Source organism: Agrococcus sp. Ld7 (genome assembly GCF_045064095.1).
Taxonomy (GTDB): Bacteria; Actinomycetota; Actinomycetes; order Actinomycetales; family Microbacteriaceae; genus Agrococcus.
Genome location: NZ_JBISGY010000027.1, coordinates 1 through 230686 on the forward strand (window position 1 = coordinate 1; position 230686 = coordinate 230686).

Annotated in this window: 207 protein-coding genes, 3 tRNA genes and 1 pseudogene (1 of these 211 cut by a window edge); 130 read left to right on the forward strand and 81 right to left on the reverse strand. The window is 70.0% G+C overall.

What is annotated here, in order from left to right:
* From ACJJVL_RS06215 to ACJJVL_RS06230, 4 genes are all read right to left on the reverse strand, one after another.
* Positions 1-445, reverse strand: a 445-nt coding sequence (locus ACJJVL_RS06215; protein ID WP_405217519.1) for a GNAT family N-acetyltransferase, incomplete at its 3' end; no start/stop codon positions are given.
* Positions 442-1437 carry a tryptophan--tRNA ligase gene (gene trpS, locus ACJJVL_RS06220; protein WP_405217520.1) on the reverse strand — a complete coding sequence of 332 codons (996 nt, stop codon included), beginning with the start codon at positions 1435-1437 and terminating at the stop codon, positions 442-444. The genes ACJJVL_RS06215 and trpS, both read right to left, overlap by 4 nt.
* A 23-nt stretch (positions 1438-1460) precedes the next feature.
* A complete protein-coding gene (locus ACJJVL_RS06225; RefSeq protein ID WP_405217521.1) occupies positions 1461-2288 on the reverse strand; it encodes an exodeoxyribonuclease III in 828 nt (275 codons plus the stop codon).
* A gap of 50 nt (positions 2289-2338) precedes the next feature.
* Positions 2339-3304 carry a YihY/virulence factor BrkB family protein gene (locus ACJJVL_RS06230; protein ID WP_405217522.1) on the reverse strand — a complete coding sequence of 322 codons (966 nt, stop codon included), beginning with the start codon at positions 3302-3304 and terminating at the stop codon, positions 2339-2341.
* 56 nt (positions 3305-3360) lie between these two features.
* Between ACJJVL_RS06230 and ptsP the strand changes: the two genes are divergently transcribed.
* A complete protein-coding gene (gene ptsP, locus ACJJVL_RS06235) occupies positions 3361-5007 on the forward strand; it encodes a phosphoenolpyruvate--protein phosphotransferase (protein ID WP_405217523.1) in 1647 nt (548 codons plus the stop codon).
* 50 nt (positions 5008-5057) lie between these two features.
* On the opposite strand, the gene ACJJVL_RS06240 is transcribed toward ptsP, so the two are convergent.
* The 6 genes from ACJJVL_RS06240 to sdhC all read right to left on the reverse strand — a co-directional run bounded on the left by ACJJVL_RS06240 (position 5058) and on the right by sdhC (position 12495).
* Positions 5058-6692, reverse strand: a complete 1635-nt coding sequence (locus tag ACJJVL_RS06240; RefSeq protein ID WP_405217524.1) for a GTPase family protein — start codon at positions 6690-6692, stop codon at positions 5058-5060.
* On the reverse strand, positions 6689-8674 hold the full coding sequence (locus ACJJVL_RS06245; RefSeq protein WP_405217526.1) for a dynamin family protein: 1986 nt from the start codon (positions 8672-8674) through the stop codon (positions 6689-6691). Before ACJJVL_RS06245 ends, ACJJVL_RS06240 begins: the two co-directional genes overlap by 4 nt.
* Before the next feature lie 279 nt (positions 8675-8953).
* Positions 8954-9757: a succinate dehydrogenase iron-sulfur subunit gene (locus ACJJVL_RS06250; RefSeq protein ID WP_405217917.1), complete on the reverse strand. Its 804-nt coding sequence runs from the start codon at positions 9755-9757 to the stop codon at positions 8954-8956.
* Between the two features lie 119 nt (positions 9758-9876).
* Positions 9877-11664 (reverse strand): succinate dehydrogenase flavoprotein subunit, encoded by a 1788-nt coding sequence (gene sdhA, locus ACJJVL_RS06255; protein WP_405217527.1) that lies wholly within the window; start codon positions 11662-11664, stop codon positions 9877-9879.
* Between the two features lie 25 nt (positions 11665-11689).
* Positions 11690-12148: a succinate dehydrogenase hydrophobic membrane anchor subunit gene (locus ACJJVL_RS06260; protein ID WP_405217528.1), complete on the reverse strand. Its 459-nt coding sequence runs from the start codon at positions 12146-12148 to the stop codon at positions 11690-11692.
* Positions 12148-12495, reverse strand: a complete 348-nt coding sequence (gene sdhC / locus ACJJVL_RS06265; RefSeq protein WP_405217919.1) for a succinate dehydrogenase, cytochrome b556 subunit — start codon at positions 12493-12495, stop codon at positions 12148-12150. Before sdhC ends, ACJJVL_RS06260 begins: the two co-directional genes overlap by 1 nt.
* Before the next feature lie 261 nt (positions 12496-12756).
* Between sdhC and ACJJVL_RS06270 the strand changes: the two genes are divergently transcribed.
* From ACJJVL_RS06270 to ACJJVL_RS06320, 11 genes are all read left to right on the forward strand, one after another.
* Entirely contained in the window at positions 12757-13869 is a 1113-nt protein-coding gene (locus tag ACJJVL_RS06270; RefSeq protein WP_405217529.1) for a mannose-1-phosphate guanylyltransferase, read from the forward strand.
* Between the two features lie 65 nt (positions 13870-13934).
* Positions 13935-15002, forward strand: a complete 1068-nt coding sequence (locus ACJJVL_RS06275) for a BMP family protein (protein ID WP_405217921.1) — start codon at positions 13935-13937, stop codon at positions 15000-15002.
* A 126-nt stretch (positions 15003-15128) separates the two neighbouring features.
* Positions 15129-16223: a BMP family protein gene (locus ACJJVL_RS06280; RefSeq protein WP_405217531.1), complete on the forward strand. Its 1095-nt coding sequence runs from the start codon at positions 15129-15131 to the stop codon at positions 16221-16223.
* 135 nt (positions 16224-16358) lie between these two features.
* On the forward strand, positions 16359-17888 hold the full coding sequence (locus ACJJVL_RS06285; protein WP_405217533.1) for an ABC transporter ATP-binding protein: 1530 nt from the start codon (positions 16359-16361) through the stop codon (positions 17886-17888).
* Positions 17885-19291, forward strand: coding sequence for an ABC transporter permease (locus tag ACJJVL_RS06290; protein WP_405217534.1), 1407 nt, complete (start codon positions 17885-17887; stop codon positions 19289-19291). The genes ACJJVL_RS06285 and ACJJVL_RS06290 overlap by 4 nt, the downstream gene beginning before the upstream one ends.
* Positions 19288-20580 carry an ABC transporter permease gene (locus ACJJVL_RS06295; protein ID WP_405217536.1) on the forward strand — a complete coding sequence of 431 codons (1293 nt, stop codon included), beginning with the start codon at positions 19288-19290 and terminating at the stop codon, positions 20578-20580. The genes ACJJVL_RS06290 and ACJJVL_RS06295 overlap by 4 nt, the downstream gene beginning before the upstream one ends.
* Positions 20577-21008 (forward strand): cytidine deaminase, encoded by a 432-nt coding sequence (locus ACJJVL_RS06300; RefSeq protein WP_405217538.1) that lies wholly within the window; start codon positions 20577-20579, stop codon positions 21006-21008. Before ACJJVL_RS06295 ends, ACJJVL_RS06300 begins: the two co-directional genes overlap by 4 nt.
* On the forward strand, positions 21005-22294 hold the full coding sequence (locus ACJJVL_RS06305; protein ID WP_405217539.1) for a thymidine phosphorylase: 1290 nt from the start codon (positions 21005-21007) through the stop codon (positions 22292-22294). The genes ACJJVL_RS06300 and ACJJVL_RS06305 overlap by 4 nt, the downstream gene beginning before the upstream one ends.
* A 93-nt stretch (positions 22295-22387) precedes the next feature.
* Positions 22388-22714, forward strand: coding sequence for a DUF4190 domain-containing protein (locus ACJJVL_RS06310; protein WP_405217540.1), 327 nt, complete (start codon positions 22388-22390; stop codon positions 22712-22714).
* 73 nt (positions 22715-22787) lie between these two features.
* Positions 22788-23894 (forward strand): adenosine deaminase, encoded by a 1107-nt coding sequence (locus tag ACJJVL_RS06315; RefSeq protein WP_405217541.1) that lies wholly within the window; start codon positions 22788-22790, stop codon positions 23892-23894.
* Positions 23891-24328, forward strand: coding sequence for a PTS sugar transporter subunit IIA (locus ACJJVL_RS06320; protein WP_405217543.1), 438 nt, complete (start codon positions 23891-23893; stop codon positions 24326-24328). Before ACJJVL_RS06315 ends, ACJJVL_RS06320 begins: the two co-directional genes overlap by 4 nt.
* 54 nt (positions 24329-24382) lie before the next feature.
* Here the strand turns inward: ACJJVL_RS06320 and ACJJVL_RS06325 are convergent, their stop codons facing one another.
* Both ACJJVL_RS06325 and ACJJVL_RS06330 read right to left on the reverse strand, forming a co-directional pair.
* The gene (locus tag ACJJVL_RS06325; RefSeq protein ID WP_405217545.1) at positions 24383-26050 is read right to left on the reverse strand and encodes a phospho-sugar mutase; all 1668 of its coding nucleotides are present in this window, start codon (positions 26048-26050) and stop codon (positions 24383-24385) included.
* Positions 26047-26877: a purine-nucleoside phosphorylase gene (locus ACJJVL_RS06330; RefSeq protein WP_405217547.1), complete on the reverse strand. Its 831-nt coding sequence runs from the start codon at positions 26875-26877 to the stop codon at positions 26047-26049. Before ACJJVL_RS06330 ends, ACJJVL_RS06325 begins: the two co-directional genes overlap by 4 nt.
* Positions 26878-26979: 102 nt before the next feature.
* Here ACJJVL_RS06330 and ACJJVL_RS06335 point away from each other — a divergent pair, with 102 nt between their 5' ends.
* Together ACJJVL_RS06335 and ACJJVL_RS06340 are read left to right on the forward strand one after the other, a co-directional pair.
* A complete protein-coding gene (locus ACJJVL_RS06335; protein ID WP_405217548.1) occupies positions 26980-27519 on the forward strand; it encodes a YaeQ family protein in 540 nt (179 codons plus the stop codon).
* Positions 27520-28167: 648 nt separating this feature from the next.
* Positions 28168-29607 (forward strand): NAD(P)H-quinone dehydrogenase, encoded by a 1440-nt coding sequence (locus ACJJVL_RS06340; RefSeq protein ID WP_405217923.1) that lies wholly within the window; start codon positions 28168-28170, stop codon positions 29605-29607.
* 82 nt (positions 29608-29689) lie between these two features.
* Here ACJJVL_RS06340 and ACJJVL_RS06345 read toward each other — a convergent pair whose 3' ends face one another.
* A complete protein-coding gene (locus ACJJVL_RS06345) occupies positions 29690-31456 on the reverse strand; it encodes an acetyl/propionyl/methylcrotonyl-CoA carboxylase subunit alpha (RefSeq protein WP_405217549.1) in 1767 nt (588 codons plus the stop codon).
* A 149-nt stretch (positions 31457-31605) separates the two neighbouring features.
* Between ACJJVL_RS06345 and ACJJVL_RS06350 the strand changes: the two genes are divergently transcribed.
* The 3 genes from ACJJVL_RS06350 to ACJJVL_RS06360 are packed head-to-tail and all read left to right on the forward strand — an operon-like array spanning position 31606 to position 36054.
* Positions 31606-32238 carry a TetR/AcrR family transcriptional regulator gene (locus ACJJVL_RS06350; protein ID WP_405217550.1) on the forward strand — a complete coding sequence of 211 codons (633 nt, stop codon included), beginning with the start codon at positions 31606-31608 and terminating at the stop codon, positions 32236-32238.
* Positions 32239-32240: 2 nt separating this feature from the next.
* On the forward strand, positions 32241-33965 hold the full coding sequence (locus tag ACJJVL_RS06355; RefSeq protein ID WP_405217551.1) for an ABC transporter ATP-binding protein: 1725 nt from the start codon (positions 32241-32243) through the stop codon (positions 33963-33965).
* 1 nt (position 33966) lies between these two features.
* On the forward strand, positions 33967-36054 hold the full coding sequence (locus tag ACJJVL_RS06360) for an ABC transporter ATP-binding protein (RefSeq protein WP_405217552.1): 2088 nt from the start codon (positions 33967-33969) through the stop codon (positions 36052-36054).
* Between the two features lie 39 nt (positions 36055-36093).
* Here ACJJVL_RS06360 and ACJJVL_RS06365 read toward each other — a convergent pair whose 3' ends face one another.
* Entirely contained in the window at positions 36094-36876 is a 783-nt protein-coding gene (locus tag ACJJVL_RS06365; RefSeq protein ID WP_405217553.1) for a hypothetical protein, read from the reverse strand.
* Positions 36855-37487: a Maf family protein gene (locus tag ACJJVL_RS06370; protein ID WP_405217554.1), complete on the reverse strand. Its 633-nt coding sequence runs from the start codon at positions 37485-37487 to the stop codon at positions 36855-36857. Before ACJJVL_RS06370 ends, ACJJVL_RS06365 begins: the two co-directional genes overlap by 22 nt.
* Before the next feature lie 65 nt (positions 37488-37552).
* Here ACJJVL_RS06370 and ACJJVL_RS06375 point away from each other — a divergent pair, with 65 nt between their 5' ends.
* The gene (locus ACJJVL_RS06375; RefSeq protein ID WP_405217555.1) at positions 37553-38824 is read left to right on the forward strand and encodes a class I SAM-dependent RNA methyltransferase; all 1272 of its coding nucleotides are present in this window, start codon (positions 37553-37555) and stop codon (positions 38822-38824) included.
* Between the two features lie 27 nt (positions 38825-38851).
* On the forward strand, positions 38852-39835 hold the full coding sequence (locus tag ACJJVL_RS06380; protein ID WP_405217557.1) for an NAD(P)-dependent alcohol dehydrogenase: 984 nt from the start codon (positions 38852-38854) through the stop codon (positions 39833-39835).
* 177 nt (positions 39836-40012) lie between these two features.
* Here the strand turns inward: ACJJVL_RS06380 and ACJJVL_RS06385 are convergent, their stop codons facing one another.
* Genes ACJJVL_RS06385 through ACJJVL_RS06400 form a run of 4 tightly spaced genes read right to left on the reverse strand, consistent with a single transcriptional unit; the run spans position 40013 to position 44056 of the window.
* Positions 40013-41152 carry an FAD-dependent monooxygenase gene (locus ACJJVL_RS06385; RefSeq protein ID WP_405217559.1) on the reverse strand — a complete coding sequence of 380 codons (1140 nt, stop codon included), beginning with the start codon at positions 41150-41152 and terminating at the stop codon, positions 40013-40015.
* A 39-nt stretch (positions 41153-41191) separates the two neighbouring features.
* A complete protein-coding gene (locus tag ACJJVL_RS06390; RefSeq protein WP_405217561.1) occupies positions 41192-42154 on the reverse strand; it encodes a DNA topoisomerase IB in 963 nt (320 codons plus the stop codon).
* 34 nt (positions 42155-42188) lie between these two features.
* Positions 42189-42434 (reverse strand): acyl-CoA carboxylase epsilon subunit, encoded by a 246-nt coding sequence (locus tag ACJJVL_RS06395; protein ID WP_405217563.1) that lies wholly within the window; start codon positions 42432-42434, stop codon positions 42189-42191.
* Between the two features lie 11 nt (positions 42435-42445).
* The gene (locus ACJJVL_RS06400; RefSeq protein ID WP_405217564.1) at positions 42446-44056 is read right to left on the reverse strand and encodes an acyl-CoA carboxylase subunit beta; all 1611 of its coding nucleotides are present in this window, start codon (positions 44054-44056) and stop codon (positions 42446-42448) included.
* 117 nt (positions 44057-44173) lie between these two features.
* On the opposite strand from ACJJVL_RS06400, the gene ACJJVL_RS06405 reads away from it, so the two are divergent.
* The 6 genes from ACJJVL_RS06405 (at position 44174) to ACJJVL_RS06430 (ending at position 49872) form a co-directional block, all read left to right on the forward strand.
* Positions 44174-44899 carry a biotin--[acetyl-CoA-carboxylase] ligase gene (locus ACJJVL_RS06405; protein WP_405217565.1) on the forward strand — a complete coding sequence of 242 codons (726 nt, stop codon included), beginning with the start codon at positions 44174-44176 and terminating at the stop codon, positions 44897-44899.
* 17 nt (positions 44900-44916) lie between these two features.
* Positions 44917-45396, forward strand: coding sequence for a PH domain-containing protein (locus ACJJVL_RS06410; protein WP_405217566.1), 480 nt, complete (start codon positions 44917-44919; stop codon positions 45394-45396).
* 43 nt (positions 45397-45439) lie between these two features.
* Positions 45440-46756, forward strand: coding sequence for a UDP-glucose dehydrogenase family protein (locus tag ACJJVL_RS06415; RefSeq protein WP_405217567.1), 1317 nt, complete (start codon positions 45440-45442; stop codon positions 46754-46756).
* Positions 46753-47874, forward strand: coding sequence for a 5-(carboxyamino)imidazole ribonucleotide synthase (locus ACJJVL_RS06420; RefSeq protein ID WP_405217568.1), 1122 nt, complete (start codon positions 46753-46755; stop codon positions 47872-47874). The genes ACJJVL_RS06415 and ACJJVL_RS06420 overlap by 4 nt, the downstream gene beginning before the upstream one ends.
* Positions 47875-48001: 127 nt before the next feature.
* Entirely contained in the window at positions 48002-48505 is a 504-nt protein-coding gene (gene purE, locus ACJJVL_RS06425) for a 5-(carboxyamino)imidazole ribonucleotide mutase (RefSeq protein ID WP_405217569.1), read from the forward strand.
* Complete coding sequence (locus ACJJVL_RS06430; protein ID WP_405217570.1) at positions 48502-49872, forward strand: LCP family protein; 1371 nt, start codon at positions 48502-48504, stop codon at positions 49870-49872. Before purE ends, ACJJVL_RS06430 begins: the two co-directional genes overlap by 4 nt.
* Before the next feature lie 41 nt (positions 49873-49913).
* On the opposite strand, the gene ACJJVL_RS06435 is transcribed toward ACJJVL_RS06430, so the two are convergent.
* From ACJJVL_RS06435 to ACJJVL_RS06450, 4 genes are all read right to left on the reverse strand, one after another.
* The gene (locus ACJJVL_RS06435; protein WP_405217571.1) at positions 49914-51041 is read right to left on the reverse strand and encodes a glycosyltransferase; all 1128 of its coding nucleotides are present in this window, start codon (positions 51039-51041) and stop codon (positions 49914-49916) included.
* Complete coding sequence (rfbB, locus tag ACJJVL_RS06440) at positions 51038-52021, reverse strand: dTDP-glucose 4,6-dehydratase (RefSeq protein WP_405217572.1); 984 nt, start codon at positions 52019-52021, stop codon at positions 51038-51040. Before rfbB (ACJJVL_RS06440) ends, ACJJVL_RS06435 begins: the two co-directional genes overlap by 4 nt.
* 64 nt (positions 52022-52085) lie before the next feature.
* Positions 52086-53066 (reverse strand): glycosyltransferase, encoded by a 981-nt coding sequence (locus tag ACJJVL_RS06445; protein WP_405217574.1) that lies wholly within the window; start codon positions 53064-53066, stop codon positions 52086-52088.
* Entirely contained in the window at positions 53056-54360 is a 1305-nt protein-coding gene (locus ACJJVL_RS06450; RefSeq protein ID WP_405217575.1) for a glycosyltransferase, read from the reverse strand. The genes ACJJVL_RS06445 and ACJJVL_RS06450 overlap by 11 nt, the downstream gene beginning before the upstream one ends.
* Between ACJJVL_RS06450 and ACJJVL_RS06455 the strand changes: the two genes are divergently transcribed.
* Positions 54347-55294, forward strand: coding sequence for a lysylphosphatidylglycerol synthase domain-containing protein (locus ACJJVL_RS06455; protein WP_405217576.1), 948 nt, complete (start codon positions 54347-54349; stop codon positions 55292-55294). The genes ACJJVL_RS06450 and ACJJVL_RS06455 overlap by 14 nt on opposite strands.
* Here the strand turns inward: ACJJVL_RS06455 and ACJJVL_RS06460 are convergent.
* Positions 55236-56246 (reverse strand): glycosyltransferase family 2 protein, encoded by a 1011-nt coding sequence (locus ACJJVL_RS06460; protein WP_405217577.1) that lies wholly within the window; start codon positions 56244-56246, stop codon positions 55236-55238. The two genes, ACJJVL_RS06455 and ACJJVL_RS06460, sit on opposite strands and share 59 nt — an antisense overlap.
* 146 nt (positions 56247-56392) lie before the next feature.
* On the opposite strand from ACJJVL_RS06460, the gene ACJJVL_RS06465 reads away from it, so the two are divergent.
* On the forward strand, positions 56393-57853 hold the full coding sequence (locus tag ACJJVL_RS06465; protein ID WP_405217579.1) for a hypothetical protein: 1461 nt from the start codon (positions 56393-56395) through the stop codon (positions 57851-57853).
* Between the two features lie 11 nt (positions 57854-57864).
* On the opposite strand, the gene ACJJVL_RS06470 is transcribed toward ACJJVL_RS06465, so the two are convergent.
* Positions 57865-59262 (reverse strand): cell wall-binding repeat-containing protein, encoded by a 1398-nt coding sequence (locus tag ACJJVL_RS06470; protein WP_405217581.1) that lies wholly within the window; start codon positions 59260-59262, stop codon positions 57865-57867.
* Positions 59263-59346: 84 nt separating this feature from the next.
* Between ACJJVL_RS06470 and ACJJVL_RS06475 the strand changes: the two genes are divergently transcribed.
* Genes ACJJVL_RS06475 through ACJJVL_RS06490 form a run of 4 tightly spaced genes read left to right on the forward strand, consistent with a single transcriptional unit; the run spans position 59347 to position 65160 of the window.
* A complete protein-coding gene (locus ACJJVL_RS06475) occupies positions 59347-60342 on the forward strand; it encodes a hypothetical protein (RefSeq protein ID WP_405217583.1) in 996 nt (331 codons plus the stop codon).
* 16 nt (positions 60343-60358) lie between these two features.
* Positions 60359-62194, forward strand: coding sequence for a hypothetical protein (locus ACJJVL_RS06480; RefSeq protein WP_405217584.1), 1836 nt, complete (start codon positions 60359-60361; stop codon positions 62192-62194).
* Positions 62195-62242: 48 nt separating this feature from the next.
* Positions 62243-63112 carry a glucose-1-phosphate thymidylyltransferase RfbA gene (gene rfbA, locus ACJJVL_RS06485; protein WP_405217586.1) on the forward strand — a complete coding sequence of 290 codons (870 nt, stop codon included), beginning with the start codon at positions 62243-62245 and terminating at the stop codon, positions 63110-63112.
* Positions 63109-65160 (forward strand): acyltransferase family protein, encoded by a 2052-nt coding sequence (locus ACJJVL_RS06490; RefSeq protein WP_405217587.1) that lies wholly within the window; start codon positions 63109-63111, stop codon positions 65158-65160. The genes rfbA and ACJJVL_RS06490 overlap by 4 nt, the downstream gene beginning before the upstream one ends.
* Before the next feature lie 93 nt (positions 65161-65253).
* Here ACJJVL_RS06490 and ACJJVL_RS06495 read toward each other — a convergent pair whose 3' ends face one another.
* Positions 65254-66465: an ABC transporter ATP-binding protein gene (locus ACJJVL_RS06495; RefSeq protein WP_405217588.1), complete on the reverse strand. Its 1212-nt coding sequence runs from the start codon at positions 66463-66465 to the stop codon at positions 65254-65256.
* On the reverse strand, positions 66465-67379 hold the full coding sequence (locus ACJJVL_RS06500) for an ABC transporter permease (protein WP_405217589.1): 915 nt from the start codon (positions 67377-67379) through the stop codon (positions 66465-66467). The genes ACJJVL_RS06495 and ACJJVL_RS06500 overlap by 1 nt, the downstream gene beginning before the upstream one ends.
* Positions 67380-67565: 186 nt before the next feature.
* On the opposite strand from ACJJVL_RS06500, the gene ACJJVL_RS06505 reads away from it, so the two are divergent.
* The gene (locus ACJJVL_RS06505; protein ID WP_405217590.1) at positions 67566-70259 is read left to right on the forward strand and encodes a cell wall-binding repeat-containing protein; all 2694 of its coding nucleotides are present in this window, start codon (positions 67566-67568) and stop codon (positions 70257-70259) included.
* Positions 70260-70345: 86 nt separating this feature from the next.
* On the opposite strand, the gene ACJJVL_RS06510 is transcribed toward ACJJVL_RS06505, so the two are convergent.
* The 3 genes from ACJJVL_RS06510 to ACJJVL_RS06520 are packed head-to-tail and all read right to left on the reverse strand — an operon-like array spanning position 70346 to position 75949.
* A complete protein-coding gene (locus ACJJVL_RS06510) occupies positions 70346-72481 on the reverse strand; it encodes a rhamnan synthesis F family protein (RefSeq protein WP_405217592.1) in 2136 nt (711 codons plus the stop codon).
* Positions 72478-74622 carry a glycoside hydrolase family 99-like domain-containing protein gene (locus ACJJVL_RS06515; protein ID WP_405217594.1) on the reverse strand — a complete coding sequence of 715 codons (2145 nt, stop codon included), beginning with the start codon at positions 74620-74622 and terminating at the stop codon, positions 72478-72480. The genes ACJJVL_RS06510 and ACJJVL_RS06515 overlap by 4 nt, the downstream gene beginning before the upstream one ends.
* Positions 74623-74665: 43 nt before the next feature.
* The gene (locus tag ACJJVL_RS06520) at positions 74666-75949 is read right to left on the reverse strand and encodes an O-antigen ligase family protein (RefSeq protein ID WP_405217595.1); all 1284 of its coding nucleotides are present in this window, start codon (positions 75947-75949) and stop codon (positions 74666-74668) included.
* A gap of 109 nt (positions 75950-76058) precedes the next feature.
* Here ACJJVL_RS06520 and ACJJVL_RS06525 point away from each other — a divergent pair, with 109 nt between their 5' ends.
* Positions 76059-76817, forward strand: a complete 759-nt coding sequence (locus ACJJVL_RS06525) for a polyprenol monophosphomannose synthase (RefSeq protein ID WP_405217596.1) — start codon at positions 76059-76061, stop codon at positions 76815-76817.
* On the opposite strand, the gene ACJJVL_RS06530 is transcribed toward ACJJVL_RS06525, so the two are convergent.
* Entirely contained in the window at positions 76792-77970 is a 1179-nt protein-coding gene (locus ACJJVL_RS06530) for an acyl-CoA dehydrogenase family protein (protein WP_405217598.1), read from the reverse strand. The two genes, ACJJVL_RS06525 and ACJJVL_RS06530, sit on opposite strands and share 26 nt — an antisense overlap.
* A gap of 139 nt (positions 77971-78109) precedes the next feature.
* On the opposite strand from ACJJVL_RS06530, the gene manA reads away from it, so the two are divergent.
* The 5 genes from manA to ACJJVL_RS06555 all read left to right on the forward strand — a co-directional run bounded on the left by manA (position 78110) and on the right by ACJJVL_RS06555 (position 85357).
* Positions 78110-79225 carry a mannose-6-phosphate isomerase, class I gene (gene manA / locus ACJJVL_RS06535; protein ID WP_405217600.1) on the forward strand — a complete coding sequence of 372 codons (1116 nt, stop codon included), beginning with the start codon at positions 78110-78112 and terminating at the stop codon, positions 79223-79225.
* Positions 79226-79448: 223 nt separating this feature from the next.
* Positions 79449-79706 carry a WhiB family transcriptional regulator gene (locus ACJJVL_RS06540; RefSeq protein WP_405217925.1) on the forward strand — a complete coding sequence of 86 codons (258 nt, stop codon included), beginning with the start codon at positions 79449-79451 and terminating at the stop codon, positions 79704-79706.
* 31 nt (positions 79707-79737) lie between these two features.
* Positions 79738-80931: a glycosyltransferase family 2 protein gene (locus ACJJVL_RS06545; RefSeq protein WP_405217602.1), complete on the forward strand. Its 1194-nt coding sequence runs from the start codon at positions 79738-79740 to the stop codon at positions 80929-80931.
* A gap of 71 nt (positions 80932-81002) precedes the next feature.
* The gene (locus tag ACJJVL_RS06550) at positions 81003-83777 is read left to right on the forward strand and encodes a glycosyltransferase (RefSeq protein WP_405217604.1); all 2775 of its coding nucleotides are present in this window, start codon (positions 81003-81005) and stop codon (positions 83775-83777) included.
* Positions 83774-85357, forward strand: a complete 1584-nt coding sequence (locus tag ACJJVL_RS06555) for a DUF5719 family protein (protein WP_405217605.1) — start codon at positions 83774-83776, stop codon at positions 85355-85357. Before ACJJVL_RS06550 ends, ACJJVL_RS06555 begins: the two co-directional genes overlap by 4 nt.
* Before the next feature lie 517 nt (positions 85358-85874).
* Here the strand turns inward: ACJJVL_RS06555 and ACJJVL_RS06560 are convergent.
* Positions 85875-86297, reverse strand: coding sequence for a hypothetical protein (locus ACJJVL_RS06560; protein ID WP_405217607.1), 423 nt, complete (start codon positions 86295-86297; stop codon positions 85875-85877).
* Between the two features lie 55 nt (positions 86298-86352).
* On the opposite strand from ACJJVL_RS06560, the gene ACJJVL_RS06565 reads away from it, so the two are divergent.
* The 6 genes from ACJJVL_RS06565 to ACJJVL_RS06590 are packed head-to-tail and all read left to right on the forward strand — an operon-like array spanning position 86353 to position 92355.
* Complete coding sequence (locus ACJJVL_RS06565; protein ID WP_405217609.1) at positions 86353-86577, forward strand: DUF3499 family protein; 225 nt, start codon at positions 86353-86355, stop codon at positions 86575-86577.
* Positions 86578-86607: 30 nt separating this feature from the next.
* On the forward strand, positions 86608-87996 hold the full coding sequence (locus ACJJVL_RS06570) for a phosphomannomutase/phosphoglucomutase (RefSeq protein WP_405217611.1): 1389 nt from the start codon (positions 86608-86610) through the stop codon (positions 87994-87996).
* 57 nt (positions 87997-88053) lie between these two features.
* Complete coding sequence (gene galU, locus ACJJVL_RS06575; RefSeq protein WP_405217612.1) at positions 88054-88947, forward strand: UTP--glucose-1-phosphate uridylyltransferase GalU; 894 nt, start codon at positions 88054-88056, stop codon at positions 88945-88947.
* Between the two features lie 50 nt (positions 88948-88997).
* Positions 88998-89996 carry a dTDP-glucose 4,6-dehydratase gene (rfbB, locus tag ACJJVL_RS06580; RefSeq protein ID WP_405217613.1) on the forward strand — a complete coding sequence of 333 codons (999 nt, stop codon included), beginning with the start codon at positions 88998-89000 and terminating at the stop codon, positions 89994-89996.
* A gap of 5 nt (positions 89997-90001) precedes the next feature.
* Positions 90002-91432 carry a sugar nucleotide-binding protein gene (locus tag ACJJVL_RS06585; RefSeq protein WP_405217615.1) on the forward strand — a complete coding sequence of 477 codons (1431 nt, stop codon included), beginning with the start codon at positions 90002-90004 and terminating at the stop codon, positions 91430-91432.
* Entirely contained in the window at positions 91429-92355 is a 927-nt protein-coding gene (locus ACJJVL_RS06590) for an NAD-dependent epimerase/dehydratase family protein (RefSeq protein ID WP_405217616.1), read from the forward strand. Before ACJJVL_RS06585 ends, ACJJVL_RS06590 begins: the two co-directional genes overlap by 4 nt.
* A 1-nt stretch (position 92356) precedes the next feature.
* Here the strand turns inward: ACJJVL_RS06590 and ACJJVL_RS06595 are convergent, their stop codons facing one another.
* Together ACJJVL_RS06595 and ACJJVL_RS06600 are read right to left on the reverse strand one after the other, a co-directional pair.
* Complete coding sequence (locus ACJJVL_RS06595) at positions 92357-94417, reverse strand: acyltransferase family protein (protein WP_405217617.1); 2061 nt, start codon at positions 94415-94417, stop codon at positions 92357-92359.
* 9 nt (positions 94418-94426) lie between these two features.
* Positions 94427-95521 carry an acyltransferase family protein gene (locus ACJJVL_RS06600; protein ID WP_405217618.1) on the reverse strand — a complete coding sequence of 365 codons (1095 nt, stop codon included), beginning with the start codon at positions 95519-95521 and terminating at the stop codon, positions 94427-94429.
* Between the two features lie 89 nt (positions 95522-95610).
* On the opposite strand from ACJJVL_RS06600, the gene ahcY reads away from it, so the two are divergent.
* Complete coding sequence (gene ahcY, locus ACJJVL_RS06605) at positions 95611-97047, forward strand: adenosylhomocysteinase (RefSeq protein WP_405217619.1); 1437 nt, start codon at positions 95611-95613, stop codon at positions 97045-97047.
* Between the two features lie 218 nt (positions 97048-97265).
* Here ahcY and ACJJVL_RS06610 read toward each other — a convergent pair whose 3' ends face one another.
* The 3 genes from ACJJVL_RS06610 to ACJJVL_RS06620 all read right to left on the reverse strand — a co-directional run bounded on the left by ACJJVL_RS06610 (position 97266) and on the right by ACJJVL_RS06620 (position 98615).
* Entirely contained in the window at positions 97266-97757 is a 492-nt protein-coding gene (locus tag ACJJVL_RS06610; protein ID WP_405217620.1) for a MarR family winged helix-turn-helix transcriptional regulator, read from the reverse strand.
* A 36-nt stretch (positions 97758-97793) separates the two neighbouring features.
* Entirely contained in the window at positions 97794-98396 is a 603-nt protein-coding gene (locus ACJJVL_RS06615) for a hypothetical protein (protein WP_405217621.1), read from the reverse strand.
* Positions 98397-98544: 148 nt separating this feature from the next.
* A tRNA-Gln gene (locus ACJJVL_RS06620) sits at positions 98545-98615 on the reverse strand.
* A gap of 139 nt (positions 98616-98754) precedes the next feature.
* On the opposite strand from ACJJVL_RS06620, the gene ACJJVL_RS06625 reads away from it, so the two are divergent.
* A complete protein-coding gene (locus tag ACJJVL_RS06625) occupies positions 98755-99678 on the forward strand; it encodes a glycosyltransferase family 2 protein (protein WP_405217622.1) in 924 nt (307 codons plus the stop codon).
* Between the two features lie 18 nt (positions 99679-99696).
* On the opposite strand, the gene ACJJVL_RS06630 is transcribed toward ACJJVL_RS06625, so the two are convergent.
* A complete protein-coding gene (locus tag ACJJVL_RS06630) occupies positions 99697-101172 on the reverse strand; it encodes an ArnT family glycosyltransferase (RefSeq protein ID WP_405217623.1) in 1476 nt (491 codons plus the stop codon).
* 110 nt (positions 101173-101282) lie between these two features.
* Between ACJJVL_RS06630 and glmU the strand changes: the two genes are divergently transcribed.
* The 6 genes from glmU to ACJJVL_RS06660 all read left to right on the forward strand — a co-directional run bounded on the left by glmU (position 101283) and on the right by ACJJVL_RS06660 (position 108322).
* A complete protein-coding gene (gene glmU, locus ACJJVL_RS06635; protein ID WP_405217624.1) occupies positions 101283-102713 on the forward strand; it encodes a bifunctional UDP-N-acetylglucosamine diphosphorylase/glucosamine-1-phosphate N-acetyltransferase GlmU in 1431 nt (476 codons plus the stop codon).
* A 13-nt stretch (positions 102714-102726) separates the two neighbouring features.
* The gene (locus ACJJVL_RS06640) at positions 102727-103704 is read left to right on the forward strand and encodes a ribose-phosphate diphosphokinase (RefSeq protein WP_405217625.1); all 978 of its coding nucleotides are present in this window, start codon (positions 102727-102729) and stop codon (positions 103702-103704) included.
* A 19-nt stretch (positions 103705-103723) separates the two neighbouring features.
* Complete coding sequence (locus tag ACJJVL_RS06645; RefSeq protein WP_405217627.1) at positions 103724-105046, forward strand: hypothetical protein; 1323 nt, start codon at positions 103724-103726, stop codon at positions 105044-105046.
* 9 nt (positions 105047-105055) lie between these two features.
* Positions 105056-106237, forward strand: a complete 1182-nt coding sequence (locus ACJJVL_RS06650; protein ID WP_405217628.1) for a methyltransferase domain-containing protein — start codon at positions 105056-105058, stop codon at positions 106235-106237.
* 214 nt (positions 106238-106451) lie between these two features.
* The gene (locus ACJJVL_RS06655; RefSeq protein WP_405217630.1) at positions 106452-108179 is read left to right on the forward strand and encodes a sodium:solute symporter family protein; all 1728 of its coding nucleotides are present in this window, start codon (positions 106452-106454) and stop codon (positions 108177-108179) included.
* A gap of 14 nt (positions 108180-108193) precedes the next feature.
* Complete coding sequence (locus ACJJVL_RS06660; RefSeq protein ID WP_405217631.1) at positions 108194-108322, forward strand: putative transporter small subunit; 129 nt, start codon at positions 108194-108196, stop codon at positions 108320-108322.
* Between the two features lie 86 nt (positions 108323-108408).
* Here the strand turns inward: ACJJVL_RS06660 and ACJJVL_RS06665 are convergent, their stop codons facing one another.
* Both ACJJVL_RS06665 and gndA read right to left on the reverse strand, forming a co-directional pair.
* Positions 108409-108909: a phosphoribosyltransferase gene (locus ACJJVL_RS06665; protein ID WP_405217633.1), complete on the reverse strand. Its 501-nt coding sequence runs from the start codon at positions 108907-108909 to the stop codon at positions 108409-108411.
* Positions 108910-109109: 200 nt separating this feature from the next.
* Positions 109110-110552 carry an NADP-dependent phosphogluconate dehydrogenase gene (gene gndA / locus ACJJVL_RS06670; protein WP_405217635.1) on the reverse strand — a complete coding sequence of 481 codons (1443 nt, stop codon included), beginning with the start codon at positions 110550-110552 and terminating at the stop codon, positions 109110-109112.
* A 148-nt stretch (positions 110553-110700) separates the two neighbouring features.
* On the opposite strand from gndA, the gene ACJJVL_RS06675 reads away from it, so the two are divergent.
* The 9 genes from ACJJVL_RS06675 (at position 110701) to mfd (ending at position 121242) form a co-directional block, all read left to right on the forward strand.
* Positions 110701-111756: a D-2-hydroxyacid dehydrogenase gene (locus ACJJVL_RS06675; RefSeq protein ID WP_405217637.1), complete on the forward strand. Its 1056-nt coding sequence runs from the start codon at positions 110701-110703 to the stop codon at positions 111754-111756.
* A complete protein-coding gene (locus ACJJVL_RS06680) occupies positions 111756-112547 on the forward strand; it encodes a glucose 1-dehydrogenase (RefSeq protein WP_405217639.1) in 792 nt (263 codons plus the stop codon). Before ACJJVL_RS06675 ends, ACJJVL_RS06680 begins: the two co-directional genes overlap by 1 nt.
* 22 nt (positions 112548-112569) lie before the next feature.
* Complete coding sequence (locus ACJJVL_RS06685; RefSeq protein WP_405217640.1) at positions 112570-113634, forward strand: zinc-binding dehydrogenase; 1065 nt, start codon at positions 112570-112572, stop codon at positions 113632-113634.
* On the forward strand, positions 113627-114211 hold the full coding sequence (locus ACJJVL_RS06690) for a gluconokinase (RefSeq protein WP_405217642.1): 585 nt from the start codon (positions 113627-113629) through the stop codon (positions 114209-114211). The genes ACJJVL_RS06685 and ACJJVL_RS06690 overlap by 8 nt, the downstream gene beginning before the upstream one ends.
* 63 nt (positions 114212-114274) lie before the next feature.
* Positions 114275-115684: a GntP family permease gene (locus ACJJVL_RS06695; RefSeq protein ID WP_405217644.1), complete on the forward strand. Its 1410-nt coding sequence runs from the start codon at positions 114275-114277 to the stop codon at positions 115682-115684.
* 222 nt (positions 115685-115906) lie between these two features.
* A complete protein-coding gene (locus ACJJVL_RS06700; protein ID WP_405217645.1) occupies positions 115907-116548 on the forward strand; it encodes a 50S ribosomal protein L25/general stress protein Ctc in 642 nt (213 codons plus the stop codon).
* A gap of 21 nt (positions 116549-116569) precedes the next feature.
* Positions 116570-117148, forward strand: coding sequence for an aminoacyl-tRNA hydrolase (gene pth / locus ACJJVL_RS06705; RefSeq protein WP_405217646.1), 579 nt, complete (start codon positions 116570-116572; stop codon positions 117146-117148).
* A 51-nt stretch (positions 117149-117199) separates the two neighbouring features.
* Complete coding sequence (locus ACJJVL_RS06710; RefSeq protein ID WP_405217647.1) at positions 117200-117676, forward strand: hypothetical protein; 477 nt, start codon at positions 117200-117202, stop codon at positions 117674-117676.
* 83 nt (positions 117677-117759) lie between these two features.
* Entirely contained in the window at positions 117760-121242 is a 3483-nt protein-coding gene (mfd, locus tag ACJJVL_RS06715) for a transcription-repair coupling factor (protein ID WP_405217927.1), read from the forward strand.
* Positions 121243-121247: 5 nt separating this feature from the next.
* On the opposite strand, the gene ACJJVL_RS06720 is transcribed toward mfd, so the two are convergent.
* The gene (locus tag ACJJVL_RS06720) at positions 121248-122033 is read right to left on the reverse strand and encodes a D-Ala-D-Ala carboxypeptidase family metallohydrolase (protein ID WP_405217648.1); all 786 of its coding nucleotides are present in this window, start codon (positions 122031-122033) and stop codon (positions 121248-121250) included.
* 98 nt (positions 122034-122131) lie between these two features.
* On the opposite strand from ACJJVL_RS06720, the gene ACJJVL_RS06725 reads away from it, so the two are divergent.
* The 3 genes from ACJJVL_RS06725 to ACJJVL_RS06735 all read left to right on the forward strand — a co-directional run bounded on the left by ACJJVL_RS06725 (position 122132) and on the right by ACJJVL_RS06735 (position 124335).
* The gene (locus tag ACJJVL_RS06725) at positions 122132-122857 is read left to right on the forward strand and encodes a MazG family protein (protein ID WP_405217649.1); all 726 of its coding nucleotides are present in this window, start codon (positions 122132-122134) and stop codon (positions 122855-122857) included.
* Between the two features lie 50 nt (positions 122858-122907).
* A complete protein-coding gene (locus ACJJVL_RS06730) occupies positions 122908-123459 on the forward strand; it encodes a hypothetical protein (RefSeq protein WP_405217650.1) in 552 nt (183 codons plus the stop codon).
* A gap of 111 nt (positions 123460-123570) precedes the next feature.
* Positions 123571-124335, forward strand: a complete 765-nt coding sequence (locus ACJJVL_RS06735; protein ID WP_405217651.1) for a DUF1775 domain-containing protein — start codon at positions 123571-123573, stop codon at positions 124333-124335.
* Positions 124336-124821: 486 nt separating this feature from the next.
* On the opposite strand, the gene ACJJVL_RS06740 is transcribed toward ACJJVL_RS06735, so the two are convergent.
* The gene (locus ACJJVL_RS06740; RefSeq protein ID WP_405217652.1) at positions 124822-125769 is read right to left on the reverse strand and encodes an NAD(P)-dependent alcohol dehydrogenase; all 948 of its coding nucleotides are present in this window, start codon (positions 125767-125769) and stop codon (positions 124822-124824) included.
* Between the two features lie 90 nt (positions 125770-125859).
* On the opposite strand from ACJJVL_RS06740, the gene ACJJVL_RS06745 reads away from it, so the two are divergent.
* Positions 125860-126540: a TetR/AcrR family transcriptional regulator gene (locus ACJJVL_RS06745; protein ID WP_405217654.1), complete on the forward strand. Its 681-nt coding sequence runs from the start codon at positions 125860-125862 to the stop codon at positions 126538-126540.
* On the opposite strand, the gene ACJJVL_RS06750 is transcribed toward ACJJVL_RS06745, so the two are convergent.
* A complete protein-coding gene (locus tag ACJJVL_RS06750) occupies positions 126441-127163 on the reverse strand; it encodes a Pr6Pr family membrane protein (RefSeq protein WP_405217655.1) in 723 nt (240 codons plus the stop codon). The genes ACJJVL_RS06745 and ACJJVL_RS06750 overlap by 100 nt on opposite strands.
* 69 nt (positions 127164-127232) lie before the next feature.
* Between ACJJVL_RS06750 and hisS the strand changes: the two genes are divergently transcribed.
* From hisS to ACJJVL_RS06795, 9 genes are all read left to right on the forward strand, one after another.
* A complete protein-coding gene (gene hisS / locus ACJJVL_RS06755; protein WP_405217657.1) occupies positions 127233-128471 on the forward strand; it encodes a histidine--tRNA ligase in 1239 nt (412 codons plus the stop codon).
* 124 nt (positions 128472-128595) lie between these two features.
* On the forward strand, positions 128596-129876 hold the full coding sequence (eno, locus tag ACJJVL_RS06760) for a phosphopyruvate hydratase (protein ID WP_405217658.1): 1281 nt from the start codon (positions 128596-128598) through the stop codon (positions 129874-129876).
* A 69-nt stretch (positions 129877-129945) separates the two neighbouring features.
* Positions 129946-130398 (forward strand): septum formation initiator family protein, encoded by a 453-nt coding sequence (locus tag ACJJVL_RS06765; protein ID WP_405217660.1) that lies wholly within the window; start codon positions 129946-129948, stop codon positions 130396-130398.
* Positions 130395-130931, forward strand: a complete 537-nt coding sequence (locus ACJJVL_RS06770; RefSeq protein WP_405217662.1) for a DUF501 domain-containing protein — start codon at positions 130395-130397, stop codon at positions 130929-130931. The genes ACJJVL_RS06765 and ACJJVL_RS06770 overlap by 4 nt, the downstream gene beginning before the upstream one ends.
* A 53-nt stretch (positions 130932-130984) precedes the next feature.
* Entirely contained in the window at positions 130985-132319 is a 1335-nt protein-coding gene (locus ACJJVL_RS06775) for an NAD(P)/FAD-dependent oxidoreductase (protein ID WP_405217663.1), read from the forward strand.
* Between the two features lie 106 nt (positions 132320-132425).
* Positions 132426-133073 (forward strand): TetR/AcrR family transcriptional regulator, encoded by a 648-nt coding sequence (locus ACJJVL_RS06780; protein ID WP_405217665.1) that lies wholly within the window; start codon positions 132426-132428, stop codon positions 133071-133073.
* Complete coding sequence (locus ACJJVL_RS06785; RefSeq protein ID WP_405217666.1) at positions 133070-134281, forward strand: alanine racemase; 1212 nt, start codon at positions 133070-133072, stop codon at positions 134279-134281. Before ACJJVL_RS06780 ends, ACJJVL_RS06785 begins: the two co-directional genes overlap by 4 nt.
* Entirely contained in the window at positions 134278-135570 is a 1293-nt protein-coding gene (locus tag ACJJVL_RS06790) for a D-arabinono-1,4-lactone oxidase (RefSeq protein ID WP_405217668.1), read from the forward strand. Before ACJJVL_RS06785 ends, ACJJVL_RS06790 begins: the two co-directional genes overlap by 4 nt.
* Before the next feature lie 33 nt (positions 135571-135603).
* Positions 135604-136152 carry a LemA family protein gene (locus tag ACJJVL_RS06795; RefSeq protein ID WP_405217669.1) on the forward strand — a complete coding sequence of 183 codons (549 nt, stop codon included), beginning with the start codon at positions 135604-135606 and terminating at the stop codon, positions 136150-136152.
* 160 nt (positions 136153-136312) lie between these two features.
* Here ACJJVL_RS06795 and ACJJVL_RS06800 read toward each other — a convergent pair whose 3' ends face one another.
* Positions 136313-137533 carry a winged helix-turn-helix domain-containing protein gene (locus ACJJVL_RS06800; RefSeq protein WP_405217670.1) on the reverse strand — a complete coding sequence of 407 codons (1221 nt, stop codon included), beginning with the start codon at positions 137531-137533 and terminating at the stop codon, positions 136313-136315.
* Between the two features lie 68 nt (positions 137534-137601).
* Here ACJJVL_RS06800 and ACJJVL_RS06805 point away from each other — a divergent pair, with 68 nt between their 5' ends.
* Both ACJJVL_RS06805 and ilvA read left to right on the forward strand, forming a co-directional pair.
* Positions 137602-138747: an AI-2E family transporter gene (locus ACJJVL_RS06805; RefSeq protein ID WP_405217671.1), complete on the forward strand. Its 1146-nt coding sequence runs from the start codon at positions 137602-137604 to the stop codon at positions 138745-138747.
* Entirely contained in the window at positions 138744-139979 is a 1236-nt protein-coding gene (gene ilvA, locus ACJJVL_RS06810; RefSeq protein WP_405217672.1) for a threonine ammonia-lyase, read from the forward strand. Before ACJJVL_RS06805 ends, ilvA begins: the two co-directional genes overlap by 4 nt.
* A 56-nt stretch (positions 139980-140035) precedes the next feature.
* On the opposite strand, the gene greA is transcribed toward ilvA, so the two are convergent.
* Complete coding sequence (greA, locus tag ACJJVL_RS06815; RefSeq protein ID WP_405217673.1) at positions 140036-140524, reverse strand: transcription elongation factor GreA; 489 nt, start codon at positions 140522-140524, stop codon at positions 140036-140038.
* A 54-nt stretch (positions 140525-140578) separates the two neighbouring features.
* On the reverse strand, positions 140579-140971 hold the full coding sequence (locus tag ACJJVL_RS06820; protein ID WP_405217674.1) for a DUF4307 domain-containing protein: 393 nt from the start codon (positions 140969-140971) through the stop codon (positions 140579-140581).
* Between the two features lie 82 nt (positions 140972-141053).
* On the opposite strand from ACJJVL_RS06820, the gene mca reads away from it, so the two are divergent.
* On the forward strand, positions 141054-141908 hold the full coding sequence (gene mca / locus ACJJVL_RS06825; protein ID WP_405217675.1) for a mycothiol conjugate amidase Mca: 855 nt from the start codon (positions 141054-141056) through the stop codon (positions 141906-141908).
* Positions 141908-142225 (forward strand): hypothetical protein, encoded by a 318-nt coding sequence (locus ACJJVL_RS06830; protein ID WP_405217676.1) that lies wholly within the window; start codon positions 141908-141910, stop codon positions 142223-142225. The genes mca and ACJJVL_RS06830 overlap by 1 nt, the downstream gene beginning before the upstream one ends.
* On the opposite strand, the gene ACJJVL_RS06835 is transcribed toward ACJJVL_RS06830, so the two are convergent.
* Positions 142222-142635 carry an Rv3235 family protein gene (locus ACJJVL_RS06835; RefSeq protein WP_405217678.1) on the reverse strand — a complete coding sequence of 138 codons (414 nt, stop codon included), beginning with the start codon at positions 142633-142635 and terminating at the stop codon, positions 142222-142224. The genes ACJJVL_RS06830 and ACJJVL_RS06835 overlap by 4 nt on opposite strands.
* Before the next feature lie 156 nt (positions 142636-142791).
* Between ACJJVL_RS06835 and ACJJVL_RS06840 the strand changes: the two genes are divergently transcribed.
* Positions 142792-143361, forward strand: coding sequence for a hypothetical protein (locus tag ACJJVL_RS06840; RefSeq protein ID WP_405217680.1), 570 nt, complete (start codon positions 142792-142794; stop codon positions 143359-143361).
* 10 nt (positions 143362-143371) lie between these two features.
* Here the strand turns inward: ACJJVL_RS06840 and ACJJVL_RS06845 are convergent, their stop codons facing one another.
* The gene (locus tag ACJJVL_RS06845) at positions 143372-143620 is read right to left on the reverse strand and encodes a helix-turn-helix domain-containing protein (RefSeq protein ID WP_405217682.1); all 249 of its coding nucleotides are present in this window, start codon (positions 143618-143620) and stop codon (positions 143372-143374) included.
* Between the two features lie 107 nt (positions 143621-143727).
* Here ACJJVL_RS06845 and ACJJVL_RS06850 point away from each other — a divergent pair, with 107 nt between their 5' ends.
* Genes ACJJVL_RS06850 through ACJJVL_RS06860 form a run of 3 tightly spaced genes read left to right on the forward strand, consistent with a single transcriptional unit; the run spans position 143728 to position 147120 of the window.
* Entirely contained in the window at positions 143728-144339 is a 612-nt protein-coding gene (locus ACJJVL_RS06850) for an SAF domain-containing protein (protein ID WP_405217683.1), read from the forward strand.
* Positions 144336-145604 (forward strand): CpaE family protein, encoded by a 1269-nt coding sequence (locus ACJJVL_RS06855; protein WP_405217685.1) that lies wholly within the window; start codon positions 144336-144338, stop codon positions 145602-145604. The genes ACJJVL_RS06850 and ACJJVL_RS06855 overlap by 4 nt, the downstream gene beginning before the upstream one ends.
* A 4-nt stretch (positions 145605-145608) precedes the next feature.
* The gene (locus ACJJVL_RS06860; protein ID WP_405217686.1) at positions 145609-147120 is read left to right on the forward strand and encodes a sensor histidine kinase; all 1512 of its coding nucleotides are present in this window, start codon (positions 145609-145611) and stop codon (positions 147118-147120) included.
* Between the two features lie 70 nt (positions 147121-147190).
* Here the strand turns inward: ACJJVL_RS06860 and ACJJVL_RS06865 are convergent, their stop codons facing one another.
* Positions 147191-147439, reverse strand: a complete 249-nt coding sequence (locus ACJJVL_RS06865; RefSeq protein WP_347756398.1) for a WhiB family transcriptional regulator — start codon at positions 147437-147439, stop codon at positions 147191-147193.
* 137 nt (positions 147440-147576) lie between these two features.
* Between ACJJVL_RS06865 and ACJJVL_RS06870 the strand changes: the two genes are divergently transcribed.
* On the forward strand, positions 147577-147981 hold the full coding sequence (locus ACJJVL_RS06870; RefSeq protein WP_405217688.1) for a hypothetical protein: 405 nt from the start codon (positions 147577-147579) through the stop codon (positions 147979-147981).
* A 50-nt stretch (positions 147982-148031) separates the two neighbouring features.
* Here ACJJVL_RS06870 and ACJJVL_RS06875 read toward each other — a convergent pair whose 3' ends face one another.
* A complete protein-coding gene (locus tag ACJJVL_RS06875) occupies positions 148032-148193 on the reverse strand; it encodes a hypothetical protein (protein WP_405217690.1) in 162 nt (53 codons plus the stop codon).
* A gap of 16 nt (positions 148194-148209) precedes the next feature.
* Complete coding sequence (bcp, locus tag ACJJVL_RS06880) at positions 148210-148689, reverse strand: thioredoxin-dependent thiol peroxidase (RefSeq protein WP_405217692.1); 480 nt, start codon at positions 148687-148689, stop codon at positions 148210-148212.
* Between the two features lie 61 nt (positions 148690-148750).
* Here bcp and ACJJVL_RS06885 point away from each other — a divergent pair.
* Positions 148751-148823 (forward strand) — tRNA-Lys (locus ACJJVL_RS06885).
* Between the two features lie 232 nt (positions 148824-149055).
* Here ACJJVL_RS06885 and ACJJVL_RS06890 read toward each other — a convergent pair.
* The 4 genes from ACJJVL_RS06890 to ACJJVL_RS06905 form a co-directional block, all read right to left on the reverse strand.
* The gene (locus ACJJVL_RS06890) at positions 149056-149331 is read right to left on the reverse strand and encodes a hypothetical protein (protein WP_405217694.1); all 276 of its coding nucleotides are present in this window, start codon (positions 149329-149331) and stop codon (positions 149056-149058) included.
* A gap of 92 nt (positions 149332-149423) precedes the next feature.
* Positions 149424-150647: a pyridoxal phosphate-dependent aminotransferase gene (locus ACJJVL_RS06895; protein ID WP_405217696.1), complete on the reverse strand. Its 1224-nt coding sequence runs from the start codon at positions 150645-150647 to the stop codon at positions 149424-149426.
* A 67-nt stretch (positions 150648-150714) separates the two neighbouring features.
* Complete coding sequence (locus ACJJVL_RS06900) at positions 150715-151578, reverse strand: PfkB family carbohydrate kinase (protein ID WP_405217698.1); 864 nt, start codon at positions 151576-151578, stop codon at positions 150715-150717.
* 31 nt (positions 151579-151609) lie between these two features.
* Positions 151610-151834: a hypothetical protein gene (locus tag ACJJVL_RS06905; protein ID WP_405217699.1), complete on the reverse strand. Its 225-nt coding sequence runs from the start codon at positions 151832-151834 to the stop codon at positions 151610-151612.
* A 125-nt stretch (positions 151835-151959) separates the two neighbouring features.
* Between ACJJVL_RS06905 and ACJJVL_RS06910 the strand changes: the two genes are divergently transcribed.
* From ACJJVL_RS06910 to ACJJVL_RS06950, 9 genes are all read left to right on the forward strand, one after another.
* Positions 151960-152562 (forward strand): TetR/AcrR family transcriptional regulator, encoded by a 603-nt coding sequence (locus ACJJVL_RS06910; RefSeq protein WP_405217700.1) that lies wholly within the window; start codon positions 151960-151962, stop codon positions 152560-152562.
* Entirely contained in the window at positions 152562-155489 is a 2928-nt protein-coding gene (locus ACJJVL_RS06915) for an MMPL family transporter (protein WP_405217701.1), read from the forward strand. The genes ACJJVL_RS06910 and ACJJVL_RS06915 overlap by 1 nt, the downstream gene beginning before the upstream one ends.
* Positions 155486-157807, forward strand: coding sequence for a hypothetical protein (locus tag ACJJVL_RS06920; RefSeq protein WP_405217702.1), 2322 nt, complete (start codon positions 155486-155488; stop codon positions 157805-157807). The genes ACJJVL_RS06915 and ACJJVL_RS06920 overlap by 4 nt, the downstream gene beginning before the upstream one ends.
* 304 nt (positions 157808-158111) lie before the next feature.
* The gene (locus ACJJVL_RS06925) at positions 158112-158561 is read left to right on the forward strand and encodes a hypothetical protein (protein WP_405217703.1); all 450 of its coding nucleotides are present in this window, start codon (positions 158112-158114) and stop codon (positions 158559-158561) included.
* Positions 158506-160095 (forward strand): multicopper oxidase family protein, encoded by a 1590-nt coding sequence (locus ACJJVL_RS06930; RefSeq protein WP_405217705.1) that lies wholly within the window; start codon positions 158506-158508, stop codon positions 160093-160095. Before ACJJVL_RS06925 ends, ACJJVL_RS06930 begins: the two co-directional genes overlap by 56 nt.
* Before the next feature lie 38 nt (positions 160096-160133).
* Positions 160134-161177 (forward strand): 3-oxoacyl-ACP synthase III family protein, encoded by a 1044-nt coding sequence (locus ACJJVL_RS06935; RefSeq protein ID WP_405217706.1) that lies wholly within the window; start codon positions 160134-160136, stop codon positions 161175-161177.
* Positions 161178-161185: 8 nt separating this feature from the next.
* Positions 161186-162001, forward strand: coding sequence for a glycosyltransferase family 2 protein (locus ACJJVL_RS06940; RefSeq protein WP_405217707.1), 816 nt, complete (start codon positions 161186-161188; stop codon positions 161999-162001).
* Positions 161998-163173, forward strand: a complete 1176-nt coding sequence (locus ACJJVL_RS06945; RefSeq protein ID WP_405217708.1) for a cytochrome P450 — start codon at positions 161998-162000, stop codon at positions 163171-163173. Before ACJJVL_RS06940 ends, ACJJVL_RS06945 begins: the two co-directional genes overlap by 4 nt.
* Positions 163170-164708 carry a class I adenylate-forming enzyme family protein gene (locus ACJJVL_RS06950; protein ID WP_405217710.1) on the forward strand — a complete coding sequence of 513 codons (1539 nt, stop codon included), beginning with the start codon at positions 163170-163172 and terminating at the stop codon, positions 164706-164708. The genes ACJJVL_RS06945 and ACJJVL_RS06950 overlap by 4 nt, the downstream gene beginning before the upstream one ends.
* A gap of 244 nt (positions 164709-164952) precedes the next feature.
* On the opposite strand, the gene ACJJVL_RS06955 is transcribed toward ACJJVL_RS06950, so the two are convergent.
* The gene (locus ACJJVL_RS06955; RefSeq protein WP_405217711.1) at positions 164953-166191 is read right to left on the reverse strand and encodes a cytochrome P450; all 1239 of its coding nucleotides are present in this window, start codon (positions 166189-166191) and stop codon (positions 164953-164955) included.
* Position 166192: 1 nt separating this feature from the next.
* A complete protein-coding gene (locus ACJJVL_RS06960) occupies positions 166193-167041 on the reverse strand; it encodes a sugar phosphate isomerase/epimerase family protein (protein ID WP_405217713.1) in 849 nt (282 codons plus the stop codon).
* Between the two features lie 101 nt (positions 167042-167142).
* Between ACJJVL_RS06960 and ilvD the strand changes: the two genes are divergently transcribed.
* The 5 genes from ilvD to ACJJVL_RS06985 all read left to right on the forward strand — a co-directional run bounded on the left by ilvD (position 167143) and on the right by ACJJVL_RS06985 (position 173683).
* Positions 167143-168840, forward strand: a complete 1698-nt coding sequence (gene ilvD, locus ACJJVL_RS06965) for a dihydroxy-acid dehydratase (protein ID WP_405217714.1) — start codon at positions 167143-167145, stop codon at positions 168838-168840.
* A 31-nt stretch (positions 168841-168871) separates the two neighbouring features.
* On the forward strand, positions 168872-170659 hold the full coding sequence (locus tag ACJJVL_RS06970) for an acetolactate synthase large subunit (protein ID WP_405217715.1): 1788 nt from the start codon (positions 168872-168874) through the stop codon (positions 170657-170659).
* Positions 170659-171177: an acetolactate synthase small subunit gene (ilvN, locus tag ACJJVL_RS06975; protein ID WP_405217716.1), complete on the forward strand. Its 519-nt coding sequence runs from the start codon at positions 170659-170661 to the stop codon at positions 171175-171177. The genes ACJJVL_RS06970 and ilvN overlap by 1 nt, the downstream gene beginning before the upstream one ends.
* Before the next feature lie 124 nt (positions 171178-171301).
* Entirely contained in the window at positions 171302-172327 is a 1026-nt protein-coding gene (gene ilvC / locus ACJJVL_RS06980) for a ketol-acid reductoisomerase (RefSeq protein ID WP_405217718.1), read from the forward strand.
* A 366-nt stretch (positions 172328-172693) separates the two neighbouring features.
* Positions 172694-173683, forward strand: a complete 990-nt coding sequence (locus ACJJVL_RS06985; RefSeq protein ID WP_405217720.1) for a DUF2332 domain-containing protein — start codon at positions 172694-172696, stop codon at positions 173681-173683.
* A 112-nt stretch (positions 173684-173795) separates the two neighbouring features.
* Here ACJJVL_RS06985 and ACJJVL_RS06990 read toward each other — a convergent pair whose 3' ends face one another.
* From ACJJVL_RS06990 to ACJJVL_RS07000, 3 genes are read right to left on the reverse strand one after another with little or no spacing between them, the layout of a single operon-like run.
* Entirely contained in the window at positions 173796-174830 is a 1035-nt protein-coding gene (locus ACJJVL_RS06990; protein ID WP_405217722.1) for an ABC transporter ATP-binding protein, read from the reverse strand.
* A complete protein-coding gene (locus ACJJVL_RS06995; RefSeq protein WP_405217724.1) occupies positions 174827-176404 on the reverse strand; it encodes an ABC transporter permease in 1578 nt (525 codons plus the stop codon). The genes ACJJVL_RS06990 and ACJJVL_RS06995 overlap by 4 nt, the downstream gene beginning before the upstream one ends.
* Before the next feature lies 1 nt (position 176405).
* Positions 176406-177470, reverse strand: coding sequence for an extracellular solute-binding protein (locus tag ACJJVL_RS07000; RefSeq protein ID WP_405217725.1), 1065 nt, complete (start codon positions 177468-177470; stop codon positions 176406-176408).
* A gap of 121 nt (positions 177471-177591) precedes the next feature.
* On the opposite strand from ACJJVL_RS07000, the gene ACJJVL_RS07005 reads away from it, so the two are divergent.
* Positions 177592-177987 carry a hypothetical protein gene (locus ACJJVL_RS07005; RefSeq protein ID WP_405217726.1) on the forward strand — a complete coding sequence of 132 codons (396 nt, stop codon included), beginning with the start codon at positions 177592-177594 and terminating at the stop codon, positions 177985-177987.
* Positions 177984-178340 carry a hypothetical protein gene (locus tag ACJJVL_RS07010; protein WP_405217727.1) on the forward strand — a complete coding sequence of 119 codons (357 nt, stop codon included), beginning with the start codon at positions 177984-177986 and terminating at the stop codon, positions 178338-178340. The genes ACJJVL_RS07005 and ACJJVL_RS07010 overlap by 4 nt, the downstream gene beginning before the upstream one ends.
* A 55-nt stretch (positions 178341-178395) precedes the next feature.
* Here ACJJVL_RS07010 and ACJJVL_RS07015 read toward each other — a convergent pair whose 3' ends face one another.
* Positions 178396-178791, reverse strand: coding sequence for a DoxX family membrane protein (locus ACJJVL_RS07015; RefSeq protein WP_405217729.1), 396 nt, complete (start codon positions 178789-178791; stop codon positions 178396-178398).
* Positions 178792-179012: 221 nt separating this feature from the next.
* On the opposite strand from ACJJVL_RS07015, the gene serA reads away from it, so the two are divergent.
* Positions 179013-180605, forward strand: coding sequence for a phosphoglycerate dehydrogenase (serA, locus tag ACJJVL_RS07020; RefSeq protein ID WP_405217731.1), 1593 nt, complete (start codon positions 179013-179015; stop codon positions 180603-180605).
* Between the two features lie 40 nt (positions 180606-180645).
* Here the strand turns inward: serA and ACJJVL_RS07025 are convergent, their stop codons facing one another.
* Positions 180646-181179, reverse strand: coding sequence for a TetR/AcrR family transcriptional regulator (locus ACJJVL_RS07025; RefSeq protein WP_405217732.1), 534 nt, complete (start codon positions 181177-181179; stop codon positions 180646-180648).
* A 52-nt stretch (positions 181180-181231) separates the two neighbouring features.
* Between ACJJVL_RS07025 and ACJJVL_RS07030 the strand changes: the two genes are divergently transcribed.
* Both ACJJVL_RS07030 and ACJJVL_RS07035 read left to right on the forward strand, forming a co-directional pair.
* Entirely contained in the window at positions 181232-182764 is a 1533-nt protein-coding gene (locus tag ACJJVL_RS07030) for an MFS transporter (RefSeq protein WP_405217734.1), read from the forward strand.
* A 40-nt stretch (positions 182765-182804) separates the two neighbouring features.
* Complete coding sequence (locus ACJJVL_RS07035) at positions 182805-183515, forward strand: esterase/lipase family protein (protein ID WP_405217736.1); 711 nt, start codon at positions 182805-182807, stop codon at positions 183513-183515.
* Between the two features lie 109 nt (positions 183516-183624).
* On the opposite strand, the gene ACJJVL_RS07040 is transcribed toward ACJJVL_RS07035, so the two are convergent.
* Positions 183625-183882 (reverse strand): DUF6458 family protein, encoded by a 258-nt coding sequence (locus tag ACJJVL_RS07040; RefSeq protein WP_405217737.1) that lies wholly within the window; start codon positions 183880-183882, stop codon positions 183625-183627.
* A 165-nt stretch (positions 183883-184047) separates the two neighbouring features.
* On the opposite strand from ACJJVL_RS07040, the gene ACJJVL_RS07045 reads away from it, so the two are divergent.
* From ACJJVL_RS07045 to ACJJVL_RS07065, 5 genes are all read left to right on the forward strand, one after another.
* A complete protein-coding gene (locus ACJJVL_RS07045) occupies positions 184048-185106 on the forward strand; it encodes a 3-isopropylmalate dehydrogenase (protein WP_405217739.1) in 1059 nt (352 codons plus the stop codon).
* On the forward strand, positions 185103-186191 hold the full coding sequence (locus tag ACJJVL_RS07050) for a branched-chain amino acid aminotransferase (RefSeq protein WP_405217741.1): 1089 nt from the start codon (positions 185103-185105) through the stop codon (positions 186189-186191). Before ACJJVL_RS07045 ends, ACJJVL_RS07050 begins: the two co-directional genes overlap by 4 nt.
* Positions 186191-186964, forward strand: coding sequence for a fumarylacetoacetate hydrolase family protein (locus ACJJVL_RS07055; protein ID WP_405217743.1), 774 nt, complete (start codon positions 186191-186193; stop codon positions 186962-186964). Before ACJJVL_RS07050 ends, ACJJVL_RS07055 begins: the two co-directional genes overlap by 1 nt.
* Positions 186965-187015: 51 nt before the next feature.
* Positions 187016-187567, forward strand: a complete 552-nt coding sequence (locus tag ACJJVL_RS07060; protein ID WP_405217744.1) for a DUF937 domain-containing protein — start codon at positions 187016-187018, stop codon at positions 187565-187567.
* A 79-nt stretch (positions 187568-187646) separates the two neighbouring features.
* On the forward strand, positions 187647-187973 hold the full coding sequence (locus ACJJVL_RS07065; RefSeq protein ID WP_405217745.1) for a helix-turn-helix transcriptional regulator: 327 nt from the start codon (positions 187647-187649) through the stop codon (positions 187971-187973).
* Here ACJJVL_RS07065 and ACJJVL_RS07070 read toward each other — a convergent pair.
* On the reverse strand, positions 187942-188622 hold the full coding sequence (locus ACJJVL_RS07070) for a permease prefix domain 1-containing protein (protein WP_405217746.1): 681 nt from the start codon (positions 188620-188622) through the stop codon (positions 187942-187944). The two genes, ACJJVL_RS07065 and ACJJVL_RS07070, sit on opposite strands and share 32 nt — an antisense overlap.
* Before the next feature lie 36 nt (positions 188623-188658).
* On the opposite strand from ACJJVL_RS07070, the gene gltX reads away from it, so the two are divergent.
* On the forward strand, positions 188659-190149 hold the full coding sequence (gene gltX, locus ACJJVL_RS07075; RefSeq protein ID WP_405217748.1) for a glutamate--tRNA ligase: 1491 nt from the start codon (positions 188659-188661) through the stop codon (positions 190147-190149).
* Positions 190149-191060 (forward strand): NAD(P)/FAD-dependent oxidoreductase, encoded by a 912-nt coding sequence (locus ACJJVL_RS07080; RefSeq protein WP_405217749.1) that lies wholly within the window; start codon positions 190149-190151, stop codon positions 191058-191060. The genes gltX and ACJJVL_RS07080 overlap by 1 nt, the downstream gene beginning before the upstream one ends.
* A gap of 126 nt (positions 191061-191186) precedes the next feature.
* Here ACJJVL_RS07080 and ACJJVL_RS07085 read toward each other — a convergent pair whose 3' ends face one another.
* On the reverse strand, positions 191187-191735 hold the full coding sequence (locus tag ACJJVL_RS07085; RefSeq protein ID WP_405217750.1) for a DUF4287 domain-containing protein: 549 nt from the start codon (positions 191733-191735) through the stop codon (positions 191187-191189).
* Positions 191736-191865: 130 nt separating this feature from the next.
* On the opposite strand from ACJJVL_RS07085, the gene ACJJVL_RS07090 reads away from it, so the two are divergent.
* Positions 191866-191940: transfer RNA gene (locus ACJJVL_RS07090), tRNA-Gln, on the forward strand.
* A gap of 94 nt (positions 191941-192034) precedes the next feature.
* Entirely contained in the window at positions 192035-192508 is a 474-nt protein-coding gene (locus ACJJVL_RS07095; protein ID WP_405217751.1) for a hypothetical protein, read from the forward strand.
* Positions 192509-192598: 90 nt separating this feature from the next.
* Here the strand turns inward: ACJJVL_RS07095 and ACJJVL_RS07100 are convergent.
* From ACJJVL_RS07100 to ACJJVL_RS07145, 10 genes and pseudogenes are all read right to left on the reverse strand, one after another.
* Positions 192599-193858 (reverse strand): annotated as a pseudogene (locus tag ACJJVL_RS07100) (recombinase family protein); the annotation flags it as partial.
* Positions 193859-194115: 257 nt separating this feature from the next.
* Complete coding sequence (locus tag ACJJVL_RS07105) at positions 194116-194787, reverse strand: hypothetical protein (protein ID WP_405217752.1); 672 nt, start codon at positions 194785-194787, stop codon at positions 194116-194118.
* Positions 194784-195080, reverse strand: coding sequence for a hypothetical protein (locus ACJJVL_RS07110; protein ID WP_405217753.1), 297 nt, complete (start codon positions 195078-195080; stop codon positions 194784-194786). Before ACJJVL_RS07110 ends, ACJJVL_RS07105 begins: the two co-directional genes overlap by 4 nt.
* The gene (locus ACJJVL_RS07115) at positions 195077-195919 is read right to left on the reverse strand and encodes a replication-relaxation family protein (RefSeq protein WP_405217754.1); all 843 of its coding nucleotides are present in this window, start codon (positions 195917-195919) and stop codon (positions 195077-195079) included. The genes ACJJVL_RS07110 and ACJJVL_RS07115 overlap by 4 nt, the downstream gene beginning before the upstream one ends.
* A gap of 199 nt (positions 195920-196118) precedes the next feature.
* Positions 196119-198287, reverse strand: coding sequence for a type IV secretory system conjugative DNA transfer family protein (locus ACJJVL_RS07120; protein ID WP_405217755.1), 2169 nt, complete (start codon positions 198285-198287; stop codon positions 196119-196121).
* The gene (locus ACJJVL_RS07125) at positions 198280-198486 is read right to left on the reverse strand and encodes a hypothetical protein (protein ID WP_405217757.1); all 207 of its coding nucleotides are present in this window, start codon (positions 198484-198486) and stop codon (positions 198280-198282) included. The genes ACJJVL_RS07120 and ACJJVL_RS07125 overlap by 8 nt, the downstream gene beginning before the upstream one ends.
* Before the next feature lie 172 nt (positions 198487-198658).
* A complete protein-coding gene (locus tag ACJJVL_RS07130) occupies positions 198659-198832 on the reverse strand; it encodes a hypothetical protein (protein ID WP_405217759.1) in 174 nt (57 codons plus the stop codon).
* A gap of 38 nt (positions 198833-198870) precedes the next feature.
* Entirely contained in the window at positions 198871-199554 is a 684-nt protein-coding gene (locus tag ACJJVL_RS07135) for an MT-A70 family methyltransferase (protein ID WP_405217760.1), read from the reverse strand.
* Between the two features lie 198 nt (positions 199555-199752).
* Entirely contained in the window at positions 199753-200064 is a 312-nt protein-coding gene (locus tag ACJJVL_RS07140) for a hypothetical protein (RefSeq protein WP_405217761.1), read from the reverse strand.
* Positions 200065-200069: 5 nt separating this feature from the next.
* Entirely contained in the window at positions 200070-200372 is a 303-nt protein-coding gene (locus tag ACJJVL_RS07145; protein ID WP_405217762.1) for a hypothetical protein, read from the reverse strand.
* A gap of 353 nt (positions 200373-200725) precedes the next feature.
* Here ACJJVL_RS07145 and ACJJVL_RS07150 point away from each other — a divergent pair, with 353 nt between their 5' ends.
* The 9 genes from ACJJVL_RS07150 to ACJJVL_RS07190 all read left to right on the forward strand — a co-directional run bounded on the left by ACJJVL_RS07150 (position 200726) and on the right by ACJJVL_RS07190 (position 215148).
* Positions 200726-201616 (forward strand): hypothetical protein, encoded by an 891-nt coding sequence (locus tag ACJJVL_RS07150; RefSeq protein ID WP_405217763.1) that lies wholly within the window; start codon positions 200726-200728, stop codon positions 201614-201616.
* A gap of 901 nt (positions 201617-202517) precedes the next feature.
* Entirely contained in the window at positions 202518-202673 is a 156-nt protein-coding gene (locus ACJJVL_RS07155) for a hypothetical protein (RefSeq protein ID WP_405217764.1), read from the forward strand.
* A gap of 33 nt (positions 202674-202706) precedes the next feature.
* Positions 202707-202835 carry a hypothetical protein gene (locus tag ACJJVL_RS07160; RefSeq protein WP_405217765.1) on the forward strand — a complete coding sequence of 43 codons (129 nt, stop codon included), beginning with the start codon at positions 202707-202709 and terminating at the stop codon, positions 202833-202835.
* 361 nt (positions 202836-203196) lie between these two features.
* Positions 203197-203712 (forward strand): hypothetical protein, encoded by a 516-nt coding sequence (locus ACJJVL_RS07165; protein ID WP_405217766.1) that lies wholly within the window; start codon positions 203197-203199, stop codon positions 203710-203712.
* The gene (locus tag ACJJVL_RS07170) at positions 203712-204224 is read left to right on the forward strand and encodes a DUF3846 domain-containing protein (RefSeq protein ID WP_405217767.1); all 513 of its coding nucleotides are present in this window, start codon (positions 203712-203714) and stop codon (positions 204222-204224) included. Before ACJJVL_RS07165 ends, ACJJVL_RS07170 begins: the two co-directional genes overlap by 1 nt.
* 413 nt (positions 204225-204637) lie before the next feature.
* The gene (locus tag ACJJVL_RS07175) at positions 204638-207517 is read left to right on the forward strand and encodes an SNF2-related protein (RefSeq protein ID WP_405217769.1); all 2880 of its coding nucleotides are present in this window, start codon (positions 204638-204640) and stop codon (positions 207515-207517) included.
* Between the two features lie 55 nt (positions 207518-207572).
* Positions 207573-209561 carry a site-specific DNA-methyltransferase gene (locus ACJJVL_RS07180; RefSeq protein WP_405217771.1) on the forward strand — a complete coding sequence of 663 codons (1989 nt, stop codon included), beginning with the start codon at positions 207573-207575 and terminating at the stop codon, positions 209559-209561.
* Positions 209561-212533 carry a DEAD/DEAH box helicase family protein gene (locus ACJJVL_RS07185; protein ID WP_405217929.1) on the forward strand — a complete coding sequence of 991 codons (2973 nt, stop codon included), beginning with the start codon at positions 209561-209563 and terminating at the stop codon, positions 212531-212533. The genes ACJJVL_RS07180 and ACJJVL_RS07185 overlap by 1 nt, the downstream gene beginning before the upstream one ends.
* Entirely contained in the window at positions 212530-215148 is a 2619-nt protein-coding gene (locus tag ACJJVL_RS07190) for an AAA family ATPase (protein ID WP_405217772.1), read from the forward strand. Before ACJJVL_RS07185 ends, ACJJVL_RS07190 begins: the two co-directional genes overlap by 4 nt.
* A 55-nt stretch (positions 215149-215203) precedes the next feature.
* Here the strand turns inward: ACJJVL_RS07190 and ACJJVL_RS07195 are convergent, their stop codons facing one another.
* The gene (locus ACJJVL_RS07195) at positions 215204-215596 is read right to left on the reverse strand and encodes a helix-turn-helix domain-containing protein (protein WP_405217773.1); all 393 of its coding nucleotides are present in this window, start codon (positions 215594-215596) and stop codon (positions 215204-215206) included.
* 545 nt (positions 215597-216141) lie between these two features.
* Here ACJJVL_RS07195 and ACJJVL_RS07200 point away from each other — a divergent pair.
* The 6 genes from ACJJVL_RS07200 to ACJJVL_RS07225 all read left to right on the forward strand — a co-directional run bounded on the left by ACJJVL_RS07200 (position 216142) and on the right by ACJJVL_RS07225 (position 224478).
* Entirely contained in the window at positions 216142-217806 is a 1665-nt protein-coding gene (locus tag ACJJVL_RS07200) for an APC family permease (protein WP_405217774.1), read from the forward strand.
* A 155-nt stretch (positions 217807-217961) separates the two neighbouring features.
* Positions 217962-219404 (forward strand): APC family permease, encoded by a 1443-nt coding sequence (locus tag ACJJVL_RS07205; RefSeq protein ID WP_405217776.1) that lies wholly within the window; start codon positions 217962-217964, stop codon positions 219402-219404.
* A 2-nt stretch (positions 219405-219406) separates the two neighbouring features.
* Positions 219407-220732 (forward strand): glutamine synthetase, encoded by a 1326-nt coding sequence (locus ACJJVL_RS07210; RefSeq protein ID WP_405217777.1) that lies wholly within the window; start codon positions 219407-219409, stop codon positions 220730-220732.
* Positions 220722-221888: an amidohydrolase family protein gene (locus ACJJVL_RS07215; RefSeq protein WP_405217778.1), complete on the forward strand. Its 1167-nt coding sequence runs from the start codon at positions 220722-220724 to the stop codon at positions 221886-221888. Before ACJJVL_RS07210 ends, ACJJVL_RS07215 begins: the two co-directional genes overlap by 11 nt.
* On the forward strand, positions 221885-223132 hold the full coding sequence (locus tag ACJJVL_RS07220; protein WP_405217779.1) for a M20 family metallopeptidase: 1248 nt from the start codon (positions 221885-221887) through the stop codon (positions 223130-223132). Before ACJJVL_RS07215 ends, ACJJVL_RS07220 begins: the two co-directional genes overlap by 4 nt.
* A complete protein-coding gene (locus tag ACJJVL_RS07225) occupies positions 223129-224478 on the forward strand; it encodes an aspartate aminotransferase family protein (protein WP_405217780.1) in 1350 nt (449 codons plus the stop codon). Before ACJJVL_RS07220 ends, ACJJVL_RS07225 begins: the two co-directional genes overlap by 4 nt.
* 32 nt (positions 224479-224510) lie before the next feature.
* Here the strand turns inward: ACJJVL_RS07225 and ACJJVL_RS07230 are convergent, their stop codons facing one another.
* A complete protein-coding gene (locus ACJJVL_RS07230) occupies positions 224511-225404 on the reverse strand; it encodes a MurR/RpiR family transcriptional regulator (RefSeq protein WP_405217782.1) in 894 nt (297 codons plus the stop codon).
* Between the two features lie 296 nt (positions 225405-225700).
* A complete protein-coding gene (gene trxA, locus ACJJVL_RS07235) occupies positions 225701-226120 on the reverse strand; it encodes a thioredoxin (RefSeq protein WP_405217783.1) in 420 nt (139 codons plus the stop codon).
* 213 nt (positions 226121-226333) lie between these two features.
* Between trxA and ACJJVL_RS07240 the strand changes: the two genes are divergently transcribed.
* From ACJJVL_RS07240 to ACJJVL_RS07250, 3 genes are all read left to right on the forward strand, one after another.
* On the forward strand, positions 226334-226849 hold the full coding sequence (locus ACJJVL_RS07240) for a hypothetical protein (RefSeq protein WP_405217784.1): 516 nt from the start codon (positions 226334-226336) through the stop codon (positions 226847-226849).
* A gap of 92 nt (positions 226850-226941) precedes the next feature.
* Positions 226942-227340 (forward strand): DUF1304 domain-containing protein, encoded by a 399-nt coding sequence (locus tag ACJJVL_RS07245; RefSeq protein WP_405217786.1) that lies wholly within the window; start codon positions 226942-226944, stop codon positions 227338-227340.
* On the forward strand, positions 227340-227744 hold the full coding sequence (locus ACJJVL_RS07250) for a hypothetical protein (RefSeq protein ID WP_405217788.1): 405 nt from the start codon (positions 227340-227342) through the stop codon (positions 227742-227744). Before ACJJVL_RS07245 ends, ACJJVL_RS07250 begins: the two co-directional genes overlap by 1 nt.
* A gap of 90 nt (positions 227745-227834) precedes the next feature.
* Here the strand turns inward: ACJJVL_RS07250 and ACJJVL_RS07255 are convergent, their stop codons facing one another.
* The 3 genes from ACJJVL_RS07255 to ACJJVL_RS07265 all read right to left on the reverse strand — a co-directional run.
* The gene (locus ACJJVL_RS07255; RefSeq protein ID WP_405217790.1) at positions 227835-229088 is read right to left on the reverse strand and encodes a YhjD/YihY/BrkB family envelope integrity protein; all 1254 of its coding nucleotides are present in this window, start codon (positions 229086-229088) and stop codon (positions 227835-227837) included.
* 98 nt (positions 229089-229186) lie between these two features.
* On the reverse strand, positions 229187-229984 hold the full coding sequence (locus ACJJVL_RS07260) for an aldolase/citrate lyase family protein (RefSeq protein WP_405217792.1): 798 nt from the start codon (positions 229982-229984) through the stop codon (positions 229187-229189).
* Positions 229981-230686: the 3' portion of a 2-keto-4-pentenoate hydratase gene (locus ACJJVL_RS07265; RefSeq protein WP_405217794.1), read on the reverse strand. Its footprint extends 125 nt past the window's final position; the window shows 706 of its 831 coding nt (coding positions 126-831); the start codon falls outside the window, past its right edge — the gene reads right to left on this strand; it ends in the stop codon at positions 229981-229983. The genes ACJJVL_RS07260 and ACJJVL_RS07265 overlap by 4 nt, the downstream gene beginning before the upstream one ends.

A 230686-nucleotide genomic window follows, 5' to 3' on the forward strand; every position in this document is an offset into this window, starting at 1 on the left:
CCGCCCGCGCAACGCGCATCGATCCGACATTGCCGTCGTAGCAGCTCCAGAACACCTCGGGCCACGTCAGGCAGCCGTCGGCGTGCCCGACGACGGTGCGCAGTGCATCCGCCATGAGGCCCCGACCCTGCGCGTCCGGGTGCAACCAGAAGCCCACCTCGCTGACGTCGGCGCGCAGCCCCACGACTCCCGCGAGCTCGCCGCGGAGCGTCTCGCGGATCGCCCACACACGCTCATCGTGCTCACCGCGCCACCCGGCGGGCACGAAGTCGCGCACGAAGCCCTCACCATCGGCACGGGAGTACGGCCACGGCGTCTCGATCCAGCGTCTCGCCTGCTCGGTCGAGCAGGCTTCGACGACGCGGTCGATGTCGCTCGCCTGCAGCGCCGTGAGCACGACCTTCGCGCCCATGAGCGGCAGGGACGGGCCCGCCAGTGGCGTCACCGCAGACCCATCGCCTCGAGCGCGCGCGTCAGCGTCGCGTCGGCGACGGCCCTCGCCCGATCCGCGTTCACCGCGAGGAGCCGGTCGAGCTCCGCGGGATCGGCGAGCAGCTCGAGCGTGCGCTCGCGCACCGGCGCGAGCTCGGCGACCACCGCGTCGGCGACCTCGGTCTTGAAGACGCCGTAGCCCTGCCCGTCGAAGTGCGCCTCGAGGTCGGCGACGCTCGTGCCGGTCACCGCGCTCATGATGTCCAGCAGGTTCGTGACGCCGGGCTTCTCGGCGCGGTCGGCACGGATCGCGCCGTCCGTGTCGGTGACTGCGGAGCGGATCTTCTTGGCCGTCTTCGCGGGCTCGTCGAGCAGCCAGATGACGCCCTTGTCGTTGTCGGCCGACTTCGACATCTTCGACTGCGGGATCTGCAGGTCGTAGATGCGAGCGCCGTCGGCGAGGATCCGCGGCTTGGGGATCGTGAACGTGGCGCCGAAGCGCTTGTTGAAGCGCTCGCCCAGGTCGCGCGTGAGCTCGACGTGCTGCTTCTGGTCGTCGCCGACCGGTACGATCTCGGCGTCGTAGAGCAGGATGTCGGCCGCCATCAGGATCGGGTAGGTGAACAGCCCGACCGAGGCCGCCTCCTGCCCGCCCTTCGCCGTCTTGTCCTTGAACTGCGTCATCCGGCTGGCCTCGCCGAAGCCCGTGATCGTGCTCAGCAGCCACGCGAGCTGGGCGTGCGCCGCGACGTGCGACTGCACGTACAGGCAGGAGCGATCCGGGTCGATGCCGCCGGCGATGTACTGCGCGGCGAGCGTGCGCACCTGCTCGCGCAGCACCTGCGGGCTCTGCGGCACCGTGATCGCGTGCAGGTCGACGATCGAGAAGAACGCGTCGTGGTCCTCCTGCAGGCGGCGCCACTGCTGGAGGGCGCCGATGTAGTTGCCGAGGTGGAGCGAGCCCGAGGAGGGCTGCATCCCCGAGTAGAGGCGGGGGTGTGCCATGGATGTCTTCCTCAAGTGGGTGATCAGAGGTGGTAGTCGACGACCACCGGCGCGTGGTCCGACCAGCGGGTGTCGTACGAGGGGTACCGGTCGACGCGGTAGTCGCGGGCAACGGCAGCGAGCGCGGGCGAGGCCACGTGGTAGTCCAGGCGCCAGCCGGTGTCGTTGTCGAACGCCTTGCCGCGCTGCGACCACCAGGTGTAGGGGCCGTCGACATCCGGATGCGCGGCACGGCCGACGTCGACCCATCCGTGGCCGCGGCCCCGGACGCCGTCGACGCCGGTCACCATGCCGGTGCCGAAGAAGCGGTCGAAGTAGGAGCGCTCCTCCGGCAGGAAGCCGGACGAGCGCTGGTTGGCGCGCCAGTTCTTGATGTCGAGGCTCGTGTGGCCGACGTTGAGGTCGCCCATGAGCAGCACGTGCTCACAGTGGCGGCGCAGCTGCGGGAGGCGCTTCGCCATCGAGTCGAGGAAGCGGAACTTCTCATCCTGCTTCGCGGTGCCGACCTCGCCCGAGTGCACGTACGCCGAGACCACCGTCAGCAGCGTCTCGCCCACCAGGAAGTCGGCCTCCAGCCAGCGCCCCTTCGTGTCGAACGACCGCAGCCCGATGTCGGTGCGGTGCTCGATCGAGGGCTCTCGCGAGAGGATGGCGACACCGGCTCGACCCTTCGCGGTCGCCGGGTCGTGCAGCACGTGCCAGCCGGGCACGAGCGGTAGCAGATCCTCGTCCTGCGCCCGCACCTCCTGCAGCGCGACGATGTCGAAGCCGCCCTGCTCGAGCCAGTCGCCCATGCCCTTGCGGAACGCGGCGCGCACGCCGTTGACGTTGACGGTGGCGATGCGCAGCATGCCATCGAGCCTACCGATCCGCGCCGACGCCGACGCACCCGCGCATCCGCCTACCGGCTGCGCTTCGCCAGCCGCTTGTGCGCGCGCACCGCGTCGAGGCTGGGGCGCTTGCCCTCCTCCAGCTGCTGCAGCAGCGCCTCCGCCTGCTCGGGGGTCAGCGTGGCGTCGATGCCCCCGGTCTCGACGAGCCGCGTGTAGGCCCTGCCCGTGGGCGTGACGGCCACGAAGGCGAGCGCGAGCAGCAGGATCTGCATGATGAAGCCGAACCAGATGAGGATGATGACCGGGGCCGCGACGCTGCCGAGCAGCGGATTGTTCTCGACCGCGCGGAACAGCAGTGACGCGATCGCCTTCAGCCCCGCGAACGCGACCGCGCACGCGGCGGCCGCGGGCACGATGTACTTGGCGGGCAGTCGGAGCCGCCCCCCGAATCGGAACATCAGCAGCACGATCGTGGTGTCGAGCACGAGCTGCGAGCCGAAGCCGAGCAGCTGGGTCGTCCATCCGAGGCCGAGCCACTCGGCCAGGGCCTGCGTGACGACCAGCAGGCCTGCGGAGACCACGACGAGCAGACCGATGCCGATGGCGACGCCGAGGTCGCCGAGCTTCAGCAGCACCACGTTCGATGGCGGGGAGCCGAGCTCGAACATCGCGCGGAAGCCCTCCCGGCTCACGGCGATCCACGCGATCGCGGTGAACATGATCACCAGCGCACCGGCCGCACCGGCCCAGCCGGAGATCGAGATCGAGAGCAGCTCCTCCACGTCGAGCGCGCCCTCATCGCCCAGGAGCCCAGGAATGCTGGAGGAGATCGAGTCGATGACCGCGCGTCGCAGCTCCACGTTGCCGCCCAGCAGCGCGGTGAAGGCCGCGAAGGCCACGAACAGCGCCGCGAAGAGCGAGAGGAACGCCTGCAGCGTCATGCCCTGCGCGAGCACCGAGCCGCGCTCCTCCGAGTAGCGCTGCCATGCGCGCATCGGCCACGAGCGCTGGAGCCGCTCGATCAGCTGCTTCATCGCGATCCTCCCGAGTCCCGTGGCGGCGGCCGGGCACCTCAGCGTACTGTGACGGCATGAGCGACCTCGTAGGAGTCGGAGTCGGCCGAGGCATCTCGGTCGCGAGCGTGCTGACGATGCCGGAGCCGCTGGCGCCGCCCAGCGACGAGCCGCTCGCTGCTCCTGTCGATGCCGAGGCCGATCGGGTGCAGCTGGCGCTGCAGCAGGTCGCCGATGAGCTGCGCATGAGAGCGGCCGCCGCCGGTGGCGAGGCGCAAGAGGTGCTCGAGGCATCGGCACTCATGGCGCAGGACCCGGCGATCCTCGGCGATGTGCGCTCCCGGATGGAAGCGGGTGCCAACGCCGAGCGGGCCACATGGGATGCCTATGCCGCGTTCCGCGACATGCTCACCTCCATGGGCGGCTACATGGCGGAGCGCGCCACAGACCTCGACGACGTGAGCCAGCGGGTCGTGGCGCGCCTGCGCGGCGTGCCTGCCCCAGGGGTGCCCGAGTCGAGCGAGCCATTCGTGCTCGTGGCGCGCGACCTCGCACCCGCAGACACCGCCATGCTGGACCTCACGAAGACCGTCGCGCTCGTCACGCAGGACGGCGGCCCCACCTCGCACACCGCGATCCTCGCCCGCTCGAAGTCGCTGCCGGCGGTCGTTGGGGTCGTCGGCCTGCTCGACGCGGTCACCGACGGGCAGGTCGCGATCGTGGACGCGAAGGCCGGCACCGTCGTGCTCGACCCTGACGAGGCATCCGTCGCGGCTGCCCGGGCCGAGCGCGACAGCCGCGCGCGGGCGGCCTCTGCACCCATCACCGAGGGTGCGCTCGCCGACGGCACGAAGGTGCCGCTGATGGCGAACGTCGGCTCGGCCAAGGATGCGCCGGGTGCGGTCGAGCTCGGCGCGGAGGGTGTCGGGCTCTTCCGCACCGAGTTCCTCTTCCTTGATGCGACCTCCGCACCGACGGTCGAGGAGCAGACCGCGGCCTACGTCGCGGTGCTGGAGGCGTTCCCCGGCAAGAAGGTGGTGGTGCGCGTGCTCGATGCGGGTGCCGACAAGCCGCTCGCCTTCCTGAACGATGCCCATGAGGAGAATCCGGCGCTCGGCCTGCGCGGCATCCGTGCACTGCGAGCGAGCGAGCAGATCCTGCGAGACCAGCTGACGGCGCTCGCGAACGCGCAGGCAGCCACCGATGCCGAGCTGTACGTGATGGCGCCGATGATCGCCGACCGGGAGGAGACCGAGTACTTCGTCTCGCTCGGCAAGGAGCTCGGGCTCGAGCGGGTGGGCGCGATGGCGGAGGTGCCGTCGATCGCGGTCGTCGCAGACCAGGTGCTGGAGGTGGCCGACTTCGTCTCGATCGGCACGAACGACCTGACGCAGTACACGATGGCCGCCGACCGGCAGCTGGGCACGGTCTCTGCGATGCAGGATCCCTGGCACCCAGCGGTGCTGCGGCTCGTGAAGATGCTCGGGGATGCGGGCAGCTCGGCAGGCAAGCTCGTGGGCGTGTGCGGTGAGGCCGCTGCCGACCCGGCGCTGGCTGTCGTGCTGGTGGGGCTCGGCGTCACCTCGCTGTCGATGAGCGCCTCGGCAATCGCCGATGTGCGCGCCGAGCTGCTCACGGTCACGCTGGAGGAGGCGAAGCAGCGCGCCACTCGCGCACTCGCTGCCACGAGCGCGGCCGGCGCCCGCGAGGCTGCCGCCGGCTGACTCAGCGAACGACACGCGGCGTCGGAGTCTCGTGCGCGCGTCGAACCGGCTCAGCGCGTGCGGCCGGCCGCACGCGAGACCGCGGCGGCGAACGCTCTGGCGCGCTCCCGCTCGGCCTCGATGGGCTGCACGACCGTCTCGCGCGCCACCGCGCTCACCTGCCTGCGCAGCCGCCGACGCGCGCGCGAGCGACGTGCCGCGCCGACCGCGCCGCTGATCAGCGCACCGATCAGACCCAGCAGGATGCCCACGAGCACGCCGCCGATGAGGCCCACGAGCGGGATCGGCCAGCCGTCGAGCCAGGTCTCGGTGCCCTCGACCTGCGGGATCACCGGCGCCACCATGCCCCAGATCGGCAGCAGGATGGGCAGCAGCAGCCAGACTCCGCCGATCACCGCCACGATGAGCGCCAGCCACTGGATCCCTGCCAGCAGCGGCCACCACCAGGAGGCCCGTGCGCCGAGGTCGGTGCGGGCGACCGCACGGTCGAGCTCCGACGGCAGCGATTCCAGCGCATCCGCCGCGTGCTCGTGGATCGCGGCCGCCCAGCCATCGCCGAGACCCGCTGCCGCGGAGTCGGCGTAGGCGCGCACTGCGAGCCCGGCCTGCGCGCGCTGCGCCGCGCTCATCGGCGGCATGCCGGTGCGATGCACCTCCGCGTCACGTCCGCGATCCTGCCCGAAGGCGAGGTGCAGGCGACGCAGGGGATCGGGAGCGAACCGCAGCAGCCAGGAGGTGACGGGCCATCCCGTGACCTGACCGGCGCGCTTGCGGTAGGAGCCCGCGACCGCGCGCGCGACGGTGTCCACGTTCGCGGCACCCGCGAGGCCGCGCTCGAGCGCGTGGGTGTCGGCCCGCCGCACGGAGCCGGGAGCCCCGGCACCCTCCAGTCGATCTGCGATCGCGCGCACGTCGGCCTCCAGGCGCTGCGAGGCGGCCTTGCGCTCGATCGCGAAGCGGGCGATCAGTCGACGGAGCGCGTCGATGCCGGTGCCGTCCGTTGCCGAGACCGGCAGCACCTGCACCCGATCGAGACCGTCACCGCGCAGCAGCCCGCGCAGCGAGCCGACGACCTCGTCGACCTCGCCCGGCGCCAGACGGTCGACCTGATTCAGCACCGCGGCCGTGACCGCGGCGTGCGTGGCCAGCGGTGCGATGAAGTCGCGGTGGATGACGGCGTCGGCATACTTCTGCGGATCGACCACCCAGACCAGCACGTCCACCTGCCCGGCGAGCCGTTCGGCGATCGTGCGGTGCTCGAGCGCGACCGAGTCGAAGTCGGGCAGATCGATCAGGATGAGCGAGAGCTCCTGAGCCCGCCCGTCGCGGTCGGCGGCGAACGGCCGATCCATGATGCGCCGGTCGGAGACCTGCAGCCAGTCGAGCAGGGCGGATGCGCCGTGCGGGTTCCAGACCGCCGCAAGCGGCTCCGAGGTCGTGGGCCGGCGGACGTGCGTGCGCGCGACCGATTCGCCGGCCAGCGCGTTCAGGAGCGACGACTTGCCGGAGCCGGTCGCGCCGAAGAAGCCGACCACGGTGTGCTCGGATGAGAGCGCGCGACGCTCTCCCGCGCGATCCGCGACGCGCCGCGCCGCCTCCAGATCGTCCTCCGGCACGCGACCGGCGCCGAGCGCGGCAGCGTCGCCGAGCGCGCCGAGCAGCTGGTCGACGGTCGCAGCGCTCATCGCGTCTCCTCCCGCCAGCCGGGCTCGTCACGATGCGGTCCACGCGAGAGGTGGTCGTCGCCACCCTCACGCCCGGCACCGCGGTCAGCACGCTCCACCGCGGGCAGCGGCCCGGCGCCGGCTGGCAGCTCATGCACCTCGTTCGCCTCGCCGGGGAGCGGCGGCTCGAGTGCATCCTCCACGAGCTCGCCCTCCACCATGTCGCTCTTGAGCAGCGCACGACCCGCGGCGGGCTCGGCGCGCGTGCTCACGGCGGCCATCGCGCGCTCGAGCGCAGCGGCCGCGTCGCGCAGCTCGTCAGCGCTCGTGCCGGCCTCGACCGGGTCGAGCAGCGCATCCCAGCGGCTCGCCTCGGCCGCCATCAGGATCCGGACCCGAGCCTCGAGGTCGTCGCGCGCCTGGGCGGCCAGGCGGCGCACGGCGTCCTCGCCGAAGATGGTCTCGAGCAGCTTCTGCCCGACCACCGCCGAGCCTCCCGCGATGGCGATCTCGCCACCGGTCAGCCCGCCCGTGGAGGCGAACACGACCACCATGAGGGCGACCGTGATGACGTTGAGGCCGAGCGACATGACGCGCGCCTTCGTGCGCTTCCCAGCGGCCTGATCGGTGATCAGCTCGATGAGCCCCTGCTGCCAGTCGCGCACGAGCTTCGATGCGCGCTCGGTGAGGTCGACGGACGGATGCGCGAGGTCGGCCCCGTTCGTCAGCTGGCGACCGACGGCGCTCTGGCGCACCCGCGCCCACGCCTCCGACGCCGCGCGGCCGGCGGCGTCGACCATGACCGCGTGCAGGCCCGATTCGATCTCCCGTTCCACCTCGATGGCGGGGGCTGGCTTGCCCTGGAACCACGCGGTGACCTGGTCGCGGGTGCGCGAGAACCATGATTCGAGCGTGCGGAACACATCGGAGGTGCCGACGAAGTCCTGCCAGCGCGCGAGCACCTCGCCGCGCAGCAGCACGCCGTCTCGCGTGGCATCGCCCACCCGGTCGGCGGCATCGTCGTACAGCGCGCGAACGCTCTGGCGCAGGTCGTTCGCCACCACGAGCTGCTCCTCGCGCGCGGACGCGACGCTGCGCGCGGTCACGCCGAGGCGATCCACCGCACCGGCCAGCGTGCGGCCCGAGATCCGGGCGCGCTCGGCTCGGTTGCCGGCGATGGCGACCAGCCAGCTGCGGATGCCGGCGACCGCGGCGGCAGGGAGCATGCCCTGCTCGTCCAGGCGCGCCTCCGGCACGACGAACACGGGCGCGCTGCCGAGCCCGCGCTCACCCAGCATCTGCCGCAGATCGGCTTCGACCTCGGCCTCGGCGCCCGGGGGCACCCGATTCAGCACGACGCCGACCGTGATGTCACGCGCGGCGGCGTCATCCAGCAGCTTCCACGGCACCGCGTCGGCGTAGCGGTTCGCCGTGGTGGCGAACAGCCACAGGTCGGCGGCGGCGAGCAGCTGCGCGGCGAGCTGCCGGTTCTCGTCGGCGATCGAGTCGACGTCGGGCGCGTCGAGGATCGCGAGCTCGCGCGGCACGCGCTCGTCGGCGACGACCACCACCGAGCCGATCCGGGCGGCGTCGGGCTCCTCGCCCGCTCGGTTCGCCGGCGCCGTGCGCACGACGACCGTCACGCGCGCGAGGCCCGGCAGGATGCGCTTGGAGGCGAACCATGCGGCGTCCGCAGGGGAGTGCAGCAGGATCGGCTGCCGCGTGGTGGGGCGGATCACGCCCGTGCGCGTGACCGGCAGCCCGATGAGCGCGTTCACGAGCGTCGACTTGCCGGCCCCCGTCGAGCCGCCCACCACCGCGAGCAGCGGCGCATCGAGGTTGCTGAGGCGAGGCTGGATGTAGTCGTCGATCTGTCGCACGGCCGACCGGCGGGCGTCGCGCGCGGTGTCGGCGTCCGCGATCGCCAGCGGCAGCGCGACACCCTCCAGCGCGCCCCGCAGGGCGTCGAGTCGCTCGAGGGCGGTGATGGTCGCGTCGGTCACGCCGCCAGTCTGCCGCACGCGCCCGAACGCCCCCTGCCCGCCTCCGGTACGAACCGGTCGCGCGCGGGCTCCGGACGCGACACCTCGGTGCTGGAGCGCGCACCCGAGCGGGGGCTGCCACGCGCCTCCGGTACGCGATGGTCGCTCGCGGGCTCCCGGCGCGACACTTCCGTACCGGTCGGCGCTGGCCTCGAGGTGGGCGGGCAGCGGGCGGGCGCATCGCTCGCGGACGACGGAGGGCCGGCACCGCAGCGGTGCCGGCCCTCGAGGGAGTCGCAGCTAGAGCTTGACGCCCGTCATCATCGCCTGCTTGACCTCGGCGATCGCCTTGGTGACCTGGATGCCGCGCGGGCACGCATCCGTGCAGTTGAAGGTCGTGCGGCAGCGCCACACGCCCTCGCGGTCGTTGAGGATGTCGAGGCGCACCTGGGCCGCCTCGTCGCGCGAGTCGAAGATGAAGCGGTGCGCGTTCACGATCGCCGCGGGGCCGAAGTACTGGCCGTCGGTCCAGAACACCGGGCACGACGTGGTGCACGCGGCGCACAGGATGCACTTGGTCGTGTCGTCGAACCGCTCGCGCTGCGCGATCGTCTGGTGGCGCTCCTTCTCGGGCTTGCCGGTGGCCTGCAGGAAGGGCTGGATCTCGCGGAAGGAGTCGAAGAACGGCTCCATGTCGACGATCAGGTCCTTCTCGAGCGGCAGGCCCTTGATGGCCTCGACGTAGATCGGCTTCGACACGTCGAAGTCCTTCACGAGCGCCTTGCACGCGAGCCGGTTCTTGCCGTTGATGCGCATGGCGTCCGAGCCGCACACACCGTGCGCGCACGATCGACGGAAGGCGAGCGACGGGTCCTGCTCCCACTTGATGCGGTGCAGCGCGTCCAGGATGCGCTCGGTGGAGAGCATCTCGACGTCGTAGTCGACCCAGCGCGGCTCCTCGTCGACCTCGGGGTCGAAGCGGCGGATGATCACCGTCACCGGGAAGCTCTGCGGATCCTCGACGGGCTCGGCCCTGGCGGCCTCGCCGGTGGAACCGTTCGCGACCGCGTCGGCCGGGGCGGGGGTGCTCTCGCCCGCGCTCACGGCCTGCGAATCGGCGGTCGTGGCATCGGCGGCAGCCTTCGCCTGCGCGCTCGGGTCACCGGCCTCCGACGCGCCCTCGCTCCCGACGCTGTGCTCGTTCTTCTGCTCGCTCTCAGCCATCAGTACTTCCTCTCCTGCGGCTTGTAGTGCGTCATGCGCACGGGCTTCCACTCCAGCCGGATCTCCTGCGGCACGCCCGTGTCGCCCGCCGTCCGGTAGGCCATGGTGTGCTGCATGTAGTTCTCGTCATCGCGGGTGGGGAAGTCGTCGCGCATGTGCGCGCCGCGCGACTCCTTGCGATTGATCGCCGAGGCCACGACGATCTCGGCGAGGTCGAGCAGGAAGCCCAGCTCGACCGCCTCGAGCAGATCGGTGTTGAACCGGCGGCCGCGATCGTGGATGCGCACGTTCGGGTAGCGCTCGCGCAGCCCTGCGATGTCGGCGAGGGCGGTCTGCAGCGTCTCCTCGGTGCGGAACACCTGCGCGTTGCGATCCATCGTCTCCTGCAGCGCCTTGCGGATCTCGGCCACGTTCTCGGTGCCGTTGCCCTCGCGCAGCTGCGCGAGCAGCTTGACGACGCCGTCGGCGGCATCGGCGGGCAGATCGACGAAGTCGGCCGTCTGCGCGTACGCGACGGCGTTGTTGCCGGCGCGCTTGCCGAAGACGTTGATGTCGAGCAGCGAGTTCGTGCCGAGGCGGTTCGCGCCGTGCACCGAGACGCACGCGCACTCGCCCGCGGCGAAGAGCCCGGGGACGACGGTGTCGTTGTCGCTGAGCACCTGCGCGTCGTTGTTCGTCGGGATGCCGCCCATCGCGTAGTGCGCCGTCGGGTACACGGGCACGCGCTCCGTCACCGGGTCGACGCCCAGGTAGGTGCGCGCGAACTCGGTGATGTCGGGCAGCTTGGTCTCGAGCACCTCGGCGCCCAGGTGGGTGCAGTCGAGGTAGACGTAGTCCTTGTGCGGGCCGGCGCCGCGGCCGTCGAGCACCTCCTGCACCATCGACCGCGCCACGATGTCGCGCGGGGCGAGGTCCTTGATGGTCGGGGCGTAGCGCTCCATGAAGCGCTCGCCCGAGGCGTTGCGCAGGATCGCGCCCTCACCGCGAGCACCCTCGGTGAGGAGTATGCCGAGGCCCGCGAGGCCCGTCGGGTGGAACTGGTAGAACTCCATGTCCTCGAGCGGCAGTCCCTGGCGCCAGATGATGCCGACGCCATCGCCCGTGAGCGTGTGGGCGTTCGAGGTGGTCTTGTAGATCTTGCCGAACCCGCCGGTCGCGAACACGATCGACTTGCCCTGGAAGACGTGGATCTCACCCGTAGCCAGCTCGTACGCGACGATGCCGGAGACGCGCTTCACGCCGTCGACCTCTGCCATCACGAGGTCGAGCGCGTAGAACTCGTTGAAGAAGTTCACGCCGTGCTTGACGCAGTTCTGGTACAGCGTCTGCAGGATCATGTGACCGGTGCGGTCCGCGGCGTAGCAGGAGCGACGGACGGGCGCCTTGCCGTGATCGCGCGTGTGCCCGCCGAAGCGGCGCTGGTCGATCTTGCCGTCCTCCGTGCGGTTGAACGGCAGTCCCATGTTCTCGAGGTCGTAGATCGCATCGATCGCCTCGCGGGTCAGGATCTCCGCCGAGTCCTGGTCGGCCAGGTAGTCGCCACCCTTGATCGTGTCGTAGGTGTGCCACTCGTGGCTGTCCTCCTCCACGTTCGCCAGCGCTGCGGCCATGCCGCCCTGCGCAGCGCCGGTGTGCGAGCGCGTGGGATAGAGCTTCGTGATGACGGCGGTCGACGCCTTCGGCGCGGATTCGATCGCCGCTCGCATACCGGCACCACCGGCGCCCACGATGATGACGTCGAACCGGTGGTAGTGGATGCCGTCGGTGACGGAACTCTGGTCAGCCATGAATCTGGGGGTCTCCGAATCGTGGTTAGCGCTCTGCGCAGAACGACGGCAGCAGCGATGCGTCTGCGGTCGGAGGGCAGGGGTCGAACGTGAAGGTGATGAGCGTGCCGAGGATGATCAGGACCGCCGCGGCGATGCCGAGCGCCCAGAGCATGATCGAGCGCACGGCGGGCTTGTGCACGTAGTCGTTCACGATCGTGCGCATGCCGTTCGACCCGTGCAGGATCGCCAGCCACAGCATCGTGACGTCCCACACGCGCCAGAACGGATCAGCCAGTTTGCCGCCCACGAAGCCGAAGTCGATCGCGTGGATGCCGCCTGGGGTCCAGATGAGGTTGAACGCGAGGTGGCCGAAGATCAGCACCACCAGCACGACGCCGGAGGCGCGCATGAAGATCCAGCCGGCCTTCTCGAGGTTCGGGCCGCGACGGCGCTTCGAGCGCGCGGGGTAGGCGTAGTTCGGGCTCTCGATGGTGGCGCTCATCACTCGCCTCCCGTCATCGGGGCGAAGACGTTCGCGAGGTGGTTCGGCACGAAGTAGGCCATCAGCACCGCCACGAAGCCCAGCACAACCCAGAACAGCAGGCGCTGGTGCTTCGTCGCCCACGGCCACGCGTCGACCATGATGATGCGCAGGCCGTTCAGCGCATGCAGCACGACGGCACCGACGAGCACGACTTCGCCGAGCCCCATGATGGGGTTCTTGTAGGTCGCCATGACCGCGTTGTACGCCTCGGGGCTCACCCGGATGAGCGACGTGTCGAGCACGTGCACAAGCAGGAAGAAGTAGATCGCCACACCGGTGATCCTGTGCAGCACCCACGACCACATGCCCTCGTTGCCGCGATACAGCGTGCCGCTGAACGTGGTCCTCCGAGGTGCGGGGTCGGGGAGGGTCAGGCTGCTCGATGTCTCAGACACGCGCATTCCCTCCGTCGTTCGTCCGGATAGATTCCTCCATCTTAGGCCCGCGAGCCGCGCAGACCTGAACGTGCGCGCCCGGCGTCGCTGCGCCGCGACGCCGTCATAGGGAGCGCCCCGGCGTCCTGGCAGCGCGGTCGCCGCGCGCGGGCCCTCACATAGGCTCGGGGCGTGGCCACCATCGACGACTTCTACAGCATCATCCCGGCGGGCGGAGCGGGCTCACGGCTCTGGCCGCTCTCCCGGGCCGACGCGCCGAAGTTCCTGCACGACCTGACCGGCAGCGGCAAGACGCTGCTGCGCGCGACCTTCGACCGGCTCGCGCCGCTGACGGGCGAGGGCAGGACGCTGGTCGTGACCGGCCGCGCGCACCGCGCCGCCGTCGAGCTGCAGATCCCCGAGCTCGATGATGCGAACATCGTGCTCGAGGCGGATCCGCGCGACTCGACCGTGGCGATCGCGCTGGCAGCCGCGGTGCTCCGCAGGCGGGAGCCGGACGTGATCATCGGCTCCTTCGCCGCCGACCACGTGATCGCCGATGAGCGGGGCTTCCGGCGTGCGGTGACCGAGGCCGCCGCCGCCGCGCGGGCCGGCTACATCGCCACCATCGGCATCACGCCGACGGAGCCCGCGATCGGCTTCGGCTACATCCGCGCCGGCGAGGCGCTCGGCATCGACGGTGCCCCGCATGCCGCGGTGGTCGAGCAGTTCGTGGAGAAGCCGTCGGCGCAGGTCGCCAAGGGGTACCTCGAGGACGGCAGCTATCTCTGGAACGCCGGGATGTTCATCGCACGCGCCGATGTGCTCCTCGAGGAGCTCGCCCAGGAGGAGCCCGTCCTCGCGGCGCAGATCGAGGAGCTCGCGGCCGTGTGGGACGAGCCCGCCCGCCGCGGTCCCGCGGTCGACCGGGTGTGGCCGCAGCTGAAGCGGATCGCGATCGACTACGCGGTCGCGGAGCCGGCAGCTGCCCGCGGCCGCATGGTCGTCGTGCCGGGCGACTTCGACTGGGATGACGTGGGCGACTTCTCGGCGGTCGCGAAGCTGCACAACAACGGTCGCCGCGGCCGACTCGCGATCCTCGGATCCGCGGGCACGGTGCTCGCCGACTCCGCGAGCGGGATCGTGGTCTCGCAGTCGAAGCGCATCGTCTCGGTGGTGGGCATCCACGACGTCGTGATCGTCGACACCCCGGATGCGCTGCTCGTCACCACGACCGACAATGCGCAGCGCGTGAAGCAGGTCGTCGACGCCGTTCGCCGCTCCGGCAACACCGACGCGCTCTGATCCGCGCCGTGGTCGCCGGACGGTTACGATGGCGCCACCGCACGAAGGAGTCCGACTTGTCTCGCATGCTCGCCGTCCCCGCGCTCGCCGCGCTCGTCCTGGTCGCCGGCTGCAGCGCGCCGCCGCCCGCAGCCACCGACGGCGCCGTCGACCCCGGTGCCGAGCAGTCGCTCGAGTGCTCGCAGATGGTCACCAACTCCGGTGGGCTGAACGACCGCTCGTTCAACGAGACCAGCTGGGCCGGCATGGAGCGCGCGGAGGAGGAGCTGGGCGTGAGTGCCAACGTGCTGGTCTCGACCACCGAGAGCGACCTCGCGCCCAACGTGCAGGCGGCCGTCGACACGGGCTGCGGCTTCGTGCTCACCGTCGGCTACGAGCTGGCTGCCGCGACGCAGGAGCAGGCCACGGCCAACCCCGACGTGCAGTTCGCCATCGTCGACGAGATCGTCGAGGGCCCGAACGTGCGGCCGATCGTGTTCGACACGGCGCAGGCGGCCTACCTCGCCGGCTATGTCGCGGCATCCGTCTCCGAGAGCGGCATCGTCGCCACCTTCGGCGGCGGCAATCAGCCGCCGGTCACGCTCTTCATGGATGGCTTCGCCGCTGGCATCGAGGGCTTCAACGAGGCGAAGGGCGCGTCGGTGCGCCTGCTCGGCTGGGATCCGGAGGACCAGGACGGCACCTTCACCGGTGATTTCGAGAACGTGAGCCTCGGGCAGTCGCAGACGCAGGCCTTCATCTCGCAGGGGGCCGACGTGATCCTGCCCGTCGCCGGGCAGGTCGGGGAGGGCGCCTTCCGGGCCTCGCTCGATTCCGGCAGCGAGGCGCTCATCATCTGGGTGGACAACGACGGCTACGACACCCTGCCGGCGGAGTTCCGGCCGCTCCTGCTCACGAGCATCCTGAAGAACACCGAGGACGCGGTGGTCGCCGCGGTCGGCGACGCCGTCGACGGCACGATCTCCGACGAACCCATCATCGGCACGCTCGAGAACGGGGGCGTTGACATCGCGCCGTTCCACGACCTGGAGACTCGCATCTCCGAGGAGACGATGGCTGAGCTCGACGCGCTCCGGCAGCAGATCGTCGACGGCGAGATCACGATCGAGTCCCCCTCCAGCCCGCAAAGCTGAGGCGGTTTGCAACGATTGGGTTGCGGTGCCCCGCGATCGCCCCAAGGGCGCGGCGCGCCGCCGTATGCTCAAGCCATCATTCGCTCCGCCGCGTCGCGGCGAGCATCCTGTGCACTGGAGGATCCCTTGAGGAAGTTCACACGTTCCGCCGCCCGAGGCGGCGCTCTCGCGATCGGCGCAGCGCTGCTGCTCGCCGGTTGCTCCGCTGCTCCCGAGGCACCGACGGGCTCGGAGCCCGCCGCCGAGGAGCCCACGGTCGACATCGTTCCCTGCATCGTCTCCGACGAGGGTGGTTTCGATGACCGCTCGTTCAACCAGCTCGGCGCCGAGGGCCTGCGTGCGGCAGCTGAGGGCTTGGGTGTCGAGGCCATCGAGGTCGAGTCCTCGTCGCCGTCCGACTACGCCCCGAACCTCGACAGCGTCATCGCGCAGGGCTGCAACATGGTCGTGTCCGTGGGATTCTCGCTCGCGGAGGCGACGGGTGCGGCCGCTGAGGCGAACCCCGACGTGAACTTCGCCATCATCGACGACAACTCGATCGAGGCAGAGAACGTCAAGCCGATCGTCTACAACACGGCTGAGGCTGCGTTCCTCGCCGGCTACGCCGCCGCCTCCCACTCGGAGACGGGCAAGATCGCGACCTGGGGCGGCATTCCGATCCCGCCGGTGACGATCTTCATGGATGGATTCGTGCAGGGCGCGGAGTACTTCAACGAGCAGAACGACGCCGACGTCGAGGTGCTCGGCTGGGACGTCGAGGCGCAGGAAGGCTCCTTCACCGGTGGCTTCGCGGCCGGCGTCGAGGCCAAGTCGATGGCGCAGACCTTCATCGATCAGGGTGCGGACGTGCTGCTGCCCGTCGGCGGCCCGATCTTCCTCTCGGCCATCGAGGCGATCCGCGACGCAGGTGACGACTCCGGCATCGTGATGATCGGTGTGGACGCCGATCTGTATGAGACCTCGCCCGAGAACGGCGATCTCTTCCTCACGTCGATCCTCAAGGGCATGGCGACCGGTGTGCAGACCGTGGTCGAGCAGGCTGCGGCCGGCGAGTTCACGAACGAGCCCTACGTGGGCACGCTCGAGAACGACGGCGTGGGCATCGCACCGTTCCACGACTTCGAGGGCGAGGTCGACGGTGAGCTGCAGGCGCAGCTCGACGAGATCCGCGCCGGCATCATCGCTGGCGACATCGCTGTCGAGTCGCCCGCCAGCCCGTAGTTCCGGGCAGCATTCGCGGGTGGGGGTCGGCTGCGGCCGGCCCCCACCCTCATGCGCGGTAGCGGGCGCGCGAGCGAGGATCGCTCAAAACCAGTTAGATTCACGTACGCCGTCGGCGTCGTCGGAGGAGGACACATGACTCTCGAGCATCCAACCCTCGAGCTTCGTGGCATCACGAAGCGCTTCGGAGCGCTCACCGCGAACGATCACATCGATCTTGTGGTCAACGCGGGCGAGATCCACTGCCTCCTGGGCGAGAACGGCGCGGGCAAGTCCACGCTCATGAACGTGCTCTACGGCCTGTACCGGGCCGAGGAGGGCGAGATCCTGCTGGGCGGCGAGGTGCAGCACTTCGCGGGCCCCGGCGACGCGATGCGCGCCGGCATCGGCATGGTCCACCAGCACTTCATGCTCATCCCCGTCTTCACCGTGGCCGAGAACGTGCTGCTCGGGCATGAGAAGGCGCTCGGCGGCCTGAGCGGCGCGAAGGAGAAGGTGCGCGAGATCTCGCAGCGCTTCGGCTTCCACGTCGACCCGGACGCGAAGATCGAGGATCTCCCGGTTGGCGTGCAGCAGCGCGTCGAGATCATCAAGGCGCTCTCGCAGGACGCGAAGGTGCTGGTCTTCGACGAGCCCACCGCCGTGCTCACGCCGCAGGAGACCGACGAGCTCATGGCGATCATGCAGCAGCTGCGCGATGAGGGCACCGCGATCGTGTTCATCACGCACAAGTTGCGCGAGGTGCGGGCGATCGCCGACCGCATCACCGTCATCCGGCTCGGCAAGGTCGTCGGCGAGGCGAGTCCAGAGTCGTCGAGCACCGAGCTCGCGTCGATGATGGTCGGCCGTCCGGTCGAGCTCACGGTGCAGAAGCAGCCGCCCGTGCGCACCGACAACCAGCTCGAGGTCGCAGGGCTGACGGTGCTCGACTCGATCGGCCAGAAGGTGGTGAACGACGTCTCGTTCACCGTGCGGGGCGGCGAGGTGCTGTGCATCGCCGGCGTGCAGGGCAACGGCCAGACCGAGCTCACCGAGGCGATCCTGGGCCTGCAGCCAAAGGCCACGGGCTCGATCAGCCTGAACGGCACCGAGCTGGTCGGCAAGTCCGTGCGCCAGGTGCTCGACTCCGGTGTCGGCTTCGTGCCGGAGGATCGGAAGGTCGACGGACTGGTCGGCGAGTTCTCGATCGCCGAGAACCTCATGCTCGACCGCTACTCGGGTGCTCCGTTCGTCTCCGGCGGCACGGTCAACCGCGGCGATCGCGACGCGTTCGCGACTGAGCAGCTCGAGGCCTTCGACATCCGCGCGCAGGGCATCGACTCGCACGTCGGCACACTCTCGGGCGGCAACCAGCAGAAGGTCGTGCTCGCGCGCGAGCTCGGGAGGTCGCTGGCACTGTTCGTCGCCTCCCAGCCCACGCGCGGGCTCGACGTCGGCTCGATCGAGTTCGTCCACAGCCAGATCATCGCCACGCGCGACGCGGGCATTCCGGTCATCGTCGTCTCGACCGAGCTCGATGAGGTCGTCGGGCTCGCCGACCGCATCGCGGTCATGTACCGCGGTGGCGTGATCGGCATCGTGCCGGCAGACACCAGTCGCGACACGCTCGGCCTCATGATGGCCGGCGAGCGGCAGACCCAGCATGCAGAAGGAGCCGCAGCGTGAACGATCAGCCGCGCGACGCCGATGACCCGATCGAGCCGGAGGGGCAGCCCCGCACCGGCGGCTCGCCAGACTCCGGCGAGACCCCGGGCACCGTCCACGCCCCCACGGAGACGAAGGTCGACACGCGCGTCGTGGCGCCACCGACCGACGACCGTCAGGTCGACGACGACGACCCCTGGAACAGCGCGTTCCGGCGCATCATGAGCGGCAACCTCGTCATGGCGCTGCTGGCGATCGTGACCTCGCTCCTGGTGGGCGGCATCCTGATCGCGTTCACCGACGAGCGCGTGCAGCAGACCGCCGGCTACTTCTTCGCCCGCCCCGGCGACATGCTCGGAGCCATCTGGGACTCGGTGTTCGGCGCCTACTCGGCCCTGTTCCAGGGCTCGATCCTCAACTTCTCGCGCGCGGACGCCGGCTTCGCGCAGCTCATCAAGCCGCTCACCGACACGCTGAACTTCGCCACGCCGCTCATCGCCGCCGGCCTCGGCGTCGCGATCGCGTTCCGCGTCGGCCTGTTCAACATCGGCGGCCGCGGCCAGATGCTGTGGGCTGCAGCCGCCGCCAGCTGGGTGGGCTTCTCGTTCGCGCTGCCGCCCGTGCTGCACGTGCTGGTCGCCATCGCCGTCGGCATCGTCGCGGGGGCCATCTGGGGCGGCGTCGCGGGCGCGCTGAAGGCCTACACCGGAGCGCACGAGGTGATCGTGACGATCATGCTGAACTTCGTCGCGCTGTGGTTCATCACCTGGATGCTGCGCACTCCCGGCCTGCTGCAGAACCCGGGCAGCAACAACCCCATCTCGCCCCGCATGCCGGAGAGCGCGATCCTGCCGTCGATGTTTGGGCCACCGTTCTCGCTGCACTGGGGCTTCGTGCTCTCGGTCGCCGCGGTGATCTTCTGCGCCTGGCTCATCAACCGCTCGAACCTCGGGTTCCAGTTCCGCGCCGTCGGGTACAACCCGCACGCCGCGCTGAACGCCGGCATGAACGTGAAGCGCATCACGATGCTCGCGATGGTGTTCGCGGGCGGCTTCATGGGCCTCGCGGGCGCCCAGCAGGTGACCGGCTCGGTCACCACGGGCTTCACCTCGGGCATTGACGCGGGCATCGGCTTCGACGCCATCACGGTCGCGCTGCTCGGCGGCTCGACGCCGTGGGGCACCTTCTTCGCCGGCCTCCTGTTCGGCGCCTTCAAGGCGGGCGGCTTCCGCATGCAGGCGGCGGAGGGCGTACCGATCGACATCATCCTCGTGGTGCAGTCGTTCATCGTGCTGTTCATCGCCGCGCCGCCGCTCGTGCGCGCCATGTTCGGCCTGCCGCAGCCCGGCAAGAAGTCGCGCAGGCAGCGCCGCGATGAGGCCGCGCTCAAGACCATGACGGAGCAGAAGGGTGGTCGGGCATGAGCACGCAGCAGCCGGTCGACACAGCGGCGAAGCCCGCCGAGAGGATCGAGCTCGAGCGCGCGGTCGTCAGGCACTGGAAGGCACCGATCTCCTACGCGGTCGTGACCGTGGTGGCACTGCTGCTGATGGTGATCATCGGCCGCGACGGCAATGCGACGCTGCGACTCGCCTCCGGAGGCGACCTGTTCGCCCTGCCTGACGCGGTGATGCCCGCGCGCCCCACCGGCATCGTCGTCGTCCTGCTGCTCGCCGGCCTGACGGCTCTGTCGTTCTGGGCCACGGCGACCGTGCGCAAGCTCGGCATCTGGCTGCCGATCGTCTTCGGCCTCGTGTTCATCATCGGCTTCCTCAGCTGGGCGGGTGCCGGGGCCATGATCCCCATCCCCGGGCTGCTGTTCGCCACCATCGGGCTCTCCGTGCCGCTGATCTTCGGCGCCATGGGCGGCGTGATCTCGGAGCGCGCGGGCGTGGTCAACATCGCCATCGAGGCGCAGCTGCTCGGCGGCGCGTTCACCGGCGCGGTGGTCGCCTCGGCGACCGGCGTCACGATGCTCGGCGTCGCCGCCGCGATGCTCGCCGGTGTGCTGGTGTCGATGGTGCTCGCGGTGTTCGCGATCCGGTACTACGTCGAGCAGGTGATCGTCGGCGTGGTGCTCAATGTGCTGGTCGCGGGCCTGACGAACTTCTTCTACTCGTCGGTGCTCACCGACACCCCCGCGCTCAACAGCCCTGCGCGGCTGCCGAAGATCCCGATCCCGCTGCTGGAGAGCATCCCGCTCATCGGCCCCGCGCTGTTCAAGCAGTCGCTCATCGTGTACGCGATGTACATCGTCGTGCCGCTCATCGCCTGGGGCCTGTTCCGCACCACCTGGGGCCTGCGACTGCGCGCCATCGGCGAGCACCCGCTGGCCGCCGACACGGTCGGCATCAAGGTGACCAGGCTGCGCTTCTGGAACGTCTCGCTCGCGGGAGCCGTCGCGGGCCTCGGCGGCGCGTACTTCACGCTCGACTCGAACGGCTCGTTCACGCGCGAGATGACGGCCGGGCTCGGCTACATCGCGCTCGCTGCCGTCATCTTCGGCCAGTGGCACCCGATCAAGGCGACACTCGCGGCGCTGCTGTTCGGCTTCGCCTCTGCCCTGCAGCAGACGCTCGGTGCGATCGGCTCGCCGGTGCCGAGCGAGTTCATGCTCATGCTCCCGTACGTCATCACGATCCTGGCGGTCGCCGGGTTCATCGGGCGCTCACGGGCGCCCGCGGCCAGCGGCAAGCCGTACATCAAGCAATGACGGCGCCCGTGGACGAGATCGACTGGGCGGGGCTGCACGCGCACGCCGTCGCGGCGGCGGCGAAGGCCTACGCCCCCTACTCGGGGTTCCCGGTCGGCGCTGCGGCACTCGTCGACGACGGCCGCATCGTCTCCGGCGCCAACATCGAGAACGCCGCCTACGGCGTCACCCTGTGCGCGGAGTGCTCGCTCGTGAGCGAGATGGTGATGGGCGGCGGCGGCAAGCTCGTGGCCTTCGCCTGCGTCAACGGCGCGGGCGAGCGGCTCATGCCGTGCGGGCGCTGCCGGCAGCTGCTGTCGGAGCACGCCGCTCCCGGCATGCTGCTCGACACCGTGCGCGGCATCCGCACCATGGCAGAGGTGCTGCCGGACGCCTTCGGACCGGCCGAGCTGGTGGACTATGCAGAGCAGCGAAGGAGCAAGACGTGACTGAAGCATTCGACGCCGTCGACATCATCCGAGCCAAGCGCGACAGGCAGCCGCTCTCGACCGAGCAGATCGGCTGGCTCATCGACGCCTACACGCGCGGCTACGTGGACGACCCGCAGATGGCGGCGCTCGCGATGGCGATCCTGCTCAACGGCATGGAGCGGCGCGAGATCCACGACCTCACCATGGCGATGATCGCGTCGGGCGAGCGCATGGACTTCTCGTCGCTCGACGCGCCCACGGTCGACAAGCACTCCACCGGCGGCGTCGGCGACAAGATCACGCTGCCCCTCATGCCGCTCGTCGCCGCGTTCGGCGCCGCGGTGCCGCAGCTGTCGGGCCGCGGTCTCGGTCACACGGGCGGCACGCTCGACAAGCTGGAATCGATCCCCGGCTGGCGCGCCGACCTCACGAACGACGAGATGCTCGAGCAGCTCCGCACCGTCGGTGGCGTCGTGTGCGCCGCGGGTGCGGGCCTCGCGCCCGCGGACAAGCGGCTGTACGCGCTGCGCGACATCACGGGCACCGTCGAGGCGATCCCGCTCATCGCGTCGTCGATCATGTCGAAGAAGATCGCCGAGGGCACGGGCGCGCTCGTGCTGGACGTGAAGTTCGGCTCCGGCGCCTTCATGCGGGAGTTCGAGAAGGCACGCGAGCTCGCGCACACCATGGTCGAGCTCGGCCGCGACGCCGGCGTCGAGACGCGCGCGCTGCTGACCACGATGGACACGCCGCTCGGACTCGCGATCGGCAACGCGAACGAGGTGCGCGAGTCGGTCGAGGTGCTTGCCGGCGGAGGACCGGCGGACGTCGTCGAGCTGACCGTCGCGCTGGCGCGCGAGATGCTCGACGCGGTGGGCAAGGGCGATGCCGACGTCGAGGCGGCGCTGGCGGACGGTCGCGCGATGGATGTCTGGCGCAAGTTCGTGATCGCGCAGGACGGCGATCCCGATGCCCCGCTCCCGGACCCGAACGAGACCCACACCGTGGTCGCTGAGACCGACGGCGTGCTCGTGCGCCAGGAGGCGCTGCCGTTCGGCATCGCCGCGTGGCGGCTCGGGGCGGGCCGTGCCAGGGCGAGCGACCCGGTCGTGCACGCCGCTGGCATCGATCTGCACGTCAAGCCCGGCGATGCCGTGCGCACGGGCGATCCCCTCTGGACGATCTCGGCAGACGATGCTGCGCGCATCCCGCGGGCGCTCGAGGCGCTCGAGGGCGCGTGGGAGCTCGCCGCCCCCGGCACGGATGTCGAGGTGCCGTCGATCGTGCGCGAGCGCATCGCCTGACATCGCCGTCGACCCGGTGCGCGGCAGCCGCGTGCGCTCGGGGCCGCCGTGTGCTTCGCTAGGGCCACTGTCCAGCAGCCTGAGGAGCGCACCGTGACCAACAGCCCCAACCCGGCATCGACGCCGCAGCCCTACGCCGCGGGCGCGGGATCGTACGGCGAGCCCGCCCCGCGCATGCTGAGCATCGCGAGCCTCGTCCTCGGGATCGCCTCGGTGTTCCTCGGCCTCACCTTCCTCGTACCCATCGCGGGCATCGTCACCGGCGTCATGGCGCGCAAGCGTGAACCGGAGGGTCGCACGATGGCGCTCTGGGGCATCTGGCTCTCGATCGCGATGCTCGTGCTCGGCATCCTGCTGTGGGTCACGGTCGGCGGCATCATCCTCGCGACCTTCGGACTGGCCGCGACCGCGGGAGCCTGACCCGCGTCCGGTGGTGGACGACGCGCCGGGACGGATACGATCGAGACTGCAGGCACCCGATGACGGAGGCACGATGAGCCGGTACGAGGTCGACGGCGTCGACATCCAGACCTTGCCGAAGGTCAGCCTCCACGACCACCTCGACGGCGGCCTGCGTCCGCAGACGATCATCGAGCTCGCCGACGAGATCGGCGTCGCGCTGCCCGCGTCCGATGCCGCAGCGCTCGGCGACTGGTTCGCGGCGCAGTCGAACTCCGGATCGCTGCCCGAGTACCTGACGACCTTCGACATCACCACCGCCGTCATGCAGACGGAGCACGGCCTGCATCGCGTCGCGAAGGAGTTCGTGCTGGATCTCGCGGAGGACGGCGTGATCTACGGCGAGATCCGCTGGGCGCCCGAGCAGCACCTGCAGCGCGGCCTCTCGCTCGACCAGGCGGTCGAAGCCGTGCAGGCAGGCATCGAAGAGGCGATCGGCCTCGTCGCCACCCACGGTGGTCGCATCCGCGTCGGACAGCTCGTGAGCGCCATGCGCCATCTCGACCGCGCCGATGAGATCGCCCAGCTGGCGCTGCGTCACCGCGACGCGGGCGCCGTCGGCTTCGACATCGCGGGCCCCGAGGACGGCTTCCCCGCCTCGCGCCTGCAGTCCGCGTTCGACACGCTCGCGCACGCGCACTTCCCCGCCACCGTGCACGCCGGTGAGGGTGCAGGCATCGACTCCATCGCCGACGCACTCTTCGCCGGCCGTGCGCTGCGGCTCGGACACGGCACCCGCATCGCCGAGGACATCGTGGTCGAGGAGGAGACCGATGACGCGATCGTCGTGCGGCTGGGCGAGATCGCCCAGTGGGTGAAGGATCGACAGATCGCCCTCGAGGTCAGCCCCTCGTCGAACCTGCAGACCGGCACCATCGCGCAGTGGGGCGACGCACTCTCCTCCCACCCGATCGATCTGCTGCATCAGCTGCAATTCTGCGTCACCGTGAACCCCGACAACCGCCTGCAGTCGGGCACGACGCTCACGCGCGAGCTCGGCCTGCTGGTCGAGAACTTCCTCTGGGATCTCGACGACCTCGAGCAGGTCACGCAGAACGCGGCGGCCAGCGCCTTCTGCAGCTTCGAGGAGCGCGAAGAGCTCGCCGACGAGATCGCCGACGGGTTCGACGATCTGCGATGACGCTGCCGCTTGATCGGGCGACCTTCGCCCCGGGAGTCCACGCCGCCGACTGGCGTGCCGCCGTGCGCGCCGCAGGCGTCGATCTCGTGACCGCTGGCGCGGTGGGGCGAGCGTACGTCGACGAGCTCGTGCAGCAGATCGAGCAGGCCGGCCCCTACTGCGTCGTCGCCCCGGGTGTCGCCGTCCCGCACGCGAAGGCAAGCGCCGTGGTTCGCCGCGATGCGCTCTCGATCGTCATCCTCGATGAGCCGGTCGCCTTCGGGCATCCGCACCACGACCCGGTCCGGGTGGTCATCGGGCTTGCCGCCACCAGCGCCAAGCGCCACCTGCTCATGCTGGCCGAGCTCGCCAACGCCCTCGACGCCCCGGGCGTCACCGATGCGCTCACGTCGGCCGACACGCGCGATGAGGCGATCGCGGCGCTGCGCAGCTGATCCGGGCTATCGCGCGCCGGACCGAGGCAGCGGGCGGCGCACCATGCTGCCCGCTCACGCCTCCAGCAGCGGCGCGACCGCCTCGGCGATCGCGTCGACGCGCTCACGGGCGGCACGGATGCGCTGCGCAGGCGGGCCGTCGGTCGACGTCGCGTCGAGGTAGACCTTCACCTTCGGCTCGGTGCCGCTCGGGCGCACCATCACGCGCGAGCCGTCGTCGAGCGTGAAGCGCAGGATGTCGCCGATCGAGCCGTGCTCCGGCAGCGCGAGGTCGTCGGCGGCGAGCACGGTCGAACCTGCCAGGGCGATCGGCGGGTGGGCGCGCAGCGCCGCCATGATCGCGGGGATGCGCGTGAGGTCGGTGACGCGCACGCTCACCTGGCCGGACTCGAACGCGCCGAATTCGCCGGCCATCGCCAGCAGCTCCTCCGAGAGCGACGAGCCGCGCTCGTGCAGCTCGCTCGCGATCGTCAGCAGCCGCACGAGCGCAGAGATGCCGTCCTTGTCGCGCACCGTGCCGGGGTTCACGAGGTAGCCGAGGGCCTCCTCGTAGCCATAGGTGATGCCGGGCACGCGCGAGACCCACTTGAAGCCCGTGAGCGTCTGCACGAACTCGAGCCCGTGCGCTTCAGCGATGACACCGAGGCCGGGGGAGGAGACGATCGAGGCGGCGAGCACGCCGTGCCCGCGAGCCGACCGGGCTGCGTCCCAGCCGAGGAGCAGACCGACCTCGTTGCCCGTGAGCATGCGCCAGCCGGTCTCGCCGTCGTCCGGCACGGCGACGGCCAGCCGGTCGGCATCCGGGTCGTTGGCGACGATGAGCTCCGCGCCCTCGGTCGTCGCGAGCGCCATGGCGAGGTCGAGGGCGCCGGGCTCCTCGGGGTTCGGGAAGTCCACGGTGGGGAACGTGCCGTCGGGCTGCGCCTGCTCCGGCACCGTGATGACGGCCGGGAAGCCCGCCTGCGCGAGCACCGCCTCCACCGTCTCGAGGCCCACGCCGTGCAGCGGTGTGTAGACGACCTTCGGGCCGGTCGCGCCGGGCATGCCCTGGTCGGGCTGGCCGATCGCTGCGGTGGCCTCGACGTACGCGCGCCAGACGCCCTCGCCCGCGACCTCCACCTCGCCGCGCGGGTAGTCGGCGACGGGGATCGAGGCAGCCTCCTCGATGCGCGCGGCGATCTCGGCGTCGACGGGCGGCACGATCTGGCTGCCCTCGTCGGCGCCCCCCAGGTAGACCTTGTAGCCGTTGTCGGCGGGCGGGTTGTGGCTTGCCGTCACCATCACGCCCGCGCTCACACCGAGGTGCCGCACCGCGAACGCCGTGACCGGCGTCGGCAGCAGCCGCGGCAGCAGGATCGCGCGCACCCCTCGACCTGCGAAGACCTCGGCGGCATCTCGGGCGAAGCGCTCGGACCCGCGCCGGCCATCCCAGCCGATGACGACCGATGGATGCGGCTCGCGTGCCACCAGGAAGTCGGCGAGGCCCGCAGAGGCCTGCTGCACGACGACGCTGTTCATGCGGTTCGGGCCCGGAGCGATGCGGCCGCGCAGCCCGGCTGTGCCGAATTGCAGCCGACCGGTGAAGGCATCCGTCACCTCGGCCAGCGCGGCCTGATCGCCCGCCTCGGCGGCGGTGATCGACGACTCGAGCTCGGCGCGGGTCTCGAGGTCGGGGTCGGCGGCGGCCCAGGCGCGCGCTGCCGCGAGCGTCTCGACGCTCATGCCTCGTTGCCGATCGCCGCGACCACGTCGGCCAGGAGGCGGCCGAGGCGGCCCTCCGCCTCGCGGCCCGCCTCGATGACCTCCTGGTGCGACAGCGGCGTGGTCTGGATGCCGGCGGCGAGGTTGGTGATGAGGCTGAGGCCCAGCACCTCCATGCCGGCCTCGCGCGCGGCAATGGCCTCGAGCGCGGTCGACATGCCGCAGATGTGCCCGCCCATCGTCTTCGCCATCTGCACCTCTGCGGGCGTCTCGTAGTGCGGACCGCGGAACTGCACGTAGACGCCCTCGTCGAGGCTGCCGTCGACGGTGCGGGCGACGTCTCGCAGCCGCGGCGAGTAGAGGTCTGTCAGGTCGACGAACGTCGCGCCCTCGAGCGGTGAATCGGCCGTGAGGTTGAGGTGGTCGCTGATGAGCACGGGCTGCCCGGGCGTCCACTGCGGCTTGATGCCGCCGGCGCCGTTGGTGAGCACCATGACGGAGGCGCCGGCCGCGGCCGCAGTGCGCACCGAGTGCACCACCCGCCGCACGCCGTGACCCTCGTAGTAGTGGGTGCGAGCGCCGATGACCAGCGCGCGCCGGCCGTCGTCGGTGAGCACCGACCGGATGGTGCCGACGTGGCCCTCGAGCGCGGGCTTCGAGAATCCGGTGACATCGGTCGCCGCGATCGTGTGCGTGGTCTGGCCGAGCAGATCCGCGGCCTTCGCCCATCCGGAGCCGAGCGTCAGGGCGACGTCGTGCCGATCGACGCCGGTGATGCGGCGGATGTCGTCGGCGGCCTGCTGGGCGACGGCGAGAGGGTCTGCGGGTGGGTCGAGCGGGTGCGTCATGGCGCCCACTCTAGGGGTGGCGGCGCTCGCGGCTCTGGATGGCGCGCGACCGTCGCTGCCGGATGGCGCGGCTCGGCTCCCGCGCGCCTAGGCTTGGCCACCATGGCTATCGGCGCGACCATGCACACGTTCGACATCCAGCTCTCGGATGTCGATCGAGGCGTCTACGAGACGCTGTCGCTGCGCGTGGCGCAGCATCCCTCGGAGACGCAGCAGTTCATGGCGACGCGGGTGCTCGCGCTGTGCCTCGAGCACGAGGAGGGCATCGTGTTCGGCGATGGCATCTCCGGCGGCGACGAGCCGGCCGTGCTCGTGCGCGACATGACGGGGGCGCTCGTGGCGTGGATCGAGGTCGGGGCGCCGGACGCCGAGCGCGTGCATCGCGGCAGCATGGCCGCTGACCGCACCGCCGTCTACACGCACAAGGACGCGGAGCGGGTCGCGACGCGATGGGCGGGCAAGCGCATCCACCGGCCGGAGGACGTGCGCCTGGTGTGGTTCGACGATGGCTTCATCGACGCTGTCGCCGATGCCGTCACGCGCCGCACCACCATGGCCGTCTCGGTCACTGAGGCCGTGCTCTACGTCGAGGTCAACGGCACGAACCTCACTTCGACCATCCACGAGCGCCGCGCGGGCTGACGCGCGGCGCTCCGCCGTGTCCGGCCGCCGTGCCCCGCCCGGCCGCCGTGCCCGGCGAGCTGCCGTGCCCGGCGATCGTCTGCCCGCCCCTGCACAACGCAAGCTGCGCCAGCGAAGTCGCTGGCGGCGACGGAGCGGTCGCCCCACGGGCCGCTGTTCGGGGATGCGGGGCTTGCGTTGTGCGTCGCGGGTGGGGCTCGCAGCCGGCTGTCGCTGCGGCCCGGTCCGGCCGTCGTGCCCCGGCGCGCGACCGCCCGCCCCTGCACAACGCAAGCTGCGCCAGCGAAGTCGCTGGCGGCGACGGAGCGGTCGCCCCACCGGCCGCTGGTTGGGGATACGGGGCTTGCGCTGTGCGTCGCGGGTGGAGCTCGCAGCCGGCTGTGCGTCGCGGGTGGAGCTCGCAGCCGGCTGTGCGTCGCGGGTGGAGCTCGCAGCCGGCTGTGCGTCGCGGGTGGGGCTAGCGGCCGGCTGCCGTTGCGGCCCGGTCCGGCCGTCGTGCCCCGGCTCGCGACCGCCCGCCCCGCACAACGCAAGCTCCGGCTGCGAAGTGGCGGGCGCGGGCAGGGCGGTCGCCCCGCAGGCCGCTGTTCGGGGATGCGGGGCTTGCGTTGTGCGTCGCGGGCGGGGTGGGGCGCGGGATGCGGGATGATGGAGCGCGTGAGTGCATTCGAACGCAAGCAGCGCGTGGTGATCATCGGTGGCGGGCCCGGCGGCTATGAGGCCGCCCTGTCCGGGGCGCAGCTCGGGGCGGATGTCACGCTCATCGAGCGCACGGGCGTCGGGGGCAGCGCGATCCTGACAGACGTCGTGCCCTCGAAGTCCCTCATCGCCACCGCCGAGTCGGCCGCGGCGATCCGCGATGCCAACCAGCTGGGCGTGCAGTTCTCGGTGCGCGGCGAGTCCGGTCGGGCCCAGAAGCCGGAGGTGGCGGTCAACCTGCGCGCCGTCAACCGCCGCCTGCTCTCACTGGCAGCGAAGCAGTCGCTCGACATGAAGGCCGACCTCGAGAGGGTGGGCGTCACGATCGTGCAGGGCGAGGGCCGGCTCGACGGTCCGGGTCGCGTCGTCGTCTCGACCGGGAAGCAGGGCGCCGACTTCGACGAGTTCGAGGCCGACACGATCGTGGTCTCCGTCGGGGCCACGCCCAGGCAGCTGCCCTCGGCGATGCCGGACGGAGAGCGCATCCTGGAGTGGACGCAGCTGTACTCGCTCGACGAGGTGCCGGAGCACCTGATCGTGGTCGGCTCGGGCGTCACGGGAGCCGAGTTCGCGAGCGCCTACAGCCACGTCGGGGCCAAGGTCACGCTCGTCTCCAGCCGCGAGCAGGTGCTGCCGGGCGAAGACGCCGACGCAGCCGCGGTGATCGAGGATGTCTTCCGCCGCCAAGGCATGCAGGTGCTGTCGAAGTCGCGCGCCGAGAAGGTCGAGCGCACCGATTCCGGCGTGGTCGTGACGCTGACCGACGGCCGCACGGTCGAGGGTTCGCACTGCCTGATGGCGGTCGGGTCGGTGCCCAACACCTCGGGCATCGGGCTCGAGGAGTCGGAGATCGAGCTGGCCGAGTCGGGCCACATCCTCGTGAACCGCGTCGCACGCACGAACCTGCCCAACGTCTACGCCGTTGGCGACTGCGCCGATGCGCTGCCGCTCGCGTCCGTCGCATCGATGCAGGGCCGCACCGCCATGTTCCACGCGCTCGGGGATGCCGTGCACCCCATCTCGATGCGCACCGTCGCGTCGAACATCTTCACGCAGCCGGAGATCGCCACCGTCGGCTGGTCGCAGAAGCAGATCGAGGAGGGCGTCGCGCAGGGCGAGGTCTACCGGATCGACCTCTCGACCAATGCGCGCGCGAAGATGATGGGCGTCGAGGACGGCTTCGTGAAGCTCTTCGCCCGCACCGGCTCCGGCACGGTCATCGGCGGCGTGATCGTCGCGCCGAAGGCCTCTGAGCTCATCTTCCCGGTCACGATGGCGATGGAGCACCGGCTGACGGTCGACCAGATCGCGCGCGTGTTCCCGGTGTTCCCATCGCTGACCGGCTCGATCTCCGACGCCGCTCGGGCGATGCACCGCTTCGAGGACTGACGCGCGACAGCGCCGGGCGGCCGCGCGCCAGACGGCTGCGCGGGAGCCTGCCGCAGGTCTCGCCTCGTGTGAGCGGTCGGCGTCAGTCCGCGTCGGGCGCGATCGTGACGAGCTGGTGCCCAGAGGGCACGGTCTTGCCGACCGGCGCGTCGATCGCGGCGATGGTGCCGTCGATGGGCGCCGAGAGCGGCTGCTCCATCTTCATCGCCTCGAGCACGACCAGCAGGTCGCCCGCGACGACGCGATCTCCCACCTGCACCGCAGCCTTCACGACGGTCGCCTGCATGGGCGAGACGATCGAGCCGGAGCCGGCGCCGCCCTCGAGCGCGCGGCGCGTGCGGCGGGGCGCCGGACCCTTCGCATCCTTGGTGTCGGAGAAGAGCCGCTGCGGCATCGACACGGAGATGCGCTTGCCGTCACTCTCCACGACGACCGTGCGCCGCGCCTCCGGACCGCCGAGCTCGCCGGGCTCGCCATCCCAGGCGGGGATGTCGTTCTCGAACTCGGTCTCGATCCACGAGGTGTAGATGCTGAACGGGGCATCGCCCTCCGGGGCGAAGGCCGGGTCGTCGACGACCCGCCGGTGGAAGGCCAGCACGGTCGGCAGGCCATCGACCTCGAACTCCGCGAGCGCCCGGCGCGAGCGCTCCAGCGCCTCGGCGCGATCGCGGCCCGTGACGATGAGCTTGGCGAGCATCGAGTCGAAGTTGCCGCCGATGACGTCGCCGGCGACCACGCCGGAGTCGATGCGCACCCCGGGGCCCGAGGGCGTGCGGTAGCTGCGCACGGGTCCGGGCTGCGGCATGAATCCACGGCCGGCATCCTCGCCGTTGATCCGGAACTCGATCGAGTGGCCGCGCACCTCCGGGTCGTCGTAGCCGAGCGCCTCGCCCTCCGCGATGCGGAACTGCTCGCGCACCAGGTCGATGCCCGTCACCTCCTCGGAGACCGGATGCTCCACCTGCAGCCGGGTGTTCACCTCGAGGAACGAGATGGTCCCGTCCGCACCGATGAGGAACTCGCACGTGCCGGCACCCACGTACTTCGCAGCGCGGAGGATCTCCTTCGATGCGCGACGCAACTCGGCGTCCTGCTCCGCGGTGATGAAGGGGGCGGGTGCCTCCTCCACCAGCTTCTGATGCCGGCGCTGCAGCGAGCAGTCGCGGGTGGAGACGACGACGACGTTCCCGTGCGCGTCGGCAAGGCACTGCGTCTCCACGTGCCTGGGCTTGTCGAGGTACTTCTCCACGAAGCACTCACCGCGGCCGAACGCAGCCACTGCCTCACGGGTGGCGGAGTCGAACTGCTGCGCGACCTCCTCCCGCGTGAAGGCGACCTTCAGGCCGCGGCCGCCGCCGCCGAACGCCGCCTTGATGGCCACGGGGAGGCCGAACTCGTCGACGAACGCCAGCACTTCCGCCGCGCCGGCGACCGGCTCGATCGTGCCTGGTGCGAGCGGGGCGCCGACCGACTCGGCGATGTGCCGGGCGGAGACCTTGTCGCCCAGCTGCTCGATGGCGTCGGGGCTCGGGCCGATCCAGGTGATGCCGGCGTCGATGACGGCGCGCGCGAAGTCGGCGTTCTCGGCCAGGAAGCCGTAGCCCGGGTGCACGGCATCCGCACCGGAGCGGCGCGCGACCGAGAGGATCTTGTCGATCACGAGGTAGGAGTCGGCGCTCGTGGAGCCGTGCAGCGAGTAGGCCTCGTCGGCCAGCTGCGCGTGCTGCGCATCGCGGTCGGGCTCGGCGTAGACCGCGACCGAAGCGATCCCCGCGTCGCGCGCCGCGCGAATGATGCGGACAGCGATCTCGCCGCGGTTGGCGATCAGGACCTTCGTGATGCGGGGCATGGTTCCCCAGCCTAGGCGTCGACGCATGACGGATGCGTGCACTCCGCACACAGAAGCACGGGTTGTCGTTGCCGATTCCCACAGTGCCGCGCAGTGCGCCCGCGAACGCGGACTTGGTGAGTGAGTGCTCACTCACCTAAGATCGCTCCGTGACTCCCATCCCTCGCCTGAGCGCGGACGACCGCCGCGCCCAGATCATCGAGGCGGTGACGCCCGCGGTGCTGACGCACGGCATCGCCGTCACGACCCGGCAGCTGGCTGAGGCTGCGGGCGTCTCGGAGGGCACGCTCTTCAAGGCCTTCGGCGACAAGGAGTCGCTGCTGCTGGCGCTCGCGGAGTACCACCTCACGATGGAGCACGCCGGCGAGACCGCTGCGATGCCGCTCGACACGCTCGAGGAGGTCGTGAGCTGGACGCTCCGCGAGCTGGTCGAGCGCACCCGCTTCGTGTTCCGGTTGGTGATGGCGCTCGGCCCCATCGGTCAGCGCGCGGCCGCGTCAGCGCGCGCCGACTTCGAGGCGTCGAAGCATCGACTCGCCGGTCGCTTCGAGCCGTTCCGCGATGAGCTGCGGGTGTCGCCCGTGGTCGCCGCCGATGTGGTGCGCACGCTCGCGTGGGCAGCTGCCTCCAGCTGGGGCGAGCACGGCGCCGTGTCGTCGGTCGACGAGATCCTCGAGGTGCTGCTGCACGGCATCGTGCATGACCCCGCCGTCTCGAGCACGCGCGGTGGCACGCACGGTGCCGTCGTCTCGGCACTCGCCACCGACACACAGAAGGGCTGATCATGCTCTGGAAGCTCATCGTCCGCTACGTCAAGCCCTCCTGGCTCCCGCTCGTGCTCGTCGTCGCGTTCCAGTTCACGCAATCGGTGCTGTCGCTGATGCTGCCGACCATCAATGCAGAGATCATCAATGACGGCGTCCTCAAGGGCGACACCGACCTCATCTGGCGCCTCGGCTTCCTGATGCTCGGACTGAGCCTCGGGCAGGTGACCGCCAACATCCTGGCGATCCTGTTCGGCGCTCGCCTCGCGATGCGCGCCGGGCGCGACCTACGGGCCGACATCTTCCGCACCGTGGGCGACTACAGCGAGCAGGACGTGCAGCGCTTCGGCCCCGCGAGCCTCATCACCAGGAACACGAACGACGTGCAGCAGGTGCAGATGCTGATCCTGATGAGCTGCACGATGCTGCTGTCGGCGCCGATGCTCGCGATCGGTGGCGTGATCATGGCCATCCGGGCGGATGCGACGCTCGCCTGGCTCATTGCTGTCGCGGTGCCGCTGATGCTCATCGTGCTGGTGTTCCTCGTCACCCGCCTGGTGCCGATCTTCCGTCAGCTGCAGGAGCGCATCGACGGCATCAACAAGGTGCTGCGCGAGCAGCTGACGGGCATCCGAGTCATCCGTGCCTTCGTGCAGGAGCGACAGGAGAAGCAGCGCTTCGCGGTCGCGAACGACCTCGTCACCGATGCGATGCTGCGCACCGGCAACATCTTCGTGCTGATCTTCCCGATCATCATGCTGATCGTCGAGCTCTCGTCGATCTCGGTGCTGTGGTTCGGGGCCGGCCTCGTCAACACGGGGGAGCTGGAGATCGGCACCATGATGGCGTTCCTGCAGTACCTCATGCAGATCCTGATGGGGGTCATGATGGCGACCTTCATGACGATCATGATCCCGAGAGCAGCGGTGTCCGCGAAGCGCATCGGCGATGTGCTCGAGACCGAGCCCTCCATCGAGCGGGTGGCGAGCGGCGTGCCCATGTCGACGCCGGGCACCGTCGAGCTGCGGGACGTCGTCTTCCGCTACCCGGGCGCCGACATCCCGGTGCTCGACGGGGTCTCGCTGCGCGCATCCGCGGGCGAGACCGTGGCGATCATCGGGTCGACCGGTGCCGGGAAGACGACCCTCGTCAACCTCATCCCGCGCCTGTTCGACGCCACCGGCGGCCACGTGCTGGTCGGCGGGGCCGACGTCACCGAGCTCGACGCCGAGACCCTCTGGCGCGGCATCGCGATCGTGCCGCAGCGGCCCTACCTCTTCGGCGGCACGGTGGCGTCCAACCTGCGCTACGGCAACGAGCAGGCGACCGACGAGCAGCTCTGGCGAGCCCTCGAGATCGCGCAGGCGGCCGGCTTCGTGCAGCAGCTCGACGGCCAGCTCGATGCGCGCATAGCCCAGGGCGGCACGAACGTCTCCGGCGGCCAGCGTCAGCGGCTGTCGATCGCGAGAGCGCTCGTGGCCGAACCCGACGTGCTGGTCTTCGACGATTCGTTCTCGGCGCTCGACCTGACGACGGATGCGCGCCTGCGGGCAGCGCTGGCCGAGGCGGTCGGGCACATCACCCAGATCGTGGTCGCACAGCGCGTCTCGACCATCGTCGACGCCGACCGCATCGTCGTGCTCGAGGCCGGGAGGGTGGTCGGCACCGGCACGCACACCGAGCTGCTCGAGCGCAGCGAGACCTACCGCGAGATCGTCGATTCGCAGCTGGCTGTGGAGGCCTGAGATGTCAGAGCAGCAGGAGCCGACCCGTCAGGAGCGGATCGCGGCGCGCAGGGCGCGCTTCGCGAAGGCCGAGCCCGAGATGACCGAGGAGGAGCGCCTCCAGGAGGAGCTCGCCGAGGCCGCCCGTCAGGGCGCGGGCGACTGGGGACCGCCGCCCGGCAAGGCGAAGTCGTTCTGGTCATCCGGCAGGCGGCTGCTGTCGCTGCTGCACCCGTACCGCTGGTGGCTGGCGCTCGTGGTGCTGGTCGGCACCATCGGCGTGGTGCTGGTCGTGCTCGGGCCGAAGATCCTCGGCGAGGCGACGAACGTCATCGTGCAGGGCTTCGTCCAGCAGCAGCTGCCGGCGGGCACCACGCAGGCGCAGGTCGTCGAGGGGCTGCGGGCCGCCGGGCAGGATGAGTTCGCCAACCTGGTCGAGCGGATGCCGGACCTGCAGCCGGGACAGGGCATCGACTTCGACGCGCTCGGGGGGATCCTGCTGCTCGTGCTCGGCATCTACCTCGTCGGCGCCTTCTTCCAGTGGCTGCAGGGATACGTCGTGAACGGCATCGTGCAGCGCACGGTGCAGGGTCTGCGAACGGATGTGGAGCGCAAGATCCACCGGCTGCCGCTGTCGTACTACGACCGCACGCAGCGCGGCGAGCTGCTCTCGCGCGTGACGAACGACCTCGACAACGTCTCGCAGTCGATGTCGCAGTCCATGTCGCAGATCCTGACGGGGCTCCTCACGGTCGTCGGCGTGCTCGTCATGATGCTCTCGATCAACGGCTGGCTCGCACTCATCGCGCTCATCGCCGTGCCGCTCACGGGCATCATCCTGGGCGCCGTGATGGGCCCGGCGCAGGGGCGCTTCAAGGAGCAGTGGAAGCGCACCGGCACGCTGAATGCGATCGTCGAGGAGGCCTTCACGGGCCACGCGCTCGTCAAGGTCTTCGGCCGCGAGGAGGCGGTGCGTGCCCGCTTCGCCGAGCAGAACGACGCCGTGTTCGACGCGTCGTTCAAGGCGCAGTTCCTCTCCGGCCTGGTGTTCCCGCTGATGACCTTCGTCGGCAACATCGGCTACGTGCTCGTCGCGGTCGCCGGTGGGCTGTTCGTGGCGGCGGGCCAGATCCTGGTGGGCGATGTGCAGGCGTTCATCCAGTACTCGCAGCAGTTCTCGCAGAACCTCGGGCAGATCGGCCAGACCATCACGATGGTGCAGTCGGGCGTCGCGAGCGCCGAGCGCGTCTTCGAGCTGCTCGACGCCGAGGACGAGGCGTCGGACGAGGGCGGCGTGGCGGCGAGCGGGGGCTCCGGTCGGGTCACCTTCGAGCACGTGCGCTTCTCGTACTCGCCGGACAGGCCGCTCATCGAGGATCTCTCGCTCGACGTCGAGCCCGGACAGACGGTCGCGATCGTGGGACCGACCGGCGCCGGCAAGACGACCCTCGTGAACCTGCTCATGCGCTTCTACGAGCTCGACGGCGGCCGCATCACGCTCGATGGCGTCGACACGGCCACGATGACGAGGGATGCGCTGCGCGCGCAGACCGGCATGGTGCTGCAGGACACGTGGCTGTTCGGCGGCTCGATCCGCGACAACATCGCCTACGGCAGGCCCGAGGCCACCGAGGAGCAGATCCGGGAGGCTGCGGAGGCGACCTACGTCGATCGCTTCGTGCACGCGCTGCCGGATGGCTACGACACCGTCATCGACGAAGAAGCATCCAACCTCTCGGCAGGCGAGAAGCAGCTGGTGACGATCGCGCGCGCCTTCCTGGCGCAGCCGAGCGTGCTGATCCTCGACGAGGCGACCTCGTCGGTCGACACCCGCACCGAGCTGCTGCTGCAGCACGCGATGGCGGCGCTGCGCACGGACCGCACCTCGTTCGTGATCGCGCATCGGCTCTCCACCATCCGCGATGCCGACCTCATCCTGGTGATGGAGGCCGGGCGCATCGTCGAGCAGGGCTCGCACGAGCAACTGGTCGCGCAGCGCGGCGCCTACTGGCGACTGCTCAACGCGCAGTTCCAGGAGGCGGCGACGGATCTCGACCTCGAGGACGAGCTGGCGCAGCCGGGAGCAGGGGCTCCGCAGCAGACCACGTAGCTGCACCCGGCATCTTCCGCCGCGGTTGAGTCGGACGCGTCAGGCCTGCAGCGCCGCCCATCCCTCGGCGTCGTGGACCGCGAAACCGTCGAAGCGGTCCCGCGGGTCGATGCCTGCCGCGACGTCGGCGAGTGCCGCATCCATCGCCGCCCGCCCGTCGTCGGCGAACGTCTCGCGCGCCGAGGGTGCGGGGTGCCGCACGGGGCCCGTCTCGACCCCGATCCGATAGGGCCTGCCCGCGCGACGCAGCAGCGCACGCGCAGCGCTGCTGACCGCGAAGATGTCGTCGGCTCGGTCGCGGTAGGCCATGAGCGTCACGGCGTCCGCGGCGCTCGCGATGCGCAAGAACGCGCTCGGATGGGTCTCGGCAAGCCATGGCACGAGGTCGACCTCGACCGGCAGCTCGGTGTGCGCGGCGACCTCGCGCACGGCGCGCTCGAGGCCCGCGAGCATCCGGGCGTCGTTCCCCGCCCAGTCCGCCGTGCCCCACGGCTCGATGTCGAGGTGCACGGCGTCGAAGGCGAGGCCGCCGACAGCGCGCTCCATCCACCGCAGCGCGCCCTGCCCATCGACCCACGACGGGTCGCCGCCGAGCGCACTCACGCGAATGCCGCGATCGCGCAGCGCGGCCACGCATGATCGGGTGTCTTTGCTCGGGCCGGGGCCGGGCACACTCACGAACGCCTCGTACACCCGTTCCTCGGAGAGGAAGGCGGCCACGGCCACGGCGTCGGGCGGTGCTGCCTCGTGCACCCAGAGCCAGGCCGCGCGAGCGACCGCAGGCTTGGCCTCTGGCGACATCAGCGCGTGAGCGACGGCCACGCGACGCCCAGCTCGCGGGCGAGTCTGCGCACGGCGGGGATGCTCATGCCCACGACCGTCGATGGGTCGCCGTCGATGCGGTCGATGAAGGCGGCGCCGCGGCCGTCGATCGTGAAGGCGCCGGCCACCTCCAGCGGCTCACCGGTGGCGACGTACGCGTCGATCTCGTCATCGTCGATGTCGGGGGAGAAGTCGAGATGCGTCGCAGTGGTCGCGCCCGCCGAGTCCTGGATCCGCCCGTCGCGCACCCGCAGCATCCAGTGCCCCGAGTGCAGCGTCGCCGACCTGCCGCGCTGTGCGAGCCAGCGCTCGCGCGCGCGCTCGGGCGTGTGCGGCTTGCCGAGCATCTCACCGTCGAGCTCGAGCGACGAGTCGCCCCCCAGCACGAGCCCGTCGAAGCCCGTGAGCGGATCCTGATCGAGCAGCGCCTCAGCTTTTGCCCGGGCGAGCAGCTGTACGTAGTCGGGCGGCGTGAGCGGGCCGTGCTGCGCCTCGTGCGAGACGATCAGGAACTCCTCATCGAGGTCGGTCGGGGTGACGATCGGCTCGATGCCCGCCTGCCTGAGCAGGGCGAGTCGGGCGGGCGATGCGGAGGCGATGATGAGCTGCACGCGACGATCCTCGCACCGACGTCCCGGTGGAGCGCCGAGTGGCGACGGTGCGGGAGGATGGAGCCATGCCTCAAGCAGAGATCCGCCCCGGTCAGATCGTCGAGCTCACCATCGACAACGTCGCTCACGGCGGCCGCTTCGTCGGTCGGTACGGCGCCTCCGAGGGCGAGCGCGGCCGGGTCGTGTTCGTGCCCGACACCATGCCCGGCGAGACCGTCAAGGCGCAGATCGTGGAGGTCAAGAAGTCGTTCGCCGTCGCCGTGGCGCTCGAGGTGGTGACGGCGTCGCCCGACCGCGTCCCGCACATCTGGTCGGAGGCCTCGATCGACCGCTCCCCGGCGGAGCGCGCCGGCGGCGCCGAGTTCGGCCACATCGCGCTGCCGCGCCAGCGCGAGCTGAAGCAGCGCGTGATCGAGGATGCGCTTGAGCGCACCGGCGGCATCACGCGCGAGGTGCCCGTGCAGGCTGCGCCCGGCGACGACGCGCGCGGCGGGCTCGGCTGGCGCACGCGCGTGCGCCTGCACGTCGACGACCGGGGCCGCCAGGGGCCGTTCGCGCCGCGCAGCCACGACGTCGTGCCGGTCACGAGCCTGCCGCTGGCGACCAAGGGCATCCAGCTCTCCGCGCAGCTCGATCAGCGCCTCGGCGGCGTCACCGCGGTCGACTACGTCGAGTGGGGCGTCGACGGTGAGGTCGACGTGATCGCGATGGAGGGCGCGCCCGAGCGAGGTCGCACCGACACGATCGTCGAGAAGGTCGGCGAGCGCGAGTTCCAGCTCGACCGCTCTGGGTTCTGGCAGGTGCACCGAGAAGCCGCGGGGGTGCTGACGGATGCGCTCCGTCGCATCATCGACGTCGACCGCGTCGATCCTGCGGGCTGGTCGCTCGACCTCTATGGCGGCGTCGGGCTCTTCGCGGCCACGATCGCCGAGCAGCTGGGGGAGCGCACCCGGGTGACGAGCGTGGAGGCCGACGAGGTCGCGACCGACCACGCGAGCGAGAACCTCGCCGAGTGGCTGGGCGCGAACGCCGAGACCGGCCGGGTTGATCGCTGGCTGCGCGACCTGGGCAAGCGCGCGAGCAGGCAGGACCGGGAGCGGCTCTCGAACGGCCTCGTCGTGCTCGACCCGCCGCGCGCGGGCGCCGGTCGCGACGTGATCGAGCAGATCGTCGAGCTGGAGCCCGCGCAGATCGTCTACGTCGCGTGCGACCCGGTCGCGCTCGCGCGTGACGCGAAGCTGCTGGGGGAGCGCGGCTGGAGCATCGGCTCGCTCGAGGCGTTCGACCTGTTCCCGCACACCCACCACATCGAGGCGGTGGCGGCCTTCCGTCGCTGAGGCGGGAGGTCGCGGGAGGCGGTTGCCGTGCGGGCGGCGGTGAGCGAGCGGTACGGGGCACCAGAGGTGGTGGTCGTGCGGGACGTCCCGGCGCCCGTGCCCGCAGACGGAGAGATCCTCATCCGAGTCGACGCGACCAGCGTCAACCGCACGGACTGCGCGTATCGAGCTGCGAGACCGTTCTTCATGCGCGCCTTCACCGGGCTGCGTCGCCCGCGCCGAGCGGTGCTCGGCACCGAGTTCGCCGGTGAGGTTGCGCGGGTCGGGGCGGCTGTCGACCGATTCTCGGTGGGCGATCGCGTCTTCGGCTACTGCGAGGGTCGCTTCGGAGCGCACGCGGAACTGCTCGCGGTGCGGCAGGACTCATTGGTCGCCACCGTGCCCGACGGGGTCGATCAGGTCACCGCCGCTGCCGCGACGGAGGGCAGTCACTACGCAGCATCCATGATCCGCCGCGCGGGCGTGCGCACCGGCGACCGGGTGCTGGTGCATGGCGCGACCGGCGGCATCGGCTCGGCCGCGGTGCAGCTGCTCGTTGCCATGGACGCTCGCGTCACCGCGGTGTGCCACGCCGAACACGCGGAACTGGTGCGCGGGCTCGGCGCACACGACGTGATCGCCTTGGAGGAGCGCGACTTCACACGAGGTTCCGGCCGGTACGCCGTCGTGCTCGACACGGTCGGCAAGAGCACCTTCGGCCGCTGCCGACGGCTCCTCGAGCCCGGCGGTATCTACGTCTCCTCGGAGCTCGGGCCAGGCTGGCAGAACATTCCGCTCTCGCTCGTCGGACTGGTGCTCCGGCGAGGCCGCCGCGTGGTCTTCCCATTGCCGGACGAGGGGCCGCCGGTGCTCGAGCACATCCGCGAGCACCTTGCGGCGGGCACGTTCCGACCCGTCATCGATCGCACGTACGCGCTCGAGGACATCGTCGACGCGTATCACTACGTCGAGGCGGGCCAGAAGGTCGGGAACGTGGTCGTCACGGTGCGCAGCGACCCGCGACCCGGCTGAGCCCGCGACCCGGCGACGCACGCCCTCCGTGGCGCCGCGTCTCAGGATGAGGACGGACTGGCAGATGGGCGCGGAACGAGGAGCAATCGTCCTCGTCTCGCGAAACCTCCTCGATCTGGGACGCGTCGAGCTCGATCTCGGACGCGTCGAGCTGTCCCGCGCCACGGGGCGGCCGCGTCAGTGCGCCTTCGAGACGCCGCCAGCCGCCTTGGCGACCAGCCGCGCGACGCCCGGCAGCGTCGCCGCCCTCCACATGGCGCGCTGCGACTCGAGCTCGAGCCGCGTGTGCGGGGCGAAGGTGGCCTGGGCACGTCGTCCGCGCGCCTGCTCGCGCTCGATGATCGGTCGCCATTCGCGCTCGTAGGCGGCGAGGCCTGCGCGCAGCTCGCTGGCGTGCTTCGCGAACGCGAGCTCCTCGGCCAGCCGCTCGGCGCCCGCGATCGCGAGCGATGCGCCCTGCCCGGCAAGCAGCGAGACGGCCGCGCACGCGTCGCCGAGCAGCGCCACGCGACCGCGCACCCACGGATCGACCACCGTCTGGGCGACGTCGTCGATGTAGGGATCGCGGATGCCTCGCAGCGCCCGTCGGCCCAGCACGCCCAGCTCGCCGATCGCCTCCCGCGCCCCCTCTGGCGCGATGCCGCGCAGCACGGCGAAGCCGGTCACGCCCGTCTCGCCGAGCGGCGCGACCACCAGCTGGCGGTCCTGCTCGAGCTGCATGGCGACCCTGCCGTCGAGGTCGGCGTGCAGCGCTGCATCATCGCCGATCCAGGCGAGGGCCAGCAGGCCGCCGACCGGCCGCACGAACCCGCCGTGCGGGCCCCAGACGAGCTGCCGCACGCGGGAGCCGACGCCGTCGGCGCCGATCAGCAGGTCTGCGCGCACCCGATCGCCGTCCGAGAGCAGCATGTGCACCGACGTGCCGTCGTCGTGCACGGTCTCGAGCTGCGTGCCCCAGCGGATCCGCACGCTCTCCGGCAGCGCGTCCATCAGCGCCTCGATGATCCCCGGCCGCATGATCGTGAGGTACCGACCCGCCATCGCCTCCGCGACGAGCGAGATCGGCAGCTTCGCGCGCACGCGGCCTGCGGCGTCGACGCTGCGCAGCTCGTCGAAGGACTCGGCGCGGGCGCGGAGCGCCGGCAGCAGCCCTAGCCGCTCGGCGGCGTCGAAGCCGGGCCCGAAGAAATCGATCAGGTACCCGGATGCGCGTGGCGCGGGTGCGCGCTCAATGATCTCGACGCTCCAGCCGTCGAGCGCGAGGCGGCCGGCCAGCGCCAGGCCTGCGACACCGGCCCCGGAGATGATCGCATGCATGAATGCGACGCTACCGCTGCTGGCGCGGGGGCCGCGAGGTCATCGCAGCAGCGCCAGCAGCGCGCGCTCGCGCGAGCCGCGTGTGCCGATCGTCGCACCCGCCTCGAAGCGCTCGAAGACCTCCGGGTCGATGTAGCTCGCCTTCGCGACCGTCGGGGTGTTGCCGAGCGCCTCAGAGACCTCGATGATCGCACTCCGGATCGCGCGCTTGCGCTCGGTCGCGGTCGCGACATCGCGCGCCCGTGCGAGGGAGTCGGCCGCAACGATCGTGCCGTGCAGCGTGCGGAAGTCCTTCGCCGTGAACTCGCCGCCGGTCGCGCCGCGCACCGCGCGGTTCAGGTCGGCGTCGCGCAGCGAGTGGGTTCCCTGGCCGTCGCGCCAGGCCAGCAGTCGCGAGCGCGGCGAGCGACCCGCGCGCAGCTCCGCGACGCACGCGGCAAGATCGGCGTCGTCGATCGTGATGTCGAAGCGCTGGCCGGACTTGGCGGGGAAGCGCAGGCGCACCGTGTCGTCCTCGACGCGCGCGTGCCGCACGAGCAGCGTCATGAGCCCGTGCGAGCCGTGCTCCTCCGCATACGCGTCGCCTCCTGCGCGGATCGCCACCGCGTCGAGCACGCGCAGCGCGGCGGCGAGCACCCGTTCGCGCCCGAGGCCGTCGAGCGCCAGGTCGCGTGTGACGCGGCGGCGCATCGCAGGCAGCGCCTCTGCCAGGTCGAGCGCGCGCTCATGCTTCACGCGGTCGCGGCGCTCGCGCCACTGCGGGTGATAGATGTACTGCGTACGCCCGGCGCCGTCGGTTCCGATCGCCTGGATGTGCGCGAGCGGATCGGCCGCGATCCACACGTCCGTCCAGGCCGGCGGCACCGCGAGCGACCTGGCGCGCTCTCGGTCTGCGGCCGCAACCGCACGCCCGGTGTCGTGCCGGTACGACCAGCCGCTGCCGGCTCGGCGGCGGTGGATGCCCGCGTCCTTCGATGGTTGCGCCCTGCGCAGTCTCGCCATGCGGTGATGCTAGCGGCGGCACGCTGGCAGGCGGTCAGTCGCGCTTCCAGCGGAAGCCCGACGCGGTGCGCGACTTCGCCTGCCACTCGCTCTCGCTGTCGAGCACCCGGCGATGCTTGGTCTCGGCCCACTCCTCGGCGAGGCCGAGCAGGGCGGCCTGCACCGCCGCCTGCTCCTCCGCGGTCGGGGCGCCCGACACGACCCGCATGATCGCGGCGTCGGAGTTCGCACCCTCGCCCGCATCCGTGCCGTCGTGTGCCTGCGGGTCGGTCGTTGTCATCGTCGGATCCGTCACATCGGGATGTTGCCGTGCTTGCGCTCCGGCCGCTGCACGCGCTTCGTGCGCAGTGACCGGAACGCCCGCGTGATCATGACGCGCGTCTGCGCCGGCTCGATGATGCCGTCGAGCTCGCCGCGCTCTGCGGCCAGGAACGGCGAGGCGACGTTGTAGGTGTACTCGCTCGCGAGTCGCTGGCGCACGGCGGCGACATCCTCCCCGTCGGCCTCCGCCCGCTTGATCTCGTTGCGGTAGAGGATGTTGACGGCGCCCTGACCACCCATCACCGCGATCTCGGCAGAGGGCCACGCCACGTTGATGTCGGCGCCCAGCTGCTTCGACCCCATGACGATGTAGGCGCCGCCGTAGGCCTTGCGCGTGATCACCGTCACCATCGGCACCGTCGCCTCCGCGTACGCGTAGAGCAGCTTCGCGCCTCGGCGGATGACGCCCGACCACTCCTGATCGGTGCCCGGGAGGTAGCCGGGCACGTCGACGACCGTGAGGATGGGGATCGAGAACGCGTCGCAGAATCGCACGAAGCGAGCGGCCTTCTCGCCGGCCTCGATGTTGAGCGTGCCGGCCATCGCGTTCGGCTGATTGGCGATGACGCCCACCGTGCGGCCCTCGAGCCGGCCGAAGCCGATCACGATGTTGGGCGCGTAGAGCGGCTGCACCTCGAGGAACTCGCGATCGTCCATGAGCGTCTCGATGATCGCGAGCACGTCGTAGGGCTGATTGGGCGAATCGGGGATGATGGTGTTCAGCCGTCGATCGGCGTCGTTCACGACGCGCTCGGCGGTGTGGTCGTAGGCCGGCACCTCCGACTGGTTGTTGTCCGGCAGGTAGGCCAGCAGCGCCCGCACGTAGTCGAGCGCGTCATCCTCGTCGGCGGCCAGGTAGTGGCTGACGCCGGAGACGGTGTTGTGCGCGCGGCCGCCGCCGAGCTCCTCGAAGCCGACCTCCTCGCCGGTGACCGTCTTGATGACGTCGGGGCCGGTGACGAACATGTGGCTCGACTTGTCGACCATGATCACGAAGTCGGTCAGCGCGGGGGAGTAGACCGCACCGCCGGCAGCCGGGCCCATGATGATCGAGATCTGCGGGATCACGCCGGATGCGGCGGTGTTGTTGCGGAAGATCTCGCCGTACTTGCCGAGCGCGACGACGCCCTCCTGGATGCGCGCGCCGCCGGAGTCGAGCATGCCGACGATGGGCACGCCCACCTTCATCGCGTACTCCTGAATCTTCGTGATCTTCTCGCCCGCGACCTCGCCGAGCGAGCCGCCGAAGGTCGTGAAGTCCTGCGAGTAGACCGCGACTCGCCGCCCGTGCACCGTGCCGATGCCGGTGACGACCGAGTCGCCGTAGGGCCGGTTGCCCTCCATGCCGAACGCGGTCGTGCGGTGTCGCACGTAGGCGTCGAACTCGACGAACGAGCCCTGGTCGACGAACTGCTCGATGCGCTCGCGAGCGGTCTTCTTGCCCTTCGCGCCCTGACGCTCCTTCGCGCGTGTCTCCTTGTCGGTCACCGCCTCGCGGTGGCGCTCGCGCAGATCCGCGATGCGGTCTGCGGTGCTGGAGAGGGGAACTGCGGCCTCGGTGTCGTCGGTCACGGATGCCACTCTAGACGGCGCCGCATGCGCACCATTTGTCGACTGCCACAGCATCCGGCCCGCTTTCCGTGGTGATCGTCTCCATCCCATGCTCGACGCGCGCCGATCGCGGCCTAGCCTTGGGGCATGCTGTTCCCCGGCGCTGCACGCATTGCCACGGTCGTCGAGCTCGACCGGATCGACTCGACCTTCGACGCCGTCGACGAGCGCGCCGACCACCTCACCACCTGGGCGACGCTCGATCAGCGGGCCGGCAGGGGCCGGCTCGGCAGGGCGTGGGTCAGTCCCCCCGGCAAGTGCCTCGCGGCCACGGTGCTCGTGCACACGCGCGGGATGAGCGAGGAGGCGGCGAGCTGGATGCCGCTCGCCGCGGGCCTCGCGCTCACCGATGCGCTCGACACCCTGGTCGCCGATCGCGCGGGCCTCAAGTGGCCCAACGACGTGCTGGTGGATGGCAGGAAGATCGCGGGGGTGCTGTGCGAGCGCCGCAAGCACGCCGTTGCGGTCGGCTTCGGCGTGAACCTGACGCTCGAGCGCGACGAGCTGCCCACGCCACACGCGACCTCCCTGACGCTGGAGGGCGCGGAGGGGACCGCGCCGGTGCTCGCGGACGCCGTGCTGTGGCAGATGCTGCGCTCGCTCGACGCGCTGCTGCCGGCGCTCGGCGGCGAGGGCCTGCGCGCGGCCGTCGAGGCGGCGCTCACCACGATCGGCCGCGATGTGCGCGTCGAGCTGCCCGACGGGCGGCTCGAAGGACGCGCCGTCGGGCTCGGGGCCGGGGGCGAGCTGCGCGTGGACAGCGGCGGGGAAATCGTCGACGTGCGGGTCGGTGACGTCGTGCACGTCCGCTGATGCGAGAGGATCGTCGGGTGCAAGCCGGCGAGGAGCGAGTCATCGCGCGCATGCGACCGCATGCGCGTGTGCTCGTCGTGCCCGTGCTCGTGCTCTGGCTCGGCGTCGGGCTCGCGGCGCTGCTGCTGGACCGGATCGACTGGGCGTTCTGGAACATCGGGGTGCTCACCGTCACGGCGATCGTGGTCGTGCTGCTCACGGTAGTACCTACGCTCGCGTGGCTGTCGCGCGGATTCACCTTCACCACCGAGCGCGTCATCATCCGCACCGGCTTCGGCGGCACCCGACGCGAGACGATGCTGTCCCGCGTGCACGACGTGACCGTGCGGCGGCGGGGCCTGCAGGCGCTCTTCGGCGCCGGCGACCTGCTGCTCTCGACCGGCGGCGACCGCGCCGTCATCCTGTCGGATGTACCGCTCGCCTCGCTCGTGCAGCGCATGCTGTCCGAGCAGCTGGGCGCGCGCGGCCTCGCAGTGCACGATGGCGACCCCGCATGAACCATGACTGCGCCGGAGCGCGCATACGCGAAGAGGAGCTCACATGAAGATCGCTGTGATCGGATGCGGCTATCTGGGTGCCGTCCACGCCGCCGCCATGGCGTCGCTCGGCTACGACACCGTCGGTATCGACGTGGACGCGGCGAAGATCGAGCGGCTGCGCCGCGGAGAGCCCCCGTTCTACGAGCCGGGACTGCCAGAGCTGCTGACCGCCGGGATCGAGTCCGGCCGGCTGCGCTTCAGCGCTGACGTCGCCGAGGTCGCGGGCAGCGACGTGATCTTCCTCGCCGTCGGTACGCCGCAGCGCGCGGGCTCCGACGCCGCCGACCTCACCTATGTGGACGCGGCGATCGAATCGCTGCTGCCGCACATCGGGGCGGGCACGCTCGTGGCCGGAAAGTCGACGGTGCCGGTCGGGACCGCGCAGCGGCTCGCCGACCTCGTCACCCCGACGGGCGCGGCGCTGGCCTGGAATCCCGAGTTCCTGCGCGAGGGCTTCGCCGTCGAGGACACGGTCGCGCCCGACCGGCTGGTCTACGGTGTCGCCGACGGTGACGACGCGTCCGTCGCACGACTGGATGCGGTGTACGCCACGATCATCGCCCGCGGCACCGAGCGACTGGTGATGAACTTCGCCACCGCCGAGCTCGTGAAGGTGAGCGCCAACGCCTTCCTCGCCACCAAGATCTCGTTCATCAACGCGATGGCGGAGCTCTCGGAGACCGTCGGAGCGGATGTCACGCAGCTGGCGGACGCGATCGGCCTGGACGCCCGCATCGGCCGCCGCTTCCTGAACGCCGGGCTGGGGTTCGGGGGCGGATGCCTGCCGAAGGACATCCGCGCGTTCCGCGCTCGCGCGACCGAGCTGGGCCACGAGCAGACGCTCGGCTTCCTGCGCGAGGTCGACGAGATCAACCTGCGGCGCCGCGACCACATGGTCGCGCTCATCGAGGCGGAGCTCGCTGCGCAGGCTGGCGACCGCGTCGCCGTGCTGGGCCTCGCGTTCAAGCCCAACAGCGACGACGTGCGCGACTCGCCCGCGCTCGACGTCGCGCGTCGGCTGCAGGATCAGGGGCGCTCGGTGCGGGCGTTCGACCCCGAGGCCGCAGAGACCGCCCGCCGATCCGTGCCCGCGCTCGACATCGTCGCCTCGATCGAGGACGCCATCCGGGACGCCGACGTGCTGGCGATCGGCACCGAGTGGCAGCACTTCCGAGACCTGGACCCGGAGGTGATCGCGACCCAGACCCGGGCGCGCATCGTGGTGGACGGCCGCAACACGCTCGATGCGGCGCGCTGGGCGGCCGCGGGCTTCAGGGTCGTCGGCCTCGGTCGACCCGACACGGTGCCCGCGGCATGATCGTCGGCGTCGTGGGTGGCGGGCAGCTCGCCCGCATGATGATCCCCGCAGCGGTCGCCCTGGGTGTCGAGCTGCGGGTGCTGGCCGAGGGGACGGGCATGTCGGCGTCGCTCGCTGCCACCGCTGTCGGTGACTACCGGGATGCATCCGTGGTGCTCGAGTTCGCGAAGGGCGTCGACGTCATCACCTTCGATCACGAGCACGTGCCGCAGGACGTGCTGCGCGCGCTGGTCGAGGCGGGCGTCGCCGTGCACCCCGGCCCGGAGGCGCTGCGCTTCGCGCAGGACAAGCGCGAGATGCGCGCGAAGATGGCAGAGCTGGGCGCGCCGCAGCCGGACTGGGCCCCGGTGGATGGGCCCGAGGATCTCGCGCGGTTCCTCGCCGACCACGGCGGGGTCGCGGTCGTGAAGACGGCCACGGGAGGCTACGACGGGAAGGGCGTGCGGGTCGTGCGCTCGGTCGACGATGCCGCCGACTGGCTGGAGGGCGCAGCGGCGGGAGGCCCGTCTCTGCTGGTGGAGGAGCTCGTGCCGTTCCGTCGAGAGCTTGCGCAGCTGATCGCGCGCCGACCGTCGGGCGAGGCAGTCGTGTGGCCGCTCGTGCAGACGGTCCAGCGGGACGGCATCTGCGTGGAGGTGCTGGCGCCTGCGCCGCACGCGGCGAGCATCCAGCCGGTGGTCGACGACGTCGCGCGCACGATCGCCGACGGGATCGGCGTCACGGGCGTGCTCGCGATCGAGATGTTCGAGACGAGCGATGGGCGCGTGCTCGTCAACGAGCTGGCGATGCGTCCCCACAACTCGGGCCACTGGACGATCGACGGGTCGGTGACCAGCCAGTTCGAGCAGCACCTGCGCGCGGTGCTGGATCTGCCGCTGGGCTCGACCGCGATCCTGGCGCCGGCGAACGTGATGGTGAACGTGATCGGCGGCCCCGCCTCCGGTGCGATGACCGACCGCTACGCCTCGGCGCTCGCGGCGCATCCGGACGTGAAGGTGCACTCCTACGCGAAGTCGGCCCGACCCGGCCGCAAGGTCGGCCACGTCACCGCCGTCGGCGACGACTTCGACGAGGTTGCCTACCGCGCGCGCGCCGCGGCAGCCTGCTTCGACGCCTGACCCCCTCGACCCCGTCCGCCGGCCGGGAGCTGGTGCACCGGATCGGGTTCGATGGAGCGAGTGGCGCCGCCGCGGGCGCGGCGAGGCGCGTTCGAGGCGCATGGCGAGCGGCCGTACCCTGGATGACATGGGAGCGCAGGTGAGCATCATCATGGGGTCCGACTCGGATTGGCGGGTCATGGAGGCCGCGAAGGACGTGCTCGATGAGCTGGGCGTGGCGTCGGAGGTCGACGTGGTCTCGGCGCACCGCACCCCGCAGCGGATGGTCGACTTCGCCCGCGCCGCCGCCGACCGCGGCGTGAAGGTCATCATCGCCGGTGCCGGTGGCGCTGCGCACCTGCCCGGCATGGTCGCCTCGATGACTCGCCTGCCCGTCATCGGCGTGCCGGTGCCGCTCGCCACCCTCGACGGTCTCGACAGCCTGCTCTCGATCGTGCAGATGCCGGCAGGCATCCCGGTCGCCACCGTCTCGATCGGCGGCGCCAGGAACGCGGGCATCCTCGCCGCGCGGATGCTCGGCGCGTTCGACGCCGAGCTCGGCGCGCGCCTGGACGGCTTCGCCGACGAGCTGGAGCGCCAGGTGGACGAGAAGGCCGCGGCACTGCGCGATCGCGTGGCGCCGAGCGCATGACGCTGCTGCACGCCGGCACCCCGCTCCGCACGCCCGACGATCGCAACCCGCTGGTCATGCGGCGTCGCGGCTGGTGGCTCGTGCTCATCGGCTTCCTGCTGCCGGGCAGCGCGCAGGTGCTCGCGGGCAACAGGAGGCTCGGTCGCTTCGGCCTCGCGGCGACCATCGCGCTGCTGGTGCTCGCGGCGATCACGGTCGTGCTCTGGTTCGTCTGGCGCACGGCGCTGCTGACGATCGTGGGCAATTCGATCGGTCTGCTCGTGCTCGAGGTGCTGCTGGTCGGCTACGCGGTGCTGTGGCTCATGCTCGGCTTCGACACGCTGCGGCTCGCGCGACTGCGACAGGTGCACGGGAGGGCCCGCGCGGCCATCGCGATCGTCGCGATCATCGCGACGGTCGCTCCTGCGGCGCTCGCCGGCTACGGCGCGACCGTGGTCGACGCCACCCGTTCCCTGGTGAGCGGCGTCTTCCACTCCTCGCGTCCGCCGGTCGATCCGGTCGACGGCCGCTACACCTTCCTGCTGCTCGGCGGCGATGCCGGCGAGGATCGCGTCGGTCTGCGCTTCGACTCGATGACCGTCGTGACCGTGAACGCCGAGACCGGCGCCGCGACAATGATCGGGGTGCCCCGTAACCTGCGCAACGCGCCGTTCTCGCAAGGGTCACCCATGTGGGGGCCGTGGCCCAACGGCTTCGACTGCGAGTCGAGCGACTGCCTCCTGAACGGCACCTACACGTACGGCGAGGCGCACCCGGAGCTCTACCCCGAGGCCGCTGCCGAAGGATCGAGCCCCGGCATCGAAGCCACCCGCGACGCCGTCGAGGGGGTCACGGGTCTCGAGCTGCAGTCCTTCGTGCTCGTCGACATGCACGCCTTCGAGAGCCTCGTGACGGCGCTCGGCGGCGTCGAGATCGACGTGCCCACGCGCGTCGCGCTCGGTGTGGAGGGAGCAGAGCCCTTCGGATACATCGAACCGGGGCTGCAGCACATGGATGGCCCGACCGCCCTGTGGTACGCCCGCAGCCGCACCGGCACCTCGGACTACGACCGGATGGTGCGGCAGCGCCAGGTGCAGGAGGCGGTCATCGCGCAGTTCACGCCCGATGTGCTCCTGACCAAGTACCGGCAGCTCGCTGCCGCGGGAGCGGACCTGGTGCAGACGGACGTGCCGCAGTCGATGATCGGCTCGCTGTCGGAGCTCGCGATGCGCACCCGGCAGCTGCCGATCACCAACCTCGAGCTCATCCCGGATGCGGGGGTCGAGACGGGCGACCCCGACTTCGAGCAGATTCACGCGATGGTGCAGCGGGCGCTCGCGGAAGCCGATGCCATCGCTCCGTCGACCGAGAGCCCGGCCGCGCCCTAGCGGAGCGGTATCGGCACCCGTCGCTCGGTTGCCGATACCGCCTACAGCTCGGCGTGCAGCTGCCACACCTGGCGAGCTGCGCCCTCCCACGTGAAGGCCTGGGCGCGATCCTTCGCATGCAGCCGCAGGCGGTTGCGCAGCTCGTCGTCCTCCAGGATGTCGGCGAGCGCCGCGGCGAGCTCGTGCGGCCCGCCCGCGACCGCCACGCTCGCATCGCCGGCGATCTCATCCAGCGAGCGCGTCGAGGGGTGCACGGTTGCGGTGCCCATGGCGGCGGCATCGAGGAGCGAGAGCCCGAGAGCATCCTGCTCCCAGACGTGCAGGTGCGCGAGCGCGCGTCGGTAGGCGAGCGCGAGGTCGGCATCCTCCAGCTCGCCCAGCATCACCAGCCGCCCCGCGGGGATCCCGGCCTCCACGGCGAGGCCCGCCAGACGGGTCTCGCCCCACTCCACGGGTCCCGCGACGACGACGCGCACATCCGGCATGCGCGAGCTCGCGATGGTCTCGATCAGCCGCTCGGCTTGCCCGAGCGCGCTGGGCTGCGTCAGCACCAGCACGTACTCGTCCGGCAGATGCAGCGCGCGCGCGGGGGGAGCGGTGGATGCGGCCAGCAGTGCCGCTGACGGCGCCGGCGGCACGACCCGCACGCGACCCTCGACGTCGTCGAGGAGCGCGAGGTCCTCGGCGACGGAGGTCGTCGGCACCACGATGCCGTCCGCGCGGGCGAGCGCTCGCTTCAGTGCCCGATCGAACCAGCGCTGCTTGCGCTCTGAGCGGTCGGAGAACGACTGCAGGCCGTGCACCGTGACGGTGATCTGGTCGGTGGGGCCGGGCTCGCCCGCGAGGGGCGCCATGAGGCTGGTCGCGTGCACGAGGCCGCGCACGGGGATGGTGGTGAACGAGTGCAGCCAGGCCTCCCGCAGCTCGCGGGCCTGCACGGCGGTCTGCCGCAGCTCCGCGAGCCCCGGTACCTGCTCCCGCAGGCGAGCCTCGCGAGACTCGGAGATCCGCGCTGAGAGCGCGCCGACGCCGAAGCCCTCGGGCGCGGTGGCGATCAGTCCGCGCGTGATCTCCGCCGAGTACCGGCCGACCACCGTGCGGGAGCGCTCGGCGACCTCGTCGAGCACGACGGTGAAGCGTCGCTCGTCCATCGCGGTCGTGTCGGTCACAGTGCAGCACGCTCCTTCAGGGGCTCCCACCACGCGCGGTTGTCGCGGTACCACTGCACGGTGTCGGCGAGCCCCTGCTCGAACGGCACCTGCGGCGCGAAGCCCAGCTCGGTGGAGATCTTCGTCACGTCGACCGAGTAGCGCAGATCGTGGCCCTTGCGATCGGCGACGTGCTGCACGGCCGATCGGTCGCGTCCGGTCGCGGCGAGCAGCCGATCGGTGAGCTCGCGGTTGGTGAGCTCCACGCCGCCGCCGATGTTGTAGACCTCACCCGCGCGCCCGCTGGTGAGCACGAGCGCGATGCCGCGGCAGTGGTCGTCCACGTGCAGCCAGTCGCGCACGTTCTCGCCGTCGCCGTACAGCGGAACGTCGAGTTCGTCGATGAGGTTCGTGACGAACAGCGGGATGAGCTTCTCGGGGAAGTGGAAGGGGCCGTAGGTGTTCGAGCAGCGCGTGATGCGCACGTCGAGGTCGTGCGTGCGGTGGTAGCTGCGGGCGAGCAGATCGCTGCCCGCCTTCGACGCGGAGTACGGGCTGTTCGGCTCGAGCGGGCAGTCCTCGTCCCACGAGCCGGTCTCGATGGAGCCGTAGACCTCATCGGTGGAGACGTGCACGACGCGGCGCACGCCGTGCCGCAGGGCGGCGTCGAGCAGTCGCTGCGTTCCGACCACGTTCGTCTCGACGAAGACCGAGGCATCCCGCACGGAGCGATCGACGTGGCTCTCCGCGGCCAGGTGCACGATCGCGTCGACGCCGGGCAGGAGCCGGTCGAGCAATCCGGTGTCGCGGATGTCGCCGTGCACGAACTCGAAGTGCGGATGCTCGGCGACGGCAGACAGGTTCGCCAGGTTGCCCGAGTAGGTGAGCGCGTCCAGCACGGTGACGGACGCGCCTTCTGTGCCGGGCAGACGGTCGCCGAGGATCATCCGCACGAGGTTCGAGCCGACGAATCCGGCCCCTCCGGTCACAAGCAGTTTCACGCGTCATCCCCTTCGCGGGCACCGGATGGCACGCCGCCGTCGACTGCCCAGTCTAGGTTCGGGATCACCAGGTGCCGAGCCGCAGCGCGATGTGGAGCAGCCGCCGCTCGCCCGGCGCCCTGCGCAGCTCGGGCACCAGGCGTCGCAGGGCTGCACGGCTGGCGAAGGTGCTGCGCTCGAACAGCGGTGCGATCCGCTCCAGCTGCGGCCGCAGCGCCGGCGTGGCCACGGCGGCGGTGAGCCTCGCGACCGCGAGCGCCTGCATCCGGTAGGCGCCTGAGGCCATGCGTCGCGCTCGCACGAGCGCGGGGCGCACGCCGCGATTCGCCCCGGTGGCGTTGCGATCATGCTGGCGGTAGTCCATGGTCGGGGTCGCATCGATGCGCCAGCGGAGGCCGAGCGCCCGTGTCACCGCGTAGATGAGCCAGTCGTGCGGCACCGACGGATCGACGAGCGGGTGCGTCGTCAGCACGTCGCGCACCGACAGGAATGCCGTGCTGCGCAGCAGGAACGTGCATCCGGGCCCCGCGGATTCGAGCAGGAAGTCGAGTTCGCGCTGCGGCTGGGCCTTGTCGATGACCTCCCGCCTCCTGCTGCCGTCGGGGCGCTCCCAGAAGGCGGTCACGTTCGACGATGTGGCATCCACGGCGTGCCGGTCGAGCAGCTCGAGCTGGCGAGCGAGCTTGTCGGCGTGCCAGATGTCATCCTGATCGGCGAGCGCGACCGCGTCGGCGTCGGCCAGGTCGGCGTCGCGCAGCAGACGCAGGAAATTCGCCTGCGGGGTGCCGAAGCGGCCCGGCGGGAGCACGCTCACGCGCGGGTCGGCGGCGGCGTCCGCGAGCAGCGACGGCGTCGCATCGGTCGAACCGTCATCGGAGGCGACGACCCGCACGGCGACGCCCTGCTGGCCGAGGATGCTGTCCAGCTGCTCTCGCAGGTAGCGGGCTCCGTTGTGGGTCGCGAGCAGCACCAGGACGCGACGCTCTGCCGAGTGGTTCGACACCGCGGCTCCCCCCTGCTCGGAACCGATGAGTCTATCGGGCATCGAGGATGCGCTGGATGCGCTCGCGATACCGTGCGCCGACTGCGGGCATCGCGTACTCCTTCGCCCGCTCGGCAGCGCTCGCCCCGAGCTCCCGGATGCGATCGGGCTCAGCCATGAGGGCGGTGAGCGCCATCGTCAGGTCTTCCTCGTCCCCAGAGCGCACCAGCACCCCGGCGCCGTCGGCAGCCACGTCCGCGAGCCCCGGGAGGTCGCTCACGATCACGGCGCAGCCCGCCGACATCGCCTCGATCAGCGCGACGGGCAACCCGTCCTGGTCGCCGTTCGCCGCGATCACCGAAGGGGCGAGCACGATGTCGGCGCTCGCGTACTGCTTCGCGAGATCACCGCGACCCTGCTGGCCGACGAAGCGCACCGGCAGCTCGCGTGCCTCCGACTCGAGCCGGGTGCGCAGCGGCCCGTCACCGACGATCGTGAGCTCCCAGTCCCGATGCGGCACGGCGCGCAGCGCGGCGAGCAGCACCGACACGCCCTTCTTCTCCACGAGTCGACCGACCAGCAGCAGGCGCACGCGCTGCCCGGTCTCGGCGGTGATGCGCTCGATCTGCATCGCCGCGGCGTCCGCGCCCATCGGCTCGACGCCGACTGCGGCGGGCTCCGCGCCGAGCGCGATGACGCGTGCCGCCATGTCCTGGTTCATGACCGTCACGGCGGCCGCCGCGCCCAGCACCCAGCGCTTCACGCGCCGCATGACATCGCCGTCCAGGGCGTAGAGGTCGCCCCCGAGCGTCGTGACGAGCATCGGGATGCCATGAGCGAGCGACCGGGCCACGATGCCCTGCGGCACGATCCAGTGCACGTGCATCACGTCCGGCTGGAACTCGCGGATGGCGCGCCGCGTGGCGAGCCACTGCGCCGCGAAGAGCGTCGGCACCTGCAGCCAGAGGGATCGCCGAGCGCGCAGATTCTCGAGGATCGCTCCGTGGGCGAGCGCCTCCCAGCGGCGGGGGAAGTAGGGGTAGCGTCGCACTCGGATCGGCCCGTCCGTCTCCTCCGCAGCGCCACCGGGCACCCTGGGCACCAGCACGAGCACGTCGAACGCCGCTGCCTCCTCGATCGCCAGGTCCCGGACGAATGCCGGTGTGCCGTCGCCCGCGGCGGCGGGGAACGTCGAGGCGAGGACGAGCAGGCGGGGGCGGGGAGAGCGATCCATCCCCTCCATCGTCCCACGCTGGCGCACGACTAGGCTGGCAGCCGTGCCGACCGACTCCAGCGTGCCGATCGACGGCGCACCCACTCCGCCGCGCAGTCGACGAGCGCGGATGATGCGCGGCATCCGGGTCGCCTTCGCCGTCGCCGTCGTGGTCTCGATCGCCTGGTTCGTGATCGCCTCCTGGCCCGACGTCGCCGCGGCGCTCGGTCGGCTGCACCCCGGGCTGCTGGTGGGTGCGGTCGTGAGCTCCGTGCTCGGCGTGAGTGCCGGAATGCTCTCCTGGCGTGCCTGCATGCGCGCCCTCGGCGCCGACCTGCCGCTCGGGGCGAGCGCGAGCACCTACTTCGTCGGGCAGCTCGCCAAGTACGTCCCGGGAAGCGTGTGGGCGGTGCTCGCGCAGGCCGATCTCGCGGCGCGGCACGGCATCGGCCGGACCGTGACAGCAGCGGCCTCGCTCGCCCAGATGCTCGTGAGCGTGCTCTCGGGGATGCTCGTCGGCGGCATCGGCCTGCTGCTGGCGGGCACCGATGTGCTCCTCGCCTACTGGTGGATCGTGCCGGCCAGCCTCGTCTGCGGCGTCGCGCTCTGGCCCCCGCTGCTGCAGCGGCTGCTGCGGCTCGCCGGCCGCGTGCTCCGCCGAGACGCGCTGCGCGGGGTTGCGGTGCGGGCCCTGCCGATGCTCGCCGCAAGCGCGTGGTGCGCCGCCATGTGGGTCTGCTTCGGCGTGCAGTTCGCGCTGCTGGTCGTGCCCTTCGCGGCGGATCCTGCGACGCTGGTGCTCGCGGCTGCCGCCTACGCGTTCGCGTGGGTGACCGGCTTCGTCATCATCTTCCTGCCTGCGGGCGCGGGCGCCCGGGAGGGCGTGCTGGTGCTGGCGCTCGGCGGTGCGATCGGCCTGCCCACCGCGCTGTCCCTCGCGCTCGTGAGCCGCTTCGCGATGCTGCTCGGCGACGTGCTCGTCGCGGTCGGCGGCTGGGTCGCGCTGCGGCGCAGCGGCGTCAGGCCGCCGTCGCCTCGCCCTGGTGCTGGCCGTGACGAGGGTCGGGCGGCAGGGTGACCCAGCTCCGTGTCGCGCCGTAGCGGTCGAGCTTGTCGAGCTCGAGCGAGTCCTCCTGCAACGATCTCGTGATGCGCGTCAGGTCCGCGATCGCGCCCATCGCGAACGAGAGCAGCGCACCGACGAACAGCAGCACGCCGAGCAGCAGCGACTGCACGTGGCTGCCGGGCGTCTCGTTCAGGACCAGCACCAGGTAGCGCACGAAGGGCACGGCACCCGCGACCGTGAAGAGCACGCCGAGCGTTGCGAAGAAGACGTAGGGCTTGTACATGAAGTATGCCCGCAGGATCGCCAGGCCCGACTCGCGCATGTGCTGCCAGATGTTCTTGAACAGCCGGGACTCGCGGGTCTTCGGGTTGGTGCTGACGGGGATCGAGGTGATCGCGAGCCGCTTGTTGCCGGCCTGGATGATCGTCTCCATGCAGTAGCTGAACTGCGTGACGATGTTCAGCCGGATGAGCGCGTACTTGGAGTAGGCGCGGAACCCGCTGGCCGCATCCGGAAGATCGGTGCCCGCGGCCTGGTTCACGACCCAGCTGCCGAAGCGCTGCATGAGCTTCTTGAAGGGCGAGAAGTGCTCGATCTTCGCCGTCTGCCGATCGGCGACCACGATCTCCGCCTCGCCGCGCACCACGGGCTGCACGAGCTCGCCGATCATCTCCTGGGGGTACTGGTTGTCGCCGTCGGTGTTCACCACGATGTCGGCCCCGTGGGAGAGCGCGTACTCGATCCCGTCGTGGAAGGAGCGGGCCAGCCCCATGTTGCGGGCGTGCCGCACGAAGTGGCGCACGCCCAGCTCGCGGGCGACCTCGACGGTGCGGTCGCTCGAGCCGTCGTCGATGACGAGGATGTGGATCTCGTCGATGCCGGAAATCGACTTCGGCATCGACTCGAGCACCATCGGGAGCGTCTGCTCCTCGTTCAGGCACGGGATCTGGATGAACAGCTTCACGGGGCCCCTTTCGCAGCATCCCAGCCTACCGGCCATGGCCGCTGCCGCTGGCTAGACTACGCGGGGCACGTCGCCGAGTTGAGAGGTCGTGAGCTGTGCTGCAATCACGCACGGTCGATGATCGTTTCCGCGACGCGGGATCGCGCGTGCACCGGGCGGCAGAGACGACGCTGCGAGCGGTGGGCAGTCGCTGGACGACGGCGCTGATCCTGCTCTGGTTCGGGCTCGGCGCCGCCTGGATCGCGCTGACCGCTCGCATGGGCATGGTGTTCGACGAGGAGTGGCACCTCGACTCGATCGCGGTGCACGCGCAGCACGGGGCACCGTGGTTCTCGACCGACGCGCCGCAGGAGAGCGTGGGCGCGACCAGCCGCAGCTCCTCATACCTCTATCACTACCTGCTCTCCTTCCCCGAGCGATGGATGGCCGACGCGGGTGCCGCGGAGTTCGACCGCGTCATCGTGCTGCGGCTGCTGACGGTCGCGATGCATGTCGGCGCGCTGCTGTGCATGGTCGCGGCAGTGCGGGCAGCCGGCGTCTCCGGCACGGTCGCGAACCTCGCCGCAGTGGCGTACGCGGCGCTGCCGGTCTCGCCCTTCCTGGCAGCGCAGGTCAACTACGACTCGGCGATGCTGCTGCTGGTGGCCGCCTGCGGATGGGTGGTGGTGCGCCAGTGGGCGGGGCAGACGACCTGGCTCGGAATGATCGGGGCGATCGCACTGGGGCTCGCGGCGGTGCTGACGAAGTTCCATGCCGCACCGATCGTGCTCGTGATGCTCGCGTTCGTCGCCCTTGCGGTCATCCGCGACCGGAAGCTGCCGGTGCTGCCTGCGAACCGGGCCGGCAGGGTGATGCTCGGCGCTGTCGCGGTGGTCGCGCTCGTGCTCGTCGCACTGTCGGTGGAGCGCTTCATCGGCAACATCGTCACGTACGGCTCGCCCTCGCCCGACTGCGCGGCCGTGCTGAACGAGCTGCGCTGCGAGAGCTATGGCGTGTGGGAGCGCAACCGGGAGGCGGATGCCGCGTTTGCCGATCTCCCGCTGTCTCTCAGCACCATGACGCAGTTCCTGTTCGACGAGTGGGTGCCGAGGCTGATGGTCTACCTGCAGGCGGTCTGGTACTGGTTCGCGGCACCGGTGGTGTCGACGCTCGTCTCGGTCGCGATTCCGGTCGCGGTGATCTCGGTGATCGCCGTGGCAGCCGTCGTCTGGCCCACCGCCCCGCGCCTGCGCGCACTGCTGCCGCTCGTGCTCTCGAGCGTCGTGTACCTGGCGATCCTCTTCTGGCACAACTTCGGTGATTGGCGGGCTTTCGGTGCGCCGCTGGGCGTGCAGGGCCGCTACCTGTTGCCGGCCGTCGTGCCGATCACGGCGCTCGCGATGCACGGGGCCGCCGATTCGCTGCGCCGCGCGCGCTTCGGCGCAACGCTGCTCGCGGTGACGGCGATCGCCATGCTGCTGGTGGCCACGCAGGGCGGAGCCGCGGCGTTCGTCATCTCCGCGCAGCCGGGCTGGTACCAGCCCGGCGGTCCGCTCGAGCACCTCACCGACAACGTGTTTCGGATCGTCGACGTGTTCGTCGGCGCCGTGGCAGTGCCCTCGATCTGAGGGTCGCGCGATCAGGCGGTGCCGAAGTTCAGCACGTAGTACCAGTAGCCGTTGGAGCCCTGAGCGACGCCGACACCGACGAGGTTGCTCGCGGAGCGCTGGATGTTCGCGGTGTGGGCCGGTGACGCGAGCCAGCGGGCCATGATGTCGTCGGGATTCGGCCGCGGGCCCCAGGAGCGACCGACATTCTCACCCCAGCCACGCATGCCGCACGCGCGGGCCTGGGCGTTCAGGTTCGGGTTGTGGACGCTCCCGCTCAGCCCACGCACCGCCATCTGCGTGGCCCAGCCCTGGGCCATCGCGTCGAGGCAGGTGTGGCGGTCGAGCGGCCCGACAGGCCGTGCCAGCTGCGCGCGATTCGCGTTGACCGCCGCCTGGATCGTGTCGGCCGCCGCGATGGAGTCGCAGTTGCGCAGCTGCGCCGCGTCGCGGCTGACCGAAGGCAGGCCGCCGAGGGCGACGACGTCGCGGGCGCCCACGCGATGCGCATCCACGGCCACCGCATCCGTCGACGCGCACGGCGGGTGGGTGAGGTAGAGCGGGCTGCCGGTCGCGCCGGACATGACCGCGCCGCCCAGGGCGTCGGGGAAGTTGGCGCCGCTCGCGAGCAGCATGCGGCCGACCGGTGCCGTCGTGGTGAACGCGCGGTTGACGGCGACGGCGGTCGCGTAGCGATTCGCGCCCTCGATGCGCTGCACGGTGCGGCCGGTCCGCTGCAGCAGCGACGCGACATCGTTGCCCACCGAGACCGAGGAGCCCACAACCAGGAACCGGCTCGTGCCGCCCATTCGTGCGGCGAGCTGCCGCTCGAAGTGCGCATCGGCGCCGGTGGTGAGCACGAGCCCGTGGCCGTTGCGAGCCGCGACCGCGCCGGCGGCCAGGGCATCGGGGAAGTTCCTGCCGCTCGCCACCCAGACGTCCGCGGCCGGCACGCTGCGACGCAGTCGGTCGAGCAGCAGCATGGAGGTCTCCACCCGGTTCGCGCCGGCGATCCGCTCCAGGCTCGCACCCGGGGCGAGCGCTGCGGCCTGCTGCTGCACCGCCGCGGAGATCGTGGGCTCGCCGCCGACGATCACGATGCGCGTGGGGGAGAGCCGCCGGATCTCGCGCTGGATCGAGGAGGGGATGACGTGCGGCGCCGTCAGCAGCATGTGCGCATCCTCGGCGGCGACGACCGGCGCTGCCGCGAGCGCATCTGGATACGACTGCCCGGAGGCGAGGTACACCGTCGAGGCCGACCCCAGCTCCTGCGACATCGCGGCGCTCGCCGAGTAGCGGTCGGGGCCGTCGATGCGGTCGACGAGACGCGATGCGTGCGCCGGGGCAGTGGGGAGGACCGTGAGCGAGAGCGCGACGGCCGCGACCGCGAGGCCCGCGAGGGCGCGCGCGGACGAGCGAGGGAAGGGCATGGCAGGACTCCGGTGCAGTTGGGGACGGATGCATCCTGACGGCTGCGCGAATGCCCTGTCAAGGCCGGGCGGTACAGTAGCCCCATGCGCTCGCTTCCTTCGGCACGACGCGCCGGAGGACGCGCACTTCGCGCGCTCGGTGCCCTCACTCGCGACGGCAGGGCCCGCGTCGAGCCCCGCGCGCTCCGTGCGCTCGGGGTCGGTGTCGGCGCGGGGGTGTACGACGATCGTCCCGACGCGGTGACGCTGCGTCGGCTCCTGCGCATGCGCGCGCGCAACCTCACCTCCCGCGAACCGATCGTCGGCGACGCGTCGGTGGTCGTCGTCATGACCACGGTCGCCTCCAGGATCGCCTTCGTCTGGGCGGCCATCGAATCGATCGGTGCCGGCAGCGTCCGGCCCGCGCGCATCATCCTGTGGCTCGACGATCCGACGCTCGACGTGCTGCCGCGCTCGCTGACTCGGCTGCAGGCGCGCGGGCTGGAGGTGCAGCACGTGGCGCCCGGCCTCGGCGTGCACACGAAGTGGCGTCCGCACGTGCTCAGCGAGCGGGCGCACCGCCTGCCCATGGCGACGAGCGACGACGATCAGCTCTATCCCGCGGACTGGCTGGAGCAGCTGCTGCATGCAGGTGCCAAGCATCCGGACGCCGTGGTCGCGCACCGAGCGCATGAGATCCGCTGCATCGGCGACGCCGTCGGGCCGTACCTGAGCTGGCCGCCGGCGACGAGCACGCGCCCGAGCTTCGCGCACTTCGGCACCTCGGTCTCCGGGCAGCTGCTGCCGGCCGCGCTGCTCGACGCGCTGCGCGACGGCGGCGACGGATTCCTCGACCGCACGCCGCATCAGGATGACGTCTGGCTGCACGCGAGTGCCGTGGCGCATGGCTTCCGCACGGCGCAGGTGACCCCGGTGTCGCAGAACTTCCCCTTCGTGCCGGGCACCCAGACGGCAGGGCTGTACGTGGGGAACGTCTTCGGTGACGGCAACGACCTGGCGGTGGCCGCTGCGCTCGAGGAATCGCAGCTCGAGCGCATCCGGGCCGACGCCGCCGAGCTCTGCGGCGATGGCTCGCTCTAGGCGCAGGGCACCGACCGTGCCCGGATGGCTCGTCGCAGGAGGCAGGGCGCTGTCGGCCTTCCGGGGCGTCGCCGGGCGGACCGTGCTCGCGCTGCGCGTGCCGCGCCGTGCCCTTTTCGCTCGAGCCCCAAGTGCGGGGGAGGCGGCTGTTGCTGCCGCGCTGCCCGATGCTCCGGTCTCGCTCCGGCAGCAGGCCGGCGTCGCAGTGCTGCGCACGGGCGAGTCCTGGAGCGCGGCGGCGGCCGCGGCCGTCGAACAGCTCGCGCCCGAGGCATGGGTGCTCATCGCACACCACACCGCCCAGATCGCCGAGGAGGCCATCGCGACCCTCGTGGATGCCGCCGAGCGCGGCGACGTCGACGCGGCGCAGCCCGTCGTGGTGGATGCCGCGTCGGGGACCGTGCGCGATGCCGGGATCCTCGTGGCACACGCGTCGTCACCACCGTGGCGCATCCTCGAGGGGCACCCCGAGATCGATCTCCCGGCATCGCCCTATCGGGTCGCAGCGATCGCGGCGCCCGTTGTGCTCGTCCGGGGCGGGCTCGCACGGACGCTGCCGCGCGGCCAGCCGCTCGGCGCCGCGATCGGCTCCGCGACCGCGGCGGTCGGCGGCGGCGTGGTGGTGCCGTCGGCACGCGCCCGTGCCTCGTCGGGGGCCGCTCGTCTGCCCATCGCGCGCGTGCTGCGAGCGAGCGAGCAGCCAGAGCCCGCAGCCGCGCTGCGCTCCGCAGGTCTCGAGATCGATGGGTGGAGCGCCGGCCCCATCGAGCGCTTCGACGCATTGCTCGACCGCAATGAGCTCGTCGAGGGCCTGCGCGACGTGCGACCGGTGCTGCGGCGCACGGATCCTCGCCGTCGCTGGGCGATCAGGATCGGCGCCCCCGCTGGCCCGCGCGGGGACGGCTGGGGGGATACCCCGTTCGCCGAGGGCCTGGCTGCCGCTCTCGAGCGTGCGGGGCAACAGGCGTTCATCGACCGGCGCGGCGCCATGGCGCGGCCGCGCTCCGACCAGCTCGACGATGTCACCGTCTCGATCCGAGGGCTGTACCGCATGCCGACCAACCCGTCGTCGTGCAACATCCTGTGGGTCATCAGTCATCCGGACTGGGTGAGCGCCGACGAGCTGCGCTCGTACGACCTGGTGGCCGCGGCGAGTGAGCCGTGGGCGCGGCGGATGGCTCGCGTCGCGTCGGTCCCGGTGCTGACGCTCCTGCAGGCGACGGACGCATCGCGGTTCCACCCCGGATCGACGGATGCGATGCTCGCGTCGGACGTGCTGTTCGTCGGCAGGACCAGGGAGGTGTTCCGGCCGATCGTGCGAGATGCCCTCCGAGAGCGCATCGACGTCGACCTCTACGGCGACGGCTGGGAGCCGTTCGTCGACGCGCGGCACATCCGCGCGCAGCACCTGCCGAACATCCGCGCTGCGGTCGCGTACCGCAGTGCGCGGAGGGTGCTGAACGACCACTGGCCGGACATGGCCGAGCATGGCTTCCTCTCGAATCGACTGTTCGACGCGGTCGCGAGCGGCGCCAGGGTCGTGACGGATCCCATCGAGGGCCTGGAGCGCTTCGGCGGCGCCGTGCGCGCCTACCACTCGCCCGAGCAGCTGCGAGCGCTGGTGATGGATGACGACGGTTGGCCCGACGAGGCCCGGATGCGGGTGATCGCCGACCGCGTGAGACTCGAGGAGTCATTCGACGCCCGCGCCGCGACGCTCATCGAGCTCGTGGAGCAGCGCGAGCGAGCGTGCCGCACGGGCGGGGACCAGCCAACCCCCGCGGCGCTGCAGGCGACGGCGCACGAGAGCACCCGCGCCGACGCCGCCGAGCCCTCGGACCGCTCGCACTAGACTGGCGCCGCTGCGCTCGGCGCGGTGAGGACAACGAATGGAGAGTCGATGCGCGGCATCATCCTGGCCGGCGGATCAGGCACGCGCCTGTGGCCGATCACGAAGGGCATCTCGAAGCAGCTGATGCCCATCTATGACAAGCCGATGGTCTACTACCCGCTGTCCACGCTGATGATGGCGGACATCCGCGAGGTGCTCATCATCACCACGCCCGAGTACAACGAGCAGTTCAAGGCACTGCTCGGCGATGGATCCGCGCTCGGGATGGACATCCAGTACGCAGTGCAGGCGAGTCCGGACGGCCTTGCGCAGGCGTTCATCATCGCGGAGGAGTTCCTGGCGGGCGAGCCCGCTGCGCTCGTGCTCGGAGACAACATCTTTCACGGCACCGGCCTCGGCTCCAGCCTGCGTCAGCACACGGAGGTCGACGGCGGGCTCGTCTTCGCATACCAGGTCGCGAACCCGCGCGCCTACGGCGTCGTCGAGTTCGACGATCAGATGCGCGCGGTGTCGATCGAGGAGAAGCCCGAGCGGCCCAAGAGCAACTACGCGGTGCCGGGCCTGTACTTCTATGACAACGACGTCGTGGAGATCGCCAAGTCGATCACGCCCAGCGCCCGCGGGGAGCTCGAGATCTCGAGCATCAATGAGCGCTACCTCGATGCGGGCCGGCTGCAGGTGCAGGTGCTCGACCGCGGCGTCGCCTGGCTCGACACCGGCACGTTCGAGTCGATGATGCAGGCGAGCGAGTACGTGCGCGTGATCGAGGATCGCCAGGGCTTCAAGATCGGCTGCATCGAGGAGATCGCCTGGCGCGCCGGCTGGATCGACGACGCGCAGCTGGAGCAGCTGGCACAGCCGCTGCTCAAGAGCGGCTACGGCGAGTACCTCGTGCGACTGCTCCAGAGACAGTGGTGACGTCGGTCCGCGAACGGGTCACCGCCAGCGCCGCTCCGCGGTACATCGCCGAGATCCAGGGACTCCGCACCGTCGCGCTGCTGATGGTCGCAGCGTTCCACATCTGGTTCGGGCGCGTCTCCGGCGGCGTGGACGTGTTCCTGCTCATCTCGGCCTACCTGCTGACCCGGTCGCTGGTCACCGCTGCAGAGCAGCACCGGGATGTGCCGCTCGTGTCGTACATCCTGCGCAAGTTCGCCAGGCTGCTGCCGGCTGCCGCGGCGGCGACGCTGCTGGCGCTGGCCGGAGCGCTGCTCGTGCTGTCGCAGCGGCACTGGGAGGACCTCTCGCAGCAGGCCCTCGCTGCGATCAGCTACACGATGAACTTCTGGCTGCAGGGCAATGCCGTCGACTACCTGGCGCAGGCACGATCGACCGCGAGCGTCTTCCAGCACTTCTGGTCGCTCTCGGTGCAGGGGCAGATGTTCATCCTGTGGCCGATCCTGCACGTGGTCGTGGCGCTGCTGTTCCGCGACCGCGTGCGCCGGGCGCTGCTCATCGTGTTCCTGGCGATCGGGCTGGCCTCCTTCGCGTGGTCGGTCATCTCGGTCGCGCAGGATCAGCGGCTCGCCTACTTCGACACCTGGGGGCGGCTGTGGGAGTTCGCGGCGGGCTCCGTCTTCGCGCTCATCGCGCCGTCGCTGCGGCTCTCGACGCGGGTGAAGCACTGGATGGGCTGGATCGGTCTGGCGGCGGTGGTCGCGACCGGCTGGCTGCTCCCCGTCGAATCCGCGTTCCCCGGCGTCGCGGCGCTGTGGCCCGTCGTCGCCGCAGGGCTGGTGCTGCTGGCCGCCGACTCGCCGCGGCAGAGCGGCGACCGGGGCAACGCGCTCCTGCGGCACCCGGTGCTCGAGCGCAGCGGCAAGTACATGTACGCGCTCTACCTCACCCACTGGCCCGCCCTGGTGCTGTTCGCGGCGGCGACCGGCATCGAGCGGCCGAACCCGCTGCAGGGCCTGGGCATCCTCGTCGTCTCGGGTGTCGCGAGCGTGCTGATCTACCACGTCGTCGAGCACCCGGTCGCTCGGTTCACCCGAGCCGGCGCGGGACGCACGGTGGTGCTGCGGCAGATCGGCGCGATCGTCGTCTCCGTCGCGCTGGTGCTCACCTCTGTCGTCGCCGTGCGCGCGCAGCTGGATCGTGCGGAGTCGGATCAGGCCGGCGAGCTGTCGGGCCTCGACCTGCCGTCCATGGGTGCGAACGCCGACCCCGGCCGGGAGTTCGCCTCGGTGTACCCGGGAGAGGCGCTGACCGCCTCGTTCGCGCAGGAGCCGGGCGTGCCCTGTGCCGACGACGACCCCTACAACGTCGGCATCTGCCGCGACTGGGGCCAGCTGGAGTCGCCGGAGCGATCGATCGTGATCGTCGGCAGCTCGCACTCGGCAGCCATGGCGCCGATGCTGATGGAGACGGTCGAGCAGCATCCGACGTGGCACGTGCGCACCTTCACCTCGCCCGGCTGCTTCTTCCACTGGCCCGAGGACAATGCGTGGCCCGAGGAGGTGGGCGCGTGCAGCAACACGTGGAAGGTTGCCAATCAGTACATCCTGGATCGCTCGCCCGACATGGTCTTCACGATCGCGTCGCTCACCCACCCCGACGGCAGGGAGGATCTGTTCGGGGGGAGCTTCCCGGGCTGGGTCGACTACCTGCACGAGCGGACGGGGACGCTGGTGGTCGGGGTGCGAGACAATCCGCGCACCGACTTCGACCCGTTGGAGTGCGCGGAGCGCGCGGGCTTCGACAGCCCCGAGTGCTCGTTCGACGCAGAGCTGCAGCTGCCGGACCTGGCGGGCTACGCGACCCGGATCCACGATGCCGGCGGCGCCTTCATCGACCTGAACGATCACATCTGCCCGGGCGGCGTGTGCACGCCCGCGCTCGGTGGCATCGTCACGTACGTGGACAACAGCCACATCGGCGAGCACTTCGCCAGGTCGCTTGCTCGGCTGTTCAGCACCGAGCTGCGCGGCTACGCGAGCTGGTACCCGGCTGACCCCTGGGAGTGAGGCGCGCCGGGCGGCGCTCAGGCGTCGTCCGGCGCGCACACTGCGCGGCTCAGCAGCCTCACGGGACCGTCGGCGGCGCCGTGCGGTGACACCTCAGCGCGTCTGCAGCCCGCCGATCAGCGTCGTCCTCGCGGTGCCGGACGAGCTGCCGTCGCCCTCCACGCGGATCCGCAGCGCCTCATCGGCGCGCGCCAGCTCCGGGCCCTCGATGTGCTCGATGGCGGTGCTCACGGTGTACTCGCCGGTGCCCAGATGCAGATCGGGCATCTCCACGCGCACCCGCACCGGGCCGCTGATCCGCCCGGTCTCGATACCCAGTCGCTGCGTCGTGGTGAAGAGCGCCAGCTGGCCGAACCCCGTCGCGAGCGCGACGCCCAGTCGCCAGTGCTCCACCGGGTCGTGGGCCGTCAGGTCGACCTCGAGCGCGACATCGGATCCGACCTGCGTCGTGGTGATCTCGGTGCCGGAGGCGTCGACCATGCGCACACCGTCGATGGTGACGCGCTCCATCGGCTCCACCGGCTGCTCGTCCTCCTGGACGGGCCTGCGGGCGTCCTCGTAGTCGCGCTGCGAGCGGAAGCCGCCGCGCAGCACATCGACAGCTTCGATCGGGGGGCCGTCGAAGACCATCGAGCCGCGCGAGAGCACCACGCCGCGCGTGCACAGGTCGGTGATCTGGCTGAGCGCGTGGGTGACCAGCACGATGGTGCGCCCCTCGAGCTGGAACGAGCGGATCTTGTCGAGGCACTTCTCCTGGAACGCCTCGTCGCCGACCGCGAGCACCTCGTCGACGAGCAGCAGATCGGGGTCGACGTGCACGGCGACCGCGAAGGCGAGGCGCACGTACATGCCGGAGGAGTAGAACTTCACCTGCTGATCGATGAACTGCTCGATGCCCGAGAAGTCGACGATCGCGTCGAAGTACTGGTCGGTCTGCCGCTCCGACAGACCGAGGATGGATGCGTTCAGGTAGACGTTCTCGCGGCCGGTCAGGTCCGGGTGGAATCCGGCGCCGAGCTCGAGCAGCGCCGCCATGCGGCCGCGGCGCTCCACCGTGCCGCTGGAGGGCTGGATGATGCCGCCGATGGTCTTCAGCAGCGTCGACTTGCCGGAGCCGTTCGGGCCGATGAGGCCGACGGTGGAACCGGTATCGATCTCGAGCGAGATGTGCTTGAGCGCCTCGAAGTGCTCCGCGTGCGCACGGCCGCGGGCCGCGTTGACGATGCGCTCCTTCAGGCTCTTGTCCTTGCGCACGGTGAAGTGCTTCGACACATCGTCGAGTCGCACGATCGGGACGCTCGACATCACAGCTCCTGCGCGAAGTCGCCCTGCAGGCGCGCGAAGATGCGCTGGGCGACGTAGAGGGCGACGAGGCCGATGCCCGCGCTGACGAGCATGTTCACCCACAGCTCCGGAACATGGGCGGCCGCGGCGCCGGGCTGCCAGAACGCCTCCTGGAATCCCAGCACCGTGAGCGTGACGGGGCTGTTGACGTACAGCGGCAGCAGCCACTCGAACGAGCCGCCGGCCAGCTGCGAGTCGACCATCGCGATCGAGTAGAGGATGGGGGAGCCCCACATGACGAGCACGAGCACCACATCGACCAGATACGCGACATCCCGCAGGTAGACGTTGATGGCGGAGAGCGCGAGCGCGAACGCGGAGCTCCAGATGATCGCCAGGATGATCGACGCGGGGGCGTACAGCAGGTGCCCACCGAAGCTCAGCGCGCTCGTCGCGGCGGCCGCGACGATGAGGATCACGACCTGGATGACGAGCGTGAACATCGCCGGGCCGATGGTCGCGAGCGGGAAGATCTCGCGCGGCAGGTAGACCTTCTTGATGAGGCCGGAGTTGACGACGATCGCGCTCGTGCCACCACCGATGATCTCTGCGTACACCGTGTAGATCGCGAGGCCGGCGAAGATGTAGATGCCGAAGTTGTCGATGCTGCGCGCCGCCCCGAGGAACTGCCCGACCACGATCGCGTAGACGAACAGCATCGTGAGGGGTCGGACGAGGCTCCAGACGAAGCCGAGCTTCGAGTCCTTGTACCTCGCCTTCAGCTCGCGCTTCGTCAGGCGTCCGAGCAGCTCGCGGTACTGCCAGACGTCGCGGGTGGCCGCGATGAATCCGGCGAGCCCGTTCGAGCGGGCTCCGGCGTGCTCCCACGGCGCGTCGGCGAGCCGCTGCGCACGGGCCGTCGCGACGTCCGACATGTGTGCTCCTGCCTCGGGGGCGACCGCGGGCTCGACAGGCGTCGGGGCGATCAGGTGAACCGCGCCATCCTATCCCAGCCGCGGTCGGGGCCTCGTCCCGGACGCGTGGCGCCACGATCGCCAGCGGGGTACATCTCGGCCGCTACACTTCAACAGGAACTTGAAGGTTAGACGCGAGGGAACGCAATGCTGAGACGACGGCCACTGGTCGCGATGGTCGCCGTGATCGTGATGCTGACGGGCATGGTCGCTGCAGCGCCCGCCGCCCCCGCGGAGGCCGCTCGGGCGTCCGACTTCACGCCCGGCAACCTCATCTCCGACGCCAACTTCTTCGACGGCAGGGCGATGACCGCCTCGCAGACGCAGGACTTCCTGCAGCAGCAGCGGCCGAGCTGCACCGCCGGCTACACGTGCCTGCGCGACTACCGCCAGGCGACGCCGGCAATGGCGGGCACACAGTTCTGCGATGCCATGCCTGGTCAGGGCGACGAGCGGGCCTCATCCATCATTGCAAGGGTCGGTCAGGCCTGCGACGTCTCGCAGCGGGTGCTCCTCGTGCTGCTCGAGAAGGAGCAGTCGCTCGTCACCTCGTCGCGACCGTCGCGCATCCAGTACGAGCGCGCCACCGGCTTCGCGTGCCCGGACACCGCGCCGTGCGACCCGTCCTTCGGCGGCTTCTTCTACCAGGTCTACAACGCCGCCAGACAGTTCCAGCGCTACGCCGCGTACCCCTCGAACTACCAGCATCGCGTCGGTGTGCGGCAGGTGCTCTACCACCCGAACGCCGCGTGCGGGTCGTCGGCTGTCGACATCCAGAACCAGGCCACCGCGGGCCTGTACAACTACACGCCGTACCAGCCCAACGCCGCAGCGCTCGCCAACCTCTACGGCACCGGCGACGCATGCTCGGCCTACGGCAACCGCAACTTCTGGCGCATCTTCACCGACTGGTTCGGCGATCCGCGCGGCGCGGGCAGCGGGCCGCCGGTCGGCGCCGTCGACGCCAGCGCGACGACCAACGCTCTGCAGGCGAGCCTGAGCGGATGGGCGTTCGACCCCGACACCACCTCGCCGATCCGCGTGCACGTCTACGCGAACAACCCCTACCCGACCGGCCGCAACGTCGGCACGCTCATCGCGGACGAGCAGCGCGCAGGCATCCCGGCACGCACGCCCGGCGGCAGTGATCGCTTCGGCTTCTCCGGCACCGTGACGGTGCCGACCGGCACGACGCGGCTGTGCGTGCATGCGCTCGACTCCACCGTGCACGGCAACACGATGATCGGCTGCGTGCCCGTCACGCCGAAGGCCGGCACGCCCATCGGCCAGATCGACGGCACCTACTCGGTCGGTCCGACCGCAACGCTGCGAGGCTGGGCGCACGACCCGGACACGCGGTCCCCGATCCGCGTGCACGTCTACCGCGGCGGGCCGCTGGGGGAGGGCAAGCCGTATTCCGCGGTCGATGCCGACCTGCCGCGCGCAGACGTGCAGCGGTCGGTCTCGACCGCCGGTCCGGCGCACGGCTTCGAGGCGCGCGTGCCCGCACCAGCGGGCGGCGAGACCTACTGCGCCTACGCGATCAACGTCGACGGCGGCGATCATCGCCTGCTCGGCTGCCGCTCGGTCCAGCCGAACGGTGGCCCGCCCCGCGGCGAGTTCGAGGCGCTCGGTCGCAGCGATGGCGGCGACGTCGTCCTGAGCGGCTGGGCGCTCGACCCCGACACGGCCGTCGCGAGCAGCGTCCGGGTCTCGGTCGGAGGCCGCGACGTGGGCACCTACGTCGCGAACGCCACGCGCACCGACGTCGCGAGCTCGTTCCCGGGCTACGGCTCCGCGCACGGCTTCCGCGTGCAGCTGCAGCTCGCCACGGGCGATCACCGGGTGTGCGTCACGGCGCTCGACCGCGCGGGTGGCCACGCGGCGACCTCGCTCGGCTGCCGATCGATCTCGGTCTCGCTCGCCTCGCTGCTGCCGGCGTCCGACAGGGTCGCCGGCGCGAACCGGTTCCAGACCGGGGTCGCGATCTCGCAGGACGCGTTCCCGCGCACGGCTCCCGTGGTCTACCTCGCGAGCGGGTCGAGCTTCCCCGACGGACTCTCCGCCGGCCCGGCCGCCGCGCACGAGGGCGGTCCGGTGCTGCTCACCCCTGCCGGTTCGGTGCCGCAGGAGGTGCTCGCCGAGATCCGCCGGCTGAAGCCGCAGAAGATCGTCATCGTCGGTGGAGCGCCGTCCGTCTCCGCAGCGGCGGAGCAGCAGGTGCGCGGGCTCGGCGTGGCCCGCAGCGTCGTGCGGCTCGCGGGCGCGAACCGCTTCGAGACGAGTCGCATGATCGCCGCGCACGCCTTCGGGCGCGATGCCGACGCAGTGTTCCTCGCGACCGGCCGCCGCTTCCCGGACGCGCTTGCAGCGGGGCCCGCGGCCGCACTGAAGCACGGACCGGTGCTGCTCGTCGACGGTGCGGCAGCCGCGCCGGACACTGCGACGCGCGCAACGATCGCCTCGCTCAGTCCGACCTTCATCGGCATCGCGGGCGACGGCAGCTCGGTCTCCGCGGGCATCGAGCGCGCTGTGCGGACCCCGGGCCTCACGGTCGAGCGCTTCGCCGGTGGCAACCGCTTCGAGACGGCCGCCGAGCTCGGCAGGCTGTTCGCCGATGTGGACTCGGTGTTCGTCGCCAGCGGCGAGGGCTTCGCCGACGCACTGCCCGGTGCCGCAGCAGCGGGGGCTGCGGGAGCGCCGCTCGTGCTCGCGCACAGCACCTGCATCCCGAACGCGACGCGCGATCGGCTCGCGGCCTGGCGCCCGGGCAAGGTCCTGCTGCTCGGCGGCGCGCCGACGCTCGGCAGCGGCGTGGTCTCGTACCGCTCCTGCGGCTGACGCGATCGTGATGACGGCCGGCCGGTGGGCATCCGCCCCGGCCGGCCGCGTCTCCAAGGGCCTGCGCTGACCGGTCCCGCGGCGCCTCAGCGCATGCGGGAGCGTGCGACGCGCACAGCCTTGCGCGCAGCACGCACGCCCAGCGACCGCACACGGCCGAGCGGTCCGAGCGGGCCGAAGCGGCGCTCGATGCGCTCGAGGGCCGCGGAGGAGCCGTCGATGCGCTCCGCGTGCTCGACCCGGATCGTGAGCGTATCGCCGGCACGCAGGGGGCCGGTGATGTCATAGGCGGGATCGTGCGTCGAGAACAGGTCGAGCGACCCCGCGCGCGAGCCGTTCACCGGCCGGATGCGATAGCCAGCCGTCTCGATGCGGATGCCGCTGACCAGCAGCCCCGTGCCCTCGGCGGGGTCGAAGCGGATGCCGACCGTCCCGGCGGGCACCACGACCTCCACCAGCATCGGCCCGCCGTTCGGATGCTCGGACTGGGGCGCACCCGCGTGCCGATAGCCGCCCCCGGTGTCGAAGAAGACCGTTGCGTCCAGCGGCCGGCCGCCCGCGCGCGCGAGCACATCGCCGAGCGTGTCGTGCGCACCGGCGCCCAGCGCTCGCGCGACGTCAGCGATGAAGGCGTCGCCGATCTCCATGTGCGTGATCGCGCCAGCCTTCGTCACGCCCGTGCGCGCCCGCATCCGGAGCGGCGCGAGTCCGTGCAGCAGGATCGAGGCCCACTCGTGGTGCGCGAGTCGCGCGCGATCGCCGGCTGGCATGCCTGCGGAGACCTCGACCAATCGCTCCAGGAGCGCGCGCCGCACCCAGAGCGACGCGCCCGGCGTCGGCGCGGCGGGCACGTCCGGCGGCCCCCCTGCCGCGGCCGCGTCGAGCGCCGCGCGCCCGCGCTTGGACGGGGTGCGGGTGAGGCTGCCGACGAGTCTCCTGCCGAGCGCCACCGGCGGCACGATCGCGCCGAGGGTGTCGTCGTCGTCGAATGCCGCGCAGGCGGCCTGCACGGCGACCGCCCCGTCGCCGAGGGACGCGCGGATGTGCGAGCGCGCGATCCTGGCATCCTCGGCCCAGCCCGGGCGCGGATCATCGCCGAGCACCAGGAAGCGCTCAGCCGGGAGCTCGAGCGCGGCGAGCATCGCGGGCTCCGCCGCGGGGGCGAGCACGCGCGCGCCGGCGACCGCTGCCGCCCGCGCCGCCGGCGAGTCCGTGTCGTCGCTGATGAGAGCCACTCGGTCGGCGCCGATCGAGCGGCTCCATTCCGAGATCGCGCCGAGGGCCATCGGCCCCTCCAGCACGACCACCATCGCGTCGACGGGACCGGTGTCGGCGGCCTGATCGAGCCAGACCGCATCCTGCAGCGTGCGGCGCAGCCGGAGCGTCGGCATCGTGCGGATCGCATGGTCGAGCAGGTCCCGCCTGAGGTCGCTCGGCATCGCGGAGAGCAGGCTCCACAGCTCGGCGGTGGCAGCGCCATCGGAGTGGGTGGTGAGCTCGTGCGTGCTCAGGTACAGCATCCGCCGCTTGAAGACCGGGCAGCCGCGCTCGCGCACGAGCAGCGCGGCGAGGCCGATGATCGGATTGGTGGAGAGGTGCTCGAGATCGCTCGTGTCGACGGCGACCGTCCACGTGAACCCGTGGTCCTCGAAGTAGCCCGTCTGCTCCATCTCGTGCAGCCGCACCGCGTCGGCATAGCCCTCGATCGCCGGCAGGTCGCGCCAGTAGGAGGCGAACGCCTCGCTGCGGAGCAGGCTCGAGCGGTAGACGGTGAAGTAGCTCTGCACGTGCGCGCGCTCGGTGCGCGGCGCGGCAGTGCCGGCGGAGGCATCGGCGGCACCGTGCCGGGTGATGCCCCAGAAGTCGACGTCACGCTCGGCCATCGCGTCGAACATCGGCCGCAGCGGGCGGAGCGGGCCGAAGACCGAGGAGTTCGCCACGACGAGCTCGTCCATCTCGGCGAGCGTCGGCGAGAGCGCCTCGATCCCGGCCCGGAATGCCTCCACGTCGTACCCCGTGTTGCCGCGCACGATGAGCATGGCGCCGAGCTCCTCGACGCGGCGACGACTGCCGGGCTCGAGCTCGCCGTTGGCGACCACGACCGCCTGCTCGACGTGCTCGAGCAGCGCACGCAGGTAGTGCTCGTTCGCCGCGTCCAGGATGCCGTCGACGTCGTGGAACGCCCAGACGAGCGCGCGGCGCGGCGTCGTGGTCAACCTCATCCGGCACCCATTGCCGAGCGGCACGCCTGCAGGAACGATCTGCCGTACTGCTCGGTCGGCTCGAGCACCGCGGATTCCGCCCATTCGTTCCAGGCGTTGACGAAGATCAGGCGGCGATCGGGCTCCCGGTCGGCGACCGCGGCGGCGCACGCGGTGAGCCATCGGCGGAACGTGTAGGGATTGGTGCCCGTGAAGAGGTCCGGCTGCCACTGGCGGCGCGCCGTGTTGTCGAAGGTGACCATCGCGCCGGGGTAGGCGTCCTCGGGCAGCGACGCCAGCCGACGTCGGTACCCGTCGACCATCGCGCGATAGCTCATCGCGCGGCCCTGGAAACGGGCGTCCCACTGGTCGGCGGGGATCTCGGTCGCGACCCAGTCGAGGTTGTGGGGCGCGAAGTCGAGCGACCCGTCGATGATGCCGATCGCGCCCGCGTCGCGGAGGCTGCCCATCGCGGGTCCGACGTCCACCTGCAGCAGCAGCAGCTCGCCGACGCCCTCCTCGCGGCACCGCTCACGCCAGCGCGCGACCGTCGCCGCAGGGTCGGGCAGCTGTGCGAGCTTGTACACGGCGAGCACCACGGCTCCGTCAGCGCGCAGGTAGCGCGGATCGCGCAGCAGCGGCATCACGTCCTCGATGAACTGCTCCGCCGGCACGGATTCGTACTCCTGGCCGATCAGCACGTCGGTATCGCCGCCGTCCCACCTCCTGGTCCAGTTCTCGTTCGCCCACATGATGCAGATCGGCTGGTCGAGGTCGCTCTCGAGCAGACGCTCGATAGGACGCTCCAGCAGCTTCCTGCCCGCGAACCAGTAGTAGTAGTACATGAAGCCCGCGATGCCATGGGTGCGCGCGAGCTCGAGCTGCTGCTCGCGGACGGTGTCGAGCTCGAGCGAGTAGAAGCCGAGCTCGGTGGGCCGCAGCGGCACGTCGTGACCGGGATAGAGGGGATGCGCCTTGACGACGTTGTACCACTCGGTGAATCCCTTGCCCCACCAGCGATCGTTCTCGGCGACGCGGTGGAACTGCGGGAGGTAGAACGGCACGAGCCTGGCGCGCGGCGCAATGCAGGCCTCGCCCGGATCCGCGGGCAGGTCGGAGCGCGTGAGCACGCGCATGCCCGCCTCCTCGGACAGCAGGCCGACCATGCGCTCGATCGCGTGCGCGCACGTGCCGTCGATCTGGCCAGCCTCGGGCTCGAAGTCATCGCGCTCGAACCGGAACGCCCGCAGGCCCTGCAGCACGAAGCCGCGGATCCAGTACATCGAGCCGGCCGGGAACCGCAGCGAGTCAGGATCGAGCGGCATGCCGAGCCGGCGATAGATGCCGCGCACGAGCCCCAGATCGCCGCCCCAGTGCTCCGGGCCCGCGATGCTGGCATCGGCGGTCACGACGGCGATGTCGGGATCGGCCCGCATCGCGGAGAGGATCGAGGCCACGTTGTCGGACGAGCCGAGCAGCGCGTCGACGAGCGACGCGCGCCAGGCGGCCCCGTCGCCGTCGAGCGTCTCGTGCGCCTCGCGCCAGGCGCTCTTCTTCGTGTGCACCTTGAGCACGGTGGGGTAGGGGTCGAGGATGCCCGCGTTGACGAGCTGCACGAGCGGCCAGATGTCTCGCCCGTGGTTCTCGACCGAGAGCACCTCGACGTGTCGTGCGCCCGCCAGGCGCAGCTGCTGCGCCTGGATGCTCGTGCCGGAGGAGTTCGTGATGTAGAGGTCGAAGGGCTCGTCGATCGCGCGCAGGCCCTCCAGCAGCTCGTCCAGCAGCTCGGGGAAGTGGCAGTGGAGCACGACGGCCACCGCTGCCGGTTCTGCGACCGGCACGCGGCTGAAGCGCCAGTCGACCGGGAAGCCGACGAACCGCGAGGCATCCATGCGGTCGGACCAGCGCTCGAACGACGACGGCGCGTCGGCGTCGCCCTCGGTGAGCGGTGCCGCTCGCCTGCGGCCGTGCACGACCGCCCGGGCCGCGCGGCCGCCGAAGCGGACGAGCCGCTGGGCACGGCCAGCCCACAGGCGCGGATCGAGAGGATCGGTGCGGGCAGCGCGCTCCTCGGCGCCCCGCAGCGCTCCTCGAAGCTCATCGACCTGCTGGCGCAGCTCGATGAGCTCGTCGTCGCGTGAGGGATCTCGGTTCGCAGTCACCGGCCCAGCCTAACGATCGTGCCGACGCGGCGCCCAGCCGAGGTCAGACGGGCTGCGTGATCGCCGCCGTGCGCGGCGCGCGCGGGGCGATCTGCTTCCGCAGCGGCCCGATCGCGAAGATCACGAGCAGCATCAGGCCGAACTCGATCCACGGCCGGGATTCTGCCAGCCCCTGCACGAACAGGGCGACCCACAGCAGCAGCGGGATGCTGTTCAGCGCTCGTTCGCCGATCGGCGCGCGGTAGAGCGCGCCGAGCGAGTTCGCGACCGCTCGATACTGGATGGCTGCCCACAGCAGCACGCCGACGATGCCGAGCTGCATGAAGACGTCGAGCCACACGTTGTGCGCCTGCAGGTAGACCATGCCGTGCATCTCGCCCAGCGTGTCGAAGGGTTCGACCCACGGGAGCCAGTAGCCCAGATACCCGACCCCGACCACGGGGCTGGTGAGGCCGAGGTCGATCACGCGCCCCCAGATGTCGAAGCGGCCCGTCATGTCGGCGTCGCGACCGAGGAAGTCGGTCACGAACGCCCAGTTGCCGATGATGAGGCCGATGCAGGTGAGGCCGATCGCGATCGCGATCCCGAAGATCCGGTAGAACGTGGCGCCGCGCCAGCGCACCCAGGAGACGACGAGCAGGGTCAGCACCGCGACCATCGCGGTGGCGAAGAGCACGGTCGCGCTGCGGGTCACGAGGTGCGCCAGGATCGGCAGCATGATCCACAGCGGCCAGGAGCGGCGGTCGAGGCCGGCCGCCGCACGGCATCCGGCGATCACCAGCGCGATGAGCGCCACCATGCCCAGCAGGTTGGCATTGCCCATGACTCCCTGCACGCGGCCGCCGTCGAAGAGGAGGCCGCTCGACCAGTGCAGCTCGCCGCTGACGTCCGGCGGGTAGTCGGCCCAGAGCGGGAACAGCGGACGACGCAGCACGAGCGCCACGAACGACTCGAACAGGAACGACGCGATGAGCAGACCCTGCATCGTCCAGTGTGTGAGGTCGAGGATGACGCGGTAGGGCAGGGTCGCGATGAGCACTGCGCTCGCGATCGTGCCCAGCAGCAGCACCGAGCCGACGAGCGACCAGCCGGGTGCGATCGCCCACAGGGCCGACACCAGCGCCATCGCGGCGAAGGCGACGACGGGCACGGGCATCCGCGTCAGCCGCACCCGCAGCAGCACGAGCTCCAGCGTGACCCAGACGAAGGTCGCGATGACCATCGCGCCCCAGGCTGGGTAGCCGATCACGTTCCGAACGGCGTCGCCGCAGACCGCGTTCGCGACGATCCAGGTTGCGAGGATCGTCCTCCTTCTCTGCCCGGGCACTGCACTATCGTGCCATGCCCGGGTGGGACCAGATTGCGCTCGGCTCCGCGCTGGACCCTGCTGCCTGTGCGAGGATTGCTCGCCCCCCTGCCCTTCCGCTTGGAGCCCCATGCGCGTCGTCGTCCTGGTCCCCACCTACAACGAGCTCGAGGCGCTGCCCGTGACCATGGATGCGCTGCTGCGGGCAGCGCCCGAGGTGGAGGTGCTGGTGATCGACGACGCGAGCCCCGACGGCACCGGCGAGCTCGCCGATGCGATGGCGGCGGCGGACACCCGCATCAGGGTGCTGCACCGCACCGAGAAGCAGGGGCTCGGGCGCGCCTACCTGCACGGCATGCGGGTGGCGCTCGATGAGGGGGCGGATGCGGTGGTCGAGTTCGACGCCGACGGCTCCCATCCGGCCGACGCCGTGCCGCGGATGCTCGCGCAGCTGCAGGCAGGGGCCGATCTCGCGATCGGCTCGCGCTGGGTGGCCGGCGGCGGCATCGCCGACTGGCCCTGGTACCGGCAGGCGATCTCACGGGCGGGGAACGTCTACGCGCGCGTCATGCTCGGCTCCTCGGTGCAGGACATGACCGCCGGCTGCCGCGCGTACACCGCCGACCTGCTCCGCCGCATCGCGCTCGACGACGTCAGGAGCCAGGGCTACGGCTTCCAGATCGACATGACGCGGCGAGCGCTCGAGGCGGGTGCGACGGTGGTCGAGGTGCCGATCGTCTTCCGTGAGCGCGAGCTCGGCAGCTCGAAGATGACCGGGGGGATCATCGCCGAGGCGCTGACGAGCGTGACCGGCTGGGCGGCCGGGCGCATGTTCGGTGCTGCGGCCGACCGGTTCGCGCTGCTCAGACGAACGCTGATTCGCCGGTGATCGCGCGGCCGACGATGAGCGCGTTCATCTGCGCCGTGCCCTCGTAGGTGTAGATCGCCTCCGCGTCGGCGAAGAAGCGGGCGACGCCGTAGTCGGTGACGATGCCGTTGCCGCCGCAGATCTCTCGGCACCAGCCGACGACCTCGCGCATGTGCGAGGTCGTGAACGACTTCGCGAGCGCTGAGTGTGCGTCGGCCTGCCTTCCCTCGTCCAGCATCCGCGACACCTGCACGCACAGTGCGATGGAGGCGGTGATGTGCCCGAGGGACTTCGCGAGCATGTCCTGCACGAGCTGGTGCCCCGCGATCGGCTTGCCGAACTGCACGCGCTCCCTCGAGTACCGGACGGCGGCCTCGTAGGCCCCGATCATGATGCCGACGGCGCTCCACGCCACCTCTGCGCGCGTGAGGCGCAGCACGCGAGCGGTGTCGCGGAAGCTGGAGGCCTCCTGCAGCCGCATCGACTCCGGCACTCGCACGCCCTCGAGCACGATGTCGGCGTTCTGCACCATGCGCAGCGAGATCTTCCGCTCGATCTTGGTGGCGGAGTAGCCGGCGGCGTCGGTCGGCACGATGAAGCCCTTGACCTTGCCGTCGTCGGCATCCTTCGCCCAGATGATCACGATGTCGGCGTGCGTCGCGTTGCCGATCCAGCGCTTCGCGCCGTCGATGACCCACTCGTCGCCGTCGCGCCGCGCAACCGTGCGCAGACCCTGCGAGGAGTCGGAGCCCGAGAGCGGCTCCGTGAGCCCGAACGCCCCGACGACCGAGCAGTCGGCGAGCTTCGGCAGCCACTCCGCGCGCTGCTCGGCGCTGCCTGCAACACCGATGGAGCCTGCCACCAGACCGTTCTGCACCCCGACGAAGGTCGACACCGAGGCGTCGATGCGACTCATCTCGAGTGCGACCCAGCCGCGGTAGACGGCCGAGTTCTCGAACCGAGCCGACTCCGCCCAGCCGGCACCGATGACACCCAGTCCGGCGATGCCCGGGATGAGGTCCATCGGGAACGCGTCGCGGTGCCAGTGGTCGTCGATGACCGGCTGGACCTCGTCCTCCATGAACGCGCGGATCTGACCGAGCGAGGCCTGCTCGGTCTCGGTGAGATCGGTCGCGAACCCGTAGAAATCGCTCGTGAGCGGCGTGAAGGTCATGAGTCCTCGGTTCTGTCGATGGGCGGCGGTGGCCGCGTGCCTCGCGGCCGGAGGCCGACAACGTCAGGCTATGGCCGGACAAGGCCACCCGCTCGGCCGTTGGTACGCTCGAGCCAATCCGCGGGAAGGAGACCGGGACGTGTTTGTGCCGATCACCAATGAGCCGCGGGACTACGCATGGGGCAGTAGCAGCCTGCTCGCCGAGTACCTGGGCCACGCGCCCTCCGGCGCACCGGAGGCGGAACTGTGGTTCGGGGCGCATCCGGGCTGCCCGTCGCGCGTCACCGGCGGCGCGCACGCGGGCCTCGACCTCGAGGCCGCGATAGCCGCGGAGGGCGGTCGGCAGCCGAGGATGCTGCTGAAGGTGCTCGCGGCGGCTGAGCCGCTCTCGCTGCAGGCGCACCCGGATGCGCCGCGAGCGCGTGCGGGCTTCGATCGCGAGGACGCCGAGGGCATCCCGCGCGATGCCCCGCATCGCAGCTATCGCGACCCGTTCGCGAAGCCGGAGCTCGTGGTCGCGGTGACCCCGTTCGAGGCGCTCAGCGGATTCCGCCCCGTGGCCGACGCCGAGCGCGCGTTCGATGCGCTCGCGGGCATCGACGAGCGCTTCGCGCCGGTCGCCGACCGGGTGCGAGCGGGCGGTGCGCTCGCCTGGCTGCTCTCCGGCGCGCCCGAGGTGGCAGGGGCCGTGCGCGCTGCAGCGGAGCGCCTGGACGACATCGCCGAGTCGCTGCCCGTCGAGGCAGACACGATCCGGCGCCTCGCAGAGGTGCACCCCGGCGATCCGGGCATCCTGGTCGCGCTGCTGCTGCACCGCCTCTCGCTCAAGCCCGGCGAGGCGCTCTACCTCCCCGCAGGCAACATGCACGCGTACCTCGAGGGACTCGGCATCGAGCTCATGGGTCCGAGCGACAACGTGCTGCGCGGCGGCCTCACGCCCAAGCACGTCGACGTGCCCGAGCTGCTCGCGGTGGTCGACACCTCGGTGAACACCGATCCGCGACTGCCCGCCGAAGCGCTGGACGGCGCGTTCGCCTACCGGCCACCCGCGCCGTTCGAGCTGCGCCGCATCGTGGGACGGCATGCGGCGCCCGCCGGGCGTGCAGTGCTGCTCGCCGTGGCACCGGCGGTGGTCGAGGTGGATGGCACGGGGCACAGGCTCGCCGCTGCCGAGGCCGCGTGGATCGACACCGACGCCCCCTTCTCGGTCGACTCCTCCGAGGCCTGGCTCGCGCTCGACCTCGACACGCCGTGACGCAGTTCCCGGCCGGGGGCGTGCGACACGCTTAGAATCCTCGACTTGACGCGGAGCGAACTACACCGGTGTAATTGGTGCAACGCGAGCCCGGCCGGGGTCTCGCGAGAACCGGGGGAACGCCATGCGAGAGGGAGTGCAGCGCAGCACGACGACGACGCGAGGCGTGGATGACGGCGGGCTGCGTCGCGGGGTGCCCGGCGACTGGTTCGTCGACCCGATCATGCTCGGGGTTCCGGGCGTCCGCACCGAGGCCGACGACCACCCCCTTGCGTGGCAGGCCGATGCGCTGTGCGCCGAGACCGACCCGGAGGCGTTCTTCCCCGAGAAGGGCGGCTCCACGCGCGACGCCAAGCGCATCTGCGACACGTGCGAGGTGCGCCAGCAGTGCCTCGACTACGCGCTCGAGAACGATGAGCGCTTCGGCATCTGGGGCGGGCTCTCCGAGCGCGAGCGCCGCAAGCTCCGCAAGCTCGCCTGATCGAACGGCGCCGCTGGCATAGGGTGGTCGTGTGACCGTGGTGCTGACGCTGATGGTGCGCGACGAGGCAGACATCATCGCGGCGATGCTCGAGCATCACCTGGCGCACGGCGTCGATCACATCCTCGTCACTGACAACGCCTCGGTCGACGGCACGCGCGAGATCCTGGCGGACTACGCGCGGATCGCCCCGGTGACGGTGTTCGACGACCCCGTCCACCGCAAGCAGCAGGCAGAGGTCGTGACGCGCATGGCGCGGCTCGCGGCCACCGAGCACGGTGCCGACTGGGTCATCAACGGCGACGCCGACGAGTTCCTGCGACCGCTCGATCCCACGATGACCCTCGCTGAGGTGTTCCAGCGGCTGCCAGCGGCGGTGGGAGCCTTCCAGGTGCCGGTCGTCAACATGGTGGGGCCGTTCGCTCGCCGCGGTTCCGGCATCCGTCGCCTCACGTACCGCGACCTGCGCACGGAGGATCAGCTGCGAGCATCGGGGCTCGTCGCGCACCCGTCGAGCAATGCCATCCACATCGGCGACCCCGAGGTCGAGGTGGTGCAGGGCAACCACCGTGTGTCGACGCCCGCTGGCGAGCAGCCGGCGAGCGAGCTGGCGCTGGAGGTGCTGCACCTGCCATGGCGATCGATGGAGCAGATCGAGCGCAAGATCCGCAACATGGGTGAGGGCTACGACGCGAACCCGCAGCTGCAGCCATCGCCTCGGCATCACGGGATGCGCGATTGGCGCCGGATGCGCGCCGGCCTGCTCGCCGCCTTCGTCGCCTGGCGCATGCCGACGGACGACGAGCTGCACGAGCCCGAGTACGGCGCGGATGCGTCGCTGGCGGCGTCGCTCGACGCGCTGCCGGGCCTGCTGCCGGATCGGCTCGAGGCGGCTCTGGCCGACAGCGCCGACGAGCCCTTCGACGATGCGATGCTGCACGCGGAGCGCGCGAGGGCTGCCGCGGCCGAGCCGCTCGAGCGGCTGGCGCTCGAGGAGCTGACCAATGCTCGGCTCGACGCCGATGCGCTGCGGGTCGACCGCGACCGCCTGGATGCGCAGCTCACCTTCACCAGGGCCCACGCAGACACCCTGCAGCGCGATCTCGACGCGGCCCAGGCCGTTCTCGAGCAGCTGCGTGCCAGGACCGCGATGCTCGAGCGCTCGCCGTCTCAGCGCGTGGTGGGCGTCGCCCGCCGGGCGATCGGTCGCCTGGGCGGCGGCTGAGCACTCCGTCGATTGCGCGGCACACCGACGGCAACCCGCTGGTCGAGCGCGGGGGCACCTAGCCTTGCCGGGTGCATCCGAGGGTCTTCGCCGTGCTCGCGGCCAGCAGCGGGGCCGCCTATCTGCCGGCGACGCTCGCTGCGATCCACGCGCAGACGGTGGCTCCCGAGCGGCTGGTGGCCGTCGACGGGGGATCCAGGGATGACTCCCGCGCCGTGCTCGAGGCGTCCGGTGCACGCAGTGTCGTGGTCGCGCCGCGGCTGTCGTACGGCGAGCTGATCGGCAGAGGGGTCGCTTCGCTGCCGACCGCGCAGGACGGTGATTGGCTGTGGTTGCTCGCGCACGATGCGACGCCGCACGAGCGCGCGCTGCAGGCGCTGCTCGCGCATGTCGACGCCCACCCGAGCGTCGTGATGGTCGGACCGAAGGTCATGCGCGCTGAGGCGCCCGATCGCTTCGCCGAGTTCGGGCAGACGATGACCCCGTTCGGCCGGAGCGTGCTGCTGCACGAGGGCGAGCTCGATCAGGGCCAGCACGACGACGACAGCGATCGGCTCGGTGTGGCCGAGACGGGCGTGCTGATCCGGCGCGACGTCTTCGAGTCGCTCGGGGGCTTCGATCCGATGCTCCGGTCGATCGATGCGGGCCTCGACCTGGGCGTGCGGGTTCGCATGGCGGGTCATCGCGTCGCGGTGGAACCGCGAGCCAGGGTGCGTCGAGCCGGCGGCCCCGAGCATTTCGCCGCCAGGTCGGTGAGCGATGCGCAGCGGGTCGCGATCGCCAGGCGCGCACAGCTGCACCGCCGGCTGTCCTACGCGCATCCCGTCGCGCTGATCCTGCAGTGGCTGCTGCTGGTGCCGACGGGACTCGTTCGCACCGTGGTGCATCTGCTCGCGAAGCGGCCGGCGGCGGTGCTGGCCGAGTGGCACGCGACGCTCGCGGCCTTCGTCTCGCTCCGAGCCGTCGCCCGAGCGCGTCGGCGGATCGCTGCGACACGGACGTCGCGGTGGAGGTCGCTGCGCCCCCTTCGCGCCTCGTGGCGCACGGTGCGCTCCCAGCGCCGGGCGCTCGGCGATCCCGAGCGCATGCAGATCGCTGTCGACGAGCGCGTCGGCTTCGTCGAGGGCGCCGGGCTCTGGGTCACTGCGCTCGCCGTGGTCGTCGGCATCGTGCTGACACCGCAGCTCATCGGCGCGTCGAGCGCGACGGGCGGTGGCCTGCTGCCGCTGTCGGCATCGGTGTCGCAGCTCTGGTCCCACACGCTCGCCGGCACCCTCGACCCGCTCGGGGATGTCGTCGCCGTTCCCGATCCCTTCGTGCTGCTGCTCGCGCTCCTCGGTTCCCTGACCCCGTGGCAGCCATCGACCGCGGTGGTGCTGCTGCTCTTCCTCGCGCCCGCCATCGCATCCCTCACCGCGTTCTTCTCGGTCCGACGCATGACGACCTCGCGCTGGGCGCCCGCGGTCGCCGCCGCGGTGTGGGCGCTCTCCCCGCTGCTGCTTGCCGCGATCGTGGAGGGACGGATCGGCGCCGTGCTCGCGCACCTCGCGCTGCCGATCGCCGTGGTCGGCATCCTGCGTGCATCGGACTCCTGGCGCGCCGCCGGGTTCGCTGCCGTGCCGCTCGCGATCGTGGCCGCCAGCGCGCCGGTGCTGCTGCCGGCACTGCTGCTGCTCGTGCTGATCGCGGCCGGGATCGGCTGGCGCGCGCCGCTGCGCCCGCTCGCAGCACTGCTGCCGACCGCCGCGCTGCTCGCGCCGATCGTGGTCGAGCGGTGGCGAGCCGGGATGCCGCTTGCCGCGCTCGCAGATCCGGGCGTGCCGAAGCCGGGCGCGCCGCCCAGCGCACTGCAGGCGGCGCTGCTGTCGCCGGACGGCTCCTTCGCGTCGCTCGGCGGTGTCGTGGCGCAGCTCGCGCCCGAGGGCGATGCGGCAGGGTTTGCCTTCGCGCTGCTGGCGCCGCTCGCGATCGCCGCACTGGCCGCCGTGGTGCTGCGGCCCGCGAAGGCATGGCCGTGGGTGCTGCTGCTGCTCGCCGGGTACGCGACCGCCGTCGCGTCCACGCGGCTCTCGCTCACCTCCTTCGAGGGGCAGCCGGTCACGGTCTGGGCAGGATCGGGCGCATCGCTCATGCTCGTGGCGCTGCTGGGGCTCGCCGTCGTCGCGGTGCAGGTCGATGATCGACGTGCGAGCGTTCCCGGCGGCCTCGTCGCGCTCACTGCGACGATCGCAGCGCTCCCGATCATCGCCACGTCCTTCCTCGCGCCGGCGACCGTGATCGCCGGACCGGAGCGCCGCATGCCCGCGTTCGTCGATGCAGCGGCGGAGACCGACAGCACGATCGGCACGATGGTGCTCCTGCCGCTCGCTCCAGGAGTGCTGCAGGTCGACGTCGAGCGCGGCGCCGGAGCGACGCTCGACGGCGTCGCCACGGCGGAGCTCGCGCGGCGTGCGCCGGGGGAGACCGAGGCGCGGCTCGCCCAGGTCGCCGTCGACATGGCTGCCGGCGGCGACACCGAGGTCGCGCCGCTCCTGGATGCCCAGGGCGTGCGGTTCGTCCTGCTAGAGCAGGAGCGCGAAGGCGCCGCCGGGGTGCACGATCGCGCCCAGCGCTCGCTCGACGCGCGCGGCGACCTGCAGGCGATCGGCCAGACCGAGGCCGGGCTGCTCTGGCAGCGCGTCGACGCCACCGCCCTCGAGCGCGAGCCGCGCCCGGCATGGGCAGGCGCATTGCTGCTCGTGCAGCTCGTCGCTCTGGGTGCGGCGGTGGTCGCGGCGCTGCCGTCGCTGCGCCGCGGCGCGCGGACGAGGACCCGCAGGCTCGAGGGAACGGGGGACTGGCAGTGACGCACGGCAGGGACCACGACCCTCTCGACGACTCGCAGGAGTTCGACGACCCGTCGCCGATCGCCGAGGAGGAGGCGCCGAGCAACCATCGCGCCGCGCCCGAGGAGCGCGCCGTCGAAGCCGAGGCCGAATCGTCCGGCGATATTGCCAGCGACGTCACGCTCACCGACCGCGAGGCAGCAGCGAACGAGGCGGCGGAGGCCGGCAGGCGGTTCGAGCGTCGGGACGTCGTGCGCTGGAGCGCGCGCGCCCTTGGCGGCGTCGCCGTCGCGGGGATCATCGTGGGGGCGGTGCTCGGGGCGACGGCGCTGCCGGACGACATCCGTGTGCAGACTCCGGTGCCGGAGTCGCTCGTGCAGCCCTCCTCGCCGCTGCAGTCGCGCGTGTGCGCGGGGCCCGCGCTCCGCGTCGGCACCTCCGACGGCGAGGATGCGCTCGCGATCGCAGCACTCGGCGATCCCGTGATCGAGATCGGCAGTCTCGGCGGTGAGATCCGTCGGGATGCGGTGGCCGTCACCGGAGCCGACGACGTGCCCGGCGGCGTCTCCGTGGTGCAGCGCAACGAGGAGACGACGCTGTCGGCCGCGCAGACCCTGGCGCTCGACGTCGAAGCCGTGCGGGGCTTCGCAGCGAGCGAGTGCGCGGAGACGAGGCTCGATCAGTGGCTGGTCGGCGGCTCCACGCGCACCGGGCGCCAGACGGTGCTCACGGTGGCCAATGCGTCGGAGGCCAGCGCCAGCGTCGATGTCACGGTCTTCGGGTCTGACGGTGCCGTCGAGTCGGTCGGCTCGAGCGGCATCGCTGTCTCGCCCGGGTCGTCGATCGTGCTGGATCTGGCAGCCATCGCGCCGGGCGTTCCAGACGCGGTGGTGCGCGTCGCATCCACGGGCGCCCCGGTCGCTGCGCACCTGCAGCAGATCACCACGCGCGGTCTGGAGCGCGGCGGATTCGAGGTCGTCGATCCCGTCGCCGCGCTCACGTCCACGGTGCTGCCCGGCGTCACGGTGACCGAGCCAACGGGGCTCGAGACGCGCGAGGGCTACGACGACACGGTGCCGACGCTGCGGCTGCTCTCGCCCACCGGCGGTGATGTCCGCGTGGTCTTCCAGGAGGCAGACGGCTCCACGATCGAGTCAGCAGGCGTGCTCGAGGCGGGCAGGGTGACGGACTTCCCGCTGGAGGAGCTGCCGACAGGAACGTTCGCCATCAGCGTGGAGTCGGACGCGCCCGTCGTCGCCGGAGCGCGATCGGTCGCCGTCGCTGGGGAGGGACTCGACTTCGACTGGATCGCGGGTGGGCAGGCCCGCACCGGCACGTCCGCCGTTGCGGTGCCGAGCGGCCCGAACGCGACCGTGCACATCGTGAGCACCGCCGATGCGGATCAGGAGATCGAGGTCGCTGGCCGCGCCGTGCAGCTGGCCGCCAACGGTGTGCACGAGCAGCGTGTCGAGGGCGGTTCGATCGAGGTCAGCGGGGAGGGCCTCGTGATCGGCATCGGCTACCGCGACGAGGGCCGGGTCGGTGGCTTCACTGCGAGTCCGCAGGGGCCCTCCGCCGAGGGCGTTCGCGTGCTGCACTGACGAACGGCCGCAGGTCAGATCGCAGGTCCTGACGCGTGCGGCGGTCAGCTCGTAGGTCGAGGAGCGCCCGGGCGGAGCCCGGGTGCGTCACGAGACCGGAATGTGGTCTGCTCGTAGGTCGAGGAGCGCCCGGGCGGAGCCCGGGTGCGTCACGAGGCCGGAGGACGGCGAGCAGTCCGGTCTCGTGACGCGTGCGGCTGCGCCGCCCGCTCCTCGACCTACGAGGGTGGGCGCTCCGATCGGCCTCGTGACGCGTGCGGCGGTCTGGTCGTAGGTCGAGGAGCGCCCGGGCGGAGCCCGGGTGCGTCACAAAGCCGCAGGGCGGCGATCAGCTCGTAGGTCGAGGAGCGCCCGGGCGGAGCCCGGGTGCGTCACGAGACCGGAGGGCGGCGATCAGTCCGGTCTCGTGACGCGTGCGGCTGCGCCGCTCGCTCCTCGACCTACGAGGGGGAGCGCTCCGGCCGGCCTCGTGACGCGAGCGGCTGCGCCGCTCGCTCCTCGGCCTACGCGGGTGGGCTCAATGGTGACGCCAGCGGTCGGGCGCGACCTCCCACGGGTCGCGGCCGATCAGCTCGGCCGCGGCACGGAACACGGCGCCCTCGATGGCCACCTGACGATGCCAGGGGTCGTCGATGTGCACGCGCGGCAGCCGCTGCAGCGGGAGGCGGTAGAGCGTGATCGTGCGTTGCGCGGTGTCGACGGCCCACTCGGGCACCTCGTCGACGCGCTCCGCGAGCGCTCGCGGCGGCATGTCCGCCCAGCGGAAGCGCACGTCGCCGAGCTCCGCGGGCCAGAGCGCCATCACGTAGTCGGCAGCGTCTGCCGCGATGTCCTCGAAGCGCGTCTCGCGCGAAGAGAGGAAGGGGAGCACCGGCCCGGCGATCGACGATCGGATCTCACGGCCGTGGCGCGAACCGCGGGAGTGCTGACGCGCAGGCATGCCGTCATCCTAGTGTCGCGCGCCCCTGGTGGAGGTCGACGCTAGCCTGGAGCAGATGGACGACAGGACGTGCTCGCGACCCGGATGCCGCCGGTACGCCGATCGCACCGTGACGGTCGACTACGACGGCATGATGCTCGTGATCGGTCCGCTGCAGCCCGCCAGCAGGCGGGGTGCGCTCGAGGGCAGCTACGACCTGTGCGCGCCGCACGCCGAACGCCACGCGGGACCGTCGGGCTGGCATATCGTCCGATACGAGCCCGGGCACGCGGATCGCTGAACCCGGCCCCGCCGAGAAGGAAGAGGATCCATGTCGCTCACCGACATCGTGAAGACCTATGACGTGCGCGGCCTCGTCGACGGGCAGCTCACCGAGACGGTCGTGCGCGCGCTCGGTGCCGCCTTCGCCGACGAGGTCGGCACCGGTTCGCCCATCATCATCGGGCACGACATGCGCGCCTCGTCCCCCGCGCTCGCCGCTGCCGCAGCAGACGGGGCGCAGGCGCGAGGGGCCGACATCGTCCTCATCGGATTGTGCTCGACCGACGCGACGTACTTCGCGTCCGGTTCCATGGACGCCCCCGCGATGATGTTCACCGCATCGCACAACCCCGCCGCCTACAACGGCATCAAGTTCTCGCGCGCGGGCGCGCGCGGCGTGAGCCTCGAGACCGGGCTCGCAGCCATCCGCGACGGCGCGCAGCGCTACCTCGACGACGGCCTGCCGGAGGCCTCGTCGCGCGGCACGCTCCGCACTCGCGACGTGCTCGGTGACTACGCGGCCCACCTGCGCTCACTCGTCGACCTGAGCGGCGTGCGGCCGCTGCGGGTCGTCGTGGACGCGGCCAACGGTATGGCGGGCATGACCGTGCCGGCGGTGCTGGGGGAGGCCGCGGGGCTGCCTGGGCTGCCGATCGAGATCGTGCCGATGTACTTCGAGCTCGACGGCACCTTCCCGAACCATGAGGCGAATCCGCTCGACCCCAAGAACCTCGTGGATCTGCAGGCCGCCGTGGTCGAGCAGGGCGCCGACATCGGGCTCGCGTTCGACGGCGATGCCGACCGGTGCTTCGTCATCGACGAGCGCGGCGGGGCCGTCTCGCCGTCGGCGGTCGCGGCGATCGTCGCCGAGCGCGAGATCGGCCGCGTTCGCGCTGAGGGAGAGCGCGACATCGTGGTGCTGCACAACCTCATCACCAGCCGCGTCGTGCCGGAGGTCATCGCCGCCGCTGGCGCGACCGCGATCCGCACCCGCGTCGGCCACTCGCTCATCAAGGACAAGATGGCCGAGACCGGCGCCGTCTTCGGCGGCGAGCACTCGGCGCACTACTACTTCCGCGACTTCTGGGGTGCCGACAACGGCATGCTCGCCGCCATGCACGTGCTGGCGACGCTCGGCGTGATCGAGTCGCCGATGTCGGACCTCGCCGCGAGCTACTCGCCGTACGCGGCATCCGGCGAGATCAACTCGACCGTCGACGACGTGCCCGCCGCCTACACGCGCATCGTGGAGGCGTTCGCGGGTCGCGGTGACTTCGACGAGCTCGACGGGCTCACGGTCACGGCGCCCGACGGCAGCTGGTGGTTCTCGGTCCGCCCTTCGAACACGGAGCCGCTGCTGCGCCTGAACGTCGAGGCTGAGGCGGCGCCGACGATGGTCGCGGTGCGCGACGAGGTGCTCGGGCTGATCCACGCCTGAGTCGTCCCTGAGCCCGAACTCATGCCATTGCCGAGTCCGCACAAGTAGCCTGGCGCTATGCACCATGACGTCACCAAGGTCGTGATCCCCGCGGCGGGCCTCGGCACCAGGTTCCTGCCCGCGACGAAGGCGCTCCCCAAGGAGATGCTGCCGGTGGTGGACAAGCCCGCCATCCAGTACGTGGTGGAGGAGGCGGTGCGGGCCGGGCTGCGCGACGTGCTGTTCGTGACGGGCCGCAACAAGAACGCGCTGGAGAACCACTTCGATCGGGCGACCGAGCTGGAGATGATCCTGCACACGAAGGGCGATCAGGCGAAGCTCTTGCGCGTGGCCGAGTCGACCGATCTGGCCAACGTGCACTACGTGCGGCAGGGCGACCCGAAGGGGCTGGGCCACGCGGTGCTGCGCTCGGAGGCGCACGTGAACGGCGACTCGTTCGCGGTGCTGCTGGGCGACGACATCATCGACGAGCGCGACCATCTGCTCGAGCGGATGCTGGAGGTGCACGATCAGCGCGACACCTGCGTGGTGGCGCTGATGGAGGTGGATCCGGATCAGGCGCACCTGTACGGAGTGGCGACGGTGGAGTCGACCGAGGAGGACGACGTCGTGCGGGTGCGCGGCCTGGTGGAGAAGCCCGAGCCGGGAACGGCGCCGTCGAACCTGGCGATCGTGGGGCGCTACGTGCTCAAGCCCGAGATCTACCCCGTGCTGGCGCAGACGCAGCCGGGCAGGAGCGGAGAGATCCAGCTGACGGATGCGCTGCTGACGATGGCGAGCGATGAAGACAACGGCGGGGTGCACGGCGTCGTCTTCCGCGGCCGCCGCTACGACACCGGCGACCGGCTCGACTACATCAAGGCGAACGTGCAGCTCGCGATCGAGCGCGACGACCTCGGGCCGGGCCTGCGCGCCTGGCTGCGGGAGTTCGTCCCCACGCTCGAGGACTGAGCCGCGGCGTCCGAGCGCGATGGCCTGCGCGACGCCAGTACGCTGGGGCCATGAGCAAGCTCCTCGTGACCGGCGGCGCCGGCTTCATCGGATCGAACTTCGTCCACTACGTCGTCGCGAACACGGCGCACGATGTGGTCGTGCTGGACAAGCTGACGTACGCGGGCGACCGCGCGACGCTCGCTGGCCTGCCGGAGGACCGCGTGCGGCTGGTGGTGGGCGACATCGCCGACCCGGAGGTCGCGGATGCGCTGGTGGCGGAGTCGGATGCGGTGGTGCACTATGCGGCCGAGTCCCACAACGACAACTCGCTGTCGGACCCGGGCCCGTTCGTGCACACGAACTTAATCGGCACGTTCACGCTCCTGGAGGCGGCACGCCGGCATGGCACGCGCTTCCACCACATCTCCACCGATGAGGTCTACGGCGACCTGGAGCTGGATGATCCGGCGAAGTTCACCCCGGAGACGCCCTACAACCCCTCATCGCCGTACTCGTCGACGAAGGCGGGCTCCGACCTGCTGGTGCGCGCCTGGGTGCGCTCGTTCGGGCTGGAGGCGACGATCTCGAACTGCTCGAACAACTACGGGCCCCGGCAGCATGTGGAGAAGTTCATCCCGCGGCAGATCACGAACGTGATCGACGGGGTGCGGCCGCGCCTGTACGGCGCGGGACAGAACGTGCGCGACTGGATCCACGCGGACGACCACTCCTCTGCGGTGCTGCGGATCCTGGAGGCGGGCAGGAGCGGTGAGACGTACTTGATCGGCGCGGACGGCGAGAAGAACAACCTCGAGGTCGTGCAGGCGATCCTGACGATGATGGGTCAGGAGCCTGACGCGTTCGATCACGTGACCGACCGGGCCGGGCACGACCTGCGCTACGCGATCGACTCGTCGAAGCTGCGCGACGAGCTCGGCTGGGAGGCGTCGTTCACCGACTTCGAGGCGGGGCTCGCGTCGACGATCGACTGGTACCGCCAGAACGAGGCGTGGTGGCGGCCGCAGAAGGCCGCCGCCGAGGCGAAGTACGCGCAGGCGGGGCACTGATCCGGATGGGTGAGCTGGAGACGGGCAAGCAGCTGCGCGTTCGCGAGACGCCGATCCCGGGCTTCCTCGTGATCGACCTGCCAGTGCATGGCGACAACCGCGGCTGGTTCAAGGAGAACTGGCAGCGCGAGAAGCAGCTGGCGCTGGGGGTCCCCGACTTCGGTCCCGTGCAGAACAACATCTCGTTCAACGCGCAGCCGGGCGTCACGCGCGGCATCCACGCGGAGCCGTGGGACAAGTACATCTCGGTCGCCTCCGGCCGCGTCTTCGGCGCCTGGGTCGACCTGCGCGAGGGCGACTCGTTCGGGGCGACGTTCACGATCGAGATCGATCCGTCGGTCGCGGTGTTCGTGCCGCGCGGCGTGGGCAATGCGTTCCAGGCGCTCGAGCCCGACACCGCCTACACGTACCTCGTCAACGACCACTGGTCGGCCGAGGCGCAGGGCGAGTACACGTTCCTGAACCTCGCCGACCCCACCGCGGCGATCGACTGGCCGATCCCGCTGGCGCAGGCGGAGCTCTCCGACAAGGACCGCGCCCACCCGCAGCTGGCGGACGTCACCCCCATGGCCCCCAGGAAGACGCTCGTGCTGGGCGTGAACGGGCAGGTCGGGCGCGCACTGCGACAGCAGTGGGCGGGTCGCACCGACGTCGAGTTCGCGGGCCGCGATCGCATCGACCTCGCGAGACCGGACACGTTGGAGAGCATCCGCTGGTCGACCTACGGCACGGTCGTGAACGCCGCAGCGCACACCGCGGTGGATGCGGCCGAGACGCCGGAGGGCCGCGTCGATGCCTGGGCGGTCAACGCCGCCGCGCCCGCGCGGCTCGCCGCGCTCGCCGCGCAGCACGGCCTGACCCTCGTGCACATCTCCAGCGACTACGTCTTCGACGGGTCGCGACCGCAGCACGATGAGACCGAGCGGTTCAGCCCCCTCGGCGTCTACGGGCAGTCGAAGGCAGCCGGCGACCTCGCCGTCTCGGTCGCGTCGCGCCACTACGTGATCCGCACGTCGTGGGTGGTCGGTGAGGGCAAGAACTTCATCGCCACCATGGCCTCGCTAGCGGAGCGGGGCATCGCGCCCAGCGTCGTCGGCGATCAGGTGGGGCGTCTCGCCTTCGCATCCGAGATCGCGCGCGCGATCGACCACCTGCTCGCGGTCGACGCGCCGCACGGCACCTACAACGTCTCCAACGCCGGCGAGCCCGCCAGCTGGGCTGAGATCGCGAAGCGCGTCTTCGAGCGCGCCGGCCACGAGTCGGGCCGCGTGACCCCCGTCACCACGGCCGAGTACTACCGGGGCAAGGCCGACATCGCGCCGCGTCCCCCGCACAGCTCGCTCGACCTCGGCAGGCTCGAGGCGACGGGCTTCGCGCCGCGGGACCAGTTCGAGATGCTCGACGAGTACGTCGACTCGCTCGCCAGCGGGGCGTGAGCCTGCCGATGGGGCGCGCGCTCGTGGTCGGGGGGAACGGCTTCCTCGGGGCGCACCTGGTCGATGCGCTGGTCGCGGACGGCTGGCGGGTCGACGTCTTCGATCGCTTCACGACCGGACCGCGCTACCGGTCGACGTCGCCCCGCGTCCTTCGCGGCACGTTCTCCGCTGGCGACGAGATCAGGCGGGCCGTGGATGGCCACGATCTCATCGTGCATGCGCTGTCGGGGACGACGCCGTCCAACAGCCTCGGCGGACCGCAGGCGGATCTGCAGGCGAACGTCTCGCCGACGCTCGACATGCTCGGCGAAGCGGTGCGCACCGGTGTCGGTCGGGTCCTGTTCATCTCCTCCGGCGGCACGGTCTACGGGTCTGCGCAGGGCGCGGTGCCGGAGGATGCGCCGCTCCTGCCCATCTCGCCCTACGGCATCGGCAAGGTGGCGATCGAGCACTACCTGCGCTACTTCTCGATCGAGCACGGCCTGCGGTCGGCGGCGCTGCGCGTGGCGAACCCATACGGGCTGCGCGCGGACGCGACGCTGCCCGGCTTCGGGCTCGTGAGCGCGCTGCTGCGCGCGGCGGCCGCCGACGGGCGCGCGAACCGGCTCGGCGACGGATCCATGGTGCGCGACTACCTGCACGTGGACGACGTGATCGAGCAGATGCGCCACGTCATCGCCGACGTCTCGTTCTCCGGCCCGGTCAACATCGGCAGCGGATCCGGTCGCAGCGTGCAGGAGATCATCGACGTCGTGCGCGCGACGACCGGCGCGTCGCTGCCTGTCGACGAGCACGAGGTGCCGGCATCGTTCGTCGACCACATCGTGCTCGACACCGCTCGCTTCGCCGAGCACTTCGGCACCCTGCCGCAGCTGCCGCTGCGCGAGGGCATCGAGCGCACCTGGCGCGAGTGGCGCCGCTGAGTCAGCGCAGCGGCAGCGCACCGCCCGCGACCATCGCCCGCTCGAGCGGCTCGGCGAGGCTCCGCGCGTAGCTGCCCGTCAGGTGGCCGCGATCGCGGTACACGGCGATGCCCGCGACGATCGCGGCGCAGCGGGTCTCGCCGCAGATCGAGTCGTTCAGATCGACCTCCAGTGCCCGCTCCTCGATGCCGAGCGCAACGTCCTGGCCGGTGCCGCCTCCCGCGAGGCCTGCTGCACGATCGAAGGCGCACATCCCCGGGGCATCCGGCTCGTTCGCGATGCAGTCCTCGATCGCGAAGCGCGGCGACGGGGTGTCGCGGACGACGATCACCTGCGCGCCGCGATCGATCTCGCGATCCCAGGCCTCTGCCATGCCGCGGCCGAGCGCGGCATCGGCGTCCGCATCCGTCAGCGTGGATCCTGCCCACATCTGCGTCGAGGCATTGCTGGTGACCACCAGCGCAGGCTGCTCGCGCTCGAGCACCTGGGCGACACCCTCGTTCCACTGTGAGCACGCGGTGTACGGCTGCGCGACGCCGTACGTCGCGACCGCGCCCGTCGTGAAGGGGCAGCCCGCCTTCGTCATCGCCATGACGCGCCACCCGTGCGTCTCGGCGAGCACTTGCATGGTCGGCACCCACTGCGCAGCGTGCGAGTCGCCGACGACGACCACGAGCGGACCTGAGTCGCCCCAGGCGCAGGCGACCGGCTCGACGACGTGGCCGGCCACATGGCAGCCCTCTGCGTAGCTGGCGGGCAGGTCGGCCTGGAAGTCCTCCGGCGCGGGCACGTAGCCGTCGCGCTCGAGGGAGGCGACCGCATCCGCCGTCTCGCCCTCGCCGATCGCCTCGCCGCCAGCCGTGAGCGCCGCCGGGCCCGGATAGTCGGGCTCCTGCGCTAGCGCCGGCGCGGCGACTCGCATCGATCCAGCCACGGTGAGCGTCACGGCCAGGCACGCGGCACCCACCAGCAGGCCGCCGCGCACGGACGCCCACGGCAGCCGCGGCGATCGCTTGCGCAGCGGCTCCTCGACGAACCGCCAGGTCAGCCACGCGAGCACGAGCGTTGCCGCGACGAGCCAGAGCGAGCGCCACGACAGCAGCTCCGCGGGCTTGTCGTAAGGGTTGGAGAGCACGATGAGCGGCCAGTGCCAGAGGTAGACGGAGTAGGAGATCGCGCCCACCCACTGGATCGCGCGGCCGCCCAGCATGCGGTGGACGAGCCCGCGACTGTCCGCCCCGCCCGCCCACAGCACCACCGCGGTCGCGAGCGTCGGCCACCACGCGATGGTGCCCGGGAAGGGCATCGTGGTGTCGAGCCAGACGAACGAGGCGACGCCGACCGCGAGCGCGACGGCCGCGATCGCGCCGGCGCCGCGCACGGCGAGCGCCGGGAGCACCGCCACGAGCCCGCCGAGCGCGAGCTCCCACAGGCGAGTGGGGGTCGTGAAGTAGGCGGACGCGGGGCTGGCTGCCGTCCACAGCACCGACGCGGTGGCGGAGGCGACGATGACGGCCACGACGATCGCACCGGAGAGGAGCCTCCGGCTGCGGCCCATGCGCACCGCGAGCACAGCCGCCGCCGCCATCAGGAACGGCCACAGCAGGTAGAACTGCTCCTCGACGGCGAGCGACCAGTAGTGCTGGAACGGAGAGGGCGGCTCGAGGCTCTGCAGGTAGTCGGTGGAGCCCTGCGCGAAGCGGAGGTTGACGGCGTAGACGGCAGAGAAGATCGCATCGCCCGCGAGCTCGGTGCGGCGGGATGCTGGCAGCACGGCCCAGCCGGCGATGAGCGTGGTCAGCAGGACGAGCGTCGCGGCGGGCAGGATGCGACGGCTGCGCCGCGCCCAGAAGTCCGCGAACGCCGCCCGGTCGAGCCTCGGCCGCTCCACGAGCCAGCGCGTCATCAGGAAGCCGGAGATGACGAAGAAGACGTCCACGCCCGCGAACCCGCCCGGCAGCGCGTTCGGATCGAGGTGCCACACGACCACAGCGAGCACCGCGATGGCGCGGAGCCCCTGGATGTCGCGACGGTGCGCGCGCGCCGGCGTCGAGACAGGCATCCGATGATCCTACGGCCGGACGCGCTCGAGGCCGGCGCGGAGGCGCCGCCGCAGCCGACGGCCGCGGGGCAGCTCGAACAGGTGGCGCAGCCCGATGCGATGGAGCAGGCGATGCAGGAGCATCGCGGTCATGGCGATCAGCACGATCTCGAGCACCGGCGCGAGGAGCGAGTACCCCCAGTCGCTCAGCATCCGCTCGCGCAGCCAATCCCACTCGCGCAGCACGGCGCTGCCGGCGATGATGAGCAGCGGATGCATCGCGAAGATCGGCAGCGTGTTGCGACCGATGTGCCGGATCGGCCGCAGCACGCGCGCATCCGCGACGCGCGGGAGCAGCGCGAGCACCGCGGTGACGCTCGCGGCGCTCGCGACCAGGTCGAGGATCGCGTTCGGCTCGATCAGCTGACGCAGCAGCACGAGCCCCGCGGCCGTCATCAGGAGCGAGCGCGTCAGTGCGGGTCGCGACGGCTCTGACAGCGCGGTGACCACCTGCGGCAGGCGTGCACCGACCAGGAACCACACGAAGGAGGTGACGATCGGCTCCATCGGACCGGTGACGGCGAGCCCGCCGACCAGGGCGACGGTCGCGGCCGCTGCCACGGCGATCCCGGCGGGCACGGCACGGGTGGCCCGTGCCAGCGCGAAGTAGGCCGCGAGCGCCCAGAGGTACCACAGCACGCTCTCCGGCACGAAGAGCTGCGGCAGGACGTAGTCCCAGAACTGGAACACGACGCCGTCGAGCGCCGCGGTCAGCCACAGCACCAGGGCGGTGATCACGAGCCAAACGATGTAGAGGTAGGCACGCGGTGCGATGCGGCCGGAGATGCCGGCACGCCAGCTGCGGGAGAGCATGCGGGCGGACAGGAACCCGCTCAGCACGAAGAACAGCGGCATCCGAACGGGCGTCAGCAGGTCGATGAGCGTGCGATGCACGGGATTCGCCGGGGCGTCGCCGAGCATCGGCGACACCTGCAGGTAGTAGACGTGCACGGCGACCACCAGCAGCACGGTGATGCCGCGCGCGGCGTCCGGCCATGCCAGTCGCGACGCGGTGGAGAGGGGTCGATCGGCCGGGGCGGTCAGCAGACGGCTCTCGGGGATCACGTGACCACATTCTACAGCGTGGCCCATCGCCGTGCCGGAGTCGCGGCACCCCCCTGTCGGGCAGGGCGGCGCGGTGGCAGGATGCAGCCATGACCGACACCGCTCGTCGCTCGCTCGAGTACTCCGTCCGCGACCTCACCCTCGCGACCGCCGGCCGCCACCAGATCCGGCTCGCCGAGCACGAGATGCCCGGGCTGATGGCGCTGCGACGGCGCTACGCGGATGCGCAGCCGCTCGCCGGAGCGCGCATTGCCGGAAGCCTGCATATGACGGTGCAGACGGCGGTGCTCATCGAGACGCTGGTCGCGCTCGGCGCCGAGGTGCGCTGGGCGAGCTGCAACATCTTCTCGACGCAGGATGAGGCGGCAGCTGCCGTCGCCGTCGGTGCGGGCACGCCCGAGGCGCCCGCCGGCGTACCCGTCTTCGCGTGGAAGGGCGAGACGCTCGAGGAGTACTGGGCGTGCACCGCCCGCATCTTCGACTTCGCGCAAGGCCCGACGCTCATCCTTGACGACGGCGGCGATGCGACGATGCTCGTGCACCGCGGTCGCGATGCCGAGCAGGCGGGTGCCGTTGCCGACACGCCCGCGGAAGCTCCGGACGAGCTGCGGGTCATCGATGCGCTGATCGGCAGCACGCTCGTCGACGATCCTCACCGTTGGACGACGATCGCCCAGCAGCTGCGCGGCGTCACGGAGGAGACCACGACGGGCGTGCATCGCCTCGAGCAGCTGTCGGCCTCCGGCAGGCTGCTCTTCCCGGCGATCAACGTGAACGACTCGGTCACGAAGTCGAAGTTCGACAACCGCTACGGCATCCGGCACTCGCTGCCCGACGGGCTCAACCGGGCGACCGACGTGCTGATCGGCGGCAAGACCGCGTTCGTGGTCGGCTACGGCGATGTCGGCAAAGGCGCTGCCGACGCGCTGCGCGGTCAGGGTGCCCGCGTGATCGTGAGCGAGATCGACCCGATCTGCGCGCTGCAGGCGGCGATGGACGGGTTCCAGGTGGCCCGCGTCGAGGATGCGCTCGAGACCGCCGACATCTGGGTCACCACGACCGGCAACGAGCACGTCATCACGCTCGAGCACCTGCGGGCGATGAAGCACCTCGCGATCGTCGCCAACGTCGGGCACTTCGACAACGAGATCGACGTGGCGGCGCTCGAGCGGTCCGGTGCCGAGCGCATCGAGATCAAACCGCAGGTGCACGAGTGGCGGTTCCCCTCCGGGCGAGCGATCCTGGTGCTCTCGGAGGGCCGGCTGATGAACCTCGGCAACGCCACGGGGCATCCGTCGTTCGTGATGTCGAACTCCTTCTCGAACCAGGTGCTGGCGCAGATCGAACTGGCCACGAAGGACTACCCGCCGGGCGTCTCGCGACTGCCGAAGGCGCTCGACGAGGAGGTCGCGCGCCTGCACCTCGATGCGCTCGGCGCCCGGCTCACGACCCTCACCCCCGAGCAGGCTGCCTACATCGGCGTGCCCGTCGACGGCCCGTACAAGCCCGAGCTCTACCGCTACTGACCGTCGCTCGCGTCAGGAGACTCGGCGTCGGTCGTCTGTCCCGTCGGTCGAGGAGCGCGCGGCGCAGCCGCTCGCGTCACGAGACCCGTGCGTCGGTCGTCTGTCCCGTTGGTCGAGGAGCGCGCGGCGGAGCCGCTCGCGTCACGAGACCCGTGCGTCGGTCGTCTGTCCTGTTGGTCGAGGAGCGCGCGGCGCAGCCGCTCGCGTCACGAGACCCGTCACACCATGGCGTCGGAGAGCACGCGCAGCAGCTCGGCCAGCCGTGACTGGTCGTCGGCGGGGATGTCGCGGAGCAGCCGCCGCTCAGCCTCCAGCAGCGCATCGAGCGCGACGTCGACGCGGTCGATGCCCTCGTCCGTGAGTGTCACGAGTCGAACGCGCCGGTCCGTCGACCCCTCGACGCGCTCGACCAGGCCGGAGGCGACGAGGTTCTCGATCCGGTTGGTCATCGTGCCGCTCGTGACCATGGTCTGGGCGATGAGGTCCTTCGGGCTCAGCGCCCCGTCGGCCCGACGCAGCGCCGCCAGCACGTCCCACTGCCAGGGCTCGAGCCCAGCGAGCTGGAAGGCCTCGGCGCGGATGCGGCCGAGCTGCCGCGAGATGCGCGTCATGCGGCTGAGCACGTCGAGCGGCGAGACATCCGCGTCGGGGCGCACGCGCATCCACTGCTCGATGATGCGGTCGACGTCGTCGCCGCGCAGGTCGCTCATTGCGCCAGTATCGCAGTCGCGCCCGCGCGGCCGGCGTCAGGCCCAGTAGCTCGGTGCCGCGAGCACCGCAGCCATGAATGCGACGGCGAGCACGATGCCGATGGTGAGGGCGCGACCCTGGTGGCGCACCCACCAGGGGGTGTCGGCCGGGAGGATGTCGGCCCGGGCAGCGATCGGCAGCGCGACGAACGGCACGTGCAGCCGCCGGCGAGCTTCACGCACCCGCTCGGGGTCAAGGCCCGTGGTGTCCGCGACCCCGATCGTGGCGCCGTCGTGCCCGACGAGTCGCCACTGCTCGCGCTCGCGGGTGATCGGCAGGCCCCGGCTGGTCGCTCCGGGCACGTGCACGACGATGACCCCGCCGAGATCCGCGAGACGGATCGGCTGATCCCGGCGTGCACCGAACGAGAAGGTGGCGTCGGGGCCTTCGTGCTCGAGTCGCCAGTGCCCGTGGCGCAGCATGCGGTGGTTGCGGATGCTGAGGACGACGAGCGCGAGGAACAGCAGCGTCCATCCGACTCCCACGAACGCCAGCACACCCATGACGACCATGCCGAACCAGACGAGCAGCCGCGCAGCCAGATTCACGTAGTGATGCGCGGCACTCCGCTGCAGCACGAGCGCGGGAGGCCGGGTCACCGCTCAAGCGTGGCACGAGGTGCTCCGCCTCCGCTCGCTGCGCTCGCGGCCGGCGGCGTCGCAAAGGGCCAATCGTGGCCCTTCGCTCCGCCCTTCCTCGCTGCGCTCGGAACTGGCGGCGTCGCAAAGGGCCAATCGTGGCCCTTCGCTCCGCCACCAGGATTCGAACCTGGACAAACGGCTCCAAAGGCCGCTGTGCTGCCGTTACACCATGGCGGATCGCGGCTACCAGGCTAGTCGCCCGCGACCTCCGGGTCCGCAGATGTGTCACCAGCGGCTCGTACAAGCCGCGGATGCGAGCCGATCGCGACATTCCTGGCGCAGGTCCATCGCGCGTGCATCCGCCAGACTGATGCGCATGGCATCGACCTCCGCTGACGTCGTCGCCGTCGCCGTGACCTATCGTCCCGACGAGGCGACGATCGTGGATGTGCTCCGTCGCGCCGCCGCACAGGTTCCTGCGCTCGTGGTGCTCGACAACGACAGCCCGCTGGTCGACGGCACGCACTGGAGCGAGCGGGTCGCTCTTCCGCCTGGCGTCGAACTGGTGCGCGAGGCGTTGAACATCGGCCTCGGCGCCGCCTACAACCGCGCGGTCACCCTCGCGCGTGAGCGCGACGCGCGCTACGTGCTGCTGCTCGACCAGGACTCGCTGCTGGAGGCGGGCTGCGTCGAGGCGCTGCTGCACCACGCAGCCCGTCGAGCGGCGCGCGGCCCGCTCGGCGCCGTCGGCCCCACGTTCGTCGACGGCCGCAGCGGCGAGCGGGCACCCTTCGTGCGCTTCGGCTTCCCGCTCAACCACAAGGTGCATGCCCCGGCGGGTGGGGATGTCGATGTCGACTTCCTCATCTCCTCCGGATCCCTCATCCCCCTGAGCGCGATCGAGGCGGCGGGCGGGTTCGACGAGGGGCTCTTCATCGACAGCGTCGACATGGAGTGGTGCTTCCGCGCGAAGGCCGCCGGCCTGCAGCTGGCGGGTGTCGCCGATGCGCGCATGCTGCACACGATCGGCGACGACCTCGTGCGGCTGCCGGGAGGCGGCAGCATGTTCGTGCACTCGCCGCTGCGGCTCTACATGATGACGCGCAACCGGGTCGCGCTCTGGCGCCGAGCGGACACGCCGCGGGTGTGGACGGCGCAGGACGTGCCCCGCATGCTGTTCAAGCTGCTGCGGATGACCGCGTTCGCCGCCCCCAGGATCCCGAACGCGCGAGCGATGCTGCGCGGCGCACGCGACGGCTGGCGAGGCAGGCAGGGTCCGCCCCCGCGGCGCCACGCATGAGTCTCGGCGCCGCTCGGTCTACGGCGCGGTGTCGCCGGCCGTCGCGAGCAGCTCGTCGAGCGGCGCATCGAGCAGGTAGAGCTCGACGTCGTCGAGCAGCACGGGGTCCTCGACCTCGGCGACCGCCTCCAGCACGCCCGGCGGCGGGATGAATCGCTCATCGTCGCCGAGCGCGACCGCGGTGATGCCCTCGAGCGATGGGTCCACCGTGACGGGAGCGTCCACGTTGGGATCCGTGGCGTGCGGCGAGAGCTGCACCATCAGCACGGTGCCGTCGGGAGCGGGGTCCGCGAGCATCGCCGCGTCGATGAGCGCCGCGCCGGTCGGGCGCAGCGTCAGGATGTGGGCGGCCCCCGTGACAGGGCCGACCAGCAGGCAGGCCGTCGCGACCGCCACGATCGCGCGTGCGCGCGGTCGCCGCGCGTGAGCCCACAGCGACGCCACGCCGATACCCGAGAGCAGCAGCAGGGGCCACAGCCACGCGCCCGTGTAGTGCGGCAGGACGACCGGCGAGAGCGAGAGCACGAGCAGTGTCGACAGGGCGGCCAGCGCGAGCATCCGGACGATGAGCTCACTGCGGCGGAGCATCGTCGCGGCACCAGCCCACACCGCGATCGCCGCAAGCGCGAACCACCCCACCACCTCGCCGCCGAACCAGAGCGGCGCGTACCAGGGGGCAAAGCGATGCGTCTCGCCGGCGACGATGATGCGATGCCCGTTCTGCGCGTGCTCGGTCTGGAACTCGAGCATGTCGAGCACCGCGGGGATGCCGCCGAGCGGCACGTACGCCAGGAGGCAGACGGCCACGCCCACGGTCGCGAAGCCGAGCACTGCGCGCCAGACGGCCGCGTCGCGCAGCTCCCGCCATGGCACGCAGGCCAGTGCCGCGATCACCAGCACGGCCGCAGACGCCTTCGACAGGATCGCCAGCGCCATGAGCGTGCCGGCACCGAGCGCGAGCGACAGACGCCGGCGGCGCTCCCACTGCCAGAGCAGCGCGAGTGCGCTCATCCCGAACAGCACGCTGAACGGCTCGAGCAGCACCTGCCGGTCGATGAAGTCCGTGCCGTTCACCCGGTGCGTTGCGGCGAGCATCACCGCGCCGATCAGGGCCGCCGAGCCGCCGACGGCAGCGCGCAGCCAGGTGTAGGCGACGAGTGTCGAGGCGACCAGCACGCAGCCCATCAGCACGCGAGCGCTCGTCACGCCGGCCCCGAACGCGAGCTGCCAGGCCCCGATCAGGTACTTCGCCACCGGTGGGTGCTCGGGGTTGAAGGATGTGTCCCCGAGCGCGTACTGCAGTCCCGCACGCTGGTAGACGAGCTCGTCGGGCGCGACGTTCGCCTGGTCGAGCGCCCAGAACCCCATCACCGCGGCGACGAGCAGCACGACGGTGAGCTCGATCGCCGTGCGGCTCCGCGATGCCGACGAGGTGGCCCCGCGCTCGGATCCGGTCGGCAGCGGGGCGGCGATCGTCGAACGCTGCTCGGGCACGCCTCAGTATCGCATCCGGTCTGCGCGTCGCTGCGTGGCCGGGAGCCGCGCCCGCGACACTCGCGCGCCAGTAGCCTGGAGCCGAACGCCCGTGTCCGATAGGAGAGTCCGTGCCTCAGGTTGCCGTCATCGTCCTCGCCGCTGGCGCGGGCACCCGCATGAAGAGCCGCACGCCCAAGCCGCTGCATCCGCTCGCGGGGAAGCCGCTCATCGCCCACGTGCTCAGCACCGCGGGCGAGCTGCACCCGGAGCGCATCGTGACCGTGGTGCGCCACGAGCGCGAGCGGATGGCCGCCGCCGTGCTCGAGTTCGCCCCGCACGTGCTCATCGCCGATCAGGACGAGGTGCCCGGCACCGGCCGCGCGGTCGAGCAGGGACTCGACGCGATCGGCGACTTCAGCGGCCACGTCGTCGTGCTCTCCGGCGACGTGCCGCTCATCGACGCAGCGACGCTCGGCCGGCTGATCGAGCGCCACGAGCACGAGGGCAACCAGATGACGCTGCTCTCGGCGCACCTGTCGGACCCCACCGGGCTCGGCCGCATCGTGCGCGACGAGGCTGGCGCATTCGTGCGGATCGTCGAGCAGAAAGACGCCTCGGATGCCGAGCGCGCCATCGACGAGGTCAACGGTGGCATCTACGTCTTCGACGCCGCCGCGCTGCGCGAGGCGCTCGGCACGATCGATCGCAACAACGCCCAGGGCGAGATGTACCTGACCGACGCCGCGGTGCGGATCCAGGCGGCCGGTGGCCGCATCCAGGCCGTGCCCGCCAGTGACAGCTGGGCCATCTGGGGCATCAACGACCGTGTGCAGCTCGCGGCCGCGGCGCACGAGCTCAACGACCGCATCATCCGACGCTGGCAGCGCGCCGGCGTCACGTTCGCCGACCCCGCCTCCACCTGGATCGACACGGATGTCACGCTCGCCGAGGACGTCACCATCCTGCCCGGCACGCAGCTGCTCGGTGCGACGGTGGTCGCGACCGGCGCGACGATCGGGCCGGACACCACGCTCGTCGACACCGAGGTGGGGGAGGACGCGACCGTGAAGCGCACCGACGCGACCCTGTCGGTGATCGGCGCTCGCGCATCCGTCGGCCCATGGGCCTACCTGCGCCCCAATTCGGTCGTCGGGGCGGACGGGAAGATCGGCACTTTCGTCGAGACGAAGAACACCCAGATCGGCGTCGGCAGCAAGATCCCGCACCTGTCGTACATCGGCGACACGACGGTGGGTGACGGCTCCAACATCGGTGCGGGCACCATCACCGCCAACTACGACGGCGTCGCCAAGCATCGCACCGAGGTGGGCTCGCACGTGCGCACGGGCAGCCACAACGTCTTCGTCGCCCCCGTGTCGATCGCCGACGGCGCATACACTGGAGCGGGCACGATCGTCCGCAAGGATGTCGAGCCCGGAGCGCTGGCCATCTCGGTCGCTCCGCAGCGCAACATGACGGGCTGGGTCGAGACGCATCGTCCTGGGACGGCAGCGGCCGACGCGGCAGCGGCGGCCGAGCAGCAAGCACCTGACGCCTAGGGGAGGCACCCGAGTGGGATCGATCGTCGCGAAGAACCGCAAGCATCTCGTCCTGGCGACGGGGCGGTCGCACCCGGAGCTCGCGAGCGCCGTCGCCGCCGAGATCGGCACGGATCTGATGGATGTCGACAGCCGCACCTTCGCGAACGGCGAGATCTACGCGCGCTTCGAGGGCTCGGTGCGCGGATCCGACGCCTTCATCCTGCAGTCGTACTGCCGGCCGGTGAACGAGTGGCTCATGGAGCAGCTCATCATGGTCGACGCGCTCAAGCGCGCATCGGCGAAGCGCATCACGGTCGTCATGCCGTACTACCCCTACTCCCGGCAGGACAAGAAGGGCCGCGGCCGAGAGCCGATCTCGGCGCGCCTGATCGCCGACCTGTTCAAGACTGCCGGCGCCGACCGCATCATGTCGATCGACATCCACGCCTCGCAGATCCAGGGCTTCTTCGACGGCCCGTTCGACCACCTGTTCGGCATGCCGGTGCTGCTCGAGCACTTCCGCCACACCCTCGACCCCGAGACGCTCACGATCGTCTCGCCCGACATGGGGCGCGTGCGCGTCGCCGACGTGTGGAGCGACAAGCTCGGCGCGCCGCTGGCGATCATCCACAAGCGCCGCGACCCCTTGGTGCCCAATCAGGTGTCGGTGCACGAGATCGTCGGCAACGTCGCAGGCCGCACGTGCCTGCTGGTCGACGACATGATCGACACCGGCCGCACGATCGTGAAGGCGGCCGAGGCGCTGAAGGCGAACGGTGCGACCAACGTGGTCGTGGCCGCCACGCACGCGATCTTCTCGGCGCCAGCATCCGAGATCCTGAACTCCGACGTGATCGACAAGGTCGTGGTCACCGACACGCTGCCGCTGCGCGACGACCAGCGCTTCGAGAAGCTCGAGGTGCTCTCGATCGCACCGCTGCTCGGTCGCGCCATCACCGAGGTCTTCGAGGACGGCTCGGTCACGAGCCTGTTCGACGGCGCCGCCTGAGGCAGATCGCGGCTTCCGGGTGACCTGGCACCGCGCCGATGGCGCGCATCCCACCGGTGACGGACCGGACGCGGCCGACCGGGCGCCGGTGACCCCGGTGCCGATGGGCATCGCCCGTGCGGCGGTGCACGGCGGTGCCGCCGTCACCGCGGCCGCCGGTGTCGCGGCGGTGTTCCTGCTGCTGGGCACCATCGTGGTCGGCCTGGTCGCGGAGGAGCTGATCGGCGACCGCGACATCGACCTGCTCGCACGCGGCGCGATGGCCAGCCTCGGCATCCTGGTGGTGATCGGCGGGCTGGGCGAGCCGCTGCGCATCGCCCTGGAGCGGTCGCTGCGCGCGGGCGCCGCCGAGCGCATGCCGCGCGGCACCACGCCGCCGTTCGCCGAGCGCGAGGCGCTGCGCGGCGGGCCGCACGGCTGGCTGCACGGTGTCGGCGTCGGCGGCATCATCCTGGGTGCGATCGGGCTGCCGCTCGGGCTCTTCCTCGCTGCGGACGACCGCGAGGCCCTGCTCGCTCGCATCCTTGTGCCGTCGATCGGCGCGGTGCTGCTGCTGGGCGGGGTCGCGCTCGTGTGGTGGAGCCGAGGCAGGGGCCGCGGCAGGGCGCGGTGGAAGCAGCGCTTCCAGCTGCTGAGCTCGCGGTGGGGGCGTGCGATCCTGCCGGTGCCCCGCGCACACCGGCAGCGTCGCAACCGCGTCCTCGTCATCGCCGGCCAGGCCGCGATGGCGGGTGCGCTGCTGTTCCTGGCGGGTGTCTGGATGCGCCAGCCCGGGCGCTGGGCCGATCCGCGCACGTGGGGCGAGCTCGGCGAGCGCGCGATCGACGGCCTGCTCGCGAGCGGCGCGCTCGTGATCGCCATCGCGCTCGTCGCCGTGCTCGCGGTGCAGGCCGGGCTGCTGGTGTGGACGGCCATCCGCGACCGCCGCACCGTGCAAGCCCTCGAACGCGGCGAGCGCGTGCTGCTCGAGCGCGTCGACGGGGTGCTGCTCGACGACGGACCGCTCGAGCGCGTCGCCGTCTCACTCGGTGTGCTCGGCTGGCTGGTGGTCTCCTACGGCTGGTCGCCCACGTTCATCGCGGGTATCGAATCGGCAGAGGAGACCGCCGGCATCCGCGCCCTGACGGCACTCGTCTGGCCCGGGCTGATCGCGGTCGGCGTCGGCTGGATGCTCGGCTCGATCGGCGCCGTACGCGTGCGCGCCCGCCGGGCCCGCGTGCAGGCGGTGCTGGCGCGCGACCCGCAGCCGCTGCGCGAGGGCGATGCCGCGCCGAGCGACCGGCGCGCGAAGGCGGTCGGCGACATCGCGCTGCACGCCAGGGGCACGATCCTGCCGCCGTAGGCTGGTGCAATGCAGATCGCCGAGGCACGCGCGCTCGACTGCGCCTACTTCGACGCCAACCGCTGCCGCTCCTGCACGCTGCTGCCGACGCCCTACGCGCTGCAGTTGACCGAGCAGCAGGCGCGGATCGAGGCGCTGCTGCCGACCATGGCGTGGGATGCGCCGCACGCGAGCGCCGTCGGCGGATTCCGGAACAAGGCCAAGATGGTCGTCGCCGGCACCGTCGCCGCCCCCACGCTCGGCATCCTGGCGCCGGACGGCAGCGGCATCGACCTGCAGGCCTGCCCCCTGCACGAGCAGCCGCTCGTGGCGGCTATGCCGACGCTCGAGGCGTTCGTGCGCGAAGCACGGATCACGCCCTACGACGTGCCGAGCCGGCGCGGCGAGCTCAAGCACCTGATCCTGACCGCCTCGCCCGACGGCGAGCTGGCGCTGCGCCTCGTACTGCGCTCGAGCGAGGCGCTGCCACGCATCCGGAAGCACCTCGACCTGCTGGCGTCGCTGCCGTTCACGAGCGTGTCGGCGAACCTGCAGCCCGAGCACAAGGCGGTGCTCGAGGGCGAGGAGGAGCTGCTGCTCGCGGGCTCCGGCGTGCTCGTGATGCGGGTGAACGACATCGGTCTCCGGCTACGGCCGCGCAGCTTCTTCCAGACCAACACCGCGGTGGCCGCCGCGCTCTACCGGCAGGCGAGCGGCTGGATCGACGAGGCCGATCCGGAGAGCGTGCTCGACCTGTACTGCGGCGTCGGCGGCTTCGCGCTCCACGCTGCCAGGGCGGGACGCCGCGTTGCGGGCGTTGAGGTGACCGCCGAGGCGATCGATGCGGCCCGCGAGACAGCAGCTGAGCTGCGCGTCGACGCGTCCTTCGCGGTCGGCGACGCGACCGGCGTCGACCTCGAGGGTGCGCGCGCGCCAGAGCTCGTGGTGGTGAACCCGCCCCGGCGCGGCATCGGCTCGCTCGCCGCGCGGCTGGAGGCGAGCGCCGTCGAGCGGCTCGTCTACTCGAGCTGCAACCCCGCCACGCTTGCCAGGGACCTCGCCGCGATGCCATCGCTGCGGCCAGTGCGGGGCAGAGTCTTCGACATGTTCCCGCACACAGAGCACGCAGAGGTCCTTGTGGAGCTCGCGCGCCGCAGAGGTGCGCTCGCGGGTCGCACCGGCACCCCTGGATTGGCAATGCCTCGGCTTTGATGCAAAGGTGGAAGTTCTGGCCGACGGCCAGCACCGGTACCTGAACGCCTCGCCCGTTTCGACTGCAGCCGCAGCTCGGATCCGCGAGTGCGGTGCCGGTGGCGCCCCGCGGCGTGTGCCTGCTCGGTCGATCCGGGCTCGCCGCGGGCAAGTGCGCGGCACGACGCTCGGCGTGCCCGCCGATCGATCGATGCTGCCCTACGAGAGGAACCGAATGCCGCCCACGCAAGAGATCATGCAGCTCGGTATCGCGGCCGTCATCGTGCTGCTCGTCGTCTTCTACGGCGGCACGCTGCTCATGGCGCTCGGCATCGGCCGCAAGCGGGAGAACGCCGACGGCTACATGACCGCCGGCAACCGCATCGGCTTCGGCATCTCGGCCGCATCCATGACGGCGACGTGGATCTGGGCCTCGTCGATGTACGCGTCGGCGACCGCCGGGTACACCTACGGCGTCTCCGGCCCCATCCACTACGGGCTCTGGGGCGCCCTGATGATCCTCTTCATCTACCCCTTCGGCAAGCGCATCCGCGCCGTGGCCCCGCGTGCCCACACGCTCGCCGAGGTCATGTACGCCCGCCACGGCCGGTCGTCGCAATTGATGCTGGCCGGCTCCAACGTGCTCGGCTCGCTCATCTCGCTCACCTCCAACTTCATCGCTGGCGGCGCGCTCATCGACATGCTCTCGCCCCTCAGCTTCGGCACGGGCATCCTGATCGTCGCGGGCGGCGTGCTGCTCTACACGCTGTGGTCGGGCTTCCGCGCTTCCGTCCTCACCGACTTCGCGCAGGTGGTCGCCATGCTGGGCGCGGCCGTGATCGTGATCCCGGTCGTGTTCTTCGCCGCCGGTGGTCCGGCGATGTTCGAGGCCGGCGTGGCAGCCGGCAACGTCACGCCCGAGCAGCAGGACTTCTTCTCGTCGGATGCCTTCCTCAACCAGGGTGCGCCCTACATCGCCGCGGTGCTCGCCTACGCGATCGGCAACCAGACGATCGCGCAGCGCCTGTTCGCGGTGCGAGAGGACCTCATCAAGCCGACGTTCATCACCGCGACGATCGGCTACGGCGCGACGGTGATCGGCGTGGGCATGCTGGGTGTCATGGCGCTCTACCTCGGCGTCCAGCCGCTCGACGGGGATGTCAACAACCTCATCCCGCAGGTTGCGGCGACCTACCTCCCGTGGGGACTGCTCGCGCTCGCCTTCCTGATGATCATCGGCGCACTCTCCTCCACGGCGGACTCCGACCTCTCGGCACTGTCGTCGATCGTGATGACCGACATCTACGGGCAGTCGGTCGGACGTCGCCGGGCGAACCCGCGCACCATGCTGCTCTTCGGGCGCGTCTCGATGATCGTCGCCACCGGCGCGGCACTGTTCTTCGCGACCAGCCACTTCAACATCCTCGACCTGCTGGTGTTCGTCGGCGCGCTCTGGGGATGCCTGGTGTTCCCGGTCATCGCCTCCTTCTACTGGAAGAAGGTCACGAACGCAGCCTTCACCGTGTCGGTGATCGCCGCCCTCGCGGTGTTCCTGCCGGTGCGCTTCGGCTGGGTCCCGCTCACGGGCGTGCTCGCCGTACCGATCGAGGTGCTGGCGACGATCGGCATCGGCGTCGTGCTCGGCATCATGGCGTTCGGGTTCTTCGGCCTGCGGATCGGCACGATCGTGGGCGTCGTCGCCACGCTGGGTGCTGCGCCGTTCACGCTGTTCTTCCTGCGCGACTATACGGTGCTGACGGCGTCGCTGGTCGCCTACGCGGTCTCGTTCATCGTCTGCTTCCTGATGTCGTTCCGGTCGAAGCGGCGCTTCGACTTCTCGAGCATCTCCGACGTCACGGGCAATTTCGACCGAATGCAGCCCGCGCAGGGCGTCGTCGATGCGGCGGCTTCGGATGACCGCGACGACAAGCATGACCCGGCTTCGGCTCGGGCAAGAGACTGAGAGCGAGCGAGACCATGACCATCGCACTGACCATCTACATCCTCATCTGGCCCGTGATCGTCGCAGGCGTGCTGTTCGGCATCGCGCGCAGCTTCATCAAGGAGCTGCGCGAGGCGAAGCGCGAGGGGCGAGCGATCATCTGACGCGCAGGGCAGCGCCGCGGCGCTGCGCGACCGGCCGATCGCGAATGCGTCGTGCGGCCGGTCGATCGCGGATGCGCCGCCGCGCGTCAGGCGGTGACCGGCGGCTCGGCCGACCAGGGGAACACGATCCACTCGTCGGTGCGCTTCCAGACGAAGTCGGGGTCGACGACCGACGAGGATTTCGCGTAGAGGACCGCCGATCGAGCCTCAGCTCCCATGCCGCGGAGCAGGTCGAGCACGAGCGCGAGCGTGCGGCCGGAATCGGCAACGTCATCCACCACCAGCAGGCGGCTGCCCTGCACCGACTCGTGGTCGAGCAGCGGGGCCAGCAGCACGGGGTCGGGCAGCGTCTGGTGCACATCGGTGTAGAACTCGACGTTGATCGCATCGGCGAGCTTGAGCCCCAGTGCGTACGAGAGGTGACCGGCTGGCAGCAGGCCGCCCCGTGCGACCGCGATCACGATCTCAGGGCGGTAGCCGCTCTCGGCGATCGTGTGCGCCAGTTCACGCCCAGCCACACCGAAGCCCTCCCAAGTGAGGACCTCCTTGCGATCGAGGTCCGAGGAGTCGGCGTGAAAGGCGTGCATGCGTCGACAGTATCCGGGCGCGCCACCCTCGCCCGCGCGCCCGCCGCCGCGCCCATCCACGCACGCCGCCGCGCACCCGCCGCCGCGCCCATCCGAGCCAGCGCGTGTCAGGTTGTTGCAGAAATCGGGCGGGATCGGTGCAAGAAGCTGACACGCAGCTCGACAGTGCGAGCCGGGCGACGCGGTGGGCGGCGCGCGGCTCAGTGCGTGTCGACGGCCTCGACCTCGGTGCGGTCGCCGGACCACTGCGTGTGGAAGGTGCCCTCGCGGTCGACGCGACGGTACGTGTGGGCGCCGAAGAAGTCACGCTGCCCCTGCACGAGCGCGGCCGGCAGCCGGTCGGCGCGCAGCCCGTCGTAGTACGACAGGCTCGACGAGAACGCGGGGGCGGGGATGCCGGCCTGCGCCGCCGCGACGACCACGCGGCGCCACGCCTCCTGCGTCGCGGCCAGTGCCTCGCGGAAGTACGGCGCGAGCAGTAGCGCCGACAGCCTTGGCTCGGCCGCGTAGGCATCGGTGATGTCGTTCAGGAAGCGCGCGCGGATGATGCAGCCGGCTCGCCAGATGCGCGCGACTTCACCCTTCTGGATGTCCCAGCCGTACTCATCGGCAGCTGCGACGATCTCGTCGAAGCCCTGCGAGTACGCGACCATCTTCGATGCGAACAGCGCCTTCCGCACGTCCTCGATGAACGCATCCGGGTCCTGCACGTGCCAGGCGCCGGCCGGGCCGGGCAGGTCGGTAGCGGCCGCGCGCTGCGCGAGCCGCGACGAGAGCGACCGTGCGAAGACTGCCTCTGCGATCCCGGAGACCGGCACGCCCAGATCCAGCGCCGTCTGCACTGTCCACGCGCCGGTGCCCTTGGCGCCTGCAGCGTCGAGGATGACATCGACGAGCGGCTGGCCGGTGTCGGCATCGACCTGGCGCAGCACCTCCGCCGTGATCTCGATCAGGTAGGACTCGAGCTCGCCGCGGTTCCACTCCTCGAACACCTCGGCGATCTCAGTCGGCGTCTTGCCGGTGCCGCGTCGGATCAGGTCGTAGGCCTCGGCGATCAGCTGCATGTCGGCGTACTCGATGCCGTTGTGCACCATCTTGACGAAGTGGCCGGCGCCATCGGTGCCGATGTGGGTCACGCAGGGCTCGCCGTCGGCGACCGCGGCGATGCCGGTGAGGATCGGCCCGAGGGTCTCGTAGGACTCGACCGTGCCACCGGGCATGAGCGACGGGCCGTTCAACGCGCCCTCCTCGCCACCCGAGATGCCGCAGCCGACGAAATGGATGCCGGTCTCGCGCACGGCCGCCTCGCGGCGGATGGTGTCGGTGAAGCGGGCGTTGCCGCCGTCGACGATGATGTCGCCCGGCTCGAACACAGCGACGAGCTCATCGATCACGGCGTCGGTCGCCTTGCCGGCCTTCACCATCACGATCGCGGTGCGGGGCGTCTGCAGGCTGTCGGCGAGCTCCTGCATGGTCGCCGCGCGCACGAAGCCCGCCTCGGGGTGCGCGGCGATCAGGTCGTCGGTCTTGGAGGTCGTGCGGTTGTAGACCGCGACGGTGTTGCCCTCTCGCGATGCGAGGTTGCGGGCGAGGTTCGAGCCCATCACGGCGAGGCCGACGACGGCGATGTTGGCGTGGGTCACGGTGTCCTCCTGGACGGTTCGGGTCTGCCACCAGGCTAGTCAGCACGGGATGCGCGCGCCGCGTTCGGACGGCGCGGGCACGACGCGCCCGGCCATGCGACGGCGGTGCGACGCTCGTGGATAGCCTGATGCTCAAGGAGAGACGCCCATGCATGCACCCCGCCTGAACGTCGCCGTCGCGGTCACCCTCGACGACGCCTCCGCCGCGCGCATCGTCGAGCTCGAGCCGCGCGTCGACCTGCTGCGAGACCCGAGCCTCACCCGCCCCTGGCAGTGGCACGGCGACTGGGAGGGTGATCCCGACTGGCAGCGCACCCCTGCGCAGCAGGTCGCCTTCGAGGCGATGCTCGACGGTGCGGATGCGCTGTTCGGGATCCCGGACGTGTCACCCGCCGCTCTGGCGCGCACCGTGCGCGCCAACGAGTGGCTGCGCTGGGTGCACACGACGGCCGCGGGCGGCGGCGGCCAGGTGAAGGCGGCCGAGCTGACAGAGCAGGAGCTCGAGCGCGTCGTCATCACCACGAGCGCGGGCATGCACGCGTCGACGCTCGCCGAGTGGGCGCTGTTCGGCGTGCTCGCGGGTGCCAAGGATCTGCGTCGGTTGGAGGCAGACCAGGCGGCGCGCACCTGGGGCGACGGCCGCCGCATGATGCGGCACGTGAGCGAGATGACCGTGCTGGTCGTGGGCCTCGGCGGCATCGGCACGGTCGTGGCCGAACGGTTCGCGGCACTCGGCGCGACCGTCTGGGGCACGACACGCAGCGGCACGCCCGTCGACCACGTCGACCGGCTCGTGCCCATGGACGAGCTCGTGGACGCCGCCGCGCAGGTGGACGCGATCGTCACGACGCTGCCGGGCACCGAGCACACGGTCGGCCTCATCGGCGCGGCTGTGCTCGGCGCGGTGCGCGATGACACGATCCTCGTCAACGTCGGTCGAGGTGCCGTGGTCGACGAGCCCGCGCTGCTCGCGGCACTCGACGCGGGGCGCATCGGGTTCGCAGCACTCGACGTCACCGCCGTCGAGCCGCTGCCGACAGAGAGCCCGCTCTGGGGCCACCCCGGGGTGCTCATCAGCCCCCACACCGCTGCGCTCTCGGTGCACGAGCCCCGCCGCATCGCCGAGCTCTTCGCCGCCAACGCCACGCGGCTGCTCGACGGGCAGCCGATGCAGAACGTCATGAGCACGAAGGAGTTCTACTGATGACCACCGGCATCGCCAGCACCGGACCAGCGCTGTTCGACCTCGCGGGTCGCGTCGCACTCGTCACCGGCTCCAGCCAGGGCATCGGGCGCGCCCTCGCCCAGGGCCTCGCGGAGGCGGGCGCGACCGTCGTGGTGCACGGGCGCGACCGCGCCAAGGCCGAGCGCGCAGCTGCAGAGATCGGCGAGACCACCGGCCGGCAGACGCACGTCGCACTGTTCGACGTGACGGATGCGCAGGCGGTCGACGCCGGGATCGCCGACGTCGAGACGCGCCTCGGCACCCCGGACATCCTCGTCAACAACGCCGGCATCCAGCGGCGCAACCCGATCACCGAGTTCACGGATGAGGACTGGCACGACCTGGTCGCGACCAACCTGACGAGCGCGTTCCTGCTGTCGCGTCGCGTCGCGAAGGGCATGGTCGCGCGCGGCTCCGGCCGGATCGTCTCCATCGGCTCCGTCCAGTCGCAGCTCGCTCGCCCCTCCATCGCGCCCTACAGCGCGACGAAGGGCGCGATCGTGATGTTCACCAAGGGGCTCTGCGCCGACCTCGCGCCGCACGGCATCAGCGTGAACGCGCTGGCGCCGGGCTACTTCGCCACCGAGCTCACCCAGCGGCTCGTCGACGACCCCGAGTTCTCGGCCTGGGTCGCGCAGCGCACGCCGGCCGGCCGCTGGGGCGAGGTGCGCGACCTCGTCGGCGCCCTCGTGTTCCTCGCCAGTGACGCGAGCGCGTTCGTGAACGGTCAGACCATCTACGTCGACGGCGGCATGACCGCCGTCGTCTGATGCAGTCGAGAGAGGAGTCACGATGACCGACAACCTGGCGCTCGTCGCGCACGCGAAGGGCGACGTGCGGGTGGAGCCGCTGCCGGAGCCCGATCCCGCCGCCGACGAGGCGGTCGTCGCGATCGCCTACGGCGGCATCTGCGGCTCCGATTTGCACTACTGGCTGCATGGCGCGGCCGGGCAGTCGATCCTGCGCGAGCCCATGGTGCTCGGCCACGAGATCGTCGGCACGGTGCTCGCGGCTGCCGCCGACGGGAGCGGCCCGGCCGCCGGCACGCGCGTGGCCGTGCACCCCGCCACCGAGGTGGACGACGGCTCCGCGCCCTACCCCGCCGACCGGCCGAACCTCAGCCCCGCGGGCACCTATCTCGGCTCGGCCGCCCGCATGCCGCACACCCACGGCGCGTTCGCGCGTCGCGCGGCGCTGCCCTCGCGCATGCTGCGGCCGATCCCCGACGGCCTCGACCTGCGGCTGGCGGCGCTCGCCGAGCCGGCAGCGGTCGCGTGGCACGGCGTCGGCCAGGCCGGCGACGTCGCGGGCACGCGCGTGCTCGTCATCGGCGCAGGGCCCATCGGCGCGCTGGCGATCGCCGTCGCCAAGCACCACGGCGCGAGCGAGATCCTCGCGACCGACCTGCACGAGCATCCGCGCGTCCTCGCCGAGCGGCTCGGCGCGCGAGCCATGGACGCGACGGATGCCGAGGCGATCGCGGCCGTGCACGCGGATGTGGTCATCGAGTCGTCAGGCACCGTGCCGGGCCTCGCCGCAGCGATCTCGGGTGCGCGACGCGGCGGCACGGTGGTCATGCTGGGCCTCCAGCGCGCGGGAGACGTCTCGGTGCCGATGGCGACCGCCATCACGCGAGAGCTCACGCTGGTCGGCTCCTTCCGGTTCAACGACGAGCTCGATGCCGTGCTGGCCGCGCTCGCGGACGGCTCGCTGGACGCCGAGGCCGTCATCAGCCACGAGCTGCCGATCGGCGACGGCCTGCGCGCCCTCGAGATCGCGCGCGACGCAGCCGTATCCTCGAAGGTGCTGCTCGCGTTCTCGGACAGCAGCGGAAGGCAGGGATGTGCCGATGAGTGACACGCGCTACCCGCCCATGGTCATCATGGGCGTGCAGGGATCCGGGAAGTCGACGATCGGTGCGGCGCTCGCGAAGCGGCTGAACATCGACTTCATCGACGGCGACGACCTGCACCCGAAGGCCAACAAGGACAAGATGGCCGCGGGCATCCCCCTCGAGGACGAGGATCGGGTGCCGTGGCTGAAGGCGATCGGGCAGACCATCGCCGACGGCCGCGCGAGCGGTCGCATCATCATCGTCGCGTGCTCCGCGCTGAAGCGCTGGTACCGCGAGCTGCTGCGCTCGAGCGCGCCGGATCTGGTCTTCGTCCACCTCAGCGGTGACAAGGACCTGCTCGCCGATCGGCTCGCCCATCGAGACCACGCGTTCATGCCGACCACGCTGCTCGACAGCCAGATGGAGACGCTCGAGCCGCTCGGTCCCTGGGAGAGCGGCATCGTCATCTCCATCGAGCAGGATCCTGTCGCGATCGTCGACGAGGTCACCCGCATGCTGATGGCCCGCGCCGCGGGCCGCACCGTCAAGCCCTCCCCGGGCGCGACGATCACCGGCTCGATCGACGTCCAGCCCGGCTGATCCCCCGGCCGCGCACACGGCCACCCGCACTGCACCGCACACGCACACCTAGGAGCCACTGCCATGGAAGACCTCGTCCTCAACTGGGATCTGGGCACGGGAGGACTGCTGCTGCTCGCCGCCGCGGCGATCGCCCTGCTGCTCGTCCTCATCATGACGTTCAAGATCCACGCGTTCCTCGCGCTGATGATCACGAGCCTGCTGACGGCCGTCGCCGCAGGCATCCCGTTCGACCAGCTGATGGCCGCGCTCGCGTTCGGCTTCAATCCCACGCTCGGCAGCGTCATGCTGCTTGTGGCGCTCGGCGCGATGCTCGGACGGATGATCGAGACCTCCGGCGGCGCTCGGGTGCTGACCGACAAGCTGGTCGGCAGGTTCGGCGAGAAGCGCGCCGGGATGGCCGTCGGTGTCGCCAGCCTGCTGATGGGCTTCCCGATCTTCTTCGACGCCGGCCTCGTCGTGATGCTGCCGATCATCTACGCCGTCTCGCGTCGGCTGGGCGGCTCGCTGCTGCTCGTCGCCTTCCCCGCGGCGATCGCCTTCAGCGCCATGCACATCTTCGTCCCGCCGCACCCCGGACCGGTCTCCGCATCCGCGATCCTCGGTGCCGACGTGGGCCTCGTGCTCATCCTCGGCCTGGTCGTGGCGATCCCCGTCTGGTACCTCGTCGGGGTGCTGTTCGGCGGATGGGTGGGTCGCAGGTACAACATCTCGGTGCCGACGATCCTCGATGGCTCCGACGACGTGAACCGGGAGATGGAGTCGCACCCCTCGTTCGGCAAGATCATCACGCTGCTGCTGCTGCCGCTCGTGCTCATCCTCATGAACACGGGCCTCAACATGTACGCCTCGACGACGGATGACGCCGACGCGTTCAAGGCGCAGCCGATCGTCGCGCTGCTTCGGGTGCTCGGCGAGACGCCCGTCGCGCTGCTGATCACGGTCATCGTCTCGATGTGGCTGCTGGGCTGGGGGATGGGCAAGGCCGGCACGCTCATCGAGAAGGTCGCCGACAGCTCGCTCGGCCCGATCGCCTCCGTGGTGCTCGTCACCGGCGCCGGAGGAATGTTCGGTGGCGTGCTGCGCGTCACCGGCATCGGCACCGCGATCGCCGACTCGCTCAACTCGATCGGCATGCCGGTCATCGTTGCGGCGTTCCTCATCTCGCAGATCGTGCGCATCGCGCAGGGCTCGGCCACCGTGGCGCTGACGACCGCGGCCTCGCTCATGGCCGGCGTGGTCGTCGACGGCGGCTTCAACCCGGTCGAGGTCGCCGCGATCGTGCTCGCGACCGCCGCCGGATCGGTGGGCTTCAGCCACGTGAACGACTCCGGCTTCTGGCTGGTGAGCAAGTTCTTCGGCATGGATGTGAAGACGACCCTGCAGACCTGGACGGTCGCGCAGGGCCTGATGGCCATCATCGGCTTCATCCTGTCGTTCGCGATCTACCTGCTCGCCGGCCTGTTCGGCTGACCCGGAGCGCGCCGCGACGGCGGGCCTCGCAGGCCGTCGTCGCGGCAGCACCGGGTGCCGTCCGACACACGGTCGCACGCGTCGTGCGGTAGACTCGGTCGCTGAACTTCGGCGAGGGATGCAGGAGCATCCGTGATCGACGCGGTGGGAGCCAGACCGGGTCCTCATGCTTGCGCGTTCGAGTCGACACGATGACGGGCTGCGGCCCACAAGGAGACTTCCATGAGCACCGAGTACGACAAGCTCGAGACCGAGATCCGCGAGTCCTTCGGCAAGGGCGCAGCTCGCAAGCTGCGCGCCGTCGGCAAGATCCCCGGCGTCCTCTACGGCCACGGCACCCAGCCGCAGCACCTGACGGTCGACGCCCACGCGCTGTACCTGCTCGTGCGCCGCTCCAACGCGATCATCGACCTGCAGATCGGCGACAAGCACCAGCTCGCCCTCGTGAAGGACGTGCAGCGCAACCCGGTGCTCCAGGGCATGCCCGGCATCGAGCACGTCGACCTCGTCATCGTCAAGCGAGGCGAGAAGGTCATCGTCGACGTGGGCGTGCACATCGAGGGCGAGTCGGCCCCCGGCACCATCCAGAACCACGAGACGACCGCGCTGTCGATCGAGGTCGAGGCGCTCCACATCCCCGACTCCATCACGGTGTCGGTGGAGGGCATGGAGGAGGGCTCGCACATCCTCGCCGGCGACATCACGATGCCGAAGGGTGCGACGCTGCTCACCGACCCCGAGACGCTGGTCGTCGGCATCATGGTGCCGGCCGCACCCACCGAGGACGAGGACGAGGCCGCGGACGCGGCCGAGGGCGAGGCCGCAGAGGGCGCTGCCGAGACCACCGAGGACGCCTCGGAGTAATCCGGCATCGACGACGGCGACATGGCCGAGACGTGGCTCGTGGTCGGGCTCGGGAACCCCGGGCCCGACTACGCGCGCACGCGGCACAACATCGGCCAGCTGGTCGCCACCGAGCTGGAGCGGCGCGCGGGCGCGACGCCTAAGCGGCACGGCAGGGCCGATGCGCTCGTCGCCGAGTCGCGGGTGATCGGTGGGCCGAAGGTCATCACCGCGTTCCCGCTGTCGTACATGAACCGCTCCGGCGGTCCCGTCTCGACGCTGATGGACTACTACGGCGTCGACCTCGAGCACGTGATCGTGCTGCATGACGAGCTCGACATCGCGCTCGGCGAGCTGCGGCTGAAGCAGGGCGGCGGGCACGGGGGCCACAACGGGCTGCGCGACATCATCGCCGCCCGCGGGCCGGAGTTCCTGCGCGTGCGGCTCGGCATCGGCCGACCCCCCGGCAGGCAGGACGCCGCGGACTTCGTGCTGCGGCCCTTCGCGAAGACCGAGCAGCCAGAGGCCGAGCTGCTCGTGCAGCTGGGCGCGGATGCCGTCGAGCGCATCATCGCCGACGGGTTCCTGGCCGCCCAGCAGCGGCTGCACGCGCCGTCCTAGCGGGCGCGGGTGCGCCGCTAGCATTGAGTGCCGATCGGAAGGAGGGCGCCCGTGCGCCGATTCGCCATGAGGGCGACCGCGGTCATCGCGGCGTCGCTGCTGCTCGCCGGGTGCGCTGCGGCCGACGAGCCCGACTCCGGCCCGCCGCCGCCGAACGGCTACGAGCTCTCCGCGACACTCGACGACGGCACGCTGCTCTGGAACGACCGCAGCGATGGCTCCGGGATGACCGACCTCATGCTGGAGTCGCCGGAGGGCCGCTTCGTGCACTCGTGCCTGGGCAACGCGCCGCTGATCTGCTGGGATGACCCCGAGGAGCCGTCGATGCTGCTCGTGATCGCGCCCACGGGCGCCACCACCGCGGAGCTGACCTGGTACGGGCAGACCTATCCGCTCACCGCCGGAACCCCGGTGGGCGATGAGGCACCGGCGGTCTTCGCACTCGTGCTGCCCGAGTACGAGCCGAACGATGAGGGATGGACGCTCGAGGTGAAGGACGCGGCAGGCGAAGTGGTCATGACCTCGTGAGCCTCCTCCCTCTCCTCGAGCTGCTCGAGGGCGGGGCGCTCGAACCGGTCGTCGACGCATCGACAGGCGGATCGCTCACCGGCATGGAAGCGATGCGCGCACCGATCGTCGCGACGCTCGCGAACCAGCACGATCGTCCGCTGCTCGTGGTGGCGGCCACGCGTCGTGAGGCCGACGCGGTGCGCGACGACCTCTCGGCCTGGCTGCCCGACGCGCAGATCCTCGAGCTGCCGGCGTGGGAGACGCTGCCGCACGAGCGGCTCAGTCCCTCGGCCGAGACCGTCGGTCAGCGCGGTGCCACCCTTCGCGCGGTCGCGGAGCGCGACCCTGCTCGACCACTGATCATCCTCGCGTCGGTGCGCGCCGCGCTGCAGCCCGTCGCCGACAACCTGCTCGATGTCGCTCCGGTGGAGCTCGTGCTCGGCGGGCGAGGCATCGACCTCAGTGCGCTCGCGCGGCAGCTCGTGAACCTCGCGTACGCGCGCGTCGACATGGTCACGCGCCGCGGAGAGTTCGCCGTGCGCGGCGGCATCGTCGACATCTTCAGTCCCGCAGAGGACTACCCGGTGCGCATCGAGCTGTTCGGCGATGAGGTCGAGCAGATGCGCTGGTTCCACGTCGCCGACCAGCGCTCCGACCCCTCACCGGTGGAGCGCATCGTGCTGCCGCCGAGCCGCGAGCTGCTGCTGACGCCGATGGTGCGCGCGCGGGCGAAGCAGCTCGCGCCGGAGTTCCCCGGCATCCAGCAGATGCTGGAGAAGATCGCCGAGGGCATCCCGGTCGAGGGCATGGAGTCGCTCGCTCCCGCACTGCTCGAGCGGATGGTGCCGATCACGCACTACCTGCCTGGCGCCGGCGTCGTCGTGCTCGGCCCCGAGCGCATCCGCGACCGCATCGCGAGCCTGAACGACACGAACCAGGAGTTCCTGGAGGCGGCGTGGAGCGCAGCCACCGCGGGAGGACAGGCACCGGTCGACCTGTCGAGCGGATTCCTCAGCCTCGACGAGCTGCGCGAGGCCATCGACGCGCCGTGGTGGAGCTTCTCGGTGCTTGCCGCCGACGACACGGTCACCGCCGTCGAGGGCGAGCCCATCCCGAGCTTCACCGGCATCGCCGACGGTGCCGTCGAGCATGTGCGAGAGCGCGCGCGGCAGGGCTGGCGCATCGTCGTCACGGCGGCCGGCCAGGGTCTCGTGGAGCGCGCCGCGCAGGTGCTCGGCGAGCACGAGGTCGCGGCCCGCGTCGTCGACGCGCTGCCGGCCGACCTCGATCCCGGCATCGTGCATGTCACGCGCGCATCCATCGAGCACGGCTTCTCGCTGCCGGAGGAGCGCATCGAGCTCGTGAGCGAGGCCGAGTTCTTCGGCCGCGCCGTCGGCGTCGATGCGCGCCAGCCGCACAAGCTCGCCGGCCGCCGCCGTTCGGTGGTCGACCCGCTGCAGCTGAAGGCGGGGGACTACGTCGTGCACGAGACGCACGGCGTCGGTCGCTTCGTCGAGCTGACGCAGCGGACGGTCTCGACCGGGGGGCGCAATCCCGTCAAGACGACCCGGGAGTACCTCGTCATCGAGTACGCGGCGTCGAAGCGCGGCCATCCGGGCGATCGGCTCTCCGTGCCCACCGACCAGCTCGACCAGCTCAATCGCTACGTCGGCGGCGAGGCCCCGCAGCTGTCGAAGATGGGCGGCAGCGACTGGCAGCAGACGAAGTCGAAGGCACGCAAGGCGGTGCGCGAGATCGCGGTCGAGCTCGTGCAGCTGTACTCGAAGCGCATGGCGTCGAAGGGCCGCAGGTTCGGGCCGGACAGCCCGTGGCAGCGCGAGCTCGAGGATGCGTTCCCGTACGCCGAGACGCCCGATCAGCTGACCACGATCGACGAGGTGAAGCGCGACATGGAGCGCGAGGTCCCCATGGACCGACTGCTCTCGGGCGACGTCGGCTACGGCAAGACCGAGGTCGCGGTGCGCGCTGCGTTCAAGGCCGTGCAGGACGGCACGCAGGTGGCTGTGCTGGTGCCGACGACGCTGCTCGTGCGGCAGCACTTCGAGACCTTCGCTGCGCGCTTCGCCGGCTTCCCTGTGCAGGTGCGGGCGCTCAGCCGCTTCCAGACCGACAAGGAGGTGCGGGAGACGATTGCGGGCATCACCGACGGCACCGTCGACGTCGTGATCGGCACCCACCGGCTGCTCTCCGAGAACGTGCGCTTCAAGGAGCTCGGGCTCGTGATCGTCGATGAGGAGCAGCGCTTCGGCGTGGAGCACAAGGAGCGACTCAAGTCGTTGAAGACGAACGTCGACGTGCTCTCGATGTCGGCGACACCCATCCCGCGCACGCTGGAGATGGCTGTGACCGGGATCCGGGAGATGTCGACGCTCGCGACGCCGCCGGAGGCGCGGCACCCGGTGCTGACGTTCGTGGGCGCGTACAACGAGCAGCAGGTCGCTGCAGCGATCCGCCGCGAGCTGCTGCGCGAGGGACAGGTGTTCTTCGTGCACAACCGCGTCTCGTCGATCAACCGGGTCGCGGCCCAGCTCGCCGAGCTCGTCCCGGAGGCGCGCATCGGCGTTGCCCACGGGAAGATGGCCGAGACGGCGCTCGAACGCGTGATCGTCGACTTCTGGGAGCGGCAGTACGACGTGCTCGTCTCCACGACGATCGTCGAGACCGGCCTCGACATCCCGAACGCCAACACCCTCATCGTCGATCGCGCGGAGCGCTACGGCCTCAGCCAGCTGCACCAGCTGCGCGGTCGCGTCGGTCGCGGTCGCGAGCGCGCGTACGCCTACTTCCTCTACGACGGCGAGACGCCGCTGTCGGAGACGGCGCACGACCGGCTCGAGACCATCGCCGTGCACAACGAGCTCGGCGCCGGCATGCAGGTTGCGCTCAAGGACCTCGAGATCCGCGGCGCCGGAAACCTGCTGGGCGGCGAGCAGTCGGGTCATATCGCAGGCGTCGGCTTCGACCTCTATCTGCGGATGGTGGGCGAGGCGGTCGCGGTCTTCCGCGGCGAGGAGGATGAGGGGCCGCGCGAGCTGCGGCTCGAGCTGCCCGTGGATGCGGTGATCCCCGAGGACTACGTCGACTCGGAGCGGCTGCGCCTGGAGGCGTACCAGAAGCTCTCGTCCGCCGCCTCGGCGCGCGACGACAGCACGATCGATCAGGTGCTCGACGAGCTGCGCGACCGCTACGGGGAGCCGCCCGCGCAGGTGTCGGCGCTGGTCGCCATCGCTCGATTGCGGCGCAAGGCGCAGGCGGCGAAGCTGTCGGAGGTCATCACGGTCGGCCCGAACCTGCGGGTCGGGCCCGCGGAGCTCGCCGACTCGGTGCAGCTGCGCCTGCGGCGCATGTACCCGGATGCGAAGCTGAACCCGACCGCGAAGACGCTCGTCGTGCCGATCCCGACCGCCGGCGGCGGCCGGCTCGCGGGCACGCAGGCGGAGCCGCTGCCCGACGCCGAGCTCGTCGCATGGGTCGATGCGCTGCTGACGGCGATCTTCCCGCCGCCGAAGCCGGCGCCGGGGACGGCTGCAGAGGAAACCGGCCCCGACGCGGCGGTGGACTGACCGGCTCAGATGCCGCAGCGCGGAGCCGACCAGGTGTTCCCGCCGTTGTCGACATGGATGTGGTCGTTGTGATTCGGGTAGCCGGGACCCAGGATCACCGTGTTTGACGTGTACCGGGCCGCGAGGGCGATCTGGCAGAACGACTGCCCGCCGCCGCCGACCAGGTCCAGCGCCCGTCCATAGGTGTGCTGCCCGGTGCCGGAGCCGCCGACCCGGCGATCGCAAGCCTGGCTGCGGAAGCCGCTGGTGACCGTCAGCGGACGATCGCCCAGGCGGTGCCGGAGCGCCTCCGCACGCCACATGGCGCGCAGCAGGTTCTGCCGTACGGTCGCGGCGCCGACGCTGCCACCGGCGTAGCCGCCCTGGCCGCAGCCAGCGTCGACCTCGCTCCAGGAGAAGTGCGCAGGGCTGCAGTCGGGATCCTGGAGGTCGTCGATCGTCGCGCGCGTCTGCGGACCGACGACCCCATCCACCTGGAGCCCGTACGCCTGCTGGAAGTTGCGCACAGCTGTGGTCGTCGCCGGGCCGAACGAGCCGTCGATCGCGAGGTTCGTGCGATAGCCGGACCAGCCGGCGACCCGGATCTGCAGCTCTCGCACATCGCTGCCGGTGTCGCCCGCTCGCAGGGTCCTCTGCCAGGTGAAGCAGCTGTCGGCCTGTGCTGGAGCGGCGGGAGCGGCGAGGATCGTGCCGCCCACCATCGCGATCGCGGCAGTCAGCAGGGCGAGCGCTCGCCGGAGCCGTCGCCTTCGCGGTGGCGGCGCAATCGTCGTGGCCGTGTGGGTCTCCATTGACCGGTCCTTCCAGCGTGGTGCAGCAAGGCCCCAGACTCGCTTCGCGGCGCACGTGCGTCAATGGTGAGTGCTGCCCATTGCCGTAGCCTGGTCGGGTGGATGCTGAATCGGCGCTCGGCGACCTCATCGCCGTGATGGCGCGCCTGCGCGGACCCGGCGGTTGCCCGTGGGATGCCGAGCAGACGCACGCCTCGCTCGTGCCCTATGTGATCGAGGAGGCGCACGAGCTCGCCGAGGCGATCGAGACCGGCGATGACGCACACCTGCAGGAGGAGCTCGGGGACGTGCTGCTGCAGGTGGTCTTCCACGCCGACATCGCGCGCGCGGACGGGCGCTTCGACATCGACGACGTCGCGCGCGGGCTGAGCGAGAAGCTCCGGCGCAGGCATCCGCACGTCTTCGCCGGCACGGCCATCAATGGCGTCGGCGAGGTGATCGCCAACTGGGATGCCATCAAGCGTGAGGAGAAGCCGGAGCGCGAGAGCGCGATGGACGGCATTACGCCCAGCCTGCCCGCGCTCGCGCGTGCAGCCAAGGTGCTGCGTCGCGGGGAGCGTGCGGGCCTGCTGCCCGCGGACGACGCCTCGGCCGCTCGCGCGCGCGACGACGCCTCGGCCGCTCGCGCGCGCGACGACGGCGAGGAGGCGCTCGGCCGTTCGCTGCTCGAGATGGTGCGCGGTGCGACAGCTGCGGGGCTGGATGCGGAGCGAGCGCTGCGGGGCGCCATCCGCGAGCTCGAGGCCGAGCTGCGCGACCGTGAGGCCGCGCTGCGCGACCGTGAGGCCGCGCGCTCGCCGGCCCCCGGATCGGCCCTGCTGTGATCGCCGGCTCGCGTTCTGGGCTCGACGAGCGCATCGTTCGGCGCCGCCGCATGCTCGCAGCCTCGCTCATCGTGACGGCGCTCACCACCCTCGTCACCGGGCTCGCGCATGCGATCGCCGGCGGTGCCGCGCCCGACGCGCTGCTGCTCGCCGCGGCGTTCGTGGCCACGCTGCTCGTCCTGAGCCCGCTGCTGCGCGGCCGGCCATCCGCCGCTCGTCAAGTGCTCGCGGTCGCTGTCGCCCAGGCGCTGCAGCACATGCTCTACGCGCTGCCAGAGACCGCGTCGAGCGCCCCTGCGGCCCATATGCACGGTGCCGACGGCGCGCTGCCGGCGACGACCGTCCATGCCCACGCGAGCATGCCGCTCGCGCACGTGGCAGCGGGCCTGCTCACGTTGGCGCTGCTGCGATGGGTGCCGCGCGCGGTCGCCGCGATGCAGGAGGCCATGTCGCTGCGCCTGGCAGCAGCCGTGCTCACCTGGGCGCCCGCCAATCCTCGGCGACCCGCGTCCGTGGTCGCTGCGCATCGGCCCCGCCGCACGGCGCTGGATGCCCTCGCCTGTGTGCGCGGCACCCGCGGGCCGCCTGCGCTGCTCGTCTGACCCATCCGATCGCCCCGAGCGATCCGAATCACTTGGCGACCGCACCAGCGGGGCGCCGTTCAGACGACTGCGCTGCGCCCCGCGCCGCGCCTCAGCATCAGGAGTACAACCATGTCCACCATCACCACCACCAATCCGCGCCGTCGCGGGCTCACCGCCGCCGGCATCGGCGTCGCCACGGCGGCGCTCGTGCTCGCCGCCCCCATCGCCGCGAGCGCGCACGTGCACGTCACGCCCACCTCGACCGAGGCGGGTGCCACGAGCGAGCTGGCGTTCTCGTTCAGCCACGGCTGCGACGGCTCGCCGACGACGGCGGTCGAGGTCAGCATCCCCGACGAGGTGACTGCGGTCGCACTCATCGCGAACGCCGGCTGGCAGGTCGAGTCCGGCGTGGTCGACGGTGCCCGCACCGTGGCCTTCACCGCCGACCGGGCCGTCCCCGACGGCGTGCGCGAGACGCTCGAGCTCGAGGTGACGCTGCCGGAGGGCGCGGCCGATGGCACCGTGCTCGCGTTCCCCACCCTGCAGAGCTGTGAGGTGGGCGAGACGATGTGGAGCGATCCCGACCCGGAGGCCGACGCGCCCGCGCCGACGATCACGATCGGCGAGGCCTCGCACGCGCACGGTGCGGGCGACGATGCCGCAGCGGTCGACAGTGGCTCCGACGAGGTCTCGGCCCCGGCTGAGGCTGACACTGAGGCAAGCGAGCCCGCCGACGGCGCTCAGGCCCCGGCTGCCGACGCGAGCTCGGAGGGCACCGCTGCCGGCGCTGTCCAGGAGTCGAGCCCCGCAATGCCGATCGCGATCACGGCGCTCGTGGCTTCCGTGCTGGCTGCCGCGTTCGCAGCCTTCGGCGCGTTCCGTCGTCGCAGCTGACCGCACCCGGCTGTCGTCGCTGAGGCGCGGCGACAGCCGGCACAACGCAAGCCCGCAGCTCGAGATTCGCCGGTCCCGCGGCGGCGGCTGGTAGCTGCGGCTGCTTCGGGCGCCGGGGCTTGCGTTGTGCGGGGGCCGGCTCGGGGCCGCGGCTCTCGCGGGATCGGGACGGCGCTGAGGGTCGGAGCTGGCGGGAGCGGATCGGTGCTGAGGGGCGGAGGCGCGGCGGCAGCCGGCACAACGCAAGCCCGCAGCTCGAGGATCGCCGGTGCTGCGGCGGCTGGCCGGTGGCGGCGGCTGCTTCGGCCGCGCGGGCTTGCGTTGTGCGGGGGCGGCTCGGGGCCGCGGAGCTCGCGGGGCTGGGGCGGAGCCGCGGACCTCGCGGAGCTCCTCAGCGCCGTCCCGATCCCGCGAGAGCCGCGGACCTCGCGGAGCTCGCGGGGCTGGGCGGAGCTGCGGGGCGCGGGGCTGGCCGGGCCATCGAGACTAGGGCCGCACGACGATGTTGCCCACCTTCCGGCCGGAGTCGACGATCCTGTAGGCCTCCGCGATGTCCGCAAGCGGCAGCGTCTGCTGGATGACCGGATCGAGCTCGCCGCGCTCGAGCAGCGGCAGCAGCCGCTCGACGAGCGCAGGGCTGCCGGGCGCAGGGCCGACCTTAACCGGGCCGCGCGCCTGCAGCATCTGCCACAGGCTCGCCGCCGCCAGCACCGCGGTGCCGCCCTCGCGCACGAGCGCTCGCGCGCTCGCCGGGGTCAGCGTGCCCACGGCATCGATGATCACGTCGAACCGCTGGCCCAGACTGACGGGATCGGTGGTGCCGTAGTCGACGTGCTCGTCGACGCCGAGGCGGTGCAGCAGCGCGACGTTGCGATCGCTCGCGACGCCCGTCACTCTTCCGCCGGCGATCCGTGCGAGCTGCACGGCGCTGGTGCCGACGGCGCCGGAGGCGCCGATCACGAGCACGTCCTGCCCCGGCAGAAGGTCGGCGACGGCGTGCAGGAAGTGCAGCGCGGTGGCACCACCGAAGATCGCTGCGGCGGCAGCATCGTGCGGAATGCCGCCGGGCTTGCGCACGAGTCGCTTCGCCTCAACCGCGACCAGCTCAGCGTGCGTGCCCATGCGCGCACCGGTCATGCCCGCGACCTCATCGCCGACCGCGAATGCGGTCACCGCCTGGCCGACCGCCGCAACGGTGCCAGAGACCACGATGCCGAGTACGCGATTGCGGGGCCCGCGCACCCCGAGCGCCAGCCGGCCGGGCAGGCTCATCCCGGCAGGGAAGCTGGCCGCGCGGATGCGCGCATCGCCGGAGGTGACGGCGGCGGCGGCGACGCGCACCAGCACCTGATCGGGCCGCGGCACGGGAGAGGGAAGCTCGGTGATCCTGGCGACGGCCGGAGGGCCGTACCGGTCGACGATGACAGCACGCACGAGGGTTCCTTACAGTTGTAAGACTTGGATGTCCCGAGCGTACCCTTACACTTGTAAGTCCCACAAGATGCAGTTCCGGAGGGAGCAGTGATGACGAAGCGTTCAGCAGCGAAGCCCGGCCTCACGGTCGAGCGCATCGTCGAGGCCGCGGCCGCCGTCGCCGACCGCGAGGGACTCCTGGGCGTCAGCATGCGCAGCGTCGGCCGCGAGCTCGGCGTCGAGGCCATGTCGCTCTACCACCACGTCGAGGCCAAGGAGGCGCTGCTCGACCACCTGGCCGACTGGCTCATGGCGCAGATCGAGCATCCCGCGCCGGATGGCGAGTGGCGCACGGGCCTGGCTACCAGGGCGCGCTCGTCTCGCGCCCTGCTGCGCTCTCACCCGTGGGGCTCGTCGCTGCTGGAGTCGCGCCGCACCCCCGGTCCGGCGGTGCTCGCTGGCCATGAGGCCGTGCTCGCGGCGCTTCGAGCCGGTGGCTTCTCGGTGCGGCTGGCGGGGCACGTCTTTTCGGTGCTCGACGCCTACGTCTACGGCTTCGTCGGCACCGAGCAGCAGCTGCCGTTCGAGCCGGGCGCAGCCGACGCGATGATCGAGCAGCTGCAGCTGCCGGCAGATCGCTTCCCGGCGATGGCAGCGTTCGTCGCCGAGCTCGTGATCGGCAAGGACTACGACTACGGCGACGAGTTCGAGTGGGGGCTCGAGCTCGTGCTGGATGGCTTCGCGGTCAGGCTGGACGAGGAGCGAGCCCGCGCATCCGGCGCGGTGCGATAGCGCAGCGCACCGAGGCCCGCCACGAGGAAGATGCCGATGCAGAATGCGAGCAGCACCTGCCCGGTCGGCCACAGCAGTCCCGCCCACCCGCCGTGCACGCCCGGTTCGAGGAACGGGTACGGGTACCAGCCGTCGATCAGCGCCCCGCGCAGCCAGGAGCACACCAGGTAGCCGACCGGGTAGAGCATCCACCAGACGGCACGGCGGATGCGGATGCGGCCGATGGTCGGCACCAGCAGCCAGTCGAGGCCGACCAGGGCGGGCACGATGCGGTGCTGCGCGGCGTTCGTGAACTCGATCGACCAGGACCACACCTCATCGGGCTGGGCCAACAGCACGGCGTAGATCACGCCGGTGAGCACGATGTAGGCAGTGACCGCCCCACGCAGATGATCGAACCAAGCCGGCCTGTGACCCTGCGCGACCAGCATCCAGAGCATCAGGATGATGACGAGGATGTTCGACTGCACCGTGAAGTAGGCGAAGTGCTCGGTCGCAGGCTCGCCGCTGGCCAGCATGTTCTTGATGTTCCACGCCTCGGCCAGCACTGCCACCAGCAGGATCACGATCCGCCAGGAGATCACCGGCACTGCCCGGTCGTGGAATGGCCAACGTCGTCGCACGGCATTCATCGTGCCAGCGCCAGATGCGCTGCGGCAGAATCTGCGCGACACGTGCGGAACAATGGATCCATGGCAACCCAGGTGAACCCGCCCCGCGGCATGCGCGACTTCCTGCCGGTCGAGAAGCGCGTGCGCGACCGTGTGCTGCGTGTGATCCGAGCTGCCTATGAGCACCACGGCTTCGAGGAGATCGAGACGCCGGTCGTCGAGGATGCGGCTCGTCTGCACGCCGGTCTCGGTGGCGACAACGAGAAGCTCGCGTTCGCGGTCATGCGCCGAGGTCTCGAGGTCGATGACCTGCGCGCGGCAGCGGCGCCGCTCGAGCTTGCCGATCTCGGACTTCGCTTCGACCTGACGGTGCCGCTCGCGCGCTTCATCGCCACCCACCGCTCGAGCCTCCCGCCGGTCTTCCGTGCGATCCAGATCGCGCCCGTCTGGCGCGCGGAGCGCCCCCAGCGCGGGCGGTACCGCCAGTTCATGCAGTGCGACATCGACATCGCCGGCGAGCCGGGCATCACGGCAGAGCTCGAGCTGCTGGCGGCGACGGGGGATGCGCTCACGCGGCTTGGGATCCCGGACGCGTTCATCCGCATCAACGACCGGCGCATCCTCTTCGCCGCGCTCGACCACGCGGGCATCGCCCCCGAGCTGCACGAGGCCGCGCTCATCACCGTCGACAAGCTCGACAAGATCGGCCCGGCGGGCGTTGCTGCGGAGCTTGCCGAGCGCGGCGTCGACGGCGAGCGGCTGCTCGCCACGCTCGAGGCCATCCGTGCGGGGGAGTCGACGGGCGCAGGCGGCACGCTGCATGGCTTCGATGCCGCGGCGCTCGAGCCGGTGCGCGAGCTGCTGGCAGCGAACGCGGGCATCCGGCTGGAGTTCGACCCGACGCTCGTGCGCGGCATGGGCTACTACACGGGCCCGATCTTCGAGATCGCCCACCCCGACCTGCCGTTCTCGATCGGCGGCGGCGGCCGCTACGACGGGATGGTCGGGCGCTTCCTCGGCCGTGAGCTGCCGGCGGTCGGGATCTCGCTCGGCTTCGAGCGGCTCGTCGACCTCGTGAGCCTGCCGGAGGAGGAGGCTGGCGAGACGGTCGCGCTGCTGGTCGACAAGGAGGTCGAGCCGACCCGCGCGATCGCGATCAAGCGCGATCTGGTCGCTGCCGGCCAGACGGTGCGCATGCAGCGCCGCACGAAGAACGTGACCGCCCTGCTCGAGCAGCTCGCGGCATCCGGCGCCACGCACTTCGCGTTCGTGCGCCCTGGCGACACCGCCGCGACGCTCGAGGTCAAGCCCATCGACTGAGTCTCCCTCGGCAGCCCGTCCCAGAGGACGGGCTCGATCGACCCGACGCGCGCGGATGCGGTGAGGGCTAGGCTCGAAACACTGCCCACCACTGACCTCCGTCCATCCCAAGCAAGGAGCACTTGTGGCACTCATCGACACCCTGCAGGCTCGCGAGATCCTGGATTCCCGCGGCAACCCGACCGTCGAGGTCGAGGTGCTGCTCTCCGACGGCTCCGTCGGCCGCGCGGCCGTCCCCTCCGGCGCATCCACCGGCGCGTTCGAGGCCTACGAGCTGCGCGACGGCGACAGCGCCCGATACCTCGGCAAGGGCGTCGAGCAGGCCGTCGACGCCGTGAACGAGGAGATCGCCGAGGCGATCGAGGGCATGGTCGCCGACGACCAGCGCGTCATCGACCACACGCTCATCGAGCTCGACGGCAGCGACAACAAGAAGAACCTCGGCGCGAACGCCATCCTGGGCGTCTCGCTCGCGGTCGCGAAGGCGGCTGCCGACTCGGCGAGCCTGCCGCTGTTCCGCTACCTGGGCGGACCGAACGCGTTCCTGCTGCCGGTGCCGATGATGAATGTCATCAACGGCGGCGCACACGCCGACACGGGTGTCGACGTGCAGGAGTTCATGATCCTGCCGATCGGCGCGGAGACGTTCCGGGACGGACTGCGCTGGGGCGCGGAGACCTACCACGCGCTCAAGTCGATCCTCAAGGAGCAGGGGCTCGCGACGGGCCTGGGCGACGAGGGCGGCTTCGCGCCAGACCTGCCGAGCAACCGCAAGGCGCTCGACCTGCTCATGCAGGCGATCGAGAAGGCGGGCTTCACCCCCGGCTCCGACATCGCGTTGGGCATGGATGTCGCCGCGACCGAGTTCTTCGACAACGGCGTCTACCGCTTCGAGGGTCAGGACCGATCGAGCGCCGAGCTGACCGACTACTACACCGAGCTCGTGGGTGCGTACCCGCTCGTCACGATCGAGGATCCGCTCGACGAGGAGGATTGGGACGGCTGGAGCGCGATGACCGAGCAGCTCGGTGAGCGCGTGCAGATCGTCGGCGACGACCTGTTCGTGACGAACCCCGCGCGGCTCACGGACGGCATCGAGCGCGGTGCCGCCAACGCGCTGCTGGTGAAGGTCAACCAGATCGGCACGCTGTCCGAGACGCTCGACGCGATCCGCATCGCCACGCAGGCCGGCTACGGCTCGGTGCTCTCGCACCGCTCGGGCGAGACGGAGGACACGACGATCGCCGACATCGCGGTGGCCGTCAATTGCGGTCAGATCAAGACCGGTGCCCCGGCGCGCAGCGAGCGCGTCGCGAAGTACAACCAGCTGCTGCGCATCGAGGAGGACCTCGGCGACGCGGCTGCGTACGCCGGCGCTGGCGCCTACCCGCGCTTCGGCGCCTGAAGCACGCGCATCAGCGCTCGGTAGGCGGTTCGCCCGCCGCAGGAGGGCACCCGCCGGTAGCATCGGCGGGTGCCCTCCTCGTCTGACGTCGCCCTCGGGCAGCTGCGCGTCTCGTGGCTCCTCCTGATCGTCGTCGGGCTCGTGGTCGCGGGCTTCGTCGTGCTGGCCCCGACGATCGGGCTGCTGCTCGAGCAGCGTGGGGACATCGCCGCGCTCGAAGCGCAGGTCGCCGAGCAGCGCGAGCACGTCGAGACCCTCGAGGAAGATGTCGCCCGCTGGGAGGACCCGGCCTACATCGAGGCGCAGGCGCGCGACCGCCTCTTCTTCGTCTACCCCGGTGAGACGAGCTTCGTGCTGCTCGACGACCGCTCCGCGCTCGAGACCGCCTCGAGCGACGTGCCCTCCGCCACGCTCGAGGCTCCCAGCAGCGACTGGTCGGCGGCACTCGCGTCGTCGTTCCTGCTCGCGGGACTCACCGACCAGGCGCCGACATCGGTCGGCCCCACCCCGGAGCCGCAATGACCGACCTCGCGATCGACCCCGCGACCGATCACGACCGAGCGATCATGGCGACGCAGCTCGGCCGCACGATGCGGGGGGTGCTCGGCATCGGCGCTCGCTGCGCGTGCGGCGCGCCCACCGTGGTCGTCACGCGGCCGCGGCTGCCCGACGGCACGCCGTTCCCGACCTTCTACTACCTGACCCATCCCGCCGCCACGGCTGCCGCTTCCCGACTCGAGGCCGACGGCACCATGGCCGCGCTGCAGGAGCAGCTGCAGGATGCGGAGACCGCCGCCGCCTACGCGGCCGCCCACGCCGCGTACCTCGCCGATCGCGAGGCGCATGGGCATGTCGAGGAGATCGCGGGCATCAGCGCCGGGGGCATGCCGACGCGCGTGAAGTGCCTGCACGCGCTGCTCGCGCACACGCTCGCGGTGGGCCCCGGCGTGAACCCGATCGGCGACCACACGCTCGAGCTGGCGGAGTGGTCACCCGAGCGGTGCGTGTGCGACCCTGAGGCACGAGGCCGCGCCGACGACCCGCCCGCATCCTGAGGACGGTAGAATCAGGTGCAATCCACATCTGATATCGGGGAAGAAGTGCGTCTGTGAACAAGATCCTGATCGTCGGCGGCGGTTACGCCGGCCTCTACACCGCTCGCGGGCTCGAGCGTCAGCTCGGCAGCACCGAGGCGGAGATCACCGTCGTCGACCCGCTGCCCTACATGACCTACCTGCCCTTCCTGCCGGAGGTCGCCGCGGGTTCCATCGAGCCGCGCCACATCGTCGTTCCGCTGCGCAGCCACCTCAAGCGCGCGAAGATCGTGCAGGCGAAGGTCACGAACGTCGACCACGCGAACAAGGTCGCGACGATCAAGCCGGAGCTCGGCGAGGAGCGCACGCTCGACTACGACGTCATCGTGATGACGGCGGGCTCGGTCTCGCGCACGTTCCCGATCCCCGGCGTCGCCGACGAGGCGATCGGCATGAAGACGATCGAGGAGGCCGCTGCTGTTCGCGACCGCCTCATCTCCAACTTCGCGAAGGCGGCCGCGCTGCCGGAGGGCCCCGAGCGCGACCGGCTTCTGACCGTCGCGGTCATCGGTGGCGGCTTCGCCGGCATCGAGACGATCGCCGAGCTCCGCGACTTCGCCACGCACCTGCTCTCGCGCTTCCGCGAGATCAGCTTCGACGAGGTGCAGTTCCACCTGGTCGAGGCGATGGGCCGGATCATGCCGGAGGTCAGCGAGGACACCGCGCTCTGGGTGGTCGACGACCTCCGCAAGCGCGGGGTGCACGTGCACCTCGAGACGCAGCTGCAGAGCGCCGTGGACGGCGTGTGCGAGCTCTCCACCGGCGACCGCTTTGCGTCTGACCTCATCATCTGGACCGCCGGCGTGATGGCCAACCCGGTGGTGCGCGCAACCGATCTGCCGCTCGACGAGCGTGGGCGCATCACCGCGCTCGCCACCATGCAGATCGCACGCGACGGTGTCGTGGTGCCGGATGCCTGGACCGCAGGCGACGTGTCGGCGGTGCCCGACCTCTCGAGCACCCCGGGACCGGGCGGCTTCTGCGTGCCGAACGCCCAGCACGCCGTGCGTCAGGCCAAGCTGCTCGCGAAGAACATCGTCGCCGTCCTGCGCGGTGAGGCGCCGCGTGACTACATCCACGCCAACGAGGGCGCTGTGGCGGGTCTCGGGCTCTGGAACGGCGTCTTCCAGAAGGGCAAGCTGGCCATCAAGGGACCGCTGGCCTTCGTCGCGCACCGCGGGTATCACGGCCTCGCGATGCCGATGTGGGAGCGCAAGTGGCGCGTCTTCGGCGACTGGTGGAACCAGTTTTGGCTGGGGCGCGACATCGTCGAGCTGTCTGAGCGCGATCACCCGCGCGCCGCGTTCGAGACCTTCGCCTCGAGGCCCAAGCCGAAGGTCGACGCCTAGTCGATCGAGCCTCGAGCCAGCGCCGCGCCGTGCACTGCAGGGCGCGGCGCTGTCATAAGGTGGGTCATGGACAACCGTCCATGACGCGGAGACCATCGGAGTTCGCTTGACGAGGAAGTCGGCTGTGGAGCGGCGCGGGGAGCTCATCGAGGCAGGGCTCCGGGTCATCGCCCGCGAGGGCATGCACGGTGCGACCGTGCGCGCAATCGTCGCGGAGGCCGGGGTGCCACTCGCCACCTTCCACTACGTGTTCGACTCCCGCGACGAGATGATCGGTGAGGCCTACGCCTACGTCGTGCTGCCCGACCCTGAGGCGCAGGAGCTGCAGGTTCCGGGCGACGCGACGCTGTCGGAGGTCATCCGGGTGCTCGTCCACGACTGGGTCGACCGGCTCGCCTCCCGGCCGGAGTACGAGCTCGCGATCATGGAGATCATGGCCTACTGCCGGCGCTCGCCGGAGCTGCAGCACCTGCCGGGTGAGGTGCAGCGCCGCTATGTCGACGCAGTCTCCGGGCTCGTCGCGACGGTCTGCGAGCGCACCGGGGTCGAGCCGGTGCGACCCCTGGAGGAGCTCGCGACACTCGTGCTGCACGTCAGCGACGGGGTGACCTACCACCTGCTGCGGACCGGCGATGCGGATGCCGCTCGGCGCTTCGTCGACGAGGCCGCGCCGATGCTCTCGGCGGCGATCCTGGGCGGCACCGCGCCCCGCGCTGCGCTGTGGCGCGCAGCGTCGAACGGAGCGGCGCGATGATCGAGCTGGCGGATGCACGCCCGTGGATCGCCCAGGGCCACTGGGAGCGGCTGGATGCCGCGGTCGCGCACCTCGACGCGCCGCTCGCAGCGCTGTCGCACGACGCGCTCGCGCACAACGCCCGCGACATGGTGCGGCGCGCGGACGGCACGCCGCTGCGGCTCGCGACCAAGTCGGTGCGGAGCCGCGCCGTGACGGAGGCGGTGCTCCGCACCCCGGGCTGGCGCGGGGTGCTTGCGGCCACCCTCGCCGAGGGGCTCTGGCTGTCGGCGACGGTCGACGATGTGCTGCTGGGCTACCCGACCGTCGATCGCAACGCCATTCGAGCGCTCGCGGCAGACGAGCGTGCCCTCGAGCGCGTAACGCTCATGGTCGACAGTGTCGAGCACCTCGATTGCATCGACGCCGCAGCACCGGGGCACCCGGAGATCCGCGTCGCGATCGAACTCGACGCGGGCCTGCGCCTCGGCCCGCTGCGAGCCGGCGTGCGTCGGTCGCCGCTGCGCACCCCCGCAGACGCGCGGGCCATGGCGCGCGCCGTCATCGGCCGGGCAGGATTCCGCCTGGTCGGCATGATGTCGTATGAGGCGCAGGTCGCCGGCGTGCAGGATGGCAGGCGCCGTGGCGCCTCCCCGGCTGCGGCCGTGCGCGCGATGCAACGGATGTCGGTCAGAGACCTGCTGGAGCGGCGCAGCGCAGCCGTCGCCGCGGTGCGCGCCGAGACGCAGCTCGAGTTCGTGAACGGTGGAGGCACGGGATCCATCGAGAGCACGCGCCGCGATCCGGCCGTCACCGAGATCGCCGCAGGCAGCGGTCTGTTCGGCGGGCACCTCTTCGACGGGTACCAGCGCTTCTCGCCGGCGCCGGCTCTGGCGTTCGCGCTGCCGGTGGTGCGGAAGCCCGCTGCAGGCGTCGCCACGCTGCTCGGCGGAGGCTGGATCGCCTCGGGGCCGCACGGCGCTGACCGCAGTCCCGTGATCGCATGGCCTGCGGGTCTCCGTCTCGACCCCGCAGAGGGGGCCGGCGAGGTGCACACGCCGGTGCTGGGGGCTGCGGCGGATCGCCTGCGCCTCGGTGACCGGGTCTGGATGCGGAACGCGAAGTCGGGCGAATCGAACGAACGTATCGACGAGCTGCACGTGGTGGTGGGGGATGCGGTCCTCGAGAGCATCCCCACCTACCGCGGCGAGGGGAGACAACTGCTGTGACATGGACGAACTGGGCACGCTCCCAGCGGGCTGAGCCGACCTGGGTCCACGCTCCGACGACGATCGATGGCGTGCGCCGTGCGATCGACCGGGTGCGTGAGAGCGGCGGCACGCTCCGGCCGCTCGGCAGCGGCCACTCCTTCTCGGCTGCGGCCCGGCCGGACGATGCCCATCTCACGGTCGATGCGCTCTCGGGCCTCGTCGAGCTCGATCGTGCGCGCGACCGCGTCACCGTGCTCGCTGGGACGACCATCCGTGACCTGTGCGCGCTGCTGGCCGAGCACGGGCTCGCGCTCGACAACCTCGGTGACATCGATCGGCAGACGATCGCCGGCGCGATCTCGACCGGCACCCACGGCACGGGGCTGCGCCACCGGTCGATCGGTGCCTCGGTGGTCGCCGCGACCCTCGTCACGGCCGATGGCCGGGTGCTGCGCGTGAGCGACACCGAGCGGCCGGAGCTGCTGCCAGCGGTGCGCCTCGGACTCGGCGTGCTCGGCGTGCTCGTCGACATCACGCTGCAGTGCGTGCCGGCGTTCGCGCTCGAGGCGATCGAGGCTGCCGTCGAACTCGACGCGGTGCTCGACGACTGGATGGGACTGCTGCAGCGCACCGATCACTTCGAGTTCTTCTGGTTCGCGGGCACCTCGCTCGCGGTCACGAAGTCGAACCGCCGGGTCCGGGGTCCGCTCGCGCCGCGCTCCGCCATCGGGCGCTTCGTCGACGAGCGGCTGCTCACCGACGTGGGCCATCGCGCGCTGCTGACGATCGCCGCGCTCGCACCCGCCGCGTCGCGCGCGGTCAACGAGGTCGCCGCCCGGGGCATGGCGCGCGGACGCTTCGTCGAGGCGAGTCACCGCGTCTTCGCGGCCGACCGCTCCGTGCGCTTCCGCGAGCTCGAGTACGGGATCCCGGTCGCGGCATTGCCAGAGGCCCTGCGCGAGATCGACGGCGCCCTGCGACGCGCGGGTCTCGTGCCGACCTTCCCGTTCGAGATGCGGGCGATCGCGGCCGACGATGCGCTGCTGTCGACCGCGAACGGCCGCGACACCGCCTACATCGCAGCGCACCGGTGGTGGCGGGAGGATCCGCGGCCGCTGTTCGAGCTCGTCGAGCCGATCCTGCTCGCCCACGATGGCCGACCGCACTGGGGCAAGCACCATTCCCTGCGGGCCGCGCAGCTGGCCGAACGGGTGCCTGGCTTCACGGCGTTCCGCGCGCTGCGCGACGAGCTGGACCCCGACCGCACGTTCTCGAGCGACTGGACGAGACGCGTGCTGGGCGACTGATCGCGAGCGCCGCATCGCCGTAGAGTGAATGCCATGGATGCGCAGCTGACCCTCTGGATCGTCGTCGGTGCCGTGCTCGTCCTCGCGCTGCTCGCGATCGTCTGGATCGTCGCGGCACGCGGGTCGATCCGGCGGCTCGGAGGCACGGTGGATGATCGCTGGGCGGCCCTCGCTGCGGCGCTCGAGCAGCGGCGTGCCGTCGCCGAGCCGCTGCTTGGCGCAGCGTCCGGGCAGGAGCGGAGTCGGGCGGCCGAGGCGTTCGCGGCGCTCGAGACTGCCGATCGACCGTCCACCAAGGCCGCGGCCGAGGCCGAGGTGCAGCGCGTGCTGCGACCATTCGTGCAGGCGGCAGCATCGCATCCGATCGGCTCGGCTGCCGCGGAGGCGCGCGCGTCCCTCACCGCGCTCGATGATGAGGGGCAGGCCCGCCGGCGCGACTACAACACCGCCGCGCGCGAGCTGAACGCGAAGGCTCGTCGCTTCCCGTCGTCGATGTTCGCGTCGTCCGTGGCGGCACCGCGCGAGTTCTTCGAGGTCGATCACTCGAACGCCGTCGCCGAGCCCCCCCGCATCCAGTTCTGATGGCGTAGGGCTCAATGCGCGAAGCGCGTTGAGCCCGAAGCCATCAGGGTCGAGGAGCGCGCCGCAGGCGCGCGTCGCGAGACCCAGCGTGAGGAGCGAGCGCGAAGCGCGTTGAGCCCGAAGCCATCAGGGTCGAGGAGCGCGCCGCGAGACCCAGCGCTTACGACTGCCGCACCGCCTGCGCGACCTCCTTCGCCCACGTACCCGGCCCCGCGACCTCGACCCGATCGAGCCCCTGCCACGCAGCGGCCTCCGCGAGCGCAGGGGAGAGCCTCGCCGCCAGCGCAGCGGCACGATCCGCGTGCCCGATCTCGATCGTCGCGTGCTGCACGCGCAAGACACCGGAACGACGGTCGCTCTTGAGGTCGATGCGGCCCACGAGCTCCTCGTCGACGAGCACCGGCAGCACGTAGTAGCCGTGCTCGCGCTGCGGTGCGGGGGTGTAGATCGAGATCCGGTAGGCGAAGCCGAACATCCGCTCCGCGCGCGGCCGGAACCAGACCAGCGGGTCGAACGGCGACAGCAGCGCGGTCGACCGCACGCGACGCGGCATCCGGGTGCCGACCCGGAGGTAGGCGGGCCGGCCCCATCCTTCGACCCCCACGGGTTCGAGCTCGCCGGCCTCGACGAGGTCCGAGACGGCGTCGCGCGCGGCAGCGACCGGCAGGCGGTAGTAGTCGGCGAGGTCGTCGAGGGTCGCGATGCCGAAGGCATGCGCAGCGCGCCGCACGAGCTCGCGCTGCGCGTCTGCGCGGTCGATCCCCGCCTGGGGCTCCGGCGGCAGCACCGCGCGTGCTGCCGCGTAGCGGCGCTCGAACCGTGACCGGCCGACGGTGATCAGCGCACCCCGGCGGAAGAGCACGGTGGTGGCCCAGTACGCATCCGACTTGTTCCACCAGCCGCCAGGGAGCCGCTCGTGCGCGGGATGCTCCATGTCGCTCGGTCGCATGGGGCCGCGCTCCTCGAACTCCGCCAGCACGTCGGCGATGAGGGTGTCGTGCGCTGCTGCCCACCGCTCATCGCTCGCACGCATCGGCTGCTCGCGCTTCCAGCGCCACAGCGGCCAGTCGGCGACCGGGATGACGGCGGCCTCGTGCGCCAAGAACTCGGTGTAGGTGCCGAGCCCGAGCCCGTGGTCGTGGTGCAGCATCCGATCGAGCGCGGTGCGGTCGTAGGGGCCGATGCGCGCGAGCAGCGGCAGGTAGTGGCTGCGCTCGAAGACGTTGACCGAGTCGAGCTGCAGCAGCCCGAGCGATGCGATGGTGCGCTCGAGCGTGCGCTGACCCATGCGTCCGCGCGCGTCGGGCAGCGCGTCGTCGAGGCCGCCCGCGGCGATCGCGACGCGGCGGGCCTGCGCGGCAGAGATCCTCCGGGTGGTCACGAGTCGAGAGGCTAGCAACGGCCGCACACATGGCGAGAGCGGGCGATCCCGGGACGTAGGATCAAGCAATGCTGTTCGCGAGACGTATGCAGGCCGGACCCGCCGTCAGCGCGGATCGTGAGGACGTGCCGCACGGCGTGCGGATCGCCGGTGCGTGGTCGTGGCGATTCGTGGCGATCGCGGCCGCCGTGGCGATCGTCATCTGGCTGATCATGCAGTTCAGCATCATCGTCATCCCGCTGCTCCTCGCCGCCCTGCTCACGGCGCTGCTCGGCCCGGCGGTGGATGGGCTGGCGCGGCACCGCTGGCCCCACGGCCTCGCCGTCGCGCTCGCGCTCGTGGCGCTGATCGTGATCGTGGGCGGGCTGGCCTGGCTCGCCGTTGCGCAGATCCGCGCGGAGTACCCACAGCTGCAGCAGCGCGCCGTCAGCTTCTGGGCCGAGACCCAGACGTGGGTGCTCTCGCTGCCGTTCGGCATCTCCGAGCAGAACGTGCGCGACTTCGGCACGAACATCCTCGGCACGCTGCGCGACGACCTCTCCTCGATCCTGTCCAGCGCCTTGACCGTCGGCTCCTCGGTCGGGCACTTCGCCGCCGGCCTGCTGCTGACGGTCTTCGCTCTCATCTTCACGCTGGGCGACGGGCGCAGCATCTGGCGCTGGCTCCTGGGACTGCTGCCCGAGCGGGCGCGCCCCGCGGCAGACGGTGCTGCGAAGACGGGGTGGGTGACGCTCGGCAACTTCGTGCGGGTGCAGGTGCTGGTGGCCTTCATCGACGCCGTCGGCATCGGCCTGGGCGCCTACATCCTGGGCCTGTTCTTCCCGGGCGGGATGCCGCTCGTGATCCCGATCGCGATCCTGGTGTTCCTGGGATCGTTCATCCCGATCATCGGCGCGGTGGTGACCGGCGCGATCGCCGTGCTCGTCGCAGTCATCTCGTTCGGCTTCTGGCCGGGAGTGATCATGCTCGGCATCGTGCTGCTCGTGCAGCAGATCGAGAGCCACGTGCTGCAGCCGCTCATCATGGGCACAGCGGTCAAGGTGCACCCGCTGGCGGTCGTGGTCGCCGTGGCGGCGGGTTCGACCGTCGCCGGCATCGCGGGTGCGCTGTTCGCCGTGCCGACCGTCGCCTTCCTGAACAGCTTCGTGAAGACCATCGCCGCCGGCTCGTGGCGCACGAACCCCAACCCAACGATCCAGGATGTGGTGTCATGAGCGAAGCGACCCTGCCCGGCCCCTCCCTCGCCGAGTTCGAGGCCGCGCGCGAGCGACTCATCGGCGTCGCGCAGGAGACGCCGATGGAGCTCTCGCGTTATCTCAGCGGCATGCTCGGCGCTGTCGTGCACCTCAAGTGCGAGAACCTGCAGCGCACCGGGGCATACAAGATCCGCGGCGCCTACAACATGCTCGCAAAGCTCACCGCTGAGCAGCGAGCGCGCGGGGTCGTCGCAGCCTCGGCGGGCAACCACGCGCAGGGGGTCGCCTTCGCGGCCAGCGAGCTCGGGGTGCAGGCCACCATCTTCATGCCGGTCGGGGTGGCGCTGCCGAAGCTGCAGGCGACGCGCGACTACGGTGCCGCGGTCGAGCTGCGCGGCCTGGAGTTCCAGACCGCGCTCGCGGCAGCCATCGAGCACGTCGAGCGCACCGGGGCGACCTTCGTGCCGCCCTACGACCACGCCGACGTGATCGAGGGCCAGGGCACACTCGGGCTGGAGATCCTCGACCAGGTTCCGGATGTCGCGACGGTCGTGGTGCCGATCGGCGGCGGAGGGCTCGCGGCCGGCGTGGCATCCGCCATGCGCCAACGGGCTGCGCGCGACGGACGGGCGGTGCGGATCATCGGCGTCCAGGCAGAGCGTGCAGCCTCCTACGTCGCCTCGATCGAGGCCGGGGAACCGACCACGATCGTCACGCAGCCGACGATCGCCGACGGGATCGCGGTCGCTCGACCCGGCACCCTGCCCTTCGCGATCATCCGCGACGCCGTCGACGAGATCGTGACGGTCACCGACGATGACATCGCGCGCGCGATGATCATGCTGCTGGAGCGCGCGAAGCTCGTGGTCGAGCCCGCCGGCGCCGTGACGACGGCCGCGATCATGACCGGTCTGGTCGCATCCGACGGGCCCGTGGTGGCGGTGCTCTCCGGCGGCAACATCGACCCGCTGTTCATGGAGCGCGTGATCGGTCGTGGGCTCGCCGCCTCGCAGCGCTTCCTCAAGGTGCGGATCGCGCTGCCCGACCGCCCCGGACAGCTTGCGATCATCGCCCAGATCGTCTCCGACGAGCAGGCGAACGTCGTCGAGGTGCTCCACTCGCAGCACGACGCATGGACGTCGATCAGCGACGTCTCCATCGACATCTCCGTCACGACGCGCGGTCCGGAGCACGCGGAGCGCGTGCTCGAGGCGCTGCGGCGCGCGGGCTACGAGCCCGTGATCGTCTAGGGCAGAGACGATGATGGCCCCGCGGCGAACCGCGGGGCCATCGACGCGCTCGGGGCTCAGCCCCGGTAGGTCTGCACGTCGGTGATCTCGACGTCGATGGTCGCGCCGGATGGCGCCTCGTACGACGTCTTCGCACCGATCTTCAGGCCCATGATCGCGCTGCCGAGCGGGCTCGCCTCGCTGTAGACGTCGAGCTCATCGCCGGCCTCGGCGATCTCGCGGTTGCCGACCAGGAAGGTCGTCTTGTCGCCGGCGATCGTCGCCGTGACGACGGTGCCGGGCTCGACGGTGCCTGTGGCCTCTGGCGCCTCGCCGACGGTGGCGTTGCGCAGCAGCTGCGTGATCTGCGTGATGCGGGACTCGATCTGCGCCTGGTCGTCCTTGGCGGCGTGGTAGCCACCGTTCTCCTTGAGGTCGCCCTCATCGCGCGCTTCTTCGATGCGCTTGGCGATCTCTGCGCGGACGGGCCCCTGCAGGTGCTCCAGCTCGCCCTGCAGGCGGTCGTACGCCTCCTGAGTCAGCCAGGTCTCCGTGGTGCCGTTCATGTCGTCTCCCGATATGCAAGAACCGGCCCCGAGTGGGCCGGTCCTCCCTGAATGCTATGACACCCAGCACTCCGAGACCAATCCCGTGGTCGCGAGCTCGCTCGTGCGCACCTGCACGACATGCGTGCTGGTGAACGCGTCAGCGGCCGGCAGCTCGAGCTGCACCCAGCCAACGACGCTGTATGCGGGGTTGAGCGCCTGCACCGCGCACTCCACGGGCGTGCCCTCCGCCACCGACACCTCGAACACGACCTCGACGCTGGCGTCGTCGACGATCGTGTGGCCGATGGTGCGCGATTGCAGCTGGGTCGAGGCAGGATCGGTGCCCACCCACCACACCCAGAGCGTCGCGGTCAGCAGCACGGCGACACCGACGCCGATCCCGAGGACCTTCTCGCGACGCGTGCGCGAGCGGGTGCGGCCGTAGCGTGCCTCGAGATCGGTCATGGGGCCTTGTCCGTGGGAGGATGGGTCGGTTCCAGCCTATCGCCGCGCCACCGCGCGGCGTCGCGCTGGGGAGGGAGAAGGCATGCGTCGATTGCTCTCGGTGCACGCGCACCCGGACGATGAGTCGAGCAAGGGTGCGGCGACGCTCGCGCGCTACGCGGCGGACGGGGCTCACGTCACCGTGGTGTCCTGCACGGGTGGTGAGAGCGGCAGCGTGCTCAACGAGCGGTTCGAGCTCGGGCACCGCGCCGCTCGCGACATGACGGGGCTGCGCAGGGATGAGATGGCCGCGGCGCAGGCCGCGCTCGGCATCGATCACGCGTGGCTCGGCTACCTCGACTCGGGGCTGCCCGACGAGGGGGATCCCGTGCGGGCGCTCTCGTTCGCCACCATCCCGCTGGAGATCTCGGGCCGACCGCTCGTGCGCCTCATCCGACGGCTGCGTCCGCAGGTGGTCATCACCTACGACGAGACCGGCGGCTACCCGCATCCGGATCACATCCGCTGCCACGAGGTGACGATGTGGGCCGTCGAGCATGCCGCGGCGGGCCTGCCGGAGCTCGGTGAGCCGTGGGAGGTGCAGAAGGTCTACTTCGACCGCACCATGAGCGGCGTGCGCCTGCGCGCGCTGCTGACGGCGCTCGAGAGCGTGTCGCCGGACGACGAGCGCTTGCCGTTCATGCGCGAATGGGCGGAGCGCATGGGCGACCGCGGTGGCACGATGACGACCCGCGTCGTGGTCGCCGACCACTTCGAAGCACGAGACCTCGCGCTCCGCGCCCACGCGAGCCAGGTGGACCCCGAGTCGCGCTTCTTCTTCTGGCCCAACGAGCTGCTGCGGCAGGCGTGGCCCACCGATGACTACGAGCTGGTGCGATCGCGCATCCAGAGCGACGGCCAGGAGGACGACCTGTTCGCGGGCGTCGAGGAGGACTGATGCACCAGCTGTTCATCGAGGAGCTGCCCTACGACCCGAATCAGGTGACGCCGGGCGTGATCGGGTTCGCGGCGACCGCGCTCGTCGCCATCGTCGTGATGCTGCTGATGTGGGACTTCAACCGTCGGGTGCGGCGCATCAACGACCGCGCGGATGCCAGGGAGCGTCTGCAGGCGGAGGTCGCGGAGAGCAGGGAGCGGCTCGAGCAGGCTGTCGCCGACACGCGGCACGCAGCACAGGCTGAGGCCGACGCCGCGAACCGGCAAGCTGAGCCGGGCGATGCTGATCGGGACGGGCCGCCGCGAGCCGAGGGCTAGAGCACCCGGATCGCGGTCGCGCGCCAGCCACCGTCGAGCCCCTCGAGCCGCACCGCGACCGCTCTCGTGCGTCCGCTGGACCGCACGACGACCGCTCCCTCGACGACGCCATCGGCCGGGTGGCACGTGCGCACGGCGCCGACGGCGAATCCCGGCACCCCGCGCTCCGGCCGCAGCGCTCGCTGCCGCCGCGCGGACAGCGAGCGGCCGAGCAGGAGCTCGTAGACGGGCTCCGTCACCCACCGCGCGATCTGCTGCACCTCGCGGACACCGAGCAGGATCTCGATCACGCCGGTCGCGAGATTCTCGATCAGGGGAGCCGGATCGGGGAGGCCCAGGGACGAGCACGGCTGGAAGTCGAAGAACTCGGCTGCTGCCACCGCCGTCATCCGCTCTCTGGTCGCTCGCACGATGCCCCCTCGCCTGCACAGCTGCGGTCCGGAGTCCTCCATGGCACCCGCCGTGGGGCCTGAAGATAGTCCTGTCGCGGGGGTTCGCGTCATGGGCAGTTCTGCCCTGTGGAGAACGCCTGCCCGCGCGGTGGGAGCGCACCTAGATTCGCTGGTGTGCGCTTCGACGACCTGTTCGATGATCTCGAGAGTCAGCTGGAGGCTGAGCTCGGCGCGGAGCAGCGCGATCTCCGCGCCGAGGAGGAGCGCTTCCGCATCGGTCGACTCGATCTGCGCGACCGCATCGCCGCGGCACCCCGGCTGCTCGATCTGACGCTGCGTGCAGGAGCGAGGCTGCGGCTGCGACGGATGGCCCTCGGTCGCGATTGGCTGAACGGCATCGTCGTCGAGGGTGCGCCGGCCGAGACGGGAGCGCTCGTACCGCTGCATGCGATCGTCGGCATCGAGTTCGACGGCGATGCCGCGGCGGCGTCGGTGCGGCCGATCGAGGCCGCCGGAGATCTGCAGGCGCGCCTCAGCTTCGCGTTCGCGCTGCGCGATCTCGCGCGCCGCCGAGCCACCGTCATCCTCGAGGGGCCCGCTCCCGTCGCGGGCACGATCGATCGCGTTGGTCGTGACCACCTCGATCTTGCCGTGCATGAGCCCGGCGATCATCCGCGCCCCACGGCCGTGCGCTCGTGGCGACTGCTGCCGTTCTCGGCATTCGACTGGGTGCGGCTGCCCTAGCAGCAGGTCCTCAGCGGTCGCCGAACAGGTCCGTGACGCTGGCCGCCTGCGCCTCGCGCCACAGCGCCCGTCGGCGCTCGAGCTCGAGCTCGCGATCGACCCACGCCTGCACCTCGTCGTCGGCGACGCGCCACGCGCCGTGCACCCGCACGCCGCGCAGGTCGCCTGCCTCGAGCAGATCGACGACCGCGGCAGGGGTCGTGCTGAGCACGTCGGCGACGTCGGCGATCGCGAGGAAGCGTCGGGGTTCCATCGGCATGGCCCCATTGTGGGCCAGGCGGAGCGCGTGCGAGCGCAGGCTGTGGACAACTTCCGCGTCGTGTCGCGCGACCGTGTCAGGTTGAGCGGGTCGATGAGGAGGATGTCATGGCAGCACGGCGCACCTGGCTGGACCCAAGGCTCGTGATCGGTGTCGCGCTGGTGCTCGCATCGCTCGCGGGTGTGTGGTTCGTCGTCCAGCAGTCTGCTCGCACCGAGGTCGCCTGGGCAGCGACGAGGACGCTGCTGCCCGGCGAGACGGTCGATGCTGGCGACGTGCAGCAGGTCGAGGTGCGGCTGCAGGCGACGCAGGCTCGGTACCTCGACGCGGCGACGACGCCGGTCGGGATGGTGGTCGCCGCCACCGTGGGGGAGGGGGAGGTGCTGCCGGAGCGAACGGTGGGCATTGCAGCGAGCCTCGATCGATCGGCGGTGGTGATCGATGTCGGCAGCGCGCTGCCGAGCGCAGTGCGCCCCGGTTCGCTCGTCGACATCTGGACGGCCGCCCAGACCGATGAGGGCTACGGCCCACCTGCGGTGCTGATCGACCAGGCGATCGTGGTCCGCGTGATGGAGGATGAGGGCATCCTCGCAACCGCTGCGCAGCAGCTCGAGCTGCTGGTGCCGACGGACGAGACCGGGCGGCTGCTGGAAGCGATGTCGAACGAGCACATGCTCTCCGTCGTGCCGCTTGCCCAGCCCGTCGGAGCAGCGCCGTGATCGGGATCGCCGTCTCCGCCCCGCTCGAACGGGAGGACGAGATCGTTCGGGAGGCAGCCCGACACGGGCATCGCGTCGCCATCCGTGCCGCGACGGCCGCCGACCTGATCGAGCGCCTCGATGCGCGACCCGCCGACGCAGAGCCGCGCATCGACCTCGTGCTGGTCGCGGCCGGCGATCGGCACGCGACCCGAGATCTCGTCGCTGCCTGCGATGAGCGGGGCCTGCGGATGCTCGTGATCGCAGACGACGGCGCCGAGCGCTCGCGAGCGCATGCGCTCGGCGTCGATGCCGTGTCGTGGTCCGATGGTTTCGGTGCCATCGAAGCGCGGGTGGATGCGCCCCCCGATGCGACCGCCGCACAGCGGTCGCGCGGTCGGGTGGTCGCGATCTGGGGTCCAGGTGGCGCCCCGGGCCGCACGACGGCGGCGATCGCCCTCGCGTCCGAGTTCGCGCTGCTCGGCAAGCGCGTCGCGCTCATCGACGCCGACACCACGAGCGCGTCCGTGGCGCCAGCGCTCGGTCTGCTCGACGAGTCGCCAGGCTTCGCCGCCGCTGCCCGCCTGGCGCGCGCGGGCAGCCTCACCGTCGACGAGCTCGACCGCATCGCGCGGTCGGTGCCGACCATGGGTGGTGCCGTGCGTGTGCTCACCGGGATCGGGCGCGCGAGCCGCTGGCCGGAGCTGGGAGGCGACCGGGTGACCGAGGTGCTCGAGCGCTGCCGGGACTGGGTGGAGATGACCGTGGTCGACGTCGCGGCCAGCCTGGAGCGCGACGAGGCTATCTCCAGCGACCTGTTCGCACCCCGACGCCACGCAGCGACGCTCGCGGTGCTGGAGCATGCCGATGAGATCGTCGTGATCGCAGGGGGCGACACGGTCGGCATCGCACGGCTCGTCCGCACGCTGCCCGAGCTGCGGGAGCTCGTCCCGCAGGCCCGTCTGCGCGTGGTGGTGAACAAGGTGCGAGCTACGGCGATGGGCATCGCGCCGGAGGCGGCCGTGCAGGAGACGCTGCGCAGACTCGCCGCCGTGACGCCCGAGGCGTGCTGGCCCTTTGACGGAAGGGCCGCCGACGCGGCGCTGCTCGAGGGCAGGCCCCTTGTGGATGTCGCGGGCAGATCGCGGCTGCGTCGGCGGGTGCAGGAGCTTGCGGGCAGGCTCGCCGAGACCGGAGGGGTCGCCGAGCCGACCGAACCCGCAAGTCGCGCCTCGTTGCGCGCGGCCGAGCGGCCACGTCGTCGCTGGATGCCCGCGCTACGCTGAACGGGTGACGAGCCTGACGTCGATCGCCGAGCGCTACGGCCTGCTGCACGACCTCGATCTGCGCTGGCTGCATCGGCTGGTCTCCGACTTCCAGTTGCTCGCGGATCTTGCCATCGGCGACATCGTGCTCTGGCTGCCCACGGGCGATGACGACGGCTACATCGCGGTGCAGCACGCGCGCCCAGCCGGTGCGGCGACGCTCTTCTACCGCGACATCGTCGGCCAGCCGGTCCGCAACACCTGGCGTGAGCAGGTGGGCCGGGCGTTCGACGAGGGCATCTCGCTGGAGGCCGACTCGCCGGAGTGGGGCGTCGAGTCCGATGCGAAGGTGCGCGCGTTCCCGGTGCGCCGCCGTGAGGCGGAGCCGTCGACCGTGCTCGTGCGACGGCCGATCGCCGTCATCACCCGGCACGCCAACCACGCCGACACCAGGAGCGCGGGTCGGCTCGAGCGCACCTTCAAGGGCTGCGCCGATGAGCTGTTCCGGATGATCGCCGACGGCGACTTCCCCGATCAGTCGGCGCCGGCGGGCCCTCGCAGGGGAGCCGCGCGGGCGTCGGATGGACTGATCACCCTCGATCAGGTCGGGGTCGTCACCTTTGCGAGCCCGAACGCGCTCTCCGCGTTCACCCGGCTCGGATTCCGCGGCGAGCTGGAGGGTGAGTCGCTCGCGGCCATCACCACAGACCTGATCGACGAGTCGCACGAGGTGGACGAGGCGCTCCCGCTCGTGGTCACCGGACGCGCACCGTGGCGCACGGATATCGAGACGCGCCTGGTGACGCTGTCGGTGCGCGCGCTGCCGCTGCGCCGCGGCGCCGAGCGACTCGGGGCGATCGTGCTCGTGCGGGACGTGACCGACATGCGCGCCCAGGAGCAGACGCTCATCACGAAGGACGCGACGATCCGCGAGATCCACCATCGCGTGAAGAACAACCTGCAAACCGTCGCCGCGCTGCTACGCATCCAGTCGCGTCGCAGCAGCAGCGACGAGTCACGCGCCGCGCTCCAGAACGCGGAGCGTCGCGTCTCGTCGATCGCGGTCGTGCACGACACCCTCTCGGAGGGACTCAGCCAGTCGGTCGACTTCGACCAGGTCTTCGACCGGGCGGTGAAGCTCACGAGCGAGGTGGCTTCGACGAACGGCGGGCAGGTGCGCACCGAGCGCATCGGTTCATTCGGCGCGCTGCCGAGCGGCTATGCCACGCCACTCGCGCTCGCGCTCACCGAGCTCGTCACCAACGCCGTCGAGCATGGTCTTGCCGGACGCACCGACGGCCTCGTGTGCATCACCGCGGAGCGCGCCGACGGATGGCTCACGGTGCAGGTGTGCGACAACGGGGTCGGTCTGCCGCCGGGACGCGTGGGATCGGGGCTCGGGACGCAGATCGTGAAGACGCTGGTGACGGGCGAGCTCTCGGGCACGATCGATTGGGGAGCGCGGGATGTCGAGGGCACCGAGGTCACGGTGAAGGTGCCGCTCGCCTACATCCGCGAGGACGACGAGATCGTCTGACGCCGTAGCGTGTCCCCGCGCACACAAGAGCGGGGCCGCCCGAAGGCGACCCCGCTGCAGTGCGTGTGCGTCAGCTGGCGCGGCGAGCGCGAGCTGCGCGGCGCTTGAGCGCGCGGCGCTCGTCCTCAGACAGCCCGCCCCAGACACCGGAGTCCTGGTTGGTCTCGAGCGCGTACTGGAGGCACATCTCGGTGACCGGGCACGTCGCGCAGACAGCCTTGGCCTTCTCGATCTGCTCGAGCGCTGGGCCGGTGTTGCCGACCGGGAAGAACAGCTCGGGGTCTACCGTGAGGCAGGCAGCGTCATCACGCCAATCCATACATGACTCCTTGTACATTGGAGGTGGGAGGTCGCGCTTCGCGAGAGTCGCGGCGCAGAAATCTCTGGGCGCAGCACCGGTGCCGCCCAAGGTTCTATGCTTCCACAGCACCCCCGGAGAGGCAAGGGTTTTCTTCTGTGAGCGATACCCCGCGCACCCGTCCAAGCACTGCCAGCTGGGCCGGTGGCCTGCTCCTGCTGGAGGCGCTCGGCATGCTCGCATTGGCCGGGTGGACAGCAATTTCGGCGCTCGGCGACCCGCCCGGGCACATCGCCGGCGGCATCTTTCTCGCGGCGCTCGCGGCGGGCGCGGCGATCTTCCTGCTGCAGGTCGGTAAGGCGCTGCTCAATGGCAAGCAGTGGTCGCGCGCCGGGGCGGTCGTGTGGCAGGTGCTGCAGCTGGGTGTCGCGGTCGGCACCTTTGACGGGGGAGAGGGGCCGGTGCCGATCGCACTGGTGCTTGCGGCGGTCGCCGCCACGGTCTTCACACTTGTGCTTCGCAAGAGCGTCACCCTCTGGCTGAACCCCGACGTCTCCGAGTAGCCCGCGCGCATCGTAGGTCGAGGAGCGCTCGGCCCGCAGGGTCGCGCGCGTCACGAGACCGTTACGCGACCGTGGTCTCGTGACGCGTGCGGCTGCGCCGCCCGCTCCTCGACCGGCGAGAACGCCTTGCGCTCGGCTGCGCCGCCCGCTCCTCGATCGGCGGGAAGTTCGTAGGTCGAGGAGCGCTCGGCCCGCAGGGTCGCGCGCGTCACGAGACCGGTGAGCAAGCTACGCCCCGAAGCCCAACCGCTTCTGCAGCATCTCGAGGTGCCCCTTCGCCTTCGTGTTGTAGAAGGCGTGCGTGACGACCCCATCCTCATCGATCACGAACGTCGACCGCCGTACGCCCTCGACCACGCGGCCATAGCTGTTCTTCTCGCCGAAGGTGTCCCATGCGCGGTGTACCAAGAGGTCCTCGTCGCTCAGCAGCGGGAAGGTCAGGTCGTCCTCCTCGTGCGCCCTCGCCAGCCGCTCGACAGGATCGCGCGAGACCCCGAGCACCGCGTAGCCGTGCTCGGCGAGATCGGGCAGCCGATCGCGGAAGTCGCACGCCTGCTGCTGGCAGGCGGAGGTGAGCGCCTGCGGATAGAAATACACGACCACCTTCCGGCCGCGCAGGTCAGAGAGCGTGACCGGGCGACCATCCTGATCGGGCAGCGTGAAGTCAGGTGCGGGCATGCCGGGCTCGAGGTGTGTCATCCGCTCCATCCAAGCAGTGCGCGAGTGCCCAGAACGTCTGCTATTCTTGATCCTCGGCTGAGAAAGCCATGCACCTCTAGCTCAATTGGCAGAGCAGTTGACTCTTAATCAATTGGTTCCGGGTTCGAGTCCCGGGGGGTGTACGACAGCCCCGGAGTTCCGCGGAAAGCGGACTCCGGGGCTCTTTCGTGCGCCATCGGCGCGCGAGCTTCGCCGAAGATGCGTCGTCGGACGGAAGCCGTCGTTCGGCGTCACCCGCATCGCAGCGGCGCATCCAATCGCGTTCGCCCGCCGGCTCCGTGGGAACACCAGGTGCTGCTGTGGAGACGAGGGGCACGTCGCCGAGTGCTCATCCCGGACCACGCTCGTCCCGTCTCAGGGCGAGTCGGGATCTTCGCCGTTCGCGACAGCCTCGATCCAATCGACCGCACGGCTCGAGAGGGAGAAGCCAGGTGCACCCGACTCGGCGATCCACCATGCATCACGTGCCACGCTCCCACCAGGCTTCGCAATCGCAGTGACCAGTTCGGCGGGCAGTGCCTCGCCGTTGTGCTCTATCACGTACGCGCGCTGCCGGTCCGACAGCAGCGACCACCATTCAGCGATCTCCATGCTTGATGTTCGCATGGCATTCGCGTCGTGCACCAGCACGGGCGCACGTCGCGCCCAGATGCGAGCTGGCCGCACGCCGCGTGGCGTTGCGACACGCGATCACACTCAGACCGACCGTGCGCATTGCGCTGCTACTGCCGGTACGACGCCAGGAAGTTCCCGATGCGCTCGATCGCGTCCTCCAGGTCGCGCTTCCAGGGCAGCGTGACGATCCTGAAGTGATCGGGATCTGGCCAGTTGAAGCCCGTGCCGTGCGTGACGAGGATCTTCTCTTCCCGCAGCAGGTCGAGCGCGAACTGCCGGTCGTCGTGGATCTCGTGCACCTCGGGCTCGAGGCGCGGGAACAGATAGAGCGCGCCCTTCGGGTTCACAACGCTCACGCCGGGGATCCGCTGCAGTCCCTGCACCGCCGCGTCGCGCTGCTCGAGCAGGCGGCCGCCGGGCAGGATGAGATCCTCGATCGACTGATGGCCGCCGAGCGCCACCTGGATGCCGTACTGCGCCGGCACGTTCGGGCACAGGCGCGTCGACGCGAGCAGCGTCAGCCCCTCCAGGAAGCCAGCGGCATGCCCCTTGGGGCCCGTGATCGCGACCCAGGCGGCGCGGAAGCCGGCCGCGCGGTAGGTCTTCGAGAGGCCGTTATAGGTGAGCGTCAGCAGATCCGGCGCGAGCGTCGCGATCGAGATGTGCTGGGCGTCGTCGTAGAGGATCCGGTCGTAGATCTCATCGGCGAGGATCAGCAGCGAGTGCTTGCGCGCCAGGTCGACGATGCCCTGCAGCGCCTCGCGCGTGTAGACGGCGCCGGTGGGGTTGTTGGGGTTGATGACGACGATCGCCTTGGTGCGCGGCGTGATCTTCGCCTCGATGTCGGCGAGATCCGGCACCCAGCCGTTCGCCTCATCCGTCAGGTAGTGGATGGGCGTGCCACCGCCGAGCGACGTCATGGCGGTCCATAGCGGGTAGTCGGGCGCGGGGATCAGCACCTCGTCGCCGGAGTCGAGCAGCGCCTGCATGGTCATGGTGATCAGCTCGGAGACGCCGTTGCCGAGGAACACGTCGTCGACGGTCAGCGGCGGGAAGCCGGGCACGCCCTCGTAGCGCGTCACGACGGCGCGGCGGGCCGAGAGCACGCCCTTGGAATCGGAGTAGCCCTCGGCGAGCGGGAGGTTCGCGATCATGTCCTGCACGATCGTGTCGGGCGTCTCGAAGCCGAACGGCGCGGGGTTGCCGATGTTGAGCTTCAGGATCCGGTGCCCCTCGGCCTCGAGCCGCGCGGCCTCTGCGGCCACGGGGCCGCGGATCTCGTACAGCACGTGCTTGAGCTTCGAGGACTGATCGAGCGACTTCAGGGCCATTGCTCCATGGTAGGCGCGTGCGAACGACCACTCGTGCGCGGGTGGCCGCCGGTCGACCGGTGATCGGCTACTCGGGCAGCTGCAGCAGGCCGCCGGCGCTCCGCGTCGTGGCCGCGGCGACGGCCATCGCGCGCTCGAGCGGGCCAGCCCATCCGTGCCGGTGATCGCCGGCGACGACGGATGCGGTGAGGGAGGCGAGCACGCTGTCGCCGGCGCCGATGGTGTCGACGATGGGTGCCGGCAACGACGGCACGAAGGCGTCGACCCAGCCCTGGCCGGTCACGATGCGTGCGCCGTCGGCGCCGCGCGTGATCGCGACGGCTTCGGTGCCGGTCTCCAGCCAGCGCGCCGCGGTCTCGCCGGCGTCCTCGCCGTAGACCAGCTCGGCATCCTCGTCGCTCAGCTTGACGAGCAGCGACCGCGCCGCGAGCGCATCAAGGCCGACGGCGAACCGCTCACGAGCCCCATCGCCGCGCAAGTACGCCGGCCGCGCGTTGGGATCGATCAGCAGTCGCTCGGTCGAGCGCGACAGCGACCGCAGGGGAGCGATCTGCTCGGGATGCTCGAGCGCCAGGCACGAGACGACGACGAGCGGCGCGGCTTCGAGCACCACCTCGAGCCCCGCCAGGTCGACGAAGCGCTGCCGTCCCGCGTCGTTGAACTCGTACCGCATCGTGCCGCCGTCGCGCACGGCGGCGGCCACGGCGGTGCCGTGCGGAGCGTCGGTCGCCAGCAGCTCCACGCCGTGCGCTGCGCAGTGCTCGCGCACCAGCCGCCCGGGCGCGTCGTCCCCGACCATCGCGATCAGCCGAGCGGGCACGCCCAAGCGCGCCAGCCCCACGGCGACATTCAGCGCCGCGCCACCGACGATCGAGGCACCGTCGACCTCGTCGACGAGCGCGTCGCCGACGACGGCGACGGGCTCGCTCACGGTCGCCCGGTCGCGTGCGACATGGCTCGCATCACTTGCGCTTGGCGGCCTTGCGCAGCTCGCGCTCCAGCTCGTCCTGCTTGATCCCGTCGTCGCGCTGGTTGATCGCACCCAGTGCGAGCGCGACGCCGATGCCCCAGCTGGCCCAGAGCAGGGCGAGCCGCCAGTCGCGCGGACCGGACTTCGTTGCCCTCAGCACCGGAACGGCACTGGTGAGCGAGCTGATGAAGCCCGCGTTGAACAGGTATTTGCGCATGTCGCCTCCTCGTCGCTCCAAACCTACCGACGTGTGCCTGTGCGGCGCCCCCGACCCTACGCATCCGCTGTGCATCCTGACCGATCGGTCGACTGCTGACCGATCGGTCAGTAGACTCGGGTCACGTGACCACGCATGACACCATCCTCCAGGCCGCGCTCGAGCGCTTCGCTCGCTTCGGCTACCTCGGCACCTCGATCCAGCAGATCGCCGACGACGTCGGCACGTCCAAGTCGTCGGTGCTCTACCACTTCGATGCCAAGGAAGCGCTGCTCGAGGCAGCCCTTGCGCCGGCGATCGACGCGCTCGACGCGCTGCTGGAGCAGGTGCCCAGCCGCGAGCAGCATCACGCCTTCGGCCGTGGCGACCTGGAGGCGATGGTCACCGCCTTCATCGATCTGCTGCAGGCGCACGCGCGAGCGGTCACGATCTTCATCAGCCAGCGCGGAGCGCTGGTCGACGTGCCCGTCGTCGAACGTGCGAACGCGCTCGTCGCTCGCATGGCGCAGGTGCTGATCGCCGAAGCGCCGGACAAGCCAGAGATCATGCGGCTCTCGATCGGACTCGCCGGCGCCGCTTTCCTCATCGGCGAGGCAGACCGCGACGCCATTCCGCAGGTCGACCGCGAGGTGCAGCGCCGCGTGCTCATCGACACGATCGTCGACCTGTGCCCGCCGCTGCCCGCCGAGCTGGCCACGGCAGCGCGCACTGACGGGAAGGACGCCTGATGGCCACCTGGCTCGCCCGCGTCGGCGCCGCATCCATGCGCCGCGCCTGGTTCGTCATCCTCGCCTGGGTGGTGCTGCTCGGCGGCGTGCTGGGCGGCGCCCTCGCGCTCGGCCCGAACATGCAGGAATCCTTCGAGATCCCCGGCACCGAGTCGCAGGTGGCGCTCGACCGGCTCGGCAGCGTCTTCCCGCAGGTCGCCGGCAGCGCCGTGCAGGTCGTCTACCGCGCACCCGATGGCGAGGGGGTCGAGGACTACCGCGACACGATCGAGCAGCAGGTCGCCGAGATCACCGCCATCGACGACGTCGCGACCGCGGTCAGCCCGTGGGACGAGTTCGCGACCGAGCAGATCTCCGACAACGGCGAGTACGCCTACGCGCAGGTGCAGTTCGAGCCCCAGGGCGCGGGCGTCACCCCCGCCGGCATCGACGAGCTGGTGATGACGGCGGATGCGGCGCGCGCGACCGGCCTGACGGTCGAGTTCGGCGGTCAGGCGTTCCAGGCCACCAGCGTTCCGATCTCCTGGGTGGAGGGCCTCGGCGTGCTGTTCGCCGGCGTCGTGCTGTTCGTGACCTTCTGGTCGCTGCTGGCGGCGGGTCTGCCGCTGATCACGGCGCTCGTGGGCATCGGCATCACCATGGGTGGAGTGCTGGGCGCCTCCGCGCTCGTCACCGTCTCGAACTCCGCCCCACTCATGGCGCTCATGATCGGCCTCGCGGTCGGCATCGACTACGCCCTCTTCATCCTCTCCAAGCATCGATCGCAGCTCGCGGCCGGCATGGGCGTGCGCGAGTCCGGCTCGCTCGCAGTCGGCACCGCCGGCACCGCGGTCGTCTTCGCGGGCCTGACCGTGATCGTCGCGCTGATCGGGCTGCTCATCGTCGGCATCCCCTTCCTGTCGGTGATGGGCCTCGGTGCTGCCGCCTCCGTCGCGATCGCCGTTGCAGGGGCCGCGACACTGCTGCCGGCCATCATGTCGCTGCTCGGCGAGCGGCTGCGGCCGAAGCCCGGCAGCCGCGCCGCGCGACTCGCTGCACGCGACGTCGACACGCAGCCGACCATGGGCATGCGCTGGGTCACCGGCGTCGCGCGGCGCCCGTGGCTCGCGATCATCGGTGTGCTCGCGGTCGTGGGCGTCGTCGCCATCCCGGCTGCCAGCCTGCAGCTCGCGCTGCCCGACAACGGCGGCGAGGCGCAGGGCACGACGCAGCGGCAGGCCTACGACATGATGCAGGACGGCTTCGGGCCGGGCTCCGTCGGGCCGCTCGTGGTGATGGCCGACATCACCCAGGTGACCGACATCTTCGGCACGCTCGACTCGCTCTCCGACGAGCTCGAGGCGATCGACGGCGTCGCCCGCATCGGCAGCGCCTTCCCCGACGAGACCGTCGACACGGCGATCATCCAGGTGATCGCCGACACCGGACCCTCCGACCCGGCGACCGTCGACGTGGTGAACGCCATCCGCGACGCGGCCCCTGGCCTGGAGGCCGAGTACGACACCCCCATCGCCGTCACGGGCTCGACCGCCGTGCAGATCGACGTGTCGCAGCGCCTCTCCGGCGCGCTGCTGCCCTTCGGCGCCGTCGTCGTGTCGCTGGCGATCGTGCTGCTGATGCTGGTGTTCCGGTCGATCCTGGTGCCCGTCACCGCGGCGCTCGGCTTCCTCGCCTCGGTGCTCGCCGCCTTCGGCACGGTCGTCGCGGTCATGCAGTGGGGATGGGGGATCGAGCTGCTGCATGCGGAGGCCGGACCGATCCTGTCGTTCATGCCGGTGCTGCTCATGGCGGTGCTCTTCGGCCTGGCGATGGACTATCAGATGTTCCTCGTCTCCGGCATGCGGGAGGCCTATTCGCACGGCAGCGCCTCGGACCCGGATCGCGCGGTCAACGCCGTGCGTCATGGCTTCGCCGCGAATGCGCGTGTCGTCACCGCGGCCGCGCTCATCATGTTCTTCGTCTTCTTCGCGTTCGTGCCGGAGGGCATGGCGGTGATCAAGTCGATCGCACTCGGACTCGCCGTCGGCGTGGCCGTCGACGCCTTCCTCGTGCGCATGACGCTCATCCCCGCCCTCATGACGCTCATGGGGGAGCGGGCCTGGTGGCTGCCGAAGTGGCTCGACCGCATGCTGCCCGACATGGATGTTGAGGGCGAGGGGCTGGGGCGCCACCGCGCCGCACTCGCATGGGCAGCGGAGGCGGGTGGCCAGCTCGCGCTCGAGCGGCTGCGGCCTGAGCTCGGGCACGACGCACCCGGCAGTGCCTCGTGGACGACGACCGCGCCCCGCGGCGCCGTCGTGCGGCTGACCGGCGAGTTCGCCGACCGACAGCGGCTCGCGCACGCGCTGGTGGGCGACGTCGGCGCGAGCGGGAACGCCCACGTCGGCGGCGCTGCGCTGCCCGGTGACGTCGGCACGCTGCGCGGCCGCGTCGCGCTCATCGACCTCGATGGCCACGTCGAGTCGGCGCAGCAGGCGGCCAGGGCGGCGCTGGCGCTGCGCGCGCCGTTCGCCGTCGGGCCCGTGCTCGACCGCCGTGCCGCCGCACTCGTGCGCCGCGCCGCCGCTGCGGCCGGGGTCTCCATCGACGCTGCGGCACCGCTGTCGCGGCTCGCGCCGCTCGAGCGCGCCGCGGTGCTGCTGACGATCGCGATGGAGCGCTCCCCGAGCGTGCTGTGGATCGACGCGGCATCCGGGGCACCATCGGGGGCCGCCGCCATCGCCGCACGCGTGGGTGGCGACGACGTCACGATCGTCACGAGCGAGCCGGCGCCCGAGGCGCACGGCCGCACCGCGATCGAGCTCGCGCCCGCCGACGCCGCAGCCGAGGATCGCGCAGCCGCCCAGGCCGCCGCGGCAGCCGACACCGACACCGACACCGACGCGACGCCCACCGAGGCGCTCGCGACCACGGGAGCAGACCGATGACCAGCACGCTGAAGAAGGCGGTCGCGCTCACCGCGGCCGCCGCGACGCCCTTCGCCATCGCCGCGTTCGCCGCGTGGTCGTTCGGCCCTGCGGCCGACGGCGACTACGACGTGCCCGCCGCCGTCGTGAACCTCGACGAGCTGCTGACGACTACCGCGGAGGATGGCACCGAGACGACCATGTTCGCGGGCCGTCAGGTGGTCACCGACCTCGTCGCAGATGAGGACGACGGCTTCGAGTTCCTGATCCTGAACGACGAGGATGCCGCCGCGGCGCTCGCGGACGGCGAGGTGCAGGCGGTCGTCACGATCCCGCCCGACTTCTCGCAGCGCGTGCTGAGCCTGCAGGGCGACGAGCCGCGACAGGCGGGCATCCGCATCGTCACCGATGCCACCTCCAGCGGGCTCGCGACGAGCCTCGCGAGCGAGACCGGCGAATCGATCATGGCCTCGTTCGGCGACGTCGTGACGAACGGCTTCATCTCGGGCCTCTACGGGGGTCTCGGAACGCTCGCCGAGGAGCTCGGCACCGCGGCAGACGGTGCGGATGCCGTGGGCGACGGCGGTGCGGAGCTCGCGGACGGGCTCGGAGAGCTGGCCGGCGGCATCGACCAGCTCGCCGACGGCGCCGGCAGCGCGCAGGACGGCGCTGGGGAGCTCGCGGCAGGCGGCGACCAGCTCGCTGCCGGGCTCGGCTCGGCGCAGTCGGGCATCTCCCAGCTCGCCGGCGGCGCATCCGGCCTGAGCGACGGCGTCGGCCAGTACACGCGCGGCGTGGACCAGTTGGCGGGCGGTGCCGCGTCGCTCAGCGACGGCGTGGATCAGTACACGGGTGGCATCGACCAGCTCGCGGGCGGTGCCGCGTCGCTCAGCGACGGCGTCGGCCAGTACACCGGCGGTGTCGATCAGTTCGCCGGGGGCGTGCAGCAGGCGACCGCACAGATCAGCGATGGCCTCGACCAGGCGTTCGCGGCCGGCGGCATCGATGAGCTCGAGGCCGCCATCGAATCGTCGAGCTCGGCCGCGGCCCAGGTCGTCGCGGCGCTCGAGGCCGATCCGGACACCGACCCGCAGGTGCTGGAGGCGGCGCGGCAGCTCGCGGGAGGGCTCGGGCAGCTGTCACAGCAGGACATCGCCGGTCAGCTCACAAGTGGGCTCGGCGAGGTGACCGCGGGTCTCGACCAGCTGGACGCTGGAGCCGCGCAGCTCGTCGCCGGAGGCGCAGAGCTCCGGGGCGGCGCGTCGCAGCTCGCCGACGGCGCGGCGCAGGCATCCGCGGGATCGCCCGCGCTGCGCGACGGCGCGTCACAGCTCGCCGACGGCGCGGCGCAGGCATCCGCGGGATCGCCGGCGCTGCGCGATGGCGCCTCGCAGCTCTCCGGCGGGCTCGCTGAGCTCGACGGCGGCTTCGGCGCCTCCGTCACGGGCGCGCAGCAGCTCGCCTCCGGCACGCGCGAGCTCGGCAACGGCTTGGGCGAGCTCGAATCCGGGGCCGTGCAGCTCGCCGCAGGCGCCCGCTCCGCGCAGACCGGGGCATCGCAGCTTGGCGATGGCGCCACCGAGCTCGGCGACGGGCTCCGCACCGCGGTCGCTGCGCTGCCGCAGCTGAGCGACAGCGAGCTCGCTGATCTCTCGGAGGTCGCCACGAACCCCGTCGGCTTCAACCTGTCGGAGCAGAACGCCGTGCCGAGCGGCGAGGCGCGCATCGCCACGGTCGCCGTGCCGATCGGCCTGTGGCTGGGCGCGCTCGCGCTCGCGCTCGTGCTCGCTCGCAGCCGCCGCCGCGTCTTCGGCTCAGCCGAGCCGAACGGTCGCGTGCTGACGACCCTGCTCGTACGCTCCGCCTGGGTGGTCGCCGTGCAGGCACTGCTGGCGACGGTCGTGGTGCACGCGATCGGCGGTGTTGCCTGGACGGCCGCGCCAGCGACGTTCGGTGTCGCGCTGCTGTTCGCCGCTGTCGCGACCCTGCTGCACCTCGCGTTCATCGCGTGGTGGGGGCCGGTCGGCGCCGTCGTGTCGATCGTGCTCCTGGGCCTGCAGGCGGTGGCTGCCGGCGGCATCGTGCCACGTGCCGTGCTGGGCAGCGGGTTCGACGCCATCGCGCCCGCGCTGCCGATGACGCACGCGGTGGATGCGCTGCAGGCGATCGCGACCGGGGCCGGCGGGGCATGGGGTGCGGTCGCGATGCTGGTGATCTTCGCCGGCGCCGGGCTGCTCGCCGCGTACCTCGCGGTGCGCAGCGCGCGGCGCCGGGAGACGGGGGCGCGCATCCGCTCGCTCGACGCGCTGGCGCCGACACCGGGACTCGCCGCCGCCTGACGGGTGCGCGGTGACCGCGGCGACGAGCCGTCTCGGTGGTCCTGTCGAACGATTGCTTGACATGGTCGGGCAGAGCGAGTAAATATAACGCTGTTCGTCTACTTCTCAGCGTAGGCGACGGGTCCTCCGTGCGGCGCCGTCAGCGCTTCGCCGCATCGCCGAGCACGGTCGGCGCCATCGCAGTCGCCTCGTCACGGGCGCAGCGAAGGTGCATTCCGACAGGCGACGCGGCCGGCATCTCGGCCGCTCCAGCGCTGCTGTCGACCGTGTCCGGAGTCCGATCGATTCCGGTGGAGGAGTCACCATGCGTCTCACCTATCGTGTGCTCGCCTACCTCATCTGCGGGCTCGTCGCGCTCCAGGCAGCCTCGCATGCTTGGTCGTCAGCCGGCATCGCGAAGTTCCTGGGAGAGGGCGGGACCTTCGACATGTCCGGCCCGCCGAACTTCCCAGAGGCACTCGGCTTCATGATCCATGGCATGAACGGGATGTACGTCATCCCCATCGCCGCGGTCGTGCTGCTGGTCGTCGCCTTCCTGGCGAAGATCCCGAACGGGGTCATGTGGGCGGCGATCGTGCTCGCGCTCGTGGTGCTGCAGGTCGCCCTCGGCATCTTCGGGCACGACATGACGGCGCTTGCATTCCTGCACGGAGTCAATGCCCTCTTGCTGTTCGGCACTGCGATGTACGCCGGCATCCGTGCCGGTGCACGCGCCGAGGCAGTCGCTCCGCGGTCGACCGTCGGTGTCGGCTGACGCGGCGGCGTCTGCCAGTCAGTCGGGACGCGGCGCGCGCGGGCGGCGGCTCAGCCGCATCCTGCGCGCGACCGCGCTCCTCATCGCCGGGGCCCTGGTCGTGGCGATCGCGACCTCGTGGATCTCGAGCCAGCGCGCCCCCGTCTACTCGGCGATGGCCATGGGCGTCGCGGACATCGGCAACGGCGCGACCGTCGTGGGCGGTGACGGCCACGCCCACGACCCAGCGGCAGGGCCCGACGGAGGCTCTGTCTCGGTCAGCGAGCTCATCGAAGATCCCCACCGATCAGACGACGTGCACGTCGAGCTCACGGCGCGAGCGGAGTCGATCGTGCTCGCGGGAGGTGAGCGGGTCGATGCCTTCACGCTCAACGGCACGACGCCCGGTCCCGAGATCCGCGCAGCGCAGGGCGAGCTCATCGAGGTGGTGCTGCGGAACGAGGATGTCGCGGGTGGCGTGACGCTCCACTGGCACGGTGTCGACGTGCCGGCCGCCATGGATGGCGTCGCCGGCGTGACGCAGGATGCGGTGCGGCCGAGCGAGGCGTTCACCTACCGCTTCGTGGCGGAGGATGCGGGCAGCTACTGGTACCACTCGCATCAGCTCTCCCACGCGCAGGTACTGGGCGGCTTGTTCGGCGCGCTCGTGATCGAGCCGGCCGATGGTCTCGTGGTCGACGACGTCGCAGCGCTCCTGCACACGTATCCGGGCACCTCGCGGACCCTCACTGGGATGTCGGGAGAGGTCGCCCACGATGCTGCAGTGGGATCGACCGCGCGCGTCCGCCTCATCAACACCGACAACGCAGCCACGGCCGCATGGGTGAGCGGCGCCAGCTTCCTGGTGGTTGCCGTCGACGGCACGGAGCTGCGCGAGCCGACCCCGGTGCATGCGGCGAAGCTGCTGCTCACCGCGGGCGGCCGCATCGATCTCGAGGTCGTCGTGCCGGCGACGGGGGCTGTGCGGGTGCAGGCACCCGGCGTCTCGATCGTGCTCGGCCCCTCCGACACCGCCCCGCCATCGCAGCCCGCGCCCGATCGCTTCCTTGATCTACTGGACTACGGCTCGCCCGCGCCTCCCGCGTTCGACCCCGCGCAGCCCGACCGCAGCTTCACGTACGACATCGGTCGCGCTCCTGGCTTCCTCGACGGCACGCCCGGCATCTGGTGGACCATCAACGGGCGGATGGGCGACGACGTGCCGATGTACATGGTGCAGGAGGGCGACGTCGTGCGGATGCGCATCTCCAACGCATCGGGCGAGGCGCATCCGATGCACCTGCACGGGCACCACCTGCTCGTGCTCGCACGCGACGGGGTGCTCGCATCCGGCAGTCCCTGGTGGGTCGACTCGCTGCACGTGGAGCATGGCGAGTCGTACGACGTCGCCTTCGTCGCCGACAACCCCGGAATCTGGATGGATCACTGCCACAACCTGCCGCACGCATCCGAAGGGCTGATGACGCATCTGTCGTACGAGGGCGTCACGACGCCCTTCCTGCTCGGACGCGATTCCGGCAACGAGCCGGAGTAGGCGCCGCCTGACCGTCGGAGACGGCTACGCTCGCGCTTGTGCCGCTCACCTCTGCCATCGTCTCCGTCGGCACGCATCTCCCTCGGCGCATCCGCACGACCGAGCAGACGGAGCGACGGCTGCGCGACGAGAATCCGGGGGTGCTGCTGCCCGTGGGCCTCATCCGCCGCATGACGGGTGTCGACCGGGTGCATGAGCGCGACGAGGGCCAGCAGGCGTCGGATCTCGCGGTGCTCGCCGCCCGCAACGCGCTCGCGGCATCGCGCGCGCCCGTCGACCTGCTCCTCTTCGCGAGCGCCAGCCAGGATCTGATCGAGCCCGCGACCTCCCACATCGTCAACGAGAAGCTCGGGCTCGGCGTGCCCGTCTTCGACGTGAAGAACGCGTGCAACTCGGTGCTGAACGCCATGCAGGTCGCGCACGCGATGATCGTCTCCGGCCAGGCGCGGCGCGTGCTCATCGCGAGCGGCGAGACGCCCACGAGTGCCGTGCGGTGGAAGGTCACCGACCGCCACCAGTTCGTGCGCTCCTTCCCCGGCTACACGATGAGCGATGCGGGTGCGGCGCTCATCCTCGAGGTGAGCGAGACGGCGGAGCCGCACGGCGGGGCTCGGGTGAACTCTTCGAGCCCGGCTCGCGGCATCATCGACCTGGCCTTCTCGGCCGCAAGCCACCACTGGACGATCGGCACACTGCCGATGGGCGGCTCGATGCGACCGCGTGACCTCGACGCGACCTACTTCGACATCGACGGCCGCGCCCTGCAGCGCGCGTTCATGGCGCTCGGGCCGGATCTCGTCACCGGGCTGCTCGCACGCAACGGCGTGGCTCTGGCCGACCTCGACCTGATCCTCATGCACCAGGTCGCCGAGCCGCACCTCGGGCCGATCGCCGACCGGTTGGGAGTCGACGTGGAGAAGATCCTCCCGACGGTCGCGCAGCACGGCAACCTCGCCTCCGCCACGCTGCCGATCCAGCTGCGGCACGCGCTCGACCGTGGCCTGGTCGGCGACGGCAGCCTCGTGCTGCTCGTCGGGCTGGCCGGCGGCATCAGCCTGGGCGCGACGCTGGTGCGGCTGTGAGCGGGTCGGTGCGCGACGCTGGTGCGGCTGAGCGCGCCGCGGCGCGCGACACGGCGGGCACGCTCGCCGTCATCGTGCCGGTCTTCAACGAGGCCAGCGGCATCGGCCCGACGCTGCGGCAGCTCGCCGCGCAGCGGAATGCCGACTTCGACGCGATCTTCGTCGACAACGGATCCACTGACGGCTCTCGCGCCGTGATCGAGGCGTTCGCGGCCGAGCGCGGGCTGCACCGGTGGCGCGTGATCGACGAGCCGCAGAAAGGCACCGGCGCTGCGGCCGACACAGGGATGCGGCTTGCGATCGCGGCCGGTGCCACGATGCTCGCCCGCACGGACGCCGACTGCCTGCCGCGGCTCGACTGGACCGCCCGCATCCGGCGCGCGCTCACGCCGACGCGGGAGGGCGGCCTCGGGCTCGAGCTCGTCGCTGGGCTGCTGGTGCCGAGGCACGATGAGGGGCTCGGCCCCGTGCAGCGAGCGGCGCTCACCGGTGCCGTGCGGGTCGCGGATGCGTTCGGCGTGCTGCGGCCCGCCAACAACGGTCCCGAATTCCACGGGCCGTACGTCATGGCCGCCGGCTGCAACGTCGCGATCACCGCGAGCATGTACATCGGAAGCGGCGGCTTCCCGCGCACCGCGATCGAGGACCTGCACGAGGATCGCGCACTCGTGAACGCCGTGCGCCGTCTCACCGGCCGCATCGCGCGCAGGAACGACGTGGTCGTGCGCGGCTCCTCCCGCCGCGTGCAGGCGTGGGGGCTCAAGAACACCCTGCTCTGGTACAAGGATCACGCCTACCGGCCCGACCACGTGGACATCCGTTGACCGATCGCCGGCAGCGGCTCGCGCTCGCGATGCGCCGCGACGAACGCCTCATGCACGCCGTGCACCCGATCGCGTACCCGCTCCTGCAAGCAGTGCCGGGGCCAGTGCGGCGCGTGCCGGGGCTGGGCGTGGTGGTGAAGGACGCGACGCTCGTGCGACAGGTGCTGCTCGATGGCTCGGGCTTCTCGAAGCAGGGGCCGGGCGCGTCGAGCGACCTGTGGACGCCGGTGCTCGGTGCGCGCGTGCTCGTGAACATGCACGGCGAGGATCACCGTGCGCTGCGCCGCAGGCTCGCCCCGATCTTCTCGCCGTCGTTCGTCGAGCCGCTGGTGGCCGAGACGCTCGGCGAGGGCACGGCCGAGGTCGAGCGACGGCTGTTGGCGGGGGAGCGCGTCGACCTCGCTGCCCACGTGCGGCGGTCGGCGAGCTCCGCCATCGCGCTGCTCGTCGGTCTGGATCGGGCAGCGGTCGACGACCGGCTGTTCCGGCGGGTCGCGGGCATCACCGGCATGGTGCGGCTCGCGCGCCCGACGCTGACGGCGGCGCAGGTGCGCAGCGCGCGCGCCGTGCTCGACTCGCTCGGCGAGCATGCAGCTGCCGCGTATCGGGGTGACGAGTCGACCGTCCCCGGGCGGCTACGGGCACTGGGTCTCTCGGAGGACGAGGCGCTCGGTGCCGTCGGCGCGTTCGTGCTCACGGGCACCGAGACCATCGCGGCGGCGATCCCTCGCATCGTCGCGCTGCTGCTCGACAGCGACACCATGCGCGAGGCGCTCGACGACGACGCCGCGGAGCGAGTGATCGCCGAGTGCATGCGCTGGACGACGCCGACGCCCGTGATGCTCCGCTCGACGCTGGAGCAGCGCTCGATCGGCGCGGTGCGCGTGCGACCCGGCGACCGCGTGATCATCGCCACCTACGCCGCCGACCGCGCGAGCGGCGGCTTCGACCCGGCATCCGACCGCGCCGCAAGCCTCAAGCAGCTGTGGTTCGGCGCCGGCGCGCACTTCTGCATCGGGGCCCCGCTCGCGATGGCCGAGATCCGGCTGGCGCTCGCAGCGCTGCGCCGAGTGGAGGCAGCCGGGCGGCGGCTGCGGATCGTCGACCGCGCGCCATCGAGAGGGCAGCTGCTGCCCGGCTACGCGCGGCTCACGCTGGAGGCCGCCGCATGAGCATGCTCGAGGCGGTGCTGGCTGCCACGCGCGAGCATGCCGCGCGCCCGGCGCTCACGTTCGGCGATCGCACGCTCACCTTCGCGCAGCTCGGCAACCGCGTTGAGCGCGTCGCTGCCGGGTTGGCGCGCGCGGGCATGCGGCCGGGTGACCGCGTCGCGTTCTCGGTGCGCCCGTCGATCGATGCCGTGGTGCTCGCGCTCGCGATCTGCCGCGCGGGTGGGCAGATCGCCTTCGTCGATCTCGGAGCCGGGCCGGAGCTGCTCGCTGCGAGGCTCGCGCTCGCGAAGCCGCAGTGGACGGCGGCCGAGTCAGTCCTGCACCTCGTCTCGTCGCCCGTGCTTCGCGGCATTGCCCGACGCCGCGGCATCGACCTGCCCGCCTACCGCGAGCTGCTGCCGAATGCTCAGCACATCGTCACCGGGGCTGTGCTGCCCGGTGCGCCGCGCGGGGCGCTGCGGCTCGACCGCCTGGCCCGCGCCGGCCACGGCCAGCTGCCCCCGGCGAACCCGGATGCCGACGCGCTGCTCATCTTCACCTCCGGCACCACGGGCACGCCGAAGACGGTGCTGCACACGCTCGCGTCGCTCGGGGCGGGGCTCGACGACATCCGCTCCGGGCTGGGACTGGAACCCGGCCTCCGGGTGCTCACCGATCAGCTGATGATCGGCATCCCTGCGCTCATCGCCGGCAGCCATTGGACGCTGCCGCCCGCTGGTCTCGACTCGGGAGCCTCGCCGGAGCGCTACCTGCCGCTGCTGCAAGGCGCAGAGGCAGTCTTCACGTCGCCCGCCGGCCTCGACGCGATCCTGCGTCTGCTCGACGAGCGACAGGCGCCCGCTGGCTCGTTGCGCCTCATCGCACTCGGCGGTGCCCCGGTGCTGCCGCCGCTCATCGAGCGGGCGCTCACCCGCTTCCCCGAGGCACGCGTGCGCTGCGTCTACGGCATGAGCGAGATCCTGCCGGTCGCGATCGCCGACGGCGCAGAGAAGCTGCATGCCTCGGGCGACGGCGACTTCGTCGGCCGCGTCGCCTCGAGCGTCGACGCACGCATCGACGAGGGTGAGCTCGTGCTCGCCGGTCCCGGCCTCGCCCGCGCCTACGTCCACGAGCTGCCGCGCGAGCTGGACGAGGTGCGCACGGGCGATCTGGCACGTCTGGACGGCGACCGGCTGACGCTGCTGGGACGGAAGAAGGACATGCTGCTGCGCGGCACGCAGAACATCTACGTCGGCCTCTATGAGCCGGTGATCGCCTCCCTGCCCGGGGTCGCCGACGCCCTGATGGTGGGGGTTCCGGACGAGATCGGCGACGACCGCGTCGTGGTCGCCGTCGTGCCGGACGGAGCCCCGGAGGGGTTGCCGGCCGACCCTGCGCATCCGCTCGCCCGACGCGTGGCGGCGGCGCTGCCCGGCCTGATCGACCACGGCGCGCTGCCCGACCTGGTCGTGGCGATCGGTGCACTGCCCAGGCGCGGCCGGATGCGCAAGCCCGACCGCGCGGCGCTGGTGGCGCTCGTCGCGCCGTTGCTGTAGCCGCCGCGAAGCGCACAGCGCACGCCGGGGCGCCCCGACCGGAGCTGAGCGACCGCAGCCCAGCCGCCGCGGCGCCGCTCGCCGACGCGGCGCCGCTCGCCGCCACGGGGGCGGCGTCTGCACAACGCAAGCCCGCGCTGCGAGTTTCGCGGCTGTCCGGCTGGCTGCGTCGCAGCCACGGCCCGATCGGGAGGAGGAGCTTGCGTTGTGCAGCGGGCCGGCCGGAAGGGGGAGGGCGGAGGGGTCAGCCGCGCTTGCGCACCAGCAGCTCGCTGTAGGCGGGGATGAGCACCCGCCGACCGTAGGTGCGGCGCACGATCTCGATCTCGCGGCCGTCGCCGAGCAGCAGCTCGAGCATCGCGCCGAGCTCGGCACGAGCGAGCGGTGCACCGAGGCACAGGTGTCGTCCGGCACCGAACCACAGCTGTCGATGGTGCGGCGAGTACGGGCGATCGATGCGGAAGCGACCCGCGGTGTTGTTCGCAGTCCAGGTCAGGATCATCACGCGCTCTCCTGCGCGCAGCTTCCTGCCTTCGATCTCGTGGTCAGCCGCGATCGCCCGGCCGATGAGCGGTGCAGGCGAGGCGACGCGCAGCGTCTCCCGCACGGCACCCTCCGCAAGGGAGGGGTCGGCGATCAGACGCTGCTGCTCACCCGAGTCGACCAGCAACGCCGCCAAGCGCCCCATCGCTGACGCCGCGGTCTCGGTGCCCGCGACCATCAGCAGCGTCGCGAGCCCCCGGGTCTGCTGCAGCGTGAGGCCCATCGCTCGGCAGCGGCCGAGCACGGTGTCCTCGCCCGCCGTTCGATAGCCCTCCGGCACCCCAACGGTGAGGCGATCGACGATCGAGCGCGCATGCTCGATCGACTCGCCAGACAGCCGAGTGTCCGCGGTCGATCCGAGCGCGGTGGCGGCGAGCTCCTCGCCGATCGCGAAGACCTCGCGGCATCCCGCCTCGTCTGCTGGCGGCATGCCCAACAGCTCGATGACCATGCCTCCCACCAGGGTGCGGGAGAGCTCAGCGATGTCGACGATCTCACCGGCGTCGAGCCGCGCCCTCGCCCGATCGAGGATCCCGCTCCATGCTCGCTCGACGAGCGCGGCCCCCGTGGCCTCCGTGAACAGCCCTTTCGTGCGGGTGCGCAGCTCCACGTGGCCCGCACCGTCGAACAGCTCGAGCACCCAGTCGCCGAGCACCTGTGCCCAGAGGTGGCCCACCCCGCCCTCCTCGAGGAGGGTCGTGTGCACGCCGTCGTTCAGGATCCGCCGGGCGATCACGGGGTCGGCGGTCACCCAGCCGAGCCTCGGGAGCCGCATGATCGGCCTGGCGCGCTGGCCGAGCCAGAGCAGCAGCGGCAGGGCGGGGCGCGCCGCGGCCAGCAGCCGGCGCTCGTGCGCCTCCGCGCTTGAACCGACTGCATCGCGAAGGAGTCGGATGCGGCGCTCGCGTGGCGCTGGATCCCGCTCGACCGCGACCGGCACGTCATGCGCCGGGTTCCGCGGCGGCGTCCGATGCAGCCCGGTCCTCGGTCGCGGCGGCTTCGCCGATCGCGAGGTGCTCGCGGGCGAACTCCACTGTCTCCACCAGCAGCCGCAGCCGGTCGCGCTCGGAGCGCGCCTGGCGCGTCTTGATCTCGGCGATCACCTGCCCGGTCCACTGCTGCCTCGCAAGCATCTGCAGCACCTCGGCGACAGGCTCGTTGCCGTGGCCGGGCAGCAGGTGCTCGTCGAAGACGCGCCCCTCCTCGCCGGCCACACCGTCGGTGAGGTGCAGGTGACGCAGCCGGTCGCCCAGGTCGAGGGCGAGCTGCATCGAGTCGCGCTTCGCGAGCGCGCAGTGCGAGAAGTCGAGGGTCGCGTGGTCGACATCCATCTCGCTCGGATCGATGCCCGGCAGGTACGCCTGCCGGTCGATGCCGCCTGCGGCCCACGGGAACATGTTCTCGACTGCCACCTCGACGCCGTGCTTGTGCTCGGTCGCGCGCACCGCATCCGTGAACGTGCGGGAGTACTTGCCCTGCCAGCGGAAGGGCGGATGCACGACCACGGTGGGCGCGCCAACCGACACCGCCAGCTCGGCAGAGCGATCGAGCTTCACGAACGGGTCTCGGCCCCAGACGAAGCTGGTGAGCAGCACGACGGGAGCGTGGATCGCGGTGATCGGCTGCTCGTAGCGATCAGCGAACTCCAGGAGCTTCTCTGCGTTGCGCGTCTTGGAGTCGGTCGTGACCATGACCTCGACGCCGTCGTACCCGGCCTCGCGCGACAGGCGGAAGCCATCTTCGACGCCTTTGGGGAAGACGGAGATCGTGCTGAGGCCGACCGGGATCATGCCTCCGACGGTAGACCCTCCGACTGGGCGCCGCGCACGTGCGCCCGGTCGATCGCAATGGCGGGCGAAATCTGACATCACCCCCGGCGTAGGATCGAAGCATGCCAGAGATCGACATCAAACCGCGTTCGCGCGCGGTCACCGACGGGGTTGAGGCCACCACCAGCCGTGGCATGCTGCGCGCAGTCGGCATGGGCGACGCCGACTGGGAGAAGCCCCAGATCGGCATCGCGAGCTCGTGGAACGAGATCACGCCGTGCAACCTCTCGCTCGATCGGCTTGCCCGATCGTCGAAGGAGGGCGTGCACGCCGGTGGCGGCTACCCGCTGCAGTTCGGCACCGTCTCCGTCTCCGACGGCATCTCGATGGGCCATGAGGGCATGCACTTCTCGCTCGTCTCGCGCGAGGTCATCGCCGACAGCGTCGAGACGGTCGTGATGGCCGAGCGCCTCGACGGCACCGTGCTGCTCGCGGGCTGCGACAAGTCGCTGCCGGGCATGCTCATGGCCGCGGCGCGCCTCGACCTCGCGAGCGTGTTCGTCTACGCGGGCTCCATCGCGCCCGGCTTCGCGAAGCTCGAGGACGGCACGATCCCGCAGTCGATGACGATCATCGACTCGTTCGAGGCGGTCGGTGCCTACAAGGCGGGCAAGATCTCGGCAGAGGATCTGCACCGCATCGAGTGCGGCTTCGCACCAGGCGAGGGCGCGTGCGGCGGCATGTACACGGCGAACACGATGGCCTGCGTTGCCGAGGCGCTCGGCATGAGCCTGCCCGGCTCGTCGACGCCGCTGTCGGCCGACCGTCGCCGCGACTACTACGCGCGCCAGTCGGGCGCCGCCGTCGTCGAGCTGCTGCGGAAGGGCATCACCGCTCGCGACATCCTCACCAAGGAGGCGTTCGAGAACGCCATCACGGTCGCGATGGTGCTCGGCGGCTCCACCAACTCGGTGCTCCACCTGCTCGCGATCGCGCACGAGGCGGAGGTCGAGCTGACGCTCGACGACTTCCGCCGCGTCGGTGCCCGCGCGCCGCACCTGGCCGACGTCAAGCCCTTCGGCGCCTACGTCGCGCAGGACTTCGACCGCGTCGGCGGCATGCCCGTCGTCATGAAGGCGCTGCTCGACGCCGGCCTGCTGCACGGCGACGTGCTCACCGTCACCGGTCGCACGCTGGCCGAGAACCTCGCCGCGCTCGACCCGCAGCCGATCGACGGCACCGTGGTGCGCGAGCTCTCGAACCCGATCCACGCCACCGGCGGCCTCACCATCCTGCAGGGCACGTTCGCGCCCGAGGGGGCGGTCGTCAAGACGGCCGGCTTCGACGCGGAGGTGTTCGAGGGTCCGGCGCGCGTGTTCGACCGCGAGCGCGCCGCGATGGATGCGCTCACGAACGGCGAGGTGCAGGCGGGCGACGTCGTCGTCATCCGCTACGAGGGCCCGAAGGGTGGCCCCGGCATGCGCGAGATGCTGGCGATCACCGCCGCCATCAAGGGCGCGGGCCTCGGCAAGGATGTACTACTGTTGACCGACGGCAGATTCTCGGGCGGCACAACCGGCCTGTGCATCGGCCATATCGCCCCTGAGGCGGTCGACTCCGGTCCGATCGCCTTCGTGCGCGACGGAGACCGCATCAAGGTCGACATCGCCGCTCGCTCGCTTGACCTGATCGTCGACGAGGCAGAGCTCGCCTCCCGGCGTGAGGGCTGGGAGCCGCTGCCCCCGCGCTACACGCGCGGCGTCCTCGCCAAATACGCCAAGCTCGTGCAGTCCGCCGCCACCGGCGCGGTCACCGGCTGACGCACGCAGGCTGATCGAGCTCAGGAGAGTCATGACCATCACACCCCGGCCCGCGCCCCCGCGCAACGCCGAAGCGCCGACCCTGACCGGTTCCGGCGCCGTCCTCAAGTCGCTCGAGATGCTCGGCGTGACCGATGTGTTCGGCATCCCCGGCGGCGCGATCATCCCCTTCTACGACGAGCTGATGCAGCAGAGCGCGATCCGACACATCCTGGTGCGTCACGAGCAGGGTGCCGGCCACGCCGCAGAGGGCTACGCCTCGGCGTCCGGCCGCGTCGGCGTCTGCCTCGCCACCAGTGGCCCCGGCGCGACGAACCTCGTCACCGCGATCGCCGACGCCTACATGGACTCGGTGCCCATGGTCGCCATCACCGGTCAGGTCTTCAGCCACCTGATCGGCACGGATGCGTTCCAGGAGGCCGACATCACGGGCATCGTGATGCCGATCACCAAGCACACCTTCCAGGTCACCGATGCTGCTGACGTGCCAGCGGCGGTGAAGGCCGCCTTCCACATCGCCTCCACCGGCCGCCCAGGCCCGGTGCTCGTCGACATCACCAAGGACGCGCAGCAGGGCACGGCACGCTTCGTGTGGCCCGACAAGCTCGACCTGCCCGGCTACCGCCCGGTGACGAAGGCGCACGGCAAGCAGATCACCGCGGCCGCGCGTATGCTCTCCGAGTCCGAGCGACCGCTGCTGTACGTCGGAGGCGGCGTCATCCGCTCGAAGGCATCGAAGGAGCTCGTCGACTTCGCCGAGGCCACCGGCGCCCCGGTCACCACGACGCTCATGGCCCGCGGCGCCTTCCCCGATTCGCACCCGCAGCACCTCGGCATGCCCGGCATGCACGGCGCCGTGCCCGCGGTGCTCGCGTTCCAGGAGAGCGACCTGGTCATCGCGCTCGGCGCGCGCTTCGACGACCGCGTCACCGGCAAGGTGAACGAGTTCGCGCCCGGCGCGAAGATCATCCACGTCGACATCGACCCCGCCGAGATCTCGAAGATCCGCGCGGCCGACGTGCCGATCGTGGGCGACGTGCGGGAGGTGCTCGCCGATCTGCTCATGGCCTTCGAGGAGCTCGCGACCGAGCGGCGCCCGGACCTCACCGACTGGTGGGAGCGGCTGCACGGCCTGCTGGAGCGCTTCCCGCTCGGCTTCACCGAGCCGAGCGACGGCAGGCTCTCGCCGCAGTACGTCATCCAGCGCATCGGCGAGCTCACGGGCCCGGAGGCTGTCTACGCAGCCGGCGTCGGACAGCACCAGATGTGGGCGGCGCAGTTCATCAAGTACGAGCGCCCCAACTCCTGGCTCAACTCCGGCGGACTGGGCACCATGGGCTACTCGGTGCCGGCGGCGATGGGCGCGAAGGTCGCGGAGCCCGATCGCGTCGTCTGGTCGATCGACGGCGACGGATGCTTCCAGATGACCAACCAGGAGCTCGCGACCTGCACGCTCAACGACATCCCCATCAAGGTCGCGATCATCAACAACTCGTCGCTCGGCATGGTGCGGCAGTGGCAGAGCCTCTTCTACGAGGGCCGCCACTCGTTCACCGACCTCGAGACCGGTCACGACGCGAAGATGATCCCCGACTTCGTGAAGCTCGGCGACGCCTACGGCTGCCTCTCGATCCGAGTCACGACAGCCGAGGAGGTCGATCCGGCCATCACGCTCGCGCTCGAGACGAACGACCGCCCGGTGGTGATCGACTTCGTCGTGTCGAAGGATGCGATGGTGTGGCCGATGGTGCCGCAGGGCGTCTCGAACTCGTTCGTGCAGTACGCCAAGGATCACAGCCCCGTGTGGGAGGAGGAGTGATGAGCACCCACGTCCTGTCGCTCCTGGTGGAGGACAAGCCGGGTCTGCTGACTCGCGTCGCCGGGCTGTTCGCCCGTCGCGGCTTCAACATCGACTCGCTCGCGGTCGGCCGCACCGAGGTGCCGGGCCTGAGCCGCATCACGGTCGTCGTCGACGTCGATCAGCTGCCGCTCGAGCAGGTCACGAAGCAGCTCAACAAGCTCGTGAACGTCGTGAAGATCGTCGAGCTCGAGCCCGGCCAGTCGGTGCAGCGCGAGCACCTGCTGATCAAGGTGAAAGTCGACAACTCGACGCGCTCGCAGATCCTCGAGGCGGCGACGCTCTTCCGCGCCCGCGTCGTCGACGTCACCACCGACGCGCTCGTGATCGAGGTCACGGGCGACTCGCCCAAGTGCCAGGCGCTGCTGCGACTGCTGGAGCCGTACGGCATCAAGGAGATCGCGCAGTCGGGCCTGCTGGCCATCGGTCGCGGCGGCAAGTCCATCAGCGAGCGCGTGCTGAAGGTCGATCGCGGCTGACGCGACGCGGCCGGCCGCGGGCGCACCGCGCACGGCGACAGCACGCCGCACCGCAGCACGACGCAGCACCGCAGCACCAAGCAGCACCGCAGCAAGAACTCTCGAACGAACAGAAGGAGACACCATGACTGAGGTCATCTACGACGACGGTGCCGACCTCGGCATCATCCAGGGCAAGAAGGTCGCCATCATCGGCTACGGCTCGCAGGGCCACGCGCACGCGCAGAACCTTCGCGACTCGGGTGTCGAGGTGCGCGTCGGCCTGCAGCCGGAGTCGAAGAGCCGCCAGAAGGCGACGGAGGCCGGCTTCGAGGTGGGCACGCCCGCAGAGGTCGCCGAGTGGGCGGATGTCGTCGTGCTGCTCGCGCCCGACCAGCACCAGCGCCACATCTACAACGACGAGGTCGCGCAGCACATGACCGAGGGCAAGACCCTCGTCTTCAGCCACGGCTTCAACGTGCGCTTCGGCTACATCGACGCGCCCGAGGGCATCGACGTCGTGCTCGTCGCGCCCAAGGGCCCCGGTCACACGGTGCGCCGCGAGTTCGAGGCCGGCCGCGGCGTGCCCGTCATCGTCGCGGTCGAGACGGATGCCTCCGGCTCGGCCTGGGAGACGGCATGGTCGTACTCGAAGGCGATCGGCGGCCTGCGCGCCGGCGGCATCAAGACCACCTTCACCGAGGAGACCGAGACCGACCTGTTCGGTGAGCAGGCTGTGCTCTGCGGCGGTGTCTCGCAGCTCGTGCAGTACGGCTTCGAGACCCTCACCGAGGCCGGCTACCAGCCGGAGATCGCCTACTTCGAGGTGCTCCACGAGCTGAAGCTCATCGTCGACCTCATGTGGGAGGGCGGCATCGCCAAGCAGCGCTGGTCGGTCAGCGACACGGCCGAGTACGGCGACTACGTCTCCGGCCCGCGCGTGGTCGACCCGAGCGTCAAGGAGAACATGCAGGCGGTGCTGAAGGACATCCAGTCCGGTGCCTTCGCCGAGCGCTTCATCGGCGACCAGGATGCGGGCGGCCCGGAGTTCAAGGAGCTGCGCGCGAAGGCCGAGGGTCACCCGATCGAGGCGACCGGCAAGAAGCTGCGCGGCCTGTTCGCCTGGGAGCAGCCCGACTCGGACTACGTCGACGGCAGCGCCCAGCGCTGACCAAGCGCCGGTCGGGGAGCGCGTGCCGCAGGCACTTGCACCCCAACGCCGGTCGAGGAGCGCGGGCGAAGCACGCGCGTCTCGAGACCCGGAGGGCCGGGATCTCACGATCCCGGCCCTCCGGCGTTCCCGCTTATGGTCCGCGCATCCCCGGCCCACGCTCCGGCAGCCGTACGGAACGGTCGCCTCGTGGGCTGGCGCGCGACCGTTCGGTACCGGTGCTCAAGCGAGCCACCGCGCGCGACGCGAGAGCGGTACGGAACGGTCGCCTGCTGGGCGTGCTGGCGACCGATTCGTACCGGTAGGGAGGCCGCGCGGGGCAAGGCAGGGCTGGGAGCCGCGCGGCCCGCGTGGCAAGGTGAGCGTGTGGAGAGCGTGGGCGAGGAGCGCAAGGTCAGCGAGGGCTACCTGCGCTGGGCGCGCGTCGAAGCAGAGGAGCGCTCGCCGCGCTACGCCGAGTGGGCGCGCGGTGTGGCCGGCGACGAGGCGCTCTGCAGCGCGATCGCCGAGCTCGACCCGAGCAAGCGCCAGCCCAACCTGCTCTTCGCCGCCGCTCGTTTCGAGGGCGTGCCGCTGCTGCCGTGGGCGGATGTGCGGGAGATGATCGCCCGCAGCTGGAGTCGCATCCGCGCGACCATGCTCGCGCGCATGACGCAGACGAACGAGTCACGGCGCATGGCCACGCTGCTGCCGGCCATCGCGCACCTGCGCGGACCCATCTCGCTCGTCGAGGTGGGCGCATCCGCGGGCCTGTGCCTCTACCCGGATCGGTGGCGCTACCGCTTCGGTGCCGGCAAATACATCGGCGATGCGAGCCTGCCGCTGCTCGAGACGGTCGCGTCGCCGTCGACGCCGCTGCCCGAGCATCCGCCCACCGTCGCGTGGCGGGGCGGCCTCGACCTGCAGCCCCTCGACCCCGACGAGCCGGAGACGAAGACCTGGCTCGAGGCGCTCGTGTGGCCGGATGCGAACGGCAACGTCGACGGGGCCCGCGTCGACCGGCTGCGCACCGCGCTCGCGATTGCGCGGCGCGAGCGCGCGCACGTGCGGCGGGGCGATCTGCGTGTCGACACCCGCGCGCTCGTGGAGGAGGCTGCCACGCACGCGTCGACGGTGGTCGTATGGCACTCCGCGGTGCTCGCGTACGTCTCCGCCTACGACCGGGCCTCGTTCGCCGACCTGATGGGGGAGCTGCCCGTGACCTGGGTCGCGAATGAGGGCGCGACGCTCGAGATCGGCCCTCCCGCCCCATGGGCGATGGCCGGCGACTTCGTGCTGCGGCGCGACGCACAGCCGATCGCGATCACCGACCCGCACGGCGCCGCGATCACCTGGGTCGACGACCTCCCTGGCTGAGGCGGTCGAGCGGCGAGGCGCGGGGCGACGACCGGCCGCCCGTCGAGCGGCGACGCATCGGCGACGACGAGTGGCGGTCAGTCCAGCGGCGCCGCAGGGGATGGCGTGGCAGTCAGTCCAGCGGCACGGCGTGGGGGATGCCGTGCACGCGCACGGGCATGCGGGTGCCCCGCTCGATCCCCATGGCCGCCGGCATGCGCATGAGCACGGTACCGGGCACTCCCGCGGCCTCGGCGAGGACGAGGCGGTCATGGCCCGAGTACTCGACATCGCGCACCTCAATCACGACGCCGGCCGCGAAGGGCTTGAGCTGCTCCGGACGCACGACCAGCAGCGCGCGCTCGTCGTCGATCGCACCGGGTGGGATCGGCGTCTGCCCCAGCGGCGTCGCCCACACGTCGCCGTCGCGCTCCGCAGGCACGAGCGTCGACTCGCCGAGGAACCGGGCGAGCCATGCCGAGCGGGGCCTGGCGAAGAGCTCCTCGGCGGTGCCGTGCTGCTCGATGCGGCCGTCGCGCAGCACCGAGACCCGGTCGGCGAACGCGAACGCCTCCTCCTGATCGTGGGTGACGAGCAGGGCGGTCGCGCCGGCCTCGCGCAGGATGCGGCCGATCTCGCGGCGCAGGCCCACCCGCAGGCTGGCGTCGAGCGCCGAGAACGGCTCATCGAGCAGCACGATGCCGGGCTTGGCGGCGAGTGCACGGGCGAGAGCCACCCGCTGCGCCTGACCGCCGGAGAGCGCCGACGACGGGCGATCGGCGAAGCCGTTCAGCTCGACGAGCTCGAGCAGCTCCTGCACGCGCGCGCCGCGCGGATCGCGCGCGCCGCGCGGCAGCCCGAAGGCGATGTTCTGGCCCGCCGTGAGGTGGGGGAAGAGCGACGCGTCCTGCGGCACCCAGCCGACGCCGCGCCGCTCGGGCGGCACGGTGCGCGCTGCGCTCGAGACCGTGCGGTCGCCGATCTCGATCTCGCCCTCGCGCAACGGCAGCAGCCCGGCGATCGCGAGCAGCAGTGTCGACTTGCCGGACCCGGACGCGCCGAGCACTGCGTCGACGCCGCCGGTGGGCACGTGCAGCGAGACGCCGTGCACGACGTCGGCGCCACCCGGATGCCCGGTGCTCGCTGCCGACACCCGCAGCTCAGTCATGGTCCACTCCGCTCGGCAATGGCTCCGACGTGCTCGCGGTCGATCGTGGACGCCAGCACCAGCATGGCAGGCACCGCGGCGCACGCGACGAGCGCGAGGGCGAAGGGCGCGGCCGCTGCGTACTGCGAGATGTCTGTGCGCGCCCAGAGCGCTGTTGCGAGCGTGTCGACGCCCGTCGGGCGCAGCAGCAGGGTTGCCGGCAGCTCCTTCAGCGCTGCCACCGCGGCCAGCAGCGCGGCGATGGCGATACCGGGCGAGGCGATGCGCGCCGTCGTGGTCAGCAGTGCGCCCGCGCGGCGGCGCCCCAGCCCGCGTGCCAGCTGCTCGAAGCGCTCCGGCACCCGCTCGAGCGCAGCGCGCACGCCACCGACCGCTCGAGGCGTCGCGAGCAGCGCGGTCGCAGCGACCAGCAGGCCGAACGACTGATAGGCCCACGGCACCAGCGAGAGCGAGAGGAACACGAGCGAGAGCCCGACGACGATGCCCGGCAGCGCATGGGCGATCGTCGCGGCACCCTCGAGGGATCGGCTGAGCGGCGAGGGAAAGCGCGTCGCGAGCAGAGCGACGGGCGTCGCGAGCGCGATCGCGAGGAGCCCCGCGGCGAGTGCGAGGCCGAGTGAGGTGCCGGCGGCGTCGAGCAACGCGATCCAATCCAGCGCAGCCACGGCGTCCGCAGTCAGCACGCGCCCGATGAGCACCCCGACGGGCACGACGATGGCGGCGATCGGCGTCGCGAGCACAGCGGTGATCGCGACGGGCGCCCACCGGCCCGCGCCCCAGCGCAGCGGTGCTCCGGATCGCAGCCGGGCCGCGGGCACTGCCCGGCGGACCCGCTGCTCGAGCAGCACGAGCGCGATCGCGGCGACGACGAGCACGAGTCCGAGCAGCGCGGCGTACGAGCGGTCGAATCCCGCCCCCATCGCGCGCGCGATGCCCGTGGACAGCGTCTCGACCCGCATGAGCGAGACGACGCCGAAGTCGGCGAGCGCGTAGAGCCCCGCGAGCAGCGCACCCGCCGTGGCGGCCGGCCGCACGATCGGCCACGTCACCTGGGCCATCGCGGCGAGCGGGCCCCGCCCGAGCGAGCGAGCCGCGATCTCGAGGCCTGCCGGCGCCTGGCGGAGCGCGGCGTAGACGGGCAGCGTGACGTAGGGCGTTGAGACGATCGTCAGCTGCAGCCACGCGGCCCAGAAGCCGTTCATAGAGGGTGCGGCGCCGAGCCAGCCGAACGCGGCGACGTAGGACGGCATCGCGAGCGGCAGAGCGGCCGCGGTCAGCAGCAGCCGGGAGGCGGGCAGCCGAAGCCTGGCGAGCAGCGTCGCCTGCAGCGTGCCGAGCAGCCCGACCGAGAGCATCACCGTGAGTGCCAGACCGAGGCTCGTCAGCAGCAGCTGCCCGGTGCGCGGGCGCAGCACGAGCGGCAGCGCCGCCGCGGGGTCACCGCCCAGCGCGCGCGCCACGAGGTACACCACCGGCGCGGCGAGCAGCGCGACCGAGATGAGTCCGAAGAGCGCGAGGATGCGCGCGCCGCGCGGCAGGGCACGGCGGCGCGCGCTCCTCGGCGCGGTGATCACCTCAGAGCAGGCCGTGCTCTGCCAGGAGCGCCTGCGTCTCGGCCAGCGAGGCGAGATCGGCAAGGTCGAAGCCATCGACGGCGAGCGACTCGATGGCGGGCAGCGCATCGGCGGGCTCGACGCCGTCGATCAGCGGGTACTCGTGCGTCTCGGTGACGAAGTACTCCTGCGCGCTGGGGGAGAGCAGGTACTCGATGAACGCCAGCGCGTCCTCGTCGCCAGCAGCTCCCGTGAGCAGCCCTGCACCGGTGACGTTGACGATGCCGCCGGGGTCGCCCGGCAGGAACTGCAGCTGTGCGCGCATCTGCTCGGCGCCGAGCTCCTGCGCGTCCTCGAACCAGTAGTAGTGGTTGATGAGGCCGAAGTCGGCCTCACCCGACTGCACCAGGTCCAGCGTCTGACCGTTCGATTCGGTCAGGATCGGGTCGTTCGCGGCGACGGCCGCGACCCATGCATCCGCCGCGTCCTCGCCCTCCAGCACGCGCATCGCCGTGACGAAGGACTGGAAGGATGCGTTGCCGGGCGCGAACGCAACGCGACCGCTGTACGAGGGGTCGGTGAGCTCGGCGATCGCCGTCGGCACCTCGTCCTCGGCGACATCCTCGCTGTCGTAGGCGATGACGCGTGCGCGCCCCGTCACGCCGACCCAGCTGCCGTCGGTGGACGTGAACTCTGCCGGAACCGAGCCCGTGAGCTCGTCGGGCAGCGTGGTCAGCATGCCCGCCTCGGAGAGCGCGCCGAGCGAGCCGGCGTCCTGCGACCAGAAGACGTCTGCCGGGGTGCGGTCCTGCTCCTCGAGCAGCAGCGCCTCGAGCTCGGTGGACGACGCGTAGCGAACCTCGGCGTCGATGCCGGTCTCCTCCTCGAATGCCTCGACGAGGGGCGCGACGAGATCCTCGCTGCGCCCGGCGTAGAGCGTGAAGGCGCCGTCGGCGCTCGACGTGGGCTCGGTGGTGTCAGCCGGTTCGGGCGAGGCGGCGCCGCAGCCGGTCAGTGCCAGCGCGGTGGCGACGACGACTGCGGGCAGCGCTGCGCGCCGAGTGGTGCGGATGAACGCGTACGGCAAGGGGTCTCCTCCGGAATGCGGGCGGTCGACGATCCAGACGTCGTCTTCCGTAGGTAAGGGTATCCTCACCCACGTCGTGCGCTCGACCGCGGCGGGCTCCTCGCTCGGTAGGCTTGCCACGATGAGCGCTGACGATGAGGCCCTCCGCTGGGAGGGCGATGAGCTCGATGCCCCCGCTGAGGAGTCGGCGACGGCCGAGGCATCCGACCTCAACGATCCGGCCGGGCGGATCTCGCGATCGCACCGACAGCTGGGCGCACTCGGATGGCTGATGCTGGCACTCGCCGCCGCTGCGACGGCCGGCTGGGGGATGATCGTGATCGCGAACCCCGTGCAGCAGCCGAGCCTGCTGGGGCTGGCCATGTACCAGCTCGGCGAGCTGCTCGCCGTGATCACGCCGCTGCTGTGGTGGTTCACCGTCGCTCGAGTCGCCCCGCTGCACCGACGCGCGGCGTGGTGGTTCGTGGGTCTGCTCGTCACGGCGCCCTGGCCGCTCGTGGCGGGAGTGCTCGCGTGAGCGCGGCACCCGCCCGCGAGGCACGCGCGGAGCGCCCGGGCGATGCCTGGATCATCGCGCTGCTGTTCGCGCTCGCCTTCGCCTACGACACGGTGGAGGCCGTCGCCAATCTGCAGCAGCTGCCGCTGCTCTATCTCGGGAGCGGCATCGAGGCATCCGTGCCGTGGTGGCTGCTGATCGCGGGTGTCGCGATGCCGGCATCGCTCTTCCTCGCTGCGCTGTGGATCGGGCGGCGGATGCGGCTGGTGCCGCGGGCGGGCGTGCTGCTGGTCGCGCTCGGCGTGAGCGCCCAGCTGGCGCTGTTCGCCGAGCAGCTGGCACGGCAGATCGCGGTCAGCGCCCTGGGCGGGTAGCGCAGGGCGGGTAGCGCAGGGCGGGTAGCGCAGGGCGCGAGCGGCGGCTGCGGCCTCAGATCACCGCGAGCAGCAGCAGCGCGCCGAGCACGATCTGCCCGATCAGCCGCGGCACGAGCGGCATCGCGACTGCACCGAATCGCTTCGGGTCCTTCGCCGCCTCCGCGTTCGCGGGGAACACGGCGATCAGCAGTGCGATGAGTGCCAGGCCGGCTGCGAAGCGCACGCCCCACCAGGGCGCGAGCAGCCCGAGGCCACCCAGGATCTCGGCGACGCCGGAGATCGTCACGAGCGGCACCGCCCAGGCGCGGTCGCGGCCGGCCATCGACGCAGGGATCATCGCCGCCATCGTGCGGCGCACGCGGGGCAGAAAGTGGGTGACGCCCATGCCGATGAAGACGACGGCGAGGATGATGCGCAGCACCAACTGCGCGATTGCGAAGGGATCCATCGCTATGAGTATCCCGCACGCGCGTCCGGTCATCCCGCACGCTCGTCCCGCCGCGCTCCGTCGACCCGTTCCGCCGTCCCGGAGCCGGTGCACCGGGTCGAGATGGGTGGAAGGGGTCCGCGGCGGTGCGGTGCTGCGCCTGGCGCCGCACACGGCGGTCGCTAGGCTTGGTTCCTGGCACGACGAGGTGCTGCCTGCCAACCCACGCCGAGGAGTCCAGCATGCCCAAGCCCGTCGTCCTGATCGCCGAGGAGCTCTCGGCCGCAACCGTCGATGCCCTCGGCCCCGACTTCGATGTGCGCACCGTCGATGGCACCGACCGACCGGCGCTCTTCGCGGCGCTCGCCGATGCATCCGCCGTGCTCGTGCGCAGCGCCACGCAGATCGACGCGGAGGCGCTCGCGCACGCGCCGCAGCTGAAGATCGTCGCCCGCGCGGGCGTCGGCCTTGACAACGTGGAGATCCCTGCGGCCACCAAGGCCGGCGTCATGGTCGTCAACGCGCCCACCTCGAACATCGTCTCCGCAGCCGAGCTCGCGATCGCCCACCTGCTGGGGCTCGCCCGGCACATCCCGGCCGCCGATGCGTCGCTCAAGCGCGGCGAATGGAAGCGGTCGGCGTACACGGGCGTCGAGCTGTACGAGAAGACGGTCGGCATCGTCGGCCTCGGCCGGATCGGCGTGCTGGTCGCGGAGCGGCTGGCGGCCTTCGGCACCAAGCTGATCGCCTACGACCCCTTCGTGAGCCCCGCCCGCGCCGCGCAGCTCGGCGTCGAGCTGCGAGAGCTCTCCGAGCTGATGGCCGAGAGCGACTTCATCACCATCCACATCCCGCGCACGCCAGAGACCGTCGGGTTGATCGGCGCCGAGCAGTTCGCGCTCGCGAAGCCGACGCTGCGCATCGTCAACGCCTCGCGCGGCGGCATCATCGACGAGGCCGCGCTCGCCGAGGCGCTGCACGCCGGCACGATCGCCGGCGCCGGCATCGACGTCTTCGTCTCGGAGCCGCCGAAGGACGATGCGCTCACCAGCGCGCCGAACATCCAGGTCACACCGCACCTGGGCGCCTCGACCGACGAGGCGCAGGAGAAGGCCGGCGTCGCCGTCGCCCGCTCGGTGCGGCTCGCGCTCGCGGGCGACCTGGTGCCGGATGCCGTGAACGTCGCGGGCGGCATCATCGACGAGTACGTGCGCCCCGGCATTCCGCTGGCGGAACGGCTGGGCCAGTTCGCGGCCGGCCTCGCGGGTGGCCCGGTCGAGGCGGTGGATGTCGCGGTGCACGGCGAGCTCGCCGCGTTCGACGTCAAGGTGCTGCGCCTGGCTGCGCTGAAGGGCTTCTTCTCGTCGATAGTCAGCGAGCAGGTGACGTTCGTCAACGCGCCCGTGCTGGCGGAGTCGCGCGGCGTGACGAGCACGCTGACCGCCGACGAGCGCAGCGATGAGTACCGCAACGTCGTCGAGGTCGTGCTGGCCACGAGCGACGGCCGCCGGGTGAGCGTCGAGGGCACGCTGACCGGACCGAAGCAGATCGAGAAGATCGTGGGCGTCAACGGCCAGTCGGTGGAGGTGCCGCTCGCGGAGCACTTCGTGGTGATGGAGTACACCGACCGCCCGGGCATCGTCGCGACCTACGGTGCGGCGTTCGGCGAGGCCGGCATCAACATCGCCGGCATGCAGATCGCCCGCACGGAGGCCGGGGGAGACGCGCTCTCGATCGTCACGATCGATCAGGCGGCGCCGGATGCGCTCATCGAGCGGCTCGGCGAGAGCATCGAGGCGACCGCGATCCGCCAGATCGACATCCGCCCGATCTAGTCAACCGCAGCGCGACCGGCCGCGGGTGCGCGCGTGGCGCTCAGCCCTCGAGCAGCCGCTCCAGCCGCGCGACCACCCGGTCGACCGAGTCGGGCGGCAGCGAGGCGGTGCCGCCGAACGCCGACCGCAGGTAGATGCCGTCGCTCAGCCGCACGACCAGCAGCGCCAGGTCGCGATCGCCGAGGCTCGCCGTGAGCGCCGCGAGGTAGTGCTCGTCGAGCCGTGTGAGGGCGTCGCGCGCCGCCTGATGCTCGTCGTGCTGCCCGAGCTTCAGCAATGCGATCAGCGTGCGGTCGATCGGATGCTCGGCCGCCACCGATTCATGCAGGAACACGCTCACGGCGTCGGCCATGGGCGCCAGCCGCTCCTCCTCGGCCCGCCCGAACACCTCCAGCCGGTCGGCGAGACCCTCGACGAGCGCTGCCTTCGAGCCGAAGTGGTAGAGCAGGCCCCCTTTCGACACGCCGGCGGCGTCTGCAGTCGCCGCGATGGTGCCCGCGCGCTCGCCCAGTTCCAGCACCAGCTGCTCGAACGCGTCCAGGATGCGGTCTCGGGTCTCCTCCGCCTTGCTCATGCCACGAGTCTACCTCGACAACAAACCGTCCAGACGGTACAGTGATTCGGTGATGAGCCCGACCCAGCCCCCCGCAGCCACCGTGACACCGGCCCCGACGCGCGCCGGCGCGCGAGCGTGGGCGGCGCTCGCCGTGCTGATGCTGCCGGTGCTGCTCGTCTCCATCGACATCACGGCACTGAACTTCGCGCTGCCCGAGATCGCTGTCGCTCTGCAGCCGACCTCTGCGCAGCAGCTGTGGATCGTGGACGCCTATTCGCTCGTGCTGGCAACGCTGCTGGTGGCGATGGGCAACCTCGGCGACCGCATCGGCCGGCGTCGCATCCTGCTGATCGGCGCGTCGGGCTTCGCCGTCTTCTCGGTGCTCGCCGCCTTCGCGCCCACCGCCGAGCTGCTCATCGCCGCTCGTGCCGCGATCGGCTTCTTCGGCGCCACGCTCATGCCCGCGACCCTTGCACTGCTGCGCACGATCTTCCTCGACCGCCAGCAGCGTCGCCTCGCGGTCGCGATCTGGGCCACCGCGTTCTCGGTCGGCTCTGCGGCCGGCCCGATCGTCGGCGGCGCGCTGCTCGCGCACTTCCACTGGGGCGCGATCTTCCTGATCGCGGTGCCGGTGCTGCTGCCGCTGCTCGTGTTCGCCCCGCTGCTGGTCGACGAGTCGCGCGACCCCGCGCCGGGCCCGATCGACGCGATCGGCATCGCGCTGTCGATGCTCGCGCTCGGTGGGCTCGCGGCCGGCATCAAGGAGATCGCAGTGGCCGGGCTCGACCCGCTCGGCATCGGCCTCGTGCTGCTCGCGGTGCTGGCCGGGTGGGTGTTCGTGCGACGGATGCGGCGGGTCGCGCAGCCGATGCTCGACGTGGGGCTGTTCCGGCTGCCGCAGTTCAGCGGCGCACTGCTCGTCAACCTGCTGAGCGTCGTCGCGCTCACCGGCTTCCTCTTCTTCGTCACGCAGCACCTGCAGCTCGTGGAGTCGATGCCCGTGCTCGATGCTGCGCTCGTGCTCGTGCCTGGCGTCGTCGCCATGATCCTCGCGGGGCTGCTGGTGGTGCGCGTCGTGCGCCGCGTCGACCCGGGCGTGGTCGTGGTCGTCGCGCTCGCCTCCTCCATGGCCGCGTACGGGATGCTCGCGGTGCTCGGCGAGGATGTCACGATCGTCGGCATCGCGATCGCCTTCGCGCTGCTCGGCGTCGGCATCGGCGCGGCGGAGACGATCTCGAACGACCTCATCCTCACGGCCGTGCCGCCGGCCAAGGCGGGTGCGGCATCCGCGCTGTCCGAGACCGCGTACGAGTTCGGTGCGGTGCTCGGCACGACGCTGCTGGGTGGGCTGCTCACCGCGGTCTACCGGGCGACGCTCGTCGTACCCGTGGGCACGGACGCGGCGATGGCCGCGGCCGCCCGCGAGACGCTCGGCGGCGCGGTCGCCGCGACCGAGGGCGCGGGGCCCACGGGGGAGCGGCTGCTGGAGGCGGCGCGCATCGCGTTCGACCACGGCGTGATCGCCACGAGCGTGTCGGGCGCCGTGCTCATGCTCGCCGCGATGGCTGTCGCGTGGTGGACGCTGCGCGGCTCCGACGACTGAGTCCTGTCGCGCGTGGGTGGGTTCGATTAGCGTCTCCCGCATGGAGACCACGACTGCGCGCATCATCCTCGTCCCCGGCTTCTGGTTGGGGGCCTGGGCCTGGGGCGACGTGGCGGAGCGGCTGCGAGCGCTCGGCCACGACGTGACCGCACTGACGCTCCCGGGGCTCGAGTCGGACTCGAGCGCGCCGGGGGATGTGTCGCTCGAAGACCACGCCGCGGCGATCGAGGCGGCGATCGGTGAGGGCCCGGTGGTGCTGGTCGCCCACAGCGGAGCCGCCTTCCCCGCCACGGTTGCGATCGACCGGAACGTCGAGCGCGTCCTCCACTCGGTCTGGGTCGACACCGCACCGGTAGTCGACGGCGCGGCGATGGATGCGTCCTTCGACGGAGACGCGCTGCTGATCGAGACGAACTGGGACGACGAGTTCGAGCAGGGCTCGATGCGCGATCTGAGCGATGCGCAGCTCGACGAGTTCCGCCGACGCGCAGTCCCGCAGCCGGCCGGCACCGTGCGCGATGCCGCGCGACTGACCGATCCGCGCCGCCTCCTCGTGCCCGCGACCATCGTCTGCACGGCGTTCTCGGCCGCCGAGTACCGGTCGTACGCGGAGGAGGGCATGCCATTCCTCGCGGGCGTCCTCGAGCACCGGGCCCTCACGATGCTCGACCTGCCGACCGGCCACTGGCCGATGTGGTCGAAGCCAGAGGATCTGGCCGCGATCATCGACACGGTGGCACGCGCCGCCTGAGCGCGACGGCCACGGTCGCGGCCGAGCCGATGCGAGGTCGCCGGTGCACGCAACGGGGGCGCCGCCGAAGCGACGCCCCCGTGAGCCGGCTGTTGCCGGTTGTTCCGTGTCAGAGCACGTCGTCGCGACGCTCGGTGCGCTCGACGCGGGTGCCCGTCTCAGGGTCGACGCTCGCGCGCGACACCTGCGAGGTGCGGCCCGCCCGTGCGTTCATGATGATGCCGATGAGGGTCACGAGTGCGCCCGCACCCAGCAGGATGTAGCCGATCAGCGCCCAGTTGGCGCCCTCGACCTGCCAGAGTCCCGGCACCGCCCACGCGACGATCGCGCCAGCGGCCATGAGGAAGATGCCGAAGCCGATGCTCAAGGTGCTCTCCATTCGTCGGGACGGCCGGGGAGCCGTCGCTGCAGGCAATTTAACGCAGACCCGCCTGGACACCGCGTGGGAATCGCACGCGACTAGGCTTGCACCGCGGTGTGCGCGGGTGCAGGGCCGCCAGTCGACGGGCGCGAAGCGCCACAAGGAGGAAGCGTGGAGCAGCTGCGGCTCGCGGTCATCGCAGGGGACGGGATCGGGCCGGAGGTGACGCTCGAGGCCAGGCGCGCCATGCGTGCCGCGCTCGATGGCGTCGACCTGGTCGAGAGCGAGTACGACCTGGGCGCGGCCCACTTCCTCGAGACCGGCGAGATCCTCGACGACGCGACGCTCGCCGCGCTCGCGCAGCACGACGCGATCCTGCTCGGCGCCGTCGGCGGCGATCCCGCAGATCCACGGCTCGCTGGCGGCATCATCGAGCGCGGGCTGCTGCTGCGCCTCCGATTCGCCTTCGACCATCACGTGAACCTGCGCCCCACTCGGCTCCACCCGAAGGTGGAGAGCCCGCTGCGCAATCCGGGCGACATCGACTTCGTCGTCGTGCGCGAGGGCACCGAGGGGCCGTACGTCGGCAACGGCGGTTCGCTGCGGACCGGCACGGAGCACGAGATCGCCAACGAGACGAGCGTCAACACCGCGTTCGGCGTCGAGCGCGTCGTGCGCTTCGCCTTCGAGCTCGCCGAGCAGCGTCGCCGCAAGCTCACCCTCGTGCACAAGAAGAACGTGCTCGTGCACGCCGGTGGGCTGTGGCAGCGCGTCGTCGACGCGGTCGCAGCCGAGCACCCGGATGTCACCGTCGACTACCTGCACGTCGACGCGGCGACCATCTTCCTGGTCGACGATCCGAGCCGCTTCGACGTGATCGTCACCGACAACCTGTTCGGCGACATCCTCACCGACCTCGCGGGTGCCGTCGGCGGCGGCATCGGCCTGGCGGCATCCGGCAACCTCAACCCCTCCGGTGCCTTCCCGAGCATGTTCGAGCCCGTGCACGGCTCCGCGCCCGACATCGCCGGGCGCGGCATCGCCGACCCGACCGCCGCGATCCTCTCCGCAGCCCTGCTGCTCGAGCACTCCGGGCACCCGGAAGCCGGCGCGCGCGTCCGCACCGCTGTCGACGCGGACATCGACGCGCGCGACGCGACCCGCCGCACCACCAGCGAGATCGGCGCCGCTATCGTCGACCGCATCACCGCCTCGAAGGAGCACGCATGACTCTCGACTTCACGCTGACGCGCAACGAGCAGCCCGCAGCGGACGATGTCCGCGAGGGCGTGCTGGCCGAGCCCGGCTTCGGGCGGCACTTCACCGACCACATGGTCTCGATCGACTGGACGCTCGAGGGCGGCTGGGCGAACGCGCGCGTCGAGCCCTACGGCCCGCTGCAGATGGATCCGGCCTCGGCGGTGCTGCACTACGGCCAGGAGATCTTCGAGGGCATGAAGGCCTACCGGCGCGCCGACGGCTCGGTGTGGACCTTCCGACCCGATCAGAACGCGCAGCGCATGCAGCGTTCGGCGGATCGCCTGGCGCTGCCGCAGCTGCCGGAGGAGGACTTCGTCGAGGCCGTGCGCCAGCTCGTGGAGATCGACGAGGCATGGGTGCCCGGCGGCGGCGAGAACTCGCTCTATCTGCGCCCGTTCATGATCGCGAACGAGGTCTTCCTCGGCGTGCGCGCAGCGCAGACGGTGCGCTTCATGGTGATCGCCAGCCCGGCGGGCCCCTACTTCGCGGGCGGCGTCAAGCCCGTCTCCATCTGGCTCTCGCGGGAGTACAACCGCGCGGGCCGCGGCGGCACGGGCGCGGCCAAGTGCGGCGGCAACTACGCCGCGAGCCTGCTGCCGACCCAGCAGGCACTCGCGAACGGCTGCGCACAGGTGCTGTTCCTCAACGAGGCAGGCACCGATCTCGAGGAGCTCGGCGGCATGAACGTCGTGCTCGTCAAGGCCGACGGCACACTCGTCACGCCCGAGTCGGAGTCGATCCTCGACGGGGTCACGCGCAACTCACTGCTGCAGCTCGCAGAGGACGCCGGCCACCGCGTCGAGCGACGCCCGGTCACGCTCGCCGAGTGGCGAGACGGCGTCGCCGACGGCTCCATCACCGAGGCGTTCGCCTGCGGCACCGCTGCTGTGCTGACGCCCATCGCCGCGCTGAAGAGCCCGGACGAGACGATCGGCGACGAGCATGCTCCCGCGGGGCCCGTGGCCGTCGCGCTGCGGAAGCAGCTCACCGACATCCAGTACGGCCGCGCCGCAGACGAGCACGGCTGGATGCTGCAGCTCACGGCAGCCCGCTGATGCGCGTCATCCGCTTCTCGCACGGCGACCGCATCGGATACGGCGTGCTCGACGACGACGCCCTGGTCGAGCTCGTCGGGGATCCGATCATCAACGGGTTCGACACTACGGGCCAACGCCTCGCCCTGAGCGAGGTGCGGCTGCTCGCGCCGGTGATCCCGCGCTCGAAGATCGTCGGGGTGGGTCGCAACTACGCGAAGCATGCCGCAGAGCTGGGCAACGACGTGCCGACGGAGCCGCTGGTGTTCCTGAAGCCCAATACCTCCGTCATCGGCCCCGGCGATGCGATCGTGCTGCCGCCCGAATCGCAGGATGTGCACTTCGAGGGTGAGGTCGCGCTCGTCATCGGGCGGGTTGCTCGCCGGCTCACGCCGAGCAACGCGCTGGGGGCGGTCTTCGGCGTGACGATCGCCAATGACGTCACGGCGCGCGACCTGCAGCAGCGCGAGCCGCAGTGGGCCAGGGCCAAGGGCTTCGACACCTTCTGCCCCATCGGCCCGGCGATCGAGACCGAGCCCGACTGGGATGCGCTGCGCATCCTGACGAGGATCGATGGCGACGTGCGGCAGGACGGCAACTCGACCGATTGGATCTTCGATGTGCCGACGGTGCTGAGCTGGATCACCGCGTCGATGACGCTGCTGCCGGGCGACGTGGTGCTCATGGGCACGCCCGAGGGGGTCGGCCCGTTGGCGGCCGGCCAGACGGTCGAGGTCGAGATCCCCGGCATCGGCACGCTGCGCAACCCCGTGGTCGCTCAGCAGATCGTCTGAGTAGCATCGCGAGCACACGCGGCACCCGCCGCTGAGACTCGAGGAGGAGCCATGTCGGAGATCCAGCAGCTGATCGGTCGGATACCCGTGCAGCAGGTCGCGCAGCAGGCGGGTGTCGACGAGTCGGATGCACGCCGGGCGATCGAAGCCATTGTGCCCGCGCTCGTCGGTGGCATGCAGGCGAACGCGCACGACCCGTCGGGGGCGCAGTCGCTCGCTGGGGCGCTCGGCCAGCACCAGGGTCGTCTGGACGAGCGGCTCGCCGGCAACGTCGATCCCGCGGATGGTCAGAAGATCGTGCACAACGTCTTCGGTGACAACACCGACCGGATCGCGCAGGCGGCCGGCGGCGGATCGGCGCTCAGCGGCATCATCCAGAAGATCCTGCCGATCGTGGCGCCGATGGTGATCGCCTGGATCGCGAACAGGTTCTTCGGCCAGGGCGGCGCCCCAGCGCCGCAGCAGGACCAGGCGCCGCAGCAGGATTCCGGATTCGGCCTCGACGACCTGTTGGGCGGCATCCTCGGCGGCGGCAGCGGCTCGAAGCAGGGCGGTGGCCTCGGCGACCTGCTCGGCGGCTTGCTCGGCGGCGGAGGCCGCTGACGACCCGACCAGCGACAGCCTGCGGCGTCCTGCCGGAGGCTGTCTGCATATGCAGACAGCCTCCCGCTACAGTGGTGGCATGGCTTCCCCCGACGCCCTTCGCGGCCATGTCGATGCAATGCTGCTCGCGGTGCTCTCCGCCGGACCGGTGCACGGCTACGGCGCGGTCGAACGCATCAGGGAGCGCTCCGGGGGCGTGCTCGACTTCCCGAGCGGCACGGTCTACCCGGCGCTGAAGCGGCTCGAGCGACGGGGCCTGATCGAGGGCGAGTGGGAGACCGGCGGACGATCGAAGCGCGTCTACCGGCTGACGAGCGCGGGCCTGGCGGCACTCGAGACCGAGCGCAGCGACTGGACGACCACCGCGTCGCTGATCACGAGCGTGCTCGGCGCGGCTCGCGGCTGACGGCCACCCACCGCAGCAGCACGCTGGTGGACGACGCCGTCATGGCGGCTCCCAGCACCACTGTGAAGGCGACGAGCACGACGAGCGCCGTCATGCCGGCGGCAGGCACTGCCAGCGTCGCCGCCATCGCGACGGCACCGGCGACCAGCACGAGCGTGAAGCCCAGCTGCAGCACGGCGACGGCCGCGAGCGCAGCCGGCGAGCCCCACCGGCGGATCGCGAACCACGCGACGACAGCGGTGCCGACCAGCAGGGGGCCCGCGACGTCGAGCGCCGTCGAGACCTGCAGCATCCAGCCGGATTCCGCGGGCAGTCGGAATCCGGGGAGGCCCACGATCGTCGTCATGCCGACGTACCACGCGATCAGCAACGCGACCACGCCGATGGCCGTGAGCGTCGTGAAGCGGCGTCCCCTGGCGGCGAGCAGTTCGAGCGAGAGCGCCGCCGCGACGTTGCGCGGATCGCCGAACTCGGCGGCGACGGCCGCCGCGGCTGCGGAGGCGGGTTGGCCAGCGGCGGTCCGGCCGGCGACGGCCTCCCGCAGGTCGCCCTCGATCTCGGCGACCACCTCGCGCCGCCGACGCGCGCTCCCCACCACGGAGCGGTCGAGGCGACCGATCAGTTCGGTGACGGGGTCGTGAGCGGGCATCGCCCCCTATGCTCCCACGCCTAGGATGGAACCATCATGAGCGTCCCCTTCTCGGTCGCGACCGGCAGCGATGTCGTCGTCCGCTTCTGCCCATCGCCCACCGGCACGCCGCACGTCGGATTGATCCGCACCGCCCTGTTCAACTGGGCCTACGCGCGTCACCACGGCGGCAAGCTCGTGTTCCGCATCGAGGACACCGACACGGCTCGCGACAGCCAGGAGTCGTACGAGCAGCTGCTCGAGGCGATGGCGTGGCTCGGCATCGACTGGGACGAGGGCGTCGAGACCGGCGGCCCGCACGCCCCCTACCGGCAGTCGCAGCGCGGCGAGATCTATGCCGACGTGATCGAGCGGCTCACGGCATCGGGCCACCTCTACGAGTCGTTCGCGACCGCCGAGGAGATCGAGGCGCGCAACGTCGCGCAGGGGCGCGACCCGCGCCAGGGGTACGACAACTTCGAGCGTGACCTCACCGAGGAGCAGCGCCAGGCGCATCGCGCCGAAGGGCGCCGGCCGAGCCTGCGCCTGCGCGTGCCCGACGAGGATCTCTCCTTCGACGACCTCGTGCGCGGCGAGATCACCTTCCCCGCCGGCTCCTTCACCGACTTCGTGGTGGTGCGCCCGAACGGGGCACCGCTCTACACGTTCGTGAACCCCGTCGACGACGCGCTCATGGGCGTCACCCATGTGCTGCGCGGCGAGGACCTGCTGTCGTCGACCCCGCGTCAGATCGCGCTCTATCGCGCGCTCGGCGACGTCGGCATCGCGAGCGAGATCCCGCGCTTCGGACACCTGCCCTACGTCATGGGCGACGGCAACAAGAAGCTCTCGAAGCGCGATCCGCAGTCGAACCTCTTCCTGCTGCGGGAGGCGGGCTTCATCCCCGAGGGCCTCGTGAACTATCTCTCGCTGCTGGGCTGGTCGATCGCCGCCGACCGCGACGTCTTCACCCGCGATGAGCTGGTCGCAGCTTTCGACGTCGCCGACGTCAACCCCAACCCGAGCCGCTTCGATCCGAAGAAGGCCGAGTCGATCAACGGCGACCACGTGCGCATGCTCGCCCCGGACGACTTCGCCGCGCGGCTCGAGCCCTACCTGGGCCGCATCTTCGAGGGCAAGCCCAGTGATGCGCAGCGCACGCTGCTGCAGCAGGCGGCGCCCCTCGTGCAGGAGCGCATGCAGCTCATCGGCCAGGCGGAGGACATGCTCGGCTTCCTCTTCCTCGACGACGAGGACATCCACCACGACGCGGATGCGGTGGCCAAGCTCGGCGATGACGCGCTCGCGGTCCTGGAGGCCTCGAGACGGGTGCTCGCAGAGGTCGAGGCGTTCGAGACGGCGTCGATCGAGCAGGTGCTGCGCGAGGTGCTCATCGACGGGCTGGGCCTCAAGCCGCGCCTCGCCTTCACGCCGCTGCGCGTGGCGGTCACGGGGCGCCGCGTCTCGCCGCCGCTGTTCGAGTCGATGGAGCTGCTGGGTCGAGCCGCCACCCTCGCACGCATCGACCGGCTGGCATCGAGCATCTGATGGACGCGGATGTCGTCGTCATCGGCGCAGGTCCAGCGGGTCTCGCCGCGACGCTGAACCTCGCGCGGCAGCAGCGCACCGTAGTGATGCTCGACTCCAACCGTCCTCGCCACGCGGCGACGCTGCAGTCGCACGGATTCATCACCCGCGACGGGATCTCGCCGCTCGAGCTGCGCACGCAGGGTCGCGATGAGGTGCTGCGGTACCCGACCGTCACGCACGAGCGCACCCGGGTGACGCAGATCGCCGCAGTCGACGGCGGATTCTCGGTGCAGGCGGAGCAGCCAGGCTCGCGCGCCGAGAGCGAGACGCGCGCCGCGGCCGTGCTCATCGCGACGGGGCTGAGCGAGACGCTGCCGGTCTCGCAGCAGGTGCGCCCCTGGTACGGCACGAGCCTGCACTCCTGCATGGACTGCGATGGCTACGACAAGCGGGGCCAGCCGCTCGCCCTCATCGGCGAGACCGATGATCTCGCTGACCGCGCCATGGTCATCCGACGACACACCGACGACCTCGCGGTGTTCACGAACGGGTCGGATGCGGTGGACGCGGCCGGTGAGGCACGGCTCGCCGAGCACGGCGTCACGCTGGTGCGCACGCCGATCGCGGCGATCGAAGGAGACCGCGACGGCATGCAGGCGATCGTGCTCGAGGACGGGTCGCGCAGCGTGCGCACCGGCGGATTCGTTCGCCCGTGGTGGCACGCGCAGATCGAGTTCGCCGCGTCGCTCGGGCTCGAGACCGACGAGGACGGCCTCGTGATCGTCGACCGCGCGCAGCGCTCCTCCGTCGAGGGCGTCTACGCCGCCGGCGACATCACGCCCGGCTTCCGGCAGCTGGCCGTCGCCGCCGGGGCCGGCACCATCGCGGCATCGGTGATCAACCGCGACCTCATCGCGCGCGGCCGCTGATCCCTCGCCCTTCTGCGCATCGAGGAGGGCCGCAGGCCCGTCACGAGATGCCACCAGGTTCCTCCTCCGCGCATCGAGGAGGGCCGCAGGCCCGTCACGAGATGCCCCGGGCAGCGGCCGTCCGTTTCAGGCGATCGCGTAGGCGGCGCGCAGCCAGTCGATGAGCTCGGCATCGACGTCATCCGGAGAGCCGAGATCCACGCGATGGGTGCACATGCCGCCCGCGAGCCTGAGCCGCTCGGTCGGCGATGCGTCAACGAGGTTGATGCCGAGCTGCACGCGCCGAGCGCTCGCGGCCTCGACCACGGCGAACTGCTTGTGGCGACGCAACGAGACGCTCGTCTTCTTCGGTGCCACCTCGACATCGGCGCCGAGATCGGCGACCGCCGCGAGGAGTCGATCGAGGATGGGACGCAGCGGTGCTTTGGCGCCGGAGTACTGCGCGTCGATCAGGTCGTCGCCGGTCACCGGTCCCGCGCTCCGCGCGCGGTGCTGCAGCACCACCAGATTCGCGAAGCCGTGGGTCATGCCGTGCTCGCCCTTCAGCAGAGCCATTGCCTGGCCGTGCTTCTCGAGCCCTGCCGCGTCGAGCACCTCGAACCATGCCTCGAGATTCCTGCCGGTCTTGGCCGGCAGATTGTCGATCATCGTCTGGGTTGCAGCATCGACATCCATGCCGCGACGATAGCGCTCGGGGCGTCGTCGCAGGGCAGCGGAACCGGCTGCCCGAGCCTGCGGTGATTGGCGCTCCGGCCCGCGAGTTGCTATGCTCGACTCTTGGTTCGCTCGCCTCGGCTGCGACCATTGGGGTATGGTGTAATTGGCAACACGGAGGTTTCTGGTACCTTTGTTCTTGGTTCGAGTCCAGGTACCCCAGCCAGATGAACGTTACTCGAACCATGGTCAAATGAACTGACCATGGGTCTTGCAGAACTCTCCGCTTTCGAGCGGGGAGTTCTTTTCTTTTGTGCCGTGTGGCCCGCGTTGCCGCCTTGCGTGGCGTTGTTCAGCGCTCGGACGGCACGGTTAGCCTCGTTGCGCTCTGCGGCCACCTCTGTGCGCTCGTCGCGCACGAACACGGCCAGGTGCTCGAAGTAGGCCAGCAGGAGGTCTCGGCGCACAGTGTCCGATGCGCGTTTGTAGAGCTCGTCTGGATGCGCCAGCAGGTCGATGAATGCGAGCGCGGTATCGGCTCCGTATTGCAGCCGTTCGGCGGTCTGGTCGAGCTTCTCCATGACCGCTTCTTTCGCCAGTGTCGTGTGTTCGATGCGCTCACGGATCTTGGCGATCGGCAGCGTTCCCGACGCCGCCAGATCAATCAGGCGCTCTTCCTGCCGTTCGAGCTTCGCGAGCTGCTTCCGCAGTTGGGCCTTGGCATCGCGGTCTTCCGCGAGCAAGTTCTCAACAGCTCCTGTCAGCGCCTCGCGCATATCGTCGAGGGCCGCTGAGCTCATTCGCTCGCGCGCCACCACCCCAGCAAGTTGATCTTCAATCTGTTCGACGCGGATCCACGGCATCGAGCACTGTTTGCGCTGCTTGGCCGCACAGACGAGGTACTCGTAGGTGCCGCCGTTGCCGTTGGCCTGGCTGTAGATCAGGCGGCTCGTCCGGCCTGCCTCCGCACAGTGTCCGCACCGCAGCATCCCCTTGAGGTAGTGGTGGTGTGTGATGTCCCGATCGCCCTGCCGCTTTCGCTGATCCAGGATCTCCTGCACCTTGAGGAAGATCTCTTTTGTGACTAGCGGCTCGTGACGGCCAACGTAGAGCGCGCCCTTGTACCGCATCACTCCCGTGTAATAGGGGTTGCGCAGGATGAGCGCCAGGCGGCTGATGCTCACTGCTTGGGCTGGCCTCGACGGCGACGGGCGCGTCGTGAGGCCATGTTCGGTGAGCAGGTCGCGTAGCTGTGCGATCGAGTACCGCCCCGTCGCATACTGCTCGAAGGCGAACGTCACGAGTGGCGCTCGCTCTAGGTCGATGTCGATGGTGTTGACGAGCCTGCCGCTGAACTCCTTGCGCACGTTCAGGTAGCCGAGCTTCGCGCGGCCGACGGTGCCGCCCTGCTCCACCTTGTGCGCCATCTTGACCTTGACGTCCTCGCCGTTCATCCGGACTTGGACTTCGTTCATGACATCGGTGATCGCTTCCATGGCGTCCGCCATGTAGCCCGACCCGAACTCCTCCTTCGCGGAGATAAGTCGGACGCCCTTCTCCAGGAGCTCCCGTTTGGTGATGGCCGCATCGGTGAAGTTTCGGAAGACGCGCGAACGCATGTAGATGACCAGGTACTTCACCTGCGGATTTTCTTCGACGTAGCGCAGCAACTTCTTGAACTCGGCACGCTTGGAGATCGTCTGTGCGGACTGTCCCGGCTCGACGAACTCCTTCGCGACTGTGGCGTGCAGCTCCCGAACCTTGCGCATCGCCTCGACGCGTTGCGTGGCGATGCTGTTGCCATCTTCGTCGAGGTCGGCAGCGGTGTGGAGCTGGCGCGGGGTCGAGACCCGCAGATAGATGACGGCTTGCGGCACTCCGAGCTGCAGGTCCTCTGCTGAGGCAATTGCTGGTGACGACAGCATGTGCTCGAGTCCATCGAGTGAGTTGGGCATCGGCGTTTGCCGAGCGGGTTGGGCGCTTTCAAGGGCCATGGCGTTGGTACCTCCGTTTAGGTCCTCCGCATTGACGCTCTCTTCGGCCAGGAAGTCCAGTCCGTCCGCCGCTTTCCCACCACTGGGCGGTTCGTTTACTGGGGTGCCGTCGACGTTGTATTTTTCGCCACGGGAATCGGGAGCTGTCATGCCTTACCTCCTCTCGGCGTCATGATCAATCAGCGCATTAATCCGGATCGACCGGGGTGCGTTCGTTTTCTCGTGAACGCCGGCCCGCTGTCGTTTCGTACTGGTCCTGCGCGAGACGCAGCAGTGCCCGCGCCAGTCGGTGGAGGTCTGATCGCTCGCGCCGGGACGGTGTCACCGTTATCTGCCGCGACGTCAGCACGGCGCCGGCGCGCCGAGCGGTGCTCGGTGCGCGGTTGCGCTTGGGCAGCTGGTCATGACTACTTGACGAAGGCGTAGACACGGTCATTCCTTTCGACCAGTTGGTAGCCGTACTCGAGCTGGCCAAGTAGCGGTTTGAGGTTGAATCGAATGACGTCCGGGTCGATGCCGCGCTCAGCGCGCCACTTGTCGAGATCGGCTTGCCAGTCCTCGAGTGGGCTGAGGCCACGCACAGCCTCGGCGAGCGTCGCGAACTCTCCGGCGAACAGGTCGCTGAATCGCTGCATGGCGTCCGGCGCGTCCGGTTCGACGATGCCGAGCGTCAGGAACACGCGATACGCATCGGCGTCGCCGAACTCCGCTTTCTCGGGCTCTTGCTCGCGGGCGGCCTCGGCCTCCGCCAGCGCTTCGAGATCTTCTCGCTCGACCAAGTAGGTGCCGAACCAATCGATCCAGTGCCGGATCGAGGAGGGGGTATTCGAATCGTTGTACAGCTCCAAGTACTCGGCGCGCATCAGTTCGTGGTTCGCCTCGCCCATCCGCCCAAAGGCTGCCAACTCGGAGTGGGTACCAAGCGCGCGGCCGAGGACGTGAGCGATCATGCGAGCGATGCCGGTGCTGATCTCGCGTGCCTCGAACTGTGCAGTCGAGATGCCCGCTGTGATGTCCCGCTCGAAATTCTTGCCCGAGCGCATCATGCGCTCGGAGTCCAGTGGCTTGTGCTCGTTCATGACCTGCCTCCTTTGGCGAAGATGATGTAGCGGCTGAGGGCGTCGACCCAGGCCTCTTGCTCGAACGGCACCCGGAGATCGTCGATCTCATCAAGGGCAGCGGATTGGTCGAGCCGCCCGGTCGAAGCAAAGCGCTCGAGGGCGGTTCCGGAGCCCCCGTGAACGGTGGCTGCGATCAGGCGGGCCATTGTCGTTTGCTGTGCTTCGGGATCGAGCGCCAACAGGAGCTCGATGATCTGCGAGGCGCGATCGGATTGATCCGGCGCAGTGATGGTGATGGTTGGTGTTGTCATGGGGTACCTCCTTTCGAGATGAGTGATGTGTACGGCGCGACCACGGCCAGTGATGGCTCGGCGGTGGCGACGTGAAATAGATGCGAATCCAGTTGGTGATCGCCGGCGATGGCGGTCTTGATGCTCTTGGTCCGGGCGGCATCGAGCGTGACCCAGATGACGGTCGGGAACAGACCTTGCGAAGCTTGTTCTGCCCCGCTCTGCCAGTACGCCTGATAGGCGTGGCACTTGCGCAGGACGGCTGGCAGATGCTCGGTGCTGCGATCGATCTCGATGAACGAGTGCGTCTCGTGATCGGCATCGGCGGTGATGGCGGTCAGGTCTGGTTTCAGGATCTGCGGCCCACTGGCCGTTTGGAAGCGTCGCCAGCTATCCGGTTCGGTGCCGAGTGCCAGCAGCTCGAAGCCGGTAACTCGGGCGAGCTCGGTGAGCCGGGCCGCGTAGCTTGCGACGGCCAGCGTGTGGGCCAGGAACGCGTGGCTGGGGGTGACGTAGCGTCGGCGGCTAGTGTCGCCGCGACGGGCGCGGAGGAACCGTTCGCCGGTTGCGCCCAGCTGCCAGATTGTCTGCGAGGAGCCGCGTTCGGTGCCGCCGACGCGTCTACCTACCCGGTCGAGGCAGCCGTGCGATTCGAGCCTGCCCAGGACTCGGGTGGTGGCGCGGGTGGCGGCAGCGCTGCTGGCGTGCTGGCCGCCTTCACCGACTGGGAACTCCAGTCGCTGGATCAGCCGGGTGTCGAGTAGTCGGAACTGCTCGAGGCGTTCCAGTATGCGGATGTCGCGGTCTGAGAGCAGCAGTGCCAGCTCGTCAAAGCTCGGGCTGCGGGGAGCGGCAATCATGCCTGACCTCCACAGCGCGCCGCTAGCGGCCAAACACCGCTCGATAGAGCGGGAGTCCCATCCCTGAGCGACCCCTGTTGGGCGGCACAGCGGGCCACGTGGCCGTTTGTGACGGCTTCGGAAGGACGACCGGACGGACGACCGGCCGGATGGCCAGATCGGCCCCGTGTGGCCCCCAGCTGCAGACGGTCGACGGCGCTCATACTCGCCTCCGCTTCTGGTTGGGGCGGAGGCCAGGCGCCGCGTCGGAATCGGCAGGTGCGGGGGTTGAAGGCTTCGGGGAGTCTGGTGCCGTCGGCGTCGGAGCGGCGTCGCCTGCGAAGGCTTCTTGATTGCGGCGTCGGATGAGATCCGCATTACCGGCCTCGGCTACTGGCGGCAGCGTGCGTGCAGCGAACCAACCAGCCGGAGCTCCGTCGACGACGAGGTTGGCGTAGATGGCGAAGCGGCCCAGGCTCTGGAAGTCCTCGGCGGACAGCTGGCTGGTCGTCCTCGCGAGAGCCCGCGCGTCGTTCGGGCTGGCCGCGAAGCTGATCTGGTTGCGAGCGTTGAGTTCAAGCGCCAGCGCGAGGTTGGTCGATACCTGCGAACGACCCTGAAGCGCCACATGCCACGCGACTCCGTAGGAACGCGAAGTCGCGAGGGCATCCTCGATCGAGGTGGGCAGATGTGCATAGCGCTGCACCTCATCGATGAAGACCATGGCCGGACGCTTCATGGGCTCGGACTCGACGGCGCGTTCTTGAGTGGCGAGCCAGGCCTCGGCGACGATCAACCCACCGAGCAGCTGAGCGGCACCCGGCCCGATGAGGGCGTCGTTGAGCGGCACGAGCACAGCCCGGTTGCCGTCCTTGAAGACATCGCGTAGCCGGAACCGAGGACGAGACTGACCGAGTACGGCAGCCACGTTTCGTCGGAGCACGTACTTGCGCAGCTTGTTCAGCGGTGCGGCTGCGATATTGGCGCGGTGGGCAGGGCTCAGGCCGTTGTACGCAGCCCAGTACGCAGCAAGCGTCGGGTCGGAGGCGACGGCACCGACGACAGATCGGCGGTAACCATCGTCGGCAAGCAGGGGCGGCAGATCGAGCAACGTATGCGGTCGACCCCTTCTCTGGCCATCGGCGACGAGGGTGAGCAGTCCGGCGTGGAGGAGGTCTTCGGTGCGCGGCCCCCAGCCTTCCTTGAAGACGGCCTTGAACACCTCGAGGATGCCGTCGACGACGGGGCCAGGATCGCGCTCACCGAGATCGAGCGGGTTGAAGCCGACGGGTACAGGGTCAGCTGCGTCGATGATGACAATCCGGCCCGCTGCCTTCTTCGGAGCGCGGGCGACGATCGTGTCGACCAGTTGGCGCTTCGGCTCGATCAGGATCAGCGGCCGGCCTTCCTTGATGTCGTCGAGCGCCAAGGCTGCGAGAAGCTGGCTCTTGCCAGAACCCGTGCCTCCGGTAACGACCAGGTGCTGGAGGCGAGCTTCGGGCTCCAAACCAATCGGCTTCTCTCTGCCTGGAGCAGTGGCAATTGCGAGCACCGCACCGTCGTCGGTGACACCGGCTGGAGGCGGCAGTTGCCGAGGATGGAGCGGCGGCAGGCCCGGTAGTTCGAGCTCGTCGATTGGCCAGCCAAGGAACGGCACCAGTTGTGCCGCGCTGAGTACCAGCCCGCCAGCCCCGTTCGCCGAGGCGCGTTGCCAGCGGCGGACAGGTTCCGTCGCCAATTCCAGCCTCGTATCGGGCGCGTTGAGCTGACGGAATGCCGCGAGGAGTTGATGGCGAATCTGCATGCTGCGTTCGCGGACGGCAGCCGTGACGCCGATGCGGATGGTGACAGCCAACCGCGGCTGGGCTGCCCAATCGGCTAAGCGGTGACGGGTTTCGGCAGAGGCCGCTTGAACTTCGCCCGATAGCCAGGCGATCAACCCGTTCCGTCCTGGGTCGACGATCTTCGTCGCTACTCGCTCGGGATTCAGGCCCGTACCAATGACGACTTGAATCGCGATCGTCTCACCTTTCCTGCGCTGTGCCAGGACGCCGTGGAGTGCGAAGAGAGTCACGTCGATTGAGCTGCTGCTAAGCGGGAGCCCGGGGTTGCGTTGCCGTAGTCGTGCCACCAGCTCCGGCGCGCTCGGTCGAGCTTGGCGAACCAACTGGCTGCCTGGTAGATGTGACCGCACGAGCGACCTCACGCCGGAGCGTGAAGATGCCGTCCGGCCCACGAAATGCTGCACACCTTCATCGGTTGCCCAGGTCTCGAAGATCAGCGGTCTCGGGGCATCGCCGCTACTCAGGATCTCGAGCAGGCGCTGCACTTGCTGGCTCGACTGATTGAGTCCAGGGAGGAGCCGGGCAAAAAAGAGTTCGTCACTCATGGCGCACCTCCGCTGCTTCGGGCGGGGCCAGTTCTAGAGGGACCATCCGCATCGCGTCCGTCTCGCGCTGGGCATCGTCGAGGCCAAGGCTTGAGAGCAGGCGCGCGATCCGCGGGTCGTTGCTGTAGCTGTTGTCGGGCTCCATCGCCCGGGCCTTTCGATCCGGGTTCCAGCCCTTGTTTTGTCGTTGGTTGCTCATGCGCACATCTCCTTCCGGACTAGATCCGGGTGACGTTCACATGCAGTCGAAGACAGCCGTTCGGGTGACACCATGCAGGCGTTTTTGATGGTTATGCGCTTTAGTTGACATTTTGTCAATACCCTTGCGCTTGCGAAATGCAGACGAATAGAGGTCAGGAGGCGCAGCGATCTCACCATCGGGAGCTCCGCCAGCGGTAGATCCAAACGCCAGCGACGACGGCCAGCACGATGAGGGCGATGAGCAGGAGCCAGCCCCAGATTTGCGCCAAGAGCTCCAGCGCGAGGGAGATCAGGATGACGCTCACCAGTACGGCGAAGCAGAATCCAAGAATGCGATTTGCCATGGACGGCAGCTCCTTGTCTGGGTTTCCAGGGGTGAACATCACTCATCACCGCCTCCCTCTTTAGCGAGTCGCTCTCGCGCTCGCTCACGGACAGCACGGTCGCTCGGCACCGGGTAGCCGGGCAGGATGAAGTCACTGTCGATCTCGTTGCCCCAGACCGACCAGTCCGAGCGGGAGTTCGGCCGGCGACGGGCGAAGAGCTCGGCGTAGGGGCCTTCGAGAACACGCTCGATCATCGGGATCATCTCGTCGGGCTTGCGGGAGTGCTCGGTGCGCGGGTAATGCAGCGTCGAGCGCTGGCCACGGAACTTGAACGGTGCCTTGCCACGCACTCCGTGCAGCAGCGTCTCGTGGCTGGAGCGGAAGTAGTGGCCGAGTCCGAGGTAGTACTTGTCCCACACTGCGTGTGACTTGTAGTCGAAGCCCCAGGCCTTCATCACCTCGAAGCCAGCCGGGAGCGAGGCGTTGGTCACCCAGAGGAGCAACGTGGCGTTCGGAGCCGACAACTCCTGGATGAGCGGCCCCATCTGTTTGATGCCCTCGAGGGTCATCAGGTCGTAGTGCTGGATTGCTCCCAGACGCCCCTTCTGGGCGATGTCCCATGGCGGGTCGGCATACCAGGTCTGGATCAGTTTCGGCGTTCCGAAGCGCTCCAAGCGATCGTCGGCGGCCCGGCCGGCCGCCAGCCCAGCGGCTTGGTCGGGTTTGGTGATGTCGGTCATGTCAAGCTCCTTTCTTCGTCCGGATCGCGGTGCGTCCGGGCAGTGACCGTCGGTTATGGGCCATCGCGGTGAGGCCGTCAACCGTCCGTTCGGGACTCAGTCCGAGCGAGGCGACGTCCGAACGGACGGCCGGCGATGGAGATCGATGCGACGCACCGAGGGACGCGTCTCCGGTGATGTGAAATGAACAACGCCACGTCATGACGAACGCTCCGGCTTGGCATCCGGCAGACGTCCGGTCGTCATGAAATGGGCGCGCAGCATGCTGTCGCTGATGACATCGCGCTCGGCAGCCAGCACCCGGGCAAGTTCCAGCACTGACCGCTTGAGCTGTGCGGACTGTGCTTCGAGTCGGCGTTCGGCACGATAGCGTCGCATCGCTTCAAGCCGCTTGCGAGCGACCGTCGAGAGTCGCTTGACGCAGGCAGCCGTCCAGACGGTGGCCACGACGAAGACGTACAGCACCGCGAGCCAGATTGTGAACTCGAGGTACCACTGACGCCAGTCCACGGTGATCACAGCCTTCCGATGCGGGCGCCCGCGTTGATCGCATAGGACGCGATGAGCGCTTCGTAGTACTCGGCTCCGGCGGGAGCGGTCTTCATGTGAGCCTCGGCTTGTGCGATGAGGGTGGCCACGTTGTTCAAGGCTTGCGCTGTGGCAAACGCCCTCGTCTGCTCGGCAACGGCTTCGATCTCGGCGCGAGCTGTGATGTGCTCGAGCTCGCGCTTCGTTTGACGAGCCAACCCTGAACTTGGGCGGCCATCGGCCCTTGCGGAACCGAAGAGACCCTGGCGGATCGGTGTGAGTTCGGACACGACACACTTCCTTTCGGACAGCAGGCAGCACCGAGGAAGGCGCCACCTGATTTGGTGGCGACGAGATATTGAACCCGTCTTCCGTTGCGGCTCGAGTGCCGCATGGCCGACCGGTGATCTGTCGTGCTCTAAGGCTGGACTTCTGCTCACGCGAGGCCTAGGTCGGTTAGTACCCTGATTCCATTCGACGATGGCAGGTAAATGGGGTGCTAATCGGGGTAGCGCCTGCCCGGCTAGAGTGCATGAGACAGTGTCTTGAGACGGGAGCCGCCGTGGCGAGTAGCGAGTTGATCTCTGCGGTCATTGAAGATCTGTCGGTACTTCGGCGGCGTGAGGGCCTCACCTTCGCCAAGATGGCCGAGACCGTGACTGTGCAGTGGCTTGAAGTGGTGACGAGCATCCTTCAGACAGAAGGTCGGACGGAGGAAGACCGGGCGTTCGTAGCCGTTGATGTCCTCACCTGTGTGGCGCAGAGAGTGCCGATCGGCATATACGGCGACGTAGTGAGATCAACTTTGAACCTTCACGGCGGCAGTCCGACTCTACAAGATCGTCGCAATGAGGTCATGGTGAGACTGAAAATCGGCGACACCAAATACCAGGGCGTTGAAGAGGAAAGTTACAAGCGAGTCGCAAAGAGCCTGTGCGAGTTGCAATCAGATCCATGTCGAGCTCTGGAGCCCGCACCACTTTCGAGAATCGAGGCAGATCGGTTGCATCGGAGTACAGGTATCAACCTGATTAGAGCCGGTCTCGACCAATACTTGCTCGGTAACGGGAGCAAGGATCTGGCAGAAAAGCTGCGACCGTTGATTGAACTTTTGCCTACCGGGTTGCAGCGATTGTCGGTCGACGAGGAGCCTCAGGTTGAGACGCTTCGAAGAATTTTGCTGCTGGTTGTCAACCGTCTGTATCCCGAGCAAGTCGCGCTGACTCGAGGAGTGGGCCCGCGTCTAGCCCCTCAATTGTTGACTCAAATGCTGCAACGTGGCGCTAACGGTACTGCAGTATCACGGCATCTGTTAACGGTTTATTCGGACCGGCGTGACTACGGCAAGATGCTGGTCAATCCGTATTCCGCACGTCTTCTTCCATCGCCGTTGAGTGCGAGCACAGTGGAAGACGTCATCTCAGCCAGCGCCTTGCTTCTCGCGCGTGTTGCGCTGAATCTCGAACGAGAGGACTCCTGGCATTTGATCGACGAACGCGGCCGGAACTCGTTTGCAGCTGGAAGAGAAGCCTGACGAACTCTGCTCGTGCGTCCGGTTCCTGGCTCCAAGAAGGCATCAAGTTGCCGCCCGAGCACCCGTGGCATCTCGCGCTGCCGAACTGGGTGCTCGAGGTGACCGAGGCAGGAGCCGCAGCTGGTGACTGAGGACCTTTGGTATCAGGAGCTTCGTGAGCGATATCGGTCTAACCACGTTCGGTTGCTTCTTATCGGCGAGAGCCCCCGACCGATCATGACGGCACTAAGCCGCGCACCTTCTTCTACGCCGACCATTTCGGGCCGGACAACCTGTACCGGCTGAGGCAAGGCGCGGGGAACGGGTCAGCGGGCCCCGACGCAAGGCTTGCGGGTTGCGCGTAGTCGCCGCCGGTTCAAACTCCTATTCGGGATCTGCGGTCTCTCGTACAGATCGAGATTCTCGGGTGACTTGAACTTGTGTCCCGACGCTTAGAAGTGCAAGGGCGATTGCGATCAGCCCTACGGGGGTCTGGCCACCGAACGTTGAAAAGTAGATTGTGACTGCCGAGCCCGCGAATGGGACGAAGAGGCCGATCAGAGCTGCGCGACGAAGAAACGATCGCTTCGCGGCCAGCGTGGGCAGGTAATAGACCTGGTCATTAATCCAACCGCTAATCAACCGCATTGCCAGAAACAAGCAACCGGCTGCGACGAATAGAACAATTGTTAAGACTAATGAAGCCAGTAGCGATGATAGCGATAGCGGCATATGCTCTGAATTGTACGATACGTGGCACGCGTAGTACAGCTCTGATTGGTGTGTAATCGACAACACTTCCGAACAGAATATTGACGCCCTGTCAATTGTGTTCATAATCATCAGCACTCCTCCGAGGCCTGCGGCTAACGAGAGGAACCCATCCTGGGTTCGTCGGCCGCTTCCAAGGAGGAGGCTCACCATGAGTGAGACATCACCCGCCGAAGTGCCAGCCACGGCACTCGGCCCCATCCGCCCGCTTTCGGTGCGGATGACCGACGGTCTGCGAGCGCAGTTGGAAGTCATCGCCCAGCTCAACGATCGCTCCGTGACCGAAGAGATCCGTCTCGCCCTCTAGGCCTGGGTCCAGACCAGCAAGTCGGATCCCAAGGTGCTCGCCAGGGCCGAGACGGTGCGGGCCGAGATCGAGCGCGAGGCGAAGACCAAGCAGAGCGCGATCGAGGCCATCTTCGGAGGCGCCGGAGCGAAGGCTCCGCGTGCCAAGTCGGGCTCTGCCTGACGCCGAGCCTGGCTCGGGGGAGTGGCGGCTGTTCCGGAGGTTGAGTGCCATTGCGCACTCCCTCCGGGCAGCTGCCGAATCTACCGACGTCACCGGCGACGAGATGTGAGATGCCATCCGCGGCAGCTGCCGCAGAAATAGACCCTCGCCTCTTGCTTTGGCCGATGCGAATTGTCCGCGTTCTGAATCTTGGCCAGTGCCATCAGCGCGGCGATGCGATCGCGGTAGCGCGTCTTGTGGCAAATGGTCACGAAAGGAGCGTCACAGGCACCACCAACACTCGCGGACCTCGTTGCTGCCCCGCGGCTTGTCAGAGAACCAGATGGTTCTCGGCCGCGACAACACTAAGGAGGTGGGAACGATGGTTACGACGATCGTCATCCCGCAAGACGCCATAGGCGAGCCGCATGTTCAGGAGCTCGCCGGCCTCGATGACTTCCAGAAGGTCACGGGCGGGTTCTTGGAGCCATTTGAAGTGGCTCCGCTCGGCATCACCTTCTGGGTGAACGAGGCGGCCGCCCGTGAGCGCGGCGGGCTGAATGCTCGCGCCACGGCCCTGTATTGGTACTACAACGCAGGACACGGACTACCGAACTTTATGCTCGGAGACGTGGTGGTGTCTGGCAACGGCTCATGCCGGAGCGGCGGCGATGTTCCAGAAGAGCTTGTCTTTGGCCTGGTAGCCCCGCACCGCTTTGTGGTGCAGGTCAGCCCGGACGATGACGAGCACTGGCAGAACACGTTCGCGCGCTTCGACTACATCTACGACGCCACGCTCTGGTGCATGCTCCTCGCCCGCTCGTTTGAGCATGGTCCTGCCTTCCGCGTCCAAGCCGAGGCGCCCTCGGGTACCGAAGCGTTGCTGGAGGAGGACTGATGGTGAGCGGAATCTATGTCCCGGCAGATGCGGACCAACCACTCGAGCAACGCGAGTTCGCGACGTTCGATGACTTGGCTGCGGCTGTCGACGGGTGGACAACGACGGTCGACCTGCTCGACCTCGGCGTCACCATTTACGTCAACGAGGAGGGGTTGCTGCGGCACCTGCCGTTCAACAGCCGCGCCTCGTTCCTGTGGTGGTACCACGTGCCGCGAACCCGTCAACAGGCGATGCTCGTCGGCAACGCCGTGCTTGTCGGCCTCCCAGGCCGCGACGGTAAGGACACTGACCTCCCGGATGCCGTGCGCGAGCTCCTGCTCGCGCCGGTCGCCTACGGCGTCGAAGTCTGCCGTGGAGTCGATTCGAAGTGGCACACTAGCCCGGTGACGTATCCCGACTATTGGGAAGCGATCATCTGGGCGATGGTGCTGCTGGAGCGTCTGGACGATGTCGAGGAAGTGCGCGTGGTGCCGGTCGACCCTGAAGGGGCTGAGCAGCGCACGACGTAGCCCTACTCACCTACCCCGTCTGCCCTATACGGCGGCGACTGCCCAGCCTTGAGTGCCTCGTGCGCTCGGCTGGAGCGGTCGCCGCCTTTCAACATATTGCAGCGACTATCCAATTCGGACCGGTTGGCTATTCACCAATGTCGGCAATTGTGCGATAATTGCGACAGATTGCAATTGCCGGTTCTGAGTGTGTCGCTCCCGGTTGCATCCGCTCGACCCTCCCGCGCGCCGAACTGACGTTGTGTCAGCGCTGACGGCTACGGTGAGGGTGGAGCCCCCAGCACCACCTAACGCGCGCCCTCGGCGTGAAGGAGACAACAACAGATGGCACGGACAGTGAAGCCCACGCCCCAGATCACGTTTGAGCAGCTGAAGCACGCTTTGAGCGCTTCGGTCGTCAGGAGCTCCGTCTAGTGGTGGCTCCACTCAGCGACTACCAGGCGAAGTACTTTGCGCATGAGCTGCAGCGGAGTTACGCCAACGACCACGTCGGGAAACTGGCGGGGCTTCTATTCGACGCACAGGTAGAGCCGAAGCCACATCAGATCGATGCGGCTCTTTTTGCGCTTCAGACCCCGTTTCTGCCTGGTGTGATTCTCGCCGACGAAGTCGGTCTTGGGAAGACGATCGAAGCTGGCATCGTCATCTCGCAGTACTGGGCCGAACGCAAGCGTGACATTTTGATCATTGCACCCTCGAGCTTGCGGCAGCAGTGGCAGCAGGAGCTGCACGAGAAGTTCCTGATTCCGTCTGCCCTCTTGGATGCCAAGTCCAAAGATGCGCTGCTCTCGCCTGCGGGGCAACGCTCGCCCGTGGTGTTGATCTGTTCGTATGAGTTTGTGCTGCGTCAGGAGCAATCGCTGCTGAAGGCCTGGGATCTGGTAGTTGCGGACGAAGCTCACCGGTTGCGCAACTACTGGAACGGTAAGGCGAAAGTCTCTGAGGCAGTCTCGCACCTGGTAGCGGGTGCGTCGAAGACGATTCTGCTGACGGCGACTCCGCTGCAGAACCGGCTGGAAGAGTTGTATGGCCTCGTCTCGGTGTTCAGCCCGGACTACTTTTACTCGCTCGATGCTTTCCGCGAGCGGTATATAAAGAACCGCGATCACTCCGGTGATGATCTGGCTGACCGCGTGGCGACGATTTCGAAACGTACATTGCGTCGAGACGCAGACAAGTACATTCATTTCACTAAGCGTCTGCCGCTAACTGTGGAGTTTGAGCCGTCGCCGGACGAGGTGCGGTTGTACGACTTGGTTAACGATTACCTGCAGCGTGATGAGGTACTGGCCTTCGCCGGCTCGCAACGTCATCTTTCAGCCTTGATCATCCGCAAGCGGCTCGGTTCGTCGACCTATGCGGTGGCGAGCACTTTGGAGAACATCGCCAACCGACTCGCTGGTGAACTCGAGGCTGGCCAGCGACGCGACGGCCGTGGCGGGCTGTTCCTTGACGATGATCTGACTAGCGACGAAGTCGAAGAAGTCGAGGAGATCCAGGCCGAAGCGTTCGGACCCGGCTCTGATGTCGTGGCCGATCCCACCCTGCGGCAAAGGATCGAAGCGGAGGTCGCTGAGCTTCGAGGCTTCGCTGGTTTGGCACGTTCCATCACGGTCAACCAGAAAGCCGCAAAACTTGGAGACGCACTCGATCAGGGCTTCGCGCGGCTGGCCGAAATTGGTGCGCCTCAGAAGGCGATCATCTTCACCGATAGCACCAAGACGCAGGAGTACATCGCCCGTCATCTGCGAGACATCGGGCGCGGTGATGGGCTGGTGCTGTTCAATGGGTCCAATAACTCGCCTGAAGTGTCCGCGATATACCAGAGGTGGCTCGCGGCCAACAAAGACGGCGATCTGATCACCGGCATCCCTGCTGCTGACCGGCGTAAGGCCCTGGTGGACTACTTCCGCACCGAGGGCACGATCATGATCGCCACCGAGGCGGCAGCGGAAGGCATAAACCTGCAGTTCTGCTCCATGGTCGTTAACTACGACCTGCCGTGGAACCCACAGCGAGTTGAGCAACGCATCGGCCGGGCACACCGGTTCGGGCAGAAGCACAACGTGGTGGTTGTGAACTTCTCGAACAAGGGCAACATCGCCGAGCAGCGGATCCTGGAGCTCTTGGCGAACAAGTTCCACCTGTTCGAGAGCGTGTTCGGTGCCAGTGACGAAGTACTCGGTGCCATCGAAGACGGTCTCGACTTCGAGAAGACGATCAGCAACATTCTGACCAGTTGCCGGACGGCTGATGAACTTAACGAAGCGTTCAAGCAACTTGAGACCGAGTACTCCGGTGAGATCTCTAGCGAGATGGCACGGGCGAAGGCGAAGGTCTTCGACAACCTCGACCCGCACGTCCAAGACCGGCTGAAGGCCTATGACACCGAGTCGGGTGAGGTGCTCAACAAGTTCGAGCGACTACTCCTTGCTGTCACCAGGCACGAGCTGGACGGGCTTGCCACGTTTGAGGGTGATGGGCGTCACTTTGTGCTGCATGACTCACCTGTCGAGGATGCTCCGACCGGCCGCTACTACTTCAAGTCGCAGCCGCTAGATAACGCACACCAGTATCGGTACGCCAGCCCGCTCGCCCAGCACCTGCTCCAGGAGGCCAAGGGACGGAATACGCCGAGCCGGGAGCTGGTCTTCAGTCTCGGTGCCTCGGCTCGAGCTACTGCTGCCGTAAAGGCACTCGCAGGACGAAGTGGCGAGCTGACCGTCGGCTTGACGACGTTCAGCATGAAAGCCAAACACGACGACGTGTCTGAGTCGTACATGCTGGCCGGGGCCATCACCGATGACGGGGACTGGCTCGATCACGAGTATGTGGCCGACATCCTGGATCTGGCCTGCGTGAGCGTCAGCGATGCACCCGTCGCGGTAGACGAGGCGAAGTTCGTGCCGCATCTGGATGCCCGCCGATCAGAGTTGGAGAAGGAAGTCCAGGGGCGTAACTCCCGCTACTACGACCAGCAGGAAGAACTGATCTACCGCAACCAGCAGGACCGGAAAGCGGAGCACGAAGGAGCGATCCGTGACTATCGGGCTAAGGAGAAAGAGGCCCGCAAGCTTGCGCGCCAGGCCGATGACCCGATGGAGCAACTGCGGCTTAAGAAGGACGCTCGCAGGTGGGAACAGCGGGCCGAGGATGCCGACGAAGGCTTCCGAGAGACCCGCCAGAAGCTCCGTGCTGAAGCCGACAAGTACCTCGACCTCATCGAGCAGTCGCTGAAGGGCACCCAACACACGGAACAGCTATTCACGATCAGATGGAGGGTTGGCACATGAGCAGTGCACGAGCGATCACAACAAGAATTACTAACGCAATGACGGAGAACGACGAATGAGCGACGACATCTACGAAACACCATCAACCACACCAAACTTCCAGACTGAGCTGGCCGCACAGTTGGCCGATTTGATCCCGGAGGCCATCGCCGACGGCAAGGTGGATGTTGCCAAGCTGCAGGAGTTGCTCAGCACCGATGTCGCCGATCCGACCGAACGATTCGGACTGTTCTGGCCCGGCAAGAAGCGAGCCCTGCGTGCAGCCCAGGAGCCGACCACCGCGACGCTGAAGCCAGACTTCGAGAACAGCAAAGACTGGGACAACACCAAGAACGTCTTCATCGAGGGTGACAACCTCGAAGTGCTCAAGGTCTTGCAGAAGCACTATCACGCCAAGATCAAGATGATCTACATCGATCCTCCGTACAACACCGGCAAAGACTTCGTCTACCCTGACAACTTCAAGGAAGGTCTTGACACCTACCTGGAGTGGACACGTCAGGTCAATGAAGAGGGCAAGAAGCTCTCAAGCAATGCCGATACCGAGGGCCGTTACCACTCGAACTGGCTAAATATGATGTACCCGCGACTCAAGCTTGCACGGAACCTGCTGGCTGACGATGGCGTCATTTTCATGTCAATCGATGACCATGAATACGACAACCTCAAGAAGCTCGCTGACTCTGTCTTCGGCGAGTCAAATTACTTGAATACCTTCGTTTGGGTAAGCAATCTGAAGGGTCGACAGATATCCGGGAGCGGTGCCGTCGGTACCAAAGAATATATCCTGAGCTACGCTCGGCGTGGCGATGAAGTTGGTGAGTTTCGTACCTCGGGAGCACGACTCAAAGCGCTGATGCCGACAATTTACAAAGGTTTCAACTACACAGCTCAGAGTGACGCGCGGGGCCCTTACGTTCTCAAGAATGAGCTTTACAATACGAACTCGGCCTTCAACGAGGTAACTCGCCCGAACCTCGTGTTCGACATCTACTACAATCCTGCAACCGGTGATGTGAAGACGGCCTCGGTTTCGGACGAGCATATCCATCGTGAGTATGTGAAGATTTCACCCAAGCGGAACAACAACGGCACGAACAAGTACCATGCGTTCCGCTGGGGAAGGCCGAAGGTTGAGTCCGAATCATATAATCTTGCGTTCCATGAATCATCGTCAGGGTGGAAGGTATCCACCAAAGTTCGCGATATCGATTCTGCTGCCCTCAAGGATCTCGTGATGGATATCACGACGAATGAAGGATCTGCGGACATAAAGAAGCTGGGACTCGAACCGGCGTGGTTCGACTATCCGAAGCCCGTTAACTTGATCAAGCTCTTGATCGATGCGGCGGCCGATAAGAACGCCATCGTCCTTGACTTCTTCGCGGGATCGGGCACAACGGCTCACGCTGTTCTGAAAAGTAACGCCGAGGACGGTGGTTCGCGACGATTTATTCAGGTGCAACTTCCCGAACCATTGGCAGATGATCATGAAGCTCGCTTGGCCGGGCACCGTTCGATCGCGGATGTAGCTGTGGCCCGAATTCGTGCTGCTGCAGCGAGCGCCGAGGCAGACCTCGATGGTCGCATCAACGAAGGCAGTTCGGCAGACTTTGGCCTCCGCGTCTATAAACTCAGCGACACGAGTTTTTCGAAGTGGCGCGTGACGAGTGAGATCGAAGAGAACGCGCTGCAGCAGCGGCTACTTGGCCTGCGCGACAGCAGCAGCACTGACGACGCTACGCCCGACGACCTGCTCACCGAGATTCTGCTCAAGCAGGGCTACTCACTGACCGAGAAGATCTCCCCGGTCGAGATCGCCGGCCTTGACCTTCGTTCCGTGCGTCAGCCAGATGGTGACGTTGCCGTACTTGCCTACCTGGACGAGCACGTCAAACCAACGCTCGAGCAGTTGCGTGCGATTGTAGAAGCCGATCCTTCACGGATCGTGATCCTTGAGGATGCGTTCCAGGGCGACGATGAACTGAAGACCAACCTGGTTCAGTTGGCGAAGTCTAAAAACATTGAACTGTGGACGGCGTGATGAGCGGCTCAGGATTTCAATTCGACCCGAGTCAGCCGTTTCAGCTCACGGCCATCGATTCTGTTGTTGACCTCTTCGACGGGCAACCGAAGGACGCCGACAAGCTGGTGATGGCGCTTCGCGGACAGGCGGCTGTGAAGGAGACCGATCAGGCTGCACTCGACCTCGATCTGACCCAAGAAGTGGGAGCGGTGGGAAACAACGTCGTTCTCGACAAGTTCACGATCCTGGCCAATCTGCAACGTGTGCAGGATCGAAACGGCCTGGAGGTTGGGGGCGAGCTGTTCAGTGACGCACTCGACTTCGACGTTGAGATGGAGACCGGAACCGGCAAGACCTACGTCTACCTCCGTACCATCTTCGAGCTGGCACAGAAGTACAACTTCACCAAGTTCGTGATCCTGGTGCCGAGCGTCGCCATTCGCGAAGGTGTCAGCACCAGTATTCGACTGATGCGTCAGCACTTCAAAGATCTCTACCCGAGCTACCCATTCGATGCGTCTGTGTACAGCGGTAAGAGTGCCGAAGAGGTGCAGTCATTCGCCACGTCAACGAACGTGCAGATCATGATCATGACGATCGACTCGATCCGTGGCAACGCGAACACTCGCATCATTCACCAGACCCGTGACAAGCTGAACGGTTTACGTCCGATCGATTATCTGAAGGCTACGCACCCCGTGGTCATCATGGACGAGCCGCAGAACATGGAATCGCAGCTCTCGCAGTCGGCCATCGGTGAACTCGACCCAGCCTTCACCCTTCGCTACAGTGCGACGCACAAGAAGCAGCGAAACGTTGTCTACCGGCTCGACCCGGTGGATGCTCACGACCTTGGCCTGGTTAAGCAGATCGTGGTGGCCGAAGTTCAGCAGCAAGGTGCGGATGCCACTCCGTATATCAAGCTAGTTGAGGTGAAGCGGGAGCCGACGTGGACTGCCCGTTTGGAACTGTCGTGCCGGAAGGCCGACGGGTCACTGGAGCGTCGCGTTGTCAGCGTGAAGCCCCATCAGGAGCTGTCCGACGAGCGTTTGACCAACAACCCGATCTACGAGGGTTGGCGTATCAACGAGATGAGCATCGAGCCGGCCTACGTCGATCTGACGACACACGGCTTCCTTTACGAAGGCGAGAGCATCGGCGGCTCCAGCGGTGCGATCTACAAGGAGATGATTCGCGAGACTGTTCGCGAGCATCTGCGTAAAGAATCGATGTTGCGGGACAAGGGCATCAAGGTGCTCAGTCTGTTCTTCGTCGACAAGGTGGCCAGCTTCCTCGGCGACGGTGCCAGCAACGACGATGCCAACGGTGACTTTGTGAAGTGGTTCGATGAGGTGTTCATTGAGGAACGCGCCAAGTCTGCTCGTTACCAGGAGCTGCTGCCGCAGGCACCGAGCGAACTGCGGCGGGCCTACTTTTCGCAGATCAAACGTGGCAAGACCACGAGCTTCCAGGACAGCACTGGTGTCACGAAGGCAGACGACGATGCATATGAACTGATCATGCAAGCTAAGGAACGACTGCTCGATGAGGCCGAGCCAGTGCGTTTCATCTTCAGCCACTCCGCACTTCGCGAAGGTTGGGACAACCCGAACGTCTTCCAGATCTGCACCCTCCGTGAAATGGGTGCCGAGGTTGACCGGCGACAGACCATTGGTCGTGGACTTCGATTGCCTGTCACCAAGACCGTCGACGGCTTCACTCGTGTGGCCGACCGCGGCATCGCGACCCTGACAGTGATCGCCAACGAGTCGTACCTCGCATTCGCCAAGAGTCTGCAGAACGAGTACAAGTCGGCAGGTGTGGAGATCGGCCGCGTGCGTCTGAGCGAGTTCGCCAAGATCCCTCGCCATGCTCAAGATGGCTCCGTCACCGACGAGCTGTTTGGGTTCACCAGGTCGAAGGAAGTCTTCGACCACCTCACCATGAATGGGTTCCTGGCCGATGGTCAGGTGACGTCGAAGTTCCTGCCGAATACTTTCGAGTTCTCGCTCGACCTGCCGGTGTATCTGGGCGAGTACGAAGACCAGATCATCGACCTCGTCGGACGAACGAGCATCGAACGGTACGTGAAACCCAAGAGCAATCGCCACCCGCGTGCACTCAACAAGCAGCTCTACGAGAGTCCAGAGTTCGAAGAGTTCTGGCACGCTATCAGTCGCAAGACGACCTACCGGGTCAACGTCAAGCGAGACGAGATCATCGATAACTCGCTGAAGGTGATCCAGGAGTCCCCGAAGATCGACGCACTTCGTATCCAGGTCACTCGAGCCGGGGTGAAGGTGCTGCGTGGCGGTGCGAAAGGCGAAGAGCTCGGCACCCGGTCAGCTGACCTCAAGGGCAGCTACGACTTGCCGGACATCATCACTGAACTGCAAGACGCGACTTCCCTCACCCGCAAGACCATCGTGGACATTCTGATCGGTTCGGGCCGACTCGACGAGTTCATCAACAACCCGAACGATTTCATCGCCATGGTCAAGCGTGCCCTGAAAACAGAGCTCGCCAAGATCGTTGTCGAGGGGATCCAGTACGAGAAGATCGCTGGCTCGGTCTACGAGTTGCGTGATTTGCAGGCTGACGGCCTGGAGGAGAAGGAACGCTTCCTCGACCAGATGTACCAGGTGCAGAACAAACAGAAGACTGACTTTGACTACGTCGTTTACGACTCCGATGTCGAACGCCAGTTCGCCGCACTGCTCGACTCCCGCGAGGACATCAAAATGTTTATGAAGTTGCCATCGAAGTTCAAGATCGACACGCCAGTCGGCCCGTACAACCCCGACTGGGCGATCATCAAGCACGAGGATGGGCAGGACCGGATCTACATGATCCGCGAGACGAAGAGCACGATGGACGATTCGAAGCTCCGACCGAGTGAACTGGCGAAAATTAAGTCCGCCACAGAGCACTTCAAGGCAATCGGTGTCGAGGACTACGCGCGTTCTGCGCCGGGAACGTGGCGACTGTGACGAAGAGCGACGACTCGACAACCACCGACGTCGTGTCAAGTGCGGACGGCGGCAATACGGAGACGAAAGCAACGGCGTTGCTCGACCCACGCGCATTGCTTGCTGATTGGGCGAATGAGAGCGACGAGTGGGTGCGCTTGCTCGTGGCTGAGGTTCTGGCCAGCGGACGCCCGGCCGGTGACTCGACTGTCGAGACGGCCTACACGCTGTTTCGCCAGGAGAAGGCGCTCGACGAGCGGACGCTGCCGGTCGTTTCTCCTCTCAGCGTCGAAGCGCGTCAGGACGAAGCTGCGCCGCCTCTGACGTTGACGCGGCTGTCAAATGTTCGTGGTGTAAACGCGCTGGTGCCTGACTCGGCAATTGAGCCTCATGAGGGTCTGACGGTCCTCTACGGTGAAAACGGAACGGGTAAGACCGGATACTCCCGCATTCTCAAGGCACTCGCCAACAGCCGCACGGCCGATACGATTCTCGGAAATATCGACGCTGACGCGGTCGAGGGCCAGAGTGCCAGCCTCGACTATATGCTCGGTGACCAGGCACAGAGTTTTGCTTGGAACGGAGACCGAGGAGTTTCCCCGTTTACGCGGATGTCCATCTTCGATAGCCCTGCCGTCACGACACACGTCGATGAAGACCTGGACTATGTCTACGTCCCCACCGCGCTCGCATTGTTCAAACACGTCACCGCGGCAATCCAAGCGGTTACGAGTCGCGTCGACGCGGCGCTTTCAGCATTGGGTTCGGAGAATTCTGGGCTGTTGACACGGTTTCAGCGTGGATCGGAACTCTACCCGCAGATCGAGGCGCTCGGAGCGTCGACTGATCTCGCAAGCCTTAAGGCTAGCGCCAAGAGCGGGAAAGTTGTTGACGCCGAACTGGAGTCCCTAACTGAAGGCGTAGCCGCGCTGCGTTCTAACACGATCGGTGCACAGGTCACTGCGCTTAAGAGCGAACAGCGGGTCCTTACTCAAGCGAGTGCTATAGGTAATATCCTTCTCGTGTTTGACGCGACAGCGTACAATGAAGGCATCGCCCGACGCGCGCAGCTGGGTAAAGACTACGAGACGTTCCGAAAGGAACTGTTTGCCGCTGCAGACCTGCCTGCAGAACCAGAAGGAACCTGGAGTAAATTCATTGAGGCTGGCGAATCGTACCGCCAGCACCTCGTCGAGGTTGGGGCCCACGACGAAGAGCGATGCCTCTACTGCCGCCAGCCAGTCCTCGACTCTGCGCGAGAGCTGATTGCGCGTTACTCGACGTACCTCGAGGACAAGATCTCTGCGGATATCGGAGTCACAGACGCATCCTTGTCGGAATTCAGGCACCAGATCATGGACATTTCAAACAGCGATATCGTTGCCTTTGTCGAGCAGTACGAGGATGACGATCAGCGACCGGCCTTCTATGCGGACGTCGCGCTCGTCGACGAAACGCGCAACACGGTGACTGCTGCAGTAGCGGCGGGTGAGCCCGTCGGGCTTGGTGACCTCGATGCAGTTACGGTTCCTAAGGCCGCAGTAGACTCCGCGCTGGCAGCGATTCGAACCAAGATCGAAGAGTTTGAAGCTCAGCAACTGAACCGGACGGCCTCCTTAGCGGAAAAGCAAGCCGAGCTCCTCGAACTGAAAGAAAAAGTCGAGCTCGGCAAATCCTGGACGCTCATCGAAGCACGGGTCAAGAGCGCAAAGGAAGCTGACCGACTCCGCACTCTCAAGCGTCCATTGCCAGGGCTCGTGCGCGCAGTGACGGAACTATCGAAGACTGCCAGCAATGAACTGATCAATCAGAGTTTCGACGCACTTTTCCTCGAGGAGTGCGAAGCGTTGCGGACGCCCGCGATGAAGCTGCAGTTCGTTGGTCGCGATGGTCGGGCTCATCGTCGAAAGGTTGTGACTGGTAAACACAAGCCTTCGAAGGTACTTTCTGAGGGCGAACAGAAGGTGCTGGCGCTTGCCGACTTCCTTGCCGAAGCTCGGTTGGCGGGTATATCGGCGCCGGTGATCTTTGATGACCCGGTCTCGAGCCTGGACCACCGCAGGATCGACGAGGTCGCTGAGCGGATTGTGCGCCTCTCAGAGCACAACCAAGTAATTGTATTCACCCATGACATCCTGTTTGCGACGACACTGCTCAACCTCGTTGAGAAGTCCAGGCGGTGTGCCTACTTCCAGATCACTGATGAGAATGGCAAGGGGAGAGTCACCCGGGGAACGGCCCCGCGGATCGACTCACTGAATGCGATCAAGGGGCGCATAAATAATTCCATACAAGCCGCACGGGCTCAGGACGGCGAGGTGCGCGATGCTCTCGTGCGTTCAACCTACAATCACATCCGTTCGTGGTGCGAGGTCTTCACGGAGGAGGAGCTCTTGAAAGGTGTGACCAGGCGTTACCAGGCGAATGTTCAGATGTCGACGCTGTCTAGCATTGACCTAGACAAGCTCGGCGAGATCATTCCTAAGGTCAGTGAAATCTTCGACATCGCCTGCCGCTACATCGACGGCCACTCCCAGGCGCTCGTCACCTTGAGCGTTAGTCCGACGCTCACCGGGCTCGAGGCCCATTGGTCCCAGTTGGAAGGACTCAAAAGATCTCACGACGCGAAGCGCTGAACGTCGGATCCTGCCGCTTGCGTTGCAGGCTTGACGAGGGTGTTATTTCATCGGGCTACGGAAGCTTCCGCCGCGGTGCCTTCGCCCGCGTCTCCACACCCGAGCGATGCAGTGCCCTGAACACCGCACCGTGTGACAACCCGTGCTTGGCTTCGAGTTCGCGCATCGTGGCTCCAGCCTCATACCCGCGTGTCAACGCAGCCGTTTCGTCGTCGGTCACGATGCGCTTTGTCGTCGGCACGCCATAGTCGCGCAGGAGCTTCGACATCGCGGTCGGGGCAACTTCGAACGCTCTTGCCAGCGACCGTGCGCTCTCGCCTGCCTTTGCTCGGCGCACAATCTCCGCAAGCGTCGCGTGTGCGAATCGCTTCGTCAACGCCTGCGCCCGGTACGCACTGGCAGTGCTCGAACCGTCCTGTCGATCACCGAGCACCGCCAGCTTCCGCAACTGGCTAGGGTTCAACCCGGCTATGCCATGGTTCGAGCAGACGTCAAGTACGCCAGCTCTTCGAAGCCCCCGCATCGCGGGGGCTTCTGTCGTATTCGGCTTCCCTTCCCCGCACCTCCTAGATGCCTCTTGACGAGCGCGGAGAGGAGCGATGGCCGACGCAAGCTCCCGCGTGCTGCTCGTGATCACCGGGAGATCGTGCGGCGCGGCAACGCCCACGTGCTCGCCAACGATCCAGAACTCGTGGTCGCAGGCGAATCGACGGAAGTGCGCGGCATGGTCGGGATGGTCGCGACCATGGAGCCGGACGTCGTGCTCAACGCCCACATGCCCGATGGCAGCAGTATCGTCCGATGCGAACGCATCCGCTCGGTCGAGCGCTGCATCTTGTGTGTCCTCCTGATTGACGACGACGAGACTGCTGCGTCCGCAGCGGTCGTCGACCGCGCGGCGGGTGCATGTAGACGGGTCGCTTCGCGGCCTCCGCCGCGGCGACTGCCGCTCGCCGCAGCATCGCCTGTCGTACTGCGGTCATCGGAACACGTATGGGCGGCGTCGCAGCAGGCGTCCCGCGGTGGATCGTGCCCGCCGCGCTCATCGTGCTGTGGGGAGTGCTGTGCGCCTGGGCGCTGGAGAGGCTGCTGCGCATGGGCGTAGCGCTCATCACCAAGGTGATCGGGGCGGTCGCGACCCTCGCGTTCCCGAACGGCGGTCTCGTCGCCTTCCTGCTGCTGGGTGACCGCACACCGCAGGTGGAGCGCGAACTCGGCATCAGCCGGTTCCAGCGGCATCGCAGGACGCCCGCGATCCGTCTGCCTGCTGGGCCAGGTTTCGGTCCGCGCTGCTACGCTCGCACGCCTCCGGTGCGGTCGTGGGAGGCGGCACCGATCGTGGACGATCGAGATGGAGCACGGATGCCCGCTGACAAGAAACAGCTCACGCTTGCGGGATCGGTGTCGCTGGGCACCGGTGTCATGATCGGTGCTGGCATCTTTGCGCTGGTCGGTCAGGTCGCAGAAGTCGCGGGCGACTGGTTTCCCGCGGCATTCGTAGCCGGTGCAGTGGTCGCGGCGACGAGCTCGTACGCCTACGCGCGCTACTCGAGTGTGAATCCTTCCGCCGGGGGCATCGCGATGCTCCTGAAGGACGCCTACGGCTCCGGCGTGGCCGCCGGATCATTCACCCTCTTCATGTACGTCTCGATGGTGATCGCTGAGAGCCTGCTGGCGCGCACGTTCGGCACCTACCTGCTGCGCCCGTTCGGGATGCAGGACTCGGTGGTGCTCGTGCCGGTGCTGGGTGTGCTTGCGATCGCCGCCGCAGCCGTCGTGAACCTCGTGGGCAACTCCTTGGTCGAGCGCTCAGCGATGGCGACCGCGATCCTGAAGATCGTCGGCATCGCGGCGCTCGCCATCGCGGGCCTGGTGGCGGCGGCCCTCTCCGGCGCGGGCTTGTTCGCTCAGGCGTCCGGTCAGTCGGTGCAGCCCTTCGGGCTGCTGGCCGGTGTCGCGCTGTGCGTGCTGGCGTACAAGGGCTTCACGACCATCACGAATCAGGGCGACGACATCCGCGACGCCAAGCAGAACATCGCGCGCTCCATCGTCATCTCGCTCGCGATCTGTGCGGTGCTCTACTTCCTCATCACCCTGTCGGTCGCCGCCAGCATCGGCGCTGACGGCGCGGTCGAGGCTCGTGACTATGCGCTCGCCGAAGCCGCGAGGCCGCTCTTCGGCCAGTGGGGTGTCGCGCTGACGGTCGTCGTCGCGGTCGTCGCGACGCTCTCGGGTCTGCTGGCCAGCCTCTATTCGGTCTCCAGGCTGTACGCGATGCTGCAGGACATGCGGCAGGCGCCGACGCTGCCGGCGAAGGTGCCTCAGCAGCCGCTGCTCATCACCGCGGGCCTCGCGATCCTCGTCACCGCATTCCTCGACCTCAGCCAGATCGCCTCGATGGGCGTGGTGCTGTACCTGACGATGGACATCGCAGTGCAGTGGGGCGTGGCCCGGCGCCTTCGGACCAAGCTTGAGGCGAACCGGTGGCTGCCGGCACTGACGATTGCCTTCGACATCGCGATCCTCGTGCCCTTCACCGTGCTCAAGGTGCAGTCGAGCCCGTGGACGATCGTGGTCGCGGGCTCTGTCGCGGCGGCGATCTTCATCGGTCAGGCGATCGTGGTCGGCCGTCGCGGAGCCGACAGCAGCAGCGGGTAGCGGCAGCTGCGAGCGGCGTCCACACGCCGTGAAGATCGGCAGCCGCGTTGTTCTGAGCACCCTCACGTGTGTAATGTCTGTTACATATTGCTCCGAATGGCGGCTCGCCGTCTGATGAACGTCAACGATGACGTTCGAGGGAAAGGTCCTGACCGATGACTTCCACGGTGAATGCACCCGGCAGCACAGGAACGACGACACCACGCAGGCAGCTGCGGCTCTGGGAGGTCGTGGCGATCTCCGTCGGCTTCATGGGTCCCGTCATGGCGATGTCGCTCAACGGCATCGGCGTGGCTGGACTGGTCGGCTCAGGGGTGCCGTTCACCTTCGTGGTCTCGTTCATCGGCACGATGCTGGTCGCCTACGCGTTCATCCGTCTGACGCGGTACATCACGCACGCTGGCTCCGTCTACGCCCTCGCCGGCACGACGCTCGGTCCGCGCGCGGGCTTCTTCGGCGGCTTCGCGCTGCTGGGCACCTACCTCTTCTTCGCCGCGTGCATCGCAGGCGCCTGCGCGGTCTTCTTCGAAGCGATGATGTCGGAGCTCGGCATCGCGATGCCGGCGTGGACGTGGATGCTCGTGCCCGTCGTCGTCGCCGTGTTCGTGCTGCTGCTGAACATCCGCGAGTCGACCGTCACCGCGCGGACGCTGCTGGGCATCGGCTTCGTCGGCATCGCCGCGATGGTCGTGCTCTCGCTCGTGATCATCGGGCGAGTCGCGTCGGGCGACGCGCCGGTCTCGACCGGGGTCGACTTCTCGGTGCTGCTTCCCGGAGATGCTCCCATCAGCGCGGTGATGACCGCCGCCGTGTTCGGCTTCCTCTCCTGGGCAGGCTTCGAATCCGGCACCTCGCTGGGCGAGGAGACGCGCAACCCGAAGCGCGTCGTGCCCATCGCGCTGCTGCTCGCGGTCGCGATCGCCGGCGTCATCTACGTGCTCGTGATGTTCGCGCAGACGATCGGCTTCGGCACCGACGCCGCGGGCATCGAGGCATTCGCCGGGGCGTCATCCACGCTCACTGCGCTCGCGTCCACCTACATCGGGCCCTGGTTCGCCGTGCTGATCTCCGTGCTGGCGTTCCTGGTCGCGTTCGCGTCGCTGCTGAGCTCGACGGCGGCGGCATCCCGTCTGCTGTTCGCGCTCGCGCGCGACGGCTTCGGACCGAAGTCTTTCGCACAGCTCAGCCCCAAGACGGGCGTGCCGGTGCGCAGCACCGTGTTCGTCGTCGTGCTCACCGTGGTGCTCGCCGTCACGCTCGGCCTGTTCGGTGCGTCGAGCGTCGACGCCTACTACTGGTATGCGACGATCGCCACGCTCTGCATGGTCGTCGCCTACGCCATGTGCTCCGTCGGCGTCATCCGCTACACGTTCAAGCGCGGCTCGCGCATTCCGAAGTGGGAGATCGTCGTGCCGGTGCTGGGTGTCGCGTTCCTCGTCTACGTCTACGCGGTCCAGATCACCGGCCAGGTCGCGCCGTACACCTACTTCCCCTGGATCGCGGGAGCCTGGTGCCTCATCGGGCTCGCGATCGTTCTGGCCAAGCCCGCACTGGCGGACCGCATCGGGTCGCGCCTCACCACCGAGGATCTGGATTGAGCATGCCCACCGAGCACCCGCGGGAGAGCGCCCCCGCACTTGACGAGCTGATCTTCGTCGCGACGACCGACATCGCCGCGCGCACCAAGGGTCGGTCGATGCGCCTGGCCGACTTCGACGAGGACACCTCGCTCGGATGGGTACCGGCGAACCTCGGCATCGGATCGCTCGGCCACATCGTCGACAACATCCCGTACGGCTCGACCGGCGATCTGCGGCTCAAGCCCGACCACTCCTCCCTGACCCGTGTCGACGGCATCCCCGGTCGCCCGCCGTTGAACATCGTCTTCGCCGATCTGATCAACACGGATGGGTCGGCCTGGGAGAGCTGCCCGCGCACGTTCCTGCGAACGGCCGTCGAGCAGCTGCGCGATGAGTTCGGCATCACCACGCGGTGCTCGTTCGAGCACGAATTCGTCGACATGAGCGCGAAGGGCGACCACCACCCGTTCTCGCTGCAGGCCTTCCGCAACGCGGAGCCGATCGGCTCCACGCTCATGACCGTGCTGCACCGCGCCGGGCTCGAGCCGGAGACGTGGCTGCCCGAGTACGGTCGCCACCAGTACGAGATCACCGTCGCACCCACCGACCCTGTGGCTGCCGCAGATCGCGCGATCCTCGTGCGCGACATCGTGCACGACCTCTTCGCCGCCCACGGGCGCGAGGCAACCTTTGCGCCGATGGTGGCACCGGGCGAGACCGGCAACGGCGTTCACGTGCACTTCGGACTCGACGACGAGGATGGCAACACGCTCGTCTTCGACCCCTCGCGCCCTGGCCGCATCTCGCAGCGCGCTGGCAGCTTCGCCGCCGGCATCATCCGGCACGGGCCGGCGATGGCTGCGCTGTTTGCGCCGCTCGCCACGAGCTACCTGCGACTCGCGCCGCACAACTGGTCGACCGCCCGCGCCTTCCTCGGCCTGCAGAACCGCGAGGCGCTGCTGCGCATCTGCCCGACCAACGAGAGCGATGGTCGTGACCCGAGTGGGCAGCTGCACTTCGAGTTCCGCGGTGGCGACATCGGCGCCAACCCGTGGATCCTGCTCGGCACGATTCTGCGCGCGGGCATGCAGGGTCTGCGCGAGAGCCTCGAGACCCCCGAGATCGTCGAGGGGGAGCTCGACCTGGACGGCACGCACGCGAGCCTGGCGCGACTGCCGCGAGACCTCGCGGAGGCCATGGACGTGCTGCGCAGCGACGAGATCGTCTCGGGCTGGTTCTCGCCAGCGCTTCTCGCCACCTACGAGGCGATCAAGCGCGATGAGTTCGCGTCGGTGCAGACCAAATCGCTGGCGGAGCAGTGCGAGGTCTACACCCGTGTCTACTGACCTGCCCACGGATGCGACGGCGCTGGACGACATCCCGCTGCTGGATCATCACTGCCACGGCGTGATCACGAGCCCGCTGGAGCGGCCCGCCTTCGAAGACCTGATCACCGAGTCTGACTGGGCAGCCCCGGCGGGCACGACGCACTTCGACACCCAGGTCGGTTTCGCGATCCGCCGATACTGCGCGCCGGTGCTGGGCCTCGAGCCGTTCGCGGACCCGGATGCATATCTGGCACGCCGCCGCGAGCTCGGGGTCGAGGCGAGTGAACGGCTGCTGCGTTCCTCCGGCATCAGCGACTACTGCATCGAGACCGGTCACCGCGGTGACGAGATCCTCGACCCTGCGGGGATGGCCGCGGCCGGAGCGGCACGGTCGCACGAAGTCGTGCGGCTGGAGCGCCTTGCCGAGGAGCTCATGCTCGAGGGGTGTGCTGCGGACGGCTTCACGGCGGCGTTCGGCCGACTGCTCGACGAGCGCCTGGCGCACGCAATCGGGGTGAAGTCGATCGCCGCCTACCGGATCGGGCTCGACTTCGATGGCGCGCGGCCCGCCGATGCAGCGGTCGTTACCGCGGTGCGTGGTTGGCGCGAGCAGATCGGACATGGCGCGGCCGTGCGGCTCGACAGCCCGGTCATCATCCGACACCTGCTGTGGGCGGCCGTTGACCGTGGCTGCGCGATCCAGTTCCACGTCGGCTACGGCGACGCCGACGTCGATCTGCATCGATGCAGCCCGCTGCTCCTCACCGAGTTCCTGCGACGGACGCGCGAGTCCGGCGCGACGATCATGCTGCTGCACTGCTACCCGTTCCACCGCGAGGCCGGGTATCTCGCGCAGGTCTTCCCGCACGTCTACTTCGATGTCGGGCTCGCCATCAACTACACCGGCGCCCGGTCGAGCGAGGTGATCGCCGAGACGCTCGAGCTCGCGCCGTTCCACAAGATCGTGTTCTCCTCTGACGCGTTCGGGGTCGCCGAGCTCTACTACTTGGGCGCGCTGCTGTTTCGTCGAGGTCTCCAGCAGGCCCTCGATGTGTTTGCCGATCGGGATGGCTGGCCGCCCGAGGAACGTCGCCGTGTGGCTGAGCTCATCGCGTGGGGAAACGCGCGCCGTGCCTACGGGCTGGACGCTCCGGCGAAGGCCGACGGCTCGTGAACGCCAGCGTGACCGAGCTGGCAGAGCTCGCGACGCAGTGGAGCGCCGCGCTCGAGCGGATGCTGCCGGCCGCGATCCAGCTGCGCCATGAGCTGCATGCCGCACCACAGGTCTCTGGCAGCGAACATCCGACGACCGCGCGGATCGCGCGGGAGCTGGACACGGTGATCCGCTTCGAGCCGGTCGCCGACGCGGGCGGCGTCGGGCGGATCGGTCCGCAGGATGGGCCGTCGATCGCCCTTCGAGCAGAGCTCGACGCGCTGCCGATGACCGAGACAACCGGCGCGTCGTTCTCGGCCGAGGGCGAGGCGATGCATGCATGCGGTCACGACGTCCACCAGGCCGCGCTGGTGGCGCTGCTGAGCGCTGCCGCCGGCCTGGAGCTGCCCGTCGGGCTCGTGGCGCTGCTCCAGCCGCGGGAGGAGAGCTACCCATCGGGCGCGCTCGACATCGTGCGGGGCGGGGTGCTGCCGAGACATGACATCGCCCACGTGATCGCCGCGCACGTGCATCCGGGTGTGCGCGTGGGTGCCGTCGCGGTCGGCGGCGGCTTCATCAACGCTGCTGCCGACGAGATCGAGGTGCGAATCGAGGGCCGCGGCGGTCACGGTGGCTACCCGCACGAGGGCTCCGACACGGTCGCCGCCATCGCCCACATCGCTCTCGCGATCCCGGAGGTGGTCCGTCGCACGGTCGCGCCGCTGGATCCGGCGATCATCAGCGTCGGTACGATGAGCGCGGGGGAGGGCGCGGCGAATGTGCTGCCCGCTTCGGCACGCCTGTTCGCGACCATGCGCACCACCGATCCGGCCGACCGGGAGCCGCTGTTCGACGCGGTCCGAGTCATGGCGGAGCGCACCGCAGAGGCCTTCGGCACGCGTGCGGAGGTGACCCGGACGGAGGGGGAACCCGTCCTGGTGAACGACTCGGGCCTCGCACTCGGCGCCGACGAATGGCTCGCGCAGCTGAGCGTCGACGGCGCGGAGCCGATGCGATCGCTCGGCGCGGACGACTTCTCCTACTTCAGCGAAGCGGTGCCCTCATTGATGATGTTCGTCGGGGTCGAGACCGCAGGACAGGAGTCGCAGCCGCCGCTGCACCACCCCCGATTCCTGCCCGGCGACGAGGCCGTCGGCGCCGTTGCGCGCGCGCTGCTGGCCGGGTACCTCGCCGCAGCCGAACGGGTGCTCGACATCGACCACCACCGGAGCCAGTTCGCTCGGGTCACAGGAGAGCGATCGTGAGCGCGCGAGACGTGTCGACTGCTGAGGAGCTGGTCGCCCGTGACGCGCGAGTGATCGCGGGCGTGGAGCGGCTGCGCTTCTTCCCGCTCGTGGCGATCTCCGGGAACGGCGAGATGCTCGTCGAGCCTGGCGGACGAGAGCTGCTCGACCTCAGTGCGAGTTGGACGGCTGCCGGATTCGGCTATGGCAATCCTGCGATCGTCGCGGCGATCGCGGCAGCCGCCGCGAATGCGCCTGGCGCCTCGATCCTCTCTGGCACGCATCCCGACGCCGTGGCGCTCGCCGAGGAGCTGCTCGAGCTCGTGCCGGCGCGGGTGCCAGGGCGACCGCGACGTGTCTATCTGGGGCATGCGGGCACCGACGCCAATGACGTCGCGCTGCGCGGGTGCCGCCATGCGACCGGCCGGCCGGGCGTCCTGGCGTTCGAGCGCGGCTACCACGGGGGCTTCGGATCGGCGCAGGGCGTCTCAGGCGTCCATGTGGACGCGGGCGCGACCGCAGATCCGGGCGCGGTGTTCCTGCCATACCCGGATCCTTACCGCCCGCACACCGGCGACGCGAGCACGGTCGTCGACGACGTGCTGGAGCAGGCGGCCGCAACGCTCGCGCTGGGCACGACCGCCGCCGTGATCGTCGAGCCCCTGCAGTCCGATGGCGGGCTCATCGTGCCGCCGCCTCGCTTCCTCTCGGGCCTGCGAGCGCTCAGCGATGAGCATGGTGCGTACTTGATCGTCGACGAGGTGAAGGTCGGGCTCGGCCGGACGGGGCGCACTCACGCGTTCGAGCACGCGGGCATCCTCCCCGACGTCGTCACGCTCGGCAAAGCGCTCGGGAACGGGATGCCGCTGTCAGCCGCGGTCGGCCCCGCCGAGGTGCTTGACGAGCCAGCGGCATCCGCCCTCATGACCACGATCGGCAATCCGATCTCGTGCGCAGCGGGCCGAGCCGTGCTGGAGATCGTGCGTGCCGGCGGTGCAACGCGCAACGCGCACGCCCGTGGCGCGCAGCTGCGCGGCCTGCTTGAGGAGTACGCACGCAGCGAGCGCCCCGGCGCCGAGCACGTCGGTGACGTGCGAGGACTCGGCCTCTCGCTCGGCGTCGAGCTCGTCGTCGGCCGTGACGATCGCACACCGGCCGCGCAGCTGACGGCAAAGGCCGCATACCGAGCATGGGAGCTGGGCGCCGTGGTCTATCCGGTGCGCGGCAACGTGCTGGAGCTCACGCCAGCCCTGACGATCTCTGCGACCGCCATCGATCACGCGGCTGCGATCGTCGCGCAGGCGATCGACGACGCGTCAGCCGGCGCGGTGTCCGACGCGCAGATTGAGCCGTACCGCGGCTGGTAGCGCGACGCATCTGCCGCGACGGGCCGGTGCGCTCACGCGCCCGTGAACCCGGTCGGCTGGTCGGGCATCGTGCGCCCGCGCATGCTCTCGATGGCTTCGAGCCGTCGCCTGCCGGCCTCGCCCAGTGCATCGGTGACACCCGCGATGACCGCTTCGACGAGCGCCAGCGCCGGTACGAGTGAGTCGAACGGCGATGGCGCGTGGACCTCCGCCGGCAGCACCGTGGCGGCGACATCCGCCGCAGGCGACAGCCATCGGTCGGTGAACAGGACGATCTCGGCACCGCGCTCGGATGCCTGCTGTGCGACATTGATGACCTGCGAATCGTAGCGACGGTAGTCGAATACCACGAGCACGTCGCCAGGGCGCACGTCCGAGATGGCTGCCAGTCGAGCGAGCTCGGAGTCATCGATCACGACGACGTCGCGACGGAGGAGCGCCAGGTGTGCTCCGAGGTACTCCGCGAGCATGCGGCTGAACCGTCCGCCGAGCAGCGCGATCCGCTGGCGTGACTCCGACAGCAGAACCACAGCACGATCGAACTCGCTCTGCGGTAGATCGTCGAGCGTGCTGGCGATCCCGGTGGAGAAGATGCGCGCAGCCCGAGCCAGATCATCGGCGCTCGGCTGCAGTTCGGCTCGCCCGTACTGCTCGAGCGGGGAGCCGAGTCGCTCGTGCACCTCGCGCATCAGCCGTCGCTGGAAGTCGGGGTAGCCGGTGAACCCCAGTCGGGTGACGAACCGGACGACTGTCGGCGGACTCACGCCCGCACGTCGGGCGAGCTCTGCGACCGTCTCGAGACCCGCGATCGGATAGTTCGCGAGCAGTGTTCTGCCGACCTTGCGCTCGCCGGCGCTGAGCGACTCGAGAGCATCGCGAACGATCGCACTGAGCGTGCTGCCGCCCGCGTGATCGGAACTGCTCACCATCGTCCGCCTCTCGGTCTGCAACTGACCGTACAGGCCAGCGGCGCACACATAGCCGTCGGCTCGTCAGGGCTGTCGCAGCTTCCGTGCCGTTGCGACGGCTCACTTCGCGAACAGGTTGCCAGGTACTTGAGCGCCCAGTCGATGGCCACCGTGACGACGGTGCCGCGGACCGGACATGGCGGCGAGCTACTCATGGGCGCCTTGGCTCTCCGTGGGCTCCGGGCATCGCGTCGAAGTCGGGGCGCGCGATCCGGATCGGGGCTGGGGGGAGGGTGCGGGTGGGCGCCAGCCGGCTACGCCCGGTCGGCGCTCACCTGGTCCGCGCTCGCCTGGTCCGCGCTCGACTGCTCGGCTGAGGCCTGCTCGGCGATCTTCGCGTGCACCTCCTCCATGTCGAGCTCGCGCACTGCACCGATCAGCTGCTCCAGCTGCGGCCCCGGCAGGGCCCCGGCCTGGGAGAAGACGAGCACGCCATCGCGGAACGCCATGAGCGTCGGGATCGACGTGATCTGGAACCCCGCGGCAAGCTCCTGCTCCGCCTCGGTGTCGATCTTGCCGAACACGATGTCGCTGTGCTGCTCCGAGGCCTGCTCGAAGATCGGGCCGAACTGCCTGCACGGACCGCACCACGCGGCCCAGAAGTCGAGCAGCACGATGCCGCCATCGGTGATCGTCTGCTCGAGCGTGTCCTTGGTGATCTCTGTCGTAGCCATCAGACCATCCTCTACGCCGCACAGGCGAAACTCCAGCAGGTTCGCCATGAGCGAGCATGAGCGAGCAGGAGCGCTCGAACGCGACCGCGGATCTGCTGCCGCCCGACCGCGCCCCGCCCTCCGGGAGCGAACGATGTGAGAGGGCGGTCTTCTGATATCAGATACCAAACGAAGATGAGGCGACGGGCATCGTCGCGAAGAGGAGCACACATCATGCGAGGAACCACGATCGTCACGGTCCTGCTGGCCAGCACGCTGCTGCTGCAGGGCTGCGCAGCTGCGGAGCAGACCGAGCCGAGCGAGCCGGCGGCCACCGTGGAGCAGACCGCTGCACCCACCGCTGCCGAGTCTGCGGAGCCGACGACCGAAGCGCCCGAGGCGAGCGAGCAGGCCGAGACGGCCACCACCTACGACGTGCGCGTGGTGCACGAGGATGCCGACGAGATCGTCATGCTGCTCGACAGGGATCAGGTGGCGCTCGCTGCTGGCGTCGACGTCGCCGAGGGTTCGATCGATGAGATCCTCTCGACGCTCTCCAACGCAAGCGTGTGGGAGGCCAACGCCACGACGCAGCCGCACGCGCAGCCGATCGCCGAGGCGTTCAGCGGCGAGCGCGACCGTGCCCAGGGCGTGCTGCGCGCGATGCTCGGCAACAGTGATGCGAAGATGAAGCTCTACGTGCGGCACGAGGGCTCGCAGAGCTTCGCGCACGTCGAAGTGGGCAACTGAGACACAGCCCGTGATGGGCCGAAGCGTTAGAGCCTCTGCCCCGGCGGGAACGCAGCACGAGCGCTCGCCGCACCCCTCATAGACTGCACGGCATGGACCTCGCCGTCATCGCCAGCATCGCGGCCGCGCTCGCGGCTGCGGTGCACGGCTACATCTTCGTCCTCGAGGCGCTGCGGTGGGAGGCGCCCGGCACGAGGCGGATCTTCGGCACCACTTCCGAGCAGGCGGCGCAGTCCAAGCAGCTCGCCGGCAATCAGGGGGTCTACAACCTGCTGCTCGCCGTCGCCGCGATCGCGGGCGTGCTCGCGATCCTCGCCGGAGCGCGGCTCGCCGGTATCGCGGTGCTGCTGACTGCGACCGGCATCATGCTCACTGCCGCGCTCTATCTGGTCGTCTCCGACCGCACGAAGGCTCGTGCAGCCGTTGTGCAGGGGCTCTTCCCCGCGATCGCGGTGGTCACTGGCCTCATCGCGCTCGGTCAGGTGGTCTGATGGGGCACCGCCTGCGCTGTGCGGCGCGCCTGGCTCTCGGCGGCGCGCTGATGTTCGCCGGGATCAGCCACCTGACGTTCGCGCGCGAGGACTTCCGTGCGCAGGTGCCGCACATCGTCGTCGAGCTCGCGCCGCTCGACGAGGACGGCGTGGTGCTGGTCTCCGGCGTGGTGGAGGTGGTGCTGGGCAGCGCCATCGCGTTCGCGCCGCGCCGCATCCGGCCGCTGGTCGGCTCGGCCGCTGCCGCGTTCTTCGCGACGGTCTTCCCGGGCAACGTCGCGCAGTGGATCAATCACCGCGACGCCTTCGGTCTCGACACCGACGAGCGGCGTTTCGGCCGCCTGTTCTTCCAGCCCGTGCTCATGGCCTGGGCGCTCTGGTCGACGCGCGACCGGCGCAGCTGACGCGACCGGCTGTCGGCCGGGTCACGGTGCTCACGGGTCGAGCGAGCCGTCGGGGGCTCGGCTCGAGCCCCGGCACCCTCCGCGCGGCGGTCACTGACGTCGGGGGAGCGGAATGATCCCGAAGAGCTTGCGCTTCGCGCCGCCAGGTCGGCGCCGAGCGCCGTCGTTGCGCTCTCTCGCGTCGTCGGCCTCTCGTTCGTCGTCGGCGCGGCGTTCGTCGCTCTCGCGCTCGTCGTCCTGCCGAGCTGCTTCTGCGGCGTGCAGCGCGCGCAGCGCTCGTCCGTCCGCCTCGAGATCATCGCGCGCCGCAGCCATCTTCTCCACCTTCTTCGTGCCGCGCGGGGGCAACTGGATCATCGACTCTGCGGCGATGCCCGCCTGCAGCTGCCGCGCGCGCTCGACCTCGGCGTCCACCTCGGCACCCAGCAACAGCACGATGTTGAAGATCCACAGGGCGAACAGCAGCGCCATGACGCCGCCGATCGCGCCGTATGCGCTGTAGCCCGACGACACCGCGAAGTAGATCGAGAGCGCTACGGATGCGAGCGCGATGCCGACGATCGCGACGATCGAGCCGATGCTCACCCACGTGAACTTCGGCTGCTGCAGGTTCGGCGCGAGGTAGTAGAGGAGCGCGATCATCAGGATGACCAGCGCGAGCATCACGGGCCACTTGACCCATGCCCAGATCGGCAGGAAGGTCTGCGTCATGAACGCGAGCACGCTCCCGAGCCCGAGCGGTTCGGCGAGCGGGCCGAGCACGCCGGTGACGAGGGCCTCGTTCAGCGCGATCGAGACCAGGATGAGCACGACGCCGACCAGCAGCGCCACGGTGATGAGGAGCATCGTCGCGGTCTGCTTGATGAAGCCGCGGCCCTCCTCGATGCCGTAGACGATGTTCATGCACCGGGAGAAGGCCTTCACGTACGCGGATGCCGACCAGACCGCCGTCGCGACGCCGATGATGAGCGCGATCACGCCGCCGGTCGCGGAGTCGGTCATCGTCTGCACCAGGTTGCTGACGATCGGCTGCGCGTCCTCGGGGACGAGCTGCACGATGTCGTCGAGGAGCGACGTCACCGTCTGCGCATTGTTCGCCAGCACGAGCGTGATGATCGAGAACACCGCGAGCAGGGCCGGCGCGAGCGAGAGCACCATGTAGTAGGTGAGCGTCGCTGCCAGATCCGTGGCGTGGTCGCTGCTGAACTCCTTCAGCGCCCGCTTGAACGCGTACTTCCAGCTCGCGCCTTCGAGCTTGGGCGGATCGTCCGGCTTCGCGTCGTGATCCGGAGCCGGCGCGTTCGCGGCGTCGAGGGTGGCGTCAATGGGGTCTCTGCTCGACACGAAGTTGCCTCTCGCCCTGTGAACGGTGGTGGGGCAGAACTGTACCCCAGCGCACTCCCACGTCCCTGGGCGCCAGCGCCCGCCGGTGCGCTGACCGGCTAGTAGGAGTCGGTCTGTGTGCCGGTGCGCCGCAGCCGCGCCACCGCCGCCTCCGAGCCTCGCGCCATAAGCGTCACGTCGGCGGAGACGAACACGAAGGATGCGCCTCGCGCGATGCAGCGGTCGGCGTCCGCCTCAGCGAACGTGTTCACGCCCACGGGCTTCCCGGCCGCGAGCACCGTGTCGATCACGGCATCCACCGCCTCTACGACCGCCCGCTCGGATGCGCGCCCGGGGTAGCCCATCGAGCCAGCCAGGTCGGCCGGCCCGACGAACACCGCGTCGACGCCGTCGACGGCTGCGATCTCGGCGGCGTTCGCCGCCGCATCCGCCGTCTCGATCTGCACGGTCACCGACACGTGCCGATCGGCATCCTGCACATAGCCGCCGATGCGGCCCCAGCGCGACGACCGCGCGAGCGCAGAGCCGATGCCGCGCACGCCCTCTCGCGAACCAGCGACCCCGGGGTAGCGGGCGGCGCGAACCGCAGCCCGCGCATCGTCGGCGCTCGAGACCATCGGCACCAGCACGTTCTGCGCGCCCAGGTCGAGCACCTGCTTGATGGTCACCGGATCGTTCCACGGCACCCGCACGATGGTCGTGACCGGGTAGCCGGCGGCGGCCTGCAGGATCGGCAGCATCTCCGAGATCGAGATGGGGCCGTGCTCGCCGTCGACGAGCAGCAGGTCGGCGCCGGAGCCCGCCATGATCTCGGCCGCCACGGCGCTGCCGGATGCGTTCCAGAGGCCGACGAGCGGCGCGTCAGCGGCGGCGAGGGCGTCGCGGAAGGTGCTCACCGGAACGCCACCTCGACCGTGCCCATGTCCTGGTACTCGGCCCGCACCACGTCGCCCGGCTGCACCCAGACGGGCCGGGTGAACGACCCGGCGAGGATGAGCTCGCCCGCCTCCAGGCGGTCGCCGTGCTGCGCGAGCTTGCCCGCCAGCCAGGCGACGCCGAGCGCCGGATGCCCGAGCACGCCACCGGAGACGCCGGTCTCGATGATCTCGTCGTTCACCTTGCAGAGCGCGCCGATCCACGACAGGTTGCGGTCGCGCGGCCCGATCTCGTGATCGCCGACGACGACCGCGCCGAGCGCCGCGTTGTCGCTGATCGTGTCGACGATCGTGCGGCCGTCAAGCTCGATGTGCGAATCCAGGATCTCGAGCGCCGGCACCACAGCCTCGGTGGCGTCGAGCACCTGGTCGACCGTGAGGCCCTCGCCCTCCAGCGGCGCGTTCAGCACGAACGCCAGCTCGACCTCGACGCGCACGTTCGACCACTGGGCGTGCTCGACCGACTCGCCCGACCGGTAGGTCTGGTCGGCGAAGATGACCCCGTAGTCGGGCTCCGTGATGCCGGTGGCGAACTGCATCGCCTTGCTGGTGAGGCCGATCTTGCGCCCCACGAGCCGCGCGCCGCCCTGCTCCCGGCGCGTGCGCCAGATGCGCTGCACCGCGTAGGAGTCCTCGATCGTGGCCTCCGGGAAGCGCGTCGAG

Excerpts from the sequence above, each read along its gene's own strand:
- ACJJVL_RS06420 (WP_405217568.1), top strand. The coding sequence starts at position 46,753 with ATGATCGTCGGCGTCGTGGGTGGCGGGCAGCTCGCCCGCATGATGATC.
- ACJJVL_RS06795 (WP_405217669.1), top strand. The coding sequence starts at position 135,604 with ATGGATGCGCAGCTGACCCTCTGGATCGTCGTCGGTGCCGTGCTCGTC.
- ACJJVL_RS06475 (WP_405217583.1), top strand. The coding sequence starts at position 59,347 with ATGCGCTCGCTTCCTTCGGCACGACGCGCCGGAGGACGCGCACTTCGC.
- ACJJVL_RS07115 (WP_405217754.1), bottom strand. The coding sequence starts at position 195,919 with ATGATTGCCGCTCCCCGCAGCCCGAGCTTTGACGAGCTGGCACTGCTG.
- rfbB (WP_405217613.1), top strand. The coding sequence starts at position 88,998 with ATGAGCAAGCTCCTCGTGACCGGCGGCGCCGGCTTCATCGGATCGAAC.
- ACJJVL_RS07085 (WP_405217750.1), bottom strand. The coding sequence starts at position 191,735 with ATGGATGTCGATGCTGCAACCCAGACGATGATCGACAATCTGCCGGCC.
- mfd (WP_405217927.1), top strand. The coding sequence starts at position 117,760 with ATGGAAGCGATGCGCGCACCGATCGTCGCGACGCTCGCGAACCAGCAC.
- ACJJVL_RS06330 (WP_405217547.1), bottom strand. The coding sequence starts at position 26,877 with ATGACGCACCCGCTCGACCCACCCGCAGACCCTCTCGCCGTCGCCCAG.
- ACJJVL_RS06230 (WP_405217522.1), bottom strand. The coding sequence starts at position 3,304 with ATGAAGCAGCTGATCGAGCGGCTCCAGCGCTCGTGGCCGATGCGCGCA.
- ACJJVL_RS06950 (WP_405217710.1), top strand. The coding sequence starts at position 163,170 with ATGAGCATGCTCGAGGCGGTGCTGGCTGCCACGCGCGAGCATGCCGCG.
- pth (WP_405217646.1), top strand. The coding sequence starts at position 116,570 with ATGGCCGAGACGTGGCTCGTGGTCGGGCTCGGGAACCCCGGGCCCGAC.
- ACJJVL_RS07110 (WP_405217753.1), bottom strand. The coding sequence starts at position 195,080 with ATGACAACACCAACCATCACCATCACTGCGCCGGATCAATCCGATCGC.
- ACJJVL_RS06865 (WP_347756398.1), bottom strand. The coding sequence starts at position 147,439 with ATGGATTGGCGTGATGACGCTGCCTGCCTCACGGTAGACCCCGAGCTG.
- ACJJVL_RS07125 (WP_405217757.1), bottom strand. The coding sequence starts at position 198,486 with ATGAGCAACCAACGACAAAACAAGGGCTGGAACCCGGATCGAAAGGCC.
- ACJJVL_RS07165 (WP_405217766.1), top strand. The coding sequence starts at position 203,197 with ATGGTTACGACGATCGTCATCCCGCAAGACGCCATAGGCGAGCCGCAT.
- ACJJVL_RS06275 (WP_405217921.1), top strand. The coding sequence starts at position 13,935 with ATGCTCGCCGTCCCCGCGCTCGCCGCGCTCGTCCTGGTCGCCGGCTGC.
- ACJJVL_RS07185 (WP_405217929.1), top strand. The coding sequence starts at position 209,561 with ATGAGCGGCTCAGGATTTCAATTCGACCCGAGTCAGCCGTTTCAGCTC.
- ACJJVL_RS06345 (WP_405217549.1), bottom strand. The coding sequence starts at position 31,456 with ATGCCCCGCATCACGAAGGTCCTGATCGCCAACCGCGGCGAGATCGCT.
- ACJJVL_RS06680 (WP_405217639.1), top strand. The coding sequence starts at position 111,756 with ATGACCACCGGCATCGCCAGCACCGGACCAGCGCTGTTCGACCTCGCG.
- ACJJVL_RS07200 (WP_405217774.1), top strand. The coding sequence starts at position 216,142 with ATGGGCGGCGTCGCAGCAGGCGTCCCGCGGTGGATCGTGCCCGCCGCG.
- ACJJVL_RS06960 (WP_405217713.1), bottom strand. The coding sequence starts at position 167,041 with ATGATCCCGGTCGGCCTCAGCACGATCTCCGTCTTCCCCAAAGGCGTC.
- ACJJVL_RS06850 (WP_405217683.1), top strand. The coding sequence starts at position 143,728 with ATGGCAGCACGGCGCACCTGGCTGGACCCAAGGCTCGTGATCGGTGTC.
- ACJJVL_RS07240 (WP_405217784.1), top strand. The coding sequence starts at position 226,334 with ATGCGAGGAACCACGATCGTCACGGTCCTGCTGGCCAGCACGCTGCTG.
- ACJJVL_RS06375 (WP_405217555.1), top strand. The coding sequence starts at position 37,553 with ATGCCTCAAGCAGAGATCCGCCCCGGTCAGATCGTCGAGCTCACCATC.
- gltX (WP_405217748.1), top strand. The coding sequence starts at position 188,659 with ATGAGCGTCCCCTTCTCGGTCGCGACCGGCAGCGATGTCGTCGTCCGC.
- hisS (WP_405217657.1), top strand. The coding sequence starts at position 127,233 with ATGGCAACCCAGGTGAACCCGCCCCGCGGCATGCGCGACTTCCTGCCG.
- ACJJVL_RS07135 (WP_405217760.1), bottom strand. The coding sequence starts at position 199,554 with ATGACCGACATCACCAAACCCGACCAAGCCGCTGGGCTGGCGGCCGGC.
- ACJJVL_RS07070 (WP_405217746.1), bottom strand. The coding sequence starts at position 188,622 with ATGCCCGCTCACGACCCCGTCACCGAACTGATCGGTCGCCTCGACCGC.
- ACJJVL_RS06745 (WP_405217654.1), top strand. The coding sequence starts at position 125,860 with ATGACGAAGCGTTCAGCAGCGAAGCCCGGCCTCACGGTCGAGCGCATC.
- ACJJVL_RS06405 (WP_405217565.1), top strand. The coding sequence starts at position 44,174 with ATGCTGTTCCCCGGCGCTGCACGCATTGCCACGGTCGTCGAGCTCGAC.
- ACJJVL_RS07245 (WP_405217786.1), top strand. The coding sequence starts at position 226,942 with ATGGACCTCGCCGTCATCGCCAGCATCGCGGCCGCGCTCGCGGCTGCG.
- ACJJVL_RS06700 (WP_405217645.1), top strand. The coding sequence starts at position 115,907 with ATGAGCACCGAGTACGACAAGCTCGAGACCGAGATCCGCGAGTCCTTC.
- ACJJVL_RS06560 (WP_405217607.1), bottom strand. The coding sequence starts at position 86,297 with ATGCCTGCGCGTCAGCACTCCCGCGGTTCGCGCCACGGCCGTGAGATC.
- purE (WP_405217569.1), top strand. The coding sequence starts at position 48,002 with ATGGGAGCGCAGGTGAGCATCATCATGGGGTCCGACTCGGATTGGCGG.
- ACJJVL_RS06655 (WP_405217630.1), top strand. The coding sequence starts at position 106,452 with ATGCCGCCCACGCAAGAGATCATGCAGCTCGGTATCGCGGCCGTCATC.
- ACJJVL_RS06240 (WP_405217524.1), bottom strand. The coding sequence starts at position 6,692 with ATGAGCGCTGCGACCGTCGACCAGCTGCTCGGCGCGCTCGGCGACGCT.
- ACJJVL_RS06340 (WP_405217923.1), top strand. The coding sequence starts at position 28,168 with ATGGAGCGCGTGAGTGCATTCGAACGCAAGCAGCGCGTGGTGATCATC.
- ACJJVL_RS07065 (WP_405217745.1), top strand. The coding sequence starts at position 187,647 with ATGGCTTCCCCCGACGCCCTTCGCGGCCATGTCGATGCAATGCTGCTC.
- trxA (WP_405217783.1), bottom strand. The coding sequence starts at position 226,120 with ATGGCTACGACAGAGATCACCAAGGACACGCTCGAGCAGACGATCACC.
- ACJJVL_RS06660 (WP_405217631.1), top strand. The coding sequence starts at position 108,194 with ATGACCATCGCACTGACCATCTACATCCTCATCTGGCCCGTGATCGTC.
- sdhC (WP_405217919.1), bottom strand. The coding sequence starts at position 12,495 with ATGTGGTCGTGGGTGCTGCACAGGATCACCGGTGTGGCGATCTACTTC.
- ACJJVL_RS06675 (WP_405217637.1), top strand. The coding sequence starts at position 110,701 with ATGCATGCACCCCGCCTGAACGTCGCCGTCGCGGTCACCCTCGACGAC.
- rfbA (WP_405217586.1), top strand. The coding sequence starts at position 62,243 with ATGCGCGGCATCATCCTGGCCGGCGGATCAGGCACGCGCCTGTGGCCG.
- ACJJVL_RS06770 (WP_405217662.1), top strand. The coding sequence starts at position 130,395 with ATGACCGACCTCGCGATCGACCCCGCGACCGATCACGACCGAGCGATC.
- ACJJVL_RS06335 (WP_405217548.1), top strand. The coding sequence starts at position 26,980 with ATGGCTATCGGCGCGACCATGCACACGTTCGACATCCAGCTCTCGGAT.
- ilvD (WP_405217714.1), top strand. The coding sequence starts at position 167,143 with ATGCCAGAGATCGACATCAAACCGCGTTCGCGCGCGGTCACCGACGGG.
- ACJJVL_RS06610 (WP_405217620.1), bottom strand. The coding sequence starts at position 97,757 with ATGAGCGACCTGCGCGGCGACGACGTCGACCGCATCATCGAGCAGTGG.
- ACJJVL_RS06505 (WP_405217590.1), top strand. The coding sequence starts at position 67,566 with ATGCTGAGACGACGGCCACTGGTCGCGATGGTCGCCGTGATCGTGATG.
- ACJJVL_RS06455 (WP_405217576.1), top strand. The coding sequence starts at position 54,347 with ATGATGCGCGGCATCCGGGTCGCCTTCGCCGTCGCCGTCGTGGTCTCG.
- ACJJVL_RS06805 (WP_405217671.1), top strand. The coding sequence starts at position 137,602 with ATGCTGTTCGCGAGACGTATGCAGGCCGGACCCGCCGTCAGCGCGGAT.
- ACJJVL_RS06665 (WP_405217633.1), bottom strand. The coding sequence starts at position 108,909 with ATGCACGCCTTTCACGCCGACTCCTCGGACCTCGATCGCAAGGAGGTC.
- ACJJVL_RS07130 (WP_405217759.1), bottom strand. The coding sequence starts at position 198,832 with ATGGCAAATCGCATTCTTGGATTCTGCTTCGCCGTACTGGTGAGCGTC.
- ACJJVL_RS07105 (WP_405217752.1), bottom strand. The coding sequence starts at position 194,787 with ATGAACGAGCACAAGCCACTGGACTCCGAGCGCATGATGCGCTCGGGC.
- ACJJVL_RS07250 (WP_405217788.1), top strand. The coding sequence starts at position 227,340 with ATGGGGCACCGCCTGCGCTGTGCGGCGCGCCTGGCTCTCGGCGGCGCG.
- ACJJVL_RS06925 (WP_405217703.1), top strand. The coding sequence starts at position 158,112 with ATGCGTCTCACCTATCGTGTGCTCGCCTACCTCATCTGCGGGCTCGTC.
- ACJJVL_RS06500 (WP_405217589.1), bottom strand. The coding sequence starts at position 67,379 with ATGTCGGACGTCGCGACGGCCCGTGCGCAGCGGCTCGCCGACGCGCCG.
- mca (WP_405217675.1), top strand. The coding sequence starts at position 141,054 with ATGCGTCGATTGCTCTCGGTGCACGCGCACCCGGACGATGAGTCGAGC.
- ACJJVL_RS06360 (WP_405217552.1), top strand. The coding sequence starts at position 33,967 with ATGTCAGAGCAGCAGGAGCCGACCCGTCAGGAGCGGATCGCGGCGCGC.
- ACJJVL_RS06525 (WP_405217596.1), top strand. The coding sequence starts at position 76,059 with ATGCGCGTCGTCGTCCTGGTCCCCACCTACAACGAGCTCGAGGCGCTG.
- ACJJVL_RS07030 (WP_405217734.1), top strand. The coding sequence starts at position 181,232 with ATGAGCCCGACCCAGCCCCCCGCAGCCACCGTGACACCGGCCCCGACG.
- ACJJVL_RS06320 (WP_405217543.1), top strand. The coding sequence starts at position 23,891 with ATGACGCTGCCGCTTGATCGGGCGACCTTCGCCCCGGGAGTCCACGCC.
- ACJJVL_RS06915 (WP_405217701.1), top strand. The coding sequence starts at position 152,562 with ATGGCCACCTGGCTCGCCCGCGTCGGCGCCGCATCCATGCGCCGCGCC.
- ACJJVL_RS06530 (WP_405217598.1), bottom strand. The coding sequence starts at position 77,970 with ATGACCTTCACGCCGCTCACGAGCGATTTCTACGGGTTCGCGACCGAT.
- ACJJVL_RS07170 (WP_405217767.1), top strand. The coding sequence starts at position 203,712 with ATGGTGAGCGGAATCTATGTCCCGGCAGATGCGGACCAACCACTCGAG.
- trpS (WP_405217520.1), bottom strand. The coding sequence starts at position 1,437 with ATGGCACACCCCCGCCTCTACTCGGGGATGCAGCCCTCCTCGGGCTCG.
- ACJJVL_RS06595 (WP_405217617.1), bottom strand. The coding sequence starts at position 94,417 with ATGCCTGTCTCGACGCCGGCGCGCGCGCACCGTCGCGACATCCAGGGG.
- ACJJVL_RS06695 (WP_405217644.1), top strand. The coding sequence starts at position 114,275 with ATGGAAGACCTCGTCCTCAACTGGGATCTGGGCACGGGAGGACTGCTG.
- sdhA (WP_405217527.1), bottom strand. The coding sequence starts at position 11,664 with ATGGCTGACCAGAGTTCCGTCACCGACGGCATCCACTACCACCGGTTC.
- ACJJVL_RS06415 (WP_405217567.1), top strand. The coding sequence starts at position 45,440 with ATGAAGATCGCTGTGATCGGATGCGGCTATCTGGGTGCCGTCCACGCC.
- ACJJVL_RS06585 (WP_405217615.1), top strand. The coding sequence starts at position 90,002 with ATGGGTGAGCTGGAGACGGGCAAGCAGCTGCGCGTTCGCGAGACGCCG.
- ACJJVL_RS06730 (WP_405217650.1), top strand. The coding sequence starts at position 122,908 with ATGCTCGCAGCCTCGCTCATCGTGACGGCGCTCACCACCCTCGTCACC.
- ACJJVL_RS06895 (WP_405217696.1), bottom strand. The coding sequence starts at position 150,647 with ATGGCCCTGAAGTCGCTCGATCAGTCCTCGAAGCTCAAGCACGTGCTG.
- ACJJVL_RS06355 (WP_405217551.1), top strand. The coding sequence starts at position 32,241 with ATGCTCTGGAAGCTCATCGTCCGCTACGTCAAGCCCTCCTGGCTCCCG.
- ACJJVL_RS06260 (WP_405217528.1), bottom strand. The coding sequence starts at position 12,148 with ATGAGCGCCACCATCGAGAGCCCGAACTACGCCTACCCCGCGCGCTCG.
- galU (WP_405217612.1), top strand. The coding sequence starts at position 88,054 with ATGCACCATGACGTCACCAAGGTCGTGATCCCCGCGGCGGGCCTCGGC.
- ilvA (WP_405217672.1), top strand. The coding sequence starts at position 138,744 with ATGAGCGAAGCGACCCTGCCCGGCCCCTCCCTCGCCGAGTTCGAGGCC.
- ACJJVL_RS06325 (WP_405217545.1), bottom strand. The coding sequence starts at position 26,050 with ATGAGCGTCGAGACGCTCGCGGCAGCGCGCGCCTGGGCCGCCGCCGAC.
- ACJJVL_RS07080 (WP_405217749.1), top strand. The coding sequence starts at position 190,149 with ATGGACGCGGATGTCGTCGTCATCGGCGCAGGTCCAGCGGGTCTCGCC.
- ACJJVL_RS06720 (WP_405217648.1), bottom strand. The coding sequence starts at position 122,033 with ATGGAGACCCACACGGCCACGACGATTGCGCCGCCACCGCGAAGGCGA.
- ACJJVL_RS06735 (WP_405217651.1), top strand. The coding sequence starts at position 123,571 with ATGTCCACCATCACCACCACCAATCCGCGCCGTCGCGGGCTCACCGCC.
- ACJJVL_RS06625 (WP_405217622.1), top strand. The coding sequence starts at position 98,755 with ATGGCATCGACCTCCGCTGACGTCGTCGCCGTCGCCGTGACCTATCGT.
- ACJJVL_RS07050 (WP_405217741.1), top strand. The coding sequence starts at position 185,103 with ATGACTCTCGACTTCACGCTGACGCGCAACGAGCAGCCCGCAGCGGAC.
- ACJJVL_RS06820 (WP_405217674.1), bottom strand. The coding sequence starts at position 140,971 with ATGACCGATCTCGAGGCACGCTACGGCCGCACCCGCTCGCGCACGCGT.
- ahcY (WP_405217619.1), top strand. The coding sequence starts at position 95,611 with ATGACCGACACCGCTCGTCGCTCGCTCGAGTACTCCGTCCGCGACCTC.
- ACJJVL_RS06300 (WP_405217538.1), top strand. The coding sequence starts at position 20,577 with ATGACGGCGCCCGTGGACGAGATCGACTGGGCGGGGCTGCACGCGCAC.
- greA (WP_405217673.1), bottom strand. The coding sequence starts at position 140,524 with ATGAACGGCACCACGGAGACCTGGCTGACTCAGGAGGCGTACGACCGC.
- ACJJVL_RS07005 (WP_405217726.1), top strand. The coding sequence starts at position 177,592 with ATGAGCGCTGACGATGAGGCCCTCCGCTGGGAGGGCGATGAGCTCGAT.
- ACJJVL_RS06785 (WP_405217666.1), top strand. The coding sequence starts at position 133,070 with ATGATCGAGCTGGCGGATGCACGCCCGTGGATCGCCCAGGGCCACTGG.
- ACJJVL_RS06225 (WP_405217521.1), bottom strand. The coding sequence starts at position 2,288 with ATGCTGCGCATCGCCACCGTCAACGTCAACGGCGTGCGCGCCGCGTTC.
- ACJJVL_RS06450 (WP_405217575.1), bottom strand. The coding sequence starts at position 54,360 with ATGCCGCGCATCATCCGCGCTCGTCGACTGCGCGGCGGAGTGGGTGCG.
- ACJJVL_RS06445 (WP_405217574.1), bottom strand. The coding sequence starts at position 53,066 with ATGCCCGATAGACTCATCGGTTCCGAGCAGGGGGGAGCCGCGGTGTCG.
- ACJJVL_RS07060 (WP_405217744.1), top strand. The coding sequence starts at position 187,016 with ATGTCGGAGATCCAGCAGCTGATCGGTCGGATACCCGTGCAGCAGGTC.
- ilvC (WP_405217718.1), top strand. The coding sequence starts at position 171,302 with ATGACTGAGGTCATCTACGACGACGGTGCCGACCTCGGCATCATCCAG.
- ACJJVL_RS06970 (WP_405217715.1), top strand. The coding sequence starts at position 168,872 with ATGACCATCACACCCCGGCCCGCGCCCCCGCGCAACGCCGAAGCGCCG.
- ACJJVL_RS07205 (WP_405217776.1), top strand. The coding sequence starts at position 217,962 with ATGACTTCCACGGTGAATGCACCCGGCAGCACAGGAACGACGACACCA.
- ACJJVL_RS06830 (WP_405217676.1), top strand. The coding sequence starts at position 141,908 with ATGCACCAGCTGTTCATCGAGGAGCTGCCCTACGACCCGAATCAGGTG.
- ACJJVL_RS06650 (WP_405217628.1), top strand. The coding sequence starts at position 105,056 with ATGCAGATCGCCGAGGCACGCGCGCTCGACTGCGCCTACTTCGACGCC.
- ACJJVL_RS07180 (WP_405217771.1), top strand. The coding sequence starts at position 207,573 with ATGAGCGACGACATCTACGAAACACCATCAACCACACCAAACTTCCAG.
- ACJJVL_RS06685 (WP_405217640.1), top strand. The coding sequence starts at position 112,570 with ATGACCGACAACCTGGCGCTCGTCGCGCACGCGAAGGGCGACGTGCGG.
- ptsP (WP_405217523.1), top strand. The coding sequence starts at position 3,361 with ATGAGCGACCTCGTAGGAGTCGGAGTCGGCCGAGGCATCTCGGTCGCG.
- ACJJVL_RS07210 (WP_405217777.1), top strand. The coding sequence starts at position 219,407 with ATGCCCACCGAGCACCCGCGGGAGAGCGCCCCCGCACTTGACGAGCTG.
- ACJJVL_RS07015 (WP_405217729.1), bottom strand. The coding sequence starts at position 178,791 with ATGGATCCCTTCGCAATCGCGCAGTTGGTGCTGCGCATCATCCTCGCC.
- ilvN (WP_405217716.1), top strand. The coding sequence starts at position 170,659 with ATGAGCACCCACGTCCTGTCGCTCCTGGTGGAGGACAAGCCGGGTCTG.
- ACJJVL_RS07120 (WP_405217755.1), bottom strand. The coding sequence starts at position 198,287 with ATGAGTGACGAACTCTTTTTTGCCCGGCTCCTCCCTGGACTCAATCAG.
- ACJJVL_RS06690 (WP_405217642.1), top strand. The coding sequence starts at position 113,627 with ATGAGTGACACGCGCTACCCGCCCATGGTCATCATGGGCGTGCAGGGA.
- ACJJVL_RS07155 (WP_405217764.1), top strand. The coding sequence starts at position 202,518 with ATGAGTGAGACATCACCCGCCGAAGTGCCAGCCACGGCACTCGGCCCC.
- ACJJVL_RS06295 (WP_405217536.1), top strand. The coding sequence starts at position 19,288 with ATGAGCACGCAGCAGCCGGTCGACACAGCGGCGAAGCCCGCCGAGAGG.
- ACJJVL_RS06470 (WP_405217581.1), bottom strand. The coding sequence starts at position 59,262 with ATGCCCTTCCCTCGCTCGTCCGCGCGCGCCCTCGCGGGCCTCGCGGTC.
- serA (WP_405217731.1), top strand. The coding sequence starts at position 179,013 with ATGCCCAAGCCCGTCGTCCTGATCGCCGAGGAGCTCTCGGCCGCAACC.
- ACJJVL_RS06565 (WP_405217609.1), top strand. The coding sequence starts at position 86,353 with ATGGACGACAGGACGTGCTCGCGACCCGGATGCCGCCGGTACGCCGAT.
- ACJJVL_RS06990 (WP_405217722.1), bottom strand. The coding sequence starts at position 174,830 with ATGACTGAGCTGCGGGTGTCGGCAGCGAGCACCGGGCATCCGGGTGGC.
- ACJJVL_RS07025 (WP_405217732.1), bottom strand. The coding sequence starts at position 181,179 with ATGAGCAAGGCGGAGGAGACCCGAGACCGCATCCTGGACGCGTTCGAG.
- ACJJVL_RS06430 (WP_405217570.1), top strand. The coding sequence starts at position 48,502 with ATGACGCTGCTGCACGCCGGCACCCCGCTCCGCACGCCCGACGATCGC.
- ACJJVL_RS06905 (WP_405217699.1), bottom strand. The coding sequence starts at position 151,834 with ATGCGCAAATACCTGTTCAACGCGGGCTTCATCAGCTCGCTCACCAGT.
- ACJJVL_RS07150 (WP_405217763.1), top strand. The coding sequence starts at position 200,726 with ATGGCCGAGACCGTGACTGTGCAGTGGCTTGAAGTGGTGACGAGCATC.
- ACJJVL_RS06920 (WP_405217702.1), top strand. The coding sequence starts at position 155,486 with ATGACCAGCACGCTGAAGAAGGCGGTCGCGCTCACCGCGGCCGCCGCG.
- ACJJVL_RS06385 (WP_405217559.1), bottom strand. The coding sequence starts at position 41,152 with ATGCATGCGATCATCTCCGGGGCCGGTGTCGCAGGCCTGGCGCTGGCC.
- ACJJVL_RS06390 (WP_405217561.1), bottom strand. The coding sequence starts at position 42,154 with ATGGCGAGACTGCGCAGGGCGCAACCATCGAAGGACGCGGGCATCCAC.
- bcp (WP_405217692.1), bottom strand. The coding sequence starts at position 148,689 with ATGGAGCGGATGACACACCTCGAGCCCGGCATGCCCGCACCTGACTTC.
- ACJJVL_RS06845 (WP_405217682.1), bottom strand. The coding sequence starts at position 143,620 with ATGCCGATGGAACCCCGACGCTTCCTCGCGATCGCCGACGTCGCCGAC.
- ACJJVL_RS06315 (WP_405217541.1), top strand. The coding sequence starts at position 22,788 with ATGAGCCGGTACGAGGTCGACGGCGTCGACATCCAGACCTTGCCGAAG.
- ACJJVL_RS06570 (WP_405217611.1), top strand. The coding sequence starts at position 86,608 with ATGTCGCTCACCGACATCGTGAAGACCTATGACGTGCGCGGCCTCGTC.
- ACJJVL_RS06395 (WP_405217563.1), bottom strand. The coding sequence starts at position 42,434 with ATGACAACGACCGACCCGCAGGCACACGACGGCACGGATGCGGGCGAG.
- ACJJVL_RS06540 (WP_405217925.1), top strand. The coding sequence starts at position 79,449 with ATGCTCGGGGTTCCGGGCGTCCGCACCGAGGCCGACGACCACCCCCTT.
- ACJJVL_RS06495 (WP_405217588.1), bottom strand. The coding sequence starts at position 66,465 with ATGTCGAGCGTCCCGATCGTGCGACTCGACGATGTGTCGAAGCACTTC.
- ACJJVL_RS06285 (WP_405217533.1), top strand. The coding sequence starts at position 16,359 with ATGACTCTCGAGCATCCAACCCTCGAGCTTCGTGGCATCACGAAGCGC.
- ACJJVL_RS06510 (WP_405217592.1), bottom strand. The coding sequence starts at position 72,481 with ATGAGGTTGACCACGACGCCGCGCCGCGCGCTCGTCTGGGCGTTCCAC.
- ACJJVL_RS07055 (WP_405217743.1), top strand. The coding sequence starts at position 186,191 with ATGCGCGTCATCCGCTTCTCGCACGGCGACCGCATCGGATACGGCGTG.
- ACJJVL_RS07035 (WP_405217736.1), top strand. The coding sequence starts at position 182,805 with ATGGAGACCACGACTGCGCGCATCATCCTCGTCCCCGGCTTCTGGTTG.